General features: G+C 68.0%; 184 protein-coding genes, 4 tRNA genes and 2 riboswitches (1 of these 190 running past the window's edge). Of the genes, 68 read left to right on the top strand and 120 right to left on the bottom strand.

The window, feature by feature from the left end; genetic code table 11:
* Nucleotides 1-311 precede the first annotated feature (311 nt).
* The 3 genes from ACRB8A_RS06700 to ACRB8A_RS06690 are packed head-to-tail and all read left to right on the top strand — an operon-like array spanning nt 312 to nt 2,508.
* Nucleotides 312-1,094 (top strand): ABC transporter ATP-binding protein, encoded by a 783-nt coding sequence (locus ACRB8A_RS06700; protein ID WP_050687603.1) that lies wholly within the window; start codon nt 312-314, stop codon nt 1,092-1,094.
* Between the two features lie 11 nt (nt 1,095-1,105).
* Nucleotides 1,106-1,849, top strand: coding sequence for an ABC transporter permease (locus tag ACRB8A_RS06695; protein ID WP_432246020.1), 744 nt, complete (start codon nt 1,106-1,108; stop codon nt 1,847-1,849).
* Complete coding sequence (locus ACRB8A_RS06690; RefSeq protein ID WP_432245872.1) at nt 1,846-2,508, top strand: TetR family transcriptional regulator; 663 nt, start codon at nt 1,846-1,848, stop codon at nt 2,506-2,508. The genes ACRB8A_RS06695 and ACRB8A_RS06690 overlap by 4 nt, the downstream gene beginning before the upstream one ends.
* Nucleotides 2,509-2,519: 11 nt before the next feature.
* Here ACRB8A_RS06690 and ACRB8A_RS06685 read toward each other — a convergent pair whose 3' ends face one another.
* The 8 genes from ACRB8A_RS06685 to dxr all read right to left on the bottom strand — a co-directional run bounded on the left by ACRB8A_RS06685 (nt 2,520) and on the right by dxr (nt 9,570).
* On the bottom strand, nt 2,520-3,284 hold the full coding sequence (locus tag ACRB8A_RS06685; RefSeq protein WP_432245871.1) for a hypothetical protein: 765 nt from the start codon (nt 3,282-3,284) through the stop codon (nt 2,520-2,522).
* A gap of 37 nt (nt 3,285-3,321) precedes the next feature.
* A complete protein-coding gene (locus ACRB8A_RS06680) occupies nt 3,322-4,212 on the bottom strand; it encodes a DUF4081 domain-containing GNAT family N-acetyltransferase (RefSeq protein WP_285240954.1) in 891 nt (296 codons plus the stop codon).
* Nucleotides 4,175-5,341 carry a flavodoxin-dependent (E)-4-hydroxy-3-methylbut-2-enyl-diphosphate synthase gene (ispG, locus tag ACRB8A_RS06675; protein WP_432245870.1) on the bottom strand — a complete coding sequence of 389 codons (1,167 nt, stop codon included), beginning with the start codon at nt 5,339-5,341 and terminating at the stop codon, nt 4,175-4,177. The genes ACRB8A_RS06680 and ispG overlap by 38 nt, the downstream gene beginning before the upstream one ends.
* A gap of 34 nt (nt 5,342-5,375) precedes the next feature.
* Complete coding sequence (locus ACRB8A_RS06670; RefSeq protein ID WP_050687595.1) at nt 5,376-5,669, bottom strand: YciI family protein; 294 nt, start codon at nt 5,667-5,669, stop codon at nt 5,376-5,378.
* Nucleotides 5,670-5,728: 59 nt separating this feature from the next.
* Nucleotides 5,729-6,256: a hypothetical protein gene (locus ACRB8A_RS06665; RefSeq protein ID WP_432245869.1), complete on the bottom strand. Its 528-nt coding sequence runs from the start codon at nt 6,254-6,256 to the stop codon at nt 5,729-5,731.
* A complete protein-coding gene (locus tag ACRB8A_RS06660; RefSeq protein ID WP_056598941.1) occupies nt 6,256-6,957 on the bottom strand; it encodes a MarR family transcriptional regulator in 702 nt (233 codons plus the stop codon). The genes ACRB8A_RS06665 and ACRB8A_RS06660 overlap by 1 nt, the downstream gene beginning before the upstream one ends.
* A 78-nt stretch (nt 6,958-7,035) precedes the next feature.
* Nucleotides 7,036-8,367 carry a M50 family metallopeptidase gene (locus ACRB8A_RS06655; RefSeq protein WP_050687589.1) on the bottom strand — a complete coding sequence of 444 codons (1,332 nt, stop codon included), beginning with the start codon at nt 8,365-8,367 and terminating at the stop codon, nt 7,036-7,038.
* 18 nt (nt 8,368-8,385) lie between these two features.
* Nucleotides 8,386-9,570: a 1-deoxy-D-xylulose-5-phosphate reductoisomerase gene (gene dxr, locus ACRB8A_RS06650; RefSeq protein WP_050687587.1), complete on the bottom strand. Its 1,185-nt coding sequence runs from the start codon at nt 9,568-9,570 to the stop codon at nt 8,386-8,388.
* A 58-nt stretch (nt 9,571-9,628) separates the two neighbouring features.
* Here dxr and ACRB8A_RS06645 point away from each other — a divergent pair, with 58 nt between their 5' ends.
* On the top strand, nt 9,629-11,098 hold the full coding sequence (locus ACRB8A_RS06645; RefSeq protein WP_050687644.1) for a lipase maturation factor family protein: 1,470 nt from the start codon (nt 9,629-9,631) through the stop codon (nt 11,096-11,098).
* A 91-nt stretch (nt 11,099-11,189) separates the two neighbouring features.
* Here the strand turns inward: ACRB8A_RS06645 and ACRB8A_RS06640 are convergent, their stop codons facing one another.
* Genes ACRB8A_RS06640 through ACRB8A_RS06610 form a run of 7 tightly spaced genes read right to left on the bottom strand, consistent with a single transcriptional unit; the run spans nt 11,190 to nt 19,208 of the window.
* The gene (locus tag ACRB8A_RS06640; protein WP_285240910.1) at nt 11,190-12,026 is read right to left on the bottom strand and encodes an HpcH/HpaI aldolase/citrate lyase family protein; all 837 of its coding nucleotides are present in this window, start codon (nt 12,024-12,026) and stop codon (nt 11,190-11,192) included.
* Nucleotides 12,023-12,610 carry a MaoC family dehydratase gene (locus tag ACRB8A_RS06635; protein ID WP_050687583.1) on the bottom strand — a complete coding sequence of 196 codons (588 nt, stop codon included), beginning with the start codon at nt 12,608-12,610 and terminating at the stop codon, nt 12,023-12,025. Before ACRB8A_RS06635 ends, ACRB8A_RS06640 begins: the two co-directional genes overlap by 4 nt.
* Nucleotides 12,607-13,416: a CoA transferase subunit B gene (locus ACRB8A_RS06630; RefSeq protein ID WP_050687581.1), complete on the bottom strand. Its 810-nt coding sequence runs from the start codon at nt 13,414-13,416 to the stop codon at nt 12,607-12,609. Before ACRB8A_RS06630 ends, ACRB8A_RS06635 begins: the two co-directional genes overlap by 4 nt.
* 2 nt (nt 13,417-13,418) lie before the next feature.
* A complete protein-coding gene (locus ACRB8A_RS06625) occupies nt 13,419-14,210 on the bottom strand; it encodes a CoA transferase subunit A (protein ID WP_050687579.1) in 792 nt (263 codons plus the stop codon).
* 35 nt (nt 14,211-14,245) lie between these two features.
* Entirely contained in the window at nt 14,246-15,409 is a 1,164-nt protein-coding gene (locus ACRB8A_RS06620) for an acyl-CoA dehydrogenase family protein (RefSeq protein ID WP_056598952.1), read from the bottom strand.
* Nucleotides 15,406-17,595 (bottom strand): biotin carboxylase N-terminal domain-containing protein, encoded by a 2,190-nt coding sequence (locus ACRB8A_RS06615; protein WP_432245868.1) that lies wholly within the window; start codon nt 17,593-17,595, stop codon nt 15,406-15,408. The genes ACRB8A_RS06620 and ACRB8A_RS06615 overlap by 4 nt, the downstream gene beginning before the upstream one ends.
* Nucleotides 17,596-17,600: 5 nt before the next feature.
* Entirely contained in the window at nt 17,601-19,208 is a 1,608-nt protein-coding gene (locus ACRB8A_RS06610; RefSeq protein WP_432245867.1) for a carboxyl transferase domain-containing protein, read from the bottom strand.
* Nucleotides 19,209-19,351: 143 nt separating this feature from the next.
* On the opposite strand from ACRB8A_RS06610, the gene ACRB8A_RS06605 reads away from it, so the two are divergent.
* Nucleotides 19,352-20,068, top strand: coding sequence for an SACE_7040 family transcriptional regulator (locus tag ACRB8A_RS06605; protein WP_432245866.1), 717 nt, complete (start codon nt 19,352-19,354; stop codon nt 20,066-20,068).
* Between the two features lie 226 nt (nt 20,069-20,294).
* On the opposite strand, the gene ACRB8A_RS06600 is transcribed toward ACRB8A_RS06605, so the two are convergent.
* The 3 genes from ACRB8A_RS06600 to pdhA are packed head-to-tail and all read right to left on the bottom strand — an operon-like array spanning nt 20,295 to nt 23,991.
* Nucleotides 20,295-21,815 carry a dihydrolipoamide acetyltransferase family protein gene (locus tag ACRB8A_RS06600; protein WP_432245865.1) on the bottom strand — a complete coding sequence of 507 codons (1,521 nt, stop codon included), beginning with the start codon at nt 21,813-21,815 and terminating at the stop codon, nt 20,295-20,297.
* On the bottom strand, nt 21,812-22,822 hold the full coding sequence (locus ACRB8A_RS06595) for an alpha-ketoacid dehydrogenase subunit beta (RefSeq protein ID WP_432245864.1): 1,011 nt from the start codon (nt 22,820-22,822) through the stop codon (nt 21,812-21,814). The genes ACRB8A_RS06600 and ACRB8A_RS06595 overlap by 4 nt, the downstream gene beginning before the upstream one ends.
* Nucleotides 22,822-23,991, bottom strand: a complete 1,170-nt coding sequence (pdhA, locus tag ACRB8A_RS06590) for a pyruvate dehydrogenase (acetyl-transferring) E1 component subunit alpha (protein WP_432245863.1) — start codon at nt 23,989-23,991, stop codon at nt 22,822-22,824. Before pdhA ends, ACRB8A_RS06595 begins: the two co-directional genes overlap by 1 nt.
* Nucleotides 23,992-24,185: 194 nt before the next feature.
* Between pdhA and ACRB8A_RS06585 the strand changes: the two genes are divergently transcribed.
* Nucleotides 24,186-24,659 (top strand): Lrp/AsnC family transcriptional regulator, encoded by a 474-nt coding sequence (locus ACRB8A_RS06585; RefSeq protein WP_050687561.1) that lies wholly within the window; start codon nt 24,186-24,188, stop codon nt 24,657-24,659.
* Between the two features lie 139 nt (nt 24,660-24,798).
* A complete protein-coding gene (locus ACRB8A_RS06580) occupies nt 24,799-25,497 on the top strand; it encodes a hypothetical protein (RefSeq protein ID WP_056598969.1) in 699 nt (232 codons plus the stop codon).
* Nucleotides 25,498-25,581: 84 nt separating this feature from the next.
* Here the strand turns inward: ACRB8A_RS06580 and ACRB8A_RS06575 are convergent, their stop codons facing one another.
* Both ACRB8A_RS06575 and ACRB8A_RS06570 read right to left on the bottom strand, forming a co-directional pair.
* Entirely contained in the window at nt 25,582-27,198 is a 1,617-nt protein-coding gene (locus ACRB8A_RS06575) for a solute symporter family protein (protein ID WP_056598972.1), read from the bottom strand.
* Nucleotides 27,195-27,575, bottom strand: coding sequence for a DUF485 domain-containing protein (locus ACRB8A_RS06570; RefSeq protein ID WP_050687555.1), 381 nt, complete (start codon nt 27,573-27,575; stop codon nt 27,195-27,197). The genes ACRB8A_RS06575 and ACRB8A_RS06570 overlap by 4 nt, the downstream gene beginning before the upstream one ends.
* Before the next feature lie 181 nt (nt 27,576-27,756).
* Here ACRB8A_RS06570 and ACRB8A_RS06565 point away from each other — a divergent pair, with 181 nt between their 5' ends.
* Genes ACRB8A_RS06565 through ACRB8A_RS06545 form a run of 5 tightly spaced genes read left to right on the top strand, consistent with a single transcriptional unit; the run spans nt 27,757 to nt 32,337 of the window.
* Nucleotides 27,757-28,989, top strand: a complete 1,233-nt coding sequence (locus ACRB8A_RS06565; protein ID WP_056599062.1) for a sensor histidine kinase — start codon at nt 27,757-27,759, stop codon at nt 28,987-28,989.
* Between the two features lie 33 nt (nt 28,990-29,022).
* A complete protein-coding gene (locus tag ACRB8A_RS06560; RefSeq protein ID WP_432245862.1) occupies nt 29,023-29,739 on the top strand; it encodes a LytR/AlgR family response regulator transcription factor in 717 nt (238 codons plus the stop codon).
* Entirely contained in the window at nt 29,736-30,092 is a 357-nt protein-coding gene (locus tag ACRB8A_RS06555; RefSeq protein ID WP_050685464.1) for a hypothetical protein, read from the top strand. The genes ACRB8A_RS06560 and ACRB8A_RS06555 overlap by 4 nt, the downstream gene beginning before the upstream one ends.
* A 7-nt stretch (nt 30,093-30,099) precedes the next feature.
* Entirely contained in the window at nt 30,100-31,566 is a 1,467-nt protein-coding gene (locus tag ACRB8A_RS06550) for a cation acetate symporter (RefSeq protein WP_056598975.1), read from the top strand.
* A gap of 18 nt (nt 31,567-31,584) precedes the next feature.
* Nucleotides 31,585-32,337 (top strand): hypothetical protein, encoded by a 753-nt coding sequence (locus ACRB8A_RS06545; protein WP_235504711.1) that lies wholly within the window; start codon nt 31,585-31,587, stop codon nt 32,335-32,337.
* A 117-nt stretch (nt 32,338-32,454) separates the two neighbouring features.
* On the opposite strand, the gene ACRB8A_RS06540 is transcribed toward ACRB8A_RS06545, so the two are convergent.
* From ACRB8A_RS06540 to rpsB, 6 genes are all read right to left on the bottom strand, one after another.
* Nucleotides 32,455-33,039, bottom strand: coding sequence for a DivIVA domain-containing protein (locus ACRB8A_RS06540; RefSeq protein WP_056598977.1), 585 nt, complete (start codon nt 33,037-33,039; stop codon nt 32,455-32,457).
* Nucleotides 33,040-33,099: 60 nt separating this feature from the next.
* On the bottom strand, nt 33,100-34,023 hold the full coding sequence (locus ACRB8A_RS06535) for a phosphatidate cytidylyltransferase (RefSeq protein ID WP_050685462.1): 924 nt from the start codon (nt 34,021-34,023) through the stop codon (nt 33,100-33,102).
* Nucleotides 34,023-34,580: a ribosome recycling factor gene (frr, locus tag ACRB8A_RS06530; protein ID WP_050685461.1), complete on the bottom strand. Its 558-nt coding sequence runs from the start codon at nt 34,578-34,580 to the stop codon at nt 34,023-34,025. Before frr ends, ACRB8A_RS06535 begins: the two co-directional genes overlap by 1 nt.
* A 130-nt stretch (nt 34,581-34,710) precedes the next feature.
* Nucleotides 34,711-35,448 (bottom strand): UMP kinase, encoded by a 738-nt coding sequence (pyrH, locus tag ACRB8A_RS06525; protein ID WP_050685460.1) that lies wholly within the window; start codon nt 35,446-35,448, stop codon nt 34,711-34,713.
* A 118-nt stretch (nt 35,449-35,566) separates the two neighbouring features.
* On the bottom strand, nt 35,567-36,403 hold the full coding sequence (gene tsf / locus ACRB8A_RS06520; RefSeq protein ID WP_050685459.1) for a translation elongation factor Ts: 837 nt from the start codon (nt 36,401-36,403) through the stop codon (nt 35,567-35,569).
* Nucleotides 36,404-36,529: 126 nt separating this feature from the next.
* Nucleotides 36,530-37,420 (bottom strand): 30S ribosomal protein S2, encoded by an 891-nt coding sequence (gene rpsB / locus ACRB8A_RS06515; protein ID WP_056598980.1) that lies wholly within the window; start codon nt 37,418-37,420, stop codon nt 36,530-36,532.
* Nucleotides 37,421-37,868: 448 nt separating this feature from the next.
* Between rpsB and ACRB8A_RS06510 the strand changes: the two genes are divergently transcribed.
* On the top strand, nt 37,869-38,375 hold the full coding sequence (locus tag ACRB8A_RS06510; protein WP_050685457.1) for a M23 family metallopeptidase: 507 nt from the start codon (nt 37,869-37,871) through the stop codon (nt 38,373-38,375).
* Nucleotides 38,376-38,415: 40 nt separating this feature from the next.
* Here the strand turns inward: ACRB8A_RS06510 and ACRB8A_RS06505 are convergent, their stop codons facing one another.
* The 6 genes from ACRB8A_RS06505 to ACRB8A_RS06480 form a co-directional block, all read right to left on the bottom strand.
* A complete protein-coding gene (locus ACRB8A_RS06505) occupies nt 38,416-39,606 on the bottom strand; it encodes an acyl-CoA dehydrogenase family protein (RefSeq protein ID WP_050685456.1) in 1,191 nt (396 codons plus the stop codon).
* 272 nt (nt 39,607-39,878) lie between these two features.
* Nucleotides 39,879-39,952 (bottom strand) — tRNA-Ile (locus ACRB8A_RS06500).
* Between the two features lie 75 nt (nt 39,953-40,027).
* Nucleotides 40,028-41,224, bottom strand: a complete 1,197-nt coding sequence (locus tag ACRB8A_RS06495) for a glycosyltransferase (RefSeq protein WP_056598983.1) — start codon at nt 41,222-41,224, stop codon at nt 40,028-40,030.
* Nucleotides 41,225-41,370: 146 nt separating this feature from the next.
* On the bottom strand, nt 41,371-42,279 hold the full coding sequence (locus tag ACRB8A_RS06490) for a DMT family transporter (protein ID WP_050685454.1): 909 nt from the start codon (nt 42,277-42,279) through the stop codon (nt 41,371-41,373).
* Nucleotides 42,279-42,902: a CDP-alcohol phosphatidyltransferase family protein gene (locus ACRB8A_RS06485; protein ID WP_056598986.1), complete on the bottom strand. Its 624-nt coding sequence runs from the start codon at nt 42,900-42,902 to the stop codon at nt 42,279-42,281. The genes ACRB8A_RS06490 and ACRB8A_RS06485 overlap by 1 nt, the downstream gene beginning before the upstream one ends.
* 78 nt (nt 42,903-42,980) lie before the next feature.
* Complete coding sequence (locus tag ACRB8A_RS06480) at nt 42,981-43,832, bottom strand: phage holin family protein (protein ID WP_050685452.1); 852 nt, start codon at nt 43,830-43,832, stop codon at nt 42,981-42,983.
* Nucleotides 43,833-44,015: 183 nt separating this feature from the next.
* Here ACRB8A_RS06480 and ACRB8A_RS06475 point away from each other — a divergent pair, with 183 nt between their 5' ends.
* Genes ACRB8A_RS06475 through ACRB8A_RS06465 form a run of 3 tightly spaced genes read left to right on the top strand, consistent with a single transcriptional unit; the run spans nt 44,016 to nt 45,921 of the window.
* Nucleotides 44,016-45,239, top strand: a complete 1,224-nt coding sequence (locus ACRB8A_RS06475) for a multidrug effflux MFS transporter (RefSeq protein ID WP_432245861.1) — start codon at nt 44,016-44,018, stop codon at nt 45,237-45,239.
* A gap of 34 nt (nt 45,240-45,273) precedes the next feature.
* Nucleotides 45,274-45,456 (top strand): hypothetical protein, encoded by a 183-nt coding sequence (locus ACRB8A_RS06470; RefSeq protein WP_050685450.1) that lies wholly within the window; start codon nt 45,274-45,276, stop codon nt 45,454-45,456.
* A gap of 57 nt (nt 45,457-45,513) precedes the next feature.
* Nucleotides 45,514-45,921, top strand: a complete 408-nt coding sequence (locus ACRB8A_RS06465) for a hypothetical protein (protein ID WP_056598989.1) — start codon at nt 45,514-45,516, stop codon at nt 45,919-45,921.
* Nucleotides 45,922-45,973: 52 nt separating this feature from the next.
* Here ACRB8A_RS06465 and ACRB8A_RS06460 read toward each other — a convergent pair.
* From ACRB8A_RS06460 to ACRB8A_RS06435, 6 genes are all read right to left on the bottom strand, one after another.
* A tRNA-Asn gene (locus tag ACRB8A_RS06460) sits at nt 45,974-46,046 on the bottom strand.
* Nucleotides 46,047-46,169: 123 nt separating this feature from the next.
* Nucleotides 46,170-46,242 (bottom strand) — tRNA-Asn (locus tag ACRB8A_RS06455).
* A gap of 79 nt (nt 46,243-46,321) precedes the next feature.
* Nucleotides 46,322-48,256 carry a DNA primase gene (gene dnaG / locus ACRB8A_RS06450; RefSeq protein ID WP_050685448.1) on the bottom strand — a complete coding sequence of 645 codons (1,935 nt, stop codon included), beginning with the start codon at nt 48,254-48,256 and terminating at the stop codon, nt 46,322-46,324.
* A gap of 52 nt (nt 48,257-48,308) precedes the next feature.
* Entirely contained in the window at nt 48,309-49,598 is a 1,290-nt protein-coding gene (locus tag ACRB8A_RS06445; protein WP_056598991.1) for a deoxyguanosinetriphosphate triphosphohydrolase, read from the bottom strand.
* Nucleotides 49,591-50,769 (bottom strand): tRNA dihydrouridine synthase DusB, encoded by a 1,179-nt coding sequence (gene dusB, locus ACRB8A_RS06440; RefSeq protein WP_432245860.1) that lies wholly within the window; start codon nt 50,767-50,769, stop codon nt 49,591-49,593. Before dusB ends, ACRB8A_RS06445 begins: the two co-directional genes overlap by 8 nt.
* Before the next feature lie 70 nt (nt 50,770-50,839).
* Nucleotides 50,840-52,273 carry a YibE/F family protein gene (locus ACRB8A_RS06435; RefSeq protein ID WP_432245859.1) on the bottom strand — a complete coding sequence of 478 codons (1,434 nt, stop codon included), beginning with the start codon at nt 52,271-52,273 and terminating at the stop codon, nt 50,840-50,842.
* Nucleotides 52,274-52,384: 111 nt separating this feature from the next.
* Here ACRB8A_RS06435 and ACRB8A_RS06430 point away from each other — a divergent pair, with 111 nt between their 5' ends.
* Together ACRB8A_RS06430 and ACRB8A_RS06425 are read left to right on the top strand one after the other, a co-directional pair.
* Nucleotides 52,385-53,170 (top strand): alpha/beta hydrolase, encoded by a 786-nt coding sequence (locus ACRB8A_RS06430; protein ID WP_432245858.1) that lies wholly within the window; start codon nt 52,385-52,387, stop codon nt 53,168-53,170.
* Nucleotides 53,171-53,172: 2 nt separating this feature from the next.
* Nucleotides 53,173-53,991, top strand: a complete 819-nt coding sequence (locus ACRB8A_RS06425; RefSeq protein WP_432245857.1) for a lysophospholipid acyltransferase family protein — start codon at nt 53,173-53,175, stop codon at nt 53,989-53,991.
* Nucleotides 53,992-54,104: 113 nt separating this feature from the next.
* On the opposite strand, the gene ACRB8A_RS06420 is transcribed toward ACRB8A_RS06425, so the two are convergent.
* From ACRB8A_RS06420 to ACRB8A_RS06410, 3 genes are all read right to left on the bottom strand, one after another.
* Nucleotides 54,105-55,124, bottom strand: a complete 1,020-nt coding sequence (locus ACRB8A_RS06420; protein ID WP_432245856.1) for a GNAT family N-acetyltransferase — start codon at nt 55,122-55,124, stop codon at nt 54,105-54,107.
* A gap of 2 nt (nt 55,125-55,126) precedes the next feature.
* On the bottom strand, nt 55,127-56,512 hold the full coding sequence (locus tag ACRB8A_RS06415; protein WP_050685441.1) for a glycine--tRNA ligase: 1,386 nt from the start codon (nt 56,510-56,512) through the stop codon (nt 55,127-55,129).
* A gap of 134 nt (nt 56,513-56,646) precedes the next feature.
* Nucleotides 56,647-57,630: a DMT family transporter gene (locus tag ACRB8A_RS06410; RefSeq protein ID WP_432245855.1), complete on the bottom strand. Its 984-nt coding sequence runs from the start codon at nt 57,628-57,630 to the stop codon at nt 56,647-56,649.
* A 32-nt stretch (nt 57,631-57,662) separates the two neighbouring features.
* On the opposite strand from ACRB8A_RS06410, the gene ACRB8A_RS06405 reads away from it, so the two are divergent.
* Nucleotides 57,663-57,896 carry an RNA-binding S4 domain-containing protein gene (locus ACRB8A_RS06405; protein ID WP_432245854.1) on the top strand — a complete coding sequence of 78 codons (234 nt, stop codon included), beginning with the start codon at nt 57,663-57,665 and terminating at the stop codon, nt 57,894-57,896.
* Nucleotides 57,897-57,978: 82 nt separating this feature from the next.
* Here ACRB8A_RS06405 and ACRB8A_RS06400 read toward each other — a convergent pair whose 3' ends face one another.
* The gene (locus ACRB8A_RS06400) at nt 57,979-58,635 is read right to left on the bottom strand and encodes an alpha/beta hydrolase (RefSeq protein ID WP_432245853.1); all 657 of its coding nucleotides are present in this window, start codon (nt 58,633-58,635) and stop codon (nt 57,979-57,981) included.
* Nucleotides 58,636-58,712: 77 nt separating this feature from the next.
* Between ACRB8A_RS06400 and ACRB8A_RS06395 the strand changes: the two genes are divergently transcribed.
* Together ACRB8A_RS06395 and ACRB8A_RS06390 are read left to right on the top strand one after the other, a co-directional pair.
* The gene (locus ACRB8A_RS06395; protein WP_432245852.1) at nt 58,713-59,582 is read left to right on the top strand and encodes an SGNH/GDSL hydrolase family protein; all 870 of its coding nucleotides are present in this window, start codon (nt 58,713-58,715) and stop codon (nt 59,580-59,582) included.
* A gap of 108 nt (nt 59,583-59,690) precedes the next feature.
* On the top strand, nt 59,691-60,209 hold the full coding sequence (locus tag ACRB8A_RS06390) for a hypothetical protein (protein ID WP_056599007.1): 519 nt from the start codon (nt 59,691-59,693) through the stop codon (nt 60,207-60,209).
* A 23-nt stretch (nt 60,210-60,232) separates the two neighbouring features.
* Here ACRB8A_RS06390 and metX read toward each other — a convergent pair whose 3' ends face one another.
* Complete coding sequence (gene metX / locus ACRB8A_RS06385; protein ID WP_056599009.1) at nt 60,233-61,348, bottom strand: homoserine O-acetyltransferase MetX; 1,116 nt, start codon at nt 61,346-61,348, stop codon at nt 60,233-60,235.
* A 12-nt stretch (nt 61,349-61,360) separates the two neighbouring features.
* Nucleotides 61,361-61,476, bottom strand: a riboswitch (SAM riboswitch).
* Nucleotides 61,477-61,572: 96 nt separating this feature from the next.
* On the bottom strand, nt 61,573-62,898 hold the full coding sequence (locus ACRB8A_RS06380) for a bifunctional o-acetylhomoserine/o-acetylserine sulfhydrylase (RefSeq protein WP_050685468.1): 1,326 nt from the start codon (nt 62,896-62,898) through the stop codon (nt 61,573-61,575).
* Nucleotides 62,899-62,942: 44 nt separating this feature from the next.
* Nucleotides 62,943-63,058: riboswitch (SAM riboswitch) on the bottom strand.
* 161 nt (nt 63,059-63,219) lie between these two features.
* Between ACRB8A_RS06380 and ACRB8A_RS06375 the strand changes: the two genes are divergently transcribed.
* Complete coding sequence (locus ACRB8A_RS06375) at nt 63,220-63,858, top strand: VOC family protein (protein ID WP_050685434.1); 639 nt, start codon at nt 63,220-63,222, stop codon at nt 63,856-63,858.
* Between the two features lie 194 nt (nt 63,859-64,052).
* Here ACRB8A_RS06375 and ACRB8A_RS06370 read toward each other — a convergent pair whose 3' ends face one another.
* The 6 genes from ACRB8A_RS06370 to tdh form a co-directional block, all read right to left on the bottom strand.
* Nucleotides 64,053-64,868, bottom strand: a complete 816-nt coding sequence (locus tag ACRB8A_RS06370; RefSeq protein ID WP_432245851.1) for a CPBP family intramembrane glutamic endopeptidase — start codon at nt 64,866-64,868, stop codon at nt 64,053-64,055.
* Between the two features lie 87 nt (nt 64,869-64,955).
* Entirely contained in the window at nt 64,956-65,744 is a 789-nt protein-coding gene (locus tag ACRB8A_RS06365) for a DeoR/GlpR family DNA-binding transcription regulator (protein WP_050685432.1), read from the bottom strand.
* Between the two features lie 98 nt (nt 65,745-65,842).
* Nucleotides 65,843-67,054, bottom strand: coding sequence for an amidohydrolase family protein (locus ACRB8A_RS06360; protein WP_050685431.1), 1,212 nt, complete (start codon nt 67,052-67,054; stop codon nt 65,843-65,845).
* Between the two features lie 11 nt (nt 67,055-67,065).
* Nucleotides 67,066-68,166: an NAD(P)/FAD-dependent oxidoreductase gene (locus tag ACRB8A_RS06355; protein WP_432245850.1), complete on the bottom strand. Its 1,101-nt coding sequence runs from the start codon at nt 68,164-68,166 to the stop codon at nt 67,066-67,068.
* A gap of 43 nt (nt 68,167-68,209) precedes the next feature.
* Nucleotides 68,210-69,406: a glycine C-acetyltransferase gene (locus ACRB8A_RS06350; RefSeq protein WP_050685429.1), complete on the bottom strand. Its 1,197-nt coding sequence runs from the start codon at nt 69,404-69,406 to the stop codon at nt 68,210-68,212.
* A 9-nt stretch (nt 69,407-69,415) separates the two neighbouring features.
* Nucleotides 69,416-70,462: an L-threonine 3-dehydrogenase gene (gene tdh / locus ACRB8A_RS06345; RefSeq protein WP_056599021.1), complete on the bottom strand. Its 1,047-nt coding sequence runs from the start codon at nt 70,460-70,462 to the stop codon at nt 69,416-69,418.
* Between the two features lie 132 nt (nt 70,463-70,594).
* On the opposite strand from tdh, the gene ACRB8A_RS06340 reads away from it, so the two are divergent.
* The gene (locus ACRB8A_RS06340; RefSeq protein WP_285240921.1) at nt 70,595-71,506 is read left to right on the top strand and encodes a LysR family transcriptional regulator; all 912 of its coding nucleotides are present in this window, start codon (nt 70,595-70,597) and stop codon (nt 71,504-71,506) included.
* Between the two features lie 11 nt (nt 71,507-71,517).
* Here the strand turns inward: ACRB8A_RS06340 and ACRB8A_RS06335 are convergent, their stop codons facing one another.
* From ACRB8A_RS06335 to ACRB8A_RS06315, 5 genes are all read right to left on the bottom strand, one after another.
* Entirely contained in the window at nt 71,518-72,168 is a 651-nt protein-coding gene (locus ACRB8A_RS06335; protein WP_056599067.1) for a hypothetical protein, read from the bottom strand.
* 197 nt (nt 72,169-72,365) lie between these two features.
* On the bottom strand, nt 72,366-73,874 hold the full coding sequence (gene gatB, locus ACRB8A_RS06330; RefSeq protein WP_432245849.1) for an Asp-tRNA(Asn)/Glu-tRNA(Gln) amidotransferase subunit GatB: 1,509 nt from the start codon (nt 73,872-73,874) through the stop codon (nt 72,366-72,368).
* Complete coding sequence (gene gatA / locus ACRB8A_RS06325; protein WP_050685425.1) at nt 73,874-75,457, bottom strand: Asp-tRNA(Asn)/Glu-tRNA(Gln) amidotransferase subunit GatA; 1,584 nt, start codon at nt 75,455-75,457, stop codon at nt 73,874-73,876. The genes gatB and gatA overlap by 1 nt, the downstream gene beginning before the upstream one ends.
* A gap of 3 nt (nt 75,458-75,460) precedes the next feature.
* Entirely contained in the window at nt 75,461-75,757 is a 297-nt protein-coding gene (gatC, locus tag ACRB8A_RS06320) for an Asp-tRNA(Asn)/Glu-tRNA(Gln) amidotransferase subunit GatC (RefSeq protein WP_050685424.1), read from the bottom strand.
* Nucleotides 75,758-75,967: 210 nt separating this feature from the next.
* Nucleotides 75,968-77,425 (bottom strand): CitMHS family transporter, encoded by a 1,458-nt coding sequence (locus ACRB8A_RS06315; protein WP_050685423.1) that lies wholly within the window; start codon nt 77,423-77,425, stop codon nt 75,968-75,970.
* Between the two features lie 193 nt (nt 77,426-77,618).
* Here ACRB8A_RS06315 and ACRB8A_RS06310 point away from each other — a divergent pair, with 193 nt between their 5' ends.
* Both ACRB8A_RS06310 and ACRB8A_RS06305 read left to right on the top strand, forming a co-directional pair.
* Nucleotides 77,619-79,343, top strand: coding sequence for an ATP-binding protein (locus ACRB8A_RS06310; protein WP_432245848.1), 1,725 nt, complete (start codon nt 77,619-77,621; stop codon nt 79,341-79,343).
* A complete protein-coding gene (locus tag ACRB8A_RS06305; RefSeq protein WP_432245847.1) occupies nt 79,336-80,001 on the top strand; it encodes a response regulator in 666 nt (221 codons plus the stop codon). Before ACRB8A_RS06310 ends, ACRB8A_RS06305 begins: the two co-directional genes overlap by 8 nt.
* Nucleotides 80,002-80,033: 32 nt before the next feature.
* Here ACRB8A_RS06305 and ACRB8A_RS06300 read toward each other — a convergent pair whose 3' ends face one another.
* From ACRB8A_RS06300 to ACRB8A_RS06200, 21 genes are all read right to left on the bottom strand, one after another.
* Nucleotides 80,034-80,417, bottom strand: a complete 384-nt coding sequence (locus ACRB8A_RS06300) for a RidA family protein (protein ID WP_056599033.1) — start codon at nt 80,415-80,417, stop codon at nt 80,034-80,036.
* 47 nt (nt 80,418-80,464) lie between these two features.
* Nucleotides 80,465-80,968: a GNAT family N-acetyltransferase gene (locus ACRB8A_RS06295; RefSeq protein WP_050685420.1), complete on the bottom strand. Its 504-nt coding sequence runs from the start codon at nt 80,966-80,968 to the stop codon at nt 80,465-80,467.
* A gap of 62 nt (nt 80,969-81,030) precedes the next feature.
* Nucleotides 81,031-82,239 carry an AAA family ATPase gene (locus ACRB8A_RS06290; protein ID WP_050685419.1) on the bottom strand — a complete coding sequence of 403 codons (1,209 nt, stop codon included), beginning with the start codon at nt 82,237-82,239 and terminating at the stop codon, nt 81,031-81,033.
* A gap of 4 nt (nt 82,240-82,243) precedes the next feature.
* On the bottom strand, nt 82,244-83,095 hold the full coding sequence (locus ACRB8A_RS06285; protein WP_432245846.1) for an inositol monophosphatase family protein: 852 nt from the start codon (nt 83,093-83,095) through the stop codon (nt 82,244-82,246).
* On the bottom strand, nt 83,092-85,398 hold the full coding sequence (ligA, locus tag ACRB8A_RS06280; RefSeq protein WP_432245845.1) for an NAD-dependent DNA ligase LigA: 2,307 nt from the start codon (nt 85,396-85,398) through the stop codon (nt 83,092-83,094). The genes ACRB8A_RS06285 and ligA overlap by 4 nt, the downstream gene beginning before the upstream one ends.
* Before the next feature lie 64 nt (nt 85,399-85,462).
* Nucleotides 85,463-86,032, bottom strand: a complete 570-nt coding sequence (locus tag ACRB8A_RS06275) for a hypothetical protein (RefSeq protein WP_050685416.1) — start codon at nt 86,030-86,032, stop codon at nt 85,463-85,465.
* Nucleotides 86,033-86,164: 132 nt separating this feature from the next.
* Nucleotides 86,165-90,610, bottom strand: a complete 4,446-nt coding sequence (locus ACRB8A_RS06270; RefSeq protein ID WP_432245844.1) for an FtsK/SpoIIIE domain-containing protein — start codon at nt 90,608-90,610, stop codon at nt 86,165-86,167.
* A complete protein-coding gene (locus ACRB8A_RS06265) occupies nt 90,607-91,311 on the bottom strand; it encodes a hypothetical protein (RefSeq protein ID WP_050685414.1) in 705 nt (234 codons plus the stop codon). The genes ACRB8A_RS06270 and ACRB8A_RS06265 overlap by 4 nt, the downstream gene beginning before the upstream one ends.
* A 63-nt stretch (nt 91,312-91,374) precedes the next feature.
* Nucleotides 91,375-93,120, bottom strand: a complete 1,746-nt coding sequence (locus ACRB8A_RS06260; RefSeq protein WP_432245843.1) for a serine/threonine-protein kinase — start codon at nt 93,118-93,120, stop codon at nt 91,375-91,377.
* Complete coding sequence (locus tag ACRB8A_RS06255; protein ID WP_432245842.1) at nt 93,117-95,315, bottom strand: FHA domain-containing protein; 2,199 nt, start codon at nt 95,313-95,315, stop codon at nt 93,117-93,119. Before ACRB8A_RS06255 ends, ACRB8A_RS06260 begins: the two co-directional genes overlap by 4 nt.
* Nucleotides 95,302-96,234 (bottom strand): PP2C family protein-serine/threonine phosphatase, encoded by a 933-nt coding sequence (locus ACRB8A_RS06250; protein WP_432245841.1) that lies wholly within the window; start codon nt 96,232-96,234, stop codon nt 95,302-95,304. Before ACRB8A_RS06250 ends, ACRB8A_RS06255 begins: the two co-directional genes overlap by 14 nt.
* Nucleotides 96,231-97,511 (bottom strand): RDD family protein, encoded by a 1,281-nt coding sequence (locus ACRB8A_RS06245; RefSeq protein ID WP_432245840.1) that lies wholly within the window; start codon nt 97,509-97,511, stop codon nt 96,231-96,233. The genes ACRB8A_RS06250 and ACRB8A_RS06245 overlap by 4 nt, the downstream gene beginning before the upstream one ends.
* Nucleotides 97,512-97,822: 311 nt before the next feature.
* On the bottom strand, nt 97,823-100,414 hold the full coding sequence (locus ACRB8A_RS06240) for a transglutaminase domain-containing protein (RefSeq protein WP_432245839.1): 2,592 nt from the start codon (nt 100,412-100,414) through the stop codon (nt 97,823-97,825).
* Nucleotides 100,411-101,742, bottom strand: coding sequence for a DUF58 domain-containing protein (locus ACRB8A_RS06235; protein ID WP_285240930.1), 1,332 nt, complete (start codon nt 101,740-101,742; stop codon nt 100,411-100,413). Before ACRB8A_RS06235 ends, ACRB8A_RS06240 begins: the two co-directional genes overlap by 4 nt.
* 57 nt (nt 101,743-101,799) lie before the next feature.
* Complete coding sequence (locus ACRB8A_RS06230) at nt 101,800-102,771, bottom strand: AAA family ATPase (protein ID WP_056599057.1); 972 nt, start codon at nt 102,769-102,771, stop codon at nt 101,800-101,802.
* 74 nt (nt 102,772-102,845) lie between these two features.
* A complete protein-coding gene (locus tag ACRB8A_RS06225; RefSeq protein WP_432245838.1) occupies nt 102,846-108,950 on the bottom strand; it encodes an Ig-like domain-containing protein in 6,105 nt (2,034 codons plus the stop codon).
* Nucleotides 108,951-109,110: 160 nt separating this feature from the next.
* Nucleotides 109,111-115,269 carry an Ig-like domain-containing protein gene (locus tag ACRB8A_RS06220; protein ID WP_432245837.1) on the bottom strand — a complete coding sequence of 2,053 codons (6,159 nt, stop codon included), beginning with the start codon at nt 115,267-115,269 and terminating at the stop codon, nt 109,111-109,113.
* A gap of 114 nt (nt 115,270-115,383) precedes the next feature.
* Nucleotides 115,384-116,502 carry an adenylate/guanylate cyclase domain-containing protein gene (locus ACRB8A_RS06215; protein ID WP_050687648.1) on the bottom strand — a complete coding sequence of 373 codons (1,119 nt, stop codon included), beginning with the start codon at nt 116,500-116,502 and terminating at the stop codon, nt 115,384-115,386.
* Nucleotides 116,492-117,091 carry a PH domain-containing protein gene (locus ACRB8A_RS06210; RefSeq protein WP_050687649.1) on the bottom strand — a complete coding sequence of 200 codons (600 nt, stop codon included), beginning with the start codon at nt 117,089-117,091 and terminating at the stop codon, nt 116,492-116,494. Before ACRB8A_RS06210 ends, ACRB8A_RS06215 begins: the two co-directional genes overlap by 11 nt.
* Nucleotides 117,084-117,992 (bottom strand): biotin--[acetyl-CoA-carboxylase] ligase, encoded by a 909-nt coding sequence (locus tag ACRB8A_RS06205; RefSeq protein WP_285240933.1) that lies wholly within the window; start codon nt 117,990-117,992, stop codon nt 117,084-117,086. Before ACRB8A_RS06205 ends, ACRB8A_RS06210 begins: the two co-directional genes overlap by 8 nt.
* Nucleotides 117,993-118,097: 105 nt before the next feature.
* Entirely contained in the window at nt 118,098-118,985 is an 888-nt protein-coding gene (locus ACRB8A_RS06200) for an SDR family oxidoreductase (protein ID WP_285240934.1), read from the bottom strand.
* A 225-nt stretch (nt 118,986-119,210) separates the two neighbouring features.
* On the opposite strand from ACRB8A_RS06200, the gene ACRB8A_RS06195 reads away from it, so the two are divergent.
* The 5 genes from ACRB8A_RS06195 to ACRB8A_RS06175 all read left to right on the top strand — a co-directional run bounded on the left by ACRB8A_RS06195 (nt 119,211) and on the right by ACRB8A_RS06175 (nt 125,037).
* Complete coding sequence (locus ACRB8A_RS06195; RefSeq protein ID WP_050687655.1) at nt 119,211-120,794, top strand: acyl-CoA carboxylase subunit beta; 1,584 nt, start codon at nt 119,211-119,213, stop codon at nt 120,792-120,794.
* The gene (locus ACRB8A_RS06190) at nt 120,791-121,027 is read left to right on the top strand and encodes an acyl-CoA carboxylase subunit epsilon (protein ID WP_050687657.1); all 237 of its coding nucleotides are present in this window, start codon (nt 120,791-120,793) and stop codon (nt 121,025-121,027) included. Before ACRB8A_RS06195 ends, ACRB8A_RS06190 begins: the two co-directional genes overlap by 4 nt.
* Nucleotides 121,028-121,081: 54 nt before the next feature.
* On the top strand, nt 121,082-121,513 hold the full coding sequence (locus ACRB8A_RS06185) for a universal stress protein (RefSeq protein ID WP_050687659.1): 432 nt from the start codon (nt 121,082-121,084) through the stop codon (nt 121,511-121,513).
* A 111-nt stretch (nt 121,514-121,624) separates the two neighbouring features.
* A complete protein-coding gene (locus ACRB8A_RS06180; RefSeq protein WP_432245836.1) occupies nt 121,625-123,310 on the top strand; it encodes a DUF885 domain-containing protein in 1,686 nt (561 codons plus the stop codon).
* Between the two features lie 95 nt (nt 123,311-123,405).
* Nucleotides 123,406-125,037, top strand: a complete 1,632-nt coding sequence (locus ACRB8A_RS06175) for a DUF222 domain-containing protein (RefSeq protein WP_432245835.1) — start codon at nt 123,406-123,408, stop codon at nt 125,035-125,037.
* Between the two features lie 35 nt (nt 125,038-125,072).
* Here ACRB8A_RS06175 and ACRB8A_RS06170 read toward each other — a convergent pair whose 3' ends face one another.
* Entirely contained in the window at nt 125,073-125,957 is an 885-nt protein-coding gene (locus tag ACRB8A_RS06170; RefSeq protein ID WP_285240937.1) for an aromatic alcohol reductase, read from the bottom strand.
* Nucleotides 125,958-126,137: 180 nt separating this feature from the next.
* On the opposite strand from ACRB8A_RS06170, the gene ACRB8A_RS06165 reads away from it, so the two are divergent.
* Nucleotides 126,138-127,577, top strand: a complete 1,440-nt coding sequence (locus tag ACRB8A_RS06165) for a dicarboxylate/amino acid:cation symporter (RefSeq protein ID WP_050687858.1) — start codon at nt 126,138-126,140, stop codon at nt 127,575-127,577.
* Nucleotides 127,578-127,661: 84 nt separating this feature from the next.
* Here ACRB8A_RS06165 and ACRB8A_RS06160 read toward each other — a convergent pair whose 3' ends face one another.
* Entirely contained in the window at nt 127,662-128,252 is a 591-nt protein-coding gene (locus ACRB8A_RS06160; RefSeq protein WP_056598046.1) for a hypothetical protein, read from the bottom strand.
* Nucleotides 128,253-128,421: 169 nt separating this feature from the next.
* Between ACRB8A_RS06160 and ACRB8A_RS06155 the strand changes: the two genes are divergently transcribed.
* From ACRB8A_RS06155 to ACRB8A_RS06130, 6 genes are all read left to right on the top strand, one after another.
* Complete coding sequence (locus ACRB8A_RS06155) at nt 128,422-129,105, top strand: TetR/AcrR family transcriptional regulator (protein ID WP_050687860.1); 684 nt, start codon at nt 128,422-128,424, stop codon at nt 129,103-129,105.
* A gap of 17 nt (nt 129,106-129,122) precedes the next feature.
* Nucleotides 129,123-131,648, top strand: coding sequence for an MMPL family transporter (locus tag ACRB8A_RS06150; RefSeq protein WP_432245834.1), 2,526 nt, complete (start codon nt 129,123-129,125; stop codon nt 131,646-131,648).
* Nucleotides 131,649-131,657: 9 nt separating this feature from the next.
* On the top strand, nt 131,658-132,302 hold the full coding sequence (locus tag ACRB8A_RS06145) for a Maf family protein (protein WP_285240939.1): 645 nt from the start codon (nt 131,658-131,660) through the stop codon (nt 132,300-132,302).
* 129 nt (nt 132,303-132,431) lie between these two features.
* Complete coding sequence (locus tag ACRB8A_RS06140) at nt 132,432-134,243, top strand: acetyl/propionyl/methylcrotonyl-CoA carboxylase subunit alpha (protein WP_056598040.1); 1,812 nt, start codon at nt 132,432-132,434, stop codon at nt 134,241-134,243.
* 18 nt (nt 134,244-134,261) lie between these two features.
* Complete coding sequence (locus ACRB8A_RS06135) at nt 134,262-134,702, top strand: YybH family protein (protein WP_056598037.1); 441 nt, start codon at nt 134,262-134,264, stop codon at nt 134,700-134,702.
* A 4-nt stretch (nt 134,703-134,706) separates the two neighbouring features.
* The gene (locus ACRB8A_RS06130; RefSeq protein ID WP_432245833.1) at nt 134,707-135,444 is read left to right on the top strand and encodes a glutamine amidotransferase; all 738 of its coding nucleotides are present in this window, start codon (nt 134,707-134,709) and stop codon (nt 135,442-135,444) included.
* Nucleotides 135,445-135,502: 58 nt separating this feature from the next.
* Here ACRB8A_RS06130 and ACRB8A_RS06125 read toward each other — a convergent pair whose 3' ends face one another.
* Nucleotides 135,503-136,915, bottom strand: a complete 1,413-nt coding sequence (locus tag ACRB8A_RS06125; RefSeq protein ID WP_050687851.1) for an MFS transporter — start codon at nt 136,913-136,915, stop codon at nt 135,503-135,505.
* A gap of 275 nt (nt 136,916-137,190) precedes the next feature.
* Between ACRB8A_RS06125 and ACRB8A_RS06120 the strand changes: the two genes are divergently transcribed.
* The 4 genes from ACRB8A_RS06120 (at nt 137,191) to ACRB8A_RS06105 (ending at nt 142,895) form a co-directional block, all read left to right on the top strand.
* On the top strand, nt 137,191-138,654 hold the full coding sequence (locus ACRB8A_RS06120) for an MFS transporter (protein ID WP_050687850.1): 1,464 nt from the start codon (nt 137,191-137,193) through the stop codon (nt 138,652-138,654).
* A gap of 1 nt (nt 138,655) precedes the next feature.
* Complete coding sequence (locus ACRB8A_RS06115; protein ID WP_432245832.1) at nt 138,656-140,875, top strand: molybdopterin oxidoreductase family protein; 2,220 nt, start codon at nt 138,656-138,658, stop codon at nt 140,873-140,875.
* Nucleotides 140,872-142,428: an FAD-dependent oxidoreductase gene (locus ACRB8A_RS06110; protein ID WP_432245831.1), complete on the top strand. Its 1,557-nt coding sequence runs from the start codon at nt 140,872-140,874 to the stop codon at nt 142,426-142,428. Before ACRB8A_RS06115 ends, ACRB8A_RS06110 begins: the two co-directional genes overlap by 4 nt.
* A gap of 173 nt (nt 142,429-142,601) precedes the next feature.
* Complete coding sequence (locus ACRB8A_RS06105) at nt 142,602-142,895, top strand: hypothetical protein (protein WP_050685050.1); 294 nt, start codon at nt 142,602-142,604, stop codon at nt 142,893-142,895.
* A gap of 53 nt (nt 142,896-142,948) precedes the next feature.
* Here ACRB8A_RS06105 and ACRB8A_RS06100 read toward each other — a convergent pair whose 3' ends face one another.
* Nucleotides 142,949-143,134 (bottom strand): PspC domain-containing protein, encoded by a 186-nt coding sequence (locus tag ACRB8A_RS06100; RefSeq protein WP_050685051.1) that lies wholly within the window; start codon nt 143,132-143,134, stop codon nt 142,949-142,951.
* A gap of 9 nt (nt 143,135-143,143) precedes the next feature.
* Nucleotides 143,144-144,559, bottom strand: a complete 1,416-nt coding sequence (locus ACRB8A_RS06095) for an NAD(P)H-quinone dehydrogenase (RefSeq protein WP_050685071.1) — start codon at nt 144,557-144,559, stop codon at nt 143,144-143,146.
* Between the two features lie 108 nt (nt 144,560-144,667).
* On the opposite strand from ACRB8A_RS06095, the gene ACRB8A_RS06090 reads away from it, so the two are divergent.
* Both ACRB8A_RS06090 and ACRB8A_RS06085 read left to right on the top strand, forming a co-directional pair.
* The gene (locus tag ACRB8A_RS06090) at nt 144,668-145,486 is read left to right on the top strand and encodes a purine-nucleoside phosphorylase (RefSeq protein ID WP_056598028.1); all 819 of its coding nucleotides are present in this window, start codon (nt 144,668-144,670) and stop codon (nt 145,484-145,486) included.
* Between the two features lie 102 nt (nt 145,487-145,588).
* Nucleotides 145,589-147,337, top strand: coding sequence for a phospho-sugar mutase (locus ACRB8A_RS06085; RefSeq protein ID WP_432245830.1), 1,749 nt, complete (start codon nt 145,589-145,591; stop codon nt 147,335-147,337).
* A gap of 21 nt (nt 147,338-147,358) precedes the next feature.
* On the opposite strand, the gene nirD is transcribed toward ACRB8A_RS06085, so the two are convergent.
* Nucleotides 147,359-147,745: a nitrite reductase small subunit NirD gene (gene nirD, locus ACRB8A_RS06080; protein ID WP_082178244.1), complete on the bottom strand. Its 387-nt coding sequence runs from the start codon at nt 147,743-147,745 to the stop codon at nt 147,359-147,361.
* 274 nt (nt 147,746-148,019) lie between these two features.
* Between nirD and nirB the strand changes: the two genes are divergently transcribed.
* The 6 genes from nirB (at nt 148,020) to ACRB8A_RS06050 (ending at nt 155,080) form a co-directional block, all read left to right on the top strand.
* Nucleotides 148,020-150,650, top strand: a complete 2,631-nt coding sequence (gene nirB / locus ACRB8A_RS06075) for a nitrite reductase large subunit NirB (protein ID WP_432245829.1) — start codon at nt 148,020-148,022, stop codon at nt 150,648-150,650.
* 2 nt (nt 150,651-150,652) lie between these two features.
* Nucleotides 150,653-151,687 carry a uroporphyrinogen-III C-methyltransferase gene (gene cobA / locus ACRB8A_RS06070; protein ID WP_050685055.1) on the top strand — a complete coding sequence of 345 codons (1,035 nt, stop codon included), beginning with the start codon at nt 150,653-150,655 and terminating at the stop codon, nt 151,685-151,687.
* Between the two features lie 14 nt (nt 151,688-151,701).
* Nucleotides 151,702-152,850, top strand: a complete 1,149-nt coding sequence (locus ACRB8A_RS06065; protein WP_050685056.1) for a uroporphyrinogen-III synthase — start codon at nt 151,702-151,704, stop codon at nt 152,848-152,850.
* 227 nt (nt 152,851-153,077) lie between these two features.
* Nucleotides 153,078-153,938, top strand: coding sequence for an FAD-dependent oxidoreductase (locus tag ACRB8A_RS06060; protein WP_056598022.1), 861 nt, complete (start codon nt 153,078-153,080; stop codon nt 153,936-153,938).
* 117 nt (nt 153,939-154,055) lie between these two features.
* Nucleotides 154,056-154,775, top strand: a complete 720-nt coding sequence (gene deoC, locus ACRB8A_RS06055; RefSeq protein WP_056598019.1) for a deoxyribose-phosphate aldolase — start codon at nt 154,056-154,058, stop codon at nt 154,773-154,775.
* A gap of 53 nt (nt 154,776-154,828) precedes the next feature.
* Entirely contained in the window at nt 154,829-155,080 is a 252-nt protein-coding gene (locus ACRB8A_RS06050; protein ID WP_050685059.1) for a hypothetical protein, read from the top strand.
* Nucleotides 155,081-155,183: 103 nt separating this feature from the next.
* On the opposite strand, the gene ACRB8A_RS06045 is transcribed toward ACRB8A_RS06050, so the two are convergent.
* Both ACRB8A_RS06045 and mfd read right to left on the bottom strand, forming a co-directional pair.
* The gene (locus ACRB8A_RS06045) at nt 155,184-155,996 is read right to left on the bottom strand and encodes a metal-dependent hydrolase (RefSeq protein WP_432245828.1); all 813 of its coding nucleotides are present in this window, start codon (nt 155,994-155,996) and stop codon (nt 155,184-155,186) included.
* Nucleotides 155,996-159,673 (bottom strand): transcription-repair coupling factor, encoded by a 3,678-nt coding sequence (gene mfd / locus ACRB8A_RS06040; protein ID WP_056598016.1) that lies wholly within the window; start codon nt 159,671-159,673, stop codon nt 155,996-155,998. The genes ACRB8A_RS06045 and mfd overlap by 1 nt, the downstream gene beginning before the upstream one ends.
* A 266-nt stretch (nt 159,674-159,939) precedes the next feature.
* On the opposite strand from mfd, the gene ACRB8A_RS06035 reads away from it, so the two are divergent.
* From ACRB8A_RS06035 to ACRB8A_RS06025, 3 genes are read left to right on the top strand one after another with little or no spacing between them, the layout of a single operon-like run.
* The gene (locus ACRB8A_RS06035) at nt 159,940-161,448 is read left to right on the top strand and encodes an SDR family oxidoreductase (RefSeq protein ID WP_050685062.1); all 1,509 of its coding nucleotides are present in this window, start codon (nt 159,940-159,942) and stop codon (nt 161,446-161,448) included.
* A 42-nt stretch (nt 161,449-161,490) separates the two neighbouring features.
* Nucleotides 161,491-161,988 (top strand): DUF2505 domain-containing protein, encoded by a 498-nt coding sequence (locus ACRB8A_RS06030; protein WP_050685063.1) that lies wholly within the window; start codon nt 161,491-161,493, stop codon nt 161,986-161,988.
* Between the two features lie 4 nt (nt 161,989-161,992).
* Complete coding sequence (locus tag ACRB8A_RS06025; RefSeq protein WP_050685064.1) at nt 161,993-162,214, top strand: SCO4848 family membrane protein; 222 nt, start codon at nt 161,993-161,995, stop codon at nt 162,212-162,214.
* A 20-nt stretch (nt 162,215-162,234) separates the two neighbouring features.
* Here ACRB8A_RS06025 and ACRB8A_RS06020 read toward each other — a convergent pair whose 3' ends face one another.
* The 3 genes from ACRB8A_RS06020 to ACRB8A_RS06010 are packed head-to-tail and all read right to left on the bottom strand — an operon-like array spanning nt 162,235 to nt 166,591.
* Entirely contained in the window at nt 162,235-163,794 is a 1,560-nt protein-coding gene (locus tag ACRB8A_RS06020; RefSeq protein WP_056598014.1) for a glycerophosphodiester phosphodiesterase family protein, read from the bottom strand.
* Entirely contained in the window at nt 163,791-165,098 is a 1,308-nt protein-coding gene (locus ACRB8A_RS06015) for an O-antigen ligase family protein (protein ID WP_056598011.1), read from the bottom strand. Before ACRB8A_RS06015 ends, ACRB8A_RS06020 begins: the two co-directional genes overlap by 4 nt.
* Nucleotides 165,099-165,142: 44 nt before the next feature.
* The gene (locus ACRB8A_RS06010) at nt 165,143-166,591 is read right to left on the bottom strand and encodes a polysaccharide biosynthesis tyrosine autokinase (protein WP_432245827.1); all 1,449 of its coding nucleotides are present in this window, start codon (nt 166,589-166,591) and stop codon (nt 165,143-165,145) included.
* A 236-nt stretch (nt 166,592-166,827) separates the two neighbouring features.
* On the opposite strand from ACRB8A_RS06010, the gene ACRB8A_RS06005 reads away from it, so the two are divergent.
* The 4 genes from ACRB8A_RS06005 (at nt 166,828) to ACRB8A_RS05990 (ending at nt 172,552) form a co-directional block, all read left to right on the top strand.
* Nucleotides 166,828-167,979: a glycosyltransferase gene (locus ACRB8A_RS06005; protein ID WP_231686033.1), complete on the top strand. Its 1,152-nt coding sequence runs from the start codon at nt 166,828-166,830 to the stop codon at nt 167,977-167,979.
* A complete protein-coding gene (locus ACRB8A_RS06000; RefSeq protein WP_056598007.1) occupies nt 167,976-169,517 on the top strand; it encodes a lipopolysaccharide biosynthesis protein in 1,542 nt (513 codons plus the stop codon). Before ACRB8A_RS06005 ends, ACRB8A_RS06000 begins: the two co-directional genes overlap by 4 nt.
* A 25-nt stretch (nt 169,518-169,542) precedes the next feature.
* The gene (locus ACRB8A_RS05995) at nt 169,543-170,472 is read left to right on the top strand and encodes a glycosyltransferase family 2 protein (protein ID WP_056598004.1); all 930 of its coding nucleotides are present in this window, start codon (nt 169,543-169,545) and stop codon (nt 170,470-170,472) included.
* A gap of 469 nt (nt 170,473-170,941) precedes the next feature.
* On the top strand, nt 170,942-172,552 hold the full coding sequence (locus ACRB8A_RS05990) for a hypothetical protein (protein ID WP_432245826.1): 1,611 nt from the start codon (nt 170,942-170,944) through the stop codon (nt 172,550-172,552).
* A gap of 96 nt (nt 172,553-172,648) precedes the next feature.
* Here ACRB8A_RS05990 and ACRB8A_RS05985 read toward each other — a convergent pair whose 3' ends face one another.
* The 16 genes from ACRB8A_RS05985 to ACRB8A_RS05910 all read right to left on the bottom strand — a co-directional run bounded on the left by ACRB8A_RS05985 (nt 172,649) and on the right by ACRB8A_RS05910 (nt 195,449).
* A complete protein-coding gene (locus tag ACRB8A_RS05985) occupies nt 172,649-175,192 on the bottom strand; it encodes a PKD domain-containing protein (RefSeq protein ID WP_050686269.1) in 2,544 nt (847 codons plus the stop codon).
* A gap of 207 nt (nt 175,193-175,399) precedes the next feature.
* On the bottom strand, nt 175,400-178,975 hold the full coding sequence (locus ACRB8A_RS05980; RefSeq protein WP_285241002.1) for a PKD domain-containing protein: 3,576 nt from the start codon (nt 178,973-178,975) through the stop codon (nt 175,400-175,402).
* Nucleotides 178,965-179,900, bottom strand: a complete 936-nt coding sequence (locus ACRB8A_RS05975; RefSeq protein ID WP_056598000.1) for a hypothetical protein — start codon at nt 179,898-179,900, stop codon at nt 178,965-178,967. The genes ACRB8A_RS05980 and ACRB8A_RS05975 overlap by 11 nt, the downstream gene beginning before the upstream one ends.
* Complete coding sequence (locus ACRB8A_RS05970; protein ID WP_432245825.1) at nt 179,897-180,667, bottom strand: hypothetical protein; 771 nt, start codon at nt 180,665-180,667, stop codon at nt 179,897-179,899. Before ACRB8A_RS05970 ends, ACRB8A_RS05975 begins: the two co-directional genes overlap by 4 nt.
* Nucleotides 180,668-180,670: 3 nt before the next feature.
* Nucleotides 180,671-181,507: a CDP-alcohol phosphatidyltransferase family protein gene (locus ACRB8A_RS05965; protein WP_082178326.1), complete on the bottom strand. Its 837-nt coding sequence runs from the start codon at nt 181,505-181,507 to the stop codon at nt 180,671-180,673.
* Nucleotides 181,507-182,658 carry a DUF1972 domain-containing protein gene (locus tag ACRB8A_RS05960; RefSeq protein ID WP_432245824.1) on the bottom strand — a complete coding sequence of 384 codons (1,152 nt, stop codon included), beginning with the start codon at nt 182,656-182,658 and terminating at the stop codon, nt 181,507-181,509. The genes ACRB8A_RS05965 and ACRB8A_RS05960 overlap by 1 nt, the downstream gene beginning before the upstream one ends.
* Nucleotides 182,659-182,678: 20 nt before the next feature.
* Nucleotides 182,679-183,134 (bottom strand): adenylyltransferase/cytidyltransferase family protein, encoded by a 456-nt coding sequence (locus ACRB8A_RS05955; protein WP_050686262.1) that lies wholly within the window; start codon nt 183,132-183,134, stop codon nt 182,679-182,681.
* A 418-nt stretch (nt 183,135-183,552) separates the two neighbouring features.
* The gene (gene sufU / locus ACRB8A_RS05950; protein ID WP_050686261.1) at nt 183,553-184,002 is read right to left on the bottom strand and encodes a Fe-S cluster assembly sulfur transfer protein SufU; all 450 of its coding nucleotides are present in this window, start codon (nt 184,000-184,002) and stop codon (nt 183,553-183,555) included.
* A 22-nt stretch (nt 184,003-184,024) separates the two neighbouring features.
* The gene (locus tag ACRB8A_RS05945; protein WP_432245823.1) at nt 184,025-185,350 is read right to left on the bottom strand and encodes a SufS family cysteine desulfurase; all 1,326 of its coding nucleotides are present in this window, start codon (nt 185,348-185,350) and stop codon (nt 184,025-184,027) included.
* A 450-nt stretch (nt 185,351-185,800) separates the two neighbouring features.
* Nucleotides 185,801-188,335 carry a LuxR C-terminal-related transcriptional regulator gene (locus tag ACRB8A_RS05940; protein WP_432246019.1) on the bottom strand — a complete coding sequence of 845 codons (2,535 nt, stop codon included), beginning with the start codon at nt 188,333-188,335 and terminating at the stop codon, nt 185,801-185,803.
* Between the two features lie 106 nt (nt 188,336-188,441).
* On the bottom strand, nt 188,442-191,177 hold the full coding sequence (locus ACRB8A_RS05935) for a LuxR C-terminal-related transcriptional regulator (protein ID WP_432245822.1): 2,736 nt from the start codon (nt 191,175-191,177) through the stop codon (nt 188,442-188,444).
* A gap of 121 nt (nt 191,178-191,298) precedes the next feature.
* A complete protein-coding gene (gene pth / locus ACRB8A_RS05930) occupies nt 191,299-191,889 on the bottom strand; it encodes an aminoacyl-tRNA hydrolase (protein WP_432245821.1) in 591 nt (196 codons plus the stop codon).
* 85 nt (nt 191,890-191,974) lie between these two features.
* Entirely contained in the window at nt 191,975-192,565 is a 591-nt protein-coding gene (locus ACRB8A_RS05925) for a 50S ribosomal protein L25/general stress protein Ctc (protein ID WP_050686257.1), read from the bottom strand.
* 255 nt (nt 192,566-192,820) lie between these two features.
* Nucleotides 192,821-193,801 carry a ribose-phosphate diphosphokinase gene (locus ACRB8A_RS05920; protein ID WP_050686256.1) on the bottom strand — a complete coding sequence of 327 codons (981 nt, stop codon included), beginning with the start codon at nt 193,799-193,801 and terminating at the stop codon, nt 192,821-192,823.
* Nucleotides 193,802-193,803: 2 nt separating this feature from the next.
* Complete coding sequence (glmU, locus tag ACRB8A_RS05915; protein WP_050686255.1) at nt 193,804-195,282, bottom strand: bifunctional UDP-N-acetylglucosamine diphosphorylase/glucosamine-1-phosphate N-acetyltransferase GlmU; 1,479 nt, start codon at nt 195,280-195,282, stop codon at nt 193,804-193,806.
* Between the two features lie 95 nt (nt 195,283-195,377).
* Nucleotides 195,378-195,449, bottom strand: a tRNA-Gln gene (locus ACRB8A_RS05910).
* A gap of 135 nt (nt 195,450-195,584) precedes the next feature.
* Here ACRB8A_RS05910 and ACRB8A_RS05905 point away from each other — a divergent pair.
* Nucleotides 195,585-196,211 (top strand): TetR/AcrR family transcriptional regulator, encoded by a 627-nt coding sequence (locus tag ACRB8A_RS05905; protein WP_050686254.1) that lies wholly within the window; start codon nt 195,585-195,587, stop codon nt 196,209-196,211.
* 9 nt (nt 196,212-196,220) lie between these two features.
* Here the strand turns inward: ACRB8A_RS05905 and ACRB8A_RS05900 are convergent, their stop codons facing one another.
* The 5 genes from ACRB8A_RS05900 to ACRB8A_RS05880 all read right to left on the bottom strand — a co-directional run bounded on the left by ACRB8A_RS05900 (nt 196,221) and on the right by ACRB8A_RS05880 (nt 202,384).
* Complete coding sequence (locus ACRB8A_RS05900; protein ID WP_056597987.1) at nt 196,221-198,044, bottom strand: ABC-F family ATP-binding cassette domain-containing protein; 1,824 nt, start codon at nt 198,042-198,044, stop codon at nt 196,221-196,223.
* Nucleotides 198,045-198,076: 32 nt separating this feature from the next.
* Nucleotides 198,077-199,039, bottom strand: coding sequence for a 4-(cytidine 5'-diphospho)-2-C-methyl-D-erythritol kinase (locus ACRB8A_RS05895; protein WP_056597985.1), 963 nt, complete (start codon nt 199,037-199,039; stop codon nt 198,077-198,079).
* Nucleotides 199,036-199,908 carry a 16S rRNA (adenine(1518)-N(6)/adenine(1519)-N(6))-dimethyltransferase RsmA gene (gene rsmA / locus ACRB8A_RS05890; protein ID WP_050686251.1) on the bottom strand — a complete coding sequence of 291 codons (873 nt, stop codon included), beginning with the start codon at nt 199,906-199,908 and terminating at the stop codon, nt 199,036-199,038. The genes ACRB8A_RS05895 and rsmA overlap by 4 nt, the downstream gene beginning before the upstream one ends.
* 110 nt (nt 199,909-200,018) lie before the next feature.
* Nucleotides 200,019-201,221 carry a resuscitation-promoting factor gene (locus ACRB8A_RS05885; RefSeq protein WP_197273580.1) on the bottom strand — a complete coding sequence of 401 codons (1,203 nt, stop codon included), beginning with the start codon at nt 201,219-201,221 and terminating at the stop codon, nt 200,019-200,021.
* Nucleotides 201,222-201,478: 257 nt separating this feature from the next.
* The gene (locus tag ACRB8A_RS05880; protein WP_056597983.1) at nt 201,479-202,384 is read right to left on the bottom strand and encodes a TatD family hydrolase; all 906 of its coding nucleotides are present in this window, start codon (nt 202,382-202,384) and stop codon (nt 201,479-201,481) included.
* Between the two features lie 165 nt (nt 202,385-202,549).
* Between ACRB8A_RS05880 and ACRB8A_RS05875 the strand changes: the two genes are divergently transcribed.
* The 3 genes from ACRB8A_RS05875 to ACRB8A_RS05865 are packed head-to-tail and all read left to right on the top strand — an operon-like array spanning nt 202,550 to nt 207,633.
* Nucleotides 202,550-203,662 (top strand): AAA family ATPase, encoded by a 1,113-nt coding sequence (locus tag ACRB8A_RS05875; protein WP_432245820.1) that lies wholly within the window; start codon nt 202,550-202,552, stop codon nt 203,660-203,662.
* Between the two features lie 12 nt (nt 203,663-203,674).
* A complete protein-coding gene (locus ACRB8A_RS05870; protein ID WP_432245819.1) occupies nt 203,675-205,123 on the top strand; it encodes a DUF58 domain-containing protein in 1,449 nt (482 codons plus the stop codon).
* Complete coding sequence (locus ACRB8A_RS05865) at nt 205,120-207,633, top strand: transglutaminaseTgpA domain-containing protein (protein ID WP_432245818.1); 2,514 nt, start codon at nt 205,120-205,122, stop codon at nt 207,631-207,633. Before ACRB8A_RS05870 ends, ACRB8A_RS05865 begins: the two co-directional genes overlap by 4 nt.
* A gap of 29 nt (nt 207,634-207,662) precedes the next feature.
* Here the strand turns inward: ACRB8A_RS05865 and ACRB8A_RS05860 are convergent, their stop codons facing one another.
* On the bottom strand, nt 207,663-209,162 hold the full coding sequence (locus ACRB8A_RS05860; RefSeq protein WP_050686242.1) for an NAD-dependent succinate-semialdehyde dehydrogenase: 1,500 nt from the start codon (nt 209,160-209,162) through the stop codon (nt 207,663-207,665).
* Nucleotides 209,163-209,359: 197 nt separating this feature from the next.
* Nucleotides 209,360-210,235: a 16S rRNA (cytidine(1402)-2'-O)-methyltransferase gene (gene rsmI, locus ACRB8A_RS05855; RefSeq protein WP_056597974.1), complete on the bottom strand. Its 876-nt coding sequence runs from the start codon at nt 210,233-210,235 to the stop codon at nt 209,360-209,362.
* Nucleotides 210,236-210,281: 46 nt separating this feature from the next.
* Between rsmI and ACRB8A_RS05850 the strand changes: the two genes are divergently transcribed.
* Both ACRB8A_RS05850 and ACRB8A_RS05845 read left to right on the top strand, forming a co-directional pair.
* A complete protein-coding gene (locus ACRB8A_RS05850) occupies nt 210,282-211,979 on the top strand; it encodes a dolichyl-phosphate-mannose--protein mannosyltransferase (protein ID WP_432245817.1) in 1,698 nt (565 codons plus the stop codon).
* A gap of 67 nt (nt 211,980-212,046) precedes the next feature.
* Nucleotides 212,047-213,876, top strand: a complete 1,830-nt coding sequence (locus tag ACRB8A_RS05845; RefSeq protein WP_432245816.1) for an AMP-dependent synthetase/ligase — start codon at nt 212,047-212,049, stop codon at nt 213,874-213,876.
* On the opposite strand, the gene ACRB8A_RS05840 is transcribed toward ACRB8A_RS05845, so the two are convergent.
* Complete coding sequence (locus ACRB8A_RS05840) at nt 213,867-215,138, bottom strand: TIGR01906 family membrane protein (protein WP_432245815.1); 1,272 nt, start codon at nt 215,136-215,138, stop codon at nt 213,867-213,869. The two genes, ACRB8A_RS05845 and ACRB8A_RS05840, sit on opposite strands and share 10 nt — an antisense overlap.
* 123 nt (nt 215,139-215,261) lie before the next feature.
* Nucleotides 215,262-216,254, bottom strand: a complete 993-nt coding sequence (locus ACRB8A_RS05835) for a stage II sporulation protein M (protein WP_200933633.1) — start codon at nt 216,252-216,254, stop codon at nt 215,262-215,264.
* 97 nt (nt 216,255-216,351) lie between these two features.
* On the opposite strand from ACRB8A_RS05835, the gene ACRB8A_RS05830 reads away from it, so the two are divergent.
* Nucleotides 216,352-217,152, top strand: coding sequence for an RDD family protein (locus tag ACRB8A_RS05830; RefSeq protein ID WP_432245814.1), 801 nt, complete (start codon nt 216,352-216,354; stop codon nt 217,150-217,152).
* 2 nt (nt 217,153-217,154) lie between these two features.
* Here ACRB8A_RS05830 and ACRB8A_RS05825 read toward each other — a convergent pair whose 3' ends face one another.
* The 4 genes from ACRB8A_RS05825 to ACRB8A_RS05810 all read right to left on the bottom strand — a co-directional run bounded on the left by ACRB8A_RS05825 (nt 217,155) and on the right by ACRB8A_RS05810 (nt 220,718).
* A complete protein-coding gene (locus ACRB8A_RS05825) occupies nt 217,155-218,393 on the bottom strand; it encodes a L,D-transpeptidase (RefSeq protein WP_285241014.1) in 1,239 nt (412 codons plus the stop codon).
* A 108-nt stretch (nt 218,394-218,501) separates the two neighbouring features.
* Nucleotides 218,502-219,980, bottom strand: coding sequence for an adenosylhomocysteinase (ahcY, locus tag ACRB8A_RS05820; RefSeq protein WP_432245813.1), 1,479 nt, complete (start codon nt 219,978-219,980; stop codon nt 218,502-218,504).
* Between the two features lie 39 nt (nt 219,981-220,019).
* On the bottom strand, nt 220,020-220,250 hold the full coding sequence (locus tag ACRB8A_RS05815) for a Trm112 family protein (protein ID WP_050686220.1): 231 nt from the start codon (nt 220,248-220,250) through the stop codon (nt 220,020-220,022).
* A 78-nt stretch (nt 220,251-220,328) separates the two neighbouring features.
* Complete coding sequence (locus ACRB8A_RS05810; protein WP_056597962.1) at nt 220,329-220,718, bottom strand: DUF3499 domain-containing protein; 390 nt, start codon at nt 220,716-220,718, stop codon at nt 220,329-220,331.
* 117 nt (nt 220,719-220,835) lie between these two features.
* Between ACRB8A_RS05810 and ACRB8A_RS05805 the strand changes: the two genes are divergently transcribed.
* Nucleotides 220,836-221,348 (top strand): metallopeptidase family protein, encoded by a 513-nt coding sequence (locus tag ACRB8A_RS05805; protein WP_432245812.1) that lies wholly within the window; start codon nt 220,836-220,838, stop codon nt 221,346-221,348.
* Between the two features lie 26 nt (nt 221,349-221,374).
* On the opposite strand, the gene ACRB8A_RS05800 is transcribed toward ACRB8A_RS05805, so the two are convergent.
* Genes ACRB8A_RS05800 through ACRB8A_RS05790 form a run of 3 tightly spaced genes read right to left on the bottom strand, consistent with a single transcriptional unit; the run spans nt 221,375 to nt 226,948 of the window.
* On the bottom strand, nt 221,375-223,057 hold the full coding sequence (locus ACRB8A_RS05800) for a DUF5719 family protein (protein WP_432245811.1): 1,683 nt from the start codon (nt 223,055-223,057) through the stop codon (nt 221,375-221,377).
* Nucleotides 223,050-226,388 (bottom strand): glycosyltransferase family 2 protein, encoded by a 3,339-nt coding sequence (locus ACRB8A_RS05795; protein WP_432245810.1) that lies wholly within the window; start codon nt 226,386-226,388, stop codon nt 223,050-223,052. Before ACRB8A_RS05795 ends, ACRB8A_RS05800 begins: the two co-directional genes overlap by 8 nt.
* Nucleotides 226,389-226,417: 29 nt before the next feature.
* Nucleotides 226,418-226,948, bottom strand: a complete 531-nt coding sequence (locus ACRB8A_RS05790; RefSeq protein WP_082178404.1) for a WhiB family transcriptional regulator — start codon at nt 226,946-226,948, stop codon at nt 226,418-226,420.
* Nucleotides 226,949-227,326: 378 nt separating this feature from the next.
* Here ACRB8A_RS05790 and ACRB8A_RS05785 point away from each other — a divergent pair, with 378 nt between their 5' ends.
* A complete protein-coding gene (locus ACRB8A_RS05785) occupies nt 227,327-228,025 on the top strand; it encodes a TIGR03089 family protein (protein WP_050687897.1) in 699 nt (232 codons plus the stop codon).
* 36 nt (nt 228,026-228,061) lie between these two features.
* On the opposite strand, the gene ACRB8A_RS05780 is transcribed toward ACRB8A_RS05785, so the two are convergent.
* Nucleotides 228,062-228,622, bottom strand: a complete 561-nt coding sequence (locus tag ACRB8A_RS05780; protein WP_432245809.1) for a GtrA family protein — start codon at nt 228,620-228,622, stop codon at nt 228,062-228,064.
* A 174-nt stretch (nt 228,623-228,796) separates the two neighbouring features.
* Here ACRB8A_RS05780 and ACRB8A_RS05775 point away from each other — a divergent pair, with 174 nt between their 5' ends.
* The 3 genes in view from ACRB8A_RS05775 to ACRB8A_RS05765 are tightly spaced (at most 9 nt apart) and all read left to right on the top strand, a layout consistent with a single transcriptional unit that may run on beyond the window.
* Nucleotides 228,797-229,993, top strand: coding sequence for a 5-(carboxyamino)imidazole ribonucleotide synthase (locus ACRB8A_RS05775; protein ID WP_082178405.1), 1,197 nt, complete (start codon nt 228,797-228,799; stop codon nt 229,991-229,993).
* Entirely contained in the window at nt 229,990-230,574 is a 585-nt protein-coding gene (gene purE / locus ACRB8A_RS05770; RefSeq protein WP_050687900.1) for a 5-(carboxyamino)imidazole ribonucleotide mutase, read from the top strand. Before ACRB8A_RS05775 ends, purE begins: the two co-directional genes overlap by 4 nt.
* Nucleotides 230,575-230,583: 9 nt before the next feature.
* A protein-coding gene (locus ACRB8A_RS05765; protein WP_056597952.1) for an LCP family protein crosses the window boundary here: on the top strand, nt 230,584-230,686 show its start. 1,541 nt of this gene lie beyond the right edge of the window; only the first 103 of its 1,644 coding nucleotides appear in the window; the start codon lies at nt 230,584-230,586; the stop codon falls past the right edge of the window.

Genomic DNA, 230,686 nt, shown 5'->3' with positions numbered 1-230,686 from the left:
CGGCGGCGACCTGCCCGCCTCAGTAGAGCCACGCCCGGTACTGCAAAGCCCCTGGCCCCCAAAAGGCTGGTCATCGCATCCGGGCGTGGCTCAACGCCGTGACCGCCGTTGTTCCGGCGTGGACCGCTGAGACCGCCCACGCCACTCCAGCGCAGCTAGGTCGAACCTATGTGATGCCGCCCACATTCACAAGTTTTCTCTTGGCTACCGACCCATTGACCCGGACCTTTCGCGGGCTTAACTTTAATTCATCAGGTGATGAATTAGGTGCGGTGGTACCTGGCAGCCTGCTCCCCCGCATGGAGGCGGACATGACTCATTCGGCAGCAGCCGGAAACGGCATCGGGACGGCCGGCGTGGCGGTCTCGGCCCGAGGCCTGCAGGTAATCCGGGGGAAAATCCCCGTGCTGCGCGGCCTGGATTTCGAGATCCCCTCGGGCCGCATCACCGGCCTGCTGGGTCCCTCAGGTAGCGGCAAAACCACCCTGATGCGGGCCATCGTTGGCGTTCAGGTGGTCTCCGCCGGAACGGTGCAGGTCCTTGGGCTGGCTGCAGGTGACCCAGCCCTGCGGCACCGGGTGGGTTACGTGACCCAGTCAGCCAGCATCTACCCGGACCTGAGCGTTGAGGCGAACGTCCGTTATTTCGGCGCCATGCACAAAAAGAAGAAAGCCGATGTCGCGGAGGCGATTGCCGCCGTCGGACTCGACCAGTTGGCCAGGCGCAAGGCGGCCGATCTCTCAGGCGGGCAGCTCAGCCGGGTGTCGCTGGCCTGCGCGCTGGTGGCGCACCCCCGGCTCCTGGTCCTGGACGAACCCACGGTGGGCCTGGACCCGGTGCTGCGCGCCGAACTTTGGGAACGCTTCCGGGCCATGGCCGATTCCGGCACCACCTTGCTGGTATCAAGCCACGTGATGGAGGAGGCCAGCCACTGCGGGACACTGCTGCTGCTGCGCGAAGGGGAACTGCTGGCCCGGCTGACGCCGGCCGAATTGAGCCTGCGTGGCCGCAGCCAGGACCTGGAGAAAGCATTCCTGGCCATCATCCGCGAATCGGAGCAGAGGGTCGACGCCCTGGACGGGAAGGTGCTGTGATGGATGCTGCAATGCTGATGGCCACCGCCCGGCGGGTCCTGGAGCAACTGCGCCACGACCACCGCAGCGTGGGCCTGATCCTGGTGGTTCCCGCGCTGCTGCTGACCGCCGTCTACTTCCTGTATGAAAACGAGACGCTCCTGCCCGGCCAGCCACGGACCTTCGACAGGGTTGGCCTGATGATGCTGGTGATCTTCCCGTTTGTGGTGATGTTCCTGGTCACCTCCATCACGATGCTCCGGGAACGGACCACCGGGACGCTGGAGCGGCTGCTCACCACGCCGGTGCACAAGGCGGACCTGCTGTTCGGCTACGGCCTGGCGTTCTCCATCATGGCTGCCCTGCAGTCGCTGGTGGCCACGGCCGTGGCGTATTGGATCTTTGGCCTGGCGATCAAGGGCTCCCCCGGCTATGTGGTGCTGATCGCCGTGCTCAACGCCGTCCTGGGGGTGGCGCTGGGGCTGTTGTGTTCGGCGTTTGCCCGGACCGAGTTCCAAGCGGTGCAGTTCATGCCGGTGGTGGTGGTTCCACAGATCCTGCTGTGCGGGCTTTTTGTGGCCAGGGACCGGATGAACGAGGTGTTGGAGGCAATCTCCAATGTGCTGCCGCTGACGTTTTCCGTGGACGCGCTGCAGGAGATCGCCCGAAATGAGGCAGCGACGGAACGGCTCTGGCAGGATGCGGGCATTATGGCGGCCATCGTGCTGGGCGTCCTGGTGCTGGCCGCGATGACGCTGCGCCGGCGCAGCGCGTGAGTCCATCCGCCGGCGGTACCGGCGGTACCGGCGGCACCCGGCGCGGCCGCCGTGGCGGCGCCGGGGCTTCCCGCGCCCACATCCTCGATGCCGCCCGGCGGTTGTTCGCAGAACACGGGTTCGAGGGGACCAGCCTGCGTCAGGTGGCCAGGCTGGCCGGGGTTGATCCCGCCATGGTCCATCATTTCTTCGAGAGCAAGGAAGAACTTTTTACGCTCAGCGTCGAATTGCCGGCCGATCCCGAACTGGTACTGGCCGGGGTGTCCGGCTCCGACCCGGAGCACCGTGCGGAGCTGATTGTCCAGGCAGTGCTGCGGCTATGGGAAAGCCCTGCCCAGCCGAGCCTGGTGGCGTTCATCCGCGGGACCCTGGGATCCACGGCAAGGACCGCGCTGCTGCGCGACCTGGTCAGCCGCAGGGTCATCCGCCGTGTGGTGACCGGCCTGCCCGGGACACCCGCGGAAGTGGCACTCCGCGGGGACCTGGTGGCAACGCAGATGGTTGGCCTGATGATGGTGCGCTACGTTATCCGGCTGGAACCGCTGGCGTCCGCGGCACCGGCGGAGGTGGTCCGCCTGATAGCCCCGAACGTCCAGCGGTACCTGACCGGTGACCTGGGTCCCGCGGCCGGCTTACCGGATGGCGCCGGCCCTAAGTGATGGCGCCGGCGTTACTTGATCAGCGCGGCGGCGGAGTCGAGCAGCGCGCCGGCCCGTTCCGCGGCATCAGCTTCGGTGGCTCCGCCGGTGGCCACAGACGACACCAGGACACCGTTCTTGGCAACCATCGCGGTCACCACGGACTGCACGGTGCCACCCGGAACCGTGGTGTCCGTGCGGTAGGCCACCGTGTCCGGCGAGGTGCCAACGCCGTCGAGGACCTCGATTTTCACCGCGACCGCGGTTCCCTGCACCGTCATGGTCATTTCAGCACAGTTCTTCAGGTCGGCGCCCTGGGACATGGCCTTCTCCAGGAAGGCCTGGTCCTGGCCGGAAACCAGGGACAGCGCAACCACGCCGCCGGTGGCCGCGTCGGTGCTCTGGCCTGCGGCCAAGGCGAGGCCTTCGGCGTCCGGCACCGTCCCGCCGGCGGCCAGCTGCTTGCACTCTGCCGGCTCCACCTCGATGGAGGAAATCAGTTCCTTGGTCTGGGCCAGGGTGGTTTCGACGTCAGTGACGGGCAGGATCTGAAGTTTGTTGCCGGCCGTGTCCTCAAGCTGTTCGAGGATGCCAGCCAGGTCAGCCGCCGTGTATTCCTTGGCCTCTTCGGTCTTGGCCGGTTCGCTGGCGGCCGCTGCGGATGAGCCGCCTGAAGCCGGGCCGCCGGACGCCGAAGCGCCGTCTGCCGGAGCATCTGCAGGGCTTGAACATCCGGATACAACAAGTGCGAGCAGGGCTGTCGCCCCGAGTGTCAGCGGTGCCGTGAACTTCATCATTTCCCCCAATGGATTTAAAGCAGGACCCGATGGCCCACTAGAAAAGCACTGTAGCGAAAGTTCCCACCTGCCGGAAGCCGACACGTTCATAGGTTGACCGGGCACGGGCGTTGAACCCGTTGACGTACAGGCTGGTTACAGGCGCGAAGGCACGTGCGTGTTCCACCACGGCGGCCATATAGCCGGCACTCAGGCCGCGGCCGCGGTAGTCCGGGTTCATCCAGACGCCCTGCACCTGGGTGGCGTCCTGGGTGACAGCGCCGAGTTCGGCCTTGAACACCACGTCCCCGGCGTAGTTGAGGTGCGCCAGCGAGTGTCCCTGCCGGATGAGGCCCTCCACCCGGCGGCTGTAGAACTCCCTGCCGCCAAGGAACGGCGAGTAGCCTACTTCCTCTTCAAACATGGCGGCGCATGCGGGCAGGATCCGGTCAAAGTCGGCCAGGTTGCCCCGCTGCAGGCCCGGATTGGGTTCCACCTGCGGCGGACCGGCAATGGTCATCAGCGGTTGCTCGTCCCGGACTTCGTGGGCGCGGTGGCCGCGCTGGACCAGTTCGGCGTGGAGGGCCAGCACGGCCGGCGCCGGACCGAAGGCCGAGGCGTAGCGGCGCCCTGAGGTGCTGGCCACCTCAGCCACGGGGCCGGCCAGGGCAGGATCCAGCTGGACCGGGACCAGGTTGGCCCCGGCCCAGCAGGCACCCACCAGGATGCCGTCGTCGAGGACTCCAATGATCCCGGCGCCGCCGGTGGTGGGCGCGGCCGTCCCCGTCGTTTTCAGGTGCGCCAGGATAAACACGTTGGTGACGGGGTCCTGCTCCGCGAGGCGGCGAAGGGCAGCCGTGTCCTGGCTGTCAAGCGTCCGGACCGAAATACCCGGCGGGTCGGTGGCGTCCTTACGAGACGCTAACCACGGGGCTACCCTTGACAGCATCTTCGCCATCGGCCTCCCCCATCTCTTTCGCGATACGCATGGCCTCTTCGATCAGTGTCTCAACAATTTCGCTTTCGGGCACAGTCTTGATGACTTCGCCCTTCACAAAGATCTGGCCCTTGCCGTTGCCTGAGGCCACACCAAGATCCGCCTCGCGGGCCTCGCCGGGACCGTTGACAACGCAGCCCATCACGGCCACCCGCAGCGGGATCTCCATGCCCTCCAGGCCGGCGGTGACCTGCTCGGCGAGCGTGTAGACATCCACCTGCGCGCGCCCGCAGGAGGGGCAGGAAACAATCTCGAGCTTGCGGGGGCGCAGGTTCAACGATTGCAGGATCTGGTTTCCCACCTTGATTTCCTCCACCGGCGGGGCCGAGAGGGAAACCCGGATGGTGTCGCCGATCCCGCGCGAGAGCAGGGCGCCGAACGCGGTGGCTGACTTGATGGTGCCCTGGAAGGCGGGGCCCGCCTCGGTGACGCCGAGGTGCAGCGGCCAGTCACCCTGCTCGGCCAGCATCTCGTAGGCGGCCACCATGATCACGGGATCATTGTGCTTCACGGAAATCTTGAAGTCGTGGAAGCCGTGTTCCTCGAACAGCGAGGCTTCCCAGACCGCGGATTCGACCAGGGCTTCGGGTGTGGCTTTGCCGTACTTCTTCAGGATTCCCGGTTCCAGCGAGCCGGCGTTGACACCGATGCGGATGGAGGTGCCGTGGTCCTTCGCGGCGCGGGCGATTTCCTTGACCTGGTCATCGAACTTGCGGATGTTGCCCGGGTTCACGCGGACTGCCGCGCAACCGGCCTCGATGGCGGCGAACACGTACTTGGGCTGGAAGTGGATGTCCGCGATGACCGGGATCTGCGACTTCCGCGCGATGATGGGCAGCGCCTCGGCATCGTCCGCGGACGGGCAGGCCACGCGCACAATGTCGCAGCCGGACGCCGTCAGTTCAGCAATCTGCTGCAGCGTGGCGTTGATGTCGGTGGTGGGGGTGGTGGTCATCGACTGCACGCTGATGGGCGAGTCCGAGCCCACCCCGACAGAGCCGACCTTGATCTGGCGCGTCTTGCGGCGGGGGGCAAGGACGGGCGGCGGTGCTGACGGCATTCCCAGGCTGACCGAGGTCACGAGAGGCTCCTTGAGTTTGAGGGGTGGAGAGGGGCTACGCGCTGTGTCCGGCCAGCTGGCCGGTCACGGGTGACCATTCGGTGATCCGGGTGCCGGCAATCACGCCGGCGGCGGCGAAGGGATCCTGCTTGAGGATCGAATTCAGCGCTGCCTCATCGGCTGCCTTGAAGATGAGCAGCGCGCCTGCGCCGTCACCGTAGGGGCCACTGGCCAGGATGGCGCCGTCGTCCGCGAGACCTGCGGTCCATTCCCGGTGGGCCGGCCGGGCCTGGTTCCGGTCTTCGGTGGAGTTGGCGGTGTACACGTACTCAACGGCAAAAACTGTCATACCGATACCCTATCTCCACTCCGGCCCGCACCCATCCGCCCGCCAGGCTTGTGGGCCGTTCAGGAGAGGAAGAGGACCTTGACCACGGCGCCGGTTCCGGCGGCCCAGAGCATCGACGTCAGGGTTCCGATGATGAACCGCTCCGCCGCGACAGGAGTTTCCTTCAGCTCGGCGAACCGGCCCAGGCCCTTGATGGCCACGATGTAGGCGATGGCCACCGGCTGGCCGGTGAGGATCGCCAGGCACACACCGAGCCGCTCCAGCACACCAATGATCGCCCCGCCGCGCAGGATGCGCTGGCCGCTCCCCTGCGGGCCGGGAGCGGACGACGCCGGCTGGTCCCGCGGGGCGGTCAGTTCACCGTCCACGTTCTGGGAACCCCGGTCCGGGGCAGGGCGCGCCGGCCGCACCGGGTCCACGGTGACGTCAGCGGCAGGGTCCTCGGCTTTCCGCCGGGAATCCTCCGCAGCCTTGGCCGCATCCGCCCTTTCGTCGATGGTCCTGGCCAGCCTGAAGACCAGCGCCGTGACCGGCCAGCCGGCGAAACCGGCAACGGCCAGCGCGCTGACAACCCAGAAGGCATCCATCAGATCCCCTCCCCTGACGCGCCGGTTCCGGCAGGATTCCCGCCAACCCGCAGGCGGGCGAAGTCCAACAGCATTTCCGCGGCCGGCCTGGCCGCCCATTCCTCCTGCCAGCCGGACCTCAGCACGGTCCGGCTCACGGATTGCTCGGTGATTCCCAGTTCCGCCGCAACCTGCTTCTGGGTGCCATGCCGGCCGGGTCCGTGGCGGTGCAGGGCGTCCACCACCCGCCACTGGGCCTCGGTCCGCTCTTGGACGATCCTGCCCAGGAGCCGCAGCACGGCCTCGGCATTGGCGCATTCACGTGTTCCCATGCCGGCACCTCCGTCCTTGTCCGCCCGGTTCCTTGCTTCCCTGCCCATGGTCCCGGGGACCACTGACAATGGCACCTGCGAGCCGGCGGCCTTGGCCTGTTCCACGGCTTTCCGGGCCGCCACGAATCCTGTTCCGGCCCCCTCCCGGGGGCTCGCGCCGGCGTCGAGCTCCACCGTTCCCACGCCGATGCCCACGTACCAGTGCCCGGTGCGGAGGGCGAACAGGGCGATGTCCACCACGTGCGCGGCGTCCGGCACCACCCCCTGGACCTCGTCGCCCACTGACCGTTCAAAGCCGGTGGGGCCAAGGCGCGCCAACGCCGCAATGAAATCCGGGACACGGTCCCGGTCACCGGTACTGCCGCGCTGGTCGATGGTCATCACGAACATGCCACAACCATATGCGTCTTACTATTGGGAATCAATCATTTATGACTGATTACCTGAAATCAGCCGTGTGGTGCTTTGTCAGCCGAACAGGTTGACGGGTTTGACAATGTCCGCGTAAATCAACAGCGCACTCATCCCCATCAACAGGACGGCCACCACATAGGTCACGGGCAACAGCTTGGCGATGTCGAAGGCTCCCGGGTCCGGCCGGCCGAACAGCTTGGCCAGCCGGCGCCTCGCACCTTCGTACAGCGCACCGGCCACGTGCCCGCCGTCGAGCGGCAGCAGCGGCACCAGGTTGAAAACGCCCAAGGCAAAGTTCAGGCCGGCCAGGAGCCCGATCAGGGTGGCAATCCTCGCATCCGCCGGAACCTCCTCCATGGCCGCCACCTCGCCGGCGACGCGTCCCACGCCCACCACGGAGATGGGCCCGTTGGGATCGCGTGGTTCCTCGCTGAAGGCGGCTTTCGCCACCCCCACCACGCGGGCGGGGAGGTTCAGGATGACCCCTGCCACCTGCCGGATGTTTTCCCCGGCCATGGGCAGGACGGACGACGCCGGCTGGGGCACCAGCGCGGTCTGCGCACCGATGCCAAGGAAGCCGACGTCCTGGTAGCGGAGGGTGCCGGCGTCGTCGGTTGCCTGGCGGCCGTCAGCGCCCACGATGGGACGCGCGGACAGGACCGGCGTCACGGTGGTGGCCACTTCGGCGCCGTTCCGCTCAACGGTGATGGGAACTTCCCGGCCCGCCGAAGCGCGGATCCTTTCGGTGAGCTGGTCCCAGCCGGTGACGGTCCAGCCGTCGAACGAGGTCACCGTGTCATTGGGCTGGAGGCCGGCCGCCGCAGCGGGCGTCAGCTGGCAGTCTGCCGAATCCGGATCCACGGTTTCGCCGGCAGCGACCTGGCATTTGGAGACATCGGAGATGGTGGTGGTTGCTGTGGGCGAACCGAATCCCATCAAAAGGACGGCCGTCAACAGGATGCCCAGCACGAAGTTCATGGCGGGCCCGCCCAGCATGATGGTGATTTTTTTCCAGACCGGCAACCGGTAAAACACCCTGTTGCCGTCCTCCGGACCAACTTCCTCATGGGCCATTGACCGGGCTTCGGTGGCCAGGGTCTGGAACATGCCGGTGCTGGAGGGCCGGACCGTTCCGTCGTCCTTGTTTGGCGGATACATCCCGATCATGGACACGTAGCCGCCCAGCGGGATGGCTTTGACGCCGTACTCGGTCTCGCCCTTCCGCCGGGACCACAGGGTGGGCCCGAAGCCGATCATGTACTTGGTCACGCGGACCTTAAAGAGCTTGGCAGGCAGGAGGTGGCCCACCTCGTGCAGCGCGATGGAGGCGGCGATGCCGAGTGCCACGACGAGGACGCCGAGGATAAAAAGGAGAACGGTGGTCATGGCGGTGCTGCTGCTTCCTTAGAGACTGCGAAGTGCTAAACGATCCTGGGCGCGGGCGCGTGCCCAGCCTTCAGCATCCAACACGGATTCCACCGTCAGCCCGGAGGAACCTGAATGTTCGCTGAGGACGGCCTCAACGGTGTCCACAATGTCAGTGAACCGGATCCGGCCGGCGTGGAAAGCCGTGACGGCTTCCTCGTTGGCGGCGTTGAAGACCGCAGGGAACGTGCTGCCCTGTTTGGCGGCGTCCTTGGCGAGGTCAACGGCGGGGAAGGCCGCCACGTCCAGCGGTTCGAAAGTCCAACTGGCGGCCTTGGTCCAGTCGCAGGCCGACGCGGCCTGGGGTACCCGGTCCGGCCAGCCAAGGCCCAGGGCGATGGGCAGGCGCATGTCCGGCGGAGAGGCCTGGGCGATCACCGAGCCGTCAACGAACTGGACCATGGAGTGCACCACCGACTGCGGATGGACCACAACGTCGATCCGGTCCAACGGAACGTCGAAGAGGAGGTGCGCCTCGATGACTTCCAGCCCCTTGTTCACCAGGGTGGCCGAGTTGGTAGTGACCATTACGCCCATGTCCCAGGTGGGGTGCGCCAGGGCCTCACTGGGCGTGACACCGTGCAGGCTGTCCCGGGTGCGGCCCCGGAACGGCCCGCCCGAGGCCGTAAGGATGAGTTTTTCCACTTCCCCGGCGGACCCCGCGCGCAGGCACTGCGCGATAGCCGAGTGTTCGGAGTCGACCGGCACGATCTGGCCCGGCCGGGCGGCGGCCTTCACCAGGGCGCCGCCTACGATCAGTGACTCCTTGTTCGCCAGGGCCAGGGTTGCGCCGGACTTCAGCGCTGCCAGCGTGGGCGCCAGTCCGATTGATCCGGTGATGCCGTTCAGGACCACGTCCGCGTCCAGGCCTGCGATGTCAGCGGCGGCGTCCGGGCCGGAGAGGATCCGGGGCCGGTAGCCGGGGCGGCCCGCGGCGGCGGCTGCTTCCGCGATCAGCCGGGCCAGGACGCCGGGATCCCCGGCAGCGATGCCTATGGTGGCGGCGCCCGTGTGGACGGCCTGCCTGGCCAGGAGGTCCAGGTTGGCCCCGCCGGCACTGAGGGCCACAACCTCGAAAAGGTGCGGGGCGCCGTCGACGACGTCAATCGCCTGGGTGCCGATGGAACCGGTGGATCCGAGGATGACGATTCTGCGTGGCTGCATGGGTTAAGTATCCCGCACCAACCTTGACCTCCGGACGGGGCGGCGTAGCGTGGACCGTGTGGACTGGCTGGGCTGGTTTGATGCGCCGGAATACGGGTTCGCCCGGCAGGTGCTGCAACGGGGTGTGGCGGGCCTGTACTTTGTGGCGTTCCTGTCCTCCCTGAACCAGTTCCCCGCGTTGGTTGGGACGCATGGACTCTTACCCGTCCCCGACTACCTGGCCCGCGGCAGGCTGCGGCGGCCAACACTGTTCAGCCTGCATTACTCGGACGGGTTGCTGCGGGGTGTGTGCGCCGCGGGCCTGGGGATTTCGGCGCTGCTGGTGGCCGGCGTCCCCCAGTGGGGCCCGCCCTGGGTTCCACTGCTGGCGTTCCTTGCCTTGTGGGCGCTCTACATGTCGATCGTCAATGTTGGCCGTACGTTTTACGGCTTTGGCTGGGAGATGCTGCTGCTGGAGGCAGGCTTTACGGTGGCGTTCCTCGGTTCGGACCAGACCGACCCGCCGCGGACCATCCTGCTCCTCCTCGCGTGGCTGGTGTTCCGGCTGGAGTTCGGGGCCGGCATGATCAAGATCCGGGGCGGGCGCGAATGGCACGATTTAACAGCCCTGTACTACCACCATGAGACCCAGCCGATGCCCGGGCCGCTGAGCCGCCAGGCGCACCTGCTGCCCAAGCAGCTGCACAGGATCGAGGTGCTGGGCAACCATTTCGCGCAACTGGTGGTTCCGTTTTTCCTTTTTGCGCCCCAGCCCCTGGCCTCGGCGGCCGCCGCCGTTGTGGTCCTGACCCAGCTGTGGCTGGTGGCCACCGGGAACTTCGCGTGGCTGAACTGGATGGCCATGGTGCTCGCGTTCGCGGCGGTCAGCGACCCTGTGGTGCACGCCCTGATACCGGCCATCCCCGTGGGCGGGCAGGGTCCTGGCCTGGGCCCGGTGGGCCCCGCGCCGGCGACTCCGCTGTGGTGGCTGGCCATCACCCTGGCCGCCACGGTGCTGCTGCTGGTCCTCAGCTACCGGCCGCTGCGCAACCTGCTCTCCCGGCGGCAGCTGATGAACGCCAGCTTCAACCGCTGGCAGCTGGTCAACGCCTACGGGGCGTTCGGCACCGTTACCCGCCGGCGCGTGGAAATTGTTGTGGAAGGAACCCTGGACAGCAGCCCCGGTGCCGGCTCGCAGTGGCTCGAGTATGCCTTTAAGGGAAAGCCCGGGGACGTCAACCGGATTCCCCGGCAGTGGGCGCCGTACCACCTGCGGCTGGACTGGCTGATGTGGTTCCTGCCGTTGCGGACGGTGCACGAGGACTGGTTTTACGCGTTCCTTACCCGGCTGCTGGAGGCGGACCGGGCCACCCTGCGGCTCCTCCGCCACGACCCGTTCGACGGCGTCCCGCCACAATGGGTGCGGGTGCATAGCTACCACTACCGTTTCGCCAGCCGGGAGGAGTACCGGGCCACCGGCGCGCGGTGGGTCCGCACGTTCCTGCATGAATCGGTGCCGCCCACGTCCCTGCGGCGGGCCGGCCGGTGAGGGCAGGCCGGGTCAGCCGGTGAAGGCAGGCCGGGTCAACACCGCGAAAGCAGGCCAGGCCGGCGAAGGCAGGCAGGTCGGCGTTACTGCATCAGCCGTTTTGGGCGGCGCGGCGCAGGGTGGCCTCGGCATGTTTGAGGATGGGCCCGTCGATCATTTTTCCTTCAAACGCGAAGACGCCGGAGTTGGCCGCCGCCGCAGCCGACAGCAGGGCCTGCGCCGCTTCGATGTCCGCCGCCGATGGGGCGTAGGCTGCCCGGACGGCAGCCACCTGTGCCGGATGGATACAGGCTTTGGACCCGAACCCGGATGCCACGGCGTCCGCTGATTCCACTGCCAGCCCAGCCACGTCCGGAATGTCCACGTAGACGGAATCCACTGCCTCCTTGCCGAAGGCCCGGGCGGCCAGCAGCACGGCTGAACGCGCGTGCAGTGCCACAGCACGGTAGCCGCCGTCGGCCATCCTGCTGGAGGTGCCGCCCAAGGTCGCCAGCAGGTCCTCGGCACCCCACATCAGTGCCACAACGTTGGGAGCCGCCGCTATGGCCGGGGCATTAAGGATCCCCAGTGCCGTTTCGCACAGGGCGATGACCTGGTAGCCCTCAAGGGCCTCGAGCTGCGCGGCGCTTTCCGCCTTGGCCAGCATGACTGTCCGGTACGGCGTGTGGGCCAGGCAGTGCAGGTCCTTGGCGAACTCTTCCGTGCCGGCGGGGTTGATGCGGACGATGGTCCTGCTCGGGTCCAGCTCCGGGCCCTCCCCGGCTCCGAGCTGGGCCAGGATAGCGCCGCGGGCACGCTGTTTCTCCGCCGGGGCCACGGCATCCTCGAGGTCCAGGATGACGGCGTCCGCTCGGTCAGCAGCCTTCTGGTACCGCTCCGGCCGGTCCGCAGGGCAGAAGAGCAGGGCGGGTCCCATCAAAAAAGTCATACCGGTATTGTGCCTTGTCCGCCAGCCGCTGTGGTGGCTTCCCGGGCGTTGCCCTGCTGGCCGGCGTGCGCCTCCCGGGTCCACATCAGGCAACTGCGGGTGGCCAGGGCCACCACGGTACCGTCCTGGTTGCGGCCGGTGTGCGCCATGGTGGCGATGCCCTGCCCCGGCCGCGAACCGGACAGGCGCTTCCCCGTGATGACCGTCTCCGTGTAGAGCGTGTCGCCGTGGTACAGCGGGTGCGGGAAGGAGACGTCCGTGAGGCCCAGCTGGGCCACGATGGTGCCCTGGGTCAGCTGCGTGACGGATTGGCCCACCACCGTGGCCAACGTGAACATGGAGTTGACCAGCCGCTGGCCGAAGGGCTGGCCGGCGCTCCAGGCGGCATCGAGGTGCAGGGCCTGGGTGTTCATGGTGAGGGTGGTGAACAGGACGTTGTCCGCCTCGGTGACGGTGCGGCCCGGCCGGTGGGCGTACAGCACGCCTTCTTCGAGTTCGTCGAAGTAGAGGCCCCGCTGTTCAATGACGCGCCGCTCCTGCTGGCCTTCCGGGGGCCGGTGCGTGCCGCTGGTTCCGGTGCTCATACCGTCAGTTCCTGGTCTTCCTCGAAAAGTTCGGCGCCGGTGGCCGCTGCCACGTCGGCCAGCGAGACGTCCGGTGCCAGTTCGCGGAGTACCAGCCGGGACCCGGAAGGATCACGGACCACGTCAATCACGGCGAGGTCGGTGATGATCCGGTCCACGCAGCCCTTGCCGGTGAGCGGCAGCGAGCACTCCTGGACGATTTTGGGGTTACCGCTGCGGTCCACGTGCTCCATCATCACAATCACTTTTTTGGCGCCAAACACCAGGTCCATGGCGCCGCCCATGCCTTTGACCATCCGGCCGGGGATCATCCAGTTGGCCAGGTCGCCGTTGGCGGCGACTTCCATGGCGCCGAGGACGGCGACGTCCACATGGCCACCCCGGATCATGCCGAAGGAGGCTGCGGAGTCGAAGAACGCCGCTCCCCTGTTGACGGTGACGGTCTCCTTGCCGGCGTTGATCAGGTCCGGGTCCACCGCGTCCTCGGCCGGGTACGGGCCCACCCCCAGGATGCCGTTTTCGGAGTGGAGGACCACTTCGACGCCAACCGGAATGTAGTTGGGAATCAGGGTGGGCATGCCGATCCCCAGGTTCACGTACTGCCCGTTGCGCAGCTCCCGGGCCACCCGGGCAGCGAGCTCGTTCCGGCTCCAGCCCTTGGCGGCGCCCTGTTGCCCTGGTTCCCCGGCGGCCGCCCCTTGGCCGCCGGCTGCCCCTGAACCCGGGCCGCCCTGGTGGGTTGCCCGCCGGTAACCGGGCCGGATGGCCTCGGGCCGGGGCGCGTCAATGCTGTTGGGGTCCGCCATGGTTATGCTCCTGCCTGCGCGCTGCTGCCGGGTGCCGGGGTGGCAGCCAGGGCCACTGTCCGCTTCTCGATCCGTTTCTCGCCGTCCGGCGCCAGGACCACACGCTGGACGAAGATCCCGGGTACATGGACGTGTTCGGGGTCCAGGTCACCCGGTTCAACCAGCTCTTCGACCTCGGCGATGGTGATGCGGCCGGCCATGGCGCACAGCGGGTTGAAGTTCATCGCGGCTGCGTGGAACACCAGGTTGCCGTGCCGGTCTCCCTTCCAGGCGTGGACCAGGCCAAAGTCCGGCGTCAGCGATTCCTCCAGGACGTAGTCGACGCCGCCGAAGGAGCGGACTTCCTTGGCTGCGGAGGCCACCGCGATCCCGCCGGCGGAGTCGTATTTCTGCGGCAGGCCGCCGTCGGACACCTGGGTGCCCACCCCCGCCTTGGTGTAGAACGCAGGGATCCCGGCGCCGCCGGCCCGCAGCTTCTCCGCGAGTGTTCCCTGCGGTGTGAGGACCACTTCGAGTTCGCCGGCGAGGTACTGGCGGGCAAATTCCTTGTTTTCACCAACGTAGGAGCTGATGGTGCGCCGGATCCGGCCGTCACGGAGCAGCAGCCCCAGGCCCCAGCTGTCCACACCGCAGTTGTTGCTGACCGTTTCCAGGTCTGAGGTTCCGGCCCGGTGCAGGGCGTCGATCAACGCGACCGGGATGCCGCAGAGCCCAAACCCGCCCACTGCCAGGGAGGCGCCGTGGGGGATGTCCGCGACTGCCTCATCGGCGCTGGCGACTACTTTGTCAATCATCGGGGGATCCTTTCAGACCGGCGCCTGCGGGGGGACTACAGTCCCAGTTCGCGGGCGATGAGCATCAGCTGGACTTCGGTGGTGCCCTCCCCCACTTCCAGGATCTTGGAGTCGCGGTAATGGCGTGCCACGGTGAACTCGTTGATGAAGCCATAGCCGCCGAATACCTGGGTGGCATCCCGCGCGTTGTCCATGGCCGCCTCGCCTGCGACCATCTTAGCGATGGCCGCCTGCGTCTTGAACGGCTTGCCGGCGAGCATCCTGGCTGCGGCGTCGTAGTAGGCCAGCCGGGCGGTGTGGGCCCGGGCTTCCATGCGGGCGATCTTGAAGGAGATGGCCTGGTATTTACCGATCGTGTGCCCGAACGCGCTGCGCTCCCGGGCGTATTTCACGGACAGGTCAACGCACCCCTGGGCGGCGCCGGTGGCCAGGGCTGCAATGGCGATCCGGCCCTCGTCCAGGATGGAGAGGAAGTTGGCGTAGCCGCGGCCCTCCTCCCCCAGCAGGTTGGCCTCGGGGACGCGGACGTCCTTCAGCGTCAGGGGGTGGGTGTCCGAGGCATTCCAACCCACCTTGTTGTAGGCCTTCTCTGCCCGGAAGCCCGGCGTTGAGGTGGGCACCAGGAGGGTGGAGATGTCCTTCCGGACGCTGCCGTCAGCGCGCTCGCTTTCGCCGGTCACGGCCGTGACGGTGACCAGTTTGGTGATGTCGGTCCCAGAGTTGGTGATGAACTCCTTGTTGCCGTTGATCACCCAGTTTCCGCCGTCACGGTGGGCGTGGGTTTTGGTGCCGCCCGCGTCCGATCCGGCTTCGGGTTCGGTGAGCCCGAAGCCCGCCAGGGCCTCCCCGGACGCCAGCATGGGCAGCCATTCCTGCTTCTGTGCGTCCGTTCCGAACCGGTACACGGGCATGGCGCCGAGGGAGACGCCGGCTTCGAGGGTGATGGCCACTGACTGGTCCACCCGGCCCAGCTGCTCCAGCGCGAGGGCCAGGGCAAAGTAGTCCCCGCCCATGCCGCCAAATTCCTCCGGGAACGGCAGGCCGAACAGGCCCATCTCCGCCATCTGCTTGACCACGCCGTACGGGAAGCTGTGCTCTTCGTCGTGCTTGGCGGACACCGGTGCCACCACGTTGTCGGCGAAGTCCCGGACCGTGTCGCTCAGGTCCTGGTACTCCTCGGTAAGTTCAAAACCGGTCATGGCCGGGCTCCTTCTGCTGTGGGATGTGTGGTGGACGGTGTTTCCGGGGTGTCAGGAGCGGATGCGCTGCCTGGGTGCGGGTGGATGGTGGCCAGGACCTGGTCCGCTTTGACCAGGTCGCCGGGTTGTGCGGCCAGCTTCACGATCCCCGCCAGGGGCGCCACCAGTTGGTGCTCCATCTTCATGGCCTCCACGGACAGCAAGACCTGCCCCGCGTCCACGGTGTCGCCGTTTTCTACAGGGACGGACACCACGGTGCCGGGCATCGGCGAGCGCACTTCCGGATCCGTGGCGCCTTCCTCGCGCTGGATGGCTGCGCGGAGGCGTTCCAGCCGGGCTTCCCGGGTGAGGACCTCCAGCCGGCAGGACCAGCCGCCGTTACCCAGGAAAACCTGCAGGGGAACGTCCGACGCCGGCTGGCCGGGTTGGGGCATTCCGTTTCCGGGGAAAACGGGGGCAACGTTGTATCGGGTGGGTACGCCGTCGAGCGTCACCTCTGCCTGGTGCGGCCCGGCGGGACGGAGCGCGGCACGATGCGGTGCGCCGCCGTCGACGGTCACTGTCACCGGACCCGCCTGCAGGTTCCCGGCCACCGTGACGGTGGCCGCACCGCCGTCCGGCAGCGCAAACGTGATGTGGCGTGGCGGCCTGCCGCCCAGCCGCCAGCTGTCCCGGCGTTGCCAAGGGCCGGCGGGGCCTTGTTCCTCCGTCCCCAGCGCATAGAGGGCCGCAGCCGCCAGTTCGCTGCCAGTGACCCCCCGGAAAGCGAGCTCCGGCAGCTTCCGCTCGATCAGCCCGGTGTCCAGGCGGCCGGCCTGGACATCCGGGTCGTTGAGCAGCAGGCGCAGGTACTCCACGTTGGTGTCCACGCCCAGCGCGACGTAACCGGCGAGCGCCGCATCCAGGGCTGCCAGGGCAGCCGGGCGGTCGTCGCCCCAGGCGATGACCTTGGCCAGCATCGGATCGTAGTCGGCGGAGAGCTCCAGCCCCGGCACCAGCGCGGAATCCACGCGGACGTTGCCGCCCTGGCCCGGGGCGTGCTCGGCCAGCACATGGACGGTCCCGGTGGCGGGCAGGAAGTTCTTCGCCGGCACTTCGGCGTAGACCCGCGCTTCCACGGCGTGGCCGGACAGCACTACGTCGGCCTGCCGGACAGTGAGCGGTGCGCCGGCAGCGATCCGCACCTGCCACTCCACCAGGTCGATGCCGGTGACCATCTCGGTGACCGGGTGCTCCACCTGCAGGCGGGTGTTCATTTCCATGAAGTAAAACTGGTCCGGGGCGTCGTCCGAGACCAGGAACTCCACCGTTCCGGCGCCGCTGTACGCCACGCTGCGGGCGGCGTTGCAGGCGGCCTCCCCGAGCCTGGCGCGGATGGCGGCCCCGTCCGGGAGTCCCTCGAGCAGGGGTGAGGGTGCTTCCTCGATGACTTTCTGGTGCCGGCGCTGGAGGGAGCATTCGCGTTCGCCCAGGTGGATCACGTTGCCGTGGTTGTCCGCCAGGACCTGGACCTCGATGTGGCGGGGCGTACCGACCAGGCGTTCCAGGAAGAGGGTGTCGTCGCCGAAGGCGCTGGCTGCCACGCGCCGGGCGGTGGCCAGCACCCCCGGCAGCTCCGCCGCGGATGCGACGGCGTGCATTCCCTTGCCGCCCCCGCCGGCCGACGGCTTGATAAGCAGGGGGAAGCCGACGCCGGCCGCAGCGTCAAGGAGGTCCTGATCGGTCATGCCCGGCCTGGCAACACCGGGGACCACGGGGACGCCGTACCCGGCCACGTGGTTCTTGGACCGGATCTTGTCCCCCATGATGTTCAGTGCTTCCACCCCCGGCCCGATGAAGGCGACGCCGGACTTGGCCAGCGCGCGGGCGAAATCGGCGTTTTCGCTCAGGAAGCCGTAGCCCGGGTGGACGGCGTCCGCGCCGGTGCGGCGGCAGGCGTCCACAACGGCGTCAATGTTCAGGTAGCTCTCCGCCGCTGCGGCGGGGCCGATCCGGACGGCGGTGTCGGCTTCGCGCACGTGCCGGGCGCCGGCGTCGGCATCGCTGTAGACGGCGACGGAGCGGATGCCCAGCGTTTTGAGCGTCCGGATGACGCGGCAGGCGATTTCGCCGCGGTTCGCCACCAGGACGGTGCCGAAAAGGGCACCCGTTTCCTTGGCGGGGCGGGTGGTTGCTGGCGTGGTCATAGGGCTCACATCCGGAAGAGGCCGAAAGAGGTATCCGGCAACGGGGTTCGGGAGACAACGTCGAGGGCGAGGCCCAGCACGGTGCGGGTATCTGCAGGGTCGATCACACCGTCGTCCCACAGCCGGGCAGTGGAGTAATACGGGCTGCCCTGATCCTCGTACTGCTCCTTGATGGGGGCTTTGAAGGATTCCTCATCGGCCGCCGGCCAGTCTTCCCCTGCGGCCTCATACTGGTCCCGTTTGACGGTGGCCAGCACGCTGGCCGCCTGGTTGCCGCCCATCACGGAAATCCGGGCCGCGGGCCACATCCAGAGGAACCGGGGCGAGTAGGCCCGGCCGCACATGGAGTAGTTTCCGGCTCCGAAAGAACCGCCGATCACCACCGTCAGCTTGGGCACCCGTGCCGTGGCTACCGCGGTGACCATCTTGGCGCCGTTCCTGGCGATGCCGCCGTGCTCGGCGTCCTTGCCCACCATAAAACCGGAGATGTTCTGCAGGAAGACCAGCGGGATCCCGCGCTGGTCGCAGAGTTCAATAAAATGGGCGCCCTTGAGCGAGGACTCGCTGAACAGGACACCATTGTTGGCCACGATGCCTACCGGGTGGCCATGCAGCCTGGCGAAGCCCGTCACCAGGGTGGTGCCATATTCCCGCTTGAACTCGTGGAACGTGCTGCCGTCCACCAGCCGGGCGATGACTTCGTGGACGTCGTAGGCGGCGTTCACGTCCGTGGGGACCGCTCCATAGAGTTCGTCCTCGTCCACCACGGGCGGCACGGGCGGTTCCACCTGCCAAGCCGGTGCGGCCGGCTGCGGGAGGGTGGCGACGATGTCCCGAAGGATCTGCAGGGCGTGCCGGTCGTTGTCCGCCAGGTGGTCGGTGACGCCGGAAATCCGTGAGTGCACGTCGCCGCCGCCCAGTTCCTCTGCCGTTACCACCTCGCCGATGGCGGCCTTCACCAGCGGCGGACCGCCCAGGAAAATGGTGCCCTGGTTGCGGACGATGACCGTTTCATCGCTCATGGCCGGGACGTAGGCTCCGCCCGCGGTGCAGGAGCCCAGCACCGCAGCGAGCTGCGGGATTTTGGCTGCGGACAGCCGGGCCTGGTTGTAGAAGATCCGGCCGAAGTGGTCCCGGTCCGGGAAGACCTCGTCCTGCATGGGCAGGAACGCCCCGCCCGAATCAACGAGGTAGATGCAGGGCAGCCTGTTTTCGAAGGCGATTTCCTGGGCCCGGAGGTGTTTTTTGACCGTCAGCGGGTAATACGTTCCGCCCTTGACGGTGGCGTCGTTGGAGATGACCAGCACCTGGCGGCCGTGGACCGTTCCGATGCCCGCGATGACCCCGGCGCCGGGCGCGTCGCCACCATACATGCCGTCCGCTGCCAGCGGGGCGATCTCCAGGAAGGGACTGCCGTCATCCAGGAGGCCGTCGATGCGTTCCCGGGGCAGCAGCTTGCCGCGGGCCACATGGCGCTGGCGGGACTTTTCCGGGCCACCCTGGGCGGCGGTCTGCAGCCGTTCCTTCAGCTCAGCCACCAGTTGGAGCTGCGCCTCCCGGTTGGCGGTGAACGCTTCGCTGCCTGGTTGCAGGCGGCTGGCAAGGGTCTCCATCGACGCGTCCATTCCCATGTTTTCCGACCGGCAAAAGCCAACTCGGTTAGTGACTAATAACTGAAATTCAGGTTAGTCTCTATTAACTGTGATGTCCAACACAGGTGCTGCCTTGCTAGAATCTGCGGGTCCAAGGAGGAAAAGTGCCAAGCAATGACACCACGCACATGGGCGGGAACAGCGGTCCACTGCCCGGTGGTGCCGGCACCACGGCAGGACTCACGGCGGGAACCACCGCGGGAACCACCGCGGGAACCACCCAGCGGAGCCAGGCCAAGGAGAACCGCCGGCAGGCGCTGCTGGCCGCTGCCGCTTCCCTGTTTGCCCGCGACGGGTTCACCCGGGTATCGCTGGAGGACCTCGGCGCCGCGGCAGGCATCAGCGGACCCGCTGTGTACCGGCATTTTCCGGGCAAGCAGGCGGTGCTGGCAGCGCTGCTGGTGACTGTGAGCGAGGACCTGCTGGCGGGCGGCCGGCAGGTAGTGGACCGGCACCCCGATCCCCTCACCGCCGTGCGCCGGCTGGTGGCGTTCCAGGTGGAGTTCGCCTTGGGCAAACCGGACGTGATCCGGGTGCAGGACCGTGACTTCAGCGCCCTGGCCGGGCCCGACCAGGCGGCGGTGCGCCTGCTCCAGCGCAGCTACGTGGAGGTGTGGGTGGATGTCCTGGTGCAGCTCCATCCGGGCACTGACCCTGCAGAGCTCCGCATGCGTGCCCAGGCCACCTTCGGCCTGATCAACTCCACGCCGCATTCCGTATCCGGGCACGGCCGGCGGGTTGCCTCGAAGACCGCCCGCCCGCTGCTAGAGGCCATGGCCGTGGCGGCCCTCACGGTTGGGACGCCGGAACCTGTTTCCTGACCGCGGCTTGCTGACCACGGCTTGCTGGTCAGGCCCACTGATCAGGGTTCCTGGTCAGGGTTGCTGATCAGGCTTGCTGATCCGGGTTCCTGGTCAGGGTTGCTGATCAGGCTAGCTGGTCAGGGTTCCCGGTCAGGCTTGCTGATCAGGCTAGCTGGTCAGGGTTGATGATCAGCCCGGCCGAGGCCTGGCCGGGGTCCCGACCAGGCCCGGCCCGACAAAGCCCTCAGACCATGGTGAGGGCCATGCCGGGTTCTGCCAGGATGGCGCCGACATCGGCAAGGAAACGGGAGCCCTGCTCACCGTCCACCAGACGGTGGTCGAAGGACAGGCTGAGCGTGATGACTTGCCGGAGGGCCACTTCCCCGCGGTACTCCCACGGCGCAGTCCGGACAGCCCCCAGCGCCAGGATCGCCGCCTCACCGGGATTCAGGATGGGCGTGCCGGCATCAATGCCGAACACACCGATGTTGGTGATGGAGAGCGTCCCACCGGACAGCTCTCCGGGCGCGGTCCGGCCGGCCCTCGCTGTGTCGGTCAGTGCTGCCAGCGCTTCGGCGAGCCCAGCCAGGGACAACCGGTCCGCGTCCTTGATATTCGGAACGGTAAGGCCCCTTGGAGTAGCGGCGGCTATCCCCAGGTTCACGTAGTTATAGGTGACGATCTCCTGGGCGGCACCGTCCCAGCGCGAATTCAGCGATGGGTTGCGCCGCAGGGCGATGAGCACCGCTTTCGCCGCGAGTGTGAGCGGCGTCAGCCGGAGTGCACCGTACTCCCTGCTTGCCTTCAGCCGGCCCAGCAGCTCCATGGTGGGAGTGACATCGACCGTGAGGAACTCCGTGACGTGCGGGGCCGTGAAGGCACTTTCCACCATGGCCGCTGCAGTGTATTTCCGCACTCCCTTGATGGGCGTGCGGAATTCACGTTCACCGGCCCCCTGCACCACAGGCTGCTTCCCGGGCTGCTCACCTGACTGCTGCTCCGCCGCCCGATGCTCCGCGGGGGTTCCCGTCTCCCCGGGCGCACCGTGGACAAAAGCCTGGACGTCTTCCCTGGTGATCAGGCCCTGCGGTCCGGTGCCAGCAACCTGCGCGAGGTCCACCTGGAGGTCGCGGGCCAGCTTGCGGACCGGTGGGGTGGACCGCGGCCGCTCCACGGTGCTTTCCACCGGTTTGGCTGCGGCGGGACCTGCTTGGCGCGGCGTGACCGGGGCTGGATCGGCGGCGCTCGAACCAGCGGGCGCGAAAATCCTGGGCCGCCGGGCCGGCCTGCCGGAGCTTTCGACGACGGCCCCGTACCCGACGAGGTTGGGCTCCCGCTTGGGCGTGGCCGGCACTGCGTCCACTGCCGACTGCCCGCGCGCGGCACTTGCTGCCACGGCATCTTCCGTCGCGCCCTCTTCTGGCACAGCGGTGACGGTCCCAGCGGCGCCTTCGGTTGCGGCTGCACCGTTGGCCGGACCTTTGGCTGCAGCGGCCGGCGGGAGGGCGGCGTCGTCCGGCACCTCAAAGGAAACGATGGGGTTCCCTACCGCCACCACGGAGCCTGGCTGCTCATGCAGTTCCCTGATGACACCCGCAAATGGCGACGGCAGTTCCACCACAGCCTTTGCCGTCTCGACTTCGGCGATCACCTGGTTGAGGGTGACAGTGTCCCCCACCGCCACCTTCCAGCTGAGGATTTCTGATTCGGTAAGGCCCTCGCCCAGGTCCGGGAGCCGGAATTCCTTGATCATGGTGGCGCTCATCCTTCCAGCCCGCTCAGGGAGTTGGGCCGGCCCAGGGCACGGTCAACGCCGTCCAGGATGCGGTCCAGGCCGGGCAGGTGGTGCATCTCCAGCTTGGAATAGGGGTAGGGGATGTCAAAGCCGGTGATCCGGACGGGTGCCGCCTCCAGGTGGTTGAAGCACCGTTCGGTGATGCTGGCTGCGACTTCGGCGCCGAGGCCACCGGATTGCCCTGCTTCGTGTGTGACCACCAGGCGGCCGGTCCTGCGGACCGAGGCCACCACGGTGTCGTAGTCCACGGGGGCCAGCGAGCGCAGGTCAATGACCTCCAGGGAGATCCCTTCGTCCGCGGCCGCCGCGGCGGCGTCCAGTGCGGTTTTGACCAGCGGCCCGTACGCCACCAGGGTCACGTCGGTGCCTTGCGTCAGGACCCTGGCCTGTCCCATGGGCAGCGCTGCGGCACGGTCAACCCCTTCATCCACCTCGCCCTTGTCGTGGTACCTGCGCTTCGGTTCGAAGTAGAGGACGGGATCATCACAGGAGATGGCCTGCTGGATCACTGTGTAGGCGTCCTGCGGGTTGGAGACGCTGACCACGCGCAGGCCGGAGGTGTGCGTGAAGTAAGCCTCCGGGGATTCGGAGTGGTGTTCCGGGGAGCCGATGCCGCCGCCGAACGGGACCCTGATGGTGATGGGCATCCTGACGGCGCCCTGGGTGCGGTAGTGGAGCTTGGCCACCTGGCTGACGATCTGGTCGAAGGCGGGGTAGATGAAGCCGTCGAACTGGATCTCCACCACGGGGCGGTAGCCGCGGTAGGCCAGGCCAACCGCGGTTCCGAGGATGGCTGACTCCGCCAGCGGCGTGTCCACCACGCGGTGTGTACCGAAGTCCTTCTGCAGGCCGTCCGTGATCCGGAAGACGCCGCCGAGGGCGCCGATGTCCTCCCCCATCAGGATCACCTTGGGATCGTTTTCCAGCGATTTGCGCAGGCCCGCGTTGATGGCGCGGGCGAAGGTCATGCGGGTCATCAGCGTGCACCCTCCTGGGTTGCGGCTCCGGCGGGTTCCCCGAAGGAGGCCAGATATCGGGCGTAATGCTCCTGCTGCCGGTCCAGCCACGAGTTGGGAGTGCTGTAGACATGCCGGAAAACGTCCATGGGCTCAGGGTCCGGCATGGTGGTGCAGCCCTTACGCATCCGGTGGGCAACGGCGTCGGCCTGGTCCCTGACGTGCTGCTGGAAGTCCGCCGTCAGCACGCCCTTCCGTTCCAGGAGCGCCGCCACCCGGCTGATGGGATCCTTCGCCGCCCAGTCTTCAAGTTCGTTGGCGTCCCGGTACCGTGTGGGGTCATCGGCTGTGGTGTGCGGACCCATCCGGTAGCTGACGGCTTCGATGAACGTGGGGCCGCCGCCACGCCGCGCCCGGTCCAGTGCGAGCCGGGTGACGGCCATAACGGCCAGGACGTCGTTCCCGTCCACCCGCAGGCTGGGGATGCCGAAGCCGGCAGCACGGTCGGCAAGCTGGATATGGGACTGCAGCCGCACCGGTTCGGAAATTGCCCAGTGGTTGTTGGTGCAGAAGAAAACAACCGGCACCTGGAAGCTCGCCGCGAAGACCATTGCCTCATTAACGTCGCCCTCACTGGTGGCGCCGTCACCGAAGTACGCCACGGAAACGGCGTCCGCGCCGTCGTACTGGATGCCCATGGCATACCCCGTGGCGTGGAGGGTCTGGGCGCCGATGATGATCTGCGGGGTGGCCATGTTGATGGCGTAGGGATTCCAGCCAGATGAAGCGTTGCCCCGCCACACCCGGACCAGGTCCGTGAGGTCCACGCCCCGGCAGTAAGCCACGCCGTTTTCCCGGTAGCTGGAAAACACAAAATCGTCCTGGCGGAGCGAACGGCCGGAACCGATCTGTGCCGCTTCCTGGCCCAGCAGTGGCGGCCAAAGGGCGAGTTCGCCCTGGCGCTGCAGGGCGGTGGCCTCCACGTCGATGCGCCGGATGACCGTCATGTCCTCGAACAGGGAGCAGAGCTGTTCGTCGCTGACATCCTTGACCCAGAAGTCGAATTCCGGATGGCTGACCCGCTCCCCCGCGGGAGTGATCAGCTGGATCAGGCGGTGTGCCACCGCAGGGCTGGTTTCCGCCATTTCCGGGGCTGCTGCCGCGCCCTGGCCCGTTTCGTCTGTAGACACGATAGCCCGCACCTTCTTACGTCGTTTGACCTGCGGTTGCGGGGCTTTTGGCCCTGCCCACCGCGGGCCGCCCGGGCGCCGTTGCCCCGGATATTGTGACCCTACTCACAACCACCACAAGGTACAACCACTGCACGGATCATTGAGCAAAGTGCCCTGTCCGGAGTATCTGCACCGTGCTAGCGTTGCGCATTATGCAAGCTCTGGATGGCACTGACACCCGCCTCTTATCCGCCCTGGCGCAGGATCCCCGCCGGACCGTGGTGGCCCTGGCCCAGAAGCTTGGCCTGTCCCGGAACACCGTGCAGGCCCGGATGGCCCAGCTTGAGAAGAAGCACGCCTTCCTGTCGTTTGAGCGGCGGATCAATCCTGCCGCGCTGGGCTATCCGTTGATGGCCTTCATTTCGGTGCATGTGCAGCAGCAGAAACTCGCCGGCCTGGCCGGCGAACTTGCGGGCATCCCGGAAATCCTGGAAGGGTACGGGCTCACCGGCTCCGCCGACCTCCTGTTGCGCGTGGTGGCGCTCGACGCCGAGGACCTGTTCCGGATCAACGGGAAGATCCTGGGCTGTGACGGCGTGGACCGGACCGACACTGCCCTCGCCATGGGGGAACTGATTCCGTTCCGGGTCCAGCCACTGCTGGACCGTGGGTCCGCGGCCGGCTAGCCCCGGCACGCGTTCTGTGCCGCACGCCCGCCGGCCACGCCCGGGACAGCGGGGGGTTATAGGCTTGGTGGCAGATATTGGCGGCCCGGCAGCGGGCCCCTCAGACGGTGCAGCGCACCACGTCCGGAAAGGCTCTACCTTGAGCAGTCCCCAGGAACCGAACCAGTCCGGCCCGTCAGGCTCCGAACCCCGGCAGCCGGACGTTCCCGGGCAGCCCCCCGTTCCGCCACCACCACCGGCGTTCGGGCCCGGACCATATCCGGCACAGCCAGGCCAGGAACAACCCTTCGGCACCGGGGTCCCCGGCCAGCAACAACCCGGCCAGCATGCCCAGAACCAGTACGCGCAGAACCCCTACGCCCAGGCGGGTCCCACCCCGTTTGGCCTCCCCGGGGAGGCACCCCGGCCGAAGCGGCGCAGGACGCTGTGGATCATCCTTGCAGCCGTGGGCGGTTTCCTGGTGCTTGTTGCCATCGGCGTGATTGTCCTGATCAATGTTGTGGGCGGAGCCACCAACCAGGCAAAGGGACTCGCGGATGGGTTCACGGACCTGGTCATCGCCGGCGACACCTCGACGGCCTACGACGATTACCTGGACCCTGCCCTGCAGAAGCAGATCTCCAAGGAATCGTTCATTGCCGGCATCGAAAGCCTCGATATGGACGCCAGCTGCAAGCCGGACTACAACAGCGTCAACGTGGCCACGGAGAATGGCAGCAAGTCGGCGGACATCGCCGGTGTCATCGCCTGCGACGGCGGGAACGTTGACCTGGCCTACCACTTTGAAGGCACTGACCAGCTGAAGATGACCAACATCAAGCTGCGGCCCGCCGGGTAGCGGAACCCTGCACACCACCAACCCGCCACACCACAAAGCCTCCGTGCACTGTCCAGTGCACGGAGGCTTTGTGTCCGGGCGGGGTTAGTGGTTGGTGGCCTTTTCCGCCCCGACGCCGGTCAGGGAACGGACCTCCATTTCGGCCTGCTTGGCGCTGTCTTCCTTGTTCCGGTCCAGGATGGTGCCCAACCAGCCCAGGATGAACGCCAGCGGGATGGACACTATGCCCGGGTTGCTGAGCGGGAAGATCGCGAAGTTGGCGTCCTTGACCATGGACGTGGCCGCACCGGACACCACCGGGGAGAAGATGATCAGGATGATCGCCGACCCGAGGCCGCCGTACATGCTCCAGACGGCGCCCCGCGTGGTGAAGCGGCGCCAGAACAGCGAGTAGATGATGGTGGGCAGGTTGGCGGAGGCGGCCACGGCGAACGCAAGCGCCACCAGGAACGCCACGTTCTGGCCGTTGGCGAAGATGCCGCCCAGGATGGCCAGGACGCCGATGACCACCACCGTGCGGCGGGCCACCTTAACTTCCGTGGCGGCGTCGGCCTTCCCCTTGGCGATGACGCTGGCATAGATGTCATGGGCGAAGGACGCCGCGGCGGTGATGGTCAGGCCGGCCACCACGGCCAGGATGGTGGCGAACGCGACGGCCGAGATGAAGCCCAGCAGGAGCGGCCCGCCCAGGTGGAACGCGAGCAGCGGTGCTGCGGAGTTCACGCCGCCGGGGGCCGACTTGATGGTTTCCGCCCCGACCAGTGCCGCTGCGCCGTAGCCCAGGACCAGGGTGAAGAGGTAGAACAGGCCGATCAGCCAGATGGACCAGACCACGGACTTGCGGGCTTCCTTGGCGGTGGGGACGGTGTAGAACCGCATCAGCACGTGGGGCAGCGCTGCCGTGCCCAGGACCAAAGCCAGGCCAAGCGACATAAAGTCCAGCTTGGAGGTGTTCGTTTTGCCGTACTGCAGGCCCGGGTTGAGGACCGCGGGGTTGTTGGCGGTCTCCACGGCCGCTCCCAGCAGGGTGGAGAGGTTGAAGCCGTAAATGGCGAGGACCCACAGGGTCATCACAGCGGCCCCGGCAATCAGCAGGATGGCCTTGATGATCTGCACCCAGGTGGTGCCCTTCATGCCGCCGATCAGGACGTACATGATCATCAGGGCGCCGACGACGATGATCACCAGTGCCTGCCCGCCCCAGTCGCTGATGCCCAGCAGCAGGGAGATCAGGCTTCCGGCGCCGGCCATCTGCGCCAGCAGGTAGAAGAAGCACACGGCCAGCGTGGAGATGGCCGCCGCGATGCGTACCGGGCGCTGCTTCAGGCGGAAGGACAGCACATCGGCCATGGTGAACTTGCCGGTATTGCGCAGCAGTTCCGCCACGAGGAGCAGCGCCACCAGCCAGGCCACCAGGAAGCCGATGGAGTACATAAACCCGTCGTAGCCGTTGATGGCGATCGCACCGGTGATGCCGAGGAAGGACGCTGCCGACAGGTAGTCGCCGGCAATCGCGGTGCCGTTCTGGGATCCGGTGAAGGACCGGCCGGCCGCGTAGTAGTCGGCGGCCGTTTTGTTGTTTTTGCTGGCCCGGAACACGATGACCATGGTCACTGCCACAAAGAGGCCAAAGATTCCCATATTCAGCAGGGTGGTGTCCTTGAGGGCTGCAACATCGACAGCGAGGGGGACGGTGATCATTTGTTCGCTCCGCTCACTCGGTTGCCGTCTTTATCGAACTCGTGGCCTTCGATTTCGTTCCTGATGTCCGCTGCGATGGGATCGAGCCGGCGGTTGGAGTAGCTGACGTACCAGCCGGTGATGGCGAAGGTGGACACAAACTGGAGCAGGCCCAGGATCAGGCCCACGTTGATGTTGCCCCACACCTTGGTGGACATAAAGTCCACGGCGTAGTCCGCCAGCAATACGTAGGCGAAGTACCAGAGCAGGAAGGCCACGGCCATGGGAAACACAAAGCTGCGGTGGCGTTTGCGGAGCTCCTGGAACTGTTCTGTCTTCTGGACCTGTTCAAAGTCCACGGACGCGGTGGCGTCCGGAGTGTGGGCGTCGTTACCCATCGTTCCTCCTCATTGAGACGTAAGGTTCACACGCGGCGGCGGGCCGGGGTAGAGGCCTGCGCAGATGTGACTGCAATCACTCTGCGGTGCGGCGCCGCCCACAATCCAGTGCCTGCCCCCGGGTGGTCGCTCAACGGCGGGAATGCTGCGGCGAGCGGCACCCGCCGCTACGCTGGGCACCATGCCCGACTCCCCGCTCCTGACCGCCGCGGCAGTGGCAGTGATCGCCCTGGCCATTGCCGTCGTTGTGGGTGTTGGCCTCAAGGTGCTCCGTTCCTTCCGCGACCTGGGCACGGACGCCGAACGCGCCACCTACAAAACCCTCCACGCCGCCTCCGAGGCGGGACAGCACCTGCGCCGTGGCCTCAACCCGGCCGGAGCGGCGAAGGCCAGCCGCCAGTTGCGCACCCTGTTGGGGTGTGAGGCGCTGGCCATCACGGACACCACGGGTGTGCTGGCCTGGGACGGCGCGGCGGAGGACCTCAAACCCCGGCTGATGGAACTTGCCGCCGGGGTCCTGGCTGGCGGCCGGACGGCCGTGCTGCCCGCCGGCGCCGGGCAGGCTCCAGCCGGGCAGGCTCCAGCCGGGCAGGCTGCAACCGGGCCTGACGGCACGGGCAGCAGGCTGGCCGCCGTGATAGCCCCCGTCCGGGCCGGCACCCGCGTGGTGGGTGTGGTGGCGGCGTTTGCCCCGTCGGCCGGCGCCGGGCTGGTCCGGGCCACCGGCGAAGTGGCGGACTGGGTGGCCGTCCAGGTGGAACTGGCCGAACTCGATGCCTCCCGCTCCCTGCTGATGGAGGCAGAGGTCCGCGCGCTCAGGGCGCAGATCAGCCCGCACTTCATCTACAACTCGCTCAACGCCATCGCATCCTTCATCAATACGGACCCCGCCCGGGCCCGTGACCTGGTGGTGGAGTTTGCGGACTTCACCCGGTACTCCTTCAGGCGGCACGGTGACTTCACCACCCTCGCGGAGGAACTGCGCTGCATTGACCGCTACCTGCTGCTGGAGCGGGCCAGGTTCGGAGAGCGGGTGCAGGTCAGCCTCCGGGTGGCACCGGAGGTGCTCAGCACCGTCATCCCGTTCCTGAGCCTGCAGCCGCTCGTGGAAAACGCCGTCCGCCACGGCCTGGAGGCCAAGGAAGGGCCTGGCCACATCACCATCACCGCCGACGACGCCGGCGCGTTCGCCCAGGTGACCATCGAGGACGACGGCGTGGGTATGGACCCGGCGCAACTCCGGGCCGTGCTGGCAGGCCACGCCGACGGCGACCATGTGGGGCTGCGGAACGTTGATGCCCGCCTGCGCCAGGTCTACGGGAACGAGCATGGCCTGGTGATCGACACCGCGCCCGGCGAAGGCACCCTCATCACCATGCGCGTGCCCAAGTCCCAGCCCGGCCACGACGCGTGAGCCGGCGGCCCCGGCGGAAAGTACCCTTGGAGCATGATTAACGTCCTCGTCGTTGATGATGAGCTACCCGCCGTTGAGGAACTGGCGTTCCTGCTGGGCCGGGACGAACGGATCGGCAGGGTTTTCCGGGCCACCTCAGGCAGCGAAGCCCTGCTGGCGCTGGCCACGGCGCCCGTGGACGCCGTGTTCCTGGACATCCACATGCCTGCAGTCTCCGGCCTGGACATTGCCCGGGCCATCGCCGCGAGCAGCAACCCGCCCGCGGTGGTTTTTGTGACGGCGGATGAGGACCACGCGCTGGCCGCCTTCGAACTGGCCGCCGTCGACTACCTGCTCAAACCCGTCCGCTCCGAACGGCTGGCCCGTTCGGTGGGCCGGATCAGTGAACTCCGCGACGGCGGCGCGGCGCCTGAGATGATCACCGTGGACCTGGGCGGCAGCACCAAAATGATCAGGCGCGACGACGTCACGTACGTCCAGGCGCAGGGCGACTACGCGCGCCTCCACACCGCCGAGGCGAGTTACCTGATCCGGGTGCCGTTGGCCGACCTGGAACAGCAGTGGGCGGAGGCCGGCTTCATCCGGACCCACCGCTCCTACCTGGTGGCCCTGAAGCATGTGATGTCAATGAAGCTGGCCGCTGACGGACCCAGCGTCACGGTTGCCGGCGCGGGGCTGCCCATCAGCCGCCGCCACCTGCCCACAGTGCGGGAGAAACTCGAAGCCACCCGGATCAGGCCGCACGCATGACCCGGATCCGGGTCACCACGCCGCTGACCGCCCCCGCTTCCGGCCCCGGCCCCGAAAGCCGTGAAGCTGCCCAGGACTCAGACGTGGGCCAGGTCTTTGTCCGGTCCCTGATCCGTTCGCAGCTGCGGCTGGCGCTGGTGGTAGCCGGCGGGTTCCTGGTGATCCTGGCGGCGTTTCCGCTGACCCTGGCCGCCGTGCCGGGCCTGGCTGAATCCCGGCTGGCCGGGATCCCCTTCGGCTGGCTGCTCCTGGGTGCGGGCATCTACCCGGTCATCGGGTTGAGCGCCTGGTTGTTCGTCCGCTCCGCGGCCCGGAACGAAGCCCGCTACCGGGACCTGGCCGGAGACAGGTGAGGCGGCTGTGAACCCCGGCGTGGCGCTGGCAGCCGTGGCCGTGGTGTCGCTGGCCACGGCCGCGATCGGCTTCTATGGCCTGCGGATCTCCCGCACCACCGGCGACTTCTACGTTGCCTCCCGGACGGTCCGGCCATGGTGGAACGCCTCGGCGATCGGCGGCGAGTATCTGTCCGCCGCGAGCTTCCTGGGGGTGGCCGGGCTCATCCTGCTCTCCGGGACCGATGCCCTGTGGTTCCCCGTGGGCTACACGGCCGGCTACCTGATGCTGCTGTTGTTTGTGGCTGCGCCGCTGCGCCGCTCGGGCGCCTACACGATCCCCGACTTCACCGAGGCTCGCCTCGATTCGAAGGCCGTCCGGAAGGTCACCAGCCTGGTGGTGGTACTGGTGGGCTGGCTCTACATCGTGCCGCAGCTGCACGGCGCCGCACTGACCATCCGGATCACCACCGGCTTGCCGTCCTGGGCCGGCTCCGTGGCGGTGGTGGTGGTGGTCTGCCTGACGGTGGTCTCCGGCGGGATGCGGTCCATCACCTTTGTCCAGGCGTTCCAGTACTGGCTCAAGCTCACGGCCCTGGCGCTGCCCATCCTGTTCATCATCTTTTACCTGGCTGGAACAGGAACCCCAGCACTGGCGCCGCCCGCGGCCAACCCCACCGGCGCTGCCCCCACCGGGCTGTACCAGAACGTGTCGCTGCTCGTGGCACTCCTGTTCGGCACGCTCGGGCTGCCGCACGTGCTGGTCCGGTTCTACACCAACCCGGACGGGCAGTCAGCGCGCCGGACCACGCTGATTGTCCTTGGCCTGCTGTCCGTGTTTTACCTCTTCCCCACCGCGTATGGGCTGGTGGGCCGGGTCTTCGCACCGGGCCTGGCCCGGGCCGGGCAGGCGGATGCCATGGTGCTGCTGCTCCCTGGCGAACTTGTGGGTGGGGTGGCAGGTGACCTGCTCTCGGCCCTTGTAGTGGCCGGCGCGTTTGCCGCGTTCCTGTCCACCACATCGGGGCTGGTGGTGTCGCTGGCCGGCGTCATCAGCCAGGACGTCCTGGGCGGCGGCGTCGGCGGGTTCCGGCTCGCGGCGGTGCTGTCCGCCGTCGTGCCCCTGGGTTTTGCCTTCATGACGGACTCCCTGGCCCTGGCCGGCAGCGTGGGCCTGGTGTTTGCGTTTACCGCCTCCACGGTGTGCCCGGTGCTGCTGCTGGGCATCTGGTGGCGGGGACTAACGGACGTCGGGGCCATCGCCGGTATGGCCACCGGCGGGCTCCTTTGCGGCGGCGCGATGATCGCCGGCGCGGTTTCCGGCGCCGCGAACATCCCGGTGTGGCTGGCGCAGCCCGCCGCCTGGACCGTCCCGGCCGCGTTCGCCGTGATGGTGCTGGTCTCCCGTGCCACAGCCCGGCGGGTGCCCGGGACGATGCCACGGGTGATGACCCGCTTGCACACGCCGGAACGGCCGCTGGCAACCGAACGCTGATCGGTGCACAATTACGGCATGTCCACCGACGCCGGAAGCACTCCACGGCAGCAGGACGGGGCGCCGCCCGTCCAGCTGCCCGATACCGGTGCGGGGCCTGCCGCGGCGCCGGCCGGTGCAGTCCCGGCCGCTGTGCGGGCCCAGCTGCTGGCCACGGAGCACTGGGGACTGCTGGCATCCCGCAGCACCGCCCAAAGTGAGGTCCTGACCAGGATCAGCATGTTCCTCACATTCACCTCCGCCAGTGTGGTGAGCGTGGCCCTGGTGGGGCAGGCCACAAAATTCTCCGAGCCGTTTTTCCTGCTTGCCGCGACCGTGCTCTGCATCGACGTTGCCATGGGTCTGCTCACGCAGGTGCGGGTCATCAACGTGGCGCACGAGGACCTGATGTATGTGACGGCCATGAACCGGCTGCGCGGCGCCTACGTTGACCTGGATCCCGGCGTGGCTCCCTACCTGATGGCCGGTTACCACGACGACCAGGCCGGGATGGACACTACTTACTACTTCTTCGGGGGCCGCAGCAAGTTCAGCCACGTGGCAGGCAGCAGCATGCTGTTTATCATCACCGCTAACGGCGCCCTCCTGGGTATGCTGGCAGGCGTCCTGCTGGCGGTCCTCGGTGCAGGCACGATCACGTCGTTCCTCGCCGGCGCTGCCGTCGGCCTGGCGTTCATCGCGTGGTCATCGGTGAGCGGCGCGCGCTCCTACCAAGGAATCCTGCGGCGCCACACGCCACTCTCCCCCACGCCGGCCGCCCCGGGCCCGTGACGTGACCCCTGGCCGGTGATTGGCCGGTGATTGGCCGGCAGGCGGACGGTACACCGGAGGACGGTACACCGGCGAGCGGTCCACCCGGCGGCGTAGCTCCCGCAGCGTAGCGCTGGGTCAGTCGATGGCCGCCATAAGTTCAACCACGCGGTCCAGGAACGCGTCCACCTGGGTTTCCTCGTAGCCGTCGGCGCCGGCGGCGGGGCGGAAGACGGCGCGGCGGACGTTGTCCACGCTCAAGGGCTTGTCGTTTTCGAGGTAGGCCACGAGTTCGCTGCAAAGGCTGTCCACGTCAGCCGTGTTGTAGCTGCGGACTTTGCTCTTGGCGGGCCGGCGGAACCTTTCGCCGTCAGGCCGGTGCAGACGGCCCCGGAGGATGCCGGACAGGTTGCCGATCTCCCGCAGCCAGGCTTCTTCGCCGCTGGCGGCGATCAGTTCATCGCGTTCCCGGCGGGCGAAGGCGTCTTCCAGCCGGTCCAGCGCGGCGTCCACCACGGTGGCGGAGTAGCCGCCCTTGACCGGGTCAAAGGACACTGCACGCACGTCCGAGCTGTGCACCGGCCGGTTGGCGGGTTCCGGTGCCTCGAGGGACACCCTGGCCTGCTGCAGGAACTTGTCCACCTGTTTGGCGTTATAGCCGTAGTCGCTGCGCTGTACGCGCTCGAAGGACGCGGGGATGTGCCGATGAATGTCCAATGCCACTTTCATTCCTTCAATGCTTTGGCCGGCCCGGCTTCTGTGCGGGGCCCGGCTGCGGTTGGGTCAGGCCCCGGAGAACAGGACGTACAGGACAAAAACGAGGGGCGAGGCAAAAACGATGGAATCCAGCCGGTCCATCACGCCGCCGTGGCCCGGGAGGATGTCGCTCATGTCCTTGACGCCGAGTTCACGCTTGACCATGGATTCGGCCAGGTCCCCGATGGTGGCGGCCACGACCGTGCCCACGGCCAGGGCGACACCCACCCACCAGGGCTTGTCCAGGATGAAGATGCACGCCAGGATCCCAATCAGCATCGCGCCCGCCACCGAGCCGGAAAAACCTTCCCAGGTTTTTTTGGGGCTGATTTTGGGTGCCATGGGGTGTTTGCCCAGGGACGCGCCCACCAGGTATCCGAACGTGTCGTTGGAGACCACCAGAAGCAGCATCACCGCTACCTGCCAGGCCCCTTCGGGGATGGTTCCGCCCGGCCACAGGCCCAACGGGGTCGCCCCGCCGGCCACGTGCAGCGGCAGGGCCGCGAAGCTGATGAAGAACGGCACCCAACCCAAAGTGAAGACCCCGGCGAAGATGCTGTTGGCCGAGCCAGCGGCGCTTTCGATGGACCGCCATAACAGCACCGCAATGCAACTCGCCAGCATGGCGAACAGCAGGCTTTCGATGCCGCCGAGGTAGGCCACAAACGGCATGGCCACTGTTCCGGTCATCACCGGAATGATGGGCATCCTGGTGCCGTTGGCTTCCAGCGCCCGGTAGATCTCCCAGACCCCGAAGACGCCGAACGCGGTGGTGACCGCGACAAACCCGAGGGGCAGGAACAGCAGCCCGCCCAGGACCGCAATGAGCATGGCCAGCCCCACCACAACGGCGGCGGGCAGGTTACGCCCGGCCTTCGGGGTGGGATTGGGCCTGGGCTGCTTCCCCCGGGTGCGCGGCCCTGGTGCCGGGGCCTGTTCTGCCTGGCCCATCAGACTTCGAGCAGCTCTGCTTCCTTGCGCTTGAGCAGCTCATCGATGCCGTCCACGTGCGCTTTGGTCAGGCCGTCCAGTTCCTTTTCGGCACGGTTGCCGTCATCCTCACCGGCCTCGCCGTCTTTGACCAGGCGGTCAAGGGTTTCCTTGGCCTTGCGGCGGATGTTCCGGATGGACACCTTGGCGTCCTCGCCCTTGTTCTTGACGATCTTGACGTATTCCTTGCGGCGTTCCTTGGTCAACTCCGGGATGGTGATCCGGATGACGTTGCCATCGTTGGACGGGTTGGCGCCAACCTCGGAGTCGCTCAAGGCCCGCTCGATGTCGCGCAGGGCGGTCTTGTCGAACGGGGTGATGAGGATGGTGCGGGCGTCCGGGATGGCGAAGGAGGCCAGCTGCTGCAGGGGCGTGGGTGAGCCGTAGTACTCCACCAGGACCTTGTTGTAGAGGCCCGGGTTGGCGCGGCCGGTGCGGACGGAAGCGAAATCGTCCTTGGCTACCTCTACGGCCTTGTCCATCTTTTCTTCGGCTTCGAGCAAGGTTTCTTCGATCACGGCATCTCCTGACGGTTCGGGTGCAGTCCGGGGCGCCGGTTTCCTGCACACACGTGGTTCTTCTGTTGCTGGTTCCGGCCCCGCCTGCAGGGCGGGGAACGGAAGGGTCCTGAAATCATCCTAGCCGCAGCTAGGCGGAGACCAGGGTGCCCAGCTTTTCGCCCTTGATGGCGCGGGTGACGTTGCCTTCGCCTTCCATGCCGAACACAACCATGGAGAGGTCGTTGTCCTTGCACATGGTCATGGCGGTCTGGTCCATCACGCGGATGTCGCGGCGCAGCGCGTCGTCGTAGCTGAGCGTCTCCAGCCGCTCGGCGGTGGGGTCCTTCTTGGGGTCCGCCGTGTACACGGCGTCCACGCCGCTCTTGGCCATCAGGACCACGTCTGCGTGGACTTCGAGGGCGCGCTGGGCGGCCACGGTGTCGGTGGAGAAGTACGGCAGGCCGGCGCCGGCGCCGAAGATGACAACGCGGCCCTTTTCCATGTGGCGGATGGCGCGGCGCGGAATGTAGGCCTCTGCGACCTGGCCCATGGTGATGGCGCTCTGGACGCGGGTTTCAACGCCGGCCTGTTCCAGGAAGTCCTGCAGGGCCAGGCAGTTCATCACGGTTCCCAGCATGCCCATGTAGTCGGCGCGGGAACGGTCCATGCCGCTCTGGGACAGCTCTGCCCCGCGGAAAAAGTTGCCGCCACCCACCACGATGGCCACTTCAACGTCCGGCACGGCTGCGGCGATCTGCTTGGCGACGTCGCGGACGGTCTCGGGGTCAACACCGAGCTTTCCGCCGCCGAAGACCTCACCCGAGAGCTTCAGGAGGACCCGCCGCTTGTTTTTTTCCGGTTGGATTACACTGTTGACGGCTTCCATGATGCCTTCCCGTTGATGAGTCTGAAAAAAGGTTATCCTGCCGGGGCCGATGCCCGGTAACGGCCGGTTGCATGCAAAAGGGGCAGCCACCGAAGTGGCCGCCCCTTGGCAGGATCGGCTAGGAGCCGACGCGGAAGCGCGCGAACGCGGTTCCCTTGACACCGGCCTCTTCGAGGACCTGTGCCACTGACTTCTTGGCGTCCTTGGCGAAGGACTGGTCAACCAGGACCTCACCCTTGAAGAAGCCCGTTACGCGGCCTTCAACAATCTTGGTGAGGGCGGCTTCGGGCTTGCCTTCGGCCTTGGCGGTCTCCTCGGCGATGCGGCGCTCGGAGTCAACCAGGTCGGCCGGAACGTCCTCGCGGGTGAGGTAGTTCGGGGCCATCGCGGCGATGTGCACGGCAACGTCGTGGGCGGCGGTGGCGGCGGCTTCGCCTGCACCGTCAACAGCGAACAGCACGCCGACCTGGGCCGGAAGGTCCTTGGAGGTCTTGTGCAGGTAGGCGTCAACCGTGCCGCCTTCGATGCGGGAGATCCGGCGGACAACAACCTTTTCACCCAGGATGGCGCCCTCTTCGACGACAACCTCGGACAGCGGCTTGCCGTCAACTTCGGTGGCCAGCAGGGTTTCGAGATCGGCAGCGCCGGACTCGACAGCAACAGCCAGGACCTGGTCGGCGAGCTGGATGAACTTGTCGGCCTTGGCCACGAAGTCGGTTTCGCAGTTGACTTCGATCATGATGCCGACGCCGTTGCTGACCTTGGCAGCAACCAGGCCTTCAGCGGTGGAACGGCCTTCGCGCTTCGTGGCACCCTTGAGGCCCTTGATGCGGATGATTTCGATGGCCTTCTCGGCGTCACCGTTGGCTTCGTCAAGAGCCTTCTTGACATCCATCATGCCGGCGCCGGTGCGCTCACGCAGGGCTTTGATGTCCGCGGCAGTGTAGTTCGCCATGTGAACCCCTCTGTCTAGAAATTTGATGTGGTGTACGGACTGACAGGATGGCAGCCCACACCGTGGGCGGCCATCCTGTCAGTGGCTCCGGCTGCACGCAGCGCGGAGAGTCCGGATTTACTTGTGTTACTTGGCTTCTTCGGCAGGAGCCTCGGCGGCGGGAGCCTCGGCAGCAGCCGGGGCTTCCTCTGCAGCGGCTGCAGCCGGAGCTTCTTCGGCGGCGGGAGCAGCAGCTGCGGCTTCCTCGGCCTTGTTGCCTTCGAGGAGCTCGCGCTCCCACTCGGCCAGCGGCTCTTCCGGAGCTTCCGTGGTACCGGTTGCACGCTGGTTGCGGGCGATCAGGCCCTCAGCAACGGCGTCGGCAACAACGCGGGTCAGCAGGTTGACGGAGCGGATGGCGTCGTCGTTACCCGGGATCGGGAAGTCGACTTCGTCCGGATCGCAGTTGGTGTCCAGGATGGCCACAACCGGGATGTTCAGCTTCTTGGCCTCGTCAACGGCGAGGTGTTCCTTCTTGGTGTCCACGATCCAGAGCACGGAGGGTGCCTTGGTCAGGTTGCGGATACCACCGAGGTTGGTTTCCAGCTTGGTCAGTTCACGGCGAAGGAGCAGCAGTTCCTTCTTGGTGTACGCGGAACCGGCGACGTCGTCGAAGTCGATCTCTTCGAGTTCCTTCATGCGCTGGATGCGCTTGGAGACCGTCTGGAAGTTGGTCAGCATACCGCCGAGCCAACGCTGGTTCACGTAGGGCTGGCCCACGCGGGTTGCCTGCTCGGCGATGGATTCCTGCGCCTGCTTCTTGGTGCCGACGAAGAGTACGGTACCGCCGTGTGCAACGGTGGCCTTCACGAACTCGTAGGCACGGTCGATGTAGGACAGCGACTGCTGCAGGTCAATGATGTAGATACCGTTGCGCTCCGTGAAGATGAAACGCTTCATCTTCGGGTTCCAACGGCGGGTCTGGTGTCCAAAGTGGACGCCGCTGTCAAGCAGCTGGCGCATAGTTACGACGGGCATGCCGACGCTCCTTCCGGCAGGTCATTCATGAGAGAGCCCATGGCTCTCTTACCCTGCCAATTGTTGACGGTTGGTTTAGCGTGACCCGGGTTGGGCCGTGCTCCTGGCATCCATCACGCTTCCCATCAGGACCGGTAAGGTCCTGACCGCAGGAGGCGCGATCCTCCCAGGGAAAGCCGGAGCTTTCCTGCAGGAGGGCTGGATGCGCGTAGTCAGCCACCGCTCCCCCACACTCCTGAATGAGATGTGCCGACGCGCCCCGGACAGGGGTGTACACCGCTGGGGTGGACCACCGGGACGGGAGGCGTTGAGGGCGCAGCAAACTGCTCCGTCAAGTGTACTACAGCCGCCCGCTTCCGCTGGACACCGGGAGCGGCCCGGCAGGACGTTTTCCACATGGCCAGGCCGGCAGCTTCCGGGGCGTCCCCGGCAGGTGGATGCTGGGTTGATGAAGAGCTTACTGCTCCTGGCGGCACTGGTACTGGTGGCCGGAACCACGGTGCCGGCGGATACGCCGCGGGCCGGCTGGCAGTGGCCGCTCTCCCCCCGTCCGCAGGTGCTGCGTCCGTTCGCACCGCCGCCCCAACCGTGGCTCAGCGGGCACCGCGGGGTGGACCTGGTCGCAGCGTTCGACGGCGCCCCGGTCGCCTCGCCTGCCGCCGGCACCGTGTCCTTCGCCGGGGTGGTGGTTGACCGGCCGGTGCTGACCATCGACCACGGAAACGGACTGCGGAGCAGTTTCGAACCGGTACTCAGCACCCTTCCGACGGGCACGGCCGTGACCGCCGGACAGGTGGTGGGGCAGCTGGCGGGGACCGCCGCGGGCGGGCACTGCGGCTCCGTTCCCTGCCTGCATTGGGGCGTCCGGCAGGGAGGCGCCTACCTGGACCCGCTGGAGTTTGTGATGGACCTGCGCCCATCCGTCCTGCTGCCGCTAAGCGGCGAACCGCCGTGAGGCACGGATCGCTAAAGAGGGACAGCGGAGTGGGCCCCGGTCAGACGATCGCTGAGATCCCGGTAACGGCACGGCCGGTCACCAGGGTGTTGATCTCGTGTGTTCCCTCATAGGAGTAGATGGCTTCGGCGTCCGCGAAGATCTTGGCCATACCGTAGTCGGTGACGATCCCGTTGCCGCCCAGGATGTTCCTGCCGATTGCCACACTGTCCCGCATCCGTTCGGTGGTGAAGGCCTTGGCCAGGGCCGACTGCTCATCCTTGGCCTGACCCGCGTCCTCCAGCTGGGACAGCCGGACCATCATGCCCATGGAACTGACGGCGTTGCCCAGGATGCTGACCAGCTGGCTCTGGACCAGCTGGAAGGATGCCAGCGGCCTGCCGAACTGCTGGCGCTCCACGGCATAACTCCGGGCCACGTCGAACGCTGCCAGCTGCTGGCCTACTGCCTGCCACGCAACGCCGAGGCGGGTGACCTTGAGGACTTTGTTGACGTCGCGGAAGCTGTTGGCGTGCGCCAGCTTGAAGAAGTCGGGCACCACCACGTTGGTCAGGGTGATGTCGGCATTCTGGACGGTGCGCAGGGAGATCTTGTTCTCGATCTTTGTGGCCGAGTAGCCCGGCAGGCTGGTGTCCACCAGGAAGCCCTTGACCTTGTTGTCGTCCAGGTCCCGGGCGTAGATGACCACCCAGTCCGAGAAGGTGGCGTTGCCGATCCAGCGTTTTTCACCGTTGAGGATCCAGGAATCGCCGTCGCGGCGGGCTGTGGTGCGGGTCCCGCCGGCCACGTCGCTTCCGCCCAGCGGCTCGGTCAGGCCAAACGCGCCGATCTTCTTCATGGCGTAGATGTCCGGCAGCCAGGCATCCTTTTGTTCCTGCGAGGCAAGGGCTTCGATGGAGCCGGTAAACAGGCCATCGTGGACGCCGAGGAAGGTGGCGATGGAGGCGTCGGCGCGGGTCAGTTCGGCGTGAACCAGCCCCGCGAAGAGGTTCGAGTGGCCTTGCCGCCGGACGGGGCTGATCAGGTCGATTTCCGCGAGCTTGGGAATCAGGTCCATGGGGAACTCGCCGCGGTTCCAGCAGTCAACGGCGATGGGCTTTACTTCGCGGGCCAGGAAGTCCCTGATCTCAGCCAGCCGGTCCTGCTCCTTCTGCGTGAGGAGCTGCTCGAACGCGAAGAAGTCGCCGTCGGCGTACGGAAGGGTATTAAGGCCTGCAGGGGTGGCGGACATGGTTACCTCACAGCGGAATCGTCGTTGACCGGGGATCGCCCGAAAAAGCAGATGTTACTGGTCAGTAACTTACCGCACGAAGGCTGAATAGCCAAGCACCGCGGCCACCCTTCCGCAGTTGACTCACCCTGTGGAGCCATTGGGCATAGGCTCAGCGACGATGCGAACTGATCCGGCGGGGGCGCAGGGCACTGACCCTAACGCCGGCTCTGGAAAGCGAAAAAATGCCCGGTCCGCCGACAGGTGTCGGGAACCGGGCATTACTTGAGCGGTAGGGCTACTCGGACTTGAACCGAGGACCTTAGGATTATGAGTCCCGCGCTCTAACCAGCTGAGCTATAGCCCCGTGATGCCCGGCGCCGGGTGGGCGCCTGCCGGTGGACCGGAGGGCAAAAACACTCTAGCAAACCTGCGAAAGCGTTCAGACCACCTTGTCCTCGTAGCAGGCTCCCCGGTAGAGGTCCTCGAAAGTCTGCAGCGTCCCTTCGATGCTGTGCGGTTCCACCATCCTGCGGCTCGCCTGGCCCATGGCGGCCCGCTGGTCAGCCGGCAGTTCGAGGATCTGGGTGATCTTCTTGGCCAGGTCATCGCTGTCGTTGGGGATGAAGAGGTAACCGTTGGCGCCGTCCCGGACCAGGTGCGGCAGGGCCATGGCGTCCGCGAGGACCACGGGCGTGGACGCCGACATGGCTTCCAGGGTCACCAGGGACTGCAGCTCGGCGGTGCCGGGCATGCAGAACAGGTCCGCCAGGATGTAGGCCTTCCGCAGGTCCTCGTCGGTGGCAAGGCCCAGGAACTTCACCCGGTTGCCAAGGCCAAGCTTTTGGACCAGCGCTTCGAGGGCAGGACGCACCTCGCCACCGCCCACGATCTCCAGGTGAACGTTCAGTTCCGGAGGCGTCTTGCCAATGGCCCGGATCAACACATCAACGTGCTTCTCCTCCGCCAGCCGGCCGGCAAACATGACCGTGGGATGCGGGTGCGGCTCCAGCTGCTCCCCGGGCTGCAGTTCGTAGGCGGCCGAATCGATCCCGTTGGACAGCGGCAGGACTTTGCCCAGGAAGGCGTGTTCGTGCATGGCTTTGGCTGCCAGCGGGGTGGGGGTGGTGATCACGTCCGCCTGGCCCATCACTTTGCCCATGTCCCGCCAGGACACCTTGCCCACAATGTCCTTGAACCACTGCGGGAACGGCAGGAACGGGTTGAGGTTTTCCGGCATGAAGTGGTTGGTGGCAATGATCCGGATGCCGCGTTTTGCGGCCTCGTACAGGACGTGCTCGCCGATCATGTAGTGGCTCTGGATGTGCACCACATCCGGCTGCACCCGGTCGAAGAGGAGGCTGATCTCCTTTTTGATCTCCCACGGCAGGCAGATCCGGAACGATTCGTGGGTGAAGGCCCGGTGGGAGCGCAGCCGGTGCACGGTGGCCTCGGACCGGAATTCGGTGTAGCTCTTCCCGCTCTCCGGGCGGCCGGCCAGCACGTGCACGTTGTGGCCTCGCCCGGTCATCCCCTTTGCCAGGCGGTAACCGAACTGGGCGGCGCCGTTGACATTGGGCGGGTAGGTTTCGGCGGCAATAAGAATTGTCAGCTTCTGCTGGTCTGCGGGCGTGGTCATGGGGACTTCTCCTGATGGTCACGGTGCGGACAGCGGAGGCTGACAGCACGGTTGGCTGCCGGCAGGGGTGGCGCCGGGCCTCGTGGGCTTACTGGACTGCTGGGCTTACTCGACTGCTGGGCTGGTTTGGTTCACGCTGGTGCGGTTCACGACGGCGGCCGGCCCGCGGCCTTCCGCGCGTCCTTCCTGCGCTTGGTGACCTCGGGATGGTGCCGCGAAAGGGCAATCACCCCAACGATAGCAAGGGAAGCGGCGGTTCCCATGGCAATCGCCATGACGGCGTGCACATCCGGGCGCAGTTCGCCGAGGATCACAATGCCGATCGCGATGCCCACGATCGGGTCGATGACCGTCAGCCCTGCAATCACCAGGTCCGGCGGTCCTGCCGAGTAGGCACTCTGCACAAACCAGGACCCCAGTCCGCCGGCAGCGATGATGGCCACCACGGTGTACCACTGGACGTTCAGCAGGAACTGCCCGTTCGGGTCGAGGAGGTGCTTGCCGATGATGCGGGTAAGGACGGCGACAAAACCAAAAAGCACGCCGGCGCCCAGGATGTAGACGAATGCGTTCAGCCGGTGCCGGAACAGGACGGCGAGGGTGCCGAACAGCCCCACGGCCAGCGCCAGCAGCAGCACGATGGTCAGCTCGTTGTCCACGCTCACGTGGTGGTTTTCCTGGGTGACGTTGACCGCCAGGAGCACAAACAGGGCGGAGCCTGCCACGCAGGCGCTGATGGCCACCACCGTGGCCCGGTTGATGGTGAGATCTTGGTCCCTGGCATTGACGATGGTGGTGATGACCAGGGCAATGGCCCCGATGGGCTGGACCACCGTCAGGGGTGCAGACACCAGCGCCACGGCGTTCATGCCCATGCCCACCGCCAGCAGGACCAGCCCGAAAACCCAGCGCGGGTTCCGCAGCAGGCGCAGGAAACTGTTCGAGCTCAAGGCAAGGCCGCCGGTATCGGCCTTGACGGCGCTCCCCTGGCGCTGGGCGCCCAGCGCCAGGCAGAAGGCGCCCAGGACCGCCAGGATGACGGCAAGCCACACCATCAGGCGTTCCCGCCGTCGGTAGCGGCATGCAGCCGGCCTTTACGCAGGATGGCCCAGAAATAGTTGTAGGCGGCAATCCAGTGGCCGATCAGGCCCAGGATGAGCACAATCCAGGCCGCGGTAAACAAAGCGGCGGAGGATCCGGTATCCAGCCGGGATAGGAGCAGCATGGGCGTGCCCAGCAGGAGCAGGCCGGTGCGGATCTTCCCGACGGAACTGACCGGCAGGTCCGGGTGGCCGCGAAAGAAGAACAGCGTAAGGACCAGGAGCACGGCGTCCGGAACCACCAGTGCGGCCAGGTACAGCCAATGCACAACACCGGCGATCACCAGGGTGACCGCGACGGCGATCAGCGCCAGGCGGTCGGCGATGGGGTCCATGACCCGGCCCAGTCTGGAAGCCTGGTCGAAGCGGCGGGCCACATAGCCATCAACCCAGTCGGTGCCGGCCATCACCGCCAGGACCACTACCCCGGCACCGTACTCCTGCCGGGCCAGGACCAGCCAGATGAACAGCGGGACACCCATGAACCGGATGACGGTGAGCAGGTTGGGAATGGTGAAGATGAGGTCGTGGTCCACCTGGGGGCGGTCTGGGCTGGAACCGGCGCCAATAAACTTCACCAGGTCCCCTTCCCTTGTTCCGCGTCATGCGGTTTTCTTGTTGTGCTGTGATCCGGCGGCCGCTGCGTGCTGCGGGGGCTAGTAGGTGCGGATGAGTTTCCGGATCAGGACCACCAGGGCGGCGCCTGCGGCGGCCAGGGCTGCCAGCGGCTTCCACCGGTTGGGCAAGTCAGTCGATTCGGAGAAACCGGCCAGCTTCCGGCCGGCCACGTCCGCCCCGTGCGCGGCTGCGGCCTGTCCCTCGCGGGCCTTGTCCTGCGCCACACCCAACAGGTACCGGGACTGGGTCCGGACGTCCAGCTGGGTGCCGAGGTCGTCGCGGACCTCGGCCAGGTGGTGGCGGCGCTGGCCCAGGCGGCGGGCCAGTTCGGGTTCGGAGGCGTGTGGGAATTCCTTCCGGTGCTCCGCCTCCTTGGCTTCCTTTTCGGCCTTGGCCTTTGCCGCGGCCTCTTCCTTGGCGGCCTTCGCTGCCTTGGCTTCGGGGCTGTTGGGGTCCAGGATTGCCGGGTTGAAGGCGGAACCTTCCTTGGCGACGCCGAGGTCATGGCGGATGCCGCGGATGGTTTCCTCCGGCACCAGCGGCATTGCCTGCTTGAGTTTCCTGAGTCCGATCAGGCCGCCGATCAGGGCAATCAGCAGGAACACACCGGCCACGGCCAGCGCGGCAAGCCACGCCGGCATGATGGTGGCCAGCCCCATGATCGCTGCCACGATGAGGGCAACCACCAGCATCAGCACGAACACCAGGGCCACGCCGAAGAACGCAGCGGCGACGCCCAGCTGGATCCCCTTGCGTTTGAGCTCCACCTTGGCGAATGCGATTTCGTCGTTCAGCTGGCGGGGCGCCAGCCGGGAAAGGAGCTTCAGCGTCCCCGGCAGCGCGGTGAAGCGCAATCCCGGGCTGGTCCGCCCGCTGTGACGTCCACTCATCGGTTCCGCCTTACTAAAAATCTGGGGGTCAATATTGCTTCCCTGCGCTGCGGGATGGTGCACGTGCACCTTCCCCGCCACCAAAACTATCATTCAGGTTCAGGGCGAACTTCGGGGCTTGCCGGAGCGGCGCGGACTACAACGCTGAAAAAAGGTACGCCGGCGGGCCTAGGATTGTTGTCCGTGACCACTTCCGCCAATCCGGGCGACCTGCTGAGCCGGCGCCGGAAACTCCTGTACATCCTTCTCCTCGGCGCCCTGACGGCCTTGGGCCCGTTCACCATCGACCTGTACCTGCCTGCGTTCCCGGCGCTGGAGGCGAGCCTTGGAGTCACGGAAGCCCAGGTGCAACTGACCCTGGCGGGCACCACGGTGGGCTTTGCCCTGGGGCAGCTGGTGGTGGGACCCATCAGTGACAGGTTTGGCCGCCGGGCGCCGCTGATCCTGGCCACTGCCCTTCACATCATGGCGTCCCTCGGCGCAGCGCTGTCAACGGACATCACCACGCTGGGTATCTTCCGTGTCCTGATGGGCATCGGTGCCGCCGGCGGCGGCGTGGTGGCCATGGCAATGGTGCGGGACCTGTTCTCGGGGTACGCCATGGTGCGGATGTTCTCCCGGATGGCGCTGGTCAACGGCCTTGCCCCGATCCTGGCACCCGTCATCGGCTCGCAGCTGCTGCTGGTGATGCCGTGGCCGGGAATCTTTGTGTTCCTCGCCTCCTACGGCACCTTGGTGATCATCGCGGCCCTGTTCCTGGTCCGCGAGACGCTTCCACCCGAAAAGCGGGGCCAAAGCGGCCTGACCATGCGGCAGCGGTACCGGGTGCTGTTCAGCGACCGGATCTTTGTGGGCCTGCTCATCGTTGCAGGGATGAACTTCGGTGGCCTGTTCACGTACCTTTCTGCCTCGCCGTTCCTGTTCCAGGACGTGTTTGGATTTTCCCCGCAGGAGTACGGACTCCTGTTTGGCATCAACTCGCTGGGGATTGTGGCAGGTGTGCAGACCAGCTCCCGGCTGATCCGCCGGGTGCCCCCGCAGTGGATCCTGGCCTGCGCCACCGCCTGGATGTTTGTGATGGCTGTGCTGATTGTGGTGTTCGACCAGCTGGGCTTCGGGCTCTGGGGCGTCCTGGTGCCGCTGTGGTTCTACATCCTGGGTACTGGCTTTATGTTCCCGTGCGTCCAGGTCCTGGCGCTGGCCAACCACGCAGCCCAGGCCGGCACGGCGGCGTCCCTGCTGGGTGCCGCGACGTTTATGGCCGCCGGGCTGATTTCACCTGTGGTGGGCTGGCTGGGGATCGAGAGCGCCACCCCGATGGGTGCGGTGCAGGCCGCCTGCATCCTGCTTTCCATCGCGTCCCTGTGGCTGGTGGTCCGGCCCCGCACCGTTCCGGCCATCCAGTGACACCCGCACGCCCGGCACAGCCCGGGAGCCCGGCATGACCCGCGGCCGTCCGCACCGCAACGGCAGGGGCCTTTTCCTCGGCGCGGTGCTGGGCGCCGTCGCCGGCTATTTTGCCGGCCGGATGCTGGGCAGCCCGGCCGTTGGCATCGTGCTGGGCGCGCTGGTGGGCTCCGCAGTGCTCTACCGGGTTAATCCCGGACCCCGCAAGCGGCGATGACGCACCGGAAACCACAACGGCCGCCGATAATCGGCTGATCCGCGATAAAATGGGCCCGTGCCCAAACGGCAGGACCAGCCGCCACTACCGGCCACATGGCAACGGTGCGATAACCAGATACTGCCACTGTGGTGGGACCGGCTGTGCGCCCAGACAGGCCAGCAGTCCGCTGCCCTGTACGCTGCAGGCCTGTTCAACGGGGACCGGCGGCGGCCCATCGCCCAGTGGTTCAATCCGGCCTTCAACGCCGCGCTGCTGGTAGCCCCGGAAACGTCCCCTGAATGGCCCGTGCAGCGCTTCGGGATCTTCTACGCGCCCGCCGATGCCGGCTTCGTCCGCGTCCATTCAGCGCCCCACGAATGGAACCCGCGCCAGCCGCGCACCTCCCCCACCGAACAGGAAGCCTTCCTGGCCGCGGTTGTTGAAGCTGAGCGCTTCCTCCAGGTTGAAATGGACTTTGCCTAGGGAACAAAAAATCCCCGTCCTGCCAGCGGCGGGACGGGGATTTTCCGGTTTGCTCCTCCTGCTGGACTTGAACCAGCAACCCTTCGATTAACAGTCGAATGCTCTGCCAATTGAGCTAAGGAGGAATGAAGCAGGTATGACATTAGCAAAGGATCACAGGCAATGGAAATCGGCGGAATCCCGCGGAATTCCGGCACCCCGGGAAAACAAAAATCCCCGTCCCGGGAACCCGGAACGGGGATTGTGCGCTCCTCCTGCTGGACTTGAACCAGCAACCCTTCGATTAACAGTCGAATGCTCTGCCAATTGAGCTAAGGAGGAATGAAGCAGGTAATAGCCTAGCAAACTCCGGGCCGGGAAACGAAATCGGCGCCGCGGCCGGCCGCTGCGTGCCTGGAACTCAGGTCTCCGCGCGCAGCGCCCTGCGTTCCATTTCCAGCATCATCAGTTCCCGGTTGAGCCGCTGGTAGGCCTCCGGGTCCGCGGCAGGGTCCAGCCGCTGCAACTGCCCCATCTTGTCCGCCTTGACCCGGGTGATCTGCAGCTCGAACAGGCGCGAAAGGATGTCCCGGCAGTATTTCTGCACCGCTTCCTCCGTGCTGGCCGGCAACGGCACCACCGCAAGTTCGGACACCAGCGGGCGCAACGGCTCCGGCACCTCGTGCATCACATGCTCCACCCACCGCACAGGCTCGGCGGTCAGGCCGTGCCCCGTGGCGCGCATGGCGTCATGCACGGCCTGGAACGCGGGGGTGGCGAAGCGGGCGGCCGTAAAACGGTCCCACACCTCCCCCGCCAGCACGGCCGGCTCCTGAAGGGCCACTTCGAGCGCCTGGCGCTCCATGGACGCCACAGGGTCCCGCGGGTCAGGCCGGTGGTAGGACGGGACAGCGCCCGACGCCGGACCGGCAGCAACACCGGGCCCGCCGGCTTCCGCGGGCCTTGCGGCAGCCTGGCCGCCCTGTTGAGCCGCCACAGGCCCTGCCCCGCCCTGCATGCCCGCCGGGGCGCGTTTTATGGCAACCGCCACGGCCCGGTTGACCTCTTCGACGGACATGCCCAGCCAGCCTGCCAGTTCACGGGCGTAGCCGGGCCTGATGCCGCCGTCGCGGATCTGGCCCACCACCGGTGCCGCTTCGCGCAGCGCGGCGACGCGGCCTTCCACGGTGTCCAGGTTGTGGCGCTTCAGGGAGGCGCGGATGGCGAATTCGAACAGCGGCCGGCGGCTGCTGATCAGGTCCCTGACGGCCGCGTCGCCGCGGGTCTGGCGCAGGTCGCACGGATCCGCCCCGGTGGGTTCCACCGCCACATAGGTCTGCGCGGTGAACCGCTGGTCCTCCTCGAAGGCGCGCAGGGCAGCTTTCTGCCCGGCGGCGTCGCCGTCGAAGCAGAAGACCACTTCGCCGCCGGTGCCGTCGTCCGAAAGCAGCCGGCGGGAAACCTTGATGTGCTCGGTGCCGAACGCGGTGCCGCAGGTGGCCACCGCCGTCGTGATTCCTGCGAGGTGGCAGGCCATCACGTCCGTGTAGCCTTCCACCACCACCAACTGCCGGTCCTTGGCGATGCTGCGTTTGGCGAGGTCGATGCCGTAAAGGACCTGGGACTTCTTGTACAGCGTGGTTTCGGGGGTGTTGAGGTACTTGGGGCCTTGGTCGTCCTCGTAGAGTTTGCGCGCGCCGAAGCCGATGGTGTCCCCGGCGATGTCCTTGATGGGCCAGACCAGCCGGCCCCGGAAGCGGTCGTAGATGCCCCGGTTGCCTTCCGAAAACATGCCGGTCAGCTTCAGTTCGGCGTCCGTGAAACCGCGGCCACGGAGGTGTTTCAGCAGCGCGTCCCAGCCCTGGGGTGCGTAACCCACGCCAAAGTGCTCGGCGGCGGCCCGATCGAAGCCGCGCCCAAACAGGAAGTTCCGGCCCTCGGCGGCGCCGGGCGTCAGGAGCTGGGCGCGGAAGAATTCGTCGGCGATTTTGTGGGCGTCCAGGAGCCGCTGCCGGCGGCCCACTTCCTCCCGGCTGGGCCCGCTGCCGCCGTCCTCGTACCGCAGTTCGTAGCCGATCCTGGCGGCCAGCTTCTCCACCGCCTCGTGGAAGGAGCTGTGGTCCTGTTTCTGGACGAAGGCGATGACGTCGCCGTCTTCGCCGCAGCCGAAGCAGTGGTAGCGGCCCACTTGCGGACGGACGGTAAACGACGGGGACCTTTCGTCGTGGAAGGGACACAGTCCCTTGAACGTTCCCAGCCCGGCGCCCTTGAGGGTGACGTAGCCGTCCACCACTTCCTTGATGTCCGTGCGTTCGCGTACTTCGTCAATGTCTTCGCGTTTGATCAGGCCGGCCACAATGCCATCCTAGTCCGGGCCACTGACAGTGCCGGGCCGGGGGTAACCGGCCTCACCACAGCGACGGCAGGCTCCCCACCAGGCGCTCATACATGGCCAGGGCCGAGCCGTCAGTCAAGGACGCCACCTGGTCGATGACCACCCGGAGCCGGGCATCGTCGTCGGCCGCGTCGCGCCAGTCCGCGGCGAACATGGGCTCCAGGTGCCTGTCGCCGGTGGCGCTGAGGGCGGTGACCAGGGCGTGCAGCACCTCGCGCTGGCGTTCGTAGATGGGCTGCCGGTGGTCGGTGGTCATCACGAAGGTGGTGGCCAGGCCCTTCATCACGGCGATTTCCATCACTGTTTCATCCGGGACCATCAACTCGGCGTTGTACCGGGTGAGGTTTTCGGGGCCGTAAACCGCGCGGGTGGCTTCCAAAGCGCTCTGGCAGAACCGGCCGATCAGCTGGCTGGTCATGTTTTTCAGGGCCGCCATGGCTTTCCGGCTGCCGTCGGCCTCCCGGACCCACACGTCGGTGGCTTCGAGCCGGGCCAGGGCCGCGTCGATGGCGGCCGGATCGTTGTGCGGCAGGTACCACTGCTTGGCATAGCCCACCACCCGGGCCCGGTGGTCCGGGTTTTTCATCCAGCCCAGCTGGAAGTGCCCGGCCACAATCGCGTCCTCCACGTCGTGGACGGAGTAGGAGATGTCGTCGGCCAGGTCCATGACCTGGGCTTCGAGGCAGGACCGGCGTTCCGGGGCGCCTTGCCGCAGCCAGGTGAAGATGGGCAGGTCGTCCTCGTAGGCGCCGAACTTGCTGGTCCGCTGGCCGTGGATCACCGGGGCTTCCAGGGCCGACCAGGGGTACTTTGAGGCGGCGTCAAGGCTGGCCCGGGTGAGGTTCAGCCCGGCAGGCTGGCCGTCCACCGTCAGCACTTTCGGTTCAAGGCGGGTCAGCAGCCGGAGGGTCTGGGCGTTGCCTTCAAACCCGCCGATCGCATGCGCAACCTCGTTGAGCGCCGATTCGCCGTTATGGCCGAAGGGCGGATGGCCCAGGTCGTGGCTGAGGCAGGCGGTGTCCACCACGTCCGGGTCGCAGCCCAGGGTGCGGCCCAGTTCCCGGCCCACCTGCGCCACTTCGAGGCTGTGCGTCAGCCGGGTCCGGACGAAGTCGTCCGTGTCCGGTGCCACCACCTGGGTTTTGGCGCCCAGCCGCCGCAGGGCGGAGGAGTGCAGCACCCGGGCCCGGTCGCGTTCAAAGTCGGACCGGTAGGTGGTTTTGGGGGGTTCCTCCACCCAGCGCGCGGAGTCGTCCGCGTTGTAGCCGGGAAGGACCGGCGCAGCAGTGCGGGTTTCAGCCACCGGAAACGTCCAGTTCTGCGGCGGAGATGTCGCGGGACTGGTAGGCGTTCAGGGCCCGGGATTCCAGCCAGTCTTTAGGCAGGGCAGGTTTTTTGGGTGAGCCGGCCCGGCCGCGGGGGCCTTCGGCGTCGCCGCCCGGGTACGGGGACTCCGCGTCGAGCTCGGCCAGGGCCGCGCGCAGTTCCTCGAGGCTGTTCACCAGAGCCATCCGGGTGCGGAGCTCGCCGCCCACCACGTACCCCTTGAAGTACCAGGCGATGTGCTTGCGGATCTCGCGGAGGGCCTTGCCCTCGTCGCCGAAGGTCTCCACCATCAGTTCAGCATGCCGGTACACGCCCTGCGCCACCTGGCCCAGGTTGGGCGTGTGCCGGATGTCCTTGCCTTCGAAGGCGGCCTGCAGGTCGCCGAAGAGCCACGGCCGGCCCTGGCAGCCGCGGCCAATGACCACGCCGTCGACGCCGGTCTCGCGGACCATCCGGACGGCATCCTCAGCGGACCAGATGTCGCCGTTGCCCAGCACGGGAATGTCCGGCAGGGCCTCACGGAGGCGCGCGATGGCGGACCAGTCAGCCTGGCCGGAGTAGAACTGGGCGGCAGTGCGGCCGTGGAGGGCGACGGCGGCCACCCCGGAATCACGGGCGATCCGGCCGGCCTCGAGGTACGTCAGGTGGTCATCGTCGATGCCTTTGCGCATCTTGATGGTCAGCGGGACGTTGCCCTTGCCCGCTTCCCGGACGGCGGTCTGCACGATCGAGGTGAACAGGTCCGTTTTCCAGGGCAGGGCCGAGCCGCCGCCGCGGCGGGTGACCTTGGGCACCGGGCAGCCGAAGTTCAGGTCGATGTGGTCTGCGCGGTCCTCTTCCACCAGCATCCTGACGGCGGCGCCCACGGTGACGGGGTCCACGCCGTACAGCTGGACCGAGCGGACCTTTTCATCGTCGTCGTGGGAGATGATGCGCAGCGATTCGGGGGTCCGCTCCACCAGGGCGCGGGAGGTCACCATTTCGGCCACGTACATGCCGCCGCCGTACTCGCGGCAGAGGCGGCGGAACGCGGAATTGGTAATACCGGCCATGGGCGCCAGGATCACCGGCGTGTCCACGGTGAGGGGTCCCAGCTTCAGGGGCGGGAGTTCCAGCTTGGGAGCGGGCGGGGTTGCTACAACAGTCACCTGTCCATTGTTGCAAAGCCGGGCAAATCGTGCCGGAAGGTCAGGGCGGCCAGCGGCCCCGGGGCCTGCCTCAGCCCCGGTCTGCCCGCCGGCCCCGCCGGGTGGCCGCCGCTTCGTCCCCCGCTGCCGTTGCGGCTGCGGCGAGGCTCCCGGTATCCAGCCGCCGGCTGTCCCTGGCTGCGCCGCCGTCGGCAGTTCCGCCGTCCGTTCCGCCGCCGTCGGCCGTTCCATTGGCCGCTGTTGCGCCTGCCGAAACGCCGGCTTTTGCGCCGGAACCGCCGGCGTGGCGGATGCTGGTGGCCTTGACCACCAGGACGGCGATCAGGGTGGTCACGGGGATGGCCAGGACCAGGCCGATGGATCCGACGAGGGTCCTGATGACTTCCTCGGACAGTTCGGCGCTGGTGAGGGTCTCGCCCAGGGGCCGGTCGTACAGCATCACGATGATGAGGATGGGCAGGGCGGCGCCGGCATAGGCGAAGGCGATGGTGTAGACCGTGGAGGCGATGTGGTCCCGGCCAATCCGCATCGCGGAGGTGAAGAGCTTCCGGGCGCTGCTCTCCGGGGCCAGCTCGTAGAGCTCCCACACGGCCGAGGACTGCGTGATGGTCACGTCGTTGAGGACGCCGAGCCCGGAGATGATGAGGCCGCACAGGATCACCCCGGAGATGGAGATGTTGGCCGAGGTGTTGATAAGGGTACTGGCGTCGTGATTACCAACACCGGCAAGGTTGGCGGCGTCGGTGGCCCAGGCAGCCAGCAGCGCCGTAATGCCCAGCCCGAACATGGTGCCCAACAGCGCCGTGGACGTCCGGGCCGAGAAACCATGGGCAAAGTACAGGACCCCGATCATGATCACCGTGGATCCCACCAGCGCCAGGAGCAGCGGCGGTTTGCCCTCCACCAGGCCGGGCAGCATAAAGCCGGCCAGCACAAAGTAGGCGCCCACCAGTCCCACCAGAGCACGCAGGCCACGCCAGCGGGCCACAGCGATCACCACTGCCGCGTACAGCAGGGCCAGCAGCACAATGGGAAGGGTCCTGACGAAGTCCACAAAGATGTAGGCGGGTGATGCCTGCGTGGCGGAGGCGCCCTGGGCGTTGGACAGGTTCAGGTACCTGATCTGGTCGCCGGGTTTCACGCCGTGCGAGGCTGCAACGTCCGGGTTGATGACCACCTTGACCGGGTTGCCGCCCTTGTCCGGCTCGGTCGAGGCGAAGGTGCAGTCGGAGCCTTGATTGGCCCCCTGGGCTGCGTCCGGGCCCGCCTGCTGCCCGGCCGCCCCGGGCGCCGCCGTAGAACCCTGCATACAGCTTTCGACGCTCACACTCTGGATGGTGCCGGTATCAAACGTCACACCGGGTGCCGCAGCGTACGGATTGGCCAGCGAGATGCCCTCCTTGCTGCCGGAGGGCCAGAGCATCGCCATCCCCGCGAGCGTCAGCAGGGTGAGGGGAATCAGGATGGCCGCGAGGATGCGGTTGGCTTTGCGCCGTGCGGCCATCGCTTCCGGGGTTGGCTCCGAATGACCTTGTGAAGCGTGGGAGTGGCCGGCTCCCATCAGCAGAAAAACCTCATGCGTTGAACTCTACTTCCGGCACCTTAGGGTTGATAAATGGATGACCGGGACTGGGAGGTACCAAGCGTGGCCAACCGAAGTACTGACAGCAGTGGGCAGCAGGCCGCCCAGGGAACACCGGGCCACAGCCACCAGGCGGTCCTCACCGTCCTGCCGGCATCCGGTGCCACCAAGGGCGTGGTGCTGGTGCTGCACGGCGGCAAGTCCCGCAGCCGCGAGCCCGTGGAGGCACGCCATCTGAGCCCGGCCCGGATGATTCCCTTTGCCCGCCAGCTGCACCGTGCGGGCGGGCGCAGCGGCCTGGCCGTCTGGTCCCTGCGGAACAGCGTCCGGGGCTGGAACGGACCCGACATGTCACCCCTGCGTGATGCCCGCTGGGCGCTGGCGCAGATCACCGAAAAACATCCCGGCGTGCCCATCTACCTGCTGGGCCACTCGATGGGCGGCCTGACCGCCGTCTGCGCCGCCGACCACCCCCAGGTCGAGGCAGTGGTGGCCCTTGCGCCGTGGCTCAGCCCGGAAACGCCTGCCACAGGGGTGGCTGGCCGGAAAGTGCTGATTGTGCACGGCACCGTGGACCGCTGGACCAGCGCCGCCCAGTCGTTGGCTTTCGCCCGCCGGGCCTCTAGATCCGCAGCCAGCATGCAGTACGTGACCCTGAACGGGGCCGGGCACTTTATGCTCCGCAAGTTCCGGCTCTGGCAGGGACTGGCCACCGGCTTTGTCCTGAGCGCCTTCAACGAGTCCACGCGTGCCGGCGCCCCGGTCCCCCGCTCGTATGCCCAACTGCTGCCGGAATCAGCAGTCCAGGTCACCTTGTGAGGATGCCGTGGCGCCCGGCGCCGAGTGACCGCTTCTACCGCCTGGTGGTGCGGACCGGGCTGGCGCTGCGGGCAGCGTTCAGGGTCCGCATCATCACCACGGGCCAGGAGAACCTGCCGGCACCTGCCCCGCGGCTGCGTGCGTCCCGGCCGGTCCGGCCCGGGACCGGCGCGGTGTTTGCCGTGACGCATTTCGGCTACCTGGACTTCGCGGTGGCTGAGCTGCTGCTGTGGAAGCACGCCCGGGCGCAGCTCAGGTTCCTCATCCACCAGGGCGCCGCCGACCACTGGTTCGCCGGACCGGCCATCAGCGCGTCCGGGCACGTGGTGGTGGGATACACGGAGCGCAAGGACGCCTACGACGCCGCCGTGGCCAAACTCCGTGCCGGCGAATACCTGGCGGTTTTCCCGGAGGCAGGCGTGAGCCGCAGTTTCACCGTCCGGGAGTGCAGGACGGGTGTGGTCCGGATGGCGGCGGAGGCCGGGGTTCCCGTGATCCCGGTGTCCGTGTGGGGTGCGCACCGGCTACTCACCCGCGGGCACGGTTTTTCGGCCCGGCGTACCTGGCGGGCTCCGGTCCGGGTCCAGGTGGGCGAACCCGTACGGTATGCGCCGGGGGTAGACGCCGAGGCGGCGACTGCTGCGCTCCGGGAGGAGCTGCAGGCCGGCATCGACCGCTGCACTGACGACTTTCCGTTGCCGGCCCGCCCTGGTGCGTGGTGGCAGCCCGCCCATCTTGGCGGCGGAGCACCGTCCGACGCCGAGCGGGCCCTGCTGGACGCCGAGGACGCAGCCAGGGGCCGCCGTCGTGGTCCCCGCTGACGGTCCACGCTGAGGTGCCCTGCTGACGTGCCCTGCTGATACGCAAGGGGCCGCGGAAATTTCTTTCCGCGGCCCCTTGCCTTCGACCGGTTGGCTGGGTCAGCAGGGCAGGATCAGTCCGAGACCACCAGGGTTTCCGGTCCGGCCAGCCGGGCTTTTCCGCCCGCCAGGAGCGGCTCGACGGCGACCCGCAGGGCGGTCATCGAATCGTCCAGTTCCAGCATCACGGGGTGCTGGTAGGCGATCAGCGACAGCATGTCCCGGACCGCTTCGGCAGCATCCGCGGCCTCCAGCGCCGGGTCGTGGCCAACAAAAACGTCGGTTGCCGCGCCGGTGTCGCCGAGCGGCCGGCCGTCCGGGTCCTGGGTGGGTGCCGCGTAACTGACGGCGAAGGCCCGGATTTTGCCCTTCCGGGTGGGTGCCACGCCCGGCCCGAAGGCCGAGCCCGGCTCAGCGCGCAGCACAATGGCGCCGTGCGCACCGGTGAGGTCGTCCAGGAACAGCTTCTGCACCTGGCCCACTGACAACTCGCCCGGGGAATCCCAGCTGTGGATGGCCGTGTAGTAGCGTCCCACCACGTCGGTGAGCTCCACCGAGCCCGTGGCCAGGTCCATCACCACGTCCGAACCCGCGTTTTCGCCGGCCGCGCCGTTGTCGGATTCAGGGAACACCGGAAGCCGCAGCGCGCCGGGTTCCACCACCACCAGGCGGGACCGCTGGATGGAGGCCAGCCCGAAGGCTGCCGCGAATTCGGCACCGGGGGTGCCGGGCTCCACTTTGGCGCGCAGCTTTGAAACGCCCGACGGCGACTGCTCCGCTTCGCGGCGGAGCATGGTCAGGAGCGTGGCGCCGATGCCGGAGCGGCGGTGGTCACGCGCCACCTCGACGTACGTCCACAGCCGTTCCGGGTGCAGGGACGCTTCATAGACCACGCCGGCGGCCACGGGGATCCCGACGCCGTCCAGCACGTCCTCGGCGACGATGCAGCGCCGCCACGGGGTGCCGTTGGTCCCGGCCGAGGATTCGGCCAGGGCGCCACGGAACTGCCGGGCCTGGTGGGTCTCGGGCCCGCCCCAGAGTTCCAGGAGCGCCAGGTCGTCGCCTTCGCGCCAGCTGCGGTATTCGATGGCCATGCTCAGGCGCCGATCAGGCGGGCGGCCAGGTAGCCTTCCACCTTGTCCAGGGACACACGTTCCTGGCTCATGGTGTCCCGCTCGCGGATGGTCACGGCCTGGTCCTCGAGGGTGTCGAAGTCCACGGTGATGCAGAACGGGGTGCCGATCTCGTCCTGGCGGCGGTAGCGGCGGCCGATTGCGCCGGCGTCGTCGAAATCGATGTTCCAGTTCTTCCTCAGCTGCGCGCCCAGGGCCTTGGCTTTCGGGGACAGATCCTCGTTGCGGCTCAGCGGCAGCACGGCGGCCTTGACCGGCGCCAGGCGCGGGTCGAGCTTCAGCACGGTGCGCACGTCCACGCCGCCCTTGGCGTTGGGGGCCTCATCCTCCGTGTAGGCATCCACCAGGAACGCCATGAAGGACCGGGTCAGGCCGGCGGCCGGCTCGATCACAAACGGCGTGTACCGCTCATTGGTGGCCTGGTTGAAGTAGCTCAGGTCCGTGCCGGAGGCCTTGGCATGGGTGGACAGGTCGAAGTCGGTGCGGTTGGCGATGCCTTCAAGCTCGCCCCACTCCGAGCCCTGGAACCCGAACCGGTATTCAATGTCGGTGGTGCCCTTGGAGTAGTGGCTGAGCTTTTCCAGCGGGTGCTCGAAGAAGCGCAGGTTCTCTTCCTTGATGCCCAGGCCGGTGTACCAGGACATCCGCTCCGTCATCCAGTAGCGGTGCCATTCCTCGTCAGTGCCGGGCTCAACAAAGAACTCCATTTCCATCTGCTCGAACTCGCGGGTGCGGAAGATGAAGTTGCCGGGCGTGATCTCGTTGCGGAAGGACTTGCCGATCTGGCCGATGCCGAACGGCGGCTTCTTCCGGGCGGTGGTGAGCACGTTGTTGAAGTTCACAAAGATGCCCTGCGCGGTTTCGGGGCGCAGGTAGTGCATGCCCTCTTCGCTGGCGACGGGGCCCAGAAAGGTTTTGAGCAGGCCGGAGAATTCCTGCGGGGCGGTCCACTCACCGCGGGTGCCGCAGTTTGCGCAGGCAATGTCCTTGAGCCCGTTTTCCGCCGGCCGGCCCTTCTTCTCCTCGTACTCTTCCTCGAGGTGGTCTGCGCGGTACCGCTTGTGGCAGGAAAGGCACTCCACCAGCGGATCGGAGAAGACGTCCACGTGGCCTGAGGCTTCCCAGACCTGGCGGGGCAGGATGACGGAGGAATCGAGTCCCACCACATCCTCGCGGCCGCGGACCATCGACTGCCACCACTGGCGCTTGATGTTTTCCTTCAGTTCGGCGCCGAGGGGCCCGTAGTCCCAGGCAGAACGCGAACCTCCGTAGATCTCACCGGCCTGGAACACGAAGCCCCTCCGCTTGGAGAGGGAAATGACCTGGTCAAGAACGGACTTTGCTGCCATGGGGAACTCCAGTTTCTACAGGGCCGCTGGGTGCGGTCCGCGGTTTTTCGGTGCCGGCACTCCGGTGGTGGGGCACCACGGGTTTCCGGCGGATTGGATGAAGGAAAATGTTGCAGAAAGCTGCGTGTCCCAGCCTACCGGCCCTGCCTGCGGAGCGCGCCCCGCGGCCAGGGCAGGGTGGCCAGGATGATGGCCCCCAGGGTGAGGACAGTTCCCAGGACGGTGGCCGGAGCCACAACGGAGCCCGGTGCGGGCAGCGCCACGTCCAGGGCCAGGGACCCCAGCAGCTGGCCGGCGATCATGCCCAGGCCGGTGACCAGCACACCCAGGCTGCGCACCAGGAGCGCGCCTACACCGATGAAAACGCAGCCCATGGGCCCGCCGATGTAGTACCACCACTCGGCCGGCAGCGGATTGCCGGCCCCGGCCACTGCCACCTTGATGCCGTACACGGTCCACAGCACGGCGCAGCCGGCCACGAAGTTCACCAGGGTGGCGGCGATGGGTGTTCCGTAGTGGACGGTGGCGGTGCCGTTCATGGCCTGCTGGAAGCTCATCAGGAACCCGGCAAGCAGCGGCAGCAGCAGCGGCAGGACCAGCCCGCCGGCGTCGGTTGCTCCCGGGCCGCCGGCGAACCTCGGCGAAACCGCCCAGGCCACGGCGGCGATGGTCAGCACGCAGCCCACCACGCGGATGCCGGTGATGGATTTGCGGCCGGCCGGGCCGATGCCCAGCCGGTCCACCAGCAACCCGCTGAGGGTCTGGCCTGTCACTGTGGCCACCGTGAACAGCGCCACGCCCAGGATGCCCACCGTGAAGGACTGGGCGAAGACAAAGATGGCCCCGATCCCGCCGGCCATAACGTAGACGCGCGGGAAGGCGCGGGTGCGGACGGCCGGCAGGATCCGGGCCAGCCCGGCCCGGCCCCGGGGCAGCAGCACCGAGATGAGGAGCATTACCAGCAGGCCTGTGCTGAAGCTCACCACGGACGCGGCGACGCCGTCATCCAGGCGGGTGGCCAGCGCCCCGTTGATGCGGCCCTGGGCGGGGATGGCGAGGCCGGCCAGCACCGCAAGCGGGAGGCCCGCCAGGAGCGGCAGGCGGGAGGGTGAGGTCATTGGATCCACCTTACGTCAGGCATTATTGCTGTATGAGCAACCCCGTAGAGGACATCCCCATCCGCGACAGCATGATCCGCCTGGGCCAGCTGCTGAAGCTTGCCAACCTGGTGGAGGACGGTGTTGAGGCCGCCGAAGTGGTGAAGAACGGGCTGGTCAAGGTGAACGGCGAGATCGATGACCGCCGCGGCCGCCAGCTCCACCACGGCGACACCGTCACCGTGAACGGGCAGACCGTCCGGGTCAGCGCCCCCGCAGCGGACTGACCGGACGCGGCGGGCTTACGGCGGGCTGACCGAGGGCGACACGCCCAGTTGAGGTGCTCCGTGACGTATCCGGCCGCCGTCGTCACTCCTGCTTGTTGAGCACCTCATGCGTGAGGAACTCGCCCACGTGCCCGATTTCCTGCTGGTTGATGCCGTGCCACATGCCCGTGTACAGCACCTTGGTGAGCTTGACGTGTTTGCGGACCCAGCCCATGGTGAAGTCGATCTTGTCCGCGGTGATCACCGGGTCCTGCTGGTCCCGGCCCCAGAAGAACGGCACGGTGCCCTGCAGGTCGGCGTCGTGGAATGAGGGGTCTGCGCCGGCGTCGACCGCAAAACCGGACAGCCCGACGACGGCCGCATAGTCCTGCGGCCGCTGCCGCAGGAGCGTGGTGGCCATGGCCATGCCCATGGAAAAGCCCAGCAGTGTCACTGACGGGTGGTGTGGCCGGATCCCGTCGATCCACTCCTGCACATAGGCGGACGCCTCGGTGACGCGCTCCAGCGTGTACTCGATGGACGCCGTCAGCGGGAACCAGGTGTAGCCCTGGCCCATGGCGAGGGGTGCACGGACCGAGGCGATGGCGAATCCTGCCGGCAGCATGTCGGCCAGGCCCATCAGGTCCTGTTCGTTGGCGCCGTAGCCGTGGAGCAGCACCAGCAACGGCTTGCCCGCACGCTGGTCCTCGGGGTGGGACCACTGGACAACGGGGGCAGGAAATACAGAAGCATCAGTCATGGTTTCCATTCTTACAGTTACCCGAAAGTAACAACCTACGTTGGCGTAGCCAGCGCAGCAGAAGGCAGGATAGGAACGTGAGTGACACAAACGCCAGCCAGACCCCGCACCCCCGGACCGAATCGCACCCCTGGACCCGGTATGTAGCCCTGGGCGATTCCTTTACGGAGGGCATCGGCGATCCCGAGCCCTCGTCCCCCGGCGGGTTCCGCGGCTGGGCGGACCGGGTGGCGGAGGAACTTGGCCGCACGCAGAAGGACTTCGCCTACGCAAACCTCGCCGTCCGCGGCCGGCTCCTGCAGCAGATCGTGGACCAGCAGCTGGCACCGGCCCTGGCCCTCCGCCCGGACCTGGTGACCCTGTCCGCGGGCGGCAACGACCTCCTGCGGCGCGGCGGCGATCCGGATGCGCTGGCCGGGAAACTTGATTCCGTGGTGCAGATCCTGGCCATGAACGGTGCCACGGTGGTGGTGTTCAACGGCCCGGATACGGGTTCGTCGGTGCTGGGCCGGATCCGGTCCAAGGTGGCCATCTACAACGAGAACCTCCGCACCATAGCCGCCCGGCATGACGCCGTTATTGCGGATATGTGGTCCCTGCGGCAGCTCCGCGATCCGCAGATGTGGGACCAGGACCGGCTGCACTTCTCGCCGGTGGGCCACCACACCATCGCCGCGATGGTGCTGGACTCACTCAACGTCGAGCACACCCTCGAACCCCTGCACCCGAAACCGCTTCCGCCCAGCACATGGCGGGAAGCCCGGAGCGGGGACCTGGTGTGGGCCCGCGAATATTTCGTCCCGTGGGTCCTGCGCCGGCTGCGCCACCAGTCCTCCGGCGATGGCATCACCGCAAAACGCCCGACGCCGGGTCCCGCCTTTGGCCCGGGCGTCCCGTTGGGGTCCGGCGAAGGTCCGCTGGGGACCACGGCAGCCACAGCGGAGTAGCCTGCCCTTCCCGTCGGTTCTGGTTGAGGTGCGCGGATTCCTTCCGGCGCACCCTCATCCGGCGCGCCCCGGCTAAGCTGGGAGGACACACACGAGAGGCGCGGCACCGTGAGCAACCTGTTTTTCTGGATCATCATCCTGTCCTTTGTCATCCCCATGGGCATGCGGATGTACCGGAAGTCAGTGGCCCGCCGGAACCAGGACCAGAGCTTCTCCGGCCGCTATCCCAACCAGTTCCCCGGCGGCCCCGGACCGCAGAACAACCAGCCCCGCGACGGCTACACCCAGCAGGACTACTACGGCGGCGGTTTCCGCCAGATCGACGCGCCGCAGCCCATCGACCGGCCGCAGCCGCTGCCTGACCCGTTCGGCCGGCCGCAGGCCCCGCACCAGGGCGGGTACCCGGGCCAGCCCGGTTACCCCGCACAGCCCGGCCAAGGCGGGTACCCGGGCCAGCCCGGCCAGCCCGCTCCGGAACAGCCGCAGGCGCCCGCCACTCCCCCGCCGCCGTCGGCCCCGCAGGGCTTCCGGGCCCGCAAACTCGCCGAACTGGACCAGCAGTACAGCAACGGTGAGCTCTCCATGGAGGAGTACATGACCCGCCGTGGCGAGATCATGAAGGGCTGACCAACCCGGCCGGGGTAGCCCGACTAGACGAGGAACGATGCCCGCAGCTGCGCCCCCAGCTGGCCGATCTCGGTCAGGAAGCCGTCGTGCCCGATCGGCGCCTGGATCAGGTGGACGTCCACCTCGCCCGGCAGCGCCGCCGCCAGCTCGTAGGACTGCGCCGGGAAGTACAGCCGGTCCGAGTCGACCGCTGCGACAAAAAACCGGACTCCCGGCACGTCCAGCGCCTGCGCCAGCGTGCCCCGGTTGCGGGTGACGTCATGGCTCATGAGTGCCTCGGTGAGCGCGATGTAGCTGTTGGCGTCGAACCGCTGGACCAGTTTGTTGCCTTGGTGGTCCAGGTAGCTTTCCACCTGATAGCGGCCCCGGGCGGCCAGCGAATCCGCGCGGACCGGTGTTTCGGCGGCCTGCGCCTGCCGGCCGAACCGGCCTTCGAGTTCCGCGGCGGACCGGTAGGTGATGTGGGCGATGCGCCGGGCCAGGGCCAGACCGTCCCCGGGGAACGGGCCGCCGTAGTAGTCGCCGCCCTGGAAGTTGGCATCCTGGCGGATGGCCAGCGTTTGCGCCTGCGCAAACGCGATCTGCTCTGCGGTGCTCGCCGCACCGACGGCGATGACGGCGCACCGCTGCACCCGCTCCGGGTAGGTCACCGCCCATTCCAAGGCACGCGCACCGCCCATGGAGCCGCCCAGGACGGCGAACCAGCTGCGGATGCCCAGCTGGTCTGCGAGCCTGGCTTCGGCCACGGTGCTGTCCCGCAGGGTCACCAGCGGAAACCGGGAACCCCACGGGCTGCCGTCCGGTGCGGCTGAGGACGGTCCCGTGGACCCGTAACAGCCGCCCACAATGTTGATGGACACCACAAAAAACTGGTCCGTGTCCACGGGTGCGCCCGGACCGGCCAGCTGTTCCCACCAGCCGGGCTCGTCGCTGTCGCCGCGGGCAACGTGGGTGCTGCCGGTCAGGGCATGCTCGATCAGGATGGCGTTGCTGCCGTCGGCATTCAGGGTGCCCCACGTTTCGTAGGCCAGGGTGACGTCCGGCAGGTATCCGCCGGCTTCAAGTTCCAGGGCCCCTACGGAGGCGAAGCGGACAATCCCGTGTTCGGGAACGGTGGTACGGGCGACGGTAACCGTCATGGCAAGACCTCTTCTACGCGCTTGCCTGCCGTCGAATGACCGGCAGGCCAGGTCTTCACCCGGGGCACCCCACCGCGGAAGGAGGGTTGCCGGCCAGCAAGCCGGGGCTGTCACTGGCACTCATGACCTTGTTCGAGTGTACGAAGAACACCCCACCCCGGGCCAAGAGTGTGACTGGTTGTGACTTGCCCCGGCCCAAAGGCAGCCGGTCCGTTAGGGTCCGGTCAGGACCCTGCTGCCGCCTTGGCCGCCCGGAAACCTGCTTCCAGGTCGGCCAGGATGTCATCGATGTGTTCCAGTCCCACGGACAACCGGACCAGGCCCGGCGTGACCCCGGCAACGGCCTGCTGCTCAGGGGACAGCTGGCTGTGGGTGGTGGACGCGGGGTGGATCACCAGCGACCGGACATCGCCGATGTTGGCCACATGGGAGTGCAGTTCCAGCGCATCGACAAAACGCTGGCCGGCCGCGGCCCCGCCGGCGAGGTTGAAGGCCACAATCGCCCCGGTGCCCCGCGGCCCGTACTTTTGGCCGCGCTCAAACCAGGGGCTGGAGGGCAGGCCGGCGTAGGCAACGGATTCGACGTCGTCCCGCGCCTCGAGCCAACGGGCCACCTCAATGGCGTTGGAGACATGCCGCTCCACCCGCAGGCTCAGGGTTTCCAGGCCCTGGGCGATCAGGAACGCGTTGAACGGTGACACGGCGGAGCCCAGGTCGCGCAGCAGCTGCACGCGGGCCTTCAGGATGTAGGACAGGTTGGCACCCAGGGCGCCGTCGGCACCCAGGTCGCGGCCGTAGACCAGGCCGTTGTAGGTGGGGTCCGGGGTGTTGAAGCCGGGGAACTTCTCCGGTTCCCTGGTGAAGTCGAACTTGCCCGAGTCCACGATCACGCCGGCGATGGCTGCGCCGTGTCCGCCCAGGTACTTCGTGGCCGAGTGCAGGACGATGTCCGCGCCCCACTCCAGCGGCCGGATCAGGTACGGGGTGGACAGCGTGTTGTCCACAATCAGCGGCACTCCCGCCTGGTGCGCCACCCCGGAAATGCCCTCGATGTCCAGGACGTCCTGGCGCGGGTTGGATACCACCTCGCCGAAGAACAGCTTGGTGTTGGGCTGCACGGCGTCGCGCCACTGGTCCAGGTTGTCCGGGTCCGCCACAAACGTCACGGTGATGCCGAACTTCTTCAGGGTGTGGGCGAAGAGGTTGTAGGTCCCGCCGTAAAGGCTGGGGCTGGCCACGATGTGGTCGCCGGCCTCGGCGATGTTCAGGACCGCGAACGTCTCGGCGGCCTGCCCGGAGCTGAGCAGGAGGGCCGCGAGGCCGCCTTCCAGGCTGGCGATCCGCTGCTCCACGGCGTCCTGGGTGGGGTTGCCGATGCGGGTGTAGATGGGCGAGAGTTCGGCCAGGGCGAACCTGTTGGCCGCGCTTTCGGCGCTGGGGAACACAAACGAGGTGGTCTGGTAGATGGGCAGGGCCCGGGCGCCGGTGGCGCTGTCCGGTTCCTGGCCTGCATGGATCTGGCGGGTTTCAAACGACCATCCGTTGGACATCTTTGGCTCCACTTCACAGGGGCCCGGCATGCAGGAAGCAGCACGGGCCGCGCTTGCCATCCGGCCGGTGCCGGACAGCCAGGTCCTCACCCGGGGCACCCCACCGCGGGTGGAGGGTTGCCGGCCAGCGAGCCGGGGCTTGATGCTGGCACTCATGACCTGTGCCCAGTGTAGGAACTGTCCGGGAGCGTGGTACAGGATTGTGACGAACATGGTCCCACGGCCCCGTTGCCGGGCCACAACAGGAACTCCGCCCAGCGGAAAAAACATGTAAGGCAAACCTTAGCTGAGAGGCGGATCACAAAGTGCCAAGATGTTGGCATGCGCATGGATCACGTCTCTTACGCCTGTGAACAGGATGGCCTGGCGGCCACCACCGAACGAATCGCTTCCGCCCTGGGTGTGGAAGCCGTCAAGGGCGGGGTGCATCCCCGTTTTGGAACCCGGAACATGATCATTCCCCTCGCGGGCCACAAGTACCTTGAGGTGGTGGAGGTGCTGGCGCACCCCGCCTCGGACAAGGCGCCTTTCGGGCAGGCTGTCCGCGCCCGCTCCGAAGCCGGTGGCGGCTGGATGGGCTGGTGCGTCGAAGTGGACGACCTTGCCCCTTTCGAGGAGCGGCTGGGCCGGTCTTCCGTCAACGGCAACCGCAAGTTCCCTGACGGCCGCGAACTGGTCTGGAAGCAGATCGGCATCCTGGGCCTCATCGCGGATCCCCAGGTGCCCTACATGCTGAAGTGGGAGGGCGACCCCTCCCTGCACCCGTCCAACGCCTACGAAGGCAACGTTAAGATGAGCTGCCTGACCATCGCCGGTTCCGCCGAGCGGGTCACCGAATGGCTGGGCGAACCGGTGGAGAAGCCGCTCGAGGATGTTGCAGTGGATTGGGTTGCCCCGCACGGCACGCCCGGAATCCTCTCGGTCACCTTCGAAACCGCCAACGGCGCAGTCACCATCTGATCCTCCGCCGCACCGGATCCGGCCTGCGCCGGGTCCGGTGCTTCCGGGCGTCCGCGCCCACCCACCCTTCGACCGCCATCAGCAGCTGACAACGGCGTCACCTGCTGATGGCGGCCGAATCATTGAGCGGCAAAAGCATCAAGCGGACGACGGCGGCCGCCCGCCACCGCGGGCAGGCATGAGGCCCGGGACGGTCAGCCCAGCCCCACCGCCTTGCCAAACAGGCTGAAGCCGACAAACGCCACGATGTCGAGCAGCGCGTGCGCGATGACCAACGGCATCACGCGTTTGGTCCGGGTGTAGAGCCACGCGAAGACGGCGCCCATCACCACGTTCCCGATGAAGGGCCCGAAGCCCTGGTAAAGGTGGTAGCTGCCACGCAGCAGCGCACTGGCCGCGATGGACACCGGCAGGCTCCAGCCGAACTTGCCGAAGCGGTTCATCAGGTACCCCACCACAATGACCTCTTCCACAATGCCGTGCCGGACGGCGGAGAGGATCAGCACCGGAACGGTCCACCAGTAGGCATCCAGGGCGCTGGGGATGATGGCGGTGGTGATGCCCAACGCCCGCCCGGCGGCGTAGAGGCCCAGTGACGGGATGCCGATCAGGGCGGCCAGGCCGAGGCCCTGGAGCAGGTCGCGGCCGGGCCTGTCGAAGGTGAAGCCAAGCTGCCGGAAAGCGGAGCCCGTGTGGCGGGAGGCGTTGGCGCCGCCGATGACCGGCGGGTTGCCGGGTCCGGCAGGTGCCGCCTGGCGCTGGTCGGTCAGGAAGTAGATCACCAGGAGGACCGGCACCAGGGCAAAGGCGATGTCCAGCAGCTGGTAGGTCAGGTCGAAGTATTCCCGGGTACTTTGCGAGCGGTTCAGGGTGGAGGTGCCCTCCACCAGCGGCGCGCGGGACAGCTTGTCCAGCAGCTGCACCACGGAATAGACGGCGGATTGTCCCAGGGACAACCCCAGGACAATCCAGACTTCGAGCCGCAGCCTGCGGCGGGAGGGAACCAGCATGTACCCATTTTGCCTGCTGTTGCTGGATCCGGGCTGACCGCCCCGGCCGGCACTGGATCCCGGTGGTCCCCGTGGGCCGGCGGCCCTTTATCCGGGAGCGACGATCACTTCGGTGCCGTTGGCTTCAAACGCGGCCTTGTCCCGCGGCGAGATCCCGGCGTCCGTGATCAGGCGGGTGAAGTTGTAGCCGTCCATCGTGGCAAAGGCCCGCACGCCCACCTTCGACGAGTCGGCCAGGACATACGAAATCCGGGCCCGGCTGGCAAGCAGCGCGTTGACGGAGGCCTCCCCTTCGCCCGTGTTGGTGGGACCCACCTCCGGGTCGATGCCGTTGACGCCGATGAAGGCGATGTCCAGCACCACCTTCTGCATGATGATGTCCGTATACGGGCCCACCAGCTCATAGGAGCGCGGGTTGAGGATGCCCCCGGTCACCATGACCTTGATGTTGGGCCGCACGGCGAGCTGGCCGGCGATGTTGATGGCGTTCGTGACCACCGTCAGTGTGTGCTGGTTCGCGGGAGCATTGAGGTCTTCCCGCGTGGCCAGGATCTGCGCCAGGGCAGTGCTGGTGGTCCCGCCGCACAGGCCGATCACCGCACCGGGGCGGACCAGCGCAGATGCGGCCTGAGCGATCTGTTCCTTGGCCTGGCCGTGGTCGTCACGGTTGTACCGGCCGGGAAGGTCGTAGGCCAGGGCGCCGGTGGTGGCGCCGCCCCGCGTCCGGGTCAGCAGCCGGCGCTTCGCCAGGCTGTCCAGGTCGCGGCGGGCCGTGGCCGGGGAAACCGCAAGGGTGGTAACGATCTCGTCCACTTCCACCTGGCCGGTCCGGGCCAACAGGTCAAGGATGGCCGTCAGGCGGTCGGTACGGGTCATGCGGAAGGCCTCCAAAGTGCTTGAGCCATCGCACATGATGACGTTTTATGATCATAACAGACCCTAAACGATCATAAAACGTCAATTTCGCGGCAGTATTAGCGCTCGCGGCGTCCGGCCCGCCACACAGCGTACGTCAACGGCATCCCCGGTCGGTAGGCGAGGTGCGTGGCGGACGGCGCGTTGAGGACGTGCAGGTCCGCCCGGTGCCCCACGGCGAGGGATCCCACGGCGCGCTGGCCGTCGGCGTCGCTGCCGGTGTCCCGGTGCAGGGCGAGGGCCCCGCCGTAGGTGGCGGCGCGGACGGCTTCGTGGACGCTGAGGCCCATCTGCAGCACCGCCGTGGTGACGCAGAAGGCCATGGAGCTGGTGTAGGACGTGCCGGGGTTGGCGTTTGAGGCGAGCGCCACCTGGACGCCGGCGTCCAGGAGTCCGCGGGCGGGCGCCAGCGGCTGGCGGGTGGAGAGGTCGCAGGCGGGCAGGCAGGTGGCCACCGTTCCCCGCTGTCCCGTGCCGCTTCCAGGATCCCAGCCGGCCCAGGTTCCGGCCAGGGCCTCGATGTCGGCGCAGGCCAGGTAATTGACGTGGTCCACGCTGGCGGCGCCCATCTCGACGGCGAGCCGCACCCCGGGCCCCTCCCCCAGCTGGTTTCCGTGGACCCGCAGGCCCAGCCCGGCATCGCGGCACGCAAGCAGCACCCGGCGTGACTGCTCCGCCGTGAAGGCACCTTCCTCACAAAACACGTCCGCCCATTGCACATAGGGCAGGACGGCGGCCAGCATCGGCCCGCAGACCAGGTCCGTGTAGGCCTCCGGATCCTGGCCGGCCGGCACCAGGTGCGCGCCGAGGTAGGTCACCTGGTCCGCCACGGTGGAGGCGATCCGAGCGCTGCGGGCTTCGTGGTCGATGTCCAGCCCGTAGCCGGTCTTCGTCTCCAGGTAGGTGGTGCCCTGGGCGACGGCCTCGGCCACCCTGCCCATTGCCAGCCGCGTCAGGTCGTAGTCGCCGGTGGCCCGGGTGGCGGCCATGGTCACGGCGATGCCGCCGGCGGCATACGCTTCCCCCGCCATCCTGGCTTCGAACTCGGCTGTCCGGTCGCCGGCGAAAAGAAGATGGGTGTGGGAGTCCACCCAGCCGGGCAGCACGGCCCGGCCACCGGCGTCCACCGCCTGGTCCGCTGCAGGGGCGTGCGCGGCGGGGCCCAGCCAGGCGATCCGCTCCCCCTCGAGCACCAGGGCGGCGTCCTTGAGGACGCGGTGGTCCAGGTCCTGGGTCATCAGCTCGGCGATGTTGGTGATCAGGGTGCTCATGGAATCATTCTTCAGCGCCGCACGGACCAGCGGGTGGCTGCAAGCGCCCGTGCTGTCCGGGATTCCGGACCTGGGCGGCCGCCCAGGTGCGCCAGGATCTGCCCCGCGGCAAGTTCGGCCATGGCGGCAGATGTTTGGAACCCGTACCCGCCTTGCCCGGCGAGCCAGTAGAACCCGGCGGCCTCCGCGTCGAACCCGGCCACGGGGATGCCGTCGGCAGCCTCGGTCCGGAGCCCGGTCCACGCGCGGCGTACGCCGGTAATGCCCAGCGACGTCACCCGGTTGAGGAGGGCCACCAGGTTTTCCACATCGCCGGGGCGCGGTTGTGCGTCCTCGGGGCCGCTGGGCACTGTCTCGGACGGCGAAATCAGCACGTCGCCGCCGTCGGGCCGGAAATAGTACGAGTCATCCGCGGCGGCCACCATGGGGCTGCCGGCGGGCAGGGAACGGCCGACGGCGGCAATCGCTGCGGTGCGGCGGTAGGGCTGCAGGCCCAGCTTCTCCACGCCGCTGATGACGGCCAGCTCATCGGCCCAGGCGCCGGCCGCGTTGACCACCACAGTGGCTGCGAAGGCCTCCGTGCCGGCGCCGACCTGCCAGCCGGTTCCCAGGCGCTGGGCTGAGTGCACGCGTGCGCCGGTGATGATCTCCGCCCCCGCGGCCAAGGCTGCCTGCCGGTGGCCTGCCAGCAGCAGGGGCGCGTCGCAGCCGTAGGAGCCTGTATCCAGCCCGGCGGCTTCGAAGCTGCCGGGGACCAGGGCAGGACAAAGCTCCAGCGCCTGGTCCGGTGTCACCGGCACCATGTGTCCGCTTGCCCCGGCCGCAACCAGGGCTTCGGTGCCGACCAGCAGGAAACTGCGCGGCGTCAGGACCGGCACGGGCTGCCCGTCGTCCCGGGCGGCGATGAGTTCCAGGGTCCGCATAGTCAGTTCCTGCACCACCGGCGGGCCGTAACTGGGGATCAGCTGCCGGGCGGAGCGGGAGGACGTGTGGTACGCCAGCTCCTGCTCCGCCTCCACCAGCGCCACCGTGCAGTGATCCGCCAGCGCAGCCGCCAGGGAAAGCCCGGCGATGCCGCCGCCAACAATCAGGACATCGTAATGTGCTGCCATGGCACCATCCTTGCAGAGTTGGCGGCTACCGGCGGCGCCGGGCTTAGCCTGCTACTGCGGCACGGCTGGCGACGAACGCACCCACGCACGCTTCGACGTCGGCCGCTGAATGCGACGCCGAGAGCTGCACGCGGATCCTTGCGGCACCGCGTGGAACCACCGGGAAGCTGAAGGCCGTGACGAAAACTCCGTGGGCCAGCATCCGGTCCGCCACCTTCGCCGCGAGGACGGCGTCACCAAACATCACCGGCACAATCGCGTGCTCGCCGGGGAGGAGCTCGAAGCCCTCCTCCGTCATCCGGCGGCGGAACAGCTCCGCATTGGCGAACAATCTGGTCCGCAGGTCAGCGGAGGTTTCCACCAGGTCAAGTGCCTTGATGGTGGCGGCCACGATCGCCGGCGCCAGGGAGTTGGAGAACAGGTAGGGGCGGGCCTTCTGCCGGAGCATGGCCACCACTTCGGCGCGGCCCGAGACGTATCCGCCGGAGGCGCCACCCAGGGCCTTGCCGAATGTGCCCGTGTAGATGTCCACCCGGTCGGAGACGCCGGCATGCTCGGGCGTACCCGCGCCGGTGCCGCCCATAAAGCCCACGGCGTGCGAGTCGTCCACCATCACCAGGGCGTCGTAGCGCTCGGCCAGGTCGCAGATGGCAGCCAGCGGGGCGAGGTAGCCGTCCATGGAGAAGACGCCGTCCGTGACGATGATCCGGCGCCGTGCGTCGCCTGCCTCCTGCAGCCGGGCTTCGAGCTCGGCCATGTCCTGGTTGGCGTAGCGGTAACGGCGGGCTTTGCAGAGCCGGATGCCGTCGATGATCGAGGCGTGGTTGAGGGCATCGGAGATGATGGCGTCCTCGGGTCCGAACAGGGACTCGAACACACCGCCGTTGGCGTCGAAGCAGCTGGAGAACAGGATGGTGTCCTCGGTGCCCAGGAAGCGGGAGACCCTGGCTTCGAGTTCCAGGTGCAGGTCCTGGGTGCCACAGATGAAGCGGACGCTGGCCATGCCGAAACCGCGCTCGTCCATGGCGGTCTTGGCGGCCGTGATGATGTCCGGGTGGTCGGCCAGGCCCAGGTAGTTGTTGGCGCAGAAGTTAAGGACGGCGGCGCCCTGTTCCCCGATCCGGGCTGCAGTGATGTGGCTGGACTGCGGCGAGTTGATGCTGCGCTCGGTCTTGAACAGCCCGGCGGTGCGGAGGCTGTCCAGCTCGGTGGCCAGCTGGTCCTTGATGGCGGAGTACATGGGGTTTCCTTAGAGTTGGGTCCAGTCGAGGACAACTTTGCCACCGGAACCGCTGCGGGCCAGGTCAAAGCCTTTTTCCCAGTCCGTGGCGGGCAGGGTGTCCGTCACCACGGCGGAGATGCCGGCGTGGAGCACGGGGTTGGAGGAGAGCATGGCGCTCATGGCGTACCAGGTCTCGTACATTTCGCGGCCGTAGATGCCCTTGAGGGTGAGCATGTGCGTGACCACCTTGGCCCAGTCAATGGTGATGTCCTGGCTGGGCAGGCCCAGCATGGCGATCCGGCCACCGTGGTTCATGTTCTCGATCATCTCCGGCAGCGCCGTGGGATGGCCGGACATTTCCATGCCGATGTCGAAGCCCTCGCGCAGGCCGAGCGCACGTTGGGCGTCGCGGACCCGGGTGGTGGAGACGTCGATGGCCAGGTCCGCGCCGAGGGTGCGGGCCAGCTCCAGGCGGGGTCCGGACACGTCCGTGATGGCGATCTTGCGGGCCCCTGCGTGCCGGGCGACGGCGATGGCCATCAGGCCGATAGGCCCGGCGCCGGTGATCAGGACGTCCTCGCCCACCAGCGGGAAGCTCAGGGCGGTGTGCACGGCGTTGCCGAAGGGGTCGAAGATGGCGCCGAGCTCGGGGGTGATGGACGGATCGTGATGGACCCAGACGTTGGTTTCCGGGATCACCACGTATTCGGCAAAGGCGCCGTCGCGCTGCACGCCCACGCTGACGGTGTGGATGCACATCTGGCGGCGGCCCGCGCGGCAGTTGCGGCAGATGCCGCACACCACGTGGCCTTCGCCGGATACCCGGTCGCCCACTTTCACGTCGCGGACGTCCCCGCCCACAGCCACCACTTCGCCGTAGAACTCGTGGCCGGCGATCAGGGGTGCCTCGATGATGCCCTGCGCCCAGGCGTCCCAGGACTGGATGTGGAGGTCGGTGCCGCAGATACCGGTGGTCATCACACGGATTTTTACGTCGGCCGGACCGGCTTCCGGTTCGGGCCGGTCCACCAGCTCGAAACCGGCCTGGGGGCCTGACTTGTACAAAGCCTTCATCGGCTTCCTTCCTCTTTATCGCCACACCGCGGGCGGGTGCTTCCGTCCTTATTAGAACGGGGATAACGGCTTAGTACAACAGGGAATTTCTCAATCGACGATGTAGCTTTTGCTAATGCATAGACTGGGGGGATGGAGATCCATCAGCTTGAAATCCTGCGTGAGCTCGGCGCGCTGGGCAGCGTCAAGGCGGTGGCGGACACCCTGATGGTCACGCCGTCCGCCGTCTCGCAGCAACTGGCCATCCTGCAGCGGACGGTCGACGTGCCGCTGACGCGAAAGGAAGGCCGCAACCTGGTGCTGACGGAAGCAGGCCAGGTCCTGGCCGACGCCGGCGCCGCCGTGGTCAGTGCGCTGGCGGACGCGCGGGATGCGATCGGGATCTATCACGGGTCCGCAGCCGGCCGGGTGAGCCTGTGTGGCTTCCACAGCGCCGGCCAGGCAGTCTTTGCGCCGCTGGCCCGGATCCTGGACGGCCCGGAGAAACCACGGATCGAATTGTCCGACGAGGACGTGGCCCAGCAGGACTTCCCCGCGTTGACGGCCCGGTACGACCTGGTCCTGGCCCACCGGATGGACCACAGCCCCCGGTGGCCCACCGAACGTGTCACGGTGATCCCGCTGGCCCACGAACCGCTGGACGTGGCCCTCCCCGCCGGGCACCGGCTGGCCGGGCAGGACACCCTGAGCGTGCAGGACGTGGCGGCCGAGGCCTGGGTGACCAGCCACGCCGGCTACTCCCCCGCCGACGTGCTGTCCGCCGTCGCGGCCGTTTCCAGCAGGGAACTGAACATTGTGCACCGCATCAATGACTACTCCACCGTGGCCGCGCTGGTGGCGGCCGGCGGGGTGGTTGGCCTTCTGCCGCGGTACACCGCGGGGCCGGTGCTGAATCCGGACATTGTGCTCCGTCCCCTGTCCGGGATCAGCACGCGCCGCCGGATTGACCTGCTGGCCAGGCCGGAGAACCTCAAGCGCCGCTCGGTGCTGATGGTGTGCCAGGCACTGGAGGACATCATGGCGGGGCTGGTCAAAATCAGCTGAATCCGCCGCGCTCAGGCTTTGGGTCCGTGGCCTTGACCCTGCCCCTGACTCTGCCCAGCGCCCTTGCCGTGGCCTTGCCCGTGTCCTTTCCCGCGGCCCTGGCCCAGTCCCATTCCGGGCCCGTCGCCGGCGCCCTTGACAATCCTTTGGGCAGTGGCCGTGCCGCCATCCTTCACGCCGGCAACCAGCACGGCGTCCCCTGTGGCGAGGTCCGCACTGGTGCCGTCCGTGGGCTTGAGCCGTTTGCCGTCGTCGCCCGTTGCCGGTGAGCCGTCCGCGGCGGGGGCGGGAATCACTGTGGTCCGGGTGCCAGCGGTGACGGCGTAGGTCTGGCTGTAGCCGTCCTCGCTTTTCACCGTGATGGCCGTGGAGCTGACGGCGTCCACCGTGCCGCGCTGCGATAGGACCGTGCGGTAGGTGCCGTCGGCCTCCTTCACCACACTTTCACTGTGGAGGGGACGGGCGTGTGCGGCTTTGTCCTTCGCCGGATCCGTGTCCTTGCCCGAACCGGTATCCGGCGCGGCCGCACTGGGCGTGTCCGGGGTGGGCGTGGGCGTCCCGGTTGCCGACCAGGCGATGGCGGCTCCCGTGCCGGTCAGCGCCAGCGCAACGGCGCCGGCCAGGAAAGCCTTGCGAAGCCTCAACGGTTCCCGGACGGTCATGGCCATACCTCCCACAGAGCGGGCAGGGCGCTGTGCCCTGGATCTTCAGTGTAGGACCGGGACGCGGCCCTGAACACGGGTAGTTCGGTGCCTGTGGATGCGAGTAGTGCTTAACGCCCAACTGGGTCGCAGTTGTTGTCGTTTTGAGGGGTCAAAACGACAACTACTGCGACCCAGTTGGGTTGGAGCGGGCGGTGTCAGCCTTCGACGCCGAGCTTCGCCAGGATCAGCTCACGGACGCGGCCGGCGTCCGCCTGGCCACGGGTGGCCTTCATCACGCCGCCAACAATCGCGCCGATGGCCTGGACCTTGCCGCCGCGGATCTTCTCCGCGACGTCCGGCTGTGCCGCCAGGGCAGCGTCGATGGCTTCGAGGAGGGGGCCGTCGTCCGAGACCACTGCCAGGCCGCGGGCCTCGACGATTTCGGCCGGGGTGCCTTCGCCGGCCAGGACGCCGTCCAGGACAGCGGTGGCCATCTTGTTGTTGATCTTGCCGTCATCCACCATTTTCGCAAGCTCCACGATGGTGGCGGGTGCAACGCCCAGCTGGCCGGGGTCGACGTCGGCGTTTTTGGCGCGCCCAACGATTTCGCCCATCCACCATTTACGGGCCACCGAAGCGGAGGCGCCGGCGGCAATGGTTTCCTCGATCTCGTCCAGGACTCCGGCGTTGACCACGTCGCGGAATTCCAGTTCGGAGTAGCCCCAGTCGGCCTGCAGGCGCTTGCGGCGGGCGGCCGGCGGCTCGGGCAAGATGGCGCGGAGCTCCTCCACCCATTCACGGGACGCCACCACGGGCACCAGGTCCGGTTCCGGGAAGTAGCGGTAGTCGTCAGCGTCCGACTTGGGCCGGCCCGACGTGGTGGTACGGGTGTCCTCGTGCCAGTGCCGGGTTTCCTGGATGACCGGGTTGCCGTTGTCCAGGACGGCGGCGTGGCGCTGGATCTCGTAGCGGACGGCGTGTTCGACGGCGCGTAGCGAGTTCACGTTTTTGGTTTCGGACCGGATGCCGAACCGTTCCCGGCCGTGCGGGCGGAGCGAGACGTTGGCGTCGCAGCGGACGTTGCCGCGTTCCATCCGGGCATCGGAGACGCCGAGGTTCTTGACGATCTCGCGGACGGCGGCCACGTAGGCCTTGGCCAGTTCCGGCGCGCGGGAGCCGGCGCCTTCGATGGGCTTGGTGACGATTTCCACGAGCGGCACGCCTGAGCGGTTGTAGTCCACCAGGGAGAAGTCGGCGCCCTGGATGCGGCCGGCGGCGCCACCCATGTGGGTCAGCTTCCCGGCGTCCTCCTCCATGTGGGCGCGTTCAATCTCAACGCGGAACACCGTGCCGTCGGCGAGTTCGATGTCCAGGTAACCGTCGTACGCGATGGGGTCCTCGTACTGGGAGGTCTGGAAGTTCTTGGGTGTGTCCGGGTAGAAGTACTGCTTCCGGGCAAAGGTGCAGGACTCGGCGATGCTGCAGTTCAGCGCCAGGCCGATCTTGATGGAGGACTCGATGGCCGTCCGGTTGACCACGGGCAGCACGCCCGGCAGGCCGAGGTCCACCTCGTTCACGTTGGTGTTGGGCTCGTCGCCGAACACGTTGGGCGCGGAGGAGAACATCTTGGTTTTGGTGTTGAGTTCCACGTGGACCTCAAACCCCAGGACGGGGTCGTACTTCTCCATGGCCTCTTCGAAGCTCAGGGTTGCGTCGGTGCTCATTATTTCGCCTCCTGGGCTTCGAGTGCCGGTGCGCCGGCAAGGTCGGGGGCCTGGGCCAGCAGCGGGCCGCCCCACTTGGCCTCCAGCAGCGATTCCAGGACGGCGCCCACGCGGTAGAGCCGGGCGTCCTCGCGGGCCGGGGCCAGCAGCTGGATGCCGACGGGCAGTCCGTCCTCGTCAGCGAGGCCGCCCGGGAGGGAGAGCCCGGGGACGCCGGCCAGGTTGGCCGGGATGGTGGCGACGTCGTTGAGGTACATGGCCAGCGGATCGTCCAGCTTTTCGCCCAATTTGAACGCGGTGGTGGGCGCCGTGGGGGAAATCAGTACGTCCGCCTGTTCAAACGCGGCGTTGAAGTCGCGCTGGACCAGGGTGCGGACCTTCTGGGCCGAGCCGTAGTAGGCGTCGTAGTAGCCGGCGCTCAGGGCGTAGGTGCCCAGGATGATGCGGCGCTTGACCTCGTCGCCGAACCCGGCGGCGCGGGTGGCTGCCATGACCCGTTCAATGGTGAGCGGCGGGTCGGTGGGCAGGACGCGCAGGCCGAACCGGACGCCGTCGAACTTTGCCAGGTTGGAGGACGCCTCGGAGGGCATGATCAGGTAGTAGGCGCCCAGGGCGTACTGGAAGTTGGGGCAGGAGACCTCAACGATCGTGGCGCCGGCGTCCTTGAGCAGTTCCAGCGCCTCGTTGAACCGGTTTTCGACGCCGGCCTGGTAACCCTCGCCGTGCAGTTCCTTGATGATGCCGATCCGCAGGCCCTCGACGTTGCCGGTGCGTGCCGCGGCCACGAGGTCCGCCAGCGGCTCCGGCAGGGAGGTGGAGTCCTTGGGGTCGTGCCCGCCGATGACCTGGTGCAGCAGTGCCGAGTCCAGCACGGTGCGGGTGACGGGGCCGATCTGGTCCAGCGAGGAGGCCATGGCGATGGCGCCGTAGCGGGACACGCTGCCGTAGGTGGGCTTGACCCCCACGGTGCCGGTGACGGCGCCCGGCTGCCGGATGGAGCCGCCGGTGTCGGTTCCGAGGGCCAGGGGCGCCTCGAACGCGGCGACGGCGGCCGCGGAACCGCCGCCGGAGCCGCCCGGGATCCGGTCCAGGTCCCAGGGGTTGCGGGTGGGGCCGTAGGCGGAGTGCTCGGTGGAGGAACCCATGGCGAATTCGTCCAGGTTGGTTTTGCCCAGGATGGGCATCTTCGCGGCGCGCAGTCGGGCCACCACGGTGGCGTCGTACGGGCTGTGCCAGCCTTCGAGGATCTTCGAGCCGGCAGTGGTGGGCTGGCCCACCGTGACGATGAGGTCCTTGACGGCGATGGGGACGCCTGCGAGTTCATGCAGGGCGTCGGCTTCGGGGCCGCCGGCGGCGCGGATGGCGTCCACCTCTGCAGCGACGGCGAGCGCTTCCTCGGCGTTGACGTGCAGGAACGCGTTGATGCCGCGCTCACCGCCATCCACCTGGGCGATGCGGTCCAGGCAGGCCCGGGTGATCTCCACGGAGGTCACTTCACCGGCGGCCAGCTTGGCGGCCAGCTGCGCTGCGGACAGGCGGATCAGGGTGCCGGCGTCGGTTCCGGCGGGGTTCAGTTCGGTCATGGTTTATGCCTCATCCAGGATGGCCGGGACCTTGAAACGGTTATCGAGCGAATCCGGCGCGCCGGAGAGTGACTGTTCAGCGGTGAAGGTGTGCCCCACCACGTCGTCCCGGAAGACGTTGGTCAGCGGGATGGGGTGGGACGTTGCCGGGACGTCGGCCCCGGCGGCCTCACTGACGGACTTGACGGAATCAACGATGACGGCGAGCTCGCCGGCCATCCTGTCCAGCTCTTCGGCACTCATCTCGATGTGAGCGAGTCGCGCCAGATGCGCAACATCGTCACGGTTGATCGCAGCCATGGATCTCCCCTGCAGGTGTATGTGTTCATTCCGGGCGGGCCCCGGTCGCTTCGCAAACAAGTGCCACTTGTTTTTCCAACCAGTCCCGCTTGTTTTCCGGAACCAGTCTAGTGCGGAAACGCCAGTGCCCGTCTGACGACCCCCAGCGGGCGTCAGACGGGCACTTCGGTCCCGTAGGCCGGCCGAAGCCGGTCCACAGGCAGGTTTAGACTAACCGATTCCGACGGCCCCGGTCAGCACACCAATTCCCAGCATGACCAGGGAAACCACGGCGGTGCGCCACAGTACCTTTTTGTGGTGGTCGCCCAGGTCCACCTTGGCCAGGGAGACCAGCAGCAGGATAGCCGGAACCAGGGGGCTCTGCAGGTGGAACGGCTGGCCGGTGATGGAGGCCCGGGCCATGTCCGCGGCGGGGATGCCGTAGTGGCCGGCAGTTTCGGCGAGTACCGGCAGGACGCCGAAGTAGAAGGCGTCGTTGCTCATGAAGAACGTCATGGGGATGCTCAGGACACCGGTGATGACGGCCATGAACGGTCCCATGCTGGACGGGATGATCTGGACCAGCCACTCGGACATGGCTCCCACCATGCCGGTGCCGGTCAGGACCCCGGTGAGGACTGCTGCGGCCATGACCATGCTGACCACGGCAACAACTGACGGTGCGTGGGCCACCAGCTGGCGGCTCTGTTCCTTGACGTTGGGGAAGTTCACCAGCAGCGCGATGGCCGAACCGACCATAAAGACGTAGGGCAGCGGGACCAGGTCGGCCACCAGCATGGTCATCACGGCCACGGTCAGGACCAGGTTGAACCAGAACAGCTTGGGCCGCAGGGTGGCGCGGTTCGGGTCCAGTGCGGTGTCCGCCATGGCGGAGTCGAGGTCGTCCACCAGCGTTTCGGGGCGCTCCAGGACAGCGACGGAAGAGCCGCCGACGGCGGGGGCTGCTCCGCCGGGGTTGTTGCCCTTGCGTCCACGGCCGGTTCCCGACCCACCAGCGGGTGCGCCGCCGTCGGCCGTGTCAGCACCCGGGGTGGCCCAGATGCCCGGCTCGGTGGCGCGGAGCCGGTTGCGTTCCTGCAGGCCCAGGAGCCAGGCGAAGACCATAACAACCACCAGGCCACCGATCAGGGAGGGGACCATGGGGACAAAGACGTCGTTGACGTCGATGTTCAGCGCGGTGGCGGCGCGGGCCGTGGGACCGCCCCAGGGCACGATGTTCATGGTGCCGTTGGCCAGGCCGGCCACGCAGGTGAGGACCACGGGGCTCATCTTCAGGCGCAGGTAGACGGGCAGCATGGCTGCCGTGGTGAGGATGAAGGTGGTGGAGCCGTCACCGTCCAGCGACACGGCGGCCGCGAGGATGGCGGTGCCCAGGACCACTTTGGCGGGGTCGTTGCCCAGCTTGCGGAGGATGAATTTGACCAGCGGGTCAAACAGTCCCACGTCGATCATCAGCCCGAAGTAGATGATGGCAAACATCAGCAGGGCTGCGGTGGAGGTCATGGCTTTCATGGACTCCAGGACCATGTCGCCGATGCCAAGGCCGGCGCCTGCGAAAAGTCCAAAAACGGTGGGGACGATGATGAGCGCCAGTACTGGCGTCAACTTCTTCGTCATGATCAGCACCATGAATACCGCGATCATTGCGAATCCAAGTATTACCAGCACGGCCGGCTCCTTACATGTGTTCGGCGGCACAGCGGTGTGACGCGTGCTACAGACTGTAGGGTGGCGGCCGTCACGGCCGTGCCTTTGGCTCAATTGATTGGCATACTGCTTATTGGGAGCATTTTGCTCATTGTGCTCACACCGTCCGGTGGAGCCGGGAACTGCCATTAATCACTGCCCGTCGAGGAGGACCATGCCGCGCCCCGCGCCCCGCACGCCCCTGCGGTTCTCGACGCAGACGCTGTTGCTCCAGCTGGGGGTGGTGCTGCTGGTGGTGCTGCTGAGCACCGCGGTGCACGCCTGGCTGACCTATGACCGGGTGGGCAGCGACGCGGAGAACCAGGCCCTGACGCTGGCCCGGACCGTGGCCTCGGACCCGTCGGTCCGCGCGGACGTGCTGGCCATCAGTGGCCAGGCGGGCACCCCGCCGCCGGCGGAGCTTGCCGCCGGTCCCCTGCAGGCCGCCGCGGAGGCCGTGCGGACCCGCACCGGTGCGCTCTTTGTGGTGATCACCGACGAAACCGGTCTGCGGCTGGCGCATCCGGACCCGGACCGGCTGGGCGAGGGTGTCAGCACCGATCCGTCCGAGGCCCTGGCCGGCCAGGAAATCACCACCCGTAACACGGGGACGCTGGGCCCGTCGGCGGGTGCAAAGGTCCCGGTCTACGCGCCGGACAGCAACACCGTGGTGGGTGAGGTCAGCGTGGGCTACTCCATGGAAACCGTGGGCCAGAGCGTGGCGCGCGACATCGGCCCGGTGGCCCTGACGGCGGCAGGCGCCCTCGGCGCCGGCGTGCTGGGCTCCTTCCTGCTGCGCCGCCGGTTGCAGCGGCTCACACTCGGCCTGGAACCGGAGGAGATCAGCACCCTGGTGCACGACCAGGTGGCGGTCCTGCAGGGAGTGGACGACGGCGTCATCGGCGTTTCCGCGGACGGCAGGATCAGTGTTTTCAACGCCGCCTCGCAGCGGCTTTTGGGATTGCCGGACCTCACCGGCACCCGGTGGGCGGACGCGCCGGTCCCGGCGCAGCTGGCCGCCCTCACCCGGCCGGGATACGCCGGCCCGGAAGCCGTGGAGGTGGTGTCCGGCGGCCAGGTCCTGGTGGCCAGCGCCCGCAAGGCCCTGCACCGGCGGGAAGATTTGGGCTGGGTGCTGATGCTCCGGGACCGGACGGAACTCCAGCAGCTCACCCGGCAGCTGGACGCCGTGGGCACCCTGTCCGATGCGCTGCGGGCGCAGCGCCACGAGTTCGCAAACCAGCTGCACACCCTCGCCGGGTTTATGGGCATCGGCCAGCACCAGCAGGCCCGCGAGTACCTGGCCGGGCTGGCTGCCACCGGGCCGTTGCGGTTCCCGGTGGACCAGGCTGAGCTCCTGCAGGACCCGTACCTGCAGGCGTTTGTGGGTGCCAAGGGGGTTGAGGCCGATGAACGGGGGGTGTCCCTCCGGATCGGCCCCGAGACCCTGGTCCGCGGACAGGTCTCCGAAGCCCAGGATGTAACAACGGTCCTGGGCAACCTGATCGACAACGCGGTAAACGCTGCCGTGGCAGGCTCCGCCGAAGACCGGTGGGTGGAGGTGGAGGTCCTCGACGAACCCGGTGCCGGTGGCGGCACCCTCCATATCGTGGTGGCCGACTCCGGAAACGGGCTGGCCCCCGGGACCGGCCCGGAAGACGTGTTTGCGTCCGGTTTCACCACCGCGTCCGGGCCGGTCCGCGCGGGCGGCGGGCAGGGCTTCGGGCTGGCCCTGGCCCGGCAGCTGGCCCGGCGGCGCGGCGGCGACGTTACCCTGCTGGCCGCCGGGACCGACGGCGGACCCGGCGCCGTGTTTATGGCCACACTCCCCGGCACCACCGCGGCGCGCGCCGCAGCCCCTGGACGCGCCGCAACCCCTGGAAAGGACAACGATGCCTGACGATTTCCGTGTGCTGATCGTGGACGACGACTTCCATGTGGCGAAACTCCACGCCGCCTACGTGGACTCTGTGGCGGGGTTCCTGGCCCTGGCGCCGGTGGGGACAGCATCCCTGGCGCTGCAGTCCATCCACAGCCTGCGCCCTGACCTGGTGCTCCTGGACGTCTACCTTCCGGATGCCTCCGGGCTGGACCTGCTCCAGCAGCTCGATGTGGACACCGTGATCCTCAGCGCCGCCTCCGATGCGGCATCCGTCCGGTTGGCCCTGCGCCGCGGCGCCCTGGGGTACCTGCTCAAGCCCTTTACCGCTGATGCGCTGTCGCAGCAGCTGCGCTCCTATGCCCGGTTCCGGCGCCTCCTGGCCCAGCCCGGGGCCCTGGACCAGGACGGGGTGGAGCGCGCAAAACGTGCGCTGATCCCGGGGGATGTCACGCCGTCGGCCAAGCCCCGCTCCGCCACCGAAGCGGCGGTGCTGGAATCGCTGCTCCCCGGAGAGCAGTACTCGGCGGCCGAGGTGGCGGGCCGGGTGGGAGTCTCCAGGGCCACGGCGCAGCGGTACCTGTCCGCACTGGCCGACGACGGCGCCGTGGACATCCAGCTCCGCTACGGCACCACGGGCCGGCCGGAGCACCGCTACGGCCTGCCCGCCGCGCCCTGACCGGGTCAGCAAGGCCTGGTCAGGCAGCCGGGTCAGCTGGCGCTTTTCTGCGCAACCAGTTCGATTTCCACCAGCATCTGCGGGTCCAGGAACGGCAGCACGTGCACCAGGGCCAGGGTGGGGCGGATCTCGCCGAAGACCTCGCCATGGGCCCGGCCGGCTTCTTCCCATTTGCTGATGTCCGTCAGGTACAACTTGGACTGGACCACGTCGGCCAGCGCGAAGCCTGCGTCCGCCAGGACCGTTTCGAGCTTCTGCAGGATGAATGCGGTCTGGGTGTAGAAGTCGGTACCCACAATGCCGTTCTCGCCGCTGGCAGCGGTGGCTGAGATGTAGAGCGTGTTGTCCACCTGGACGGCGCGGGAGTAGCCGAGGGTCTGTTCCCAGACGGAGCCGGTGCCGAAGGTTTTGCGCATGGGTGGGCCTTTCATAGCTGGATGAGTTCGGCACCACTTTAGGGCGGCTACAGGTCCAGCCGGTAAACCAGCAGTTTTATGTCAGTTCCGGGAACCAGCCAGTCACGTTCGGGGACCCGCTGGAAGCCGGTTTTGCGGTACAGGCCGTGGGCGCTTTCCCAGGTCAGGCCGGTAGTGAGAGCCACGGCCTCGATGCCTGGCAGGGACCGGCCGTGCTCGATGATGGCGGCCACCATCGCTTTGCCGGCACCGCTGCGCTGGACGTCGGGGTCCACCACCAGCATCCGGAATTCGAGTTCGCCGGGCCGGGCGATGTCCGCGAACGGTTCCCCTGCCACCGCCAGGGTGACGGACCCGACGATCCGGCCCTGCCGTTCGGCCACCCAGATCACGGCGTTCGCCGCCCGGTGCGCCACTTCCTGGATACGCTGCATGTACGGGTGCGTGCTGTCATCGAAATAGCCGGCGGCCAGGTAGGAAGCGACGGTAATCCGGGCGATTTCGGAATAATCGGCGGGGACGGCGGGTCTGATCAGAATCTGCTGGTGCACCCATCAATGGTAGGGGTTAGTCCTGAAATCTGATTTCAGGAAGCTGAAGCCGGCGCAGACCTTTACCTGGACGGCCAGCTCCAGAGCGGCCCTTCCAGCGCGCCCCTCCCCCGGACCCGGGTTTCCCCGACGTCCTTCTCCAATTCGTGCTCCGTGACGTGCCCGCTTTCCCGCAACGCCGTGATGAGGGCAGTGGAGTGGGACACCACCAGCAGCTGCGACCGCTCAGCAGCCTGGCTGATGAGCCCGGCCAGGGCCGGCATCAGGTCACGGTGCAGGCTGGTTTCGGGTTCGTTCAGTACCATCAGTTCCGGCGGTTGCGGGGTGAGCAGCGCTGCGGTGAGCAGCAGGAACCGGAGGGTGCCGTCTGAAAGCTCCGGCGCCTTCAACGGCCGCAGCATCCCCTGCTGCCGCAGCTGGACACCGAACATCCCGTCGTTGATGCTGATCTCCAGCTTGCTGCCGGGGAAGGCCGCGTTGATCACTTTGTCCAGGAGGAAAGTGTCGCCGGTCTCCCGGATGGTCTGCAGCGCGGCCGGCAGGTCCGCGCCCGTGGGATCGAGGACCGGCGTCCGGGTACCCACCTGCACCTGCCGGGCGGGCGCAGCAGCGTCGGTCCGGAAGTGGTCGTAGAACCGCCAGGACCGGACCGTGTTGCGGACCTGCAGCACTTCCGGGGACCGCTCCGGGTCCGCGATCTCGGTCAGGACGCTCTGGTACGGCTGCAGGGTGATGTTTTCCGGTTGCCATTCCCCGGCGGTGCCCCGGACCCGGACGGCAGCGCCGCGGCGGTCCACCAGCCAGGACGCAGGCCGGGCCAGCGGGCCCGAGAACACCACCTCCCGTTTGATGTCCGGATCGTTGGCAAACAGGGACGCCTTGGGCTTCCGGCTCCGCTCATCCATCTCGCCGGCGACCGGGACAGGGATCCCCAAATCCACGAGGTAGCCGAAGTCGTCCCCCGAGAATCCCATTCTCAGGTTGATCGGGTTCCTGCGCAGGGTCCCCTGTACGGGCACCTCGCCGCGGCGCATGGCACCGCTGACGGTTTCCGGCCCCGCCCACAGCGTGGAGGCCAACCCGCCTTCACGCGCCAGCGACCCCACCACGTTGCCGCCGGCACCGCCTGCGCAGTCGGCGAGCAGCCGCAGCGCCCGGTACAGGGAGGACTTGCCGCTGCCGTTGGCGCCGGTGACCAGGTCCAGGCCGGTCAGGCCCAGGGACAGGTCCCGGATGGACCGGTAGTTGGCAATGGCGAGAGTCCGGATCATGGGCTCAGAGCGGGAATTTGCCGGCGAGTTCCAAGGTCCCGGCGCAGGTCCAGGCGGCAAGGCGGTCGGCGTCGTCCGGTCCGCCGTCCAGCGGGCTGGTCAGCCGGGGCCGCCGGACCCAGCAGCCCGCTTCCTCCGCCACCAGCGCACCGGCGGCGAAATCGTGCTCGTTGAGGCCGCGCTCGCCGTAGGCGTCATGGGTGCCATCGGCCACCAGGCACAGGTCCAGGGCGGCCGAGCCGAGGCGCCGGACGTCCGCGAAGCCCTCCATTAGCCCGCCCAGCAGTCCGGCCTGTTCGGCCCGGACGTCAGGGTCGTAGCTGAAGCCGGTGGCCAGGATCCGGCCGGTGCGCCCGTGCTGCGGGCCGGTCAGCCGGGTGCGGGTGCCACCGGCTTCGAGCCAGGCGCCCTGGCCGCGGGAGGCGTAGTACACCCTGCCCAGTGCTGGGGCGTCCACCACTCCGGCCAGCCACTGGCCGTTGGCGTCCGCCACGGCCACCGACGTCCCGTAGTACACAATGTTGCGGATGAAGTTGGTGGTGCCGTCCAGCGGGTCGATGGACCAGCGGTAGCCGGACGGGTCCTCGGGCCGGGTGGGCCCGTGTTCCTCCCCGGTGATGGCGTCATGGGGGCGGTGGGCCGCGATAACGACCCTGACAGCGGTTTCGGCTGCCAGGTCGTAGGCGGTCACCCAGTCGCCGGCCTCGCCCTTGTTGTTTACGGCAGCGTCGGCAGCCAGGGCGGCATCGTTGCGGCCGGCCAGGACCTTGGCGCCGGCCGCGGCTGCCAGCCGGGCCACACCCAGCAGTTCGGCCAGCAGGTCCTCGGCTCGAGGGGATTCCGGTGCGGCGTTCATGCTGGAGCCCCTTCCTGGGCAGGTTCGCCCGCGGCAGGTTCGCCGTCAGCGGATTGTCCGTCAGGCGCAGGTTGCTCGTCAGGAGCAGGTGCCGGGCCGTTGGCCAGCAGTTCGCGGAAGCCGTCCTCGTCCAGGACGGGGATGCCCAGCTGCTCGGCCTTGTCCAGCTTGGTACCGGCACTTTCGCCGGCCACCAGGTAGCTGGTGTTTTTGGAGACGGACCCTGCGGCCTTGCCGCCGCGGATGAGGATTGCCTCTTTGGCTTCGTCGCGGCTGAAGTTTGGCAGCGAGCCGGTGACCACCACTGTCAGGCCCTCCAGGGTGCGGGGGGTTGATTCGTCGCGTTCGTCAGCCATCCGCACTCCGGACGCGGCCCAGCGGTCAACGATCTCGCGGTGCCAGTCCTCGGCAAACCATTCCTTCAGCGCGGCGGCGATGGTGGGGCCCACGCCATCAACGCCGGCCAGTTCCTCTTCCGAGGCGGCACGGATGGCGTCCATGGTGCCGAACCAGGTGGCCAGGGCGCGGGAAGCCCGCGGACCCACGTGCCGGATGGACAGCGCCACCAGGACCCGCCACAGCGGCTGCGCCTTGGCTTTTTCCAGTTCGGCGAACAGTTTGGTGGTGGTGGCCGTGGGTTTGGAGGGCACTTTCGCGGTGCCCTTGGTGAAGAAGTACGGCACCAGTTCGAATTCACCCGTAGGAACGCCCTTGGCACGTTTTTCGCGCCGGATCCGGACCCCGGCGAGCACCTCGGGCGTGAGGTCGAACAACCCGGCCTCCGAGGTCAGCGGCGGGACGTCCGGTTCGGTGGGCTGGGTGAGGGCGATCGCCGCTTCCCAGCCCAGCGCCTCGATGTCGAACCCGCCGCGGCCGGCCAAGTGGAAGACCCGTTCCCGGAGCTGGGACGGGCAGGACTTCGCGTTGGGGCAGCGGATGTCCACGTCGGCTTCCTTGGCGGGTGCCAGCGGCGTCCCGCAGGAGGGGCATTCGGTGGGCATCACAAAGTCGCGGACCGGCGGGTCCTGCTGGTCCCGGAGCGCCAGGACCGGGCCCACAATTTCGGGGATAACGTCCCCGGCTTTGCGGAGCACCACGATGTCGCCGATCTTGACGCCCTTGGCTTTGACGACGTCCTGGTTGTGCAGGGTGGCCATCTCCACCGTGGAACCGGCCACCTTGACCGGTTCCATCAGGCCGAACGGGGTCACCCGGCCGGTTCGTCCCACGTTGACGGCAATGTCCAGCAGCTTGGTGTGCACTTCCTCCGGCGGGTATTTGTACGCCACCGCCCAGCGGGGCACGCGGGACGTGTAGCCCAGGGCACGCTGGGTGCCGAAGTCGTCCACCTTGATGACGATCCCATCGATCTCGTGCAGCAGTTTGTGCCGCTTTTCGCCGTAACCCTTGATGAAGGCCAGGACGTCCTTGACGCTGTCCAGGACCTCGAAGTACGGGCTGACCGGCAGCCCCCAGCCCTCGAGGAGCTTGTAGGTTTCGGACTGGGTGGTGGACTGGAGCCCTTCACGGGCGCCGATGCCGTGCACAAACATCTTCAGGGGCCGCTTGGCGGTTTCCGCGGGATCCTTTTGGCGCAGCGACCCGGCGGCGGCGTTGCGCGGGTTGGCCAGCGGGGCCTTGCCTGCCTCGATCAGGGCTTCGTTGAAGTCGGCAAAGGCCTTGGAGGGGATAAAGACCTCGCCCCGGATCTCCACTTCACCAGGGAACCCGGTGCCGGAAAGTTCCCGCGGGATTTCCTTGATGGTCAGGACGTTGTGGGTGATGTCCTCCCCCGTGAACCCGTCGCCGCGGGTGGCGGCGCGCACCAGCTTGCCGTCCCGGTAGAGCAGGTTGACGGCCAGGCCGTCGATCTTGAGTTCGGTGAGCCACGCAACCGGTGGTGCCGAGTCGCCGAGCTTGCCGACGCCGGCCACGGCCTTGGCCAGCCAGGCCTCGAGTTCCTCGAGGGAAAAGACGTCCTCCAGGCTGTACATGCGCTGCAGGTGCTCCACGGCGGCGAAGGCGGCCGAGACTTCGCCGCCCACTTCCTGGGTGGGCGAATCGTTGGCCACGAGCTCGGGATGCAGGGCCTCGATTTCCTCCAGCCGGCGGAAGAGCGTATCAAATTCCGCGTCGGAGACCAGGGGTTCGTCCTCCTGGTAATAGGAGAACCGGTATTTCCGGACCACGTCCGCCAGCTTCTCGTATTCGTCCCTGATGGTTCCTGCGGGAACCTCGGCGGGCTCGTCGGGGGTGCCGGTCCGGGTGGCGGCGTCTTCTGCGGGGCCTGGAACTGTGCTCACAGAACTATCTTGCCCTATGCGGCCGACACTGCCCGGGCCGCGCCGGGACCGTGGCCCGGCCGGGTCAGTGGGCCCGGAGCCGGCCCCGGCCCCACCAGGCAAAGGCGGCGCCGGCGAGTCCCAGCAGGAGCAGCCCGGCCACGAGCGGCAGGTTGGGGCCCGCGCCACCGGCTCCGTCCAGGGAGGTGACGGATGCGACGCGCGTTGGCGTCGCGGACCTGGTGATGGGCTTGTTCCAGTTGGACTCCACAGAAGGAGCGGCCGACGTCGGGCTGGCCGTGGGTGCCTCAGCCGCCGTCTCCACGGCTGCTTCGGCGGTGGCCTCGACGGCGGGCACCGGAACGTCAGTGGTGGGCTGCTCAATCGGCGCCGCGGGAACGGCCGGAGCTGCCGGCGCGGTGGACGGTGCCGCCGGGGGTGCCGTCGGCGCGGGCTCGAAGGAGGGCCCCCGCGGCTTGTCCGTCTTGACGGGCGCCGGCGCGGCGGGCACGGAGGGCGTTGCAACGGCCGTGGTGGCCGGCGCCGTGGGTGTGGGCGAGTCGGCCAGCGCCGTGCCGCCGGCCAGGAACCCGGCGGACACGGCCAGTACGGCGGCCGCCACAAGGGTGCGGGGTGCCGGGGAAGAGAAGGTCATTGCTGCCTTTCGATGCGCGCGGTCCCCCGGCCACGGCGTTCTGGAGTCGAGGGGTAGTCTGCTACACCGCGGGGAAGGGCCGCAAATCCGCAGCGGCTGCGGCCCTTCCCCCTCGTTGCCTGCCAGCCGGGCTCAGTCGCGGTTTTCCGGCGGCAGCGCCACCTGGATCTTGCGGGCCTTGCCGCGGCCCACCACAAACCCGCGGCCGGGGATGAACCCGTCACCCACCCGGCCCAGGGAGGTGTTCAGGAGGCTGTCACCCTCGATGTCGCCCGGGTTCAGGAGCAGGCCGCGCCGGCCCGACTTGAACGGCTGGGCGAGCTGCCAGGCCGCGGACCAGGTGGACGATTCGGACTCGCCTACCACCCACTGGTCGGCCTTGATGGCGGCCGTCACCAGCTGCGCAACGCCGGACTCGGCGATGCTGTCCGTGAATTCGGTGAGGCCCTCGATGAAGATGGCCAGCTTGCCCGGGTTCGCGCTGGAGTGTTCCGTCAGGTCCTCCACCATGTCGGCCACGTCGTCCGGGCCCACCACTGAGCGGTTCCAGACGGGCAGCGCCGCCACGGCGGAGCGCCGGGAGCCCAGGTAGAGAATTTCGATCTCCGGGTTGGCTCGGCGGAGGGCGTAGGCAAGGCTCACCAGCGCAACGGTGCGGCCCGAGCCCGGCGGCCCTGCCACCAGCAGCGACCCCTTGGCCGTGATCCCGGCAGGCTGCAGGGTTTCGTCGTCCACGCCGATCACGGGGACCTCCGCGTCGCCGGCGGGCAGCACGTCAAGGTCCACCTGCTCGGGCAGCTGTTCGATGCCGGGTGCCGCGGCCAGGCCCTGGCGGAGCATGGCGGCGCTGAGCTTGTGCACTTCGCGTGCCTGGACCGCCAGGTTGGAGTTTCCGCCCAGCACGGCCAGCTGGACTTCCAGCCCGTCCAGGAGTCCGCGCCCGGGCGGGGACGCGGCGCTGAGGACATCCCGCGGCACGTCCATGGACAGGTAGTCGTCCTCTGAGGACAGGCGCAGCACCAGCCGGCGCTGGATGGAGGCCAGCAGCGACGGCGGGACGGCGCTGGGCCGGTCGCCAGAGACCACCAGGTGGATGCCCAGGGTGCGCCCGTCGGTTGCGAGCTGCAGGAAAATGTCCCACAGCGACGAGAGGCGGCTGTGTTCGTAGGATTCACGGAACGCCGACATGCCGTCCACCAGAACAAAGATCCGCTTCTCGTCCGGCCGGTTCGCGAGTTTCCGGTACTCCACGATGGTGGACGCGCGGACCTCGGCGAAGCGGGCGGAGCGCTGGTCCGCGACGTCGCGGAGCATCCGCAGCAGCCTGCCCACACGCTCCACATCGTCCCCGTTGAGGATTTCGCCAACGTGGGGCAGCTCCTCGAGCATCCGCAGCCCAGAGGAGCCGCAGTCGATGCCGTAGACGTGGACCGGACCGCCGCGGGGGGTGACGGCTGCGGCGATGGCGATGCCGCGCAGTGCCGCCGATTTACCGGACCCACCGGTGCCGTAGATGGCCATGTTGCCGTCCCGGTCCGGTTCGTAGAACACCGTGGGCTGATCCTGGCGGGACGGGTGGTCGGCCACGCCGAGGAGCAACTGCTCATCCGTCCGGGGGTTGGGCAGGAGGGAGAAGTCGTAAGTCTGGGCCAGTTCGTCCAGCCATGGCTTCCGGGGCGGGGCGATGGCCAGCGAATCGGCGGCCCGGACTATGTTGGCAGTCATCCTGGAGATGTCGTTGGGCCCGGCCGGTTCCTGCCGTTCGGGTTTCTCCGGCGCCGGCGCTTCCCAGCTGGTCCCCGACCCGAAGGCCATTTCCACAATGTCGATCTGCGGCCGCTGCGGCTTCCCGGTGGTCCAGCCGCCGGCGTAGCCGGTCTGGAAACCCTGGATCCGCCCGGGACCGGTCTTTGCGGCGCCGCGGCCCGGGATGGCGGGGTCGAAGTAGGCCGCGTCGGGGACACCCAGGATGTCGGCGGCGTCGTCCTCATCCGCCATGCGCAGGGCCACACGGAGGTTGGTGTTGGCCCGCAGGCTGTCCTTGATCACACCGGCGGGGCGCTGGGTGGCCAGGATGAGGTGCAGGCCCAGGGACCGGCCACGGGCGGCCACGTCCACCACCCCGTCCACAAACTCCGGCACCTCGCTGGCGAGCGCCGCGAATTCGTCCACGATGATGACCAGATAGGGCGGGGCCTCCGGATCGGCCTCCCGCTGCAAGGCCAGCAGGTCCTTTGCCTTTTTCCGGTTGAACAGCTGCTCGCGGTGGTGGAGCTCGGCCCGCAGCGAGGTCAGGGCCCGGCGGACCAGGTGCGGGGACAGGTCGGTGACCAGCCCCACCGTGTGCGGAAGGTTGATGCAGTCGGCAAATGCGGCGCCGCCCTTGTAGTCAACAAACAGGAAACTGACCCGGTCGGGGCTGTAGGCGGCGGCCATGCCCATCACCCAGGACTGCAGGAACTCGGACTTGCCGGCGCCGGTGGTGCCGCCCACCAGGGCGTGCGGGCCCTCGTTCTTCAGGTCCAGGTACAGGGGTTCAACACCCTTGGAGCCCACCAGGGCCCGGAGGGTGCCGTTGTCCTTGCGGTTGGCCACGGCGCTGGCGTGCACCGAGTTGTTTTCGGTCCACCGGTCTGCCACGGCCTGCGGGCTGTCCAGGAAGTCCTTGCCGATCAGGGTGGCGTAGGAAACGGCGCGGGGCAGGTCGGAGTCGTCGGTGACGGGCTTTCCCACGTCCACGACGGGCGAGAGCATACGGGCCAGCTGGCCGGCGAGCTCCGCGTCCACGCTCTCGCAGCTCACGGGGTAGGTGTGCCGGCCCAGCCGGACCTGGCCGGTGGTGGTGCCGTGGTCGCCGTCCACCACCATAAAGTCGCGGCAGGCAGCAGGCAGGGCCTGGATGTCCGTGGCAACCCACATCACGTGGACGCCGGCGTCCGGTCCGCGTTCGGCCAGCCGGGTCAGGCGGCCGCGGTCCACGGGCGCGTCGTCCTCAACAATCACCAGCACGGCAGGCAGTACCGGCGCGGGGACTTCCAGCTTGGCCGGGTCCACCTCGGGGCGCAGCTCCGGTCCGCTGCGCTTGGCGGCGGCTTCCCGGGCTTCGACGAGGTCCTCGAGCCGCGCCAGGAGGGAAGCGCCGCCGGCTGAGCCCGCGGCCAGGTGGTCCCCGGCGAGGGGGCTGTGGCCTGAGCCCACGTGGGGAAGCCACTGCAGCCAGTTCCAGCGTTCCCGGGACTGCGCAGAGGTGATGGCGGTGAGGACCACTTCGGCCGGTGAGTGCAGGCCCACCAGCTGGAGGACCACGCCGCGGGCAACGTCGTCCACCAGCCCGCGCGGACCGGCGACGCCCAGGGCGCCGGACGTGCGGAACTGGGACACCACCGGCACGCCTTCGATCACCCGGAACTGCCGGAGGCTGTCCTGGATTTCGCGGGCGTACTGCGCTTCGGTGTCGTTGTTGTTGGGTTCTTCCAGCACCAGGCGCGACGGTGCGCTGCCCAGCCCGAACCTCAGGCCCAGGAACCAGGCGTGCTCCGGCCGGTGGGTCCACAGCAGCGGACCGAGTTTGTAGATGGCGTCCACGGTGTCGCTGACCGAGGGGGCTTCCTGCAGCCGGACGGCCCGTTCCACCTTCTGGAGTTCGGTGACGTCTTCCCGGAACGCGGCCATGGCTTCCCGGAAATGCTTGAGCCCTTCCTTCTGCTGCTTCCGGCCGCGCATCTTCTGGTCCACGTAGTGGCCCACGATGAACAAGGGCATCATCAGCATAAACAGCACCGACAGCGGGTTCCGGGTGACAGCGAAGATCACCGCGCCCATCATCAGCGGCGCGATCAGCATGATGTACGGGAACGGGTTGTCCTCAGGCCGTTTGGGCCCGGCGGGCAGGACGCGTTTGGGTTCCTCGAACCGCGGCACCACGCGCGGGGACCGGTTGAAGTCCACCAGGGGCGACGTCGGTACTGCCGCCTGGATGCGCCCCAGCGGCACCACCGTAAGGGTGGTATCCCCCAGGGTGACGGTGTCCGAGGAGTTCAGGGTGGCGCGGGTGACGGCCAGGCCGTCTATGAGCAGGCCGTTGGCGGAGTTCGTGTCCACAATCTCCACGCTTTCCCCCACGGTGATGCGGGCGTGGCGTTTGGAGGTCATGGGGTCGGTGAGGCGGACGTCCACGTCCCGGTCCCGGCCCACGTAGCTGGTGCCGGTGGGCAGCGAAAATTCGCGGCCGACGTCGGGCCCGGAAAGGACACGGAGCGTGGCGGCGGCGGGTCCGCGGCCCGCGCCGGGGACCTGGAACTGGGTGCTGACCTGCGCCAGGGACACCACCGAACCCGGCCGCAGGCCTGATTCGAGCAGGTTGTCGCTGCGGGTCAGGACATTCCCGGTCATGCCGGCGCCCACAAACGCCTCGTCGATCCGCAGGGAAAGGTTCTCCGGCGCAGGGGTTCCCTTCCTGTCGGGGTCGGCCGCCCAGAGCACAGCGGCGATGTCAGCCACCGTGGCCAGGCCGTCCACGGTGACGGCCAGGTCCTTGGTTTCCGCGGGGTCGCGGCGCAGTGTCAGCCGGATCCTCATCCTTCGTCCACTCCCCTCATCTTTTCGAGCAGGTGCAGGTCATCGGCGGTGACCAGGTGCGAGGTCACGGCGTGTTCCACGAGGCGGGCGCGCCGGTTGGTGGCCAGTTTCCCGCCGCCGCCGCGCAGGCCCACCACACCCACGCGGTCCAGCTTGTCGCAGACGTTGTCGAGTTTGCGGTTGAACCGGGTCAGGGCCCAGCCCAGGGTTTTCGCTGCCGCCGCCGAGGACGGGATGGCGCTGAAGCCGGTCCCTTCGCGGCGGAGCATGGGCTCGGCCAGGGCCACGATCAGGGCTTTCTGCGAATCCGTGAAGACCACCGGGCCGATCGTGGTGTCGCCGTTGCTGTCGTCTTCCCGGGCTTCCTGCCGGAAGGAAGGGGTTTTCAGGTGCACAGCGAACTCGTAGGTGGTGGGTCCGGCAGTGAAAATGATGTTGGTGTGGCTGAACACCAGCGGGATCCGGGCGCCCGGCGCCAGCCAGGCCTGCATGCCGCCGGAGCCGTCGGCCACGGTGGCGGAAAGCATGCTGCCCACGTTGCTGAGCCACCAGATGCCGTCGTACCGGGCCACTTGCAGGAACTGCCGGTGCAGGTACGGATTGTCGTCCACTTCCAGGTCGCCTTCACGGCCGATGTTAAAGACGTCCTCGTCTGATGGTTCGTACCATTCCCCGCAGAAATCTATTGCCAGATCCCCCATGTCCTGTGCCTCCTTCAGGGCCAAACTTCGTGGTGTTGCCGGTGCCGTGTGATGGACTGTGCGTCAGGGCCCCGTGCAGGCGATGGAGGGTGCCTCCATCGGTGAAAACGCCCCGTCGGTGCGGACGATCATGACCTGGACGCAGGTCTGTCCGGAGGGGTTTGGCGTGACCTTGACGGGGGGCGCCTTGATGGACTGGAACTCCCCGCCCCCGCCACCGATGGTGTACACCTTCCACTTGTAGGTGTCCCCCGGTTTGGGTTGCGGGTTCTCCCACGTGAAGCTGGCCTGGCCGCCGGCCAGTGTTCCGGCGAGCTTTTCGACGTCGGGAACGGTGCCGTTGTCCAGGGCATCGGCGGGTGGCTTATTGGGTTCCTGGCTGGCCACGGTTTTGGGCGTCTCGGCGGCGGCGTTGGCCATGACCACGCCCACCACGACGGCGGCGGCCAGCAGCGTTCCGCCTGCGACAGCCAGCCAGACGTTGCGTTTGCCGCGTTCCGGGGCCGGCGCGGGCTCCTGCGGCGCGGTGGCCGCAGGCCGCTGGACGGTGGCGTCTTCAGGTTCCGGACCGGTACCGGCAGCAGGCGCTGCGGGCCGCAGCACCGTGGATTCGTTGTCGTCGGCTGCGCCGGCCGCAGCGGTTCCTGCGGGGTCCGCACGGAAGAGGTGCGCAGGAACCTGCGGCGCCTGGTTGGCTGCCGCTGTTGCCGCGGCGGCGGGGTGCCAGGGCGCGGCGGGTCCCGGCGTGATGCCCGACGGCGGCGCGGCGGGGGCAGGGGCGGCAGGACCGGTGAAGGCGGCCGGGTTGGCGGTGGTGGGCCGGGTGCGGGCGGGGAAGGTGGGGGCACTTCCGGTGCGTTCGGGGTCGATGCTGGCGATGCTCCGGACCCGGGTTTCCTCCACGCCGTCGTCCGGGTGGTCCTCGTCCTGGTGTGCTTCTTCCAAGACCTCGAAGGGGGTGACGGAGAGGTTGAGTTCGGCCTGGATGCGCTGCAGGGCCAGGGCGAAGGCGTGCGCCGAGGAGTAGCGCGACTGGGGAAGTTTCGCCATGGCGGTGGCAAGGGCCAGTTCCAGGGATTCCGGCACGTCGGCCCGGCCCAGGCGTGGCAGCGCCATGCTGGAGATCCGGCTGATCAGTTCCCGCTGGGAGTTGTCCGCGCCGGGCATCACAAAGGGCGACCGGCCGGCCAGCAGCGTATACAGCGTGGCGCCCAGGGCCCACACGTCCACCATAACGCCGTCCACGCCCCCATCCGCGAACTGCTCGGGCGGCGACCACGGAATGGACATGCCGGCGTCGTCATCCGAATCGTCCGCGAGGGTGCCGGAGATGCCGAAGTCCGTCAGGGCAGGCCGGTTGTAGTCAGTCACCAGGATGTTGGCGGGTTTGATGTCGCGGTGGGCGATGCCGGCCCGGTGGGCCGTTTCGACGGCGGACGCCACCTGGATGCCCACGGCCAGGACCTCGTCCGCGCTGAAGCGCTGCCGCCGGTACCGCACGTCAAGGCTGGGCCGGGAGCAGTACTCCATGGCCAGGTAGGAGTGGCCGGCCTCCGTGACCTCGGCCTCGTAGATGGTGACGATGTAGGGGTGCGAGGACAGCTGGGCCATCAGGTTGGCCTCGGACTCGAACCGCCGGCGGGCGCCTTCGGTCTTCAGGTCGGAGAGCAGCACCTTGACGGCCACCTTGCGGCGGGGCCGGTCCTGTTCGTACAGGTAAACGTCGGAGAACCCACCGGAGCCCAGCAGGCTGACGTAGGTGAAGCCCGGGATGAGGGGCGGCGGCGCCACAGGCCGTTTGGAACTCAAGGAATCTCCTCAAAACGCAGCGAGATGTTATCGCCCAGTTCGGCAATGTCACCGTCAAGGAGGATGGCCATCTCGTTCTGGGCGAGGCGGCGGGGCGGCTGGCCTTCCCGGACCAGGACGGTGCCGTTGGTGGCTTTCAGGTCACAGAGCATCACGTGCCAGCCCTCCAGCCGGACCTCCACGTGGGACCGGGAAATGTCGCCACCCGGACTGGCCACCTGCACCAGCCGGGGCATCACGCCGCCCTGTACGCGGGACACGGAAGGCTGCCGGCCGATCACCAGGGACTGGTCAAGGTCCACCAGTTCGCCGGTGGACACGCGCATCCGGCCCAGCCGGGGGCGGGCCACCTGGACGGCGTCCGGCAGCAGCGCGGCGCCGCACTCGGCGCACTGGGCGCTGGTGGGCGGATTGGCATGGCTTTGGGCGCAGACCCGTGCCAGGACCACAGGGCCGGCCGCGGGATCCGCTGCCGGGCCAGCCGCCGGGACCGGCGCAGACCCGCCCTGGAGGCTGCTTTTCATGACGGTCCGGCCGTCGTGGTCGCCGTCAGGATCGCCACCGATGGCGTCGGCGGTGGCGGGCTGGTGGTTTACGCCGGGCCGGTTAGAGGCGGTGGAGTGGTGTGCGGCACCCTGCTGGGCGCCGGGGACAGACCCGGGTGGCGGGAAATTCCCGTGTGGCGGGACGTTGTCCGGCGCCGGCGCGGCTGCGGGTGCTGGGGTTGATGCTGATGTTGATGCCGGGGCGGAGCCGCCGGTGCGCCACGGCACGGAGTCGATCAACAGACCCGCCGGCCTGGCGGCAGGAATGGGAGCCGCGGCGGGTGCCACGACGGGTGCCGGCACCGGGTCCGGATCCTTTTCTTCGGCCCCGGCCGCAGGCGGTGCGATGGGCTCTGCCGGGTGCTCTTCGGCGTCGGGGTCTTCCCGGACAGCGGCGTCCTCGATGCTCCGCATGACCGTCCGCTCCCACAGGTGGTCGTAGGAGCTGGTGGGTTCGCTCTCCACGGCCACGCCAGCAGGGGCGGCAGGTGCTCCGCCGCCGGCAGCATTGTGGGGGGCACCTCCGGAAGGGTCGTTCCCGGCCGGGGTACCTTCAGCGGCATCGGCCCGGGCCGGGAGATCTGCTGCGGCGCCGTCCTGTTGGGCGTCACCCTTGGCGGCGTCTGCAGTGGCTGCGCCAGTGCTGGCGGCGGAGTCTTCGTGGCCGGGATCGTCGTCGGCCGGGTCTTCGTCGGGGATGCCGTAGACCGTCTCTCCAGAGGCGCCGTGCTCCGGAAGGATGGTCAGCGCCGAGGCTTCAAGATCCGATGGATCAGCGTCGGCTGATGTGGGGTCGCCCGATGTGGGGTGTGCCGGTTCAGGCTGCGCAGCTTCGGGATCCGCGGCCCCGGGAGCGGCCCCGGCAGGACGTTCCGTCGGGGAGGTTCCGGTGTGGGGGGTCTGTGCAGCAGGGTGCTTCGCATCAGGGGCTTCCGCAGCGGGTGCCTGGGCGCCTGCACCGGCAGGCGCAGCAACCGGCGCCTGCTCCCCCGTTTCCACGGCGTCTCCGGGCGCTGCAGGAGCTGCAGGTTCCGGGCTGAGGACAGGTTCGACGGCGATTGCGCCGCCGCCGATTGTTCCAGCGATGTCCGTTCCAGCCCCGGTCGTTCCAGCGCTGTTCGCTCCGCCGCCGTTCGTTCCAGTGCTGTTCGTTCCAGTGCCGATCGCGCCAGCGGGAGCCTGGCCAGCGGCAATGGCGGGCGTACCGGCGTCAAGGGTCAGCGCGATCGACTGCAGCAGGACCACACCTTCGTGCAGCGGCAGCTCGGACAGCTCCACGCCGTCCCCGGCCGGGATGGTAAGCCGGCAGCGGACCGCGGCATCAAAACGGCGTTCGTTCCAGGTGGTGACGTCGAGTCCGTTGACGTTGACACTCCCGGTGGGCAGTTCCACCGTGAGGTCCAGGCCGCCGCGGAGGAAGACCCGCAGCGGGCCGGTGAAGTCCAGGATGCCGAAGGCAGGAATCCTGGCCAGGGAACCGCCGGAGCTGCTGGTGACAGCGTGCAGCACATCGTGGACCTGCGGCTCATCGGCCAGCAGGTCCCACAGGGTACCGGCCAGTGCCGGCGGGGAATCCGGGCCCAGCAGGACGGCGGTGCGGGAGCGGACAACCCCCACCCAGGTGCCGGGCCGGTAACTAGCGGCGGTCATCGGTTGCCTCTCCGTTGCCGGCGGCGGTGCCGTCAGGGGCCTGCTGCGGAAGGGGCTGCGTGGTTGCCTGCGGGGTGGCCTGGGACCGGGGCAAGGTGTCCTGCTCCTCCGCGTCCGGGCCGTGGCGTGGGGCAGTGGTGGCCGCGCCGGCGTCGTTCAGGACGTTGCGGGCATCCACCACGATGACCGTGATGTTGTCCCGGCCGCCGCCACGCAGTGCAGCCTGGATGAGGGCATCCGCGGTCTCCTGCGGCGTCCCCGCGGAGCTGAGGATCCGCAGGATCTGCGGATCCGTCAGCTCGGCGTTGAGGCCGTCGGAGCAGACGAGCACACGGTCGCCCTCTTCCACGGGGAGCAGCCAGAAGTCCGCTTCGGTTTCGTCGCCGGTGCCCAGGGCCCGGGTCACCACGTGCCGCCGCGGATGGACGGTGGCCTGCTGCGCGGTGATCTGGCCGGCGTCCACCAGTTCCTGGACCTCCGAGTGGTCCACGCTGATCTGCCCGAATTGTCCCTGGCTGAGCCGATAGGTGCGGGAGTCCCCGATGTTCATCACCAGCCAGTACGGCATGCCCATCTGTTCCACCACCACCGCCCCGGTGAGGGTGGTGCCGGCGCGGGCACCGGTGGCCTCGCGGATGGCGGTGTCCGCGCGGACCAGGTACTCCTGCAGGACCGCTGCGGTGACGCTGCGTTCACCGGTGGCCAGCTGCGGGATGGCAGCCAGCGCCCGGACGCACATGCCGCTGGCGATTTCGCCGGCTTCGTGGCCGCCCATGCCGTCCGCGACGGCGAAAACGGGGTCGGAGGCGATGTAGGAATCCTCGTTCAGCTCCCTGCGGAGCCCCCGGTCCGTGCCATGGCCGTAGTCAAGGCTGAGGCCCGGCCGGAGGGAGGAAACGCTGGCGGGCTGTTGGTTCATGCCTGTCCTAGGTAAAAGGTCCGGTCACCGAAGTGGATGCCGGATCCGGGTGTAACAAAGGTGGGAACGCCGGGCGCCAGGGGCGTGCGGCGGCCATCCGGGGCGGTCACGGCGCTGCCGTTGGTGGAGTTCCGGTCCGTCACCCATACACCCGCGCCATCGGTGAGCAGGTGCAGGTGCGTTTTGGAAATGGAGCGGCCCGGATCGTCCACGGCCAGGAGTTGGGCGTGCTGTTCGCCGGCCGAACCCACGGGGTTGCGTCCCACCAGGACGTTCCGGTCCAGCTGGAAGTCCCGGCCGTCGTCGAGCCGCAACCGCAGGACAGCCTGCGGTGCGGGGGCTGCGGCGTTGGCGGCCGGGGTGCCGGACCGGACCTGGGTGCGTTCGACGTCGTCGTCCGGATGGTTCTGGAAACGGTGCCCGGCCGGTGCCTGTCGGGCCGTCGCTGCGGCAGCGTGGGTCCCGGCCGGCGCGAAGGCCGCCGGCGCCGTGTAGGGTGCTGCCGCAGGCTGCCCTGCGGGTTGCGCCGCGGACTGGACCGGTGCGGACTGCCCGCGTGCGGGTTCCGGCTGGGCCGTGGGTGCGGCCGGCGCCTGGACAACGGCTCCGCTGGCAGGCCGGACACCGGCTACGGGTGACTGGACCTGCTGGACGGGCGGCAGGTCAAGAGGAGCGAAGCTGTACGGGCCCTGGATCCCGCCGCTGGTAATGGGGTTCCGGCCCGCCTTGACGTCGAACACCAGGGTCTTGGCAGCCGCGTCATGCCAGCCACGCACCCCGCCGTTTTTGTCCCACCTGTTGGAGATAACCACCAGGACGGCCCACACGGCGGCCAGCAGCTGCAGCGGCCCAAGGATCAGCAGCGCAGCATCAAACCATTTGAAGACCACCACCAGGACGGCGGCGATCAGGACCAGCACGGCTCCTGCCCCGGTGATGATGCTTCGCAGGAACACTGGGCCGGCGCCTGGCGCATACCCGTCATTGTCGGCGCTGCGGATTCCCAGCAACAGATTGCCCGGCGTTTTTCCGGTGCGGGCTTCCAGGCCCAGGAGGACAAAAATGTACACCAGCGCCAGCCCGGTTCCGATGCCGCCGAACAGCACCACCGATCCGGTGTCGTAGGTGATGAACCCGCCGCTGCGGGTCCGGGTCACGCCGGCGAAGCCGATGCTGAACAGCACGGCCGGCACAACGAGGGGGAAGAGCCAGTCCGTCACGGCAGCACCGAGCCGCTTGCCCGCCGTGGCCGGTACAAGCTGAAGGTTTACTGCCATCCGGGTTCCTCCCCCTGGAACGTTGCTGGTTGTGGCGCCGGGCAGGTTTCTGCCCGGTTGCCCGGGGCCCGGACGTGCCATGCCGCCGGCGTGGGCCGGGAGCCTTTCCACTACCGGGATAGTACCGGGAATCCCTGGCCCATGCGCCGCGGACGGACCCTGCGGGACATCAGCACCGGCGGCCTGGCCGTACTCCTGGTTACGGGTGCTGCGTGCTGCCCGGTTGGGCAGCGGCGCCCCGCAGGCCGTGCAGAACGCAGCGCCGGTGCGCTGCAGCTGCTGGCAGCGGGGGCACCGCTCGGCTTCAGCCGTCACTGCGCCACCGGTCCCTGTGGCTGGGGTTCGATGCCGGCTCCGGGCTGTTGGGCGTCCGGTGACGGCGGCTGGTTTCGGGCTGCAGGTTCGCCGCCTGCGGGTTTGCCGCCTGAAGGCGTCCCGCCGGCCGGTGCCGGCTGTTTCCGGCCCCGGCCGCCCAGTGCAGTCCGCGCGTCGGCCAGGAGGGAGCGCGGCGAGAACCTGGCCTGCTGCCGGCGCCAGAAACCCACTGTTGAGGTGATCTCCTTCAACGATCCGTCCACAATGCTCCAGTACTCCCGGACGTCCTCCTCGCTGGGTTCGCCCGCACCGAAGATGGACGCATCGGCGCGCCGGGCCAGCATGGTGGTGGTGCTGCCGCTGGCGGGGAACGCGTCCGCCAGGACGGCGGCGCTTTCCCGCCGCGTGGACTTGGTGTCGACGGCGGCACCCATGTCGGTGGCCAGGCTCATCACCTCACTCCATCCGCCGCCCACCCGCTGCGCGGGGTGACCGGCCCTGAAACGCGACTTCCGGCGTCGTGATTTCAACAGGGCGATCAGCAGCAGCGGGAGTGCCAGGATGGCAATCGGGATGGCGGCGATGCCCAGCGCACCGAGCAGCGCACCCCAGAACAGCCACGGGTTGTCCTTTTTCTCGTCCGCGTCGAGCGCGTCCGGGGAGGAATCCGGGGGCAGGTCCGCGGGCTCCTGCGGCGGGGGCGGTGGCTGCAGCACCTGCGGCTTGGGCTTGGACTTGTTCTCCGGGTCCGGCGGGATGGGGACGTTGTCCTTGGGCGGGGTGGGGTCGAAGCTGACCCAGCCCACGCGTTCAAACGCCACTTCAACCCAGGCGTGCGCGTTTTTGCCGGTGATCTTCACTTCGCCGGCACCGTTTTCCGGGCTGGTGGGATCCGGGTAGAAGCCCATCACCACCCGGGACGGGATCCCCAGGTGCCGCAGCATCAGCGACATGGCCACTGCGTACTGCTCGTCGTCGCCCAGCATCTGCTTGGCGGTCAGCAGGGTCCGGATCCTCGCGGCGCCGTGCCCCGAAACGCTGGGCAGCTGGCCCTCGCTGACCAGCCCGTTGCTGAACGCACCCGTCTTCTGGAAGTGCGCCTCGATCTGGCGGACCCGGTCGATCGCGGTGGGTGCATCGGCGGACAGGTCGTTGGCCTGGGAGCCCACCACGGGCGGGACCTCCAGGACGTCGGGAAGCGAAAGCCGGGCAAAGTCGTACTGGGTCAGCTGGCCGTGCTCCAGCTTCACGGGTTCCGAGACCTGCACCCGGTAGGAATCGCCGCGGGAGAGCTGGTTGGTGGTCACGGCGGTATCGGTGCCGGCGTTGAAATAGAGCCCGGATGCCGCGGCAGAGGCATTCTGGTCAAAACTCAGGCCTGTGGTTTTCCGGCCGCCGGGGACAAAAAAGCCCTGGTAGTCCTCGACGCTGATGTTGATGGCGTAGTCGTTGGTGGGCACCACGCCGCCGGAATCGGCGAGGGTATTGATGGACTCGGTGTCCCCCACCTTGCTGAAGTTGCCGGACCCGTTGGGGTCCATGGTGTAGTTGGTGCCGTTAAAGGAGTCCAGGGCACCCAACCGGACGCGGCCGTCGCGGGGCAGGCCCTTGACCACAAACAGGGTGTCGTCCTTCTTGTCCTTCACATAGGTGCGGAAGCTGGCCAGGGGCGTGATGTAGTCCTTGGGGTCAAACGGCGGGACTACGACGTTCCGGAGGACCCGGCGCTCGTCGTTGGCGGTGACCAGCGGCGCGGCAAGAGTGGTGACGCCCACGCTGACGGCGATGACGCCGGCGGCCATCCCCAGCCGGCGGAGCTGCGCACGGCGGGCGGACCCGGCGTCGGTCTGCGGGTTGTTCACTGCCACCTTGCGGGTGCTGTTCCGCCGGAGCGCGTCGCGGCGGAACGTGGCCCAGGCGATGCCCAGGACCGTGAGGCCGATGCCGCGCTCCAATGTCAGGAAGGCGGCGTTGGTGCTGAACGCGATCCCGGTGACAAACAGCACCAGGACAGGCAGCAGCGGGAAGTACGGGCTGCGGGTCCGCCAGGTCAGGATGCCCGCCACCAGCGCGGTGATGAGGGAGCTGAGGAACGGGACGATCAGCACGCCGCCGCCGGTGCCCACCGGCACGCCCACCGTAAGCATGTCTTTCCAGGCAAACACAACTCCGGGCAGAAGGATCCGGAGCGAGTCCAGGGTGGGGACAAAACCGGCGATCGCGGAGTCCGGGACGGCGAAAAGGGTACCAAACACCAGGTAGGCGCCCAGGGCGAGGGCCGTGGTGATCAGCAGCCCCAGCCGCAGGTGCGCGTTCAGGGCCGCGATGGCCAGGCCCAGGACAATGCCGCCGAAACCGGAGACCAGGTAGTAGGCGTCGCCGCCGAAGCTCAGGCCGAAGCCCAGCAGGCCCAGTCCCAGCAGGACGGCCAAAGCGCCGGCGTCGAGCAGGAAATGCCAGGCCGGCTGGCCGGTGGCGAAACCGGATTCCGGCCCGTTGGTTGCCCTGCGGCTCCGGGCGCGCTCCTGCGGGATGGTGCGGGCGGCTTTTCTGTTGGTGCGGGGGCGTTGGCCCGGTGCGGTGCTCATGCTGCCGCCTTTCTCAACACGATGGCCAGGTCGGACAGGTCGCCCAGGGTCAGGACCGTCAGTTCGGCGATATTGGCGCGGGTGGGGGCGGCGCCGGCTTCGATCCTGACGGCCAGGCTCCGGACGCCGGGCGGCACGGAGGCGGCCGCTTGCCGGAGCTGGCCGGCGGTGACGTTGCTGCCCACCACAAAAAACACCACCGAGGCGTTGGGTACGGTGTCCGCCAGGGTCCTGGCCAGGTCGACGGCGGTGCGCCGCATCGGTGTCCCGACGATCCGGGTCATGTCATCGAGCATGTTGCGGCCGGTTTCGCAGCGCAGCGGCCCCTTCTGCGTCAGGACATCGAGCTCGCGCTGTTCCCGGATGGCCTGCCGGCCAATGGATGCAGCCGCCGAGATGGCCATCTCGAATTCGGCCTCGCCGGCGTATTCGTCGGTGTTGATGGAGAGCGAGATGGCCAGGTGCGCCCGGCGGGTCTCCTCGAACTGGCGGACCATCAGCTTGTTGGTCCGGGCCGTGGTCTTCCAGTGGATGTGCCGGCGGTCATCCCCCGGCACGTAGTCCCGCAGGGCGTGGAAGGAAACGTCTGCGCTGGAAAGGTCGGTGGTGGGCATGCCCTCCAGGTCGCGGATGAACCCTGCGGCGGAGCCTGCCAGGGCCACGGTCCGCGGATGGACAAAGAGGTCCTCCGGCGCGGTCCACAGGACCTGGCGGCGCAGCAGGTGCAGCGGATCGGCCCGGACGGACCGGACCGGGCCCACCACAATCACGGCGCGTCTGGCGGTGGGAATGGTGAAGAGGTCCTCGTGGACCTGCTGCGGCTTCATGCGGGGCAGATGGAACACGGCCGTCGCGCTGCCGACGGGCAGTTCCAGTGCCGCCGGCAGGAGCGGGCGGGCGGACGTGTTGGACACGGCGATGCTGCCCACGGCGCTGTCGCCCACGGCTACCCGGGTGCGGGCCAGGTCCAGCACAACACCATAGGAGGAGCGGCCCAGGATGAAGGCCACGGCCACCACAAAGAGGACAAACGCGGCGATGGCTGCTGCTTTGGCTTCCTGCCAGCCGAACGCCTGCCCGGTCCACCAAAGGAGCACCGCGGCGGCCAGCACGGACCACCCCAGAACGCTCACCACGGACAGCACCGGCCAGGGGTACTTCAGCCACAGTTGCCGGACGGTGCGCCAGGCCGGGGCAAGGACCAGCCCTGCGGTGTTGGTGGCTTCCGCCCAGACGGCGGAAGGATGCAGGGCGGTGGGGCGGCCGTTCCGCAGGAAGGGCCGCTTCAGGCGCTCCGCGAGCCTGGTCACCGGGGTACCGCTGGACATATGTGTGCCTTCGTTTGGTGCGCTGGTTGAAAATGGTGCCGGGGGTACGACGGCGGGTCAGGCGTGGGTGCGCTGCTGCGGGGCGGCGACGTCGGCCAGGATGCGCGTCAGTACGGCTTCCGGAGTGGCGCCGGAGAATTCAGCTTCGGCGTCCATCACAAACCGGTGGGTCCACACAACGGCGGCCAGTTCCTTGATGTCGTCAGGCAGCACAAAGTTCCGGCCCTGCGCGGCGGCCCAGACCTTCGCGGCGCGGACCATGGCCAGGGCACCGCGGACGGACACACCCAGCCGGGTTTCGGGCGCGGAGCGGGTTTCCTCGCAGAGCCGGGAGATGTACTCCAGTACTGCGGTGTCCACGTGGACCGTGGCGGCGAGGTCCGCCATGTCGGCCACGGCGGAGGTGGTGATCACGGCGGACAGGTCCTGCGAGCGGTCCTTGAGGTTGGCCCCACCCAGCAGCCGGACGGTGGAGGCGTGGTCCGGGTAGCCGATGGAGGTTTTGATCAGGAACCGGTCCAGTTGGGCCTCGGGCAGCCGGTAGGTGCCTGCCTGCTCGATCGGGTTCTGGGTGGCCATAACCATAAACGGCCGGCCTGCGGAGTGGGTAATGCCGTCCACGGTGACCCTGGACTCTTCCATTACCTCGAGCAACGCCGACTGGGTTTTCGGGGATGCACGGTTGATTTCGTCGGCCAGGACGATGTTGTTGAAGATCGGGCCCTTGTGGAACTCGAACTTCTGCGTCTTCTGGTCGTAGATGGTCACGCCGGTGACGTCGGAGGGCAGCAAGTCGGGCGTGAACTGGATCCGGTTGTTGGAACCCTGGACCGTGGCCGCCAGGGCCCGGGCCAGGGAGGTCTTGCCGGTCCCGGGGGCGTCCTCGAACAGGACGTGGCCTTCAGCCAGCATGGCGGTAAAGGTCAGCCGGATGACGTGTTCCTTGCCCAGGACGGCCTGGCCAACGTTGGTAACGAGCTTTTCAAACGTGTCGGCAAACCATTCGGCCTGTTCGGTGGTCATGGTCATGATGGGTTCCTTTTGTCTGGGTTCGTCGGTGGGAGCCGGTGGGCCGGTCCCTGGGTGCAATGCGGTGGTGCTGGCTATCCGTTCGGCATGCCATTGGGCGGGTTGCAGCCGCGGCTGGAGGTGTCGCAGCGGATCCAGTTCCCGGCGGCCATGCCGCTGGTGAGGTGGTACCAGATGCCGGACGGGTTGTTGGAGGTCTTGTACCAGACCTGGTACCTGTCCGTATCCGCTGACGCGCCTGCGTCCAGCCATTTGCCTGCCCCGTTGCACTGGGACGGGTTGCCGGCCACGAAGCTGTCGGTCCCCTTCCTCGGTTCGGTGCAGCTGCGGGTCGGGGTGGCGGTGATGCTCCAGGACGTGGGCGGCGGCGGGGTGGGGTTGTCTCCAGACTTTGCGTTTGCCTGTCCCGGCGCCCCGGGCACCACGGTGACGGCCCGGACCTGGAGGGTGCGGCTCTGGTTCCAGCCGCCGGCGGAGCGGTCAAACTTGTTGGTTTTGCCCACGTTGGTCCAGCCGCCGCCTTCGTAATTGACCTCGTAGTGGCTGAGCGCGCGTCCGTTGGTGGCCGGGTTGTTCCAGGTCCAGTGCACGTCGCCGTCGCCCTTGGCGGACGTGCCGCCGTTGACGTTGGGGGCATTGGGCGGGCCGTAGGGGTTGGCGGCGCCCACCGGCTTGGCGTCCCCGGAGATGTTGTTTTTGGTGGACGTGGCGATGATGGTGACGGTGATGTCCCGGCCGTCGGTCATGCCAGTGATGGTGGCGCCGCCGGCCGGGATGGGACCGCTCCGGCCGTCGGCGTTGTAGCTGTAGCTGATCTCACCTTGGGTGGAGCCGTTGCGCTGTGCCTGCGTGAGCGGCTCGAAAGTCACCTGGAGCTGCCCGCTGGTGCCGTTTTCCCTAACCGATCCGCCGCTGACCTGGCCCGGTTTTCCTGCTGCCCGGATGGCCGCGGACTGTGCACTGGGATCGCTGGTACCGGCCTTGTTGGTGGCCGTGACCGTGAAGGTGTAGTTGCTTTCCGAGTTGTCCACCGTGACGTTCTGCGAGGTGCCGGTGACCTTCTGGCTGGACACGGCGGCACCGCCGCGGAAAGTAGTAAGGGTGTAGCTGGAGACGGCGTCACCGTTGTTGTTCGGCGCCGCCCACGCCACCTTCAGCTGGCTCTGCGCCCCCACGGACCCTGCCTGGGCCGCGGTGGGCGCGGCAGGCACGGCCGGCGGTCCGGCCGGGACTTCCGCAGCGGAGTAGGGGCTCCATTCCGAGGGGTCCTTGGCGTCGTTGCGGGCCAGGACCCGCACCTTGTAGGAGACGCCGTTCTTGAGGCCCTTCCAGACGTAGCTCACGGCGGTGAGGTTCTGGATCTGCGCGTTTTGTCCCGGCGGCGCAGGCGAGATCTCCAGGTCGTAGGACTTCACCGGTGAGCCCTTGCTGGCGGGCGCCGCCCAGGCGACGGAGAGCTGCTTGTCGCCGAACTTGAGCGACGGCGCCAGCGGGGTGTCCGGCTTGACGTCCGGGCGTACCTCCGCGGAGGCCGGCGACCGGTCCGACTCGCCGAACTCGTTGGTGGCGGTGACCTCGAAGTTGTACTTGGTGTTGTTGGTCAGCCCGTTCAGGGTGCATGTGTTGGCCGGGCAATCCTGGCGGAAACCGCCGGCGCCGTACACGGTGTACTTGGTGATGGCGGCGCCGCGGTCGGCCGGGGCCGTCCAGGCCAGCAGCGCTGTCCGGTCCCCCACGCTTTGCGCCTGGGGCGTGGCCGGGGCCAACGGCTTGTCCTTGACGGTAAGCCGGATCCGGGCGGTGGCCTGGCGCGACGGGTCGTTGGTTTTGTCCGCCACGGTGTAGCTGACCACCATGGTTCCGGTGAAGCCCGGGGCGGGGGTCACCACCACGGAGCCGCCGTCGACATCCACATTGCCGCTGCCGGTCTCCGCGCCGGCGGCCGTGATCTTCAGGGCCGTCTCGGGGAAGGGGTTGGAGTCGTTGGCCAGGACGTTGACGGTGACGGGCTTGCCCGCTGCTGCGTTGGGTTCCAGGTCGTCGTTGGCCACCGGCTTGGGCCGGTTGGAGGCGGTGACGGCCAGTTGGTAGGTGGCGGTGGCTTCGAGGCCGCGCGGGTCCTTGGCTTTGACCTGGACGGCCGCGGTGGTTCCGGTGGCGCTGGATCCCGCCGACGCCTTCAGGACGCTGCCGTCCAGGGACGCGCTGAACCCTGCGGGCGCGCCGCCCTGGATCTCGTAGCTCATGTTGTCCGCGTCATCGCCATCCGGGTCGGAGGTCAGGCTGCGCAGGTCCAGGCTGGCGGAATCCCCCATGGGAACGTCAAGGGCCGAGCCCAGGAGTTCGGGCGGGTTGTTCCGGTTGGGGTCCGGCAGCACCCTGGTCCGGATGCTGAGGGTGGACTTGAGCCCATCGGGGTCATCGGGTCCGCTGCCGTCGGTAACTTCAAAGGTCATGGAGCCCGGGCCCACGTAGTCGATTCCGGCGGTGTACTTCAGGGACGTGGCGCTGCCGGCGGTGGGGTCGGCGCCGTCGGCCCCGATGAACTTGATCCGGTCAGCCTGCGTCAGCCGGGGTGACCGGCCGTCGCGGACTTTGACCCATTCGGTGAGGTCCACCGTGGCGGACTGGCCGGCGATGACCTCCACCACGTCGTCCTTGGCCAGGGTGGGCACCTGTTGGCCGAGGCCCGGAACCCAGATGACCGCCGTCGACTGCTGGCCGTCCACGTCTTCAACGGTGTAGGGAATGAGCTGCGGCGCTTCGGTGAGTTCAACAATCACGTTGCCGTCGGCGCCGGGCCGGGCGGTGGGGGCTTCGGTGGCGACCACCAGGTTTTCGCCTACCCCGTCCGGGTCCTCGTCATTTTTCAGGACCGGAACGTCCACCGCGGTGCGGCCCATGGTCTGGGCGGAGGTCACCCGGTCATCGCGCGCAATCGGGGCCTTGAGCGGGACGTCGTTGTCCACCACCACGCGGATGGTGGCCTGGGCGGTGGCGTCCCGGTCATCGGAGACGGTGTAGCGGACGTTGACGGTGCCGGCCTCCTCCGGGGCCAGGAGGATCACGCGGCCGCTGGTTTTGCTGACGGTGGCCTGGAATGCGGGATCGGCCTCGATGCCATCGGTCCGGATCCGGACAATGTCGCCGTCCGGGTCGGTGTCGTTCCTGACGGCATCGACGGCGATCTGCCGCCCCGGGCGAACGCGGACCTCGTCGTCCACGGGGGTGGGCTTCTGGTTCACTTCGCCGCGCGGAGCGATGCCAACTGTCACGGTTCCGGTATTGACGGCACCCTGGCGGTCCACCACTTTGTAGCGGAACGTGTCAGTGCCGGCGCCGTCGCCGGCGGCCGTGAAGTCGATGAAGTTGCTGCCCACGGTGGCGGTGCCCATGGCCGGCGTGCTGTCGATCCCGGTCAGCTGGACGGAGTCGCCGTCGGGGTCGATGCCGTCCAGCGGGACGGGGATCCTGACGGTTCCGGCGGCCACCACGCGGGCGGTCAGGTTCAGCGGCTGCGGCCGGGAGTTTTCGGCGCCTTCCAGCGGCAGGATGTGGATGGTGACCGCGGCAGCGCTCTTTTGGCCCTGCGGGTCCACGGCGTTGTAGATGGCGCGGACGGTCTTCGGTTGGCTGCCCGCGATGAACCGGAGCGTGTTTTCCGAGACGAAACCCTTGCCGTCCGCCGCGTCAACTGCCTGCGGCAGGACGGGGTCAACGGTCAGTTCCTGTCCCTGCGGGTGGGTGTCGTTGTCCAGCACGGGGATGGTCACCACGTCGTTGACGCGGACGTTCACCTCATCCGGTTTGGGCTGCGGCGCTTCCACCACGGCCGGGGCCGGCACGGGCACCACCGAGACGCTGCCGGTGGCGGATTTGGTGCCGTTGGACATGGTGTATTCGAACAGGAGCGGGTCCTTGGTCCCCCGGATGTCGGTGATGCGCAGCACGCTGTGGTCGATCACGGAGACGGAGACGGGCGCGTTGTCCGGCAGTTTGACGGATTGCAGCACCAGGACGCCGCCGGAGGGGTCGGAGTCGTTGGCCAGCGGGTCCAGCAGGACGTTGCCGCCGGTGGGCATCAGGGCAACGTCGTGCACGGCGACCGGGTTGCCGGGGTCGTTGCCGGATTCCACATCCACGCGGACCAGGCCCTGGCTGCTTTGCGGGCCGTTGCTGGCGATGTAGGTCAGGTAGACGGGCCCAGGGGTGGTGCTGCGGAAGACGAAGGTACCGCCGTCCGTGACCGGGCCCAGCTCGGCCGGCCCGTTGGCTTCCACCTGGGCCAGCCGCAGGGCGCCGCCGTTGGGGTCCACGTCGTTTTTCAGCGGGGCGATTACCAGGTCCTGGCCCACCACGGCCGTGACGTGGTCGGCGTTGACCACCGGGGCCAGGGCACCCGGCGGCTGGACGTTGACCACCACCTTGCCGGTGACGGTGTCGCGGCCGTCCCAGATACTGACTTCCACGCTCTTTTTTCCTGCGGTGGCGCCGGAGTCCTGGAACGTCAGCAGGCCGTCGCGGCGGACCTTCACCTGGTCCTGGTCGTTGTCCGCCTTGGCGTCGAGGAGGACCAGGTCGTCGCCGTCGGGGTCGATCCAGTCGGTGAGGATGTTCTGGCTGACGGTCTTGCCCTGCTCCACCAGGATGGTGGTGTCTTCGCCGCGTTTAAACTGCGGCGGCTTGTTGTCGTTGGGCCCCACCACGGTGAGGCTGACCTGCCCGCCTGCCGAAAGTCCGCGCCCGTCCGAGGCGTTGTAGCCGAACGTTTCGGTGCCCGGTTTGGCGTCGGCCGGGACGGCGACCTGGAAGGCGGTACCGCCGTAAATGCTGTCGAGGGTGCCGGCCTGCGGTCCCGAGCCGGCCAGGGCGGCGGTGAGGACGTCGCCGTCGGGATCCGAATCATTGTCCAGAACGCTGAGGATGGTGGTCCTGCCGGGGCGGACGCCGATGGTGTCCGGTTTGGTCTCCGGCGGCCGGTTGGGTTTGGTGCGGTCCGGCAGGACGTTGATGGTGTTGTTGTCCGCGGACTCCTGGTCCTGTTCGTCGGATTCGTTTTTGGGCGGGACCACGTCGTCCCAGTTGTTGACCAGGAGCATGTTCTGGTTCACCAGCCACACATTGCCCGAATTCACGTCATTGAGGACCACCAGGTCCCGGTTCACCCGGAAAACATACGACGGCGACGCACTCGCCTTCGGCACGGCCACGTTTTTATCATCAGCATCATTCACGCAGTCCCGGACGTATTTGTTCGCCCCCGACCACGCAGCATGCACACACCCGTCCAACTGGACCGGAGCCGCCGGCACCCCCTCACCGTCAAAACCCACCGTCTTCGCCGTACCACCATCCAGGGGCTGCTTCAGCAACGCCTTCTGCGTGGCAACCGCCACAAAATCACTCGCCGGACCGGACGCCTGCAGCTTCGCGTCCCGCGCATCCGCCAGGTCCAACTGCCTGCCACCGGGCAGGAACAACCTCCCGGCAGCAGCATCCAGAACAACGGGCTGGTCCCCCACCACCGTCAGCTGAAGATCCCCCGCACCCTTCAACGCATCCCACGTCTCGGACTCCGACGAGAGCACCACTCCATTGGCATCAACACCGGTCACCGTCACCACGCCAGACTCCGGGTCCACCGAATAAATCCGGTCATCGGCACCCACGGCGGAAACCATGCCCTCGGCGCCCACCAAGACGGGCTCAACGGATTCCTCGTCAAAACCATTGACCGTGGACGGCGAGACGGCCCAGACCTTTCCGGAGGCCGGATCGGTCACCGAGATCACCGCGGTACCAAAACTCACCTCCGCAGCACCGGGGAGCTGTTTGTCCCCGCCCAGGCGCATGTTCGCCGGCGAGACCTGGTTCAGCGTGGAGCCTGCCTCGTCATCAACAAACACGTCGCCTGCGTGTTGGAGGACATCGAACGTTGTGGACGCCGGCGTCACCGCACCGTCCAGCACCCGGGACGGGTAATTCAACCGGCCCACGGCGTTCTTCGCCTTCGACACCACCCACACACCGCCGTCGTTCAACTCCACCTCAGTGGTTTTGAACCCGGGATAGAGGATGGCACCTGTCACCACAACAGCCACTGCAGCACCAAACGCGGTGCCTGCGGCGATTTTTTTGTGGCGCCTTTTCAGCCCAAGTTTCCCCAGCAGTGATGTCAAAGCGGTATCGTTCCCTCGATCGTGCAGCCGCCCCAAAAGCGGCACGCCCAAGGGCCCCGAGCGGGCCCCGTATCCCGGGCCAGCCTACCGAACGTGCCGGGCCCCTGCGATGGGCAGAGGTCCCCCCGCCACTGACCTGCGACAACGTCCGTGGCGTGGCTCAGCATGGCTGCGCACCCAGCCCCGCCGGGTCCGGCAGGTTGGTGTGGCCGGCGATGATGTAGCGGCCCACGTTGCGGTATGAACCCGGCTCGAGCCGCCACCAGCGGACCACTCCGTTGCCGGACCAGTTATCGTCCTGATCGATGTAGCACTTGACCACCAGTTTGCCCTGGGTGGCGGTTGCCATCCAGGGCGGGGTGTCGCCGCCCTGGCCGTCGCAGTCCGTATAAGGCCTGGGCCGGTAGTTGGAACCGCCCAGGGTGTAGCTGCAGGAACGGACCACGGCGGTGGACATGGTGGTTTCCCATAGCCCCTGCTTACCGGATATGGCGGAGGCGGAGACCACACCGCTGCCGGTGCCCACGGAGTTGATGGTCTGCACGTCGATGGTCCGGCTCTGCTCCCAGCCGCCGGTATTAATGGTGCGGGTGCCCGACGCTGCGACGTTTTCCCAGGCGCCGCCGTTGATCCGGATCCGGGTGGTGGCAACGTCATTGCTCCCCGTGGACGGGGAGCCCCACGACAGCTTGACGCTTTGGTCGTTGACGGCCCCGTTGGTACCGGCGGCGGAAGGGGTTCCGGGTGAGCCGAAGGGAGTGGCCGTGGCAGGTGCGCTCGCGTCCGAACTGGGCGCGACGCTGGAGACCGCGGTGACGGTCACGCTGACGGCCTGGCCGTTGGGGAAGCCGCCAATCACGTCGCCGCTCCGGATGGGTCCGGACCGGCCGCCCGCCCGGTACTGGTAGCTGATTTCGCCGGGCGCGGACCCGTTGCGCTGGGCGGCGGTGAGGTTGTTGAAGGTGACGGTGAGCTTCCGGCCCGCGCCGCCTGTGTCGGCGGGCACCGCTGCCACGCCTGTGACCTGCCCGGGTTTTCCGGTGGCGCGCCGCGGCGCGGACGGGTTGCTGGCCGGGCCCTTGCCGGCTTTGTTGTCCGCCTGGACGGTGAACGTGTACGCGGTCTCGGAGTTGTTGGCTTCGAAAACGGCGGACCGCACGGACCCGGAAACGGTCTGGGTCTTGGCTGCCCCGCCGCCGCCGGTCATGGTGACGTAGTAGTTCCTGATCGGGTCGCCGTTGGTGTTGGGCTGGTCCCAGGTCACCTGCAGCTGGTTGCTGCTGCCCACGGACGCGGCCACTGCCGTGGTCGGCGCCGCGGGCGCCGCGGGGACACCTGCGGGGTTGTCTTCAGCGGAGTAGGTTCCCCAGTCCGAGGGGCCCAGTTCGTTGACGGCCTGCGCCCGGACCTTGTACTTGACCCCGTTGGTGAGCCCTGGCCAGGTGTAGTTCAAGCCGGTGACCCCGGTCTTGACCGCCACACCGGAGGCCGGCGGCGGCGAGATTTCCAAAGTGTAGGACGCCACTGCCGAGCCTTCAGTCCTGGCTGCGGGCCAGGAGATGGCCATGTCCTTGTCCCCGGCTTTGACCGTGGGCGCCTCGGGCGGCGAGGGTTTCTCATCGGGCCGGATTTCGTTGGACGGCGCGGAGGCTGCGGAGTCCCCCACCTCGTTGGTCGCCGTGACCGTAAAAACGTACTTCACGTCGTTGGTCAGCCCGCTGAGGGTGCAGGTGGTGGTGGGGCACTCCTGCGAGAAGCCGTTCGTGGATGTCACGGTGTACTTGGTGATGGCTGCGCCGTTGTCCGACGGCGGCGCCCACTTGAGCACCGCGGTCCGGCTCCGGACGTCGGTCGCGGTGGGCGCGGAGGGGGCGTCGGGGGCGTCGCGGACGGTGATCCGGACCCGGCCATCGACCTGCCGGGAGAGTTCGTTGGTTTTGTCGGCCACCGTGTAGCGGACCACCAGCACACCCTTGAACCCGTCGGCCGGGGTCACGGTGATGGAGTCGCCGTTGGCTGCAGGCTGGCCCTGTGCCGAGCCCGTCTCCACGGTAGCCCCCACAATACGAAGCGGGGTATCGCTGAACGGGTTGAAGTCGTTGCCCAGGACATTGACGGTTTCGCTCCGGCCGGCGTTGGCTTTCTCGACTACATCGTCGTTGGCCACCGGCATGGGCCGGTTTGAGGCCACGTGGCGCACCTGGATGGTGGCCGACACCGGGGCCGACCTGCCGTCCGTCACGGTGGCCTGGAGGTTTCCGGCCACGCCGACGCCCACGTCGTTGCCCGCGCTGACGGTCAGCACGGTGCCGTCCAGCTTGGCCTGGAAGCCGGGGGGCGGTGTGCCCTCTAGGGCATACACCAGGTTGCCCTGGTCGCGTTCGTCCACGTCCGCTGCCAGCGGGGCCAAATCAATGGTTCCGGTCTCGGTTTTGGGAACGTCCACCGAAGCGCCTCGGAACGTGGGCGGGGTGTTGGCTTCCTCGGGATCCGGGATCACGCGGGTCATGATCACCAGCGTGGATTTGAGGCCTGCGGGGTCATCGGGCCCGTCGCCGTCGGTGACCTCGAAGGTGATGGAGCCGGGACCTGCGTACCCGGCGCGGGCGGCGTAACGCAGGGCGTCGCCCTCGCCCACAATCACGCCGTCGGGGGAACCGCCCAGCACCGTGACCGCTTCCGCCACGGTGATCCGCGGCTTCCTGCCGTCCCGGACGCGGACGTAGTCGGCCAGGTTCAGGGTGACGTCCTTGCCCGCCATGACTTCCACGGGGTCGGTGTTTGAGAGTGTCGGGTACTGCGCGCCTTGGCCGGGAACCCAGATCACGGCGGTGGCGCTGAGGCCGTCGGCGTCGGTGACGGTGTAGGGGATGAGCTGGTCTTCAGGGGCCAGGTCCACCAGGACGGTGCCGGTGCCTGTGGCCCTGGCGTTGGGGTTGCCGTCCGGCAGGGTGATGTCCAGTTCCGAGGCCACCCCGTCCGGGTCCGAGTCGTTTTTGAGCACCGGGACGTCCACCGCGGTTTTCCCCAGTGTTTCGGCCAGGGTGACCCGGTCGTCTTTGGCGATGGGACGCTTGAGTTCTGCGTCCGGGCTGATCCGGATCCGGATCACGGCGCCGGCCTGGGCTTTTTTATCGTCCTGGATCTGGTAGCGGATGCTTTCGTTGCCGGCGGCATCCGGTGCGGTAAAGAGGACTTTGGCGCCGTCCACCACTTCCACTTTGAGCCCGGGCGCGGCTTCGAAACCGTTGCTGAGCAGGGAGATGGGGTCGCCGTCGGGGTCGGAGTCGTTGGCCAGGGCATCCACGGCGACGTTCCGGCCGGGCCTGACGTCCACGGCGTCATCCACGGCGATCGGCTTCTGGTTGATGGCCTCCGGCGGGGCGATGCCCACAATCACGGTCCCCGTGTTCTCGGCACCGATGCGGTCCCGGACCCGGTAGGTGAAGGTGTCCGTGCCGGCGCCGTCGCCTGCGGCCGTATATTCCAGGTAGCCGTCGCGGACCACGGCCGTGCCCATGCCGGCGGCCTTGTCAATGCCGATCAGCTGGACCGAGTCGCCGTCGGCATCGATGCCGTCCAACGGCACGGGGATCTTAACGGTCATGCCGGTCACCACGCGTCCCGTGAGGTTTTTGGGTTCGGGCCGGGTGTTGCGTTCGTCATCGCGCGCCAGGATGCGGATGGTGACCTGCTGCGAGTCCTCCTGGCCGGTGGCGTTGCGGACCTTATAGATGGCGTAGACCGTTTTGGGCTCGGGGCCGGCAATGAAGCGGAGCTGGTCGCCTGCCACAAACATCCGGCCGTCCGCCGCGTCGGGTACCTGCGCCAGTTCGGGCACCAGGGTCAGCGCGCCGCCGTTCGGTTCGGTGTCATTGGCCAGGACCGGGATGGTCACCACGTCACCTGCGCGGACCACCGCTTCATCGGGTTTGGCCTGCGGTGCCTGCAGTTTGGTGGGGGCGGGCACCACCACAACGGCGATCTCGCCCACGGCTGAGGCCCGGCCGTTGGAGATGGTGTATTTGAGGCTCAGCTGGCCTTCCGCCCGGATGTCGGTAATGCGGACCACCGAGTGGTCCAGGACGGACACACTCACGGGCAGCGCGGAATCGGCGGTCACGGACTGCACCACCAGCACACCACCGGAGGGATCGGAATCATTGCCCAGGACGTCCACCAGGACGTTGCCGCCCGTGGGGAGCAACGCAATGTCCCGCACGGCCACGGGGGCGCCTGCGGTGTTTCCGGGCACAACGTCCACACGCACCAGTTGCTGGGCGCTGGCGGGGCCGTTGGTGACCAGGTACTCCACGTAGTGGGATCCCAGGGCGTCCGAGGTGAAGGTGAAGGTCTGCTGGTCGGCGCCGATGGACACCCGCGATTGTTCATCCGGGGTGGCCTGCGCCAGGCGCAGCGTGCCGCCCTGCGGGTCGAGGTCGTTCTTCAGCGGGGCGATGACGGTTTCGGTGCCCGCCACGGCGATGACGTGGTCGGCATTCGCGATGGGCGGCAGCGAACCGGGAGCGCGGACGTCCACGGTGATCCGCCCTTCGGTGCTGGTCCGGCCGTCGGAAATCTCCACGGTAAGGACTTTCCGGCCCGGGGCCGTGCCGGAATCCTGGAAGGTGAGCTGCCCGTCCGGCCGGATGCGGACCTGGTCCAGGGCATCCGGGCTGGCAGCGGTCACCGCGAAGAGGTCGTCGCCGTCGGGATCCAACCAGTCGGGCAGGATGTTCCGGGTCACCGATTTGCCCTGCTGCACCACCAGGGTGGTGTCCCGGTTGGGTTTCTGCGCGGGTGCCGCGTTTTCGGTCACCGGAACGATCCGGAGCGCCATGTCGGCCGTGGCGGAGAGCCCGCGGCCGTCGTCCACCGTGTACTGGAAGGAGTCGCTGCCGGTCCTGTCAGCGGGGACGGACACCTGGAAACCGGTGTCGCCGTAGATGGTGGACAGGTCGCCGGACCTGATTTCGCCGGGCGGGCGGACGGTGAGGATGTCGCCGTCGGGGTCGGTGTCGTTGTCCAGGACCGGCAGGATGGTGGTGCGCCCGGGGCGGACGCCGAACGAATCCGACTGCGCCACGGGCGGGCTGTTGGGTTTGCTCCGGTCCGGCAGGACTGTCTGCTGGACCTGGTCGGCGGAATCCTTGTCCGCATCGTCCGAGGTTTCCTTGGGCGGAATCACGTCGTCCCAGTTGTTGACCAGGAGCATGTTTTGGTTCACCAGCCACACATTGCCCGAATTCACGTCATTGAGGACCACCAGGTCCCGGTTCACCCGGAAAACATACGACGGCGACGCACTCGCCTTCGGCACGGCCACGTTTTTATCATCAGCATCATTCACGCAGTCCCGGACGTATTTGTTCGCCCCCGACCACGCAGCATGCACACAGCCGGCCAACTGGACCGGAGCCGCCGGCACACCTTCACCGTCAAAACCCACCGTCTTCGCCGTACCACCATCCAGGGGCTGCTTCAGCAACGCCTTCTGCGTGGCAACCGCCACAAAGTCACTCGCCGGACCGGACGCCTGCAGCTTCGCGTCCCGCGCATCCGCCAGGTCCAGCTGCCTGCCACCGGGCAGGAACAACCTCCCGGCAGCAGCATCCAGAACAACGGGCTGGTCCCCCACCACCGTCAGCTGGAGGTCCCCCGCACCCTTCAACGCATCCCACGTCTCGGACTCCGACGAGAGCACCTCTCCATTGGCATCAACACCGGTCACCGTCACCACGCCGGACTCCGGGTCCGCCGAATAAATCCGGTCATCGGCACCCACGGCGGAAACCATGCCCTCGGCGCCCACCAGCACCGGCTCCGTCGCTTCTTCATCAAAGCCGTTAACGGTGGACGGCGAGACCGCCCACACCTTCCCCGAAGCGGCATCCGTCACCGCCAAAACGGCGGACCCGAAACTGACCGCAGCAGCACCCGGCAGCTGCTTGTCCCCGCCCAGGCGCATGTTGGCGGCGGACACCTGGTTCAGCGTTGAACCCGACTCGTCATCAACAAACACCTCGCCGGCGTCCTGCAGGATGTCAAAAGCCGTCGACGCCGGCGTCACCGCACCGTCGAGCACCCGGGACGGGTAATTCAACCGGCCCACGGCGTTCTTCGCCTTCGACACCACCCACACACCGCCGTCGTTCAACTCCACCTCAGTGGTCTTAAACCCCGGATACACCACGGCGCCAACAACAAGGGCCACCAGGGCGAGGCCGAAGACGGTACCGCGAAGGGCGGCGGACCGGCGGAAACGGTTAAAGGCGGCGGCTGGTGTGCGGCGCGCGCGTGGTTGTCCGCTGCGGCTCATAAAAAGGTTCCCCCCGGTTGGTCCCCGCCTTGCCGGATTCGGGCATAACGACGCGGGGGCGCAACAAATATACCGCGTAAAGCCAACAAGTGGATAAACCGCGTGGAGCGGAAATCAGTCCAGGATCAGGCCCTTGCCCAGTCCGCGCGTGAGCCGGACGGGGCGGATCTCACCGAAGCCGCGGACGTTTTCCGGCGGCTGCGCCATCATCACAAAGCGCTCGTCGTTTTCCAGCGCCGAGGCTGTCATGGAATCCACCAGGACGGTTCCCGGTTCAGCCAGGGTGGTGAGCCGGGCAGCGAGGTTGACGGTGGGGCCGTAGATGTCGCCGAGCCTGGACAGAATCCGGCCCCACACCATGGCCACCCGCGCTTCGGGCAGGATTTCGTCCTCCGTCAGGGCCTGGGCCAGGGCCAGCGAGATTTCCGCGCCCGCGGCCGGGGTTTCGGCGATGTACAGGACTTCGTCGCCCACGGTCTTGACCAGCCGGCCGCCGCCCACGGAGATGATTTCGGCGCATTTGTTTTCGAACCGCTGCACCAGGCGGGCCAGGGTCTTCTCGTTCATCCGGCGCGACAGGCTGGTGTAGGACACCAGGTCGGCAAAGCCCACGGCGCGGGCCAGCGGCAGGGGCGCGTCGTCCTCATCGCCTTCGCGGCCTTCCTCGCTGGCCTGCAGCCCCGCTTCGGCGCGGACGGCCAGGCGCTGCACACCGGCGTTGAGCTGGCGGCGCCAGGAGTAGACCAGCACCTCTTCGAGGGCGTCGACCATGTCCGGAAGCTCGTTGACCAGGCGCTTGCGGGCCACGGCATCGGTGACACCCTGTTCGTGGACCATGTCCTCGACCAGCGCCTCGATCTGCCACACCACCATCCGGTCGGTCATCTGGCCGATGGCGCGGGTGACGGAAATCGCCGCTTCCTCGGTGAGCATGCCGGAGCGCACCAGGTCCACCACGGTGGAGAGCGCGGCCTGGTCGCGTTCGGTGAACGCGACATCATCATCGCCGAAGTTGGGGAAGCCGAGGGCGCGCCAGAGTTTCCGTGCGGACAGCAGGGACAGTCCCGCGCCGGAGGCCACCTCACGACGGCGGAGCTTGCGTTCGCCGCCCAGCAGGCGGGCCTCCAGGGCTTTCACGGCCAGGCGCTCCGCGGACATGGTGCCCGTGGGAGGGTGCGGGTCGGCTGCTGCGGCGGGTGCGACGGCAGGAACCTGTTCGTCCTCATCGTTCATCGCGTCCACCTTCTCTCATGTCCCAGGGCATTGCTCCGGCCGGATGGCCCACTGTTTCGCCCGGCCAGGGACCAGTGTCTTCCGGGAGTTCACCGATCGCGTCGAGGATGAAGTCCCGGAACCGGGCAACCTCGGGGACGTCCTGGAACGTCGCCACGCTTTGCTGTCCGGTTTCCAAGGATATATTCCCGGAGCGCAGGAGTCGTTGCAGCAGCGTTTCGTGGACACGCACGTTGCGGACGTTGGCCAGGTTGACCTGCTGGTCGTGCCGTTTCAGCAGGCCGTGCCGCGCCACCATCCTGGTGCTGGTGAGGGTGTAGCGGGTGTGCTTCCAGCGGAGCAGCCGGGGCAGGCAGTAGCCCAGCCAGACCCAGGCCGCGGCCAGGACGCAGGCGCCCACCAGCCATGGCGTCCATTGGCTGTCCAGTTCGGGCACAGCCTGCCGGGCGCCGCCCCGGACCACCCAGGCGGCGCAGAAGGCGGCCACGGCGGGCGCAAGGATGAAGGCCACCGCGGCCCCGGTGAGTTTCCGCGGCTGCGGGCGGGTGGAGACAATGACCTGCTCGCCCGGGTGCAGTTCCTTACGCATAACCGCCGGTGCCGGAGCCGTCCCCTGCGGGCCAGGGCCGCAGGTGCACCACGTCCCCGGCGGTGACCACATGCTCCCGGGAGTCCCGGTCCACCACCAGCAGGGACCCGTACTCGTCCAGCCGGGATGCGTGGCCAATGATCTCGTGGTCGCCGGGAAGCTGGGCGCGCACCTGCTTGCCGAGGGTGGCCATGTTGGCCTCGACCCGTTTGTGCAGGGACGCCCCGCCGCCCATCCCGGCGGTGGGATCGCCGTCGGCATTGCAGAACTGGCGGTAGAGCACGGCGAAGCGCTGGAGGTAGCCCTTCAGCAGCAGGGTCCGGTCAGTGGTGGTGCCGCCGGCCAGCAGCACGGAAGTGGCGGTAGGGACGGGCAGTTCGTCCTGGCCCAGCGTCACGTTCAGGCCGGTACCCAGGATCACCGGAGGCACTGTCCCATCTGTCATGGGGCCCAGCTGGGCCAGGATGCCGGCGATTTTCCGGCCGCCCACCAGGACGTCGTTGGGCCATTTCAGTTCGGCGGCGAGGCCTGCCGTTTCGAGCAGCATGTCCCGCAGGGCCAGGGCTGCGATCAGGGACAGCCAGGAGTAGCTCTGGGTGGGCAGCGGCCGGCCGTAGGCGTTCACGGGCCGGAGCACCAGCGATACGGAAACGGCGCTGAGCGGCGGTGCTTCCCACTGCCGGTCCAGGCGGCCGCGGGCAGCGCTCTGGTATTCAGCGGTCAGCACCGAGAGGTCCGGCCAGTTCCCGGGGTCAACGCCGGCAGCCCGGAGGAGGTCGGCGTTGGTGGAGCCGGTGGAGTCCACCACGTCGATCCTCGAAATGCCGGCGGCGGCCAGGAACTGCGGCTCTGCCAGGTCCCGCCGGTTCAGGGGGCTGCCGGAATTATGTGCATCAACCATGCCTGAATCCTACCGACTGGCGCCGCCCGCCGCCTGCGGTTTCCCTGCCGGCCGGCAGGCCAAAGGATTCCCGGCGGCAGGTTCCGGGGGAATCAGGGCGGCGTCCTAGAGGAAGATATCGGGGACCAGACTGTGCTCGTCAGCGCCCATGCTGTAGGGCCGGAAGTCCGTGACGCCCGCCGCCGCGAGGATCTCCTCGTCGGTATGGAAGTTCCCGCTGGACACGACGCCGGCCTGGAGGTGTGCCCCTGTGAGCAGGGCATGTGCGGCGTCGGCCATGATCTGCGGGCCGCGGGCGGACCGGACCATTGCCTCGCCGTGGGGCATGTTCCGGATGGCTGCCGTGTCGATCAGGGTGCATGGCCACAACGAGTTCACGCTGATGCCATCAGCCTTGAGCTCCTCGGCGAGTCCCAGCGTGGTCAGGCTCATGCCGTACTTGGCCATGGTGTAGGCCAGGTGCCTCCCGGCCCAGTGGGGGTCGAGGTTCAGGGGCGGCGACAGGGTCAGGATCTGGCCGGCACCGGACCTGCGCAGGGCCGGCAGGGCGAGCTTGGACAGCAGAAACGTGCCGCGGACGTTGATGTCCTGCATCAGGTCGTACTTTTTCATGTCCACCGCATCCGTCCTGGACAGGTCGATTGCGGAGGCGTTGTTAATAACAATGTCGATCCCGCCAAAGCGTTCCTCCGCGGCTGCGACGGCCCGGGCAACGTCCTGATCCTGGCGGACATCACCCACCAAAGGCAGCGCCTGGCCGCCAACGTCCGCCAGCTGCTGCGCGGCAGTAAACACCGTGCCGGCAAGTTTGGGGTGCGGCTCCCCGGTCTTGGCCAGCAGGACGATGTTGGCGCCGTCAGCGGCGGCCCGGCCCGCGATGGCCAGGCCGATCCCACGGCTCCCACCGGAGATCAGGATGGTCCGGCCCCGCAGCGATCCGGTGGCCTGGTAGGGGCTGGCAAAGGCGGGGGAAGCGTCGTCGCTCGAAGTCATGAATCCACTGTAACCCAACTAAGTTACCGGCGAGTAACAAGGCGTTGCGGGTGGAGGCACGGCAGAAAATTGTAGGTTCCCTACAGCTGCAGGCGCCCAGACCCTCATTAGACTTGCCTGCAGGGTCCGTTCTTTGTGCGGAAGCTACTTAAGCAGCACCAGCCGGAACCCGCCAGCAACGCACTGCGCCACAGAACCAATCTGCAACAGAGCCGGAGACACTTGATGAGCCACGATCTGACAACGACAGCGGGAAAGATCGCCGATTTCCGTGACCGCCAGGCCCGTGCCGAACAGCCCTCCGGCCCCGAGGCCATCGAGAAGCAGCATGCGAGGGGCAAAAACACGGCCCGTGAACGCATCGGGCTGCTGCTGGACGAGGACTCCTTTGTGGAGTTTGATGCGCTGGCCGTCCACCGCTCCACCGCGTTCGGGATGGAAAAGAAGAAGCCCCTGGGCGATGGCCTGGTTTCCGGCTACGGCACGGTGGATGGCCGCCTGGTGGCCGTCTACAGCCAGGACTTCTCCGTGTACGGCGGTTCGTTGAGCCAGGTCAATGGCGAGAAGATCGTCAAGGTGCAGGAGTTCGCGCTGCGCAACGGCTGCCCCGTGGTGGGCATCCTGGACGGCGGCGGCGCCCGCATCCAGGAAGGGGTGGCCTCGCTGGCCATGTTCGCCGATATCTTCCGCAACAATGTGCACGCCTCCGGGGTGGTCCCGCAGATCTCGCTGATCATGGGCCCGTCCGCCGGCGGCGCCGCCTACTCCCCGGCCCTGACCGACTACGTGGTGATGGTGGACAAGACCTCGCACATGTTCATCACCGGCCCGGACGTGATCAAGACCGTCACCGGCGAGGACGTGGACATGGAAACCCTCGGCGGTGCCCGCCAGCACAACGCCACCACCGGCACCTCCACTTACCTTGCATCGGACGAAGCGGACGCCGTCGAGTTTGTCCGCGAACTCCTTGATTTCCTGCCGTCGAACAACCTCGCCGAAGCTCCCGTCCAGGAGCACCAGCAGGAACTGGAAATCGACGACGACGACCTCGCCCTCGACACGCTGGTCCCGGACTCCGCCAACCAGCCCTACGACATGCGCACCGTCGTCGGGCAGATCGTTGACGACGGGCACTTCCTGGAGATGCAGGCCCTGTACGCCCCCAACGTCATGATCGGCTACGGCAGGGTGGAAGGCCACACGGTGGGCATCGTTGCCAACCAGCCGCTGCAGTTTGCCGGCACCCTGGATATCGCCGCCTCCGAGAAGGCCGCCCGCTTTGTCCGGCACTGCGACGCCTTCAACATTCCCATCATCACGCTGGTGGACGTCCCCGGCTTCCTGCCCGGCAAGGACCAGGAGTTCCAGGGCATCATCCGCCGCGGCGCCAAGCTCCTGTACGCCTACGCCGAAGCCACTGTCCCCAAGCTCACCGTCATCACCCGCAAGGCCTACGGCGGCGCGTACATCGTGATGGGCTCCAAGAAGCTCGGCGCGGACCTCAACCTGGCCTGGCCCACCGCGCAGATCGGCGTGATGGGGGCCCAGGGCGCCGTGAACATCCTCTACCGCCGCGACCTGGCCGGTGTGGCTGAAGCCGGGGGCGACGTTGAAGCCCGCCGCGCCGAAGTAATCCAGCAGTACGAGGAGGAACTCCTCAACCCGTACCAGGCCGCCCAGCTCGGGTATGTGGACGCCGTGATCGCCCCCTCGGACACCCGGCTGCAGATCATCCGGGGCCTGCGCGCCCTGCGGGACAAGCGGGCCAGCCTGCCCGCCAAGAAGCACGGGAACATCCCGCTGTGACCGGCGGCGCCAGCGGGGACGGCACCCCGGCACCCGCCGAACCCCTGCTTTCCGTGGTGAAGGGCAATCCGGACGCCGAAGAGCTGGCGGCGCTGACCGCCGTCGTCCTTTCCCTGGCCGCTGCCGGACCGGAGCGGCCCAGCGAACCGGCTGCACGCACCTGGGTGCGCCGGCACCAGCTGCGGCTGGCGCCCACTCCCGGGCCCGGCGCGTGGCGCCGCAGCCGCGGCTGAATCAATGGGCCGGGGCCCTATTATGCGCCCGGCAGCGTGTGTAGGCTCAGCAGCATGGGTACTGCAGTGGTTGTCGGCGTGGACGGCTCGCCGGCGTCGGTTGCAGCCCTCCAGCATGGGCACCGGCTGGCCGCCGCGATGGATGTTGAGGTCCATGCCGTGGCCTGCTGGCTCGCGCCGCAGATGGCGCAGGGCCATGCCGTCATGGGGATCAGCCATTTCGAGGAAAAGGCCCGGCTCACGCTCAACGACGCTGTGGTGGCCGCGTTCGGTAACCCGCCGCCACCAAACCTGCGCACCCGCCTGGTGAACGGTGATGCCCGACAGGTCCTTTTGTCCGCGGGCAAGGACGCCGGCATGCTGGTGGTCGGCAGGCGCGGTCACGGTGGCTTCGGCGGCTTGCTGCTCGGCTCGGTAAGTTCCGCCTGCGTTGCCCACGCCGAGTGCCCGGTGTTGGTTGTCCATGCCGCCCGGGCCGCGTTGTGAACTTAACCGGCCGCGGGAGCCGGGCGGGGCGTACGGTCCTTCCATGACCGGACCGCGAAGGCCCGGCGCGGATTCCTGTTTCGCCAGCGCCGATCCGGCTAGTCTCGGAGGGTGACTACAGAGACCACCCCTGCCGCCCGCCCGCACACCAGCATCGACGCCGTCGCCGACAGGTACACGGATACCCTCATCCGGCTTAATCCATCCTTCGCCACCACCCTCGGCGTGCCCGGACATGAAACGGAATACCAGGACTTCTCCCCCGCCGGCATCGCCGCTTTCGCTGCGGCCGCCCGCGAGGCGCTGGCTGAACTGGCGGGCCTGGAACCGGTGGACGACGTTGACGCCGTCACCCTCGACGCCATGCAGGAGCGGCTGGGCCTGCAGCTGCTGATCCACGCGTCGGGGTGGGAGTACGCCGACCTCAACAACATCGCCTCCCCCGCCCAGGATATCCGCGCCATCTTCGACCTGATGGCCACGGAGACCGTGCAGGACTGGGAACACATCGCCGGCCGCGCCCACAACGTTCCCGCTGCGATCGCGGGCTACATCGAATCCCTGCGGCAGGCCCGCGACGCCGGACTGGTTGCCGCGGCACGGCAGGTGCGGATCGTCGTCGAACAGGCCTCGCGTTACGCCGCAGCGGACGGGTTTTTCGCCAAGCTGGCTGCCGGGGCGTATACCGCTGACGGTCCGCTTCCGGCGGAAACCCAGGAAAAGCTCGACGCCGGGGCTGCCGCCGCCGGCCGCGCCTACCTGGGCCTTGCGGAATTCCTCACCACGGAACTGCTGCCCGCTGCGCCGGAGAAAGACGCCGTGGGAAGGGCCCGGTACGCCCTCGCTTCGCGCTCCTTCCTGGGCGCCACCGTTGACCTCGAAGAAACGTACGCCTGGGGCGTTGCCGAACTGGACAGCCTGATCAGCCAGCAGGAGCAGGTGGCGGGCACCATCAAAGCGGGCGCCACCGTTGCCGAAGCCAAGGAAATCCTCAACAACGATCCCGTGCGGCAACTCAAAGGCACCGCCGCGCTGCAGGCGTGGATGCAGGAGCTCTCGGACAAGGCCATCGCGGATCTGGCCGGCGTCCACTTCGATATTCCGGAGGTGATGAAGGAACTCGAGTGCCTCATCGCCCCGACCGACGAAGGCGGCATCTACTACACCGGCCCCTCCGATGACTTCAGCCGCCCTGGACGCATGTGGTGGTCCGTTCCGGCCGGCGAGGACACCTTCACCACATGGGCCGAAACCACCACCGTTTTCCACGAAGGGGTGCCCGGGCACCACCTGCAGGTTGCCACCGCCACCTACCGCCGGGAACTGCTGAACAAGTGGCGCCGCAACGTTTGCTGGACGTCCGGGCACGGCGAAGGCTGGGCCCTGTACGCGGAGAAGCTGATGCAGGAACTCGGCTACCTTTCGGACCCTGGCGACCACATGGGCATGCTGGACATGCAGCGGATGCGTGCCGCCCGCGTAGTTTTCGATATCGGCGTCCACCTGGAACTCGAAATCCCCGCGCGCTGGGGCTCAGGCACGTGGACTGCGGACAAGGGCTACGCCTTCCTGAAGGAAAACCTGCCCATCAGCGAGGGCCAGTTGAACTTCGAGTTTGCCCGCTACCTCGGCTGGCCGGGCCAGGCCCCTTCCTACAAGGTGGGCCAGCGCCTGTGGGAGCAGATCCGCGCCGAACTTGAAACCCGGCCCGGTTTTGACCTAAAGGAATTCCACACCCGGGCCCTGAACGTGGGCTCAGTGGGGCTCGACACCCTGCGCCGGGCACTTCTCGACTAGTCCCCTTCATTTCCTTTTTCCGGGCCGGTGTTTCCTGGTTTTGGGTGCGTTTGGGGGCCTGCGGAAATGTCGTAGGGTGCTGGAATACTTGGGCTATGGAGGTCCTTCCGGAACCAATGAAGCTGACGACGGCGGCACGCACCGCCGCCCTCAGCCTCGCCGGGGTGCTGGTGGCCGGGGTGCAGGACCTGGCAGCCGGGGTGCAGGAGCCAGCGGTGCAGGAACTCCGGGTGCGGGAGCCAGGGGTGCAGGAACTCCGGGTGCGGGAGCCAGGGGTGGAGGACCTGGCCGCCGGGGTGCAGGATTTGGTGGCCGGGGTGCGGTCCTTGCGTCCGGCGGCCACGGGTGCGGGCCTGATTGACCAGATCCGTGGGTTGGAGGACCTGAAATCCGCTGCGGCCGCGGCGCAGGCCCGCCTTAGTATCGCCTTTGACCACCTCGAACGGCAGCGCCAGGCCGGGGCCGGGGTGCCCGCCGCAGAGCAGGGCCAAGGCGTCGCGGCGCAGATCGCGTTGGCCCGACGCGAATCCCCCACCCGGGGCAGCCGCTACCTGGGGCTGGCCCGCGCACTCGTGACGGAAATGCCGCACACCCTTACCGCCCTGGATACCGGCCAGCTCAGCGAATGGCGGGCCACCCTGATCGCCAAGGAAACAGCCTGCCTCACCGCCGCGGACCGGGCCGCCGTCGACGAAGAACTCGCCCCGGACACCGGGACCTTCGACGGAGCCGGAAACAGGACCATCACCACCGCCGCCCGGGCCGCCGCGTACCGGCTCGACCCGCTCTCCGTCACCCAACGCGCCGCCCGCGCCGCCAACGGCAGACGCGTCGCTCTCCGCCCCGCACCGGACACCATGACCCTCCTCACCGCCCTCCTGCCCGTGGCCGAAGGGGTGGCCGCCTACAAAGCCCTCACCCAGCAGGCAGACACCACCAAAAGCGGTGGTGACCCGCGGACCCGGGCCCAGATCATGGCCGACACCCTCGTCGAACGCATCACCGGTACCCCCGGCGGAATCACCGGGGTCACCATCAACCTCGTGATGACCGACCGGAGCCTCCTGCAGGCTGACAGCGAACCCGCCCGGCTCCCCGGCTACGGAACCATCCCCGCCGGCTGGGCCAGGCACCTCGCCCGCCACGGGACAAAAACCCGCAACCCCGACGCGGCAGAGTTGAAGACCTGGATCCGGCGGCTCTACACAGCCCCAAGCACCGGAGACATCATCGCCATGGACTCCACCGCCCGGCTCTTCCCACCAGCCCTGCGCCGCCTTATCGAAGTCCGCGACGACACCTGCCGCACCCCCTACTGCGACGCCCCCATCCGCCACTACGACCACGTCCTGCCCTGGCACAACGGCGGACCCACCACAGTTGAGAACGGCGCCGGACTCTGCGAAGCCTGCAACCACACCAAAGAACAACCCGGCTGGAACACCACCACCACACCACCCAAACCCAGCACACCCATCGCCCCACCCCAAGGCCGACCCAGGCACCACACCCAACTCACCACCCCCACCGGCCACACCTACCACTCAACCGCACCCCCGCCGCCCGGCACATCAATCAGCAGCAGCAGAAAACCACAGCGCCCGCCCCAGCCGGCAAGCCGGGCCGCCAGACCCGGACCCGAGGCACCGGAACCCAACACCCGCACGCTCCGCCAGCTCGCCCGGCGAAGATTCCAGCGGCGTCGAAGCGCCGGTCAGGTGGCCTGAACAGGCTTCGAAAGGCAGAGCAAGGCAAGACTTGGTCAGCGGGCGCGGAGTACCTCCCGCGCGGAGGTCCACTGCCGGGAACCGTAACGGTCGTTGTCCAGGGTGTGGAAGGCCCCGTCACCGCTGAACATGTTGCCGAAGTACTGCATGCCCTGCCAGGCAGGGTAAAGGTCAGTCGAAGGTTTGGCCAGCATCCGGCCAACCCGCGCCATCAGGCGCAGGGATCCGATGCTGCCGGCATACAGCGTCCTGTACGGCGTGCCGCTGATGTCCGTCATGATCGCTGCCAGCTCCCGCGATGAGACCGTGTCCCCGGCGATGCGCAGGAACCGCGGCGCCTCCGGGTCGAGTGCCGCTTTGGCGGTGTAGCCGGCAACATCGTCCATGGTGGTGAACGCCATCGGCTGGTCCGCGTCGCGCCAGAAGAGGACGCGCTTTTGCCGGAACAGGATCAGCGGCGCCACCCCCGTCAGCATGTCGGCGAAAGCGCCGCTGAGCACAGACGTGGCCCGGATGGGTGCCGCATCCACAATCTTCCGGAATTCGCGCCGCCACTGCAGGTTGCGGTTGGACCCTTCCTTGATGGTGGTGAAGTCCACCGCATAGTCGGAGGGAATGAACCGCGGGACGCCCGCGGCCACGGCCGCCATCAGCAGCCGGGTCTGGGTCTCCAGCATCACCGGGGCCAGCCCGCTGAGCGCCGAGACCACTGCGTCAGCGCCCGCGAGCGCATCCTTCAACGTTGATGCATCAAGATAATCCACCTGCACCACGCTGACGCCTGCCTCCTGCAGCACCCCCGGGATTGCCTTACCTGGCCGGACCAGCGCGCGGACGCCCGCGCCTTCGGCCAACAGGGAGCGGATGATGCGTCCGCCGAGGTCTCCGGTGGCGCCTGCAACAACAATGGTTTGTGACATGGAGGCAACACTAACCCCGCGGCTGCATGACCTTTGTTACACCCCAGACGGGAATAACTTCACAATCCCCGGCACTGACGCCGGTTCCAGGCCCCTGGCGACGCAAATCGACTTTCCACCCACGTAACATTTCTCAACATGCTTTCGCCGTGATAGTGGACCCGGGCCTAGCGTATTCGAGTGAGCACTCAAACCCGCCCCTCAGATTCCGCAGGAAAGACCGGCTTCCAGCTTCCCAAGTGGGCTGGATCGTTCGGCTTCCAGATCATCGCCGCCCTGATTGTTGGCCTGGGCCTCGGCCTGCTGGCCAAGTACACCGGCAGCACCAAGGAGGCCCCCAACGGCCTCGGCGCCACACTGCAGACCATTGGGTCCAGCTATGTGGCCCTGCTGCAGACCGCCGTTGTCCCCCTGATTTTCACTGCTGTTGTCAGTTCCATCTCCAACCTCCGCCAGGTCTCCAACGCTGCGCGGCTGGCATGGAACACGCTGCTGTGGTTCGCCATTACGTCCCTGATCGCCGTGCTGATCGGCATCGGCCTTGGCGTCCTGCTGCAGCCGGGCGCCAACACCGGGATCACCGGCGAGGGCAAGGCTCCTTCATCAGTTGGTAACTGGTGGGCATTCCTCACCGGTCTCTTCCCCAAAAATTTCCTGGGCCTCGGCGCCAGCTCCAGCGTGGCCGAGTCCGGCGCGGTGACAACATCCGTAAGCTTCAACGTCCTGCAGATCCTGGTGATCGCCATCGCCATCGGTGTGGCTGCCCTGAAGGTCGGCAAGGCCGCCGAGCCGTTCCTGGCCCTCAACGCCTCCGCCCTGGCCGTAATCCAGAAAGTCCTCTGGTGGATCATCCGCATTGCGCCGCTGGGCACCGTGGGCCTGATCGGCAACGCCGTCGCCGTATATGGCTGGGACACCATCGGTTCCCTGGGCAAGTTTGCCGTGGCCATCTACCTGGGCCTGGCCCTGGTGCTCTTTGTGGTCTACCCCATCCTGGTCCGCAGCCACGGGCTGTCCATCAAGCAGTACTTCTCCGGCGTCTGGCCGGCCGTGCAGCTGGCCTTCGTTTCCCGGTCCTCCGTGGGTACCTTGCCGCTCACGCAGCGTGTCACCGAGCGCAGCCTGGGTGTCCCCCGCGCCTACGCATCCTTTGCCGTCCCGCTGGGCGCCACCACCAAGATGGACGGCTGCGCAGCCATCTACCCGGCCATCTCCGCCATCTTTGTGGCCCAGTTCTTCGGGGTCCAGCTGGACTTCAGCCAGTACCTGCTGATCGCACTGGTCTCCGTGCTCGGGTCCGCCGCCACTGCCGGCACCACCGGCGCCGTGGTGATGCTCACGCTGACCCTCTCCACCCTGGGCCTGCCGCTGGCAGGCGTTGGCCTGCTCCTGGCCATCGACCCCATCCTGGACATGGGCCGCACGGCCGTCAACGTGGCGGGCCAGGCCCTGGTCCCCACCATTGTGGCCAAGCGGCAGGGAATCCTGGACGAGTCCCTGTACAACGCCCCGCGTAACGGCACCCCGTTCGTCGATGACAACAACGACGACGACACTGCCGCCACGGACGGCACCAGCACCGACACCACTCCCCGCGAGTTGCAGGACGCCCGCGCCTGATACCGGCGTGCCACTGCGGTGCTGATCGAGGACGTCCCCGGGAATCATCCCGGGGACGTCCCTCGTTAAGGAACCTTCAGCCCATCAGCGTCCGCCGCCGCCAATCACGCCGCTCTCCACAGCCTTGGTGACGGCATCCGCTTCGGCCTGGGTGAGCTTGCCGTCGGTGACGGCCTGGTCCAGCCGTGTCTTCAACGCCGCTGCCCGGTCCGCCTGCGCGGCGGTCCGGAGCTCCGACAGCGCCGCAGTGACCTTGGCTTCGTCGATGCCCAGGGCCTCGGCGAGCGATTTCGCCAGGGCAGTATCCCGGGCTGACTCATCGGGACGGGTCCCTTCCGCAGGCTTGGTGCCGTCAGCCGGCTTCTGTGGCTTGTTGGCCTCACGGAACGCCTGCAGGGCGTCGCTGACCTTGGCTTCCTCCACGCCGAGTTTTTCGGCCAAGGCAGAGGCTGATGCTCCTGCACCGCCGGGCCCGCCGTGACCGCCATGCCTGCCCATTCCACCAGGAGCGCCCGAATCGGTGCCCGTGCCGCCATCAGCAGGAGCGGTGGAGCTGGCGCTTGGGGACGGTGTGGGTGTTGTGGTGGCGGAGGCCATGCCGGCAACTCCGATGCCGGCCGCAAGGGCCAACGCCGTGGCTGACAGGCCGAGGGTCAATTTCTTTGTGCGTGACATTTAAGAGTCTCCTGGATCCGCCGTCCGTTGACGGCTGCTGGAACTTCCATCCCTGCCGGGACAGTTCAAGCCTGCGCCGCGGGGTTCAGGGGAGCCTGTTGGGAACCTTTCATTCTGCTGTGAATGCAAGTTGCGCAGAGTGCAAAGTTGCACGTAGTGTAATTCCGTGATCCCTTCCGTTCCGCCTGAACCAGCGGCCGGCCCAACCCGGCGCGAGCTGAACAAGGCCGCCACGCGCCAGGCCATCATCGACGCCTCGCTGGGGCTCCTGCGTTCCGCCGGCCCCGGCAACTTCACCGTGGAGGACATCGCCGCGGCGGCGGGCATTTCACGGCGTACCTTCTTCAACTACTTCAGCAGCACGGACGCGGCCCTCGCCGCCATCTCGCATGGCTTCCTGGAGTCCGCCATCTCGCAGCTGAAGCTCCGCCCCACTGACGAGCCGATTCTCAAATCCGCACAGGCAGCACTGATGGCCCTCGCGGATCCGCAGACGGTGGCACCGCTGGCCGAACTGTTTTCGCTCACCCAGTCCAGCCCGCTGATGGCTCACACCGAGCTCGAAGCCTGGGAATACTGCCGCGAACAGGTGTTCGCCGTGGCCCGGGACCGCTTGTCAGCCACCCCGGCAGCCTCGGACGAGCTGTACATCAGGGCGCTGGCCGGCTCGGTGATCTCCTGCGGCAAGGCCGCCATGGAGGCGTGGTTCAGCCGGCGCGGCCAGGACCTGTCCCCGGCCTCCCTGGCCGAACTTCGGCAACTGCTCATTGATTCCATGGCCCTGCTGGACTCCGGGTTCACCGCCGGCGCACCGACGGCTGCCACCCTCCCCTCCTTTTCCCGTTCCTCCTGATCAGATCGGTCCCCACCATGGCACTGCTTCTCTACCGCCTCGGCAAATTCTCGTACCGCCGCCGCTGGCTGGTCCTCTCGCTCTGGATCGCCGTGCTCCTGGCCGTGGGCGGTTCCGCAGCCGCTTTCCACGGCACGCTGTCCAACAACTTCCAGATCCCCGGCACTGAAACCCAGCGCATCGCGGACAAACTCCAGAAGGAACTGCCGTCGGCCTCCGGCGGCACGGCAACAATCGTTTTTGAAGCCCCGGAAGGCGGCTTTACGGATGACAGCCGGGCCGCTGTCACCGATGCGCTGAAGAAGCTCCAAGAGCTGCCTGACGTGCGCGGCACCGTGGACCCGTTCGCCACCCAGTCCCAGGTGGACCAGGCAGGGCAGGCCATTGCCGACGGCGAGCAGCAGCTTGCAGCAGGCCAGGCCCAGCTGGACGCCTCCCGCACGGAGCTCCAGGCCGGCCAGGCACAGCTGGCGGCAGCAGAACAGCAGCTCACCGCTGCCGGCGCTGACGCTGCCACCATCGAGGCCCGGCTGGGCCAGCAGAAGGCAGCACTGGCAGACGGCCAGGCCAAGCTCGACGCCGGCACCCAGGAGCTTGAGGCCAGCAAGGCCAAGCTTGCACTCGGCGAGCGCCAGGCCGAAGCGTCCGAAGCCATCCGCTTTGTCTCCGAAGACGGCCGCGCCGCCGTGGCCCAGGTGCAGTTCAACACCTCCATCAACGGCCTGAGCCCCGCCGTCCGCGAAGAGGTCCAGCAGATCGCCCACGAAACCTCGGAGGCCGGCGTCACCGCCTACGCCAGCAAGGAAATCACCGAGGACATCTCCGAGCTCTTCGGCGCTGCGGAAATCATCGGCATCGCCGTGGCCGCCCTGGTGCTGATCATCATGCTGGGCACCCTGATCGCCGCCGGCCTGCCCCTGCTGATGGCCATCATGGGCGTCGGCGTTGGCGTCGGCATCACGTTCGCCCTCTCGGGCCTGTTCGACATGAGCTCCATCTCCCCCATGCTCGCCCTCATGCTGGGCCTGGCGGTGGGCATCGACTATTCACTGTTCATCGTCAACCGGCACCGTACCCAGCTCCTGGCCGGCATGGAGCCCGGTGAGTCGGTGGCCCGCGCCACCGGCACGTCCGGCAACGCCGTGGTCTTTGCAGGCCTGACGGTCATCATTGCCCTGGCCGCCCTGGTGGTTCCCGGCCTTCCGTTCCTCACCGTGATGGGCCTGGCAGCAGCCGGCACCGTCGCGGTGGCCGTGCTGGTGGCCATCACCCTGACCCCCGCCATGCTGTCCCTGATCGGGCGCCGCATCATCTCCCGGCGCGCCTGGGCCAAAGCGGAAGCCCACAACGCCGAGCCCGGCCACGAGGCCGCCGACGAAGCCACCGACCGCGAACGCAGCACCCGCGGCTGGGGCGGGCTGGTCACCAAGCATCCCGTCCTGGCCCTCGTCGCCGGCGTGCTCCTCCTGGGCACCCTCGCCCTGCCTGCCACCCAGCTTCAGCTGGCCCTGCCCGACGGCGGTTCCGAACCCGTGGACTCCGAGGCTTACCAGGCGTACGACCTGACCGCCCGCAGCTTCGGCGAAGGCGTCACGGGCCCCATCGTGGCCGTCGGCGAATTCCCGGACAACCTCGACGAGGCACAGGCCCAGACCCTGCAGTACGACGTGGCGGACAAGCTCCGCGCCGTGGACAACGTTGTGGCCGCTGTTCCCGTCGCGCTGAGCGAGGACCGCCGCACCGCCGTCTTCCAGGTCATCCCCCGGGAAGGCCCGGCCAGCGCCAGCACCGTCCAGGTGGTGGCTGAACTCCGCGGCCTGAATGAAGAGATCCAGTCCGACTACGGGGTGGCCATGGGCCTGACCGGCCAGACCGCAGGCAACGTGGACGTCTCCACCAAGCTGGGCGACGCGCTGCCCCCTTACCTGGCGATCGTCGTCGGCCTCTCCCTGGTCCTGCTCCTGCTGGTGTTCCGCTCCATCGTGGTGCCGCTCCTGGCCACCGGTGGGTTCCTGCTGTCGCTGGCCGCAGCGTTCGGCGCCGTGGTGGCCGTTTACCAGTGGGGCTGGCTGGGTGGCGTGTTCGACGTTGCGAACCCGGGCGCCGTGCTGAGCTTCCTGCCGATCATCCTGATCGGCGTCCTGTTCGGCCTGGCCATGGACTACCAGGTGTTCATCGCCTCCGGCATGCGGGAGGCCTACATGCACGGCGCCCCGGCCAAGGCCGCCGTCCGGATCGGTTTCCGGCACGCGGCAGCCGTGGTGACCGCTGCAGCCATCATCATGGTCAGCGTCTTTGCCGGCTTCATCTTCAGCCACCTGACAATGGTCCGGCCGCTGGGCTTCGCAATGGCCTTCGGTGTGCTGCTGGATGCCTTTGTGGTCCGGATGACCATCGTCCCGGCCATCATGTACCTCCTCGGTGAAAAGACCTGGTGGCTGCCCCGGTGGCTGGACCGGATCCTGCCGGACGTGGACGTGGAAGGCGCCAAGCTGGAAAAGCTGGAGCACACTGCGGCCAGGACGGCCGAACCGGTCCACTAGGCTGAATCCGTGACCCGTCTGATCCTGGCTTCCCAGTCCCCCGCCCGCACCAAACTCCTCACCGAGGCCGGCATCCGGCACACCGTCCTGGTCTCGGATGTGGACGAGGACGCCGTCCAGGCACGCTACGGGATCACGGATCCGCACGATACAGCGCTGCTGCTGGCCCGCGCCAAAGCCGAGGCAGTGGCAGCGCTCCCGGAGGCCGACGGGGCCCTGGTGCTGGGCTGCGATTCGGTCTTCGAGTTCGACGGCGAGGCGCACGGCAAGCCCTACACGGCCGAGGTGGCGCGGGAACGGATGCTGCGGATGAGCGGAAACACCGGCGTCCTCCACACGGGCCACTGGCTGGTGGACTGCCGGGACACCGATCCCGACGACGGCACAGAGACCGGGACGGGGGCCACCCTGGGAACGGTGGCCTCCGCAGGGGTGTCCTTCCTGGACATGGAACCTGAAGAGATTGACGCGTACATCGCCACCGGGGAGCCGCTCCTGTGCGCCGGTTCCTTCACCATCGACGGCCTGGGCGGGGCCTTCATCAGCAAGGTTGACGGCGACCCGCACGCCGTCGTTGGCCTGTCCGTGTCCACGCTGCGGGGCCTGCTGGCCCACGCGCAGGTGCGGATCACCGACCTGTGGCCCGCCCCCTGAACCGGAAGTTTTCCGGCAGTCTTGTAGCTTCCCTACAAAGGCTGGGTACTTTACACGCGGAATCCGCAAGTAATATCGGCGGAACCTCCAAAACCGCGCTAGGCTCCCTGAAGGAAAGAAGGAGACGCCTTGTCAGCAAATTTCGAGCAGTCCGCAGGTCCCACGCCGTCAGCCATCACCAAGGTGCTGATCGCCAACCGCGGTGAAATCGCCGTCCGCATCATCCGGGCAGCCCGCGATGAGGGCATCGCGTCCGTGGCCGTCTACGCCGATCCGGACCGTGATGCACTGCATGTCCGCCTTGCTGACGAGGCCTTCGCACTGGGCGGGAACACCGCCGCCGAGTCCTACCTGGTGATGGACAAGATCATCGACGCCGCCAAGGCCTCCGGTGCCGACGCCATCCACCCCGGCTACGGCTTCCTCGCCGAAAACGCCGCCTTCGCCGCCCAGGTGATTGCGGCCGGCATCACCTGGATCGGCCCTTCCCCCGAGGCGATTTCGGCCCTCGGCGACAAGGTCCAGGCCCGCCACATCGCCGAAAAGGTCGGCGCCCCGCAGGTCCCCGGCACCGCCGATCCGGTGGAATCGGCCGAGGAAATCCTCGCGTTCGTAGACAAGTTCGGTTTGCCCGTTGCCATCAAGGCGGCCTTCGGCGGCGGCGGCCGCGGCATCAAGGTGGCCCGCACCCGCGAGGAAATCCCCGAGCTCTTCGAATCCGCGGTCCGTGAGGCCGTCGCCGCCTTCGGCCGCGGCGAATGCTTCATCGAGCGTTTCCTGGACGCACCCCGGCACGTGGAAACCCAGTGCCTGGCAGATGCCCACGGCAACGTTGTGGTGGTCTCCACCCGTGACTGCTCCCTCCAGCGCCGGAACCAGAAACTCGTGGAGGAGGCCCCCGCGCCGTTCCTCACGGACGAGCAGAACCAGCGCCTCTATGAGTCGTCCAAGGCCATCCTCAAAGAGGCCGGCTACCTGGGGGCAGGCACCTGCGAATTCCTGGTGGGCCAGGATGGCACCATCTCCTTCCTGGAGGTCAACACCCGCCTCCAGGTGGAGCACTGCGTTTCCGAGGAAGTCACCGGCATCGACCTGGTCCGTGAGCAGTTCCGGCTGGCCCGTGGCGAGGAACTCGGCTACGGCGACCCCGAGGTCCGGGGCCACTCCATCGAGTTCCGGATCACCGGCGAGGACCCGGGCCGCAACTTCATGCCCGCCCCCGGCACCATCACCCGCCTGGTGAACCCCACCGGTCCCGGTGTCAGGGTTGATTCCGGCGTGGAACAGGGCGACGCGATCAGCGGCAACTTCGACTCCATGCTCTCAAAGCTCGTAGTCACGGGCGCCACCCGCGCCCAGGCCCTGCAGCGCTCGCGCCGGGCCCTGTCCGAGATGGTGGTGGAAGGCATTCCCACCGTGATCCCCTTCGACCTTGCCGTTGTGACCAACCCGGACTTCGCACCCGCGGAGGGTCCGTTCAAGGTCCACACCCGCTGGATCGAAACGGCGTTTGTCAACGACATTCCCGCCTGGACCCCCACCGGCACGGAGACGGAAACGCCCGACGCCGGCGAACGGCAGCGCGTGGTGGTTGAGGTGGGTGGCAAGCGCCTTGAGGTGGTCCTGCCCGCGTCCCTGGGTTCCATCGGTTCCGGCGGCGGCACCGCCAAACCCGCCAAGGCCAAAAAACGGTCCCGTTCCGGCGGCGGCGCCGTGGCAGCAGGCGGCAACGCCCTGACCTCGCCCATGCAGGGGACCATCGTGAAGGTGGCAGTGGCTGAAGGCGACGTTGTTGCCGAAGGTGACCTGGTGGTTGTCCTGGAAGCGATGAAAATGGAGCAGCCCCTCACTGCCCACCGCGCGGGCACCATCACCGGCCTCACCGCTGCTGCCGGCGAAACGGTTGCCGCCGGCGCCGTCATCGCCACCATCGAAGACTGACGGGCCCCGGAAGGCACCATGCTTGCACCCAGTTTTGAAGAAGAAGTTGCCCGCTACCACCTGGCGGTGCCGGGAATCACGCAGGGCGATCCTGCCCCGCTGAAGGAGCTGTACTCACGCCTGGACGACGTCACCCTGGCCAACCCGTTCGGCGGCATCGCCAGGGGCTGGGCCCAGGTGGAGGCCCGGCTGGACCAGGCCGCCCGGCAGTTCCAGGACGGCGAGATGCTTGGTTTTGACACCATCACCTCCTACACGGCGCGGGATACCGCTTACCTGTTGGAGACCGAGCACTTCCGCGCCCGCCTGGACGGCGCCGCAGCCCCCGAGGAATTCGCGCTCCGCGTCACCAGCATCTTCCGCCGCGAAGAGGGCTACTGGAAGCTGCTGCACCGCCACGCCGACCCCGCAGCCCGTCCGCAGGCCCGCCGCTCCCTGGCGCAGCCCGCCCACAGCTGAGCCAATGCTGCCCTTCCTGCTGCTCGCGTCCCGGGCCGAGGACGCCGCCGCCGATGACGAGTACGCCGCCTACCTGAAGTACGGCGGGCTCGAACCCCACCAGCTGCACCGCGTCAGGATGGAAGCCGCTCACCTGCCGGAGCTGGACCTGGCCGGCTATTCCGGGGTGATTGTGGGCGGCAGCCCGTTCACCTCCAGCGATCCGGACACGCAGAAGTCAGCGGTCCAGCACCGGGTGGAAAGCGAACTGGCGCAACTCCTGGATGAGCTGGTGGCCCGGGACTTTCCGTTCCTGGGCGCCTGCTACGGGGTGGGGACGCTGGGCCGGCACCAGGGTGCCGTCATCGACAGGACGTACGGCGAGCCGCTGGGCGGGGTGGAGATCAAACTCACCGAAGCCGGCCTGGCAGATCCGCTCCTGGCCGGCATGCCCGGGACCTTCACGGCCTTCACCGGGCACAAGGAGGCCTGCACCACCCTGCCGCCGCACGCAGTGCTGCTGGCCAGCTCCGCAACGTGCCCTGTGCACATGTTCCGGATCCGCACCAACCTTTACGCCACGCAGTTCCATCCCGAGCTCGACGTGGACGGGCTGGTCACCAGGATCGACATCTACCGGAACGCCGGTTACTTCCCGCCGGACTCGGCCGGCGAGCTGATGGCCAACGCCCGCCGGTTTACGGTCACCGAGCCGATGGGGGTGCTGCGGAACTTCGTGGCCCGTTACGCCACCGGGGCATAAAAATGCCCGGCCGGTCCCAAAGGACCGCGCCGGGCATTTCCGCAGGCTGCCGCGCAGGTCAGGCCACGTTGTTTTCGTAGTCCAGGTCGCGGGTTTCCTTGCTCACAAACAGGGCGATGAGCGTCAGGACGGCCATCACGCTGAGGTAGACACCCACCAGGACCGGGCTGCCGTCAGCCAGCTCCCACAGTGCCACGGCGATGAACGGTGCCACCGCTGCGCCGAGGATGCTGGAGACGTTGTAGCTGACAGCTGAACCGGTGTACCGCACGTTGGTGGGGAACAGTTCGGGCAGCAGCGCGCCCATGGGGCCAAAGGTGAGGCCCATCAGGGAGAAGCCGATGACCAGCAACGCCATGGTGCCCACGAACCCGCCGCTGAACAGCGGGACGAAAAGCAGGCCGAAGACCAGGATGCCGCCGGTAACGGCCAGCAGCATTTTGCGGCGGCCGTACTTCTCTGCCAGGGGGCCGGAGACCAGGGTGAAGATACCGAAGAACACCACGCCGGCAATGAGCATCCAGAGGAAGTCGTTGCGGGTGAACCCCAGGCCGGGAACAAAGGCTGCGGCCGCGGCCTCGGTCATCGGCTTGCCGGCCTTCTCCGCTGCGGCCTTGGCCGCATCCAGGCTGCTGGCGCGGGTGCCGTAGGTCAGGGTGAATGTGGTCATCAGATAGAAGAGCACGTAAGTGGCGAGCATGATGAACGTGCCCAGGATCAGCGGACGCCAGCTGGTGTTGAAGACGCGGGCCAGCGGCAGCTTGGCCACTTCATTGGATTCGAGCACCTTGGTGAACGCCGGGGTTTCGATCAGTTTGAGCCGGACGTACAGGCCGATGATGACCATCACGGCGCTGAGCAGGAACGGCACACGCCAGCCCCAGTCCATAAAGGCCTGCGGGGTCAGAGTGTAGCTGGCCACCAGGAAGATGACGTTGGCGATAATGAACCCGATGGGGGCACCCAGCTGCGGGAACGTCCCGTAGATGGCTCGTTTGTTGGCCGGGGCGTTCTCGGTGGCCAGGAGGGCAGCTCCGCTCCATTCGCCGCCGAGTGCAAGGCCCTGCGCAAAGCGCATCACCACCAGCAGGGCGGGGGCCCAGAACTCCCAGCCCTCCACTTTCGCTGTGGGCAGGCAGCCGATCAGGAACGTGGCAATGCCCATGGTCAGCAGAGAGGCCACCAGGGTGCCCTTGCGGCCGAACTTGTCACCGAAGTGCCCAAAGACGATTGAACCGAGCGGGCGGGCCACAAAAGCCACGCCGAAAACTGCGAAGGAGCTGAGCAGCTGGGTGGTTTCGTTCTGGTTGGGGAAGAACAGCTGCGGGAAAACGAGCACCGCGGCGGTGGCGTACACGTAGAAGTCGTAGAACTCGACTGTGGTGCCAATCAGGCTGGCCACGATTACGCGGCCACGGGAATTCACCGGCTGCGGCTGGCCCGGCACCGTGGAGGTATCGGTGGAAGACATAGTAAACGCTTTCATCAGGAGCGGCCGGAAACATCGGACTGGCCCGGCTCGAAATAATCAGAGTTCAATATTAGTTCCCCCAGTCCAGTCAATGGACGAAAGGTCCACAATGCGGACGTGTGGGATGTGTCTCATTTCCCGCGCTTCGGCCTTCGCCTAACGCTGCCCCAGGGGGCCCGATAGGCAAATGTCACAGCGCGTTAACAAAGCGGGTCGGTCCGCGAAACGCGCCTTACCTACCTTGGAGGAACAACATCCCCCGAAGGAGGTAACCCGTGACTGTCGATCGCACCGCTGATGCCGGCACCGGAAATTCCCTTGATCTCACCGAGGTCAATGGGTCCGCAGCCGCCAGCGCACAGCCCGGCACTGCCGGCACCACCGCCGCTCCCGCCCTTGAATTCCGCCCCGGCCGCTGGATCGCCAACTGGGATGCCGAGAACAAGGAACAATGGGAGTCCGGCGGCCGCGCCATCGCCCGCCGCAACCTGAACTGGTCCATCTTCGCCGAATTCCTCGGCTTTGTGGTGTGGCAGCTGTGGTCCATCGTGGTGGTCCAGCTGCCGGCCGCAGGCTTCACGTTCAGCACCTCGGAAATCTTCTGGCTCATCTCCATGCCCAGCCTGGTGGGCGCAACGCTCCGCATCCCTTACACGTTTATGGTTCCGCGCTTCGGCGGCCGCAACTGGACCATCGTCTCGGCCCTGCTGCTCCTGATCCCAGCGACGGGACTGGCGCTCTGCGTCTCCAACCCGGAAACCCCGTTTGGCGTGATGCTCCTGGTGGCGGCGCTGGCAGGCTTCGGCGGCGGCAACTTCGCCAGCTCCATGGCCAACATCACCTTCTTCTACCCGGCCCGGGAAAAGGGCTGGGCACTGGGCCTGAATGCGGCCGGCGGAAACATGGGCGCCGCCGTCGCGCAGCTGGCCGTCCCGATCGTCATCACCCTCCTTGCAGTGGGCACCGTCAACCTTCCACTGGCAGGCTGGATGTGGGTTCCCTTCATCCTGATCGCCGCGTTTGGCGCCTGGAAGTACATGGACAACCTCACCAGCGCCAAGGGCGACATCGCCGGTTCCGTGGCAGCCCTGAAGGAACCGCACCTGTGGATCATGGCGTTGCTGTACATCGGCACCTTCGGTTCGTTCATCGGCTTCGCCGGTGTCTTCCCGAAACTGATCAAGGACTACTTCCCGGCCTTCTCCTCCATCGGGATCGGCACCGTGGCCCTGTCGCTGGCCTTCCTCGGCCCGCTGGTGGGCTCCCTGGCCCGCCCCTACGGCGGCCGCATGGCTGACCGCATGGGCGGCGCCCGGATGACCGTCGCGGCCTTCGCCGCCATGGCCGTCATCACCCTGACCATGATCTGGACGCTGCCCCTGAAGAACTTCTGGCTCTTCCTGGTCCTGTTCCTGATGCTCTTCACCGCCAGCGGCTTCGGAAACGGCGCAACGTACCGAATGATCCCGGTCATCTTCGCCATCTCCAGCCGCGCCGCCCGGAAGGGCGCCAACTCCGTGGCAACCCAGCGGCTGGCGTCCTCGGCCCTGGGCCTGATCTCGGCGATCGGCGCCTACGGCGGGTTCGTGATTCCGCAGGTGCTCAACGCCTCCAACACGGCCACCGGCTCGTACACCCCGGCCTTCTACGGTTTCGTGGGGGCCTACGTCCTGATGCTGGTGGTCTGCTGGTTCTTCTACATCCGCAACGCCAACCGAAATGCGATGGGACACGTCTAACATGACCACAAGCGCCGACACGCACTGCCCTTACTGCGCCCTGCAGTGCGCCATGACGCTGACCTCCCCCGCGGATCCGGCCCCGGCGTCAACGCCGGGGCCGGTCCCCGTGACCCTGCTTCCTCCCGCACCGTCGGCAGCCCCCGTCCTGGACGTGGCCGGCCGCGACTTCCCCGCCAACAAGGGCGGCCTGTGCCGCAAGGGCTGGACCTCCGCCTCGCTGCTGAACCACCCGGGCCGGGTCACCGAGCCGCTCCTCAAAGGGCCCGACGGCGTCCACCGCCCCATCACGTGGGACCACGCCCTGGAGCTGGCCGCCAATGCCGTGCAGGCCACACAGGCCCGCTACGGCGCGGATGCCGTGGGTGTCTTCGGCGGCGGCGGGCTCACCAACGAAAAGGCCTACATGCTGGGCAAGTTCGCCCGGTTGGCTCTGCGCACCTCCCGGATCGACTACAACGGCCGGTTCTGCATGTCCTCCGCAGCAGCCGCCGGGATGCGGGCCTTCGGTGTGGACCGCGGCCTGCCGTTCCCACTCGTTGCCCTGGACACCGCCGCCACCATCCTGATGCTCGGCTCCAACGTGGCCGAAACCATGCCGCCCTTCGTCCAGCACCTCAAGGGCGCCCGCGACGCCGGCGGCCTGATCGTGGTGGACCCGCGGCGCTCCGCCACTGCCGACTTCACCGCCGACGGCGCCGGCCTCCACCTCCAGCCCCTGCCGGGCACCGACCTGACCCTCCTGCTGGGCATCGCCCACGTGGTCATTGCCGAAAAACTGGTGGACACCACCTACGTGGCGGACCGTACCTCCGGCTACAGCGCCGTGGCCCGGAGCGTCAGCGCCTTCTGGCCGGAACGGGTCCAGGGCCTCACCGGGGTCCCGGCGGAGCTGATCCGCGAAACCGCCCGGCGGCTCGCCGCCGGCACCACCCGGGGCGGTGCCTACATCCTCACCGGCCGCGGCGTGGAACAGCACGTGGACGGCACAGATACCGCCACGGCCGCCATCAACCTCAGCCTCCTGCTGGGCCTGCCCGGCTCAGCCCGCAGCGGCTACGGCACCCTGACCGGCCAGGGCAACGGCCAGGGCGGGCGCGAGCACGGCCAGAAGGCCGACCAACTCCCGGGCTACCGCAAGATCACCGACCCCGCCGCCCGGGCCCACGTGGCCGGGGTGTGGGGCGTGCCGGAGAGCCTCATCCCCGGCCCCGGGCTCCCGGCCGTGCAGCTGCTGAAGTCCCTGGGCCAGCCGGACGGGGTGCACTGCCTGTTTGTCCACGCCTCCAACATCGCCGTGGCCTCCCCCGATGCAAACGCCGTCATCGCGGGCCTTCGCAGCCTGGACTTCCTGGTGGTGTGCGACTTCTTTATGTCCGAGACCGCCGCCGAGGCGGACCTGGTCCTGCCGGTTCTGCAGTGGGCCGAGGAGGAAGGCACCCTGACAAACCTCGAAGGCCGGGTCCTGCGCCGCCGCCGGGCCCTGGCACCGCCGGCCGGTGCCCGCAGCGAACTCTGGATCATGGCCCGGCTGGCGGAAGCCCTCGACGCCCCCTCCACCTACAGCGAGGACCCGGAGACAGTCTTCGAGGAACTCCGGCTGGCCTCCGCCGGCGGCCTGGCCGATTACTCCGGGATCGATTACGCCATGCTGGACCGCGGCGAAGCCGCCTACTGGCCCTACCCGGCCGGAAGCACGGGAACCCCGCGCCTGTTCACTGACGGCTTTGCCCACCCTGATGGCAAGGCGGTGATGACAGCGGTGGTGCCCCGCCGCCGTCGTACGCCTGCGCCGCCAGCCGCGGCTAACGGCGCCGCCCCCGCCAAAACCATGACCCTGGTGACTGGCCGGCTCCTTGAGCACTACCAGTCCGGCGCCCAGACCCGGCGGGTGGCCGAACTCCTGGCCACCCGCCCGGAGGCCACCGTCCAGATCCATCCTGCCGCTGCCGGGTCGCTGGGCATCACCGCCGGCGCGTTGGTGTCGGTCTCCAACGAACGCGGCGAGGTGGTGTGCCGGGCCGAGCTCAGCACCGCCATCCGGCCCGAAACCGTGTTCCTGCCGTTCCACTTCCCCGGGATGGAAAGCGCCAACCGACTCACTGAAGCCAGCACGGACCCCATCTCCGGGATGCCCGAATTCAAGTTCAATACCGTGCAGGTCCGGCCCGTTGCCGTACCCGTTTCGACCAACGCGCACCAGATGTCGGAGGCCTCATGAGCGAGCAGACAGTCATTGTGGGATTCGGGCCCGTCGCGGCCCGGCTGGTGGACGAACTCCTGCCGGCCGTCCGTTCCGGCCAGGTCCGGCTCACGGTGGTGGGCGAGGAAAACGAAGCCGCCTACAACCGGGTCCTGGTCGCTGATCTGGGCGTGGGCCGGACCACCGCCGATGCCCTCGCCCTGGCGGATGCCGCGGCCTTGGCCGGGGACGGCGTTGACGTCCGGCTGGGCACCCGGGTCCGCCGGGTGGACAGGGCCCGGCAGCTGGTCATCCTCGCGGACGGCAGCACCGTCCACTATGACCGGCTGGTGTTCGCCACCGGTTCCCGGCCCGTCATCCCCAACCTCACCGGCATCAACCCGGACCCCACCTCGCCGGTCCTGCCGGCCGGTGTGACGGCGCTGCGGGACCTCCGCGATGCCGGGGTGCTGCGCCAGGCCGTGGCCGGCGGCAAACGCGTGGTGGTCCTGGGCGGTGGCGTCCTGGGCCTGGAAACCGCGCTGGCCGCGGCGGAGGAAGGCGCCACCGTCACGGTGGTGCACAACGGCCCGCACCCGCTGGGGCGCAACATTGACAGGGGCGGCGGCGCCGTCCTGGCCGCGGGCCTGCGGCGCTGCGGCGTTCGGGTGGCCGGCAACGCGCGGTCCACGGGCGTTGAGCACAAAGCGCCCGACGGCGGGTTCTCGGCACTGCTCCTTGACGACGGTTCAGCGATTGACGGGGACCTCCTGGTCCTCTCGTGCGGCGTCCGGCCCCGGACGGAACTGGCCGAAGGCTGCGGCCTGTCCACCCAGACCGGCATCCTGGTGGACCATCGGCTCCGGGCGCACCACGAACCGCACATTTTCGCGATCGGCGACTGCGCCGAGGTGCGCTGCCCCGACCCGGACTGCACCGACTGCCGCAACGCCAAGGGCCCCTCCGGCCTGGTGGGACCGGGCTGGCGGCAGGCCGAATGGCTTGCCGAATACCTGGGCCTCCTGGCCGCGGGGCTGGTTGAGGACGCGGAAGCGCTGCCGGCCCTGCCGCCGGAGCAGGCAGGAGTGGTGGTGCTCAAGGCGCGCGGCATGAACATGGCCGTGGCCGGGGACAACAGTGCCGATCCGTGGGACGACGAGGCACTGTCCGCCGGTGCCGTGAATGGCAGGCCGCGCCTGCAGATTGCCCAGTGGGCTGATCCCGAGCACGGCCGCTACGTCAAAATGACCACCCGCGGCGGTGTCCTGGCAGGCCTGGTCTCGGTGGGGATGCCACGGACCGCGGCCGAACTTGTGGGTCTCTTTGAACGCGGCGCCGAACTGCCGGCGGACCGGTCCCTGCTGCTGCGCCTCGATGGCCCGGACCAGCTGCCCGTTACCGCCGATCCGCAGGGAACCGTGTGCCGGTGCGCCGGTGTCAGCGGTGCGGTGATCCAGGACGCCGTGGCGGGAGGCTGTGCCACCGTTCCCGAGGTTTCCAAAGCCACCCGGGCGGGAACCGGTTGCGGCGGCTGCCACGACGACATCCGCGGGCTGATCGAAAAACACTTCCAGGCGGTCCCGGCCGCCTGAGGAACCCCCCGAACCCTGAGGCCCTTCCCTTGCCGCCCCGAAGCTCCTAAGATTCCCGCACGGGATCCGTCCCGGGGGTTGCAGGCCTGCGCTGGGCAGTGTCAGGGTTTGCACCGGATCGGCATGCGCCTGTGGCCTGGAAGTTTCGGCACTTCTAGAGATTGAGGAAAGCTATGCGCAAAACATCATTAATTGGTGCTGCCATCTGCACGGCGGCATTCATCGGCCTGCAGGCCGCCCCGGCCATGGCGGCCGGGCAGATTGAACGAGGGCCAGCCCACGCCAACTCCATCTGCTCGTTCTCTGGTCAGAACGACACTCCAGATGATCCTGTGGAAGGCGGCCGGGTCCAGTCCTACGGCCAGATCGTCAAGGCCGGCGGCAAGGCAATGGTGCCAAGTCCTGGCTTGCTCTGCAACGGCCATAAGTTCCCCTACCCCGAGGCCTTCGAAGGCATGGGGCCGTAGAGCCCGCCCCGTTGGCCCCCGGTCCAGGGGGCCAACCCTGCCCCGGCACGTGCCTAAGCTGCGTCCTTCGGAATCAGGACCCAGAGGATGATGTACACCAGTTCCCCGATGCCCACCACACCAAAGATCACAAAACCCAGCCGGACCAGGAATTTTGGCAGCCCGAACCGGGCGGCGAGGGCAGCGCAGACGCCGCCGATGATTTTTCCGCGGCGGGGCCGCACCAGTGAAGTTGCCATGGGCCTAACCTACATGTGAACGTGCAGGCGGCGCGCGGCTTCCGAGATGGACCCCGTTAGGGACGGGTAGACGGTGAAGGTGCTGGCCACATCATCAACGTGCAGTTTCTGCTTGACGGCGATGGCGATCGGGAAGATCAGCTCGGAAGCGTTGGGACCCACCACCACCCCGCCGATCACGGTTCCGGAGCCCTTCCGGGCGAAGATCTTCACAAAACCGTCGCGGTGGTTGCGCATCTTGGCCCGGGCGTTGCTCCGGAGCGACAGCTTGATGACATCGCCCTGGTACTTGCCGGACTCGATCTCGGCTTCCGTCACGCCCACGTTCGCGATCTCCGGTGAGGTGAAGATGTTGGACGCCACCTGGTGCAGCTTCAGCGGGGTCACGCCGTCGCCCATAAAGTGCGCCACGGCGATGCGGCCCTGCATGGCGGCCACGGACGCCAGCGGGAGCACTCCCGTGCAGTCGCCGGCAGCATAGATGTTCGGGGCGGTGGTGCGGGAGACGCCGTCCACCTTGATGTAACCGCCGTCGCTGACCGCCACACCGGCCTCTTCCAGGCCGATGCCGGCCGTGTTGGGAATGGAGCCCACGCAGACCAGGCAGTGGCTGCCGGTGACCTTGGACCCGTCGCCCAGCGTGACCACCACGCCGTCCTCCGTGCGTTCCACAGCCTCGGCGCGGGAGCGGGACAGCACGCGGACGCCGCGGCGTTCGAAGACTTCCTCCAGGACCACTGCCGCGTCGACGTCGGAACCCGGCAGCACGCGGTCGCGGCTGGAGATGAGGGTGACCTTGGAGCCCAGGCCGTTGTAGGCGGAGGCGAATTCGGCGCCGGTCACACCGGACCCCACCACAATCAGGTCCTCGGGCAGCTCGTCCAGATTGTAGATCTGGGCCCAGTTCAGGATCCGTTCGCCGTCGGGACGAGCGGTGGGGAGCTCTCGCGGGTGGGCCCCGACGGCCAGCAGGATGGTGTCCGCCTCGACCGTCTCGGTGCCGTCGGCGGTGAGGACCTCGATGGTGTGGTCATCCAGCAGCCGGCCGGAACCGGTGAGGATACGGACGCCCTGCAGGGCCAGGCCGTCGTGGATGTCCTTCGACTGGCTCCGGGCCAGGTTCAGCAGCCGGTCGTTGATGTGCTTGAGGTCCGCGCGCATCACGGGAACAAAGTCGCCGCCGTCGACGTCGAACTTCACGCCCAGTTCGCCGGCCTCGCCGACCCGGGTCATCAGGTCAGCCGTGGCAATGAGGGTTTTGGACGGAACCACGTCCGTGAGGACTGCGGAGCCGCCCAGGCCGGCACGTTCGATGATGGTGACCTGCGCCCCCAGCGAGGCGGCCACCATGGCGGCTTCGTACCCGCCCGGACCACCTCCCAGGATTGCGATCCGGGGTGAACTGAAATCTGGGTGCGTAGTCACAATCAACCATTCTCGCCCCTGTTCCGCCGAACCACCAAAGAAACCGTTCTCTCACCAAACCCCACCGAAAGGTGGGCCTCGCCCGGGGCGGCAGGATAGCTTGTACCAGTGAGTACAACAGACTTCCTGAACACGGATCCCTTCGCCGCCGCCCAGGCCGCGGCCGACTACATCGCCGAGGAAACCGGCGTCGACAGCCATGACGTGGCCCTGGTCCTCGGCTCCGGCTGGGGCGAGGCGGCCGACCTGATCGGCGAAACCACCGCCACGCTCTCCGCCGCGGAGGTCCCCGGATTCCACGCCCCGGCGGTGGAAGGTCACGTGGGCACCATCCGGTCCATCCTCACCAAGGACGGCAAACGGGCCCTGGTCCTCGGCGCACGCACCCACTACTACGAGGGCAAGGGCGTGCGTGCCGTGGTCCACGGGATCCGCGCCGCCGCCGCTGCAGGCTGCAAAACCCTGGTCCTCACCAACGGCTGCGGCGGGCTGAACGAAGCCTGGACCCCGGGAACGCCGGTCCTGATCAGCGACCACATCAACCTCACCGCGGCCTCGCCCCTGGAAGGGGCCACGTTTGTGGACCTGACCGATCTCTACTCCGCGCGGATCCGGGACCTGGCCCGGGAAGTGGACCCCACCCTGGACCAGGGCGTTTACGCCCAGTTCACGGGTCCGCACTACGAAACCCCCGCGGAAGTGCAGTACGCCAAGCGGATCGGGGCGGAACTGGTGGGCATGTCCACGGCGCTGGAAGCAATCGCCGGGCGGCACGCCGGCATGGAAGTCTTCGGCATCTCCCTGGTCACCAACCTCGCCGCCGGCATCAGCCCGCAGCCACTCAGCCACCAGGAAGTCATCGAATCCGGCCAGGCCGCCGGCCCGCGGATCTCCCGGCTCCTCGCGGACATCATCACCAAACTCTGAACCACTGCGGGGCCGCAACCAGGCTGGAAAAAGCCCGGCATCCGGCCGGTTGCGGCCCCGCAGTGGCTGAAACGGCAGCCCAATGACGATAGCGTTAGGGGCATGACGACCCCCGCTGCCGAGTCCCGCCTGCTCACCGAGGCCCGTGAATGGGCCGCCCAAGACCCGGACCCGGCAACGTCCGCCGCCCTCCTTGAGTTGCTCCGGCGCGATGGGGAGGGCGATCCCGCCGCCCGGCAGGAACTCGCCGACAGCTTCAGCGGCACCCTCCAGTTCGGCACCGCCGGCCTGCGCGCAGCCCTCGGCCCCGGCCCCAACCGGATGAACCGCGTGGTGGTGCGCCGCGCCGCCGCCGGTTTCGCGGCGTTCCTGCTGGCTGCCGTAGCTGAGGCTGCGCCCGGAACCCGGCCGCGCGCCGTCGTTGGCTACGACGCCCGGCACAATTCCGACGTCTTCGCCGCCGAAACGGCGGCGATCTTCACCGCAGCGGGGATTGAAACGTTCCTGCTCCCGGCGGCGCTGCCCACTCCCCTGCTGGCCTACGCCGTCCGCGCGCTCGGATGCGACGGCGGCGTGATGGTCACCGCCAGCCACAACCCGCCCCAGGACAACGGCTACAAGGTCTATCTGGGCCGCCACGCGGTGCCGGAAAGCGGCAACGGCGCCCAGATCGTGGCCCCGTTCGACGCCGCAATCGCCGCCCACATCGACGCCGTGGGACCGCTGGCGGGCATCGCCCTGGCCACCGAGGGCTGGACCGTCCTGGACGGCTCCCTCGCCGCCGCGTACCGGGAAGCCACCGCCGGGCTGGCCCGCCCGGACCGGTTCCCGGCCCGGGACCTGCGGATCGTCCTGACCCCGCTGCACGGGGTAGGCGGGGCCACCGCACTGGCTGTCCTTAACGCCGCAGGTTTCCAGAACGTCACCCTGGTGGCGGAGCAGGCCGAGCCGGACCCTGGCTTCCCCACCGTCAGTTTCCCCAACCCGGAGGAGCCGGGCGCCCTGGACCTGGCACTGCAAGCCGCAGAGCGGCTGGACGCGGACATCGTTATCGCCAACGACCCCGACGCCGACCGGGCCGCTGTAGCTGCCAAGGACCCGGATACGGGTGCCTGGCGGATGCTCCGCGGCGACGAAGTGGGTGCGCTGCTGGGCGCGCACGTCGCGGCCAGGTCCGCCAACGCCGACGGCACCCCGGAAGGGGAACACCGGGGCGTCTTTGCCAACTCGATTGTGTCCTCCCGGCTGCTGGCCCGCATCGCCGCCGCAGCCGGTTACGACCATGAGGAAACCCTCACCGGCTTTAAATGGATTTCCCGTGTTCCCGGCCTGGTGTACGGCTACGAGGAAGCGCTGGGCTACTGCGTGGCCCCGGACCTGGTGAAGGACAAGGACGGTATTTCCGCCGCTGTCCTGATCGCCGAGCTGGCCGCCGCCGCAAAAGCGGACGGCCGGACAGTTTTTGACACGCTGGATGACCTTTATCTGCGGCACGGGCTGCACGCGAGTGACCAGCTGAGTATCCGCGTGGCGGACCTGGGGCTGCTGGATGCCATGATGAACCGGCTCCGCGTCTCCCCGCCCGAATCCTTTGCGTCCTCCGCAGTGGAGGTCTACACGGACCTGGCGGAGGGCAGCCCGCAGCTGCCGCCCACGGACGGCCTCCTGTATGTCACCCGGGACCTGACCCGGGTGATCATCAGGCCCAGCGGCACCGAGCCCAAACTCAAGTGCTACCTCGAGGTGATCCAGCACGTGGGGTCCGCGGCTGAGCTTCCGGCCGCCCGGCAGGCGGCGCGTTCGGCACTGGACGCGGCCCTGCAGGATGTCAGCGAAGCCCTCGGCCTGTAGCGGCCGGAACGCTGCGGCGGCCTAGAGCTCGACTTCCAGGAAGCCGCCGGCCAGCCGCGTACTGAACGTGTCCAGGGCAAGGCCCGGGCTGGTCAGGCATTCGCCGGTCTCGAGGTCATAGACCTCTTTGTGCAGCGGCGAGGCGATGGTGGGCCGCAGGCCCCGCGAGCCCAGGATGCCGCGCGCCATCACGTGGGCCCCGGTGGCCGGGTCCTCGTTGGCGACGGCGAAAACCTCACTCGCGCCGGTACGGAAGACCGCCACCTGGCGGCCGTCGACCAGAGCCGCCTCACCCCAGGACAGTTCGAGGTCCTCAACGGCGCAGATGCGGTGCCATCCGGCGGTGGGGCGCGTTCCGGCGTCGGCCGTTGCGGTCCCGGGTACCCCAAGTTCCAGTGTTGCCGTCATGTCCGGCTCCTCTCCCTGTGCTTGTTATGCCAGTCTCTGGCAGCCGTTGCGGCCACGTTCCACGCTAGGCGGCAGGTGTTTCAACGGGGTGCGGCGAATGTGTCCGGCGCGTAAAAGACACCTAACCCGCCGGGAAATGCGTTCGTGATGCAGAAGTTAAGTTCGCGAAACAATTGGGAAACTGAAGCGAAACTGCCGCTTCCTACTGTTGAGGGAAAGCTCGACAGAAAAGGTTGCAGGCAAGTCCGCTGCGGCCCATGCGAAAGGCCCTCCAGTGACCGAACAGACTTCCCGTACAGAGACACCGCGCCGCGTCGTCGTCGCCGGCGGCGGGCCGGCAGCCCACCGCTTCGCCGACGCCATGCACACCCGCGGCCTGGACGGCTGGGATGTCACGGTCCTCACCGAGGAGGTGCACCTGCCGTATGACCGTGTTGCGCTGTCAAAGGCCCTGACAGACAGCAGCGTGGACCTGACCCTGGGGACAGCGTCCATGTGGGACCACAACGCACTGACGCTGAAGAGCGGCGAGCGCGTGGTGAAGATCGACGCCGCAGCCAAAACCGTGCAAACCGCCGCGGGAAGCAGCTACCCCTACGACCACCTGGTGGTGGCCACCGGTTCCGACGCCGCCCGGCTGCCCATTCCCGGGGCCGCCTACACCCACGTGTACCGCACCCTTGAAGACGTGTGGGCCATCAACAAGGCCATCGCCGACCTCACCGCCAAACTGGGCCGGAAGGTCAACGCCGTCACCATCGGCGGTGGCCTGCTGGGCCTGGAGTCCGCGGCCGGCACCGAGCAGCTCGGCGCCAACCCCATCGTGATCAACGGCTCGCCCTGGTTGATGAACACCCAGCTCGACGAAGGCGCGGGCCAGGCCCTGGGCCGCCTGATCGAGGCCAAGGGCTTCACGGTCCACGGCGGTGTGTTCCCCACCGAGGTTTTGGCGGACGACGACGGCCAGGTCACCGGTGTCCTGATGGCCGACGGCCGCACCATCGAGGCGGACCTGGTGATCGTTGCGATCGGCGTTAAGCCCCGCGACGAGCTTTTCCGCGCCGCCGAGGGCGAGGAGCAGGTGTTCAGCCTGGGCCAGCGCGGCGGCGTGGTGATTGACGATTCCTGCGCCACCGAGGTTGAGGACATCTGGGCCATCGGTGAAGTGGCCAACTTCGAGGGCATGTGCCTTGGCCTGGTGGCCCCGGCCAACACCATGGCCGAGATCGTCGCGGACCGGCTGCACGGCGGCGCGGCCACGTTCCCCGGCTTCGACACCGCCACCAAGCTCAAGCTCTCCGGCGTTGACGTGGCAAGCTTCGGCGACGCGTTCGCCCGCACCGAGCACTCCCTCGAAATCGTCTACGCGGACCCCGCCCGAGGCGTCTACCAGAAGATCGTTACCACCGACGATGCCAAGACCCTCCTGGGTGGCATCTTTGTTGGCGACGCCACCCCGTACACCTCGCTGCGGCCCATCCTGGGCCGCGAACTGAGCGCGGAACCCGGCGCCTACCTGACCGCTGCCGGCGGCGGCGACGCCCCCGAAACCGAACTGCCGGACGACGCCATCCTCTGCTCCTGCAACAACGTCTCCGCCGGAACCATCCGCGACACCGTCAACGGCTGCGGTGCCTGCGACGGGAACGCCCCGGTGCAGGAACTCGGCGAGCTCAAGGGCTGCACCCGCGCCGGCACCAGCTGCGGCTCCTGCGTGCCCATGCTGAAGAAACTGCTGGAAACGGAGCTCACCAAGTCCGGCGTCGAAGTATCCAAGGCCCTGTGCGAGCACATCGAACTGTCCCGCCAGGAACTCTTCGAAACCATCCGCGTCCTGGAACTGACCTCCTTCGAGGAGGTCATGGCCAAGTGCGGCACCGGCGCCGGCTGCGACATCTGCAAGCCCACCATCGCCAACATCCTGGCCAGCCAGAACAGCGCCTACGTGCTGGACGCCGGCCGCGGCACCCTGCAGGACACCAACGACCGCGCGCTGGCCAACATGCAGAAGGACGGCACCTACTCGGTGGTCCCCCGCATCGCCGGCGGCGAAATCACCCCCAAGAAGCTCGGCGTCATTGCCGCCGTCGCCGAGAAGTACAACCTGTACACCAAAATCACCGGCGGCCAGCGGATCGACATGTTCGGTGCCCGGCTCGAGGAACTTCCGGAAATCTGGAAGGAACTGGTGGACGCCGGCTTCGAATCCGGCCAGGCCTACGGCAAGAGCCTGCGCACCGTGAAGTCCTGCGTCGGTTCCACCTGGTGCCGGTTCGGCGTCCAGGACTCGGTGGCCATGGCCATCCAGCTTGAGCTCCGCTACCGGGGCCTGCGCAGCCCGCACAAACTGAAGATGGGTGTCTCCGGCTGCGCCCGGGAATGCGCGGAGGCCCGCGGCAAGGACGTCGGCGTGATCGCCACGGCGGACGGCTGGAACCTTTACGTTGGCGGCAACGGCGGGGCAACCCCGGCGCACGCCCAGCTCCTGGCCAAGGACCTGGATGACGAGACGCTGATCAAATACATCGACCGCTACTTTATGTACTACATCCGCACCGCGGACCGGCTGCAGCGCACGGCCCGCTGGCAGGAAGAGCTCGACGGCGGCATCAAGCACGTCGAGGACGTGGTGGTCAACGACACGCTGGGCATCGCGGCAGACCTCGAAGCAGCCATGGCCAAGCACGTGGACACCTACCAGGACGAATGGGCCGACACCCTGAAGGACCCGGAGCGCCTGCGCCGGTTCCGGTCGTTCGTCAACGCCCCGGACCAAAAGGATGATTCCATCACCTTCGTCCCGGACGAGCGCGGCCAGATGCGCCCCGCCACCGCCCAGGAAAAGGCCAAGGTCCTCATCGGTTCCTCCATCCCGGTCCGTTCCAGCAACACGAACGAGGTATAGCCATGCAGCTCTCCATCGACCTCACCGGCCGTGAAGTCCTGGTCACCGGATCGGACGCGGCAGCCCGCCAGGCTGTCAGACGCTACGAAGCCGCCGGCGCCGTGGTATCCCGCCTCAGCACACCCCAGGGCGAGGACCACAACGGTCCGCTGCCGGAGCGCCCGTTCCTGGTGGCCGCCGTCGACGACGGCCAGCCCGGCTGGGACCTGCTCCTGGACCGCTGCCGTGCCGCGGGCATCCCCGTAGCCACCGAACCCGCCGCCGGCGCACCGGGGCACGTCACCCTTGTGGGCGGCGGGCCCGGCACCACCGATCTCCTCACCGTGGCGGCCGTGAAGGCCCTGCGCGATGCGGACGTGGTGTTTTATGACCGCCTTGCCCCGTACCAGGAGCTCCCCACGCTGACCTCAGCCGTGCTGGTGGACGTGGGCAAGAAGCCCGGCCACCACAAGGTGGGCCAGGCCGACATTGAAAAACTCATGGTGGACGCGGCCCTCACCGGCAACAACGTGGTCCGGCTGAAGGGCGGGGACCCCTACGTGTTCGGCCGCGGCGGTGAGGAAGTCGCCGCGTGCGTGGCCGCCGGCGTCAAGGTCTCAGTGGTCTCCGGCGTCACCAGCGCCATCTCCGTCCCGGCTGCCGCCGGCATCCCCGTCACCCACCGGGAAGTCAGCCACATGTTCACGGTGGTTTCCGGCCACGCCCCGCTCACCGACAAGGAACACCACCACCTGGCCGGCCTCGGCGGCACCATCGTGGTGCTGATGGGGGTGGGGACCCTGCACCAGCTGGCAGCGGGCCTGCGCCGCGCCGGGATGCGGGCGGACATGCCCATGGCCGTGGTGGAACGCGGCTACCGGCCCGGGCAGCGCACCACCATCGCGGACCTCGGCACCATCACCACGGCGGCCGCCGGCTGCAGCAACCCCGCCGTCCTGGTCATCGGCGAGGTGGTCAAGGTGGCGGAAGCCAACAACGGCCACGCCGAAGCCGCCGCCGATTTAGACAGGCTGGCGGCCTCGCTGCTCGGTTCGTGAAAGGATTGACCCCCATGAATGCACTTGCACCAGCCGAGGCACCGCAGGTTGAGGAAACACCCGGCGCACCGGAGTCCCCGCTGGAAGGATTCCGCATCGGCGTGACCTCGCACCGTCGCTCCCAGGACCTGATTGAGGCCCTGGAACGCCGCGGCGCCGAAGTGCTGCACGCGCCCGCCCTGAAAATCGCCCCCGTCCAGGAGGACATGCGCCTCATCGAGGACACCCGGACCATCATCGCCGCCAAACCGGACCTCTGCATCGCCACCACCGCCTACGGCATGCGCCGCTGGTGCGAGGCCGCTGACTCGTTCGGGATCGGCGACGAACTGCTGGAAACCCTTGCCGCGTGCCGGATGTTTGTCCGCGGTCCCAAGGCCCGCGGCGCCGTCCGCGCCGCGGGGCTGGCCGACGTCGGCATCAGCAGCGACGAAACCACCGCAACACTGGTGGACATGCTGCTGGCGGAAGGCGTCCGCGGCAAAACCGTGGCCGTGCAGCTGCACGGCTACACGGATGTCCGGCAGCTGGAACGGCTCCGGATGTCCGGGGCCACGGTCCTGACCGTGACCCCGTACCGCTGGGTGAAGCCCGACGGCGAGGACCGGCTGCCGCGCCTCATCGAGGCCGCCTGCAGCGGGAACCTCGATGTCCTCACCTTCACCAGCGCCCCTGCTGTGGACGCCATGTGGAGCACCGCCCACGAAATGGGCGTCTACAAGCAGTTGATCGAAAGCCTCAAAACCACCGTCACCACCGCAGTGGTGGGCCCCGTCACCGCCCAGCCCTTGCTTGACGCCGGCATTACCCCGCTGGTGCCGGAACGCTTCCGCATGGGTGCACTCATCCGGCTGGTGGTGGAGCACCTGGCCCTGAACCATGTGCGCCGCCTGGACACCCGCAGCGGGAACATCGAGCTCCGGGGCCGCAGCCTCCGGATCGACGGCCAGCCCGTGGAACTGGCCCCGGCTCCCCTGCTGCTGCTGCGGGCGCTGCTCGGCGCGGAAGGTGCCGTCCTGTCCCGCGATTCGCTCTCGGACCTGCTGGAGCTCCGCGGTTCCGTACACGCCCTGGACATGACTGTCAGCCGGCTCCGCTCCGCCCTGCCGGATGGCCGGCTGGTGGAAACCGTGGTCAAGCGGGGCTACCGGATCCGGGTCTGACCCCCGCCGCCGGAGCCGCCGGGACACTGTTCCAAGGCCATATGTGTCCGGCTCCGGCGGATTGAGAGCTGGGTCACGGGTTCTGTTACCAGCCGGTAAACATTGGCGAACGCACCCCCGCCGGAGCCGCAATGGCGGGGAAACACAACGGTAAAAGCACTTTCCTACGCTGGGAGCATCACGAAAGTCCCGGCCGCCTCAGCGGCCAGCAGCGAAAGGGCCAGCACATGTCCGCTCCGGCACCATCCCCGTCCACTCCCGCAGCCACCCGCATCGTCATCGCAGGTGCAGGCCCGGCCGCCCAGGCCCTTGTTACGCAGCTGGACCAGGGCCGCTTCACCGGCACCATCACGGTGCTCAGCAACCGGGACGACACCCCGGCGGAACTGCTGGAGCTGGCCCTGCTGCCCCAGGTGTCCGTCCGCTTCGGCCAACCCGCCAGCCACATCGACGCCGCCAAGCGCACAGTGGCCACCGCCGACGGGATGGAATTCAGCTACGACCAGCTGGTGATCGCCACCGGCTCGGCACCGGTGGCCAACCCCGTGGAAGGTGCCGGCTCCTGCCTGAGCTACTCCACCATCGACGACGCCGCCCGGATTTCCCGTGCGGTGGGCGAAGTCACCCGGGAACTTGGCCGGCGCCCGCTGGGCATCCTGGTGGGCAACGGGGCAGCCGCAGGACAGGCCGAAGCCGTGCTCCGCGCCCGCGGTGTCCGCCCCATCCGCACCACCGCCCGGCCCGCCGCGATTGTCCCGGGCACCTCGGCCTCCGGGCTGGTGGCGTCCGCTGTGATCTTCGAGGACGGCAGCAGCATGAGCGGGGACCTGGTGGTCCTCGCCGAGGAACGCGTCTCCCGCGACGGCCTGGCAGCCAGCGCCGGCCTGCGCACCGCGGCCAGCGGCGGCATCGTCATCAGCCAGGACTTCCGGACCTCCGTGCCCGGCATCTGGGCCATCGGCGACGCCGCAGCGTTCGACGGCGTCCGGCTGGGCCTGCTGGTGGCGGCCGCGTCAGCAGCGGGGGCCTGCGCCACGCAGCTGTTGAGCGCGTCGGCCCCGGGACCGGTCCTGCAGGCCGCCGCCTGAGGCAGCCGGCAGCACCGCCCGGCACGCCCGGGCGGTGCTGCCGCTGTGGCAAGATGGGTCCCGAAACGAGTCACGGACACGCGCCACCGGCCCACAAGGCCACTGGAGAGGACCATCATGAGCAACGAAGCCGCGCCCACCGTTCCCCCGGCCACCGCCGCCGGACCGGACGGCATCGCGTCCTACATCGACCACACGATCCTGAAGCCGGAAGCCTCCGAGGAGGAGGTCCTGAGGGTCTGCGCCGAAGCCGCGGAGTACGGCTTCAAGTCCGTCTGCGTGAACCCTGTCTGGGTCAAGACCGTCAAAACGGCACTCAAGGGCTCCGGGGTCCTGACCTGCTCGGTGGTGGGTTTCCCGCTGGGCGCCACGCCCACGGACGTCAAGACCTTCGAAGCCCGCGGTGCCGTCCTTGACGGCGCCGACGAGGTGGACATGGTCATCAACATCGCCGCCGCCCGGGCCGGTGACAAGGGCGCACTGACCGAGGACATCGCCTCCGTGGCGGCAGCCGTGCACGGCAGCGGCGCCATCCTGAAGGTCATCATCGAAACCTCGCTGCTCTCCGACAGCCAGAAAACCCTTGCCTGCGAAGCTGCCGTCGCCGCCGGTGCGGACTTCGTCAAGACGTCCACCGGCTTCAACGGCGGCGGCGCGACCGCAGCGGATGTCGCCCTGATGCGCGCCGCCGTGGGGCCGCAACTTGGCGTCAAGGCGTCCGGCGGAGTGCGTTCCCTCGCTGACGCTCAGGCTATGATTGCAGCAGGTGCAACACGTATTGGTGCCAGCTCCGGGATTGCGATTGTCAAGGGTGAACAGGGTTCATCCGCTTACTGACAGGCCCCGGCAGCCGCCACAGATCTGGCCCCGCGCGGGCCGAGGAGGAACGAATGTCCAGCAAGACCACGGCGGCCCACGAGGGCACTGCCCATGTCCAGACCCCCCAGAATGAGAACCCGCTGGCCGGGAGCATCATCCTCTTTGTGGTGCACATGGCGTTGTTCCTCGGGTCCATCTACTCGCTGACGTTCCTGACGCTCGGCAACCCCTGGCCCATGGCCGTCTGCCTTGGCCTGTTCGCACTGGCCTTCTGGATCCCGCAGACCATCCTGGGCCGCTCGGACTCAGCCGGGGAGCACTAGCCCCGGATTTTCCAGAACCCCCGGCGGACTCCCTGGCAAGCCCAGGATCCGCCGGGGGTTTTTGCTGCCCGCCTTGGGACCGGACCCCAGCATCAAAACGGGTTCAGAACCAGATCCGGACCCACGCCACGGCGGCCGCGGAAACCCCGCCCAGGTGGGTCCGGGCGATGGACCAGGCGGCCATGGCCAGTCCCACCATGGCGTAGGCGCTCACGGGAATCAGCACCAGCCACTCGCGTTTGGAGCCGGCCCGCCCCAGGACCGGCAGGTACAGTGCCCCGTTGGGCCGCCAGATCTTCCGCAGCAGCGGCACTTTCCGGAAGAGCTTCGGCGGTTTGATGACAATGGGCCACAGCAGCGGCACACCGCCGGTGGTGACCAGGTCACCCAGGATGTGGACCACCACGCCGATCAGCATGGACATGGGCAGCCACGTCCACTGGTCCGGGGCGTACCAGGTCACCAGGCCGGCCATCAGCAGCCCAAAAATCCAGTTGGTCAGCCACCCGGAGGCTGGGAACAGCTTGAGGGCCTTGGCGGCGATGTTGATCATAAACATGCACAACAGCCCTGCCCCGACGGACAGCAGCCCCCACGGTGTGTCCACCTGGAACTGGGCCACGGCGACGGCCAGCAGCACAAAACATGCTGCGCCAACCACCGAGTGCGTGCCTTGCCGGTGCCCGCCGCTGGCGTTCTCGATACCCACCGCCACCGCGTTGGACAGCGGCGGCAGGGAGTTCGCGATGGTGCTGGACCGGTGGTCCCAGTCGCACACCAGGGCGGTGCCCGCCGTCGTCATCCCGCCAATCACGATTCCCGTGGCATCCAGCGGATACCAGCCCAGCGTATACGGGCCGGTGGAGGCAACCGCCACCCACGCCGCGGCACCTGCCGCGGCGTGGTGGCCACCCATCACCCCTGGCCCGCCGTCAGCGGCGCGTCGGAGAAGATGTTGCGGATCACGCCGTTGGCCCATTCCAGGATCTCGGCGTCCTGCAGGTCGCGGCCGCCGATCCTTGCCGTCTTCGGCTTGGGCAGCAGCACCGCATCAAGGGCCGGCTTGGACTGCGCGCCGGGGTACATCCGGTTCAGGCGCATCACCCGGGACTCGGGCAGCGTGGCCGGGGAGAACTTGATGAAGTTGCCCTGCAGGGCCACATCGGAGAGCCCGGCCTCGCGGGCCCCCACCCGGAAGCGGGCCACGGCCACCAGGTTCTGCGCGGGCAGCGGCGGCTCGCCGTAGCGGTCCACCAGTTCGGCCAGGACCTCATCGATGGCCTCGTGGGTCAGCGCGGACGCCAGCTTCCGGTAGGCCTCCAGCCGCAGCCGCTCCCCCGGCACGTAGTCGTGCGGCAGGTGCGCGTTGACCGGCAGTTCGATCTTCATTTCGGCTGCCTTTTCCTCGGCCTCGCCGCGGAAGTCAGCCACCGCCTCGCCCACCAGCCTGATGTACAGGTCGAAGCCCACGCCCTGGATGTGGCCGGACTGCTCGCCGCCCAGCAGGTTGCCGGCGCCGCGGATTTCGAGGTCCTTCATGGCCAGCTGCATGCCGGCGCCGAGTTCGTTGTGGGTGGCCACGGCCTTGAGCCGTTCCAGGGCCACCTCGCCCAGGGGCTTCTCGGAGGGGTACAGGAAGTAGGCGTAGGCCCGTTCCCGGCCGCGCCCCACCCGGCCGCGGAGCTGGTGCAGCTGGGACAGGCCATATTTGTCCGCACCGTCCACAATGAGCGTGTTGGCGTTGGAAATGTCCAGCCCGGTTTCGATGATGGTGGTGCACACCAGCACGTCGAAGCGCCGTTCCCAGAAGTCCACGATGATCTGTTCCAGGCGGCTCTCGGACATCTTGCCGTGGGCCACCTCCACCCGCGCCTCAGGCACCATTTCCCGGATCTTGGCGGCGGTCCGCTCAATGGTGGACACGCGGTTGTGGACCAGGAACACCTGGCCCTCGCGCATCAGCTCGCGCCGGATGGCCGCGGAGGTCTGCTTGTCCGTGTACGGGCCCACGTAGGTAAGGACCGGGTGGCGTTCCTCCGGCGGGGTGGCCAGGGTGGAGGTTTCCCGGATGCCGGTCAGGGACATCTCCAGGGTCCGGGGAATGGGGGTGGCGCTCATGGCCAGGACGTCCACGTTGGTGCGCATCTTCTTCAGCGCTTCCTTGTGTTCCACACCGAAGCGCTGCTCCTCATCCACGATCACCAGGCCGAGGTCCTTGAACTCGAAGTCCTTGGACAGCAGCCGGTGGGTGCCGATCACCACGTCCACGCTGCCGTTTTTGACGCCTTCGGCCGTCTCCTTCGCTTCCTTGGTGCCTTGGAAACGGGACAGCGGTTTGACCCGGAGCGGGAAGCCGGAGAACCGTTCGGTGAAGGTCTCGTAGTGCTGCTGGGCCAGCAGGGTGGTGGGTACCAGCACCGCTACCTGTTTGCCGTCCTGCACCGCTTTGAACGCCGCCCGGACGGCGATCTCGGTTTTGCCGTAGCCCACGTCACCGGAGACCAGCCGGTCCATGGGGATTTCCCGCTCCATGTCCGCTTTGACCTCGTTGATGGTGGTCAGCTGGTCAGGGGTTTCCACGTACGGGAAGGCTTCCTCAAGCTCCCGCTGCCAGGGTGTGTCGGGGCCGAAGGCATGCCCGCGGGACGCCATCCGGGCCGAGTACAGCCGGATGAGTTCGCCGGCGATCTCCTTGACGGCCTTCCGGGCCTTGGATTTGGTGCTGGCCCAGTCGGCGCCGCCCATTTTACTGAGCACCGGCGCGTCGCCGCCGACGTAGCGGGTCACCTGGTCCAGCTGGTCCGTGGGGACAAACAGCCGGTCGCCGGGCGCGCCGCGCTTGGAGGGCGCGTATTCGAGGACCAGGTATTCGCGGACGCCGTCGCCGCCGCCGGCCACCTTGCGCTGGATGAGCTCCACAAACCGGCCGATGCCGTGCTGTTCGTGCACCACGTGGTCCCCCGCCACCAGCTGCAGCGGGTCCACGGCGTTGCGGCGTTTGGAGGGCATCCGGCGCATGTCCTTGGTGGACCCCGGGGAGGTCCGGCCCAGCAGGTCGGCTTCGGTAAGCAGGCCCAGCTTAAGCCCGTCGAGGACAAAACCGCGTCCGACGGCGGCAGTGGTCACCTCGATGATGCCCGGCTGGGGCTCCTGGTCCAGCCGGTCCACCCGGGCGCAGGGGATGTCGGCGTCGTGGAACAGTTCGGCGAGGCGCTGGGCAGGGCCGGGACCTTCCGTGGCCACCACGATCCGCCACTGGTTGCGCACGTGGGTGCCGATGAACTCCATCATTTCGGCGACGTCGCCCTGGTAGCCGCGGGGCTCGCGGGCGTGCAGGTTCAGGACGTCGATGTCCGGCAGCAGTTCGGTGTCCTGCGCCAGCGAGGTGATGGACCACCAGGAGACCCCGTGGTCCAGGGAGGCGCTCCGGGTTTCGGCCAGGGACCGGAAACTGGCGGTGTGCAGCGCAGCGGACGCCTGTGAGCTGAGGTCCAAAGGCGCGGTGCCGCCGTCGGACGCCGTGGACCACGCCGCTTCCAGGAATTCCTCGTTGGTGGCGGCGAGGTCGTGGGCGCGGGCGCGGACCTTTTCCGGTTCGATCACCACGGCGATGGACCCGGCGGGCAGCTGGTCCACAAACGGGACCATGGCGTCCACCAGGACGGGGGCCAGGGACTCCATGCCTTCCACGGTGATGCCGCCGGCGATCTTCTCCAACATGTCGGCCGCAGCAGGCAGCTGGGCCTTCAGCGACGCTGCCCGGGACATCACGGAGGGGGTGATCAGGATTTCGCGGCACGGCGGGGCGTGCAGTTCCGTGGGGTGCTTGATGCCCGGGGCTGACAGCGAGCGCTGGTCAGCCACGGCGAACCAGCGCATCTGGTCCACTTCGTCGCCGAAGAACTCCACCCGGATGGGGTGGTCCTCCGTGGGCGGGAAGACGTCCAGGATGCCGCCGCGCACAGCGAATTCACCGCGGTGCGTGACCATGTCCACGCGGGCGTAGGCGGCGTCCGCGAGGTTCCGGACCACCTCGGTGAAGGGCCTTTCCTGTCCCACCGCAAGGGTGACGGGCACCAGCTCGCCCAGGCCGGCCACAATGGGCTGGACCACGGCGCGTACCGGCGCCACCACCACCCGCAGCGGCCCCGCTGCAGAGCCTTCGGGGTGCGCCAGCCGCCGCAGGACGGAGAGCCGCCGGCCCACGGTGTCGGAGCGGGGTGAAAGCCGCTCGTGCGGCAGCGTCTCCCAGCTGGGGAACTCCGCCACGGAGTCGGCGGGCAGGAAAGCGCGCAGCGCCGCCACCAGGTCCTCGGCTTCACGGCCGGTGGCGGTGACCGCCAGGACAACGCCGGGCGTGCCGGTACCGGCACTAGCATCCGGGTCCGCAGCCGCCGCCGTCAGACCGTCCACCATCTCGGCCAGCAGGACAGGCCGGAGTCCGGTCGGCGCGCTGATCTGGTAGTCCTGCCCGCGGACGTCGAATCCCCGCCCGGCTTCTGCCCGGACCCGGGAGAAGGACTGGTCCGGCGCGAGCGCTCGGCGCAGTCCATCCAGCGACGGACCGGCGGTGGGCGGACCGGAAAGGCTCATGGCAGGTGCTCCTGTGGTGTGCAGCGGAAAATCAGGCAAGGTGGAATCAGGCAGGCTGAATCAGGCAACGCGAAAACCCGGAATTCTTTTCGAATCCCGGGTAAACCCAGCCTACCCCGCGGCACCGACAGTCCTGCGGCTAGGCTGGGCAGAGGCGCCAGGGCGGCCGGCGGGCACCGGGAAACCTGGCCCCGCCAGCACCGGTCCAACCGGGCTGCCGCTCCGAACCTCTTGGGGATCAACGCTTGCGGACGTAGGGAGAAACCATGACGGAAACCAGCAGCAGCATCGGCCCGGCCAGGACAGTCCTGGTAACGGGAGCCACCGGTTACATCGGCGGAAGGCTGGTGCCCCGGCTCCTCGAGGCCGGCCACACGGTCAAGGTCCTGGTCCGCTCCCCCGACAAAATTGCCGGCAACCCGTGGCGGGATGACGTGGAAGTGGTCGAAAGCAGCCTGGACGATGGCGAGGCCCTGCGTGACGCGCTGGCCGGCGTCGACGTTTTTTATTACCTGGTGCACTCCATGGCGGCGGGGACGGGCTTTGAAGCCAAGGAAAAGGCCATGGCCGAAACCGCCGCGCGTGCCGCCAAGGACGCAGGTGTGCAGCGCATTGTTTTCCTGGGCGGCCTGCATCCCAGCGGGGTGGAGCTGTCCACCCACATGCGGTCGCGGGAAACCGTGGGCAAGGTCTTCCTGGACAGCGGCGTGGACTCCATTGTTTTCCAGGCCGGTGTGGTGATCGGGTCCGGCTCGGCGTCGTTCGAGATGATCCGCCACCTGTCCGAGACGCTGCCGCTGATGCCGGCCCCCAGCTGGGTGCGGAACCGGATCGAGGCGATCGCCGTCCGCGATGTCCTGCACTACCTGGTGGGCGCGGCGTCGCTGGAGGGACACATCAACAGGACCTTCGACATCGGCTGCCGCCAGGTGCTCACCTACGCCGGCATGATGAAGGCGTACGCTGCGGAGGCCGGCCTGCCCTACCGCGTGGTGCTGGCCCTGCCGGTCCCGGCGCCCAAGCTGGCCGGCATGTGGGTGGCCCTGACCACCCCCATCCCGCTGTCCATGGCCGTGCCGCTGGTGCAGTCCCTGCAGCACGACGCCGTCTCGGACGAGCACGACATTGACCAGTACATTCCGCAGCCGGAAGGCGGCCTGACCAGCTACCGCACCGCTGTGGCGCTGGCCCTGGGGAAGGAACGGGACGGCCAGGTGGTCACCACCTGGGCCAACGCCGGGGTGGCCTCCGACCCGCTGCCCAGCGACCCGGACTGGGCCGGGCACAAGGTCTACATCGACGAGCGGACCTTCCACGGCGACGTGGATCCGGCCCATGTCTGGACGATCATCGAAGGCATTGGCGGCCGGAACGGCTGGTACTCCCTGCCGCTGGCATGGCAGGTCCGCGGCTGGCTGGACAAGCTGACCGGGGGCGCGGGCCTGCTCCGCGGCCGCCGCCATCCCAAGGACCTGGCCATCGGCGAAGTGGTGGACTGGTGGCGGGTGGAGCGGATCGACCGCGGCAAGCTCTTGCGGCTGCGCGCGGAAATGCGGGCGCCGGGCCGGGCGTGGCTGGAACTCTCAGTGGAACCCGACGGCACCGGCAGCACGTACCGTCAGCGCGCCATCTTCTTCCCCAAAGGCCTGAGCGGGCGCCTGTACTGGCTCGCGGTTTTGCCGTTCCACAGCCTGATTTTTCCTGCCATGGCGCGCAATATCACGGACGCGGCGCAGAAGATTGTTGATGCGGAGCAGGCAACCGGCAACCCGTAGGATGTTGGGAGCCCGATCCGCTCCCACGTCCCTGGAGGACCCATGGCCCTGAACGCCGTCACCACCCTTCCGCATTCCGTCAACAGCGTCGCCGCCGTGCTGGTCAACGAGGATTTCCAGCGCCACGTGAGCGAGCTGGTGGGGGGCACCCTCGAGTCCTTCGCCGTGGACGGCGATGTTGCCGGTGCGTTCAGCGCCACGTCCGTCCGCACCCTGCCCACCACGCGCCTGCCGGAGATTGCCCGGAAGTTCGTTGGCGAAAGCCTGAAGGTCACGCAGGTGGAGAACTGGGACGCCCCGGCGGCCGACGGTTCACGCCAGAGCAACATCTCCCTGAAGATCAGCGGCGCCCCCGTGGACGTCACCGCGGTGCAGCGCCTGGTGGCGGCCGACGGCGGCACCCGGGTTGAGCTTGAGGGCGCGGTCAAGTCCTCGGTCCCGTTCCTCGGCGGAAAAATTGCCGACGCCGCCGAGCCCATGGTGGCCAAGGCCCTGAACCTGCAGGCCAAGCAGGCGCAGGCCTGGCTGGAAAGCCACTGATCCCGTGGACCTGCCTGTTTTCCCTGCGCTCGTCCTGATCATCGCCGGCGCCTGGTCCCTCGTGGTGTGGCCGCAGTTCCTGCGCCGCGTTATGAAGGACACCCGGGCCCGGGACGCCGCCGGGAAAGCCACGAGGTTCCTGACTGTCCACGTGGTGCTGGTCAGCATCTCCATGGTGCTGGGCGCTGCCACGGCGGTCATCGGCATCATGGGGCTGCTGGGCTGAAGCCCGGCAGCGCAGCCAAGTCAGGCGGGGCAGGCCTGGCCCGCCGTGCCTGGCTGCGGCGCGGGGCCGGTCCGCACGTTCCGGAACTCAACCGGAGGGCCGCCGTCGTAATTTTTTGCCAAAGCGAAGTAGCCGCCCCGGAACGCCGCATCGGTGCTGGTAAGGCCCTGCGTGCCGCCGCGGCCGGCGGAAATCCCGGCCGCGGTGACGGCAACCTGGAACTGCTGCCACTGCCCGGCCCGCGCCGGCGCCCCGCCGGCCTCGCCCAGCACTGTGCCCGCTGCGCTGCCCCGGTCCACGCGGTAGAGGATCAGCCGGCCGTCCGGCCGGGCGTCCAGCAGGTATCCACCCTGCCCGCTGACCTGTCCGGGACGCCAAGGGGAGTCATCCGCCAGGGCGAACATGATCCCGGCACCGTACGCCTGGCCCGGCACGCCGGCCGGCCAGCGGAGCTCGAATTCCAATAACCACTCCGCCGCCTGGATGGGGCCCATGGAGCCCAGCGTGTAGGCGGCGGTGGTGGCGGACGCCATGCGCAGCGCCGATCCGGTGAACGTCGGCTGCTCCTGCCAATGGCTGTCCGCATCCCACGGCAGGTCCCCCGGCGCCCGCTGCCCGGTGGTGAACGCGTCCGCGGCGGCTACTGGCTCCCGCTGCAGGACGTAGGGGGCGTTGGCGCACATCATGCCCCGGACCCCCAGGCCCAACAAGCGGTCCCGCTCGCTTCGCCGGTGGACCTCCCAACCGATGACAGGCTTTCCGGTGGCCACAAACTGCCGGATGTTTTCTGTCGGGGCCAGGGCGGGGACGCCCAGCAGATCCACGGCATCGAAATACGCCGCCGCGCCGTCCAGGGTGCCGGAGCCGAAGTAGCCCCAAGTGGTGTACCCGTTCCTGCGCGCCTCCGCATGCGCCTTGGACTGGGCGGGCTGCTTCCACACGATGTGGTCCCGGGCGTCCGGGTAGCCCGCCAGCAGGGCCAGGATTTCCTCCTGGTTGGTGCCTTGTTTGTCCTCCAGGAAAATGACGGTGTCCGCCAGCAGGAGGTCCAGGACCTCCTGCAGTTCCGGGACCGGTTCCCGGCCGGTGGCGGGTCCCAGCCAGGCCCGGGCATCGTTCCGCAGGGTTGCCACAGTGGCCAGCGACGTGGCGGAGATCAGGAAGTCCCGGCCGGTCATCCGGGCCAGGTCGGGGTCGTGGTGGCAGATCAGGACGCCGTCCGAGGTGGCCGATACGGAGACTTCGATGGCTTTGATGCCCAGTGCGGCGGACTCCCGGTAGGCCCGGAGCGTGTGTTCGGTCCAGTTGTCACCCGAGCCGCGGTGGGCGATGTAGAAACTGGGCGTGGCCAGGAGGTCGGTGATGGTGGCGGGGCCGGCGGGGGCCAGCGGCACGTCGGCTACCGGCTGCAGGGGGACGCCGGCGGAGGTTGCCGTGGTTCCTGGTTTCCCCGTGCCGGCCAGGTCGCCGGGAACTGTCCGGTCAACGGGGTCCGGGCAGGCCTGGCAGCCCGTCAGGGACCAGGCCGCGCCGGCTGCTGCCAGGCCCAGGAACGTCCGCCGGTCAGGTCCGGTCCTCACGGGGCTGCCGCCGTCCTGGTGCCTGCGGGTTCCTCGGGGTGGCGTGCCGTCCTGGCTGCTTCCTGCCGTTCCCGGCGGGCTGCTTCCGCTGCCATCACCAACATGGCAAGCACTGTCCACACCAGGATTCCCGCTACCGAGCGGGTGGCCAGGGAACTGTACGTCTGCGGCACCGCAATCACAAGGATGGCCGCCAGCGTCAGCCCGCGGACCCGGTGGTGCAGGCCGTGCCGGAGGAGCAGAGCCACCATGGTCCCGAAGTACAGCACGGCAAAAGCGATGCCGAAGTCCACGCTGTACATCAGGAGCGGGTTTTCAAAGCTCGTCTCCAGGCCGCCCTGTACCGCCACCCGGTAGCTCGCACCGCTCCCCTGGCCCGCGATGGCGTAGTCACCCCAGTGGTTGAAGAAGTACTGCAGGGACAATGCCCTGGCCTCCGTCGAGCCTGTGTCGTCCTCAATCCTGCCCACCACACCCTCAATCAGGGGGGACGTGGTGATGAGGATCGCGGCGGCGGCAATCAGTGCCAGCAGGATTCCTTTGAGCCAGGCCGGACGGCGGGCAAAAAGCACCACCACTGCCACGCAGGCCGCCAGGACCACCAGCCCGGCCCTGGACTGGGTGATCAGGATCCCCACAATCATCAGGACCAGCAGCACCAGCTGGACCAGGTTCCGTTTCAGCCCGGCCACCAGCGGGGCAACGGCGACGATGACCAGGGACAGGGCCAGCGGCTGGTCCAGGGTCCCCATCCAGCGGTTGTTCTCCGGCTTGTACCAGTACTGCTTGCTGAAGCCCTGCTCGTAGACCAAGGGACTGTGCGTGAGCCACTGCAGCAGCGCCACTGCGCACACCGCCGCGACGAGCCACAGCAGCAGGTTCCGCAACCAGACCGCCAGGCCGGCGTCTGTGATGGAGAGGGTGAGCAGCAGGAAGAAAAACAGGACCGGCGCCACGATCTGGTCGGCCAGCAGGACCATCCCGCCGCCGGAATCAGCGGCCCGGGAGGCAAGGACCGCGGCCGCGACCACCACGGCGAGGGCCAGGAAGAGGACAAAGTGCCTGCCCAGGACCTGGCCAAAAGCGGCCGGCGCATCCAGCAGCCGGGCCAGGAAAACCGCGAGGATCAGCCAACTGGCGGCGTGCAGCGACAGCGGACCGGATGGAACGCCGGTGACCACCTGGCTGCCCACGGCGGGGACCAGGAACCAAAGGGCAAGGACAGATCCCACCAGGATCCGGGGCCGCGAGCGCAGCAGGAAAGCGGTCGCGAAGCACAGCCCGATCCATAGTCCCAGCTGCATTTATGCCACCTTGTCCATCAGCAACCCAGCCGCCGGCAACCTGGTCAGCCGCGGTGGGATCGGGTGGCCGGCACGCGGTCGCGGGCCGGGTTCTGCGCGGCGGCTGCCTTCCTGGTGGGTTCCTGCGGGCGGATCCGGCGGCGAAACCGCCCGCTGAGCCGAGGGAACGAACCCTGGCGGTGGGATTCGGCGAGCCGGTTCGGCAAGAAGGTGGCGGCGACGCCCAGCAGGGTGCTATTGACGGCGCGCAGGTTGGCCAGGGAGGCGGCCAGGATCTCCGCCGTGACGTGCTGGTGCCTGACCACCACGATCGCACCGTCGGTGACTGCTGCGAGCAGTGCGGCATCGCTCATCGGCTGCAGCGGCGTGGCGTCCACCACGATCCTGCTGAACTTCGGTGCCAGCTCCGCCAGCATGGTGCGCACGGGGCCGCCGCCCAGCAGGGCGGTGGGACGGGGCGGGACGGTGCCGGCCGCCATCACCTGCAGGCCGGGTATCCCACTTTCCTGGACCGCTTTGTCCGCGGCCACCTGGCCGGAAAGGACGTTGGACAGGCCGGTGGGCTTCGCCAGGCCAAGTTCCTGCGCCAGGCGGGGCCGCCGCAGGTCGGCTTCGACCAGGAGGACCGTGTGCCCGTTCTCTGCCCAGGCCTTCGCCAGCAGCAGCGCCACCGAGGTCTTGCCCTCCGCATATGTTGCGGACGTTACCGTGAGCGACCTCAGGCCGGCGGCCTCGGGCAGGAAATCGATGTTGGTGCGCAGCCGCCGTGCCGCCTCGGTCACCAGGGCATCATCCGGGGACCTGAGGATACGGTTCAGCGCCTTGGCATTCCGGCCGGCCGGGATGCGGGCCAGAACCCGGACTCCGCCGGCTTCCTCGATTTGTTCAGGAGTAATGAGGGTCCGGTCCAGCACGCGGCGGGTTACCGCAATCCCGATACCCAGGGCGGCACCCACCAGCAGCCCAAGTCCATAGTTCAGGCTCTCCCGGGGGGAGACCTGGCTGCCCGGTTCGGTGGGGCCGGATACAACGGTCAGCACCGTCTGCGCGGTGGTGGGAACCCGGCTTTCCTCAAGTTCGTGCACCGCCGACCCAAAATTCCGGGCTATGGCGGTGGCCGTGGCGAAGGCTTTGCCGGCGTCGGGCATGGTGACTTCCACCGTCAGCAGCAGCGTGTCCTTGTCTGCGGAGGCGCTGATGCTGGATTCTGCTTCCGGGCCGGTCACCCCCAGTCCGGTGTCGCTGACCAGGCGGGAGACGAACTGGTCGCTCTTGACCAGGGCGGCGTAGGAGACGATGCGGCCGCGGGAGAGTTCATCGGACTGCAGCGCCGATTGCCCGTTGACCGGCGGTGCCACCACAAAAAACCTGACAGTGCTTTGGTACATGGGCTGGATGGACGCGGTAAAAGCGACAGCACCGAGCAGTCCTGCCAGGGCGCACGCCACGATGATCCACCAGCCACGCACCACGGCGCGGAGATACTCTGACAAATCCAATATGGCCTCCCGGTTACGTACGCAGCCGGACGTCCCGGACCACACCGTTGGTAGGCGTTCATTATTGACCGCTGCATCCGGGCGGCGGAAGGCCGGCCGGGGCTTCCCAGCCGCAACTTTCCCTCAAGGTTGGGTCAAGGCACCCGGCCGCGGCAGCCACCGCCCCCACTATGGAACCAAGGCCGCCTGTCGGCCACTTCCTGACCCCTTCAACACTGGATGGAGGTACTGTGAACGGGCACCGGCTCTCAGTCCTGATTGCGCATCCCTCCGCAGATCTCTATGGCGCGGACAAGGTCCTGCTCGAAACAGTCGAAGGCCTGCTGCGCGGCGGCGCCCGGGTGCTGGTCACCGTGCCTGCAGAGGGCCCGCTGGTGGCGGAGCTCCAGGGCCGGGGTGCGGCGGTGGTGCTGTGCCCCACGCCGGTGCTGCGCCGGTCCATGCTGACGCCGTCCGGGGCGACGCGCTTTACCGCCGACGCGATCCGGGGCACCGCCGGAGGCATCGGACTCATCCGGCGCTGCAAACCGGATGTACTGCTGGCCAATACCAGCACCGTCCCGCTCTGGGCGGCGCTGGCCCGGCTCTGCGGCGTTCCCGCGGTGGTCCATGTCCACGAAGCCGAAGCCTATGCGCCCCGGCTCCAGCAGGCCCTGCTCGCCCTGCCGCTGTCCTTCGCCACCAGCATCGTGGCCAACAGCCAGTTCACTGCCGACACGCTGGTCCGCTCCCTGCCGAGCCTGCAGGGCAGGAGCACCGTCATCTACAACGGAGTGCCCGGGCCCGCCACGGAGGCACGTTCCAGGGGAAGGCTCGACGGCGGGCTGCGCGTGCTTTACGTCGGCCGGCTCTCGCACCGGAAAGGCGTGGACGTTGTGGTGGAGGCGATCGCGCAGCTGAACCGCAAGGGCCATCCCACGCACCTCGATGTGGTGGGCGGCGCCGTACCCGGCGCAGACGCTTACGAGTTGGACCTCCGCCAGCGGGTTGCCGGGCAGGGTGCCGGGGCATCAGTGGCGTTCCATGGGTACCAGTCGGACGTCTGGCCCTTCCTTGCGGATGCAGACGTGGCAGTGGTGCCGTCCCGGCTGGACGAATCCTTCGGCAACACGGCAGTGGAGGCGATCCTTGCGGCCCGGCCCCTGGTGGCGAGCAGTATTTCCGGGCTGCGGGAGGCCGCCGGCGCCTATGACTCGGTGCAGTTTGTGGCTCCCGGCAGCGTCCAGGGCCTGGCGGATGCCCTGGAGACGGTGGCGTCCCAGTGGGCGGTGTACCGCAGCGCCGCAGCACGCGACGCCTCCCTGGCACGGGCCAAACACAGCCCGGTCCTGTATGGCGAGGAAATGTTCCGGCATCTCAGCCAAGCAACCGGGCAGGCATGAGCCGCAACGGCTCCCCTGCCGGCCTGCACCGCGCCGAGGGGAAGCCGTCGGCCGGCAAAGGTGCAGGCGCCCACCCTGCGGGAAGTACTTTTGCGGGCCGCCCGGCTGCCAGCGGTGTGCGCTGGACCATGGCCGCAGTCATCGCCCGCCAGGGTTTCCAGATGCTGGCAGCGCTGGTCCTCGCCAGGATCCTGGGCCCGGCGAGTTACGGCATCATCTCCGCCGCCACGGTGTTCACCACCTTCGCTGCGCTGTTCCTGGACCAGGGGCTGGCCGCGGCGCTGGTCCAGCGCCCGGCCGTCAGCCGGCGCGCGGCGGGGGCCACGGCCACCCTGAACCTGCTGATGTCGGTGGCCATCGGGGTGGCCGCACTCCAGTTGGCTCCCGCCGTCGCCGGTTTTTTTGGGGCGCCGGAACTTGCCGTGCTGCTGGTGCCGCTTGCGGTTGCCATCCCCCTTAAGGGCCTGGCCATCACGCCCCGTGCCATGCTCAGCCGGGAACTGAAGTTCGCGCTGGTGGCCAGGGCGGACATCGCCGGCGCCGTGGGCGGTGCCGCCTGCGGCATCTCCTCCGCACTTCTGGGCGCCGGCTATTTCGCCCTGGCATACCAGGTGATCGCCACCGACCTGGTCACCGCCGCACTCCTGCTGGCGGCGGCGAGGGGGCCCTGGCCAAACCACCATCTGCGGGAAGTCCTGCCCATGCTGGCCTTCAGCTTCAGCGTCTTCTGCACCAACTTCCTCGCATACTTTTCCCGGAACATGGACAACGTCCTGGTGGGCCGGTTCCTTGGGCTCGCATCGCTTTCCCTCTACGGAATGGCGTACCGGATCATGGTGCTTCCGGTCCAGCTGGTGGGACAAACCATCAACCGGGTGATGTTTCCTGTCTTTTCCCGGGCCAGCGATGATCCTGCCAAGGTTGCGTTCCACCTCACCTCGGTCACCAGGATCACCGCAATGACGGCGGTGCCCCTGATGGCCTACATTGCCTGCGCCGCACCCGAGCTGGTCCAGCTGGTCCTTGGCGAGGCATGGCTGGCGGCCGCCCCGATCATCAGTGTCCTGGCCATTGGCGGTGCCCGGGAGACGGTGTTTTACATAACTCCCACCCTGATGAAGGGGCTGGGCAAGGGCGGCCTGATCCTCCGCTACGAGGTGCTCGCGGCCCTGGTCCAGGTGGGCGGCATCGTGGTGGGCCTGCAGTTTGGCCTGCTGGGGGTGGCGGTGGGCCTGGTGGGGGCCGGCCTGTTCCTGGTTCCGGTGCTGCTGCTGATCCAGGCCCGCCTGACCCAGGTCCGGATCAGCGCCCAGCTCGCGGTGATCTGGCCCGCCGTCCACGGCGCCCTGTGGGGCGCGGCCGGCTGCCTCGGCATCGGCTTGCTGGACCTTCCCCTTGCAGCCACCACGGCCCTTGGCCTGGCTGTGTTCCTCCTGCTTTTTGCGGCTGTCCTGTTCCTGTGCCACCGCAGCCACGTGGAGAAGTTCCGGCGGCAGGCAGCCGCCCTTTTTGGCAAACGGCAGGGCTTCGATCAATGAACATAACCCCGGCGAAAGGCAGGCCATGATCCAGACAGCGGAGCAGCTTGTGATTGCGGTGCTTACGTACAAGCGCCCGGAAGACCTCCTGGTGGTGCTCCCGCGCCTCCTGGACCAGGCCCGTTCGGTGGACCTGGCTGCCACCGTGCTGGTGGTGGACAACGACCCCGCTGGCAGTGCCCGGCAGACGGTGGAGGACTATCCGTCGTCGCTGGTCAAATACGTGCACGAACCCCGGCCTGGAATCGCTGCCGCCAGGAACCGGGCCATCCGCGAGGCGGTTTCCGACTCCCTCCTGGTGTTCATCGACGACGACGAGGTGCCGTCGGAGCAGTGGCTGCGGCACCTGCTGGCGCAGTACCGCGCCACGGCGGCGGCGGCCGTGGTGGGTCCGGTGATCAGTGAATATGCCGAGCCGCCCGAGGCCTGGATCCAGGCTGGCAGGTTTTTTGACCGGCGCCGGCTCGCCACCGGATCGCTGATCGACGTGGCGGCCACCAACAACCTGCTGCTCGATATGGGGAAGGTCCACGCGCTGGGCCTCGCATTTGACGAGAAGTTTGGCATTACGGGCGGTTCGGATACGCTCTTCACCCGCCGGCTTGCCCAGCTGGGCGGGACCATGGTGTGGTGTGACGAGGCCGTGGTGGTGGACCGGGTACCCACCGGCCGGCTGACGCGGGACTGGGTGCTGCGCCGGGCGTTCCGCAGCGGGAACGCCAACGTCCGGGTTGACGTTGAGCTGGCCGGTTCGGCGCCGGCACGGGCGGCAGCCCGGAGCCGGGCCTTCGCGGCGGGTTCGATCCGCGTCGCCGGGGGGACGATACGGGTTCTGGGGGGCCTGGCAGGCGGCTCCATGTCGCTCCGGGCAAGGGGCATGCGCAACATTGCCAGGGGCTCAGGCATGCTGTCCGGAGCGGCCGGGTATGTTTACAGCGAGTACCGGCGCAACTGACCAGTCTCCGTTACCGGGGCCCGACAGTCCAGCGGCGTGGCCTACGTTACAAATAAGACAGTTGGGCCCTGTGTTGAGCAGGATCACAAAAAGATTTTCCGGGACGGTTGTGGCGCTCCCTGGGTCGTTTTGCGAAGCTCCTGCTCGGGACGGCGTGTTGGTAGTTTTGACGATGCAAAAAAAGCCATCGTTACCTAACCGAAACGTGTCGATCCTTGCCCATTTGCACCGTTATCGGTTTGCAACACAACAAAACCTCAAATAGCGTTGCAGTCAACAGCCGGGGTCGGGGATGCCTACGGGAGAAGTCAGCACAGTCGAAGCGCGGTCACCCCTGCTTCGCCTTCCGGCGCAAGCCCTTTTGCTGATGCCACACGTCAGGTAGACCAGCCCGGCTTTGCCATGCGCAGCCAGGTTATGCCTCCATGTGTCTCCCCGTGCCCGGAGACGAACTCGAGAGGTACACCCTATGGCTATCAGCAAAGCCGTCAGCAAAAACATCAGGACCAGCTATGCCGTGGGCGCCGCCCTGACGGTCGCAGCACTGGCACTGTCCGGATGCTCCGAACTGTCAGCAGCCGGCATCACCGACAGCGCCGCCGTAGCGCCGGGGACCAAGGCCCCCGCAGCAGCCCCCACACAGGGCCAGGCAACGGGCACCAAAGCCCCCTCAACTTCCAAAGTAGTACCGCCTGCTCCGGCCGTCGACACCATCGACACCCCCGAGGCCCCGGCTGCAGCCCTTGCGGACACCGGCAAGTCCCCGGCATCAGCGGCGGCTCCGGCGGCCCCTGCCGCTCCTGCCGCGCAGGCACCCACCCCTGCCCCGGCCGTTGCAGCAGCACCCGTTCCGGTCGGGGCCGCCAAGGCACCCGGCACCGTGGCTGCAGCAGCTCCGGTGGAACCTGCCGACGCCGTGGCGGCTCCGGTACCTGCCACGGTTGAGACCGTGAAGGCGCCCGTCAAGGAAACCGTGGACGCTCCGGCACCCGTTGAAGCCCCCGCCCCCAGTGTGGACGCTCCGGCTCCGGTTGAGGCTCCGGCCCCCGTCGAGGCAGCTCCGGCTCCGGTTGAGGCTCCGGCCCCCGTCGAGGCAGCTCCGGCTCCGGTTGAGGCTCCGGCCCCCGTCGAGGCAGCTCCGGCTCCGGTGGAAACCGTCCAGTCCGTGGCCGCAGCCACCACCACCTCGGCCAAGCCATCGGCCGCCAACACCGGCGTTCCGGCCGGAACCACTTTGAAGCCGTACAACACCAGCGGCGCCGACCTGGTCATCTCCGTGGACGGCACCGTCCTGGACGGCCTTGAGATCTACGGCGACATCAAGGTCCGGGCAAAGAACGTGGTCATCAAAAACAGCAGGCTGCATGGCGGCAAGAACCACCCCGCCAACGCCACCGGCATCATCGACGCCAACAGCGCTGCCGTGTCCAACCTGCTGGTGCAGAACAACACCATCAACCCGGACCGTCCCTCGTTCAACCGTGACGGCATCGTGGGCCACGATTACACGGCCCTGCGCAACCACATCCAGCGGACCAACGACGGACTGGGGATCTTCAACCGTCCCGGCGGCCCGGCCACGGCCAACGTGACCGCCAAGGGCAACTACATCCATTCCCTGACGTTCTTCGACCAGGACACCGTGCACTCCGATGGGACGCACAACGACGGCATCCAGGTCCAGGGCGGCGAGAACATCCTGCTCGCCGGCAACACCGTGGTGGCCAGCATCGTTACCGGTGCAGGTTCGGGCCCGAGCCCCCGCGGCACGCACGGCGGCATTGCCATCATGCTCCAGCAGAACGTAGCCAAGCTGGCCAACGTAGTGGTGGAGAGCAACTGGGTGGATGACGGCCAGACGTCGATCAACATCGACAACGGCAAGTACTCCAACATCACGGTGACGGTCCGCAATAACTACCTGGGCCGCAACCAGTACCAGTACGCCAACGGCACCTACCCGATCCGGATCATCCAGCGGTCGGCAAGCACCGTCAGCGGCCTGTCCACCAACCGCTGGGAAGACAACCTGGCCTTCCTCACCGAGGGCAAAACCACCGGCATTCTCTACAACGGCTGATAGCTCAATAGCTGCCCGGCCCGCTCTGCGGCACGGGCCAACAGGAAGGGGAGGAGTGCGCTGGTGGCGCTCCTCCCCTTCCTTTATGCCTGCCGGTCAAGGCCTCCTGACGCTGAAATCGTCAAACAGGACCCGGACGGGCAAGTTGGTGACGGCACTGGAGGTGTAGACGGTGACACCTGTGCTGCCGGCGGCCTGCAGTCCCGCTGTTGTATCAGTGGTGCTGGCTCCCCAGCCTGCCGGTTCCGTGGAGCCGCTGGACCACACTTTGGCCCGCAGCTGGCTTGGCCCCGTTCCCGTGACCTGGAACCGCAGCTGCAGCTGGTTTCCGGCACCGGCCGACAGTCCGGTGTTGGCGGTGACCAATGTGGTTTCCACGCCGCCGGAGAGCCGGATCAGGCGCAGGGTCACCACACCGGCAGCGTCGAGCTTGATCCTGGCGCGGTATTCGGCGGTGCCCACCCGCCGGCCCACCAGGCCTGCGTAGGCGCCGCCGCCGTTGGGTACCTTGTCGAAGGACAACGTCGCCTGCACGTCCGTGTCCGTGGCCGTCACGGCGCCAAGATAGGCGGAGGGGCCCCGCCCGGGTTCCAACGTGATCCGCCCGGCCCCGCCGGAGACGGCGAACGGTGTTGACCCGCCGCTGGTGGACCAGCCCCCGCCAAGGTCGGCGCTCCCCCACCCTCCGGTGACGGTCCTGCCAAAGGCATCGTTGGCCAGCGGGCCGTCGGGGTCGCCCCCGGCACTGACCGTGACGGGAGCAGAAACGGAATCGGTGTTGCCCGAGTTATCGGTGACAACCAGGGTGACCGTGTAGGTTCCTGCGGCCGCGTACGTGTGCTGCGCCGAGACGCCGGATTCCGTGCCGCCGTCACCGAACTGCCAGGCATACCCTGCGATGCTGCCGCCAGGATCAACAGACGCTGAACCGTTCACCGCTGCGGTCAGCCCATCGGTGCTGCTGGTGAAGCTGGCCGTGGGCGGCCCGTTGGTTGCGCCGGCAACAGTGATGCTTGCCGCGTTTCCCGTGAGCGTGTTGCCCAAAGGATCCCGCACGGAAATCCGGTAGCTATGCTGCCCGCCCGTCAGCCCGGAATCGGTGAACGACATGGTGGGCCGCTGCCAGAACGTGGACAGCTGCGAGGCCGTATACACCGGCGTGGTGTCGCCGTCGCGGAGCACGGTGTACGTCAGGTTCGAGTTGTCCCGGTCCCAGTTGGCCTGCCACTGGACCCGGACCTGACCGGCACCGGGGCTGCTGAGGCTGGGAACAAAACTTGCTCCGGACACCCGGGGGGCCTGGTCGTTGGGTGCAATGGACCTAACGGCGAAACGGGACAGGCCCTGCTGCGCCCGCTGGTTCACATTTTTGAACTCCCCCACCATCACCACGTAGGAGTTGTTTCCCGTGACCGCCCATGGGCCCTGGCTTTGGCCGCTGGCCGTCCCCGTGTCCATATCAGGGAACCAGTTAAGCATGGCGGGAGCCGGCTGCCCGGTGAAGGATGGATAGCCGTAGATGTCCTTGGTCAGGGTTCCGGTGGCCTCTTTGCCGAAGGCAACAGCCCGGTGCCAGGTCCGTGGTGTGGTTTCGGGGTAACCACCCAGGTTTCCGCAGTAGTGCGGGTGGCCTGCAACGTAGACAGCCGTGTCCGTGGCGAACGCGCCGTAGGAGTCGCCGTGGCAGTCCTCCACCCATTTGACCCGTGCGTCCGACCAGTTGGCGGCAAACGCGCCTTCCAGGTTGCCGCCGGTGCCAAAGATGTAGCCCGTGCCGTAGAACGATGTCCCATCGCTGGAGAGCGACAGGACGGCCGAGTCAGTACCTCCGTTGCGGACCACGTCATTGATGGGGGTGGCCAGGTTCGCGCCGGACACCGCATCCACCATGCCCAGGCCGTAGCCGGGACGGTTGGAGCCGTTCAGGGTGGTGAAGGCGCCGCCCACCACCACTTTGCTTCCGTCGGGAGAGAGCGCCAGCGCGTTGACTTTTCCGTTGGCCGCGTTGGGCGCCCAGGGCAGGAGGGCTCCATTGCCCGCGTTGACTGCCGCCAGCCGGTTCCGCGATGAGGAGCCAACGCTGCCGAACAGGCCCCCAAACCAGACCTTGCTGCCGTCAGCCACGATGGCCCGTACGGAGCCCCCAACGGAGGGGGCGAAGCCCGACAGGGGGGCGCCGGTATCGGGATTCAAGGCGGCTATCCGGTTCCGGGTGACGCCGTTCACAGTGGTGAAATCGCCGCCAACGTAGATCCTGCTGCCGTCCGGCGACGCCGCAATGGCCAGGGCCTGGCCGTTCAAGGATGCGGTGAAGGAGGTTTTGAGTGCGCCGGTGGCCAGGTCAAAGGCCAGGATATTACGCCGGGGCACGAGTTGTGTGCCGGCAGCGGCGCCGCTGGGCCGGGCGTTGTTGAATTTGCCGGCAACATAAACAGTGGTCCCCACAGTGACGGCCTGCCATGCCACGCCGTCGTGCTGGACCGTGGGGAGGCTGTCAGCGGTGACGGTCACCGGGGTTTTAGGATCATTGGGATCGATGGGAGCGGAGTCCGCCAGCGCCGGTGCCGCAAAGCCCCCACCGAAGAGAAACAGAGTACTGAACAACGCCACCAGCCGGAAAGCTGGTCTTTTCCTGAACATATCAGCCCTTTTCCACGTGCAGACCGAGTCTGTGGCAAAGCGCTGAGTCGCTTTGGGTGATGCTCCGGGCGCAAGCCCGGTCGCATCCCTTCCGCAGGGTTCCCTGTCAGTGCGGAAGAGCACCGTTGGCGCACAGGCTGCGCCGGCGGGGACAAAAGTCCCTGCGGCGCAGCCTGTGCACGAGCCGGTGGTGCGATAAGGCTACTCTTAGGGCACCTTCACCGAATAGTCATCGAACCGCACAGTTATGGGCACGTTGGTGGCGGAGCCGGACAAATAGCCCACCAGCCCCGTTGTTCCGGGTGCCTGCAGTGCTGCGGTGGTGTCGGTGCTGGTCAGCAGCCAGGCTGCAGGTTCGGCAGCAGTATCGCGCCACACCTTGGCCTGGAGCGTGCTGGTGCCCGTGCCCGTCACCTGCATCCGGATCCGGATGGCGTCGCCGGGGGCCAGGGTCAGGCCGGTCAGCGGTGCCGTGGAGATAACGGTTTCGGCCCCGCCCACAATCCGGGTGAGGTACAGCGTGCCTGCACCGGTGGCCGGAACCTTGACCTTGACCCGGTAATCGTCGGACCCCACCCGGCGGCCGATCACGCTGACGAACGTTCCGCCGCCGTTGCCGATCTTGTCCAGCGACGCCTTGACCTGCACGTCGGTGGCGGCGGCGGATACCCCGCCCAGGATCGCCGTGCGGGTTACCCCGCCGGTCGCCAGGATCAGGTTGCCGACGCCGTTTCCAACCGTATAGGCAGCGGCAGTGCCTGCCACGGACCAGGCCCCGCCGGTGTTGGCGGCGCCCCAGCCTGAGGCGGTGGTGCGGCCGAAATCGTCAGCAGCCAGAACGGTGTTGGCCGGTGGCGCCTGGACGGTGACTGCCTTGGTGAGGGAGCCGGTTGCGCCGTCATCATCCGTGACCGTCAGCGTCACGTTGTACGTGCCCGCCGCTGCGTAGGTGTGTGACGGAGTGGCGCCGGTGTCGCTGGTGGTGTCGCCGAAGTCCCAGGCGTAGGCGGCGATGGTGCCGTCAGGGTCGGCGGACGTGCCGGCATTGAAGGCCGCCGCGAGGTTGGTGGCAGTGGACGTGAAGCCGGCCACGGGTACCTGGTTGGGCGGCGGGGCGGTTACGGTGACCGGGTTGGTCACCGCGTTGGTCTGGCCCGTGTTGTCAGTAACGGTCAGCGTGACGTTGAAGGTGCCGCCGGCGGCGTAGGTGTGGTCGGCCTTGACGCCGGTACCCGTTCCGCCGTCGCCGAAGTCCCAGGCGTAGCCGGCGATGGGGCCGTTGGCGTCCGAGGAGGCCGTCCCGTCAACCGACGCTTTCAGCCCGTCCACGGCAGCTGCGAACCGCGCCACCGGGGCGGCCGGCGGAGCAGATACTGTCCGGCCCGAGGCCACGTAGTGGGCCTGGATCCGGGACAGCGGAAGCACTGCCGGGTAGATGGCGACGTCGTCGATCTGGCCGTTGATGTTGCGGCTGGTGGGCCGGTTGCTCCAACTGCCGAGGTTGTCGCCGCCCAGCCGCCAGAAGCCATCGAACTGCCAGGCAGAGGTAACGTCCGCCCGGCTTCCCACCAGGACGCCGTCGACAAACAGCTGCATGCCGTTGCTGCCCAGGGTAGCCACCACATGGTGCCACTGGTTGTCGTTGAAGCTCGCCGTCGAGTTGATGGTCTGCCGGGTCGCGCCGTTGGGGCGGACCCCGAAGAACAGCCTGCCGGTATTGGACATGTACACGGTCCGGTCGAAATCGGTGGAAACGCCGGTGGGTGAGTTGCCGTAGCTGATGATGCCGCCGCCCGTGGTGGACCCGGTCTTGAACCAGGCCTCAGTGCTGAACGTCTGCGGCCGCATGGCGATCGGCATCCTGGCGGCCACGCTGTCGGCGGTGCCGTTGAAGGTTGCCGCTGTCCCGCCGTCGGCGCCCACGGCACCGTCAGCTCCAAGGGTCACCCCGGGGCGCAGGACCAGGTCGTCCTTGCCGGCAAGGTCCACGCCGGTGGTTCCGGCGGCGTCCCCCAGCGGCCAGTAGTTGGCCGGCGCATCGGAAAGTACCGTCTGCGAGTAGGCGCCCGGGGCTGCCACAGTGTCCGTCGCGGTGATCCTGACGATGTCGCTGACTGCCTGGTTGTTGAAGGCGTCCCTGGCATAAATGCGGTACGCGTAGCTCCGCCCCGCGACCCGGTTGGTGTCCAGGAACGTCATGCCGGGCCGGTTCCAGAACCGTGAAGCCTGGTTCAGGGTGGCAATTACCACATTGTCCCGTCGAACCTCATAGACCAGGTTCTCGTTGTCCTGGTCCCAGTTCGCCTGCCAGCGGACCCTGACCTGGCCAGGCGCCGGGGTTGAAAGCGTCGGGGCGAAGTTTGCCCCGGTCACCTTCGGTCCGCGGAGGTTCGGCGCCGTGGTGCTCTTGGCGAAACGGACCATACCCTGCTGGGCCTGGCTGTTGACGTTGGTGAACTCGCCTGAGTAGACCACGTAGTCCGCGTTGCCGGACACGGACCAGGGGCCCTGGTTCTGTCCGGTGAAGGTCCCGTCACTCATGTAGGGGAACCAGTTCAGCTGCGACGGCGCCGGGTTGCCGCCAAAGTTGGTGTAGCCGTGGGTTTCCTGGGTCAGGACACCGGTGGCCTTCTTGCTGAACGCCAGGGCGCGTTGGAACTCCCACGGCTCAGCTTGCGGGAACCCGCCAACGTTTCCGCAATAGTGCGGATGCCCGGCCTGGTACACCACGTCGCCGATGGGGAATACGGAGTAACTGTCGCCATGGCAGTCCTCGATCCACTCGGTGGAACTGTCCGCCCATTTCACGGAGAAAATGCCTTCAAGGGTGCTGGCCCGGCCAAAGGTGTAGCCGCTGCCGTATACGTTGGTGCCGTCGGTAGCCAGCGCCGTGATGGAGCCGCCCGTGCTGCCGTTACGGACAATGTTGTTGATCTGGAAGGGCTGAGAAGCGCCCAGGTTGGTGTCCACCTTGCCCAGGCCGTACCCGGGGTTGGCGGATCCGTTCAGGGTGGTGAAGGCGCCGCCCACCACCATGCTGGCCTTGTCCGGAGAGAGTGCCAGGGCGTTGACGCGGCCGCCCACGGCCACCGGGTTCCACGGCAGCAGCGCGCCGTTCGAGGCGGCGGCGGCAGCCAGCCGGTCACGGGTGACGGTGCCTACGCCGTTGAAGAGTCCGCCCATGTAGACGGTGGTGTCCGTAGCCACAATGGCCCTTACGGAAGCGGACATGCGCGGCAGGAACGAGGTGTTGATGCTGCCCGTTGTCGGGTTCAGGGCGGCGACGCGCCAGACGGTGGCGCCGTCGATGGCCGTGAAGGAACCACCCACGTACAACCGGCTGCCGTCCGGTGAGGCGGCCAGGGACGTGACTTCGCCGTTCATGCTCGGGTGGAACGTGGGGTCCAGCACACCGGTCCTGATGTCGTAGGCCAGGATGTTGTTACGGACCACTTCCTGGGTGCCGGGTGCGGCGCCGGCAGGCCGGGCCATGGTGAACTCGCCGCCGACGTACACCTTGTTGCCGATGACCAGCTGGGTCCAGCCCACGCCGTTGTGCTGGGCGGTGGGCAGCCTGTCCGCGGTGACGGTCAAGGGGACATCAGGGGCCGGGGCACTGTCGGCTGTCGCCGGAGCTGCACCCCAGACGACGCCCAGTGACAGCGCCATTGCCGCACTGAGGACCATCACCAGGAGGGACCGTGGGCCGCGGTGCGGCGGGGGGCCTTCCTGGCTTGCCGTAAGGCCGGGGCTTTCCACCCCGGCTTGATGCTTAGAACGCATTGCTTTCTCCATCCTTGAGGGTTGCTGCAGTTCCGGGGCTGCTGAGGGCCAGCACATCCGAGTCCGAGTAGAGGCCCCGGATCCAGTGATCGTTGCGGTCGTTGCCCACGTTGTTGAGGCTGAGTGCGGTGCTTTGACTTCCCGGGATCATCGGGAAATGCCTGGGCACGGCGCTTACCTGTCGGGTCCGGATTCCGGCCCGCAGTGCGGTCCAGTGCAGCCAAATGTCATCGGCGCCGGGGCACAGGTCCAGGAAGGCGTCCCCGCCCCGCCGGAGGGCAGCCAGCATGAGCGGCGGGTAGATCACCCCGGAGACCCCCAGGGCGAAATTGTCGATGCCGGCGTCGGTGTCGTGGCGCCGCGCCCAGCCCGAATACCCGGTGATGCTGCCGCTGTCAACGCCCACCACGCTCACCCAGTGCCCGCCCACCGTGTCCGGGTGGTCGCGGTGGCTTGCCACCAGCGCGGCAAGCCACCCGGCCGGGTAGACGATATCATCGTCGGCGGTGGCCAACGGACACTCGAACTCTTCCGTCGAGAGGACGTAAGGGTAGTACTTCGTGTGCGGTCCGTAGTTTGAGGTAAGGCGCACCTCCAGGCCGCGTTGCTGCAGCCGCCGGAGCTGCGGGGTCAGCCGGACCATCAGCGCCGGGTCGTCCAGCCAGAGGATCAGGCGGCGCGGCCGAACGGAGCCGCGGGCAATGGATTCCAGGGCGATATCCACCGTCTGCAGGCGCGCGCCGTGGGTGGTCATGGAAACCACGACGTCGGCCGTTCCGGTGACGGACTCCGCCACCAGGCGGTTGCGGCAGCGGAGCGCCACCACGCCAGCATGGGCGCGGACGCGTTTGGCCGCCTTGCGCAGCCGACGGGCCGTGGCGCGTGCCTGCGTCACCGGCCCCGCAACCATGAGGGCCGGGGTCATGCGGGGGCCTGGCCTTCGAAGGCGGCGATGGGCGTTCCGGCGTCGAGGTTGAAGAAGATCTTTACGCTGCCGCGGCTGTCCTTCGGGACACCGAAGACAAAGATGCCGGTGGCGCTGGCGCCAGGGGCCACGGTGGCGGGGAACGGCTCCGGGCCCGGGCCGCTGAGGCTGCTCGCCGGGGAGTTGTCGGCCCCGTAGCTGACGTTGATGACCGCCGGGTCCAGCGAAATTTCCGCTGCGGTGTCGTTCTTGACGGTGATCTTGAAACGGAGCGCCGGGCCTGCAACTTCGCCGATGCCTGTGGCTTCGCCGTTGACCGCCTCAACGTCTGTGATCGCAGCGGAAACCCCGGTCTTCACCACTGCGGTGCCCACCAGGGGCACGGCAGGAGCGACGGGTTGTTCCACGGCAGCAAGTTCCTCGTCGCTCCCGGCCGGTGGAGTTTCCACAGCGGGAGCCGCTTCCGGAGCCGGGGCGGCCTGGGGCGGTTCCGCTGCGGGAACCGGGGCAGGGGGCGCCGACGGATCGGCGGACGCCGGGGCGGCGGACGGATCGGGGTCCGCCGCGGCGGCGGACGGATCCGGACCCGACGTGTCGGGAGCGGCCGAGGCAGTCTCCGTGGCCTGCGTCGCGGTGGGCGACACACCCGGCCGGGTGGTTGCCCACACGGTGCCGGCAATCAGCAGCAGCGCCAGCACCACGGCCCCGATGATCAGGCGCCGTCGGCCGGCGAGGGGCCCCGCGGGGTTATCAGGGGTGGTTTCCATCAGTTACGCTCCTGCATCCGACATGGTGGTTCCGATGGCGGGACGACGGTCCCGGCCCAGGCGTGGCTGCGCTCCGTGGACGGCGGTAAGTTCCCGGAACCACTTCACGGAGGACAGTGCCAGGAACGCTGTGGTGGCGGCGAAGATCGCCGTGTAGACGGCCAGGAACACAGGGGTGGCGCCGTAAAGCATAAAGCTGAGGCACAGGACCCCGTAGTCCATGGGGACCACCAGCACGGCGCGAAGCCAGGACGGCGGGGCCCCTTCGTGCTGGCCCGGAACCACCCCGGCCTGCCGACGCAGCTGCTCGGTCAGGATCATGCTGAAAAACACCACTGCCGAGACCACCGCCGAGCCGAGGGGCACCAGGAGCCACACCGGGTCCACCGCCGCGAACCGGTAGAGGCCCACCAGCAGGGCGAGCGGAAGGGTGGAGGTTTTGAGGGCATCCACGATGTGGTCAAGCCACTCCCCCGCCGGCGAACCGGCTCCGGTAAGCCGGGCGAGTTGCCCGTCCGCGGAGTCCAGGGCATAGCCCAGCACCAGGGCCAGTGACACCAGGATCCCCAGCCCCCATGACGGCGGGAAGGAAATCAGCAGGGCGATGCCGGAAAAGGTGAAAAGCGCGCTGATGCCGGTGACCATGTTGGGGGTCAGCCTGGCGCCGAAGGCTGCAGCCGCAAGGTAGCGGCCCATCCTGCGGTTGACGAAACGGGAGTAGGCCGGCGCGCTGCGGGCAGCCGCCTTCTGCGCGCCGGACAGCCTGTCCACGGCGTCCCGGAAGCCGGCGTAGGGCAGCAGTTCCCGGGCTTCCGCAGCTTTGGCGTGCTGGCCCGGCATTACTCGGCCCCCACAGTGGTCTGTTGGGTGCCCCGCTGCACGCGCCGGGCCCGGCGTGGCGCCGGCGCTGTGGCAGCCACCAGGTCAGCGCACAGGCCTTCGTAGCCGTCGGTGACCAGGTCCCAGTCGAACCGGCGGGCCAGGCGCTGTCCCAGGGCACCGCGTTCCCGCAGGCCGGGCAGCCCGCTTTCGGCTTCCTCCGCGAGCGCGGCCACGCCTGCAGGGTCGGCGAAGTACCTGCCCGCCGTCGAGAGCACTTCACGGTTGAAGTCCACATCGAATGCGTTGGTGGCGGCCCCCGACCCGATGGCCCGCAGCAGGGACGGGTTGGTGCCGCCCACGCTGTGTCCGTGCCAGTACACCAGGGAGTTTGCGTACAGCTGGTCCAGGAGGTCCTGGTCCCAGACGCCGCCAACAAACCTGACCCGGTCGTCGGCCAGACCGTGCACCTGGCGGGTGTAGGCATCGGAGTAAGGTGCCGAGCCCACCACAATCAGCGGCTCCTTGGCTTTGCTGCGGACGTAGCCGTCCACCACCATGTGAACGTGGTTTTCGGGCTCGAAGCGGGCCACCACCAGATGATAGCCGCGGGGCTGCAGGCCCAGCTCTGCGAGCTTGTCGGATTTGGTGCCGGCCAGGATCGGGGCACCGTACGGCAGGTAGTAGGTATCGGCGTCGAACCGTTCCCGGTAATACGTCTGGATACCCACGGCGTCGGCGATCAGGGCGTCGGACCAGCGTACGGCCATGGCTTCGGCCCGGCGGTAGTAGCGTTTGCCGGACCCGCCCCACTTGGCCCGCTTCCATTCCAGGCCGTCCACGTGGGTGGCCACCGGAACGCCGGCCGCCCGGATCAGGGGCAGGTAGGGGGCGTTCGCGGCGTTGAAGACAATCGCAGCGTCCGGCCGGTGTGCCATCAGGTGCATCACGGACAGGCCCGTGTGGCTGAGCGTTTCCAGTGACCTTTTGTGCATGGCCGGCAGGAACACCAGGTCCATGCCCAGGTAAGTGGAATCCGGCCGGGGACCTGCCCCGGTGTCACGGCAGTAGACCGTAACCTGGTGTCCGCGGGCGCAAAGACGCTGGCCGATCTCCTCGATGGCCGTTTCAAAGCCGCCATACCTGGCCGGAACCCCGCGGGTACCCACCATCGCTATCCTTAGTCCATTCATCACTGCACCCCCTGGATTCTGTCCGCTGCTGCCGGACGGTTGATGAGTTCAAGAGCGGTCCGCAGGACCGAGCTGGAGGTCTGGACGGTGTAGGGGAAATAGACCACTTCCACCCCCACCTCCGAAAAGACGTGTTCAAGGTGCATTCCGGCAGGCGTGCCGCGCCAGTCGTCGCCCTTGAAAAAGACGGTGAACCGCAGTTCGTCCCAGACCTGGAGCTTCTCCGGTGCGGACTCGGCGTAGACCATGTCCACATAGGTGATGTTGCGGACGATTTCGAGCCGTTCAGCGAGCGGAACCACAGGCGCCCTGCCCTTGGTGAGCTCCAGCTTCTCGTCCGAGACGACGCCCGCAATCAGGTAGTCACACTGCGATTTGGCGTGTTTGAGGATATTCAGGTGACCGATGTGGAAAAGGTCGAACGCGCCCGGGGCATAACCGATTCGAAGACCCATGACTCTGTGCCTCCCCGGTCAGCCGGCCTGCAGGGCCACGGACATCGTGCGGCCCAATGCTGGTGGGGGCGGGGCGAAAGGCTGGCCGGAACGGCGCCGGCGGTGGGAAGGAAGGCCGGCAACGCGGCCCACGCAGGAACCCTGCCGGTTTTTGGGTGCGGAAAATTGACTGGCCTGACTCATCCTGAGACCTTCTCTAGGTAGGTATTTCCTGAGGTGAGGACCAGTCAAGCGGCTTGGCAGTACGGGTGCACCGGTACTTGCTACCTGTCTTGGCAGGGTACTGCTACCTGCATGTACTCATCAGGCAGGTAGCGGGTACTGGTGGTGCAGCCGGGACAGCGGGTGGGGCCGGAACTGCGGTCATCCGCACAGTCCGGTGGGTGGAGGCAGTCCGCGGCGGGCGGCTGCCGGCAGGTCAGGAGGCCTGGTTGAGGGCGTCCTCGGCCGCGACCCAGGAGATCATGGCGCATTTCACGCGCGCCGCATACCTGGCCACGCCCTCGAAGGCTGCAGCATCGCCCAGCAGCGCCGGGTCGGCGGGGACTTTGCCGCGGGAGCGCAGGACGTCCCGGAAGCTGTCGATGACCCCATGCAGTTCGGCCACCGTCATGCCTTCGGCCATTTCGCTGAGCACGGACGCCGAGGCCATGGAGATGGAGCAGCCCGCACCGTCCCAGGAAACCTGGGCCACTTTCCCGTCAGCGACGGCAAGCCGCAGGGTGACTTCGTCGCCGCAGACGGGATTGAGCTGGTGCGACTGGCCGGTAGCCGCGCCTTCGGGGGCCGCTGTGCCGGCCAGCCCGCTGCCGTGGCGCGTTTTGGCGTGGTCCAGAATGATCTGCTGGTACAGCTGGTCAAGGCTCATGGGTACTCCTGGGGTTACGGGACTAGGCGCGGAAGTAGGCCCGCACGCCGGACACAGCATCCAGGAACCGGTCGACGTCGTCGGTGGTGTTGTAGAGGTAGGCGCTGGCCCGCGTGGTGGCGGTCAGCCCCAGGCGGCGGTGCAGCGGCTGGGCGCAATGATGGCCCACCCGGACGGCGATCCCCCGGGAGTCCAGGAACTGCCCCACGTCGTGGGCATGGACACCCTCGACGTCGAACGCGGCCAGCCCGATCCGCTCCTTGCCGGCGGCGGGGCCGAGCACCCGGATGCCGGCGATGGATTCGAGTCCGGTGACCATACGCTGGCCCAGCTCACCTTCCCAACGGTGGATCCGGTCCAGGCCCGTTTCCGTAAGGTAGTTGGCCGCCGCAGCCAGGGCTACGGCCTGGGAGATGCGCTGCGTGCCGGCTTCGAAGCGTTGCGGCGCCGGCAGGTACTCGGCACGCTCCATGGTGACGGTGGTGATCATCGAACCGCCGGTAAGGAAAGGCGGCAGGATGTCCAGGATCTCCTGCTTGCCGTACAGGACGCCGATCCCGGTGGGCGCCAGCATTTTGTGGCCGGAGAAGACAGCGAAGTCAACGTCCAGCGCCTTGACGTCCAGGGCCAGGTGCGGAGCCGACTGGCAGGCGTCCAGGACCACCAGAGCCCCCGCGCTGCGGCCCAGCGCCACGAGTTCCCGGACCGGGTTGATGGTGCCCAGGACGTTGGACGCGTGGGTGAAGGCCAGCACTTTTGTGCGGGGACCAACAATGTCCCGGGCCTGGTCCAGGCGGAGGCTGCCGGTGTCGTCGATGGGGATGAAGCGCAGGACAGCGCCGGTGCGGAACGCCAGCTCCTGCCAGGGGATCAGGTTGGCGTGGTGCTCCATCTCGGTGACCACAATCTCATCACCCGGTTTCAGGGCCAGGTCCTTCAGCCTGGCATCACCCCGGCCCTGGGCTGCCCACAGCGTCGCGTTGGAGAGGGCATAGCTGATCAGGTTCAGGCCCTCCGTGGCGTTGGAGGTCCAGATGGTTTCCTCGTAGCCGGCGCTCACAAAGTCGGCGAGGGTCTGGCGTGCGTCCTCGAAGGCCTCCGTGGCCTCGACGGCGAGGTGGTGGGCGCCGCGGTGCACGGCGGCGTTGCGCTGTTCGTAAAACTCCTGCTCGGCTTCGATCACGCTGAGCGGGTTCTGCGACGTGGCCCCGGAATCAAGGTAGACCAGCTGCTGCCCGTTGACCGTCTGGTTCAGCACGGGGAAGTCGTTGCGGATCCGCAGCACCTCGGCGTCGTCCATGGCCGGCAGGGCACGTTCCAGGGTGGCTGGCGTTGTTACTACGGCCAAAACGAACTCCTTGAGATGCCAACTGTTGACTCTCAATTGTCCCACAACGCAGCTGTGGCGGCCGCCCCGGGGGGACGGCCGCCACAGTTTCTCCGGGCTTCAGCCTGCGGAAAGAAGGGCCGGCGACGGCTGGGGGGAGAGTCTCGGTCTCAGAAGACTCTGACGTCGCCGGCCCCGTCTGGAGCCGGCCCCCTTGGTGGGGAGCCGGAACTTTCGGGAGACCTGGTATGCGGGCTGTCCGGCGGCGGTTTCCCCGCTGCTTTCCTTGCCTGCTTAAGTAAAGCGTCGGAGCCCGGACGCGTACACGAGTAGCTTGTACTCGACTTTGAAACGGGTCGGTACTGGGTCCGCCGGAGCCGCGGACTGCAGGCCCGCCACAGGCAAACGGACATGCCGGGTCCGGCCGGAAAAACCCGGATGCGCCCGTGCCGGGCACACCCGGGTGCTGCACTACTTGGGCAGGGCGGACTCGAGCTCTTCGCGGCTGCGGACGCCGAGCTTGACGTAGGTCCGGTAGAGGTGGCCCTCCACGGTGCGGACGGACACCATCAGCTTCTGGGCGATTTCCCGGTCCGTGTACCCCTGGACGGCCAGGCCAACAATGTCCTGTTCGCGGCGGGTCAGATGGACGGCCGGGGCGGCGGCGATAAACCGGCCTTCCCGGAACCGCTCGCCCAGTTCGTGGTCGCATTTTTCCCGCTGGGCCACGGCCTGCCGGGACCGGCGCCGCTCCCCGGCCTGTTCCAGGAGCGTACTGGCCCTGGCGTATGCCTCACGGGCCAGGTTGACGAAGCCGGCTTCCTCCAGGGCGGCTGCGGTGTCCATCAGGGCATCGCCGTCGCCCACTTCCCAGCCGGCAGCCAGGGTCAGCATGGCGCCGGCCCACCTTCCGTCAACGGTGCGGGCCACGTTCTGCACCATCGGGATGACGGAAGGGTCGCCCAGTTCCCAGCACATGGCGAGCAGTTCAAGGAGCGTGCCGGTCCTGCCGGCGGCCTCGGCGGCCGTGACCAGTGTGTGGAGGGACGCGAGGCCCTTCCCGTCCCTGGCCAGGTACTCCGCTGCAGCGGCGCAGTGGGCGGCTGCCAGGAGGTCGTGGGCCGGGGCCCCTGCCACGGCATCGCGGCAGTCCCGCTCCAGCCGCTGCGCCTGGGCGGTATCGCCGAGGCGTGCGGCCACATAGAAGCCGAGGGACGCGCCGAACCGGAAAAGCTGCAGCGGGTCGTTGAGCCGGAGGGCCTCGACGGCGGGCAGCAGCACCTGGTAGGCGCGTTCCATCCTGCCCTGCCGCAGCAGCGAGTAGCCGCGCAGGATCTGCAGGCTGCCGTTGAACACGGCGTGCCCGGGTGAGTGCGCCGAGGCGTAGTTGTTCAGCTCGCGTTCCGCGGTTTCCCATTCGCCCATGGCCAGGTAGGCGCTGACCAGCCGGCCCAGGACCAGTTCCGGGAAGAAAAACAGGCTGCCTTCAAGCGCGGGAAGCTCGGACGCCGCCATCAGGGCGGCTTCCACCCCCTCATCGGCCCGGCCCGCGGCGGTCAGGGCGTGGGCCAGCAACGCCCCGCCCATGGCATGCAGGGGCAGGCCGGTGGCACCGTCAACAGCACTGCCTGCTGCGGTACCCACTTCCGCGGCGAGCCCGGCGGCGTCCAGCTCACCACCGCTGCGAAGCAGGGCCATCAGGGTCAGCGGCCACTGCGGCGTCCCTGCCACACCGGTAACCGCCACCACCTCCTCGGCTAGGCCCGCGAGGGACTGGCCGTTGGCCTGGTGGGCGAAGGCACGCAGCAGCAGCACGGCAGGGCCATCGGCGTGGTTGAGCAGGGCCTCCCAGCAGCCGTCCAGCAGGGATGCCGCTTCCAGGTAGTACCCGTCGTTGAAGAGTGCCCGCGCCTGGATGGCCTGTGCCAGCGGGATCAGCGCCGGGTCCTGGACCTTTGAGGCGATCATGCGGGCGCTGGTATTGCGGAACCGGTCCAGGGCTTCCCGTGAGGCCTCGATCAGCGCGGCGTCAGGGATCCGCAGCCCGCACTCCAGGGCCCACTCCACGGAACGGGTCCGGCCTTCGCCGTGCAGCAAGGTATCGGGCAGGTGCGGCCGGGTTTTTTCGAGCAGCTGCAGGCTCCTGGACACCGAGATGGTGTTCCTGATGGTTTGGGCCAGGAGCACGTTCCACAGGGACAGTTCGGCCGGAATCGATGGGTGTTCCACCACCACCTGCTGCTCCAGGAGCGAGCGGACCACGGCGGCTCCGCTGATGTCCTCGATGGCCTTGCGGCTCACGGGACCGGCCAGGGCGACCAGTTTCAGGGCTTCCTGCTCGTCCTGCGGGCGGCGGAGGTGCTCCTTGGCCACCACTGAGCCGATTCGGTCCCCGTCGGAGGGCAGTGGGCCCAGCAGGATCCAGATCCCGTTCCGTTTGGACAGCACCCCGGCCTCGGCTGCATCGTGAAGGAGCGCATCCAGGATGCGGGGGTTTCCGCCGGATGCGCTCCAGACCGCATCCACAGTGGCTGCCGGGACGGTGCCGTCCAGTACATGCGCCAGCACTTCCTCGATCTGCTCCCTGTTGAGCAGGCGCAGGTCCACCCGCTCGGCGAGGCCGTCGTACCAGAGCTGGTCCAGGGGCCGCGGCAGCCCGGGCCGTGGCCTGGCGGCGGCCACCACGGTGGCCCAGCCGGCCGAGATCAGGTCCGCCACCACGCCGGCTGAGCCCTCGTCCAGGTAGTGTGCGTCGTCCACCACCAGGAGGACCGGCGCTCCGTTGACGGTTTTCAGTTTCTCGAAGTACGTCCACATGGACCGCAGCACTGCCACCGGGGAAATCGATTCCTCCGCCGTGAGATCGGCGGTGTAAGGGGTCAGGACTCCGAACGGAACATTGGAAAGCGCGGAACTGCCGTGCATCTGTAGAACATTGAGTTCATCCGACAAACGCTCAACGATCCCGTCCGTCAGCGATGTTTTACCGAGGCCCGGACCCGCCATAACGTAGACCGCCTGGCTGGCACGGTTGCGGATGACCGCCGTGATCCGGTCGAGCGGTTCGCGCCGGCCCGGTAGGGCGCGGTGCGGGCCTGCGGTTTTGGAGCCGTTAGACAAGTCCAGTCAGATCACCTCTGGAAGTTACGCCGAGCTTGGTGAAGACCTGGTACAGGTGGCCTTCGACGGTTCGGACTGACACGCCCATTTCAAGGGCGATGTCGCGGTTGGAAGCGCCCCGCCCGGCCAGGCGGGCAATTTGGCGTTCCCTGCTGGTCAGCAACGGGCTGCCGCTGCTGGGCACGATGGGCAGGTTGGTGACGGTGGCAGCCAGGATGTCCAGCCGGGCCTGGGCTGTCCGGGCGGACGCGGCATCCCCGTCCTGGCGGGCAAAATCGACGGCGAGGGCCATGCACCTGGCCTCGACGGCCTCCAGTTCCAGGGTGGCAGCGATTTCGCCGCCGGCCAGCAGGGTTTTTGCGTCCTTGGTGCGGCTGCCGATGGCGATAAGCCGGGACACTTCGGCCAGCGGCCCCTGGCGGTGCGCCGCGATGTCCTCGAGGAGCCGGAACTCGGGGTCGCTGCCGTTGACGGTGGCCGCCAGCAGATACAGGCCGGCCACGGTGAAGCGCTCGTCGGCAAGGTTTGCCTCGGCCGCAAGTTTGAGGGCGCCGGCGGCGTCCGGATCGCCCAGCCAGCGTCCGGCCACCAGGGTGCAGAAGGTAATCACGCATTCGGTGGCGAAGTCCGCCGTGCCCGGCACGCGATGAAGTTTGGCGAGGTATTTCCTGGCAGCAGCAGGGTTGCCGATCTGGGCGTAGGCCAGTGCCGTGGCGGAATACGCGCAGCGGAGCCCGCTCTGGGTGGGATGGATCTCCAGCTGTGCCACAGCGGAGATCAGCGGTTCGAGGGCTTCGGTTCCGCGTCCGGAGAAAGCGTAGGCAACGCCGACCGCCAGTTCGTGGGCGGAATCCTGCTGCGAGATGCGGTTGGGCTCCTCGGTGCTTTGGGGACCCAGGAAGTCGATGCAGCGCCGCCACTGCCCGGCCAGCAGCAGCACCAGGTAGGCATCGCGGGTATACCGCTCGCGGATGCCAACAACGTGGGAGGCGTCGGTGAGCTGGCCGCCCAGCTGCCGCATCAGGCTGAGCGCTTCCATCTCCCGCCCGGTCAGCGCCCGGGCTGTCATCAGGATGATGGCGGCGTTCATCCGGAAGCCGGTGTCCGGGTTCCGGGCGGGGTCCGCGGCGTGCTCCAGGGCGGGAATGATCGCAGCGTAGTTGCCCACAAACGCCTGGTATTCGAAGTCGCTCAGGGCGATGCGGTTGACCGCCACGGCGACCGGGTCAGGCCAGGCGGCAGCGTGTCCGGCGGCGGCCAGCCGGTCACGGGCCTGCACCAGGAGGCCCGGGACGGCCCGGGTCTTCTCCGGGATCCAGAGCATCACCTGGGACGTTGCGGCGATGACCTCGGCGTATTCCGCGGCGCCGAGGGCGTCCAGCTCCGCAGCGGAGATGCCTTCAAGGGTGGCCAGGGACTGGAGCGGGAGGTCCAGCTGCAGGTAGGCGGCCGCTTTTTGGCGCTGCGCCGGAACCCACAGCGGGTGGCTGCGTGGCAGCATATCGGCGTACGCCAGGGCGGTGCGCGGGTCAAAGAGCTGGACAGCTGCTGCTGCCGCCGCGAAGGCCAGGCCCGGGCTGAGGTCCGCCTCGCACTCATGCGTCCAGGCGGCGAAGGCCAGCAGCTCCTCCGTGCTCATGCCGGCGGGATCAGGTTCCGCACCGCCCAGGAGCATGCTGCGGAGCTCGCGGCGACGGGCGATGCTCAGCCAGGTCCGTACCACGTCCCCGATGTACTTCTCGCGGAGTGTCACCCAGCGGTGGTCGGATCCCTCGATTTCGAGGAGGCCTTCATCCTCCATGTCCGCCACCACGTCGGCGCTGAAGATGGCCGTCAGGCGGGACAGCTCCACACTGCGGGCGCAGGACAGCATTTCGATGACTTCGCGGGTTTCAGCGGTTTCCCGGGACCATCGCGAGCGGACAATGTCGTCCAGGCTGGCTGCGCCGTCCAGCACCACCTTGTCCCGGAGGGTCCAGACTTCATCGGAGAGGACCAGGTTGCCGGAGTGTTGCTGCTCGGTGACCAGCGCCTTGAGCAGCAACGGGTTTCCGCCCACCATGTTGTGGTACGTGGCGACCAGGGACGCGGAGACCCGGTGCCCCAGCAGCGACAGCAGCACCTGGCGGGTCTGGAGCTCATTGAGGTTGTCCAGCCGTACTTCGGTGATCCGCCTGTCAGCCAGCAGCCAGTGGAAATCATCCGGCAGGTCACTGGTCCGGGGCGCCACGGCGACGATCTTCGCAGTGCCGGTCAGCAGGACGTTCAGCAGCACGCCGGCGCTCATGTCATCGATACCGCCGGAAGTATCGAGGGTGATGATGCACGGCCGCCCGGCAGCGTCGCTGCGGATCAGGGATGTGATGCCGCGCAGGATCGCGGTGGGCGAACCCATGTAGGCCTGGGGCAGGCGGGCCAGCAGGAAGGACAGGCAGCCGTAGGGGGCACTGGAACCGGCAGGGGCGCTGCGGAGCTGGAGGGACCACACGTCGGGGCCAAGGTCATTGACGGCGGCGCGGGCCAGGGAGGACTTGCCCACACCACGGCTGCCGGTGATGACCACGCCCAGGGAGTCTTCACTGGTCAGGGCGGTACGGACGGAATCGAGGTTGGCGCCGCGGGCGGGAGCGGACCACTGTTGGATCCCGGGCATGGCAGGAGCCTGGCTGCGCAGCCCGGCCCCGTTCGGCGTTGACCCACGTCCCCAGCTCAGTGGCTCGATTGACATGCACTATCCCCTACATCCAGCGGTAACGGGATGTAGCTCCATTGCTCCCCCGCATAGGAAGTACAGTACCCCGTCGCTGAGACAAGGAAACAGGTGGTACGCGGAATAAGTTCGCGTGTTGCTAGCTTGCAGGCTTCGCCGGGTGGAATTTCTGCTGCGCGGCCATCAGCCCGTCCCGGACCAGGGCGTCCACCGCATCCGCCGCTTCGTCCAGGAGGAACGGCAGTTCCTTTTTCTCGGCGGTACCGAAGTCCCGCAGCACAAAGTCGGCGGTGTCCATGCGTCCCGGTGGCCGGCCCACGCCCACCCGGACCCGGAGGTAGTCCTTGGTGGCCAGTGCCCTGGAGATGTCGCGGAGGCCGTTGTGCCCGCCCTCCCCGCCGCCGGTCTTCAGTTTCACCGTATTAAAAGGGATGTCGATTTCGTCGTGGACTGCCACGACGTGGTCCGGGTTGATCCCGTAGAAGTCGGCCAGGGCCGCCACCGGGCCGCCGGAGACGTTCATGTAGCAGAGCGGTTTTGCGAGCACCACGCGCGGACCGCCGATGCCGAGCCGCCCTTCGAGCACCTGGGCCCGCATTTTGGAGCTTTTGAAGTTTGCACCCATGCGGCCGGCGAGCTCATCAAGCACCATCTGGCCAACGTTGTGCCGGTTGGCCTGGTACTGGGTTCCGGGGTTGCCAAGGCCGGCGATCAGCCAGGTATCGGTCATGGGATCATCCTAGGTCGGGCTGCGGGTAAATACCTGTGGCCGGACCCCCAGTGGGGATCCGGCCACAGGCGGGACATACCGGTTGTTACTCGGCTGCTGCCGGAGCTGCAGCGGCGTCTTCGGCTTCGTCTTCTTCGATCTCGATGGCCTCGGAGATGTTGACAACGAGAGCTTCGGCATCGGTCAGCAGGACCGAACCCTTGGGCAGGTCCAGGTCCGAAGCGTGGATGTGCTGGCCTGCTTCGCGGCCTTCGATGTTGACCACAACGGAGGTGGGCAGGTGGGTTGCTTCAGCTTCGAGGGAGACAACCGTCAGTTCGAGGTTGTGGACGGTACCCGGAGCGGTTTCGCCTTCGAGGTGCACAGCCACGTCAACGGTGACCTTTTCGCCCTGGCGGACGGTCAGGAGGTCGATGTGCTCGATGATCTGCTTGATCGGGTCGCGCTGGACATCCTTGACCAGGGCCAGGTGGCCTTCGCCGTTGATGTCCAGGGCCAGCAGGGCGTTGGCCGTGCGGACGGCCAGGGTGGTGGCCTTGGCCGGCAGGGTGATGTGGATCGGCTCTGCGCCGTGGCCGTAGATAACGGCGGGGATGAGGTTGGCCATCCGGGCGCGGCGGGCGTAGCCCTTGCCGAATTCGGTGCGCAGTTCTGCTGCGAGTTTCTGCTCAGACATGGAAATCTCCTTGAATCCTAAACGGTGTTCAGCAAGGGCGGAGGCCTGGTGCGACCTTCAACGCCAGGCGGCCGGAAGGCCTGCAGGAGAAGAGGTGGAACAGACCCAGTCGATTACGGAGACCATCAGCCGGCTTCCCGGTTGCTCTCCCTCGCCAAGGTATCGCTGGCAAGCTTACCAGCGCGGGGGCCCATTCCTGAAAACGGGCCGGGCCCGCCCGGCAGATCCTGCCGGGCGGGCCCGTGGGCGGCGCTGCTAGGCGTTGCCGTCGAAGAGGCTGGTGACCGAACCGTCGTCGAACACTTCGCGGATGGCGCGGGCGATCAACGGTGCGATGGACAGCACCGTCAGTTGCGGGAACCGCTGGGAGGCGTGCAGCGGGAGGGTGTTGGTGACCACCACTTCCCGGGCGCCGGACTCGGACAGGCGCCGGGCGGCGGGCTCGGAGAACACGGCGTGGGTGGCGGCGATGATGACGTCCTTGGCCCCTGCGTTCTTCAGGACCTGCACGGCCCCCGAGATGGTTCCGCCGGTGTCGATCATGTCATCGATCAGGACGCAGGTGCGGCCTTCGATCTGGCCCACCACGGTTTTGGACACGGCCTGGTTGGGGACCGTCAGGTCACGGCTCTTGTGCACAAACGCCAGCGGCGCGCCGCCCAGGCGTTCCGCCCACTGCTCGGCGACGCGGACGCGGCCGGTGTCCGGGGAGACAACGGTGATGTTGTCTTCGTTCACGCGGGTCCGGATGTAGTCCGCCAGCAGCGGGATGGCCATCAGGTGGTCCACGGGGCCGTCGAAGAAGCCCTGGATCTGGGAGGTGTGCAGGTCAACGCTCATGATGCGGTCTGCGCCGGCGGTCTTGTAGAGGTCAGCCACCAGGCGGGCGGAGATCGGCTCGCGGCCGCGGCCCTTTTTGTCCTGCCGGGCGTAGGGGTAGAACGGGGACACCACGGTGATCCGCTTGGCCGAGGCCCGCTTCAGCGAATCGATCATGATCAGCTGTTCCATCAGGTGGTTGTTCAGCGGGGCCGGGTGGGCCTGGATGACAAACGCGTCGGTGCCGCGGACGCTCTCACCTGCCCGGACGTAGATCTCGCCGTTGGCGAAGTCGTAGGCGTCGATGGGCAGCAGTTCGGTGCCAAGCTCCTGGGCGATTTCCCGCGCCAGCTCCGGGTGGGCCCGCCCGGTGGCGAGCACCAGCTTCTTCTCGCCGTGCGCCGTAATTTCGCTCATTATTACTTGCCCTCTTCTGTAGATGCCGGGGTGGTGGAGGTATCTGGGGTGGCCGCCTGGGCCAGTTCGGCGGAGCGCGTTCCAGGCCGGTTGGCGGGCACCCAGCCTTCGGCGTTGCGCTGCGCAGCGACGCTGAGCACCAGCGCGCCGGCGGGGACGTCCTTGCGGATCACGGCGCCGGCGCCGCTGTACGCGCCGTCGCCTACCGTGACGGGGGCAACAAAGACGGTGTTGGAACCTGTCCGGACGCCCGAGCCGATCACCGTGCGGTGCTTCTTTTCGCCGTCGTAATTGGCGGTGATGTTGCCGCAGCCGATGTTGGTGTCCTCGCCGATTTCGGCGTCGCCCGCGTAGCCGAGGTGCGACAGTTTGGAGCCGCGCCCGATCGTCACGTTTTTGGTTTCGTAGAAGGCACCGATTTTGCCGGTCTCGCCAAGGACGGTACCGGGCCGCACATAGGTGAAGGGCCCGACGGCGGCGCCCGCGCCGATCACGGCACCGGAACCGTGGGTGCGGGTCACCGTGGCGCCCTCGCCGATGGTGACGTCCGTCAGGGTGGTATCGGGGCCCACGACGGCGTCGCGCGCCACGTGGGTGCGGCCGTGCAGCTGGGTGTTGGGCAGGATCCGGACGTCCTCGTCGAGCGTTACGGACGGGTCGATCCAGGTGGTCGCCGGGTCAACAACAGTGACCCCGGCCCGCATCCAGGCTTCGACGGTGCGGCGGTTCAGTTCAGCGCCGAGCGCCGACAGCTGGACGCGGTCGTTGGCGCCCTCAACCTGCCAGCGGTCGGTGGTGGCCACCGCGGCGACCCTGCCGCCGGCTTCACGGGCCAGGCCCAGCACGTCGGTCAGGTATTTTTCACCCTGGGCGTTGTTGGTGGTCACGTGGCCCAGCGCGTCGCGGAGCACGGCGGCGTCGAAGGCGTAGATGCCGGAATTGACCTCACGGATCAAAAGCTCGTCCGCTGACGCGTCCTTGTGCTCCCGGATCCCGGTGACGGTCCCGTCGGCGGCGCGCAGGATCCGGCCGTAGCCGGCGGCGTCGGCCAGGACCGCGGTCAGCACCGTGACGGCGTTGCCGTCGCGTTCGTGCGTGGCCACCAGTTCGGCGAGCAGGGATCCGGTCAGGAGCGGGACGTCGCCGTAGGTCACAACCACGGTGCCGGCCAGGCGCTGCTGTCCGTCCAGCGCCTGCACGGCGGCTTCCACGGCGCGGCCGGTTCCGGGGACCTCGTCCTGGTCCACGATCAGCGCTTCCGGGTCCAGCCCGGTGAGGTGGCCGGCCACCAGGTCACGCTCGTGGCGGACCACCACAGCGAGCCGGCGCGGGCTGATGCTGCGTGCAGCGTTGAGGGCGTGCCCAACCATGGACAGGCCGCCGATTTCGTGCAGGATCTTCGGGGTACGGGATTTCATCCGGGTGCCGGCGCCTGCCGCCAGAACGATCACGGCGGCTGGGCCGGCATTCTCAGAAGTCACGTACGGGCTCTCCTCGTTGGTTGCTGGCCCGGGGGCCGGCCGACCAGGCGGCGCGGCGCCCGAAGGCCATCCTGCTGAACGATCTCGTCAAGCAGTTCCGCCCATAGGATTCGAACCTATACTCCACGGCTCCAAAGGCCGGGGTGCTGCCATTACACCAGGGCGGACCATGCCGTAGGCGCAAGGCCCGGGCACAAGTCCCTATTTTGCCATGGGTCGGGGGCGGTGCGCGACACGGCCCGGCGCGGGTGCCGCGGGGAAGACTGGAATCCCGGTGCCGGGCGGTGGTGCATGATGGAAATGTGAGCAACAACCCGCCCCGGACGCGAATGACCGGCCTGCAGCGCCGGACCCAGCTGATCGGCGTCGGGCGTGGGCTCTTCGCCGCCCGTGGACTGGACGGCACCACCATCGAGGAAATCGCTGCGTGCGCGGGCGTGTCCAAACCGGTGATCTACGAGCACTTCGGCTCCAAGGAAGGCCTGTACACGCAGGTGGTGGACTTCGAGTTCCGGATCCTGCTGGCAGCCATCAACGACGCCCTCACCCAGGAAGCCAAGCCCCGCGTCCTGGTGGAACGCGCCGCCCTGGCCCTGCTGACGTACATCGAGGACCGGACCGACGGCTTCCGGATCCTGATGCGGGACGCGCCTCCGTCCCAGCCCGAAGGCGCGTTCTCCACCCTGCTCTCCCACGTCACGGCCCGGGTGGAGCACATCCTGTCCGACGAGTTTTCCCGCCGCGGCTTCAGCGGCCGGGACGGCGCCATGTACGCGCAGATGCTGGTGGGCATGGTGGCGATGACCGGCCAGTGGTGGCAGGACAGCCGCCAGCCGGACAAACACACCGTCGCCGCGCACCTGGTGAACCTTGCCTGGAACGGCCTGACCGGCCTGCAGAAGGACCCGGAGCTCCGCAGCGAAGGGTAGGCGCCGGGCCTACTCCCCCAGGACCTCCAGCGCTTCGAGCCATTCAAGTTCAATGCCCTCGCGGTCCCCGGCAAGGTCCTTGAGCTTCCTGTTCAAGTCGCCCATCGCGTCGAAGTCGTTCGCCGCAGTGGCCTTGACCATTTCGTCGTGGATCTTCTTTTCCTGCTGCTCCAGCTTGCCCAGCTGCCGTTCGATCCGGTTTTTGGCTTTCCGGGCATCCCGCTTCTCGGCTTCCGAGCGGCCCGGGGCGGCAGGCGCGGCGGACCCGGACGCACCGGTCACGGGGTTGCCGCCGCCGGTCACGGTGGAGCCGGCGAGTGCCGATTCGCGCAGTTCCAGGTACTGGTCCACCCCGCGCGGCAACGCGCGGATCTTCCCGTCACCCAGGAGCGCCATCTGGTGGTCGGTGACGCGTTCGAGCAGGTAGCGGTCGTGGCTGACCACCACCAGCGTTCCCGGCCAGCCGTCCAGGACGTCCTCGACGGCGGCAAGGGTGTCGGTGTCGAGGTCATTGGTGGGTTCATCAAGCATCAGGACGTTCGGTTCGCCCACCAGGAGCCGCAGGAGCTGCAGCCGGCGCCGCTCGCCGCCGGAAAGGTCCTTGACCTGGGTCCACTGCTTCTGGTTGGTGAAGCCAAGCTGTTCCACCAGCTGGCCGGCGGTGAATTCCTTGCCGCCCACGTCGAAGGAGCGCTTTTCCCGCTCAATGACCTCGATGACGCGCAGGTCGGAGACGTCGTCGAGCTCCTTGACTTCCTGGGTCAGGACGGCGCTGACCACCGTTTTGCCACGCTTGACGTTGCCCGAAGTGGGCTGGATTTCGCCGTTGAGCAGTTTGAGCAGCGTGGTTTTGCCGGCACCGTTGACGCCCACCAGTCCCAGGCGTTCGCCGGGGGCGAGCCGGAGGGTGATGTTGTCGAAGAGTTTGGCTCCGCCGCCGTCCAGGAGGTCCAGGGACACGTGTTCGAGGTCCAGCACGTCCTTGCCCTGGCGGGCGGTGGCCATCTTGCTCAGCGCCATGGAATCGCGGGGTTCGGGGACGTCGGCGATCAGGGCGTTGGCGGCCTCGATCCGGAACTTGGGCTTGGCGGTCCGGGCGGGGGCGCCGCGCCGCAGCCAGGCCAGCTCCTTTTTGACCAGCTGCTGGCGCTTGCTCTCCACAACGGAGGCGCTTCGGTCACGCTCTGCGCGGGCCAGCACGTAGGCCGCGTAGCCGCCGTCGAACGGGTCGATGATCCCGTCGTGGACTTCCCAGGTCTTGTTGCAGACTTCGTCGAGGAACCAGCGGTCGTGGGTGACCACCAGGAACGCGCCCTGGTTGGCCCGCCACCGGGTTTTGAGGTGTCGGGAAAGCCAGGCGACGCCCTCCACGTCCAGGTGGTTGGTGGGCTCGTCGAGCATGATGACGTCGTGGTCCTCGATCAGCAGCTTGGCCAGGGCCACCCGCCGCTTCTGGCCACCGGAGAGGGCGTGGACGTTGGCGTGCCAGTCCACGTCCGAGACCAGGCCCCCCATGATTTCGCGGATCTGCGGGTTCCGGGCCCACTCGTAGTCCGCCTGGTCCCCCACGATGGCAGCGCCCACGGTGAGGTCTCCGTCCAGCACGTCGCTCTGGTCAAGGTAGCCCACGTTGACCTCGCTGCGTTTGGTGACGCGGCCGGAGTCCGGGGTGGACCTGCCGGCCAGCAGGCGCATCAGGGTGGACTTCCCGTCGCCGTTGCGGCCCACCATGCCGATCCGGTCCCCTTCCTCGAGGCCGATGGTGATGCCGTCCAGGACGGTACGGGTTGCGAACGAAACACTCAGGTTCTCGCCGCCAAGAAGGTGTGCCAAAGGGAACTGCTTTCTGCTGCGGGGCTGAAGATCTACAAAAGGGTGTCGGAAATGATGCGGGCCCCGGGGACGGGGCCGTGCACTGCAAGGGCCGCGTGGCCGTAGCGTCGAAGATCCGTGGCCAGCGCTTCCGCCGCGAGGGGGTCATCGGCGAGCAGTGCCACGGTGGGGCCCGAACCGGACACAAGGCCGGCGATCGCTCCGTGCGATTCGCCGAGTCCCAGCGTATCGCGCAGGGCCGGGGCCAGGTCGATCGCGGCGCGTTGCAGGTCGTTGATGAGGACCCGGCTCAGGGCGTCGGCGTCCCCTCCCCGCAGGGCGGTGAGGATTCCCGGGTCGACGCCGGTGGGCTCGGCGGCCACGATGCCCTCGTCGGCGCGCAGCCGGTCCAGGGTGCGGTAGACGTCAGGGGTGGCCAGGCCGTAGTCGGCGGCCACCAGGACCCAGTGTGTCTGGGCCTTGGCCAGCGCGGGTGAGAGCTGGTCGCCGAGGCCAAGGCCCACGGCCGTGCCGCCCAGGAGCGAGAACGGTACGTCCGCGCCGAGTTCGGCCGCGAGGTGCGCGAGTTCCTCGCGGGAGAGTCCGCTGTTCCACAGCGCATCGCAGGCAAGGAGGGTCGCGGCGGCGTCTGCGGAGCCACCGCCCATGCCACCGGCCACGGGGACCCGTTTGGTAATCTCCAGGTGCACGCCGGTGGCATGTTCGGAAACGTCCGCCATGATGGCGGCCGCCCGGTAGGCGAGGTTGCCGGCGTCGAGCGGAATGTCAACGGCGTCCAGGTCCAGGGAGCTTTCCGGGCTGAGGCTGACGGTGATCCCGGGGCTTTCGGTGCTGGTGGCGGCCACTTCCTCGTAGAGGGACACTGCCAGGTAGACGCTGGCCACCGAGTGGTAGCCGTCGTCCCGGAGCGGACCGACGTTGAGGGATACGTTGATTTTCCCGGGCGCCTTGACCCTCACGGTGCGGGCCGGGAACCGCCCGGGGAGGGCGTTCATGACCGGGCCGCCTTGGCTTCCGCGATCCTTGCGAACGCGGCGACGTCGATGACCTCGCCCCTTGCTGTGGGGTCCACGCCGGCAGCCACCAGGCAGCGTTCGGCTTCGGGCGCGCCGCCGGCCCAGCCGGCCAGGGCAGCCCGGAGGGTCTTGCGGCGCTGGGCGAAGGCAGCATCGACGACGGCGAAGACCTGTTCGCGGGTGGCAGTGGTGGCGGGCGGCTCGTGCCGGGTGAAGGCGACCAGCCCTGAGTGGATCTTGGGTGCCGGCCAGAAGACGTTCATGCCGATCACGCCGGCCTTGCGCATCCGGCTGTACCAGGCGGCCTTGACGGACGGCACGCCGTAGGTTTTGGACCCGGGGCCCGCAGCCAGCCGGTCCGCCACCTCATCCTGGACCATAACCAGCCCGTGCTGCAGGCTGGGGAAATGCTGGAGCAGGTGCAGCACCACGGGGACGGCAACGTTGTAGGGCAGGTTTGCCACCAGCGCGGTGGGCTGGACGGGCAGTTCCGTCACCTTCATGGCGTCGGCGTGGACCAGATGGAAGGAGCCGGCCGCGGCGGGACGCCACTGCGCCACCGTTTCGGGAAGTTTGGCTGCCAGGACGGGATCGATTTCGACGGCGACCACGGCCGCGGCGGCGTCGAGGAGGCCCAGGGTCAGCGACCCGAGCCCGGGCCCGACTTCCAGGACCGTTTCCGCCGGGCCCACGCCGGCAGCTGTCACGATCCGGCGGATCGTATTGCCATCGATGACGAAGTTCTGGCCCAGGGTTTTGGTGGGCCTGATCCCGATTTCCTCCGCCAGCCTGCGGATGTCGGTGGCACCGAACAGGGGTGCGGGCGCGGCGGGGATCGGTTCAGTCACCTGAGTATCCTATCCCGGGCGGCGCCGCGGACCTGCCCCGTTAACGGCAGCAGCCGGCCCCGGTGGGTACCGGGGCCGGCTGCTGTTCGCCTGCTGGCGGGGGTGCCTGGCTATCCGCCGGCGGCCCAGCCGCAGCCCCACGGCTGGAGGCCGCGCTGCGCATAGACGCGGTTGGCGATGTCGATCTGCTGGGCCTTGGTGGCCAGGCTGGCGTTGGGGGCGTAGGCGCCGCCGCCGGAGCCGATCCAGGTCCGGACGTCGAACTGGAGGCCGCCGTAGTAGCCGTTGCCCGAGTTGATGCTCCAGTTGCCGGTGGATTCACACTGGGCGATCCGGTCCCACATACCTTCGTTCATCATGCCGGGAGCTGCGGCTCCGGTGTTGCTGCCGCCCGCAGCAGCTGCGGGTGCAGGCGCTGCCTGGGGCACCGGCTTGGGCTTGGTACCCACGGTGATCTGCTCCGTGACGGGCTGGACGGCCACAGTCTCGGAAGCCAGGGTGCGGGACGCTTCGCGGCCGTCCACCAGGACCAGTTTGAAGGTCTTTTCGTTCTTGCCGGCCACTCCGGCCTGGGTCACGGTCTTCTCGCCCACCAGGACGTTGGCGTCCTCGGCTGTGACGGACTCGAAGGGAATCTCTTCGCTGGTGACGGCGGTCTGGCTGGTGTCAACGCGGGAAACCTTGATCACCATGTTGTTGACCACGGGGGCGTTGGCCGGCTGGGAGGTGCGGTCGTTCTCACCAAGGGTCAGGCCGGCGTCGTCCAGGACGGTGCCCACGGTTGCGGCAGTGGTGGTGGTGGCGGAGGCTTTACCGTCCGCGACGATGCTGACGCTCTTCGGCGTGGAGATGGACACGTAGGAGCCTGCGAGTGCCAGCTGGGCGTCCTTGGGGGCTGACACCGAGGAGGCGCTGGCGACGCCGAGTTCGGTCACGAGGCCGGCCACGTCCTGCGCGGTGGTGTTGACCGTCTGCTCGGAACCGTCCAGGCTGACCTTGACTTCCTTGGCCTGGTTCACGTTGATGACGGTACCGTTGCGGACCGACGAGTCGACGTCGGGGGAGATCCGGTCGGTGGACTTGAGGTCGAAGTCGGCGCCCTTGACCACCTGGCCCACAGTGCCGCCGAAGGTCTGCACCGAACTGACTTTTCCGTCAACATTCAGCGTGACCGTTTTGTTATTTCCAACGAAGGCTACGAGCCCCGCAACCAGCGCGCACAGCACCAGAACCTGTGCACCAACCTTGACGACGCTCAACTTGCCGTCTGATGTGAAGTACTTGACCACGATTGCCCGTAACTCTCGGTCCATCCGGGCACGGGGAAAAACGCAATAAAATGCCCGGAACCACCTGGAATACAGGCAGTCCGGGCACCGTCGCGCCGCCACATTCCAGGCCCGATTGGCGCGGGCGGAAGCCCGCGCAGCCGGTCATGGAAGGAAAAATGATTTACCCGGTGGCCTTCCCCGACCCCGGCTAATATCTTTCCACTGTAACCGTAGCGTTATAAACCAGCCAACAAATCTGCATACCTGGTATTCCTGAATGGATGCTGGACAGGCCCTTCCTAGGTCCAGGATCCGTAGGCCCGCACGGTATTTTCGCTGATCTCGGTGCAGAGCCGGGCCAGGTCGGTTCCTGTCAAACCGGCCATCGCCCGGACCGTGTAAGGCACCATGTAGCTCGCGTTGGGGCGCCCCCGGTGTGGATGCGGAGTGAGGAACGGGGCATCCGTTTCCACCATGACAAGGCCGGGATCAGCCACCGCGAGCGCTGCACGCAGGTTGTCCGCGTTTTTGAAGGTCAGAGTGCCGGCGAAGGACATGTACCAGCCTTTCCGGTTGCAGATCCTGGCCAGGTCCGCATCGCCGGAGAAGCAATGGAAGACCACGCGCTCCGGGGCGCCTTCCTCTTCCAGTACCTGCACCACGTCGTTGTGGGCATCCCGGTCGTGGATCTGCAGGGTGAGGTCCAGGCGCTTGGCAATGTCGATGTGCCGCCGGAACGAGTGCCGCTGGGCGGCCAGCCCCGCGCCCTCGGTACGGTAGAAGTCCAGTCCGGTCTCGCCGATGGCGCGGATCCTGGGATGGGCTGCCAGTTGCTCGATTTCCGCGAGCGCACTTTCGAGTTCGCCGCGGCCGGCGTACAGCGGGGCGTCGTTGGGATGCAGCGCCACTGCGCCAAGCAGCCGGCGGTCCAGTTCCACCGCCTGCACCGTGAACCGCGACGATTCCAGGTCGCAGCCCACCTGGACGGCGCCCTGCACGCCCACGGCCGCGGCTGCGTCCATGGCTGCCCGCACCCCCACCGGAGCCGGCCCGTCCGGAAAGTCCAGGTGCGTGTGGTTGTCCATCACCGGCACCGGCAGCGGCTCGGGAGCGGGCGGAAACCCGCGTTTTGTGGAGCCCTGGGCTTCGGCTGCCGTCCCTGCGGCGGGGTCCAGGTAGGCGGCGGGGGTCTGCGGAGTGCACATCGTCCCAGCCTAGCGGCCGGAACGGCAGGTATTTTTTGTCGGAACTCTCTGTCTACCGCGGCAGTTGTGTTAGTAGTCTGGGACGAACAGATGCGAACGCCCACCGACGGGCGAAGGCAGGCTTGCTGTCCCGTCCGGGCGAACCCCTGGGCTGAAAGGTTGCCGATGGAATCCCACCGACGCACTGCCGATGGAACCGCTGCGAACCGCAATCCGGCGGGCCTGGCGGGCTCTGTCAGCGCCCTGAACGGGCACCGGCCTGCGGCGCTGGACGACGCGGCGTTCCACGCTGCCGCGCAGCGCATCCTCACGACGGTCAATACAGTGATCGACGGCAAATCGGACGCCGCCCGGCTTGCCCTGACGGTGCTGCTGGCCCAGGGCCACCTGCTGGTCGAGGATGTCCCCGGAGTGGGGAAGACCCTCCTGGCCAAAACGCTGGCCAGGAGCATCGACTGCAGCGTCAACCGGATCCAGTTCACCCCGGACCTGCTGCCCTCTGACGTCACCGGTGTCTCCATCTACAACCAGTCATCCCGGTTGTTTGAGTTCCGGCCCGGGGCAGTCTTCGCCAACATCGTGATCGGCGACGAAATCAACAGGGCCTCCGCCAAGACCCAGTCGGCGCTCCTGGAATGCATGGAGGAGCACCAGGTCACCGTGGACGGGCACTCCTACAAGCTCGACGAGCCCTTTATGGTGGTGGCCACGCAGAATCCCATCGAGATGGAGGGCACCTACCCTCTTCCCGAGGCCCAGCGTGACCGCTTTATGGCCCGGATCTCCATGGGCTATCCGGACCTGGACGCGGAAATCCAGATGCTGGAAACCCATCAGTCCGCCTCTCCCCTGGCCAAGGTCACGCCGGTGGTCACCACCGCCGAGGTCGCCGCCATGATTACCACCGTGCAGGACGTCTACGTGTCCCAGGCCGTCAAGGAGTACACCGTGTCCGTGGGCCGGGCCACCCGGGAAAGCCCGCTGCTCCGGCTGGGCGCCAGCCCCCGGTCCATGCTGCAGCTGCTCCGGGCTGCGAAGGCCACGGCAGCGCTCGACGGGCGCGGCTTTGTCCTCCCGGACGATGTGCTGCAGGTGGCGGAAGCTGTGCTGGCCCACCGTATCCTCCTGGACAGGAAGGCTGCCGGTGCCGGCGAAACGGCGCATACCGTGCTGCAGGGCATCCTGCAGCGGCTCCCTGTCACGCATGCTTCCGCGGGACAGCCCGGGACGCGGCCGGCCCGGAGTGCCCCAGCCTCCGGCCTGGGCAGGAACCGCTAGGCGGCGGCTCAGATGGCGCTGCTGGACCGGTTTCCCCGACATCTCCTGAACCCCCGGGGCTGGGGCATGCTGGCAGCGGGCGGGGTGGCCCTTGGGGCGGCCTTCGTTATGGGCCGCCGGGACCTGCTGACCCTGGGCATCCTGTTGCTGGTCCTGCCTTTTATCTCGCTGGCAGGGATCCGGCTGGTCAAGCCCAGGTTCCAGGTCTACCGCGAGTTTCATCCGTCCCCTGTGGAAACCTCTGCGCCCGCCACCGTCCGGCTGGCGGTGGCGCGGAAGGATCCCGGCAGCGGCCGGGCCACCATGGAGGAACGGCTGCCTTCCCGGTTCGGTGAGTCCCCCATGTTCCGGTTCCCCGCCCGGTCAGCTGCCGGCGGCACCAGCCGGTACGAATACCACCTCCGCTCGGCCCAACGCGGCCAGTTCCGGATCGGTCCGGTCATGGCCGAGTTCTCGGACCCCTTCGGCCTGTCCACGCACCGGCAGGCCATTGACGACGGCGACATCCTCACGGTCACGCCGGCCGCCGTGGTGCTGCCCCTGACAGGACTGGCCGGGGCGCGCGGTAACGACGGCATCACGGCCACCCGGATCCGGGCCAACCCCAGCGACGATGACGTTATGACCCGCGAATACCGGCACGGCGACCCCATGCGCAGGGTCCATTGGGCTGCCACGGCCCGGCACGGGGCGTTGATGGTGCGGCAGGAGGAATCGGTCACCACACCGGAGGCCACCTTGATCCTCGACCACCGGTTCGGCGCCTTCGCCGGCAGTACCGGGCCGTCCCCCGCAGCGAAGCAGGCCCGGCAGCAGGCCAGGGGCGGGCAGTCGATGCCTACCAGCGACACCTTCGAGTGGGCGGTGGTGGCGGCGATGTCCATCGCCGCGCACCTCACCGAACGCAACTATGTGCTGCGCCTGCTGGACCCCAGGGGCGAGCCGGCGTTCCTGCACTCACCGTCTGCGCCGGATCCCGCTGCCGAGGAGTTCACCGGCAGCGCCGGTCTGCAGTCGATCGCCGAAAGCCTCGCCGCCATCGCCCTGTCCGGCTCCGGCCACACCCGTGATGGCTCTTTGTGGGACTTCGCGAACCGCACTGACCCCCGAGGCGGCCAGGACGCAGGTCCGGCCCCGTTTGATGACCAGTTGATGGACAAGCTTTCCGCCCACCGGATGCGCGGGCCGCTGATCGCCGTGCTGGGCCGGATCTCCGCAGAGGAAGCCCTGGCCCTTGCTCCGGCCGCCGGGTACGGCACCAACGCGTTCGCCCTGGTGGTGGCTGAGAAGCCTGGCGACCAGGCAGACGTTCTCGAGGTCCTCCGCCAGGGTGGCTGGCGTGCTGTAGCTGTGGCCCCCGCCGTCCCGGTTGCTTCGGCGTGGGCAGGCTTCGACGGGGACGACGCCGTTGCCGCCACCCCTGCGGCTGAGGTCCGGCGCGGGGCGGGGGTGGCCAGATGACGCTGGCGCCACCGCGGACCCCGGGACAGGGCCAGCAGCAGGACAACGGGGCGGGCGCCGCACCCCGCCGCGCCCGGGTGGGCCTTTTTCCGTGGGCCATGGCAGCAGCCGTTGCGCTGGCTGTCTGCGGCGCCGCGCTGTCCCTTAACGGTGTGCTCCGGGGCTGGAACTGGTATCTTCCCGTCCTGACCACGGTCCTCGTGGTCAGCTTCACGTTGGCAGCGCTCCGCGGGCTGCGCGCCCAGCCGTTGCTGGTGACGTTCGGCGGGTTCCTGGCCCTCGGCGGCATCCTGACGCTCACGTTCTTCCGCAGTTCCAGCATCCTCGGTGTCATTCCCGGCGGCGCCACCTTCGGCGAACTCGACCGGCTGATCGGGCGCGCCAGCGAAACAGTGCTGTCGGAAACGGCGCCCGTGGCGCCCAATGCGGGCATTGTGATGGTTGTGTGCGCCGTCCTGGGCCTCACGGTGATCCTGGTGGATGCCCTCGCGGTGCCGCTGGGCATGCCTGCAGCCACGGGCGCTGCCCTGCTGGCGCTGCTGGTGGTCCCTGCCATGATCAAGCCGCAAAGCGTCGGTTTCTGGGGGTTTGTTGCCACCGTGGCCGGGTACTTGCTGATTTTGGGTTGCAGCCAGTGGTTTGCACCCGGATTTGGTACGCAGACAGACGCCGCCGGCAGCACGGGACACCTGCGCCGTGCTGCCCTCACCGGCTCCGTGGCGCTGGTGGCTGCCCTGCTGGTTCCCGCCGTCATCCCCGGTTTCGACCAGGGTACGTTCCCGCAGGGCTCAAGGCTCAACCCGTGGGGCACCTCCACCGGCCTGAACCCCATGATTACGCTGGGCAACAGCCTGCGGACCCCTGACGGCACCGGACGCATCACCTATGCCACCAACGCCACGTCCCCGCTGTATCTCCGCACGGTCACCGTGGAAAATTTTGACGGCGATTCCTGGGGCCCGGATGACCGGAATGAGTCCCGGATACGGCTGGCCGGCCCGATTGATCCCGGCTACCAGGTCCTGGCCGATGCGCAGCAACGCCAGGTGACAGCCATCGACACCGGCTCACTCAGCAGCAACTACCTGCCGGCGCCTTATGCCCCCGAGACGGTGCGGGGCCTGAACGGCCAGTGGACGTGGGACCCGGCAACGCTCAGCATCAAGGGCACCGACACCACATCCCGGCGTCAGGACTACATCGTCACCTCGTCCGCTCCTGCCCTGACCCCGGCGCTCCTGGCCCGGTCCACGGGTCCCGCGCAGGACATTTCCGACACCTTCACCAGAGTTCCGGGGAATGTCCCCGCCAGTGTCCGCAGCACCGCCGAGACCGTGGCCGGCGCTGCCGGAACGCAGTACCAAAAGGCGATGGCCATCCAGAAATACCTGCGGTCCGCGGATTTCACTTATTCCCTCCAGTCCCCTGTTCAGGGCGGCTACGACGGCAACGGGCTTTCGGTGCTGGCGGACTTCCTGGAGCAGAAGAGCGGATACTGCGTCCACTACGCCTCCGCTATGGCGGTGATGGCCCGGCTCCAGGGCATCCCCAGCCGTATCGCCGTGGGCTACGCGCCCGGCCGGCTGACCGGTGAAACGGTGCCCGTGGCAGGGCAGGGCCCGCTGTCCGAATACGAGGTGGATGGCCGCGACGCGCACGCCTGGCCCGAGCTGTACTTCCAGGGCCTCGGCTGGGTCCCGTTTGAGCCCACCCCGTCCCGGGGCGTCGTTCCCACCTACGCCACCGAGGCGTCGGCGCCGGGGACGGCCGATTCGCTGGACAACAACGATGACCTCCTTCCCGAACCGGGCCAGGTCCCTTCCCCGGCCCCCAGCGTTTCCGCGGCTCCGGTCCCGCAGGACAACGGAACGGCCGACGCCGGTCCCCGCCTGCTGCCTTGGCTGCTGGGCGCCGGTGGTGTCCTGGCCGGCGGCCTGCTGCTGGCATCGCCGTTCCTGCTGCGGACCGGAATCCGGGCCCGCCGGCTCCGGCCCCGCAACGCAACTGCCGCTGCTCCCCTGGCCTGGGCCGAGCTGGCGGACCTTGGCACGGACTACGGCCTGCCGCCCGGGCCCAGTGAGACCCCGCGTGCGTACTCCGCACGGCTCCGCCGTTCCCTGCTGGGCGAACCGGACGGGATGGACCGCGCGGCGAACCTGGCTGCTGCCGCGCTGACCACCGGTTACGAGCGGAACCAGTACGGCCCGCCGGAGGCTGCAGGTTTGGGCCCGGCCAATCAGGAGGCCACAAATCCAGAGGCTGCAAATCCGGAGCCTGCCGGGCCGGCGAACCCGGCCAGCCCGCGGGACCACATCGACGCGCTCCAGGCGGCCCTCCGGGCCAATGCCGGCGGTCCGCGCCGTTTCATCGCCACCTGGGTCCCGCCGTCGGTGATGCGGCGGCTCGGATTCCTCACCGGCGCACCCTTCAGGGCCGTGGGCCGGGGTGTCCGGGGAACAGCACAGGCCGCCGCGCGCTCCTGGCGGGGAGCACGCGGCGGCCTGCGGTAGCCCGGCAAGACTTTGCCGGGCTACCCGGGTTAGCCGGCGTAGGGGTCTGCGATGCCGATGTACTGCGTGTAGAGGTACTCCTCGATGCCTTCGAGGCCGCCTTCGCGGCCAAGGCCGGACTGCTTGACGCCGCCGAAGGGTGCCGCTGCGTTGGAAATAACGCCGGCGTTCAGGCCCAGCATGCCGGTTTCAAGCCGTTCACCCATCCGGATGCCGCGGTTGAGGTCCTTGGTGAAGACGTAGGCCACCAGCCCGTATTCGGTGTTGTTGGCCAGCCGGACAGCATCATCCTCGGTGCTGAAAGTGATGATCGGTGCGACGGGTCCGAAGATTTCCTCGGCCAGGATCCGGGTACCTTCGGTGACGCCGGACAGGATGGTGGGCTGGTAGAAGTAGCCGGGGCCCTCCACCGGGCTGCCGCCCAGGACTGCGGTGGCGCCGGCGGCGACGGCATCCGAGACCAGCTCGTGGACTTTGTCGCGGCTCTTGGCGTCGATCAGCGGGCCAACCTTCGATTCGGGTTCGGTGCCCCGGGCCGTGGTCATGTCCTTCATCTTGGCGGCGAACTTTTCCGCGAATTCCGCGGCGACGGATTCGTGGACAATGAAGCGGTTGGCGGCCGTGCAGGCCTCACCCATGTTCCGCAGCTTGGCCAGCATGGCCCCTGCTACGGCAGCGTCGATGTCGGCGTCTTCGAAGACCAGGAACGGGGCGTTGCCGCCGAGCTCCATGGAGGTCCGCAGGACAGTTTCGGAAGCATCGGACAGCAGCCGGCGGCCCACCTCTGTGGAACCGGTGAAGGACAGCTTCCGCAGCCGGGAGTCCTTGATCAGCGGACCGGTGGTGGCCCCGGCGGTGGAGGTGGGGATGACGTTCAGGACGCCGGCCGGCAGCCCGGCTTCCATCATCACGGCGGCGAACAGCTGGGAAGTCAGCGGGGTGAGATTCGCCGACTTCAGGACCATGGTGCAGCCGGCGGCCACGGCCGGGGCGATCTTGCGGGTGGCCATGGCCAGCGGGAAGTTCCAGGGCGTGATCAGCAGGCAGGGGCCTACCGGCTTTTTGGTGACCAGCAGCCGGGACTTGCCGTCCGGGGAAACGGAGTAGCGGCCAAAGGCGCGCACTGCCTCTTCGGAGAACCAGCGCAGGAACTCGGCGCCGTAGGTGACCTCACCGCGGGCCTCGGCCAGCGGCTTGCCCATTTCCAGGGTCATCAGCAGGGCGAAATCTTCTGCGCGTTCGGTCACCAGGTCGAAGGCCCGGCGCAGAATCTCGCCTCGTTCGCGCGGCGGGACCTTGGCCCACGATTCCTGTGCCGCGGCGGCAGCGTCCAGGGCGGCGGCACCGTCTTCGGCGCCGGCGTCGGCGAGGCTCAGCAGGACCTTTCCCGTTGCCGGATCCTCGACGTCGAACGTCTTGCCCGAAGCGGCGGCACGCCACTCGCCGTTGATCAGCAGGCCGGTGGGAACCGAGGCCAGAAGGCTGCTTTCGCGCTCGGCGGTTACGGCCGGCAGTGCAGTGACAGTCACGATGACTCCCTCGTCAGTAGGGGTTGTTGCAACCCACGGGCGCGGCCGGAAGTGACCGGGCTCATTGGGCTGATTAACAGTCACCCTACTGCCGCGGTTTCGTCCGGGTCTACGCCTGCACGCACTGCCAAATGCCGATCCGGCTGTGCACCTGCACAACCGCAGGGCCGTGCCGCGGCGGCAGGGGGGGGCCGGGCTCAGCGGGCGGCGAGGACTGCCGAATAAAGTTCCCGCTTGCTGACCCTGACGTCTTCGGCGACTGCCGCCACAGCCTCCTTGAGCCGGATGCCCTGGGCCATCAGCTCGTTGACTGCGGCAACATGATCCTCCGGTGTTCCGGCTGCCTGCTCCGGGGCACCGCCGAGCACCACCGCGATCTCGCCGCGGACCTCATTGCCCTCCGCCCACAGCAGGAGCTCGCCCAGCGTTCCCCGGATGACTTCCTCGTAGGTTTTGGTCAGTTCACGGCAGACGGCGATGGGCCGGTCGGGGCCGAACCGTTCGCGAAGGGCCCGGAGCATAACCTCCAGCCGGTGCGGGGCCTCGAAGAACACCATGGTGCGGCGTTCCGCGGCGAGGTCCGCCAGCCGGGACGCCCGTTCGCCGGCCTTCCGGGGCAGGAAACCCTCGAAGCAGAACCTGTCGGTGGGCAGGCCGGACAAGGCCAGCGCGGTCAGCACTGCGGAGGGTCCCGGCGCGGCGGTGACCGTGAGTCCGGCGGCAACCGCTCCCGCAACCAGGCGGAAGCCCGGATCGGACACGGCCGGCATGCCGGCGTCGGTAACCATCAGCAGCGTGCTTCCCGCCCGCACCTGGTCCAGCAGTTCCCCGGTTTTGGCCGCCTCATTATGCTCGTGGTAGCTGATGACGCGGCCGGTCACGGTAACGCCAAGTCCCTGGACCAGCCGGTGCAGGCGGCGGGTGTCTTCGGCGGCCACGATGTCAGCCGTGGCCAGGAGCTCCACCAACCGGGCCGAGGCATCACCGGTGTTTCCGATCGGGGTGGCCGCAAGCACGATGCGTCCCACGGTTGGCGTGCCGGAATCCGGGCGGGTGCTGGGGTTAGGTTCCACGCCCCAAGCCTACTGCCGCGGCGGACTGCCAGCTGCAAAAGGTAGCATGGGGCCCGTGACGCAGACCTCCACCCGGCCGGCAGGAGCCGGCGAAGCCGCACCGGTCGCCTCTCCCGGACACCAAGCCCGCCGGCCGTGGGTGGCCCGGCCCGCCGCGGCGTTCACAGCCGAAGCGCTGCAGGCCCGGCTGCTGGGCAGCGCCGGCAGGTGGCGCGACTATCCGCTGTCGCTGCGGCTGTGGTTTGTCCTGGTCCCGGCCCTCACCACCGTGGTGGCCGGGGCGCTCCGCTTTGTCCGTCTTGGCGAGCCGCACAAGCTGGTTTTCGACGAAACCTATTACGTCAAGGACGCCTACTCCTACCTGGTCAGCGGCTATGAGCGCAGCTGGCCGGACAAGGCCAACGATTCGTTCAACGCCGGCAACCCGGCCATCCTGCTGGACACCCCCGAATACGTGGTCCACCCGCCGGTGGGCAAATGGATGATCGCTGCCGGCATGTGGCTTTTCGGGCCCGAAAATCCGTTCGGGTGGCGGTTTGCGGCCGCCCTGACAGGCACCCTCTCGGTGCTGCTGATTTCCCTGGTCGCCCTCAAGCTGTTCCGGTCCCTGCCGCTGGCAGGCGCGGCAGGGCTGCTCCTGGCCGTTGACGGCCACCACCTGGTGATGTCCCGGACATCGCTGCTGGACATCTTCTTGATGTTTTGGGTCCTGGCGGCCTTCGGTGCCCTGCTGATGGACCGTGACGATGGCCGGCGCCGGCTCGCTGCCCGGCTGGGCACGGCGGCGACGGCGCAGGGTGGACTGCCTGCGTCGGCCGTGCTGCTGTCCGGACCCTGGCTGGGGATCCGCTGGTGGCGCATCGCAGCCGGTGTCTGCCTGGGCCTGGCCGTGGGCACCAAATGGTCCGGGCTGTTTTTCCTGGCCGGGTTCGGTCTGCTGACGGTCCTGTGGGACCTCAGCGCCCGTCGGGTGGCGGGCATCCGCGGCTGGATCAGCGCCGGAATCATCAAGGACGGCCTGCCGGCGTTCCTCAGCATGGTGCCCGTGGCCGGCGCTGTCTACACCGCCACGTGGGCCGGCTGGTTCGCCTCCCGGGACGCCTACTTCCGTAACTGGGCCCAGGCCAACCCGTCCACGGAATGGGGCTGGCTGCCGGGCCCCCTCCGGTCCCTGGCCCACTACCATCTTGAGGCGTACAAGTTCCATCAGGGGCTGGGCTCGGAACACCCGTATGAGGCAAGCGCCTGGAGCTGGCTGGTGATGGGCCGGCCCACATCGTTCTTCTACGAATCCCCGCCGCAGGGCACCGGGGCGTGCGATGTGGCCAAGTGCACCTCAGCCATCCTCTCCGTTGGCAATCCGCTGATCTGGTGGACGGCCGCGGCCTCCCTGGTGGTGCTCCTTTTCTGGTGGGCCGGGCGGCGGGACTGGCGCGCCGGCGCGGTGCTGGCAGGCATGGCCGCGGGGTACCTGCCGTGGTTCATGTACCCCGAGCGGACCATGTTCTACTTCTATGCGGTCTCCTTCGAGCCGTTTCTGGTCCTGGCCCTGGTCTACTGCCTGGGACTGGTCCTGGGCAGGCCCGCCGACCCGCCGTGGCGCCGCCGTTCAGGGCTGTATGTGGTGGTGGTATTCCTTGCGGCTGCGGTGTTGCTTTCCGCCTTCTTCTACCCGGTGTGGGCGGCGGAGACCATCCCCTACGACGCGTGGAAGGTCCGCATGTGGATGCCGTCCTGGATCTAGGGCAGGATGGCAGGAACGACCCATCGGCGCCCCTGCCGGGGCGGTGGCAGCGGAACGGAGGCCGGCTGTGAGGGAAGCAAGCACAGCTCTGCTGGTTGAGCTTGACGCCGGCAGCAACGTCACGGACCTGCTGCTGGAGCGGCATGCGGCCAACCCGGCGCACGCGCTGTACCGCCGGAAGGGCCCCAACGGCTGGGTGGACGTGCCGGCCCGGGCGTTCCTCCAGGAAGTCCGGGCGCTGGCCAAGGGCCTGGTGGCCGGCGGCCTGGAGACCGGCGATCCCGTGGCGGTGATGTCCGCCACCTCCTATGAGTGGACAGTTGTTGACTTCGCCATCTGGTTCGCCGGCGGCGTGACCGTCCCCATCTATGAAACCTCCGCACCGGGCCAGGTCGAGTGGATCCTCGAGGACGCCGGAGTCCGCCGTGTGTTCGCCGGCACCAGCGCCCTGGCGGACCTGGTGGGCGGGGTCCTGGCCGGTTCGGACCGGCTGCGGGACCGCCTGGTGGGGGTGGTCCGGATGGATTACGACGGCGATGCCCCCAACCTGGCCAGCCTCGCCGCTGCGGGGGCGGGCGTGGCCGACACTGAGCTGGAGCGGCACCGCACCAGGGCGGGCCTGGCCGACCTGGCGTCGCTGGTCTACACGTCGGGGACCACGGGCAAGCCAAAGGGCTGTGAGATTACGCACGGCAACTTCGCCCTGGTGGCCAGGAACATTGTGGCGTTCCTCCCCGAGGTGCTGCTGCAGGACCAGGCACGGACCCTGATGTTCCTTCCGCTGGCCCATGTCCTGGCCCGTGCCGTGCAGGTGGTGTGCCTCAGTGCCGGCGCCACCCTGGGCCACACGCCGGGAGCTGCCCAACTTTTGGCGGACCTGGAAACCTTCCGCCCCACCTTCCTGCTGGTGGTCCCCCGCATCTTCGAAAAGGTCCGGGCCGGCGCCACCCACAAAGCTGCCGTGGGTGGCAAGGCCCGCCTGTTTGGTGCCGCGGCAGCCACCGCGATCGACTATTCCCGCGAACTGGACAGGCAGGGCCGGGGCCAAGGGACCGGGCCGGGCCTGCTGTGCCGCGCCAGGCACCGGCTCTTCGACAGGCTGGTGTACCCGAAGCTCCGCGCCGCCCTGGGTGGGCAGGTGGCCTTTACGGTCTCCGGCGCCAGCGCCCTGGCCCCCGACGATGCCCACTTTTTCCGCGGCGCCGGAATCCCGGTCCTCGAGGGGTACGGCCTGACCGAAACCACGGCGCCCTGCACCGCGAACACGCCCGGCATGACGCGCGTAGGCACGGTGGGCATCCCCATCCCAGGGACCACCATCCGGGTGGCGGCGGACGGCGAGATCCTGGTCAAGGGCATTGGCGTTTTCCGGGGCTATCACGCCAACCCGCAGGCCAACGCGGACGCCTTTGTGGACGGCTTTTTCCGGACCGGCGACCTGGGCGGGCTGGACGACGACGGATTCCTGACCATCACGGGCCGCAAGAAGGACCTCCTGGTCACGGCCGGTGGTAAAAACGTCGCCCCGGGTCCCCTGGAGGAAAAAGTGCGCGCGCATCCGCTGGTAGCCCATGCGGTGGTGGTGGGCGACGGAAGGCCTTTTGTGGCGGCCCTGGTCACGCTCGACCCCGAAGGGCTGGCCAATTGGCGCTCGGAGCGCGGGCTGCCGCCGTTGACTGTGGCACGGGCCTGCGCGGACCCGGCCATCCGGGCGGCCGTGCAGGAGGCGGTGGACCAGGCAAACCACTTGGTGTCCACCGCCGAGTCCATCCGCTCGTTCGCGCTCCTGGACGCCGATTTCACCGTCGAATCGGGCCACCTGACGCCGTCCCTGAAACTGAAGCGGGCCGCCGTCGTCAGTGGTTTCGCGGCTGAGGTGGCGCGGCTTTACGCCTGATTGGCAGTGGCCGTTGACTCGTTGGGTGCCAGGCCGCGGCGCCGGCGGGTGGGCCACGTCAAGACAAGGGTCACGACTGCTGCCACCAGCACCAACGCACCGATCACAATGCCGGCGTCGATCCAGAACTGCCCCGGGAAGAGGCGGATCAGGGTGTCGTCCAGGCTGAACGTCCAGGTGCCGGCCGCGAAGAAGATCCGGTGAAACTCGGTGAAGAACTGCTGCCAGCCCAGTGCGGCCAGCGTGCCCAGCCCCAGGATCAGGGCCAGCGTGGCGAGGGAACCGGCGAATAGCGCGCGCCGGACGCCGCCGTGGCTGCGTTTACGCAGGTAGAGGATGGCGATCAGGGCCAGCACCAGCAGCAGCACGCCCGCGCCGAACGTGGACAGGATCACCACCTTGACGTCGGCCATGTGGCTGACTTCGCCGTCCTTGAACAATTTGTCTCCGCTGCGGTGCATCAGGTCACCCAGGTAGCGGGGGCCGGACCAGTTGCTCAGGTAGTCCACGGCGTAGGAACCGTAGGTCATCCTGTCGTCGGTGCTGAACCCGTACCCGTCGCCCGGGAAGCCGGGCCGGTTGTACTCCACCCAGAGGAACAGCGGGCTGGTGACGGCGCGGACAGCGAGGATCAGGAGCGTCAGGGGGTAGAACACGGCCAGCAGCACCTGCATCACGCGAGGCAGGACCGGCTTCGCGTTGGCGGCACTTTCGCGCTGGGCGTTGCGGCGTTCCACTTCCTCGTCCGGCGGCCGGACCTGGAGTGCCGAGGTGGGCAGGGGTTCCTTGAACACCGGAGAGGTGCCGCGCGCCGACGGATCAGCGCCGGAGGGCTCGACGGCGGCAGCAGCGGCTTTCCGGCCGGCCCTGCTGTCCGGCTGGCTGGGTGTGACGGGTGTGGCGGGTGTGGCGGGTGTGGCGGGTGTGGCGGGTGTGGCGGGTGTGGCGGGTGTGGCGCCGACGGCGGTTGCAGCCGCTGTTCCCGCAGCCGCGGTACCGGTTGTGGTCTGACCTGGCTTGGCTGCAGCCGAGGGGCCCGCGGCAGCGGTACCGGTTGTGGTCTGACCTGGCTTGGCTGCAGCCGAGGGGCCCGCGGCCGGAGTGCCCGTGGCCGGCTTGCCCGTGGCCGGCTTCTTGTTGCCGGTGGGTTCGGCCGGGGAAAGCCAGGAGAACGCGGGCTCGTCGGTGTCGCCTGAGGTGTCCAGGTGGGGTTCCTGCTGAGGATCGGCGCTTTTGGCGCGGGCCGGTGTTTCGTCTTTCACAGCAGCGTCTCTTCCGTCGGTTTCCGCGCCGCGCTGGGGTCCGCTGGCGCCTGTTTCTGCACCCGAGCCTACCGTCCGCCCTGTTGGCAGGGCGAGAAACCACCCCGCACGGATTACAACGATTCAGGCAGCGATTTCCGTATAGCCTGCGTCCTCGCTGCGCAGGTCACCGCGTTCCCCGGCCAGGAAGGCGCGCCGTCCCCACACCAGGACATAGGTCCAGTAGGCCGCCAGCACGGAGGCGCCGATGCCCAGTTTCGCCCAGACGGGCAGCGGTGAGGGGGTAACAAAACCCTCCACCAGCCCCGAGACGAACAGCACCAGCACCAGACCCAGCGCCACCGTGATCAGGGACCGGCCTTCCCGGGCCACGGCCCTGCCGCGGGTCTGCCGGCCCGGGGACACCATGGCCCAGAAAATCCGGAGCCCCGCAGCACAGGCCACAAACACGGCAGTGAGCTCCATCATTCCGTGCGGCAGGATGTAGCTGAAAAACACATCCGGCTTGCCGGCGGCAACAAACATCCCGGCCGCCACCCCAACCGACTGCGCATTGCTGAACAGGATCATGGGCACCCAGAATCCGGTGATGCCCAGGGCTACGGCCTGGGCGGAGATCCAGGCGTTGTTGGTCCATACGGCGCCTGCGAAGGACGCCGCCGGGTTCTCGGAGTAGTAATCGATGAAGTCGTTGTTGACGTACTGCGCCGCCTCGGCTTCCGAGGCAACCGCCCGCAGCACGTCCGGGTTGGTGCCGATCCACACGGCGAAGGCTGCGGCGACCAGGACGAACGCGGTGCCGCAGGCAAGGGTCAGCCAGGAAATCCGGTACAGGGCCGCCGGCAGGGCAGCGACAAAAAACCTGGCAATGTCGGCCATCGGGTTGCTCCTGGCGCCGGTAAACCGCGTCCGGGCCTGGGCCAGGGTGGCGGACAGGGAAGCGGAAAGCCCGCTCTCGGGCGCCAGCGACCTGATGAGGGACAGGTGGGAGGACGTGGACTGGTACAGGGCCAGGAGCTCATCAGCCTCGGGCCCGGTCAACCTGGGTTTATGCGCCAGCCCATGCAGCCGCGACCACTTGTCCGAGTGCACTGCCGAGAAGGCATCCATATCCACGGGACCAGCCTAACCTTCCCGCCGCTAGACTCTGAGTGTCCGCAACGTTCCGGCCGGCGTCCCGCCGGACCGCGCACCCCCGGAAGGGAACATCCGCGTGAGCTCCATCATCACCGGCGAGGCAGTGGTCCTGGAACTGCGGCCCGCGTCCTTTGGCGGCCGGGCCCTGGGCCTGTTCATCGATGTGGCCTGCCACGGTGTGCTGCTGGTGGCCATCCTGATCGGCCTGACATCGGCCGGCGGGGACCTGGACGAGGCTGCTGAGCGTGCCCTGGTCCTGTGCAGCGTGGTGTTTTGCCTTGTGGTGGTCCCGGTGGCGGTGGAAACGCTGAGCCGGGGCAGTTCGCTGGGAAAACTGGCCACCGGGTTGCGTGTGGTCCGCGAGGACGGCGGAGCCATCCGGTTCCGGCATGCAGTCATCCGCGGCCTGACGGGATTCCTGGAAATCTACCTGACTTTGGGCGGCCTGGCGTTGGCCGTGTCCTTGTTCAACGACAAGTCCCGGCGCCTCGGTGACCTGATGGCGGGCACGTACGCGGTCCGCAGCCGTGTTCCGGTGGAACGGGCAGTGCCGATCTTTGTCCCGCCCTGGCTGCGGGCCTGGGTGGAGTCGGCGGATATCGGCCGGCTGCCTGATGCCACCGTCCGGCGCGCCGCCCAGTTCCTGCGGCAGGCGGGCCGGATGACGCCCCTGTCCCGGGCGGGCCTGGCAGCGTCGATCGCCACGGAACTGGCCGCGTATGTTGCCCCGCCCCCGCCGCCGGGCACGGGCCCGGAGGACTACCTGTCAGCCGTTGTGGCCGAACGCCGTCAACGCGAGCTCATCCGGCTGACCCGGTCGCGCCGGCGCAACGCGGACGTGGGCGAAAGGCTGCAGCGGCTGCCCTTCACCGGCTGAGGTCAGTTGTCGTACTCGGCCCACGGGATGTTCCAGTCGCCGAAACCGTCGTCGTTCGCGGCGTAGTCACCTTCGGTGTTGATGATCTGGACGACGTCACCGGTGCCGAGGTTCTCGAAGACCCAGGCGGCGCCGTCGGGAAGGAACCCGATGCAGCCGTGCGAAACGTTGGTGTTCCCGATGAAGGGGAAGGCGGAATCCAGGGCCTGGTGCAGGTACGCGCCGCTGAGGGTGAGCCGGATGGTGTACTCCACGTCCTCCTCGCCGTAGTAGGCGGGGTCCCCTGGCTTGAGGCCGATGCTTGCCGCCCGGAAGTGGTCATATCGTTTTTTCTCCATCAGGACGCCGAACCCGCGGGCCGAAGGGAAGCGCTTGTCCCCCATGCTGACCGGCAGGGTCTTGACCGGCTGGTCGTTCACGCTCAAGGTGAACGTGTGCGCGGTGGCATCCGCGACGGCCACTTTTTTGTCACCGATGGCGATGCTCATTTTTTTGTTGAAATTGGCGATCTGTCCGTTGCCCAGGTCGACGCCGAATAGCTTCATGTCCATGGACACGGTGGAGTTGGCAGCCCAGAACGTCTCGGCCCGGTACCGCACCATGGTGTCGCTGTACCAGTGGAAGGCGCCCACCTGGCCGGCGCTGCTGGTCACGGTGATGGCCTTTTCCACGGCGTCCCGGTTCAGGACGGGTTCGCTGAAGGTGACCTGCAGGGGTTGCCCGACGCCGACTTTCATGCCGTCCAGCGGGTAGATGGCGGCGTCCGCCTCGTGGGAGCTGGAAACCGTGGCGAAGGACCGGGTGGTGCTCGTTTCGCGGCCGGCGCTGTCCTTGAGGACGTACGTGTAGCTGTAGTCGGTGTTGAACTTCAACGCCCCGGTTGCCGCCCAGGAGGTGCCGGCCGGATCGATGCTGCCGTCCACTGCCTCGCCGCCGGTGCTGGTCAGGGAGACCCGTTCGATGGTCCCGTGGTCAACCTTGAGGGACACCGGGGCCGCCGGATTGACCTGCTTGGCGCCGTTGGCCGGTGCCGCGTCAACGCTCACGGGCGTGATGACGGGGGCGGCGATTCCGGGGGACGTCCGGGCTGCGGAGCCGGCCTCTGACTCCAGCGGGGTCCCGGCGAGTCCCGGCGCTACGGCAGCAAACACACCGCCGGCGGCGGCGAGCAGGCACACGGTGGCCACCACCAGAATCTTCTTGACGTTGCCCTTGCGGCGGGGCTTGGTATCAGGCTCCATACATCGATTCTAGGTGGTTGCAAGGAACCCGGGTGCCAGCGGGCACCCGGGTTCCTGGTGGCACGGCTTCGCCGGGCACCGGCGGCGGGACCGCCGGTGCCCGGGCCGTCAGTAGCGGTAGTGCTCGGGCTTGTACGGGCCTGCGGCGTCGATGTCCAGGTATTGGGCCTGGTCCTTGGACAGTTCGGTCAGCTCCACGCCCAGGGCGTCCAGGTGGAGGCGGGCCACCTTTTCGTCCAGGATCTTGGGCAGGACATAGACCTGGTTTTCGTATTCGCGCTCGTCGGCCGGCTGGTCCTTCTTGGTCCACAGCTCGATCTGGGCGATGGTCTGGTTCGCGAAGGAGTTGCTCATAACGAACGACGGGTGGCCCGTGGCGTTGCCGAGGTTAAGCAGGCGGCCCTCGGACAGGACAATGATGGACCGCTCGGAGTCCGTGCCTTCCGAAAGGACCCATTCGTGGACCTGCGGCTTGATTTCGACCTTTTTGACGCCGGGGATCCGGGCCAGGCCGGCCATGTCGATTTCATTGTCGAAGTGGCCGATGTTGCCCACGATGGCTTTGTTTTTCATGCCCGCCATATGGTCGGCCATGATGACGTCCTTGTTGCCGGTGGTGGTGATGAAGATGTCACCGAGGGCCAGGACGGACTCCAGTTTTGCCACCTGGTACCCGTCCATTGCCGCCTGCAGTGCACAGATGGGGTCAATCTCGGTGACGATCACGCGTGAACCCTGGCCGCGGAGGGCCTCTGCCGCGCCCTTGCCCACGTCGCCGTAGCCGCAGACGACGGCGACCTTGCCGCCCATCAGCACGTCCGTGGCGCGGTTGATGCCGTCCGGGAGGGAGTGCCGGATGCCGTATTTGTTGTCGAACTTGCTCTTGGTGACCGAGTCGTTGACGTTGATGGCCGGGAAGAGGAGCTTGCCCTGCGCAGCGAGCTGGTAGAGGCGCAGCACGCCCGTGGTGGTTTCCTCGCTGACGCCCTTGATCGTGCCGGCGATGCGGCCCCACTTCTGCGGGTCGGCGGCGAGGGAACGGCGGATGACGTCCAGGAAGATGACGTGCTCGTCGGAGTCATTGGCGTCCGTGGCGGGGACAGCGCCTGCGGCTTCGAACTCAACGCCCTTGTGCACCAGCATGGTGGCGTCGCCGCCGTCATCCAGGATCATGTTGGGTCCGAGGTCCGGGTTTGTGTCCGCACCGGGCCAGGTGAGGATCTGCTCTGCCGTCCACCAGTACTCCTCCAGCGACTCACCCTTCCAGGCGAAGACCGGGACGCCGGCGGGCTGGTCCACGGTGCCCGTGCCCACAACGACGGCGGCGGCGGCCTCGTCCTGGGTGGAGAAGATGTTGCAGGAGGCCCAGCGGACTTCGGCGCCGAGGGCGGTCAGGGTCTCGATCAGCACAGCCGTCTGCACGGTCATGTGGAGGGAACCGGCGATCCGGGCGCCCTTGAGCGGCTGGGTGGGACCGAATTCCTCGCGCAGGGACATCAGGCCCGGCATTTCGTGTTCTGCGAGGCGGATCTGGTGCCGTCCGGCCTCTGCCAGGGAAATGTCGGCAACCTTGTAATCAAAAGTCATAGTGGTCCTTAATTCTGGATCTGATGTGCTGGTTCCGCGCTACGGCGCGGCGGTGCCGGCGGGATCGTGCTGGTCCGAGCCGGCCCTGGTGGCTGCTGCGAGCAGTTCCGGCGGCAGGAGCAGCGGGATGCCGTCCTGGATGGCGTAGCGCGGCGCAGCGCCGGCTTCCCCGGCGTTGGTGGCCACCAGTTCCTCGCCCTCCTGGACCAGGGGTGAGCCGGTCACGGGGCAACGCAGGACTGACAACAGCTCGGGACTGATCTTTGGCATTTGTTCATGCTCCCTGGCGGGCGCGCTCGCGCCGGTAGCGGACTGACGTACAGCGTCCAGCCTACCGCCCGCCGCGCCTCAGGACGGTTCCCGGAGGACGCGCAGGTGGCCCCTGCGGGTTCCCTCGGTTCCTGCCGGAGCTTCCAGCGCCGTGTGGGGGCCACGCTGGGCGGAAGGCCGCTGCTGCGGGGAAGGCTGGGCTGCCGCCTCGCGGACGGCGTCGGCCAGGGCGAGCAGGTCGTCGGGGCCTGGCTGCTGCGGTGTGGTGGGCATGGCCAGACGGAGTACTTCCCAGCCCCGGGGAACGGTCAGGGAGCCGGCGTGCTGGCTGCACAGGTCATAGCAGTGGGGTTCGGCGTAGGTGGCCAGGGGCCCGAGGACCGCGGTGGAATCCGCGTAGACGTAGGTCAGCGTCGCTACCGCTGACTGGCGGCAGGCGGATCTTGAACACTGACGGATAGCTCCCACGACAGCCCAGACTACCGGGCCGGCAGCCGGAACCCGCGCATTGGCGCGCGGCCGCGCGCATCGGGCTGCTCCGGCGATCCTGTCGCGTAATCCAGGTGCCGGGTTTACAGTCAATGTATGCAGTCATCGAACCAGGAATCAGCATTTACGGTCCGGTTGGCTGACCCGGAAGCCCACAGGGATCCGGGCACCGGATCAGCAGGCCGCGGCTTCACTGCCCGCCGCCGTAACCGCCACGGGCGTGGCCTGCGCGGCGAGGTGATGCTTCCCGCCCACCCCGGCTACCGCACCCGCTCGGACCGCTTTGATGACATGGTGATGGAATCGGCGCAGCGTTTGCACGACATCTGGGGGAAAACCCTGGACGGTGTCCGTTTCGGGGTGGATGAGATTCCGCCCAACCTTGAGCAGTTGGCGGCCGCAGCTTCCCACGTGCCCATGGGCGCGTCCGCGCCGGCCACGGCCGACGACGGCCCCATGATCACCGTGTACCGGCGGGTGGTGGAGCAGGGCACCGCGAGTTCCGACGAACTGCAGGACCTGGTACATGATGTGGTGGTGGAGTACACCGCGGAGATGCTGGGCGTGGCACCGGAAACCCTGGACCCGGTGTACCGGCGCCGCTACTGAGCCGCGCCGGCCCCCGGCAGCCTGGGTCAGTAGCCCAGTGCCACCGGAACGCTTTCCTGGCCGGCTGCCGCCGGCATAAAGGCCAGCGACGAAATGTCGTTCCGGCCATCCTGCTGCAGCAGCAACGCCCCGTACGCGGCATCCCCGGAAGCGGAGACAACGTAGCCCACAACGTCGGCGCCGTCGGTCTTCTCCGGAATGGTGATGGCCGCGGTGGTGCCGCCGGCAATGTCCGCCGTTGCCGGGGCCCGGACCTTGCCGTCCGACGTGACAGCGGCGTAGGTGATGCTGGCGCGCGCGTCGAGGGCCCCGAATACCAGTTGCCGGACGCCGCCCAGCGGCACGGGCACGACGTGCTGGCTGCCGAGCCGGACACCTGACGGCGCCCAGGCCACGTCTGATTCCTTCTCTGCGTCGACGCCCCGGCTCATCCGCGCCGCGGCCACAAAGGAGACATCCGAGGATGCAGCAACCGTGTATTGGCCGGCCGGGACGCCGGCCAGCGGCACCTCGGTGACGGCGCCGGCCTTGGCGGTGACTACGCCGCCGTCGGGCAGTGCCTTCTGGCCGTCCCGCCCGTACAGGCTGATCTCCACCACGGCATCTGAAGGGCCGGGCACTGTGAGCTGAAGGACGGGGCCGGCGTCGTCGTAGCCGGATTTTCCGGTCATCGCTGTGACTGCTGCGGGGGCCTGGATGTCGACGCCGGTCATGACCTGGCGTGTGGACGGTGCGGTTCCGGGTGCGATGAAATCGACGCCGCCGGGGGTAAGTCCCCGGAGGACACTTTGCTGGATGACGGCGGCCACAGGTCCGCCCGCGCTGCGGACGTGGACGCTGAGCTGTTCTTCGGATGGGGCCAGGCCGGCAAGGATGACCGAACGCGTGGTTCCCGGCGCCACCAGGAGGCCGCGGCTGCCCGGGGCCTGGATCTGGCCCGAGGCACCAAAGAGTTCAAGGCTGACAGTGGCCGGCGTGGTGGACGCGTTGGAGAGCACCAGGACGGATGTCCGCCCTACGGTGGTCCGCGCTCCGGCCAGCCACTGGTCATTGGCTGGCTGCTGGCAGTTGGTGGCGGCCGTGCCGCGAAGGTCACCGTCAGTGGCGGAGAACTTCAGGGCAGCAGCCGCCGATGCCTTCTGGTTTGCGACGGGGTCGGCCTGGAGCACGGAGGCCTGGTCCGTGGCACGGCCGGCGACGATGCCCGCAAGGGTTTCCTGGGGGGCGCTGTCCTTGGCGGGTGCGCCTGGCTCCTTGGCAATTTCGACGGCGGTGGCCCCGTCGAGGCGGGACAGCCGGCTGGCAGGAAGCACGCCGGCTGACCCCAGGACCACTCCCGTGACGGTGGTGGCCGCGGTGGCGGATTCGGGGCTGAACTGGGGGTCGGTGCCGGCTTGGGTGCCCTCGAGCAGACGGGCGGGCCCGGGGCAGACGCCAATGCTGGTGCCGGCGGGAACGGTGGCCGCCACAGCCGCCAGGTCGCGGTTGGACGCGGGGCCCAGCAGGGACCCTGCGGCCACCACGGCCCCTGCGGCTGCCAGCACCAGCGCGGACGCGGCAAATCCTGCCGCCGCGGCTTTGCGCCGTTTTCCGGCGGGACGCACGGGGGCCTCCGCCGGGGTCCCGGCCGCCGGGGCGGGGGGTTGCGGAGCTGTGGGCTTGGCCGGTGCTGTGGCCTGGCCCGCTGCGGGGGTGGTGTTCTCACGCATTCTGTTGTTCCTTACGCAAAGAGCCCTCGCCACGTGAAAGGCCGGTCCGTGGCCGCGGCGCCGGCAGTGGGATGGCCAGCAGGATGGTCAGGCCGATCACCGTCAGCTGGGCTATTCCGGCCCAGGGCCCCCAGGGGTTTTCGTAACGGACAGTCAGTTGGCCGGCGGCGGTGGGAAGGGCAAAGGCCTGCGACCAGCCGGAGGTGGCGGTGGGGAGCTTTTGGCCGTCCAGCCACGCGCTCCAGTGCGGATCGGCCCGTTCAGCAAGGACAAGCAGCCGGCCGTCCGGCCCGGCAGGGATTGCGGCGTCGACGTCGGTGGCTGCGGACGGCACCATGGCAATCGCTGCCCCGCCGCCGTCGACAATCCTCACCCTGTGGGCAACCTCGGCAGCCTGGTTGGCGGGCTGGTTGAGGGGCGTGATGCGCCACAGCCAGCCCATGTCCGTCTGGCCCACCGCGACGAGTCCGGGCACGGCGTCCATGCGGCTCGCGGTCAGCTGCGCGGCGGAATCGGCGGCGCGGAGCACCACAAACCCGGCTCCCAGCTGTTCCAGGTCCGCGCGCGGGTCCACGCCCTGGCCCGCCACGAGCGTTGCCACAACCCGGCGGATCGAAGCGGTCACGCCGTCGTCGTCGCGAACGGTTTCGGCGCCCGGCGCGCCGATGATGTTCCGTGCTGAAGCGATCGCTGACAGGCTGTCCAGCGTGGTGCCGGCGCCGCGCTGGAGCGCAGCATCGATGGTGCCGTCGTCGCGGGTGCTGATCAGGAGGGTCCGGGTTTGTTCCGGACCTGTCCCCCGGTCGATTGCAGTGGCCGGCAGGGTCCGCGGGGTGGCGGGAACCACCAGCCGCGGGGTGCCCAGCGGCTGGCCCTCGGCGTCTGCCGCAGGCGCTGCCGCTGCGGCGGGATCCGTGCCCAGCAGGTTCTGGGCGGACCAGGCGGCCATGCCGGCGAGGGGGCCGGCCAGGACCAGGACCAGGCCGGCGGCCACGGCCACCCGAACCCCTGCCCGCTTACGGGGATTGTGGGCGGCGGCACGGTCGGCCAGCGAGAGGAGCTGCTCGGCGCCGAGCAGGCCGGCGCCCAGCAGGGCAAAGGCCGCTGCCGAGACAGCGGGCCCGGTAAACGGCACCACCAGGGTGTCCGCGCCGGCCGCGGTGGCCACCTGGCCGGCGAGCCAGCCGCCGGCAAGGGCTATCGCGGCTGCTGACCACAGTGACCGGACCGTTTTGGCGCGGCGGCCTGTGATGAACAGCCCCACAACAGCGAGGAGCAGGATGGGGACGGCAACCAGGCCGGCGAGCACCGGGGCCCAGGGAACAGTGCCGCCATCGAAGACGGAAAGCCCGGCCAGGCCGCCGTCAAGGCCGAACCGCAGGGGCTGGCCCAGGAGCTGCTGCCACAGGGGTGCGGCTTCGAAGGCCAGGGGCAGGCCTGGATCGGCGAGGAGGGCGCGGGGCCGGTCCAGCACGGACAGGCCAAACGGAATAAACAGGGCAGCGGCGGGCAGCAGGGCCCACCACACGGTCCGGCCGCGGCGGCCCAGCAACAGTCCGCACAGCACCACCACGGCCACGGCAGGCACCAGCAGTGCCGGGGCCGAAGCCGCGATGACGGCCAATGCCAGGCCGGCGGCGGCCGCAGCTGTCCAGGACGGGGTGCCGTTGATGCCGGGCCGGATGGGTGGCTTGTTTCCTGTCCTGCGGTCGCCGGGGGCGGGCATGGTGAATCGTCCGTGGCCTACCGCTGAGCCTGTGGCCCGGAGCAGCGCGAGGGCAAACAGGGGAATCATCAGGTGCGCGATCAACGCACCGGCGCGGCCCTGGTTAAGTGCCACCTGCAGGGCCGGGGCAGCGGCCCAGAACAAAGCGGCGGCCAGCCGGAGCCTGCGGCGGACGGTAAGGCCGCCGGTCGCGAACCAGGCAGTGAGTCCGGAAAACGGGGTGCTGAGCAGCAACAGCCACGCCAGGGCGGCGTTGGCGTCGCCGCCGCCGATGACGCCAAGGACCCACAGGACGTATCCGAAGGGGTCGCCACGGCCCGGCAGCCCGGCGCCGAGGCCCACCCACCAGCTGGAGGCATGGTGCCAGATGTCGCCCAGGCCGGCGGAGACGGGGATCAGCGCACCACCGGATACGGCGTCGGCGCGGAACAGGCCGGCGAGGCCAAGCAGGGCGGCGACCGCGGCGACAATAACGGCAGCAAGGGCGCCGTTGCCCACCCAACCTCGCTTGGTGGTGGCCAGGGCGGCAAAATCATCAGCGGCGTCTCCCGTGGGCTGGTTGGCCAGCGGATCGTGTTCCAGCTCGTCCGCCGGAGTGTTGTCGGATCCCAGCGCCTCCATGAGGGACCGCCGGTGGCTCCACACCTCCCGGCGGGGGGTCTGCAGCTTCCGGATCACGGAACGCCGGATCCTCCGGGTTTTCCGCGCAGCCCCCCTGGCGCGGGCAACGGCCCGGGGCCGGGCCAGGGCAGCGCAGGTCGCGGCCAGCTGGGACAGGCCGTACCCGGGATCCTTGACCAGGATGCTGAGGACGAACTTGAAGAGGCTGCCCAGCAGGGCGCCAACAGCGTGGACCGGGACCAGCCAGGCCGGTGCGTGCTTGAGCCGCAGGTGGACCTGGGCTTTCCTGGCAGCGGCAGCGTTGCCCAGGGCATGCGGCCGGTGGGCCACATGGAACATCCTGGCCGAAGGCACCACCACCACGCGGTGCCCGGCCAGGCGGTTGCGCCAGCAGAAATCGACGTCGTCGCCGCTGCCGGGAAGCGCCGGGTCGAAGCCGCCCAGCTGCTCCCAGACGTCGCGGCGCACCAGCATCCCGGCGGAATTCACCGCGAAAGTATCACTTCGCCCGTCGTACTGGCCCTGGTCCAGTTCCTCGGCGTCAATCAGGGTCAGCCGTTCAGCCCAGCGGCTCGTTGAAAGGCCCACGTCAATGAGGTGGCGTTCCGCGTCCCAGTCCAGCTGCTTACAGCCGGCCACGGTCACGGACGGCGCCCGCTCCACTGCCATGAGCAGCTCGGCCAGCGCCTCCGGCGCCGGCGCGGCGTCGTCATGGAGCAGCCAGATCCACTCCGGGCGTGCGTTTTCGGCGGCGGCATGCCATGGCGACAGCCCGGCAAGGCCGGCCTGCACGGCAGCGCCCATACCGCCCTTGACCCGGTCATGGGCCACAACGTGCGCGGCGCCGAGGGCCCCGGCAAGGAGCTGCTGCGATTCGTCGCGGGAGCCGGCATCCACACCGATGGCGCGGTCAACCGGCCGGGTCTGTTCCGCCAGGGCGGAGAGGGTCCTGGGGAGATAGGCACTGCCGTTGTGGGCGACCACAACGGCAGTGACATAAACGTCCTGAAGAATTAGACTGCCCGCTTCCTAAGCCGCCGGCGCTCGCGCTCGGACAGGCCACCCCAAATGCCAAACCGTTCATCGTTGGCCAGCGCATACTCAAGGCACTGCGACCTTACGTTGCACGCACCGCAAACCTTTTTGGCGTCCCGGGTTGAGCCGCCTTTTTCCGGAAAAAACGCCTCGGGATCCGTCTGGGCGCACAAGGCGTCAGTCTGCCACCCCAGCTCCCCTTCGTCGTCGAAGTCCTGCTGGAACGGCAGGCCCAGCCATTCCGGCTGCGTCGCGGCGGAAATGGCCAGTTCCATGGGCGGGTCGAGTTCGTCCTCGGGATCCGCGCCGCTGGAGAGGGCTTCATGGGCTGCCAGGAACGCGGTGGCCTGCTGGTCAAGGCTGCCGCCGGAATTCCGGTTGTAGCGTTCGGCGGCGTCAGGATCTGCAGGATCCACATACCAATCGCCGGGCACGCCCCGTGCACGGTATTTGGCTGTCGCCTGACCGGCGACAATGCCATCTTCCTGGATTCGCTCTGCTTGCCCCACGGCGACCCTCCTGCTGTTGCGGCTACTGCCTGGATACGTGGACACTCGGTTGTGTGCCGGTATTTACGCAGTTGCCTTAGATATCTAATTACACGTGTGTAACTTGGGTGAGTCAAGCCGGAGCCGGGATAATAATCACTCCGAACCCCCAACGCGCGCACGCCACGCCGATCATTTCGTGGCGTGTCGCACGGCCCTCGTGCAGGTCAGCGCGGTTCCCGGCAGCTGCGGCCCTGATTTCCCGGCAATCGGGCACCTTCGGGCAACGCCCCGCCGGGATGGACGTCACTCCGGTGAGAGGCAAGTCACAGGCCTGCTGCACCGGAATGGTCCCGGCCTGCTGGCGCACGGAGGGCTGCCCGGTGGCAGGATGGAGTCATGACTACTCCGGCGTCCCACCTGATGACCAGCCTCCGTTCCGGCAATGCCACAGCGCCGCGGCTTACCTGGTACGGCCCGGACAGCGAACGCGTGGAACTTTCCGGCAGGGTCCTGGACAACTGGGTGGCCAAGACCAGCAATCTGCTCCAGGACGAACTGGACGCGGCTCCCGGGATGCGGCTGAAACTTGACCTGCCCGCGCACTGGAAGTCAATGGTGTGGGCCCTGGCAGCCTGGCAGGTGGGTCTGGAAACGGTCCTGGACGGGGCGGACGCCGATTTCCTGGTCACGGCGGCCACCGACCCGGTCGAGGGCCGGTATGACGCCGTAATCGCCGTTGCCCTGCCTGCCCTGGCCATGCGCTGGCCGGGCACGCTGCCGGCAGGCTGGGTGGATTACGCCGCCGAAGTGCGCTCCCATGGTGACGTCTTTATGGCCCATGCCGAGCCGGACCCGGCGGCCTGCGCCATCCGTGCCGGCGGGGGCGGGGTCCACAGCCAGGCTGGGCTGCTGGAGGGCTTCGCACTCCCCCACGAGGACGGCGCAAGGATCCACCTCGCCGCCGGGGATGGCCTGGAAGGCGCCCTTGCCGGCGCACTGGGCGCCTGGCAGCACGACGGGTCGGTGGTGCTGACCGCACCTGAGGTTGAACTGACGGACCACCTGCTGGCTACCGAACGCATCCACGGCAACTAGGCCACAGCGGCCCTGCCCGCGCGCATTCGGGCTGGATCAGGGCCGGGGCGGTCCGCCCGGGGTGCTGCCCTGATCGGCGGCCGGAGCCTGCCCGCGGTGCTGGTGGTGGAGTTCGATCAGGTCATGGTCGTGCGAGAACTCGGGTTCCTGGTCCAGTTCCTCATTGAAGACCCAGAACCGGTAGGCGAAGAACCGGAAGATGGTGCCCAGAACAAGGCCCACAACGCTGCCCGCGATAAAGAGCGAGGGCTTGTCGTTCAGTTCCAGGACGTACTTGGCGAACCACACGCAGCCGGAGGCGATCAGCAGGCCCACGAAGTTCATCACGGCGAACAGGACGGCCTCGCGCACCACGTTGGCCTGCTTACGATGGCGGAACGTCCAGAACCGGTTGGCCACCCACGAGAAGATGCTGGCCACGATCGTGGCGACGGCCTTGGCCCAGACTTCGCTGCCGTGCATGGGCCCCGTGAAAAGCCAGATGAAAATGGCGGAGTCAATGACAAACGCCACACCGCCCACGGCCCCGAATTTGGCAACTTCACGCCAAAAGAGTGAGGCGAGCCCCCGGATTCGATCTGCAAGTGCGCTAAACATGACCCTCCATGGCCGTCTGAACTATGGGCCACACGGCCAAACGACTATTTTAGCCCCCAAACACCCCCTCCGGCCCCTCCGCCGCCGCCTTCCCCGGCGCAGATTGGTGGAAATCTTCGGCGTAGAGCGCCCGGGAAGCCGGGATCACGGGCTGTCTTCGGTAGGCTTGCCCATGTGACTTTTCCAGTAATAGGCGTGGTTGGCGGCGGCCAACTGGCCCGAATGATGGCCCCAGCCGCAACCGCACTCGGCTTTGAACTCCGTGTCCTGGCAGAAAGCGGGGACGTTTCGGCAGTCCCGGCGGTCCGGACCTCACCGGTGGGTGACTACAAGGACCTCCAGGCCCTGCTCGGCTTTGCCGAAGGCGTGGACGTGCTGACCTTCGACCACGAGCACGTCCCCACGGCGCACCTGCGCGCCCTCCAGGACGCCGGGGTCAACGTCCAGCCCGGACCGGACGCCCTGGTCCATGCCCAGGACAAACTGGTGATGCGTGCTGCCATCGAGAGGCTGGAACTGCCCAACCCCGCGTGGGCCTCAGTGGACGGCATCGCCGACCTGGTGGCCTTCGGGGAGGACAGCGGCTGGCCCGTGGTGCTGAAGATGCCCCGCGGCGGGTATGACGGCAAGGGTGTTCGGATTGTCGCGTCCGCGGAGGAAGCCGCAGAAACCGCTGAGTGGTTTGCCGCCATGAGCCCGCTGCTGGCCGAGGCCAAAGTGGAATTCACCCGCGAACTTTCGGCCCTGGTGGCCCGGACTCCGGACGGCGAGTCCCGGGCCTGGCCCGTGGTGCACACCATCCAGGTTGACGGCGTCTGCGATGAAGTCATTGCCCCGGCCCTGGACATCCCGGTGGAGGTCGCCGCCGCTGCCGAGGACGCGGCCCTGCGGATCGCCGCCGAACTCAACGTGACAGGCGTCCTCGCCGTCGAACTTTTTGAAACCCCCGGCTCCGGCCCCGGGTTCCTGATCAACGAACTGGCCATGCGGCCGCACAACACCGGCCACTGGACCCAGGACGGTTCGGTGACCAGCCAGTTTGAGCAACACCTCCGGGCTGTTTTGAACCTTCCGCTCGGGTCCACCGACGTGCTGGCACCGGTAGTGGTGATGAAGAACTTCCTGGGCGGCGACAACCAGGACCTGTTCTCGGCGTTCCCCCTGGCGTTGGCCAGCGAACCGGCCGCCAAAGTGCACTGCTACGGCAAATCGGTCCGCCCGGGCCGCAAGATAGGACACGTGAACCTGGTGGGCACGTCCGCGGCGGACGTTGATTCCGTCCGCAGCCGCGCCTCGCTGGTGGCGGGCATCATCCGTGATGGCCGCGTCCCCGCCGGGGAACCGCAGCAAACATTCGAGGAGAACCAATGAGCGCCAAAGCCAACCCCGCCGCCACACCGGCGGCGGCCCCCCTGGTGGGACTGGTCATGGGTTCCGACTCCGACTGGCCCGTGATGGAAGCTGCGGCCGAAGCCCTGGCTGAGTTCGGCATCCCCTTCGAAGCTGATGTGGTTTCCGCACACCGGATGCCCACCGAGATGATCAGTTACGGCAAGTCCGCCCACGAACGCGGGCTCCGTGTGATCATCGCCGGCGCCGGCGGTGCCGCCCACCTGCCCGGCATGCTGGCGAGCGTCACTCCGCTGCCCGTGATCGGCGTCCCCGTTCCCTTGAAGACCCTGGACGGGATGGACTCGCTCCTTTCCATCGTCCAGATGCCCGCCGGTGTACCGGTGGCCACCGTCTCCATCGCCGGCGCCCGGAACGCGGGCCTCCTGGCTGTCCGGATCCTCGCAGCCGGTACCGACGATCTGGCAGCCTCCCTCCGGACCGACCTGCTCGCATTTGCCGAGGAACTCAACGCCGTGGCCAGCCGCAAGGGGGCAAACCTCCGGCAGAAAGTCAGCGAGGTCTTCGCGGACCCCGCGGGCTCCCCCCGGGGCAGCCACTAGGACGCGCCCATGGCCAGCAGCAAAGCACAGCACGAAGCCACCGGCAGTGGCCTGACCGATCCCGTCCGGTTCCCGGCCGGCGCCGCCCCCGCGGTCCGCACCAAGCGGGCCT

The sequence above is a fragment of the Arthrobacter sp. G.S.26 genome (assembly GCF_050847375.1).
Taxonomy (GTDB): domain Bacteria; phylum Actinomycetota; class Actinomycetes; order Actinomycetales; family Micrococcaceae; genus Arthrobacter.
The sequence above is the reverse complement of the archived record's forward strand: the minus strand, read 5'-3'. Positions and strand labels throughout refer to the sequence as shown.

Coding starts and splice junctions, on each gene's coding strand:
- ACRB8A_RS06700 (WP_050687603.1), top strand. CDS start 312: ATGACTCATTCGGCAGCAGCCGGAAACGGCATCGGGACGGCCGGCGTG.
- ACRB8A_RS06695 (WP_432246020.1), top strand. CDS start 1,106: ATGCTGATGGCCACCGCCCGGCGGGTCCTGGAGCAACTGCGCCACGAC.
- ACRB8A_RS06685 (WP_432245871.1), bottom strand. CDS start 3,284: ATGATGAAGTTCACGGCACCGCTGACACTCGGGGCGACAGCCCTGCTC.
- ACRB8A_RS06680 (WP_285240954.1), bottom strand. CDS start 4,212: ATGCTGTCAAGGGTAGCCCCGTGGTTAGCGTCTCGTAAGGACGCCACC.
- ACRB8A_RS06670 (WP_050687595.1), bottom strand. CDS start 5,669: ATGACAGTTTTTGCCGTTGAGTACGTGTACACCGCCAACTCCACCGAA.
- ACRB8A_RS06665 (WP_432245869.1), bottom strand. CDS start 6,256: ATGGATGCCTTCTGGGTTGTCAGCGCGCTGGCCGTTGCCGGTTTCGCC.
- ACRB8A_RS06660 (WP_056598941.1), bottom strand. CDS start 6,957: ATGTTCGTGATGACCATCGACCAGCGCGGCAGTACCGGTGACCGGGAC.
- ACRB8A_RS06655 (WP_050687589.1), bottom strand. CDS start 8,367: ATGACCACCGTTCTCCTTTTTATCCTCGGCGTCCTCGTCGTGGCACTC.
- dxr (WP_050687587.1), bottom strand. CDS start 9,570: ATGCAGCCACGCAGAATCGTCATCCTCGGATCCACCGGTTCCATCGGC.
- ACRB8A_RS06640 (WP_285240910.1), bottom strand. CDS start 12,026: ATGACTTTTTTGATGGGACCCGCCCTGCTCTTCTGCCCTGCGGACCGG.
- ACRB8A_RS06635 (WP_050687583.1), bottom strand. CDS start 12,610: ATGAGCACCGGAACCAGCGGCACGCACCGGCCCCCGGAAGGCCAGCAG.
- ACRB8A_RS06630 (WP_050687581.1), bottom strand. CDS start 13,416: ATGGCGGACCCCAACAGCATTGACGCGCCCCGGCCCGAGGCCATCCGG.
- ACRB8A_RS06625 (WP_050687579.1), bottom strand. CDS start 14,210: ATGATTGACAAAGTAGTCGCCAGCGCCGATGAGGCAGTCGCGGACATC.
- ACRB8A_RS06620 (WP_056598952.1), bottom strand. CDS start 15,409: ATGACCGGTTTTGAACTTACCGAGGAGTACCAGGACCTGAGCGACACG.
- ACRB8A_RS06615 (WP_432245868.1), bottom strand. CDS start 17,595: ATGACCACGCCAGCAACCACCCGCCCCGCCAAGGAAACGGGTGCCCTT.
- ACRB8A_RS06610 (WP_432245867.1), bottom strand. CDS start 19,208: ATGGAGACCCTTGCCAGCCGCCTGCAACCAGGCAGCGAAGCGTTCACC.
- ACRB8A_RS06600 (WP_432245865.1), bottom strand. CDS start 21,815: ATGAGCGCCACCATGATCAAGGAATTCCGGCTCCCGGACCTGGGCGAG.
- ACRB8A_RS06595 (WP_432245864.1), bottom strand. CDS start 22,822: ATGACCCGCATGACCTTCGCCCGCGCCATCAACGCGGGCCTGCGCAAA.
- ACRB8A_RS06585 (WP_050687561.1), top strand. CDS start 24,186: ATGCAAGCTCTGGATGGCACTGACACCCGCCTCTTATCCGCCCTGGCG.
- ACRB8A_RS06575 (WP_056598972.1), bottom strand. CDS start 27,198: ATGATCACCGTCCCCCTCGCTGTCGATGTTGCAGCCCTCAAGGACACC.
- ACRB8A_RS06570 (WP_050687555.1), bottom strand. CDS start 27,575: ATGGGTAACGACGCCCACACTCCGGACGCCACCGCGTCCGTGGACTTT.
- ACRB8A_RS06565 (WP_056599062.1), top strand. CDS start 27,757: ATGCCCGACTCCCCGCTCCTGACCGCCGCGGCAGTGGCAGTGATCGCC.
- ACRB8A_RS06560 (WP_432245862.1), top strand. CDS start 29,023: ATGATTAACGTCCTCGTCGTTGATGATGAGCTACCCGCCGTTGAGGAA.
- ACRB8A_RS06555 (WP_050685464.1), top strand. CDS start 29,736: ATGACCCGGATCCGGGTCACCACGCCGCTGACCGCCCCCGCTTCCGGC.
- ACRB8A_RS06545 (WP_235504711.1), top strand. CDS start 31,585: ATGTCCACCGACGCCGGAAGCACTCCACGGCAGCAGGACGGGGCGCCG.
- ACRB8A_RS06535 (WP_050685462.1), bottom strand. CDS start 34,023: ATGGGCCAGGCAGAACAGGCCCCGGCACCAGGGCCGCGCACCCGGGGG.
- pyrH (WP_050685460.1), bottom strand. CDS start 35,448: ATGGAAGCCGTCAACAGTGTAATCCAACCGGAAAAAAACAAGCGGCGG.
- tsf (WP_050685459.1), bottom strand. CDS start 36,403: ATGGCGAACTACACTGCCGCGGACATCAAAGCCCTGCGTGAGCGCACC.
- rpsB (WP_056598980.1), bottom strand. CDS start 37,420: ATGCCCGTCGTAACTATGCGCCAGCTGCTTGACAGCGGCGTCCACTTT.
- ACRB8A_RS06510 (WP_050685457.1), top strand. CDS start 37,869: ATGAAGAGCTTACTGCTCCTGGCGGCACTGGTACTGGTGGCCGGAACC.
- ACRB8A_RS06505 (WP_050685456.1), bottom strand. CDS start 39,606: ATGTCCGCCACCCCTGCAGGCCTTAATACCCTTCCGTACGCCGACGGC.
- ACRB8A_RS06495 (WP_056598983.1), bottom strand. CDS start 41,224: ATGACCACGCCCGCAGACCAGCAGAAGCTGACAATTCTTATTGCCGCC.
- ACRB8A_RS06490 (WP_050685454.1), bottom strand. CDS start 42,279: ATGGTGTGGCTTGCCGTCATCCTGGCGGTCCTGGGCGCCTTCTGCCTG.
- ACRB8A_RS06480 (WP_050685452.1), bottom strand. CDS start 43,832: ATGAGTGGACGTCACAGCGGGCGGACCAGCCCGGGATTGCGCTTCACC.
- ACRB8A_RS06470 (WP_050685450.1), top strand. CDS start 45,274: ATGACCCGCGGCCGTCCGCACCGCAACGGCAGGGGCCTTTTCCTCGGC.
- ACRB8A_RS06435 (WP_432245859.1), bottom strand. CDS start 52,273: ATGGCCGCACGGCGCAAAGCCAACCGCATCCTCGCGGCCATCCTGATT.
- ACRB8A_RS06430 (WP_432245858.1), top strand. CDS start 52,385: ATGGATGACCGGGACTGGGAGGTACCAAGCGTGGCCAACCGAAGTACT.
- ACRB8A_RS06425 (WP_432245857.1), top strand. CDS start 53,173: ATGCCGTGGCGCCCGGCGCCGAGTGACCGCTTCTACCGCCTGGTGGTG.
- ACRB8A_RS06420 (WP_432245856.1), bottom strand. CDS start 55,124: ATGGCCATCGAATACCGCAGCTGGCGCGAAGGCGACGACCTGGCGCTC.
- ACRB8A_RS06415 (WP_050685441.1), bottom strand. CDS start 56,512: ATGGCAGCAAAGTCCGTTCTTGACCAGGTCATTTCCCTCTCCAAGCGG.
- ACRB8A_RS06410 (WP_432245855.1), bottom strand. CDS start 57,630: ATGACCTCACCCTCCCGCCTGCCGCTCCTGGCGGGCCTCCCGCTTGCG.
- ACRB8A_RS06405 (WP_432245854.1), top strand. CDS start 57,663: ATGAGCAACCCCGTAGAGGACATCCCCATCCGCGACAGCATGATCCGC.
- ACRB8A_RS06400 (WP_432245853.1), bottom strand. CDS start 58,635: ATGACTGATGCTTCTGTATTTCCTGCCCCCGTTGTCCAGTGGTCCCAC.
- metX (WP_056599009.1), bottom strand. CDS start 61,348: ATGACGGTTACCGTCGCCCGTACCACCGTTCCCGAACACGGGATTGTC.
- ACRB8A_RS06380 (WP_050685468.1), bottom strand. CDS start 62,898: ATGTCCAACGGATGGTCGTTTGAAACCCGCCAGATCCATGCAGGCCAG.
- ACRB8A_RS06375 (WP_050685434.1), top strand. CDS start 63,220: ATGCGCATGGATCACGTCTCTTACGCCTGTGAACAGGATGGCCTGGCG.
- ACRB8A_RS06370 (WP_432245851.1), bottom strand. CDS start 64,868: ATGCTGGTTCCCTCCCGCCGCAGGCTGCGGCTCGAAGTCTGGATTGTC.
- ACRB8A_RS06365 (WP_050685432.1), bottom strand. CDS start 65,744: ATGACCCGTACCGACCGCCTGACGGCCATCCTTGACCTGTTGGCCCGG.
- ACRB8A_RS06360 (WP_050685431.1), bottom strand. CDS start 67,054: ATGAGCACCCTGATCACCAACATCGCCGAGCTGATGACCCAGGACCTG.
- ACRB8A_RS06355 (WP_432245850.1), bottom strand. CDS start 68,166: ATGGCAGCACATTACGATGTCCTGATTGTTGGCGGCGGCATCGCCGGG.
- ACRB8A_RS06350 (WP_050685429.1), bottom strand. CDS start 69,406: ATGTACTCCGCCATCAAGGACCAGCTGGCCACCGAGCTGGACAGCCTC.
- tdh (WP_056599021.1), bottom strand. CDS start 70,462: ATGAAGGCTTTGTACAAGTCAGGCCCCCAGGCCGGTTTCGAGCTGGTG.
- ACRB8A_RS06340 (WP_285240921.1), top strand. CDS start 70,595: ATGGAGATCCATCAGCTTGAAATCCTGCGTGAGCTCGGCGCGCTGGGC.
- ACRB8A_RS06335 (WP_056599067.1), bottom strand. CDS start 72,168: ATGACCGTCCGGGAACCGTTGAGGCTTCGCAAGGCTTTCCTGGCCGGC.
- gatB (WP_432245849.1), bottom strand. CDS start 73,874: ATGAGCACCGACGCAACCCTGAGCTTCGAAGAGGCCATGGAGAAGTAC.
- gatA (WP_050685425.1), bottom strand. CDS start 75,457: ATGACCGAACTGAACCCCGCCGGAACCGACGCCGGCACCCTGATCCGC.
- gatC (WP_050685424.1), bottom strand. CDS start 75,757: ATGGCTGCGATCAACCGTGACGATGTTGCGCATCTGGCGCGACTCGCT.
- ACRB8A_RS06310 (WP_432245848.1), top strand. CDS start 77,619: ATGCCGCGCCCCGCGCCCCGCACGCCCCTGCGGTTCTCGACGCAGACG.
- ACRB8A_RS06305 (WP_432245847.1), top strand. CDS start 79,336: ATGCCTGACGATTTCCGTGTGCTGATCGTGGACGACGACTTCCATGTG.
- ACRB8A_RS06300 (WP_056599033.1), bottom strand. CDS start 80,417: ATGCGCAAAACCTTCGGCACCGGCTCCGTCTGGGAACAGACCCTCGGC.
- ACRB8A_RS06290 (WP_050685419.1), bottom strand. CDS start 82,239: ATGATCCGGACTCTCGCCATTGCCAACTACCGGTCCATCCGGGACCTG.
- ACRB8A_RS06285 (WP_432245846.1), bottom strand. CDS start 83,095: ATGAACGCCGCACCGGAATCCCCTCGAGCCGAGGACCTGCTGGCCGAA.
- ACRB8A_RS06275 (WP_050685416.1), bottom strand. CDS start 86,032: ATGACCTTCTCTTCCCCGGCACCCCGCACCCTTGTGGCGGCCGCCGTA.
- ACRB8A_RS06270 (WP_432245844.1), bottom strand. CDS start 90,610: ATGAGGATCCGGCTGACACTGCGCCGCGACCCCGCGGAAACCAAGGAC.
- ACRB8A_RS06265 (WP_050685414.1), bottom strand. CDS start 91,311: ATGGGGGATCTGGCAATAGATTTCTGCGGGGAATGGTACGAACCATCA.
- ACRB8A_RS06255 (WP_432245842.1), bottom strand. CDS start 95,315: ATGACCGCCGCTAGTTACCGGCCCGGCACCTGGGTGGGGGTTGTCCGC.
- ACRB8A_RS06250 (WP_432245841.1), bottom strand. CDS start 96,234: ATGAACCAACAGCCCGCCAGCGTTTCCTCCCTCCGGCCGGGCCTCAGC.
- ACRB8A_RS06245 (WP_432245840.1), bottom strand. CDS start 97,511: ATGGCAGTAAACCTTCAGCTTGTACCGGCCACGGCGGGCAAGCGGCTC.
- ACRB8A_RS06240 (WP_432245839.1), bottom strand. CDS start 100,414: ATGAGCACCGCACCGGGCCAACGCCCCCGCACCAACAGAAAAGCCGCC.
- ACRB8A_RS06235 (WP_285240930.1), bottom strand. CDS start 101,742: ATGTCCAGCGGTACCCCGGTGACCAGGCTCGCGGAGCGCCTGAAGCGG.
- ACRB8A_RS06230 (WP_056599057.1), bottom strand. CDS start 102,771: ATGACCATGACCACCGAACAGGCCGAATGGTTTGCCGACACGTTTGAA.
- ACRB8A_RS06220 (WP_432245837.1), bottom strand. CDS start 115,269: ATGAGCCGCAGCGGACAACCACGCGCGCGCCGCACACCAGCCGCCGCC.
- ACRB8A_RS06215 (WP_050687648.1), bottom strand. CDS start 116,502: ATGAACGATGAGGACGAACAGGTTCCTGCCGTCGCACCCGCCGCAGCA.
- ACRB8A_RS06210 (WP_050687649.1), bottom strand. CDS start 117,091: ATGCGTAAGGAACTGCACCCGGGCGAGCAGGTCATTGTCTCCACCCGC.
- ACRB8A_RS06205 (WP_285240933.1), bottom strand. CDS start 117,992: ATGGTTGATGCACATAATTCCGGCAGCCCCCTGAACCGGCGGGACCTG.
- ACRB8A_RS06200 (WP_285240934.1), bottom strand. CDS start 118,985: ATGACTTCGAGCGACGACGCTTCCCCCGCCTTTGCCAGCCCCTACCAG.
- ACRB8A_RS06195 (WP_050687655.1), top strand. CDS start 119,211: ATGAGCCACGATCTGACAACGACAGCGGGAAAGATCGCCGATTTCCGT.
- ACRB8A_RS06185 (WP_050687659.1), top strand. CDS start 121,082: ATGGGTACTGCAGTGGTTGTCGGCGTGGACGGCTCGCCGGCGTCGGTT.
- ACRB8A_RS06175 (WP_432245835.1), top strand. CDS start 123,406: ATGGAGGTCCTTCCGGAACCAATGAAGCTGACGACGGCGGCACGCACC.
- ACRB8A_RS06170 (WP_285240937.1), bottom strand. CDS start 125,957: ATGTCACAAACCATTGTTGTTGCAGGCGCCACCGGAGACCTCGGCGGA.
- ACRB8A_RS06160 (WP_056598046.1), bottom strand. CDS start 128,252: ATGTCACGCACAAAGAAATTGACCCTCGGCCTGTCAGCCACGGCGTTG.
- ACRB8A_RS06150 (WP_432245834.1), top strand. CDS start 129,123: ATGGCACTGCTTCTCTACCGCCTCGGCAAATTCTCGTACCGCCGCCGC.
- ACRB8A_RS06135 (WP_056598037.1), top strand. CDS start 134,262: ATGCTTGCACCCAGTTTTGAAGAAGAAGTTGCCCGCTACCACCTGGCG.
- ACRB8A_RS06130 (WP_432245833.1), top strand. CDS start 134,707: ATGCTGCCCTTCCTGCTGCTCGCGTCCCGGGCCGAGGACGCCGCCGCC.
- ACRB8A_RS06125 (WP_050687851.1), bottom strand. CDS start 136,915: ATGTCTTCCACCGATACCTCCACGGTGCCGGGCCAGCCGCAGCCGGTG.
- ACRB8A_RS06115 (WP_432245832.1), top strand. CDS start 138,656: ATGACCACAAGCGCCGACACGCACTGCCCTTACTGCGCCCTGCAGTGC.
- ACRB8A_RS06110 (WP_432245831.1), top strand. CDS start 140,872: ATGAGCGAGCAGACAGTCATTGTGGGATTCGGGCCCGTCGCGGCCCGG.
- ACRB8A_RS06105 (WP_050685050.1), top strand. CDS start 142,602: ATGCGCAAAACATCATTAATTGGTGCTGCCATCTGCACGGCGGCATTC.
- ACRB8A_RS06100 (WP_050685051.1), bottom strand. CDS start 143,134: ATGGCAACTTCACTGGTGCGGCCCCGCCGCGGAAAAATCATCGGCGGC.
- ACRB8A_RS06085 (WP_432245830.1), top strand. CDS start 145,589: ATGACGACCCCCGCTGCCGAGTCCCGCCTGCTCACCGAGGCCCGTGAA.
- nirD (WP_082178244.1), bottom strand. CDS start 147,745: ATGACGGCAACACTGGAACTTGGGGTACCCGGGACCGCAACGGCCGAC.
- cobA (WP_050685055.1), top strand. CDS start 150,653: ATGCAGCTCTCCATCGACCTCACCGGCCGTGAAGTCCTGGTCACCGGA.
- ACRB8A_RS06065 (WP_050685056.1), top strand. CDS start 151,702: ATGAATGCACTTGCACCAGCCGAGGCACCGCAGGTTGAGGAAACACCC.
- ACRB8A_RS06060 (WP_056598022.1), top strand. CDS start 153,078: ATGTCCGCTCCGGCACCATCCCCGTCCACTCCCGCAGCCACCCGCATC.
- deoC (WP_056598019.1), top strand. CDS start 154,056: ATGAGCAACGAAGCCGCGCCCACCGTTCCCCCGGCCACCGCCGCCGGA.
- ACRB8A_RS06050 (WP_050685059.1), top strand. CDS start 154,829: ATGTCCAGCAAGACCACGGCGGCCCACGAGGGCACTGCCCATGTCCAG.
- ACRB8A_RS06045 (WP_432245828.1), bottom strand. CDS start 155,996: ATGGGTGGCCACCACGCCGCGGCAGGTGCCGCGGCGTGGGTGGCGGTT.
- mfd (WP_056598016.1), bottom strand. CDS start 159,673: ATGAGCCTTTCCGGTCCGCCCACCGCCGGTCCGTCGCTGGATGGACTG.
- ACRB8A_RS06035 (WP_050685062.1), top strand. CDS start 159,940: ATGACGGAAACCAGCAGCAGCATCGGCCCGGCCAGGACAGTCCTGGTA.
- ACRB8A_RS06030 (WP_050685063.1), top strand. CDS start 161,491: ATGGCCCTGAACGCCGTCACCACCCTTCCGCATTCCGTCAACAGCGTC.
- ACRB8A_RS06015 (WP_056598011.1), bottom strand. CDS start 165,098: ATGCAGCTGGGACTATGGATCGGGCTGTGCTTCGCGACCGCTTTCCTG.
- ACRB8A_RS06000 (WP_056598007.1), top strand. CDS start 167,976: ATGAGCCGCAACGGCTCCCCTGCCGGCCTGCACCGCGCCGAGGGGAAG.
- ACRB8A_RS05995 (WP_056598004.1), top strand. CDS start 169,543: ATGATCCAGACAGCGGAGCAGCTTGTGATTGCGGTGCTTACGTACAAG.
- ACRB8A_RS05990 (WP_432245826.1), top strand. CDS start 170,942: ATGGCTATCAGCAAAGCCGTCAGCAAAAACATCAGGACCAGCTATGCC.
- ACRB8A_RS05985 (WP_050686269.1), bottom strand. CDS start 175,192: ATGTTCAGGAAAAGACCAGCTTTCCGGCTGGTGGCGTTGTTCAGTACT.
- ACRB8A_RS05980 (WP_285241002.1), bottom strand. CDS start 178,975: ATGCGTTCTAAGCATCAAGCCGGGGTGGAAAGCCCCGGCCTTACGGCA.
- ACRB8A_RS05975 (WP_056598000.1), bottom strand. CDS start 179,900: ATGACCCCGGCCCTCATGGTTGCGGGGCCGGTGACGCAGGCACGCGCC.
- ACRB8A_RS05970 (WP_432245825.1), bottom strand. CDS start 180,667: ATGGAAACCACCCCTGATAACCCCGCGGGGCCCCTCGCCGGCCGACGG.
- ACRB8A_RS05965 (WP_082178326.1), bottom strand. CDS start 181,507: ATGCCGGGCCAGCACGCCAAAGCTGCGGAAGCCCGGGAACTGCTGCCC.
- ACRB8A_RS05960 (WP_432245824.1), bottom strand. CDS start 182,658: ATGGTGGGTACCCGCGGGGTTCCGGCCAGGTATGGCGGCTTTGAAACG.
- ACRB8A_RS05955 (WP_050686262.1), bottom strand. CDS start 183,134: ATGGGTCTTCGAATCGGTTATGCCCCGGGCGCGTTCGACCTTTTCCAC.
- sufU (WP_050686261.1), bottom strand. CDS start 184,002: ATGAGCCTTGACCAGCTGTACCAGCAGATCATTCTGGACCACGCCAAA.
- ACRB8A_RS05940 (WP_432246019.1), bottom strand. CDS start 188,335: ATGGCGGGTCCGGGCCTCGGTAAAACATCGCTGACGGACGGGATCGTT.
- ACRB8A_RS05935 (WP_432245822.1), bottom strand. CDS start 191,177: ATGTCAATCGAGCCACTGAGCTGGGGACGTGGGTCAACGCCGAACGGG.
- pth (WP_432245821.1), bottom strand. CDS start 191,889: ATGACCGATACCTGGCTGATCGCCGGCCTTGGCAACCCCGGAACCCAG.
- ACRB8A_RS05925 (WP_050686257.1), bottom strand. CDS start 192,565: ATGTCTGAGCAGAAACTCGCAGCAGAACTGCGCACCGAATTCGGCAAG.
- ACRB8A_RS05920 (WP_050686256.1), bottom strand. CDS start 193,801: ATGAGCGAAATTACGGCGCACGGCGAGAAGAAGCTGGTGCTCGCCACC.
- ACRB8A_RS05895 (WP_056597985.1), bottom strand. CDS start 199,039: ATGAACGCCCTCCCCGGGCGGTTCCCGGCCCGCACCGTGAGGGTCAAG.
- ACRB8A_RS05885 (WP_197273580.1), bottom strand. CDS start 201,221: ATGGACCGAGAGTTACGGGCAATCGTGGTCAAGTACTTCACATCAGAC.
- ACRB8A_RS05880 (WP_056597983.1), bottom strand. CDS start 202,384: ATGTGCACTCCGCAGACCCCCGCCGCCTACCTGGACCCCGCCGCAGGG.
- ACRB8A_RS05875 (WP_432245820.1), top strand. CDS start 202,550: ATGGAATCCCACCGACGCACTGCCGATGGAACCGCTGCGAACCGCAAT.
- ACRB8A_RS05870 (WP_432245819.1), top strand. CDS start 203,675: ATGGCGCTGCTGGACCGGTTTCCCCGACATCTCCTGAACCCCCGGGGC.
- ACRB8A_RS05865 (WP_432245818.1), top strand. CDS start 205,120: ATGACGCTGGCGCCACCGCGGACCCCGGGACAGGGCCAGCAGCAGGAC.
- ACRB8A_RS05850 (WP_432245817.1), top strand. CDS start 210,282: ATGGGGCCCGTGACGCAGACCTCCACCCGGCCGGCAGGAGCCGGCGAA.
- ACRB8A_RS05825 (WP_285241014.1), bottom strand. CDS start 218,393: ATGGAGCCTGATACCAAGCCCCGCCGCAAGGGCAACGTCAAGAAGATT.
- ahcY (WP_432245813.1), bottom strand. CDS start 219,980: ATGACTTTTGATTACAAGGTTGCCGACATTTCCCTGGCAGAGGCCGGA.
- ACRB8A_RS05815 (WP_050686220.1), bottom strand. CDS start 220,250: ATGCCAAAGATCAGTCCCGAGCTGTTGTCAGTCCTGCGTTGCCCCGTG.
- ACRB8A_RS05805 (WP_432245812.1), top strand. CDS start 220,836: ATGCAGTCATCGAACCAGGAATCAGCATTTACGGTCCGGTTGGCTGAC.
- ACRB8A_RS05800 (WP_432245811.1), bottom strand. CDS start 223,057: ATGCGTGAGAACACCACCCCCGCAGCGGGCCAGGCCACAGCACCGGCC.
- ACRB8A_RS05785 (WP_050687897.1), top strand. CDS start 227,327: ATGACTACTCCGGCGTCCCACCTGATGACCAGCCTCCGTTCCGGCAAT.
- ACRB8A_RS05780 (WP_432245809.1), bottom strand. CDS start 228,622: ATGTTTAGCGCACTTGCAGATCGAATCCGGGGGCTCGCCTCACTCTTT.
- purE (WP_050687900.1), top strand. CDS start 229,990: ATGAGCGCCAAAGCCAACCCCGCCGCCACACCGGCGGCGGCCCCCCTG.